Origin of the sequence: Zestomonas insulae (genome assembly GCF_016901015.1) — a bacterium.
Taxonomy (GTDB): domain Bacteria; phylum Pseudomonadota; class Gammaproteobacteria; order Pseudomonadales; family Pseudomonadaceae; genus Aquipseudomonas; species Aquipseudomonas insulae.
Genome location: NZ_JAFEUP010000001.1, coordinates 220,829 through 447,198, shown reverse-complemented (window position 1 = coordinate 447,198; position 226,370 = coordinate 220,829). Strand labels below are relative to the sequence as shown.

General features: G+C 63.0%; 200 protein-coding genes, 2 tRNA genes, 1 other RNA gene, 1 pseudogene and 2 riboswitches (2 of these 206 running past the window's edge). Of the genes and pseudogenes, 134 read left to right on the top strand and 70 right to left on the bottom strand.

The genetic code is table 11. The features are described 5' to 3' along the window. On the bottom strand, nt 1-1,667 hold the 5' portion of the coding sequence (locus tag JQX08_RS02135) for a S9 family peptidase (protein ID WP_204914374.1). The gene continues 373 nt to the left of window position 1, outside the view; the window shows 1,667 of its 2,040 coding nt (coding positions 1-1,667); the start codon lies at nt 1,665-1,667; the stop codon falls past the left edge of the window. A gap of 96 nt (nt 1,668-1,763) precedes the next feature. Here JQX08_RS02135 and JQX08_RS02130 point away from each other — a divergent pair, with 96 nt between their 5' ends. The 5 genes from JQX08_RS02130 (at nt 1,764) to JQX08_RS02110 (ending at nt 4,410) form a co-directional block, all read left to right on the top strand. Beyond that, entirely contained in the window at nt 1,764-2,246 is a 483-nt protein-coding gene (locus JQX08_RS02130) for an MFS transporter (RefSeq protein ID WP_204914373.1), read from the top strand. A gap of 85 nt (nt 2,247-2,331) precedes the next feature. After that, the gene (locus JQX08_RS02125; protein WP_204914372.1) at nt 2,332-2,778 is read left to right on the top strand and encodes an HIT family protein; all 447 of its coding nucleotides are present in this window, start codon (nt 2,332-2,334) and stop codon (nt 2,776-2,778) included. 3 nt (nt 2,779-2,781) lie between these two features. Next, complete coding sequence (locus tag JQX08_RS02120; RefSeq protein ID WP_204914370.1) at nt 2,782-3,570, top strand: class II glutamine amidotransferase; 789 nt, start codon at nt 2,782-2,784, stop codon at nt 3,568-3,570. A gap of 7 nt (nt 3,571-3,577) precedes the next feature. Then, the gene (locus tag JQX08_RS02115) at nt 3,578-4,111 is read left to right on the top strand and encodes a DUF2937 family protein (RefSeq protein ID WP_204914368.1); all 534 of its coding nucleotides are present in this window, start codon (nt 3,578-3,580) and stop codon (nt 4,109-4,111) included. Further along, nucleotides 4,102-4,410 carry a hypothetical protein gene (locus tag JQX08_RS02110; RefSeq protein ID WP_204914366.1) on the top strand — a complete coding sequence of 103 codons (309 nt, stop codon included), beginning with the start codon at nt 4,102-4,104 and terminating at the stop codon, nt 4,408-4,410. Before JQX08_RS02115 ends, JQX08_RS02110 begins: the two co-directional genes overlap by 10 nt. 50 nt (nt 4,411-4,460) lie before the next feature. On the opposite strand, the gene JQX08_RS02105 is transcribed toward JQX08_RS02110, so the two are convergent. After that, nucleotides 4,461-5,168 carry a CbtA family protein gene (locus tag JQX08_RS02105; protein WP_204914365.1) on the bottom strand — a complete coding sequence of 236 codons (708 nt, stop codon included), beginning with the start codon at nt 5,166-5,168 and terminating at the stop codon, nt 4,461-4,463. Between the two features lie 10 nt (nt 5,169-5,178). After that, a complete protein-coding gene (locus JQX08_RS02100; protein WP_204914364.1) occupies nt 5,179-5,364 on the bottom strand; it encodes a CbtB domain-containing protein in 186 nt (61 codons plus the stop codon). Nucleotides 5,365-5,463: 99 nt separating this feature from the next. Further along, nucleotides 5,464-5,686, bottom strand: a riboswitch (cobalamin riboswitch). A 72-nt stretch (nt 5,687-5,758) separates the two neighbouring features. After that, nucleotides 5,759-5,970: riboswitch (cobalamin riboswitch) on the top strand. 144 nt (nt 5,971-6,114) lie between these two features. On the opposite strand from JQX08_RS02100, the gene cobO reads away from it, so the two are divergent. The 9 genes from cobO to JQX08_RS02055 are packed head-to-tail and all read left to right on the top strand — an operon-like array spanning nt 6,115 to nt 16,346. Beyond that, nucleotides 6,115-6,723: a cob(I)yrinic acid a,c-diamide adenosyltransferase gene (gene cobO / locus JQX08_RS02095; protein WP_430472488.1), complete on the top strand. Its 609-nt coding sequence runs from the start codon at nt 6,115-6,117 to the stop codon at nt 6,721-6,723. Continuing rightward, nucleotides 6,723-7,568: an ABC transporter substrate-binding protein gene (locus tag JQX08_RS02090; protein WP_204914363.1), complete on the top strand. Its 846-nt coding sequence runs from the start codon at nt 6,723-6,725 to the stop codon at nt 7,566-7,568. Before cobO ends, JQX08_RS02090 begins: the two co-directional genes overlap by 1 nt. Then, nucleotides 7,565-8,590 carry a FecCD family ABC transporter permease gene (locus tag JQX08_RS02085; protein ID WP_204914362.1) on the top strand — a complete coding sequence of 342 codons (1,026 nt, stop codon included), beginning with the start codon at nt 7,565-7,567 and terminating at the stop codon, nt 8,588-8,590. The genes JQX08_RS02090 and JQX08_RS02085 overlap by 4 nt, the downstream gene beginning before the upstream one ends. After that, nucleotides 8,587-9,384 (top strand): ABC transporter ATP-binding protein, encoded by a 798-nt coding sequence (locus JQX08_RS02080; protein ID WP_204914361.1) that lies wholly within the window; start codon nt 8,587-8,589, stop codon nt 9,382-9,384. The genes JQX08_RS02085 and JQX08_RS02080 overlap by 4 nt, the downstream gene beginning before the upstream one ends. After that, nucleotides 9,381-9,755: a DUF1636 family protein gene (locus JQX08_RS02075; protein ID WP_204914360.1), complete on the top strand. Its 375-nt coding sequence runs from the start codon at nt 9,381-9,383 to the stop codon at nt 9,753-9,755. Before JQX08_RS02080 ends, JQX08_RS02075 begins: the two co-directional genes overlap by 4 nt. A 17-nt stretch (nt 9,756-9,772) precedes the next feature. Next, a complete protein-coding gene (cobW, locus tag JQX08_RS02070) occupies nt 9,773-10,828 on the top strand; it encodes a cobalamin biosynthesis protein CobW (RefSeq protein WP_204914358.1) in 1,056 nt (351 codons plus the stop codon). Between the two features lie 3 nt (nt 10,829-10,831). Further along, on the top strand, nt 10,832-14,680 hold the full coding sequence (cobN, locus tag JQX08_RS02065) for a cobaltochelatase subunit CobN (RefSeq protein ID WP_204914357.1): 3,849 nt from the start codon (nt 10,832-10,834) through the stop codon (nt 14,678-14,680). Nucleotides 14,681-14,682: 2 nt separating this feature from the next. Beyond that, nucleotides 14,683-15,687 (top strand): magnesium chelatase ATPase subunit I, encoded by a 1,005-nt coding sequence (locus tag JQX08_RS02060; protein ID WP_204914355.1) that lies wholly within the window; start codon nt 14,683-14,685, stop codon nt 15,685-15,687. After that, entirely contained in the window at nt 15,684-16,346 is a 663-nt protein-coding gene (locus JQX08_RS02055; RefSeq protein ID WP_204914353.1) for a vWA domain-containing protein, read from the top strand. The genes JQX08_RS02060 and JQX08_RS02055 overlap by 4 nt, the downstream gene beginning before the upstream one ends. A 38-nt stretch (nt 16,347-16,384) precedes the next feature. Here JQX08_RS02055 and JQX08_RS02050 read toward each other — a convergent pair whose 3' ends face one another. The 3 genes from JQX08_RS02050 to JQX08_RS02040 form a co-directional block, all read right to left on the bottom strand. Then, a complete protein-coding gene (locus JQX08_RS02050; RefSeq protein ID WP_204914351.1) occupies nt 16,385-17,563 on the bottom strand; it encodes a vWA domain-containing protein in 1,179 nt (392 codons plus the stop codon). Between the two features lie 135 nt (nt 17,564-17,698). Further along, complete coding sequence (locus JQX08_RS02045; RefSeq protein WP_204914349.1) at nt 17,699-18,544, bottom strand: AAA family ATPase; 846 nt, start codon at nt 18,542-18,544, stop codon at nt 17,699-17,701. A gap of 129 nt (nt 18,545-18,673) precedes the next feature. Next, complete coding sequence (locus JQX08_RS02040) at nt 18,674-19,750, bottom strand: DUF748 domain-containing protein (RefSeq protein ID WP_204914347.1); 1,077 nt, start codon at nt 19,748-19,750, stop codon at nt 18,674-18,676. Between the two features lie 127 nt (nt 19,751-19,877). On the opposite strand from JQX08_RS02040, the gene cysK reads away from it, so the two are divergent. Both cysK and JQX08_RS02030 read left to right on the top strand, forming a co-directional pair. Next, entirely contained in the window at nt 19,878-20,852 is a 975-nt protein-coding gene (gene cysK / locus JQX08_RS02035; RefSeq protein WP_204914346.1) for a cysteine synthase A, read from the top strand. Between the two features lie 150 nt (nt 20,853-21,002). Further along, on the top strand, nt 21,003-22,673 hold the full coding sequence (locus JQX08_RS02030; RefSeq protein ID WP_204914345.1) for an MFS transporter: 1,671 nt from the start codon (nt 21,003-21,005) through the stop codon (nt 22,671-22,673). A gap of 139 nt (nt 22,674-22,812) precedes the next feature. Here JQX08_RS02030 and JQX08_RS02025 read toward each other — a convergent pair whose 3' ends face one another. Continuing rightward, nucleotides 22,813-23,718 carry a DMT family transporter gene (locus tag JQX08_RS02025; protein ID WP_204914344.1) on the bottom strand — a complete coding sequence of 302 codons (906 nt, stop codon included), beginning with the start codon at nt 23,716-23,718 and terminating at the stop codon, nt 22,813-22,815. Between the two features lie 176 nt (nt 23,719-23,894). Here JQX08_RS02025 and aceK point away from each other — a divergent pair, with 176 nt between their 5' ends. Beyond that, nucleotides 23,895-25,631 (top strand): bifunctional isocitrate dehydrogenase kinase/phosphatase, encoded by a 1,737-nt coding sequence (aceK, locus tag JQX08_RS02020; RefSeq protein ID WP_204914343.1) that lies wholly within the window; start codon nt 23,895-23,897, stop codon nt 25,629-25,631. Between the two features lie 104 nt (nt 25,632-25,735). Here aceK and JQX08_RS02015 read toward each other — a convergent pair whose 3' ends face one another. Further along, on the bottom strand, nt 25,736-26,896 hold the full coding sequence (locus JQX08_RS02015; RefSeq protein WP_204914342.1) for a YbfB/YjiJ family MFS transporter: 1,161 nt from the start codon (nt 26,894-26,896) through the stop codon (nt 25,736-25,738). A gap of 104 nt (nt 26,897-27,000) precedes the next feature. Here JQX08_RS02015 and ptrR point away from each other — a divergent pair, with 104 nt between their 5' ends. The 4 genes from ptrR (at nt 27,001) to JQX08_RS02000 (ending at nt 30,018) form a co-directional block, all read left to right on the top strand. Next, on the top strand, nt 27,001-27,903 hold the full coding sequence (gene ptrR / locus JQX08_RS02010) for a putrescine utilization regulator PtrR (protein WP_204914341.1): 903 nt from the start codon (nt 27,001-27,003) through the stop codon (nt 27,901-27,903). Nucleotides 27,904-28,025: 122 nt separating this feature from the next. Beyond that, entirely contained in the window at nt 28,026-28,160 is a 135-nt protein-coding gene (locus JQX08_RS22325) for a PA1414 family protein (protein ID WP_283246495.1), read from the top strand. 476 nt (nt 28,161-28,636) lie between these two features. After that, nucleotides 28,637-29,704: a M4 family metallopeptidase gene (locus JQX08_RS02005; protein WP_204914340.1), complete on the top strand. Its 1,068-nt coding sequence runs from the start codon at nt 28,637-28,639 to the stop codon at nt 29,702-29,704. A 17-nt stretch (nt 29,705-29,721) separates the two neighbouring features. After that, the gene (locus JQX08_RS02000) at nt 29,722-30,018 is read left to right on the top strand and encodes a protealysin inhibitor emfourin (protein ID WP_204914338.1); all 297 of its coding nucleotides are present in this window, start codon (nt 29,722-29,724) and stop codon (nt 30,016-30,018) included. On the opposite strand, the gene JQX08_RS01995 is transcribed toward JQX08_RS02000, so the two are convergent. Both JQX08_RS01995 and JQX08_RS01990 read right to left on the bottom strand, forming a co-directional pair. Next, nucleotides 30,019-30,687, bottom strand: coding sequence for a glutathione S-transferase (locus JQX08_RS01995; protein WP_204914336.1), 669 nt, complete (start codon nt 30,685-30,687; stop codon nt 30,019-30,021). It lies immediately after the preceding gene. 30 nt (nt 30,688-30,717) lie between these two features. Further along, nucleotides 30,718-31,122 (bottom strand): SRPBCC family protein, encoded by a 405-nt coding sequence (locus tag JQX08_RS01990; RefSeq protein ID WP_204914334.1) that lies wholly within the window; start codon nt 31,120-31,122, stop codon nt 30,718-30,720. 60 nt (nt 31,123-31,182) lie between these two features. Between JQX08_RS01990 and JQX08_RS01985 the strand changes: the two genes are divergently transcribed. Next, nucleotides 31,183-31,776 carry a tRNA-uridine aminocarboxypropyltransferase gene (locus tag JQX08_RS01985; protein WP_204914333.1) on the top strand — a complete coding sequence of 198 codons (594 nt, stop codon included), beginning with the start codon at nt 31,183-31,185 and terminating at the stop codon, nt 31,774-31,776. 158 nt (nt 31,777-31,934) lie between these two features. Next, nucleotides 31,935-32,031, top strand: an RNA gene (gene ffs, locus JQX08_RS01980) — signal recognition particle sRNA small type. A gap of 120 nt (nt 32,032-32,151) precedes the next feature. On the opposite strand, the gene JQX08_RS01975 is transcribed toward ffs, so the two are convergent. Next, nucleotides 32,152-33,249: a 2OG-Fe(II) oxygenase gene (locus JQX08_RS01975; RefSeq protein WP_204914332.1), complete on the bottom strand. Its 1,098-nt coding sequence runs from the start codon at nt 33,247-33,249 to the stop codon at nt 32,152-32,154. Between the two features lie 152 nt (nt 33,250-33,401). Here JQX08_RS01975 and dnaX point away from each other — a divergent pair, with 152 nt between their 5' ends. The 8 genes from dnaX (at nt 33,402) to JQX08_RS01935 (ending at nt 43,422) form a co-directional block, all read left to right on the top strand. Continuing rightward, nucleotides 33,402-35,510 carry a DNA polymerase III subunit gamma/tau gene (gene dnaX / locus JQX08_RS01970; RefSeq protein ID WP_204914331.1) on the top strand — a complete coding sequence of 703 codons (2,109 nt, stop codon included), beginning with the start codon at nt 33,402-33,404 and terminating at the stop codon, nt 35,508-35,510. Nucleotides 35,511-35,525: 15 nt separating this feature from the next. Further along, nucleotides 35,526-35,852: a YbaB/EbfC family nucleoid-associated protein gene (locus JQX08_RS01965; protein ID WP_204914330.1), complete on the top strand. Its 327-nt coding sequence runs from the start codon at nt 35,526-35,528 to the stop codon at nt 35,850-35,852. Between the two features lie 234 nt (nt 35,853-36,086). Continuing rightward, on the top strand, nt 36,087-36,686 hold the full coding sequence (recR, locus tag JQX08_RS01960; protein ID WP_204914329.1) for a recombination mediator RecR: 600 nt from the start codon (nt 36,087-36,089) through the stop codon (nt 36,684-36,686). Nucleotides 36,687-36,760: 74 nt separating this feature from the next. After that, nucleotides 36,761-37,273, top strand: a complete 513-nt coding sequence (locus JQX08_RS01955) for a sigma-70 family RNA polymerase sigma factor (RefSeq protein ID WP_204914328.1) — start codon at nt 36,761-36,763, stop codon at nt 37,271-37,273. Beyond that, complete coding sequence (locus JQX08_RS01950) at nt 37,270-38,226, top strand: FecR domain-containing protein (protein WP_204914326.1); 957 nt, start codon at nt 37,270-37,272, stop codon at nt 38,224-38,226. Before JQX08_RS01955 ends, JQX08_RS01950 begins: the two co-directional genes overlap by 4 nt. A 141-nt stretch (nt 38,227-38,367) precedes the next feature. Then, on the top strand, nt 38,368-40,872 hold the full coding sequence (locus tag JQX08_RS01945) for a TonB-dependent siderophore receptor (RefSeq protein ID WP_204914325.1): 2,505 nt from the start codon (nt 38,368-38,370) through the stop codon (nt 40,870-40,872). 143 nt (nt 40,873-41,015) lie between these two features. Continuing rightward, on the top strand, nt 41,016-42,164 hold the full coding sequence (locus JQX08_RS01940; RefSeq protein WP_204914324.1) for an acyl-CoA dehydrogenase family protein: 1,149 nt from the start codon (nt 41,016-41,018) through the stop codon (nt 42,162-42,164). A 208-nt stretch (nt 42,165-42,372) separates the two neighbouring features. Then, a complete protein-coding gene (locus JQX08_RS01935; RefSeq protein WP_346727569.1) occupies nt 42,373-43,422 on the top strand; it encodes an MBL fold metallo-hydrolase in 1,050 nt (349 codons plus the stop codon). A 4-nt stretch (nt 43,423-43,426) separates the two neighbouring features. On the opposite strand, the gene JQX08_RS01930 is transcribed toward JQX08_RS01935, so the two are convergent. Next, the gene (locus JQX08_RS01930; RefSeq protein WP_204914322.1) at nt 43,427-44,353 is read right to left on the bottom strand and encodes an AraC family transcriptional regulator; all 927 of its coding nucleotides are present in this window, start codon (nt 44,351-44,353) and stop codon (nt 43,427-43,429) included. 303 nt (nt 44,354-44,656) lie between these two features. Here JQX08_RS01930 and JQX08_RS01925 point away from each other — a divergent pair, with 303 nt between their 5' ends. Both JQX08_RS01925 and JQX08_RS01920 read left to right on the top strand, forming a co-directional pair. Beyond that, entirely contained in the window at nt 44,657-45,394 is a 738-nt protein-coding gene (locus JQX08_RS01925; protein ID WP_204914321.1) for an SDR family oxidoreductase, read from the top strand. A 27-nt stretch (nt 45,395-45,421) separates the two neighbouring features. Further along, nucleotides 45,422-45,706 (top strand): putative quinol monooxygenase, encoded by a 285-nt coding sequence (locus tag JQX08_RS01920; protein WP_204914320.1) that lies wholly within the window; start codon nt 45,422-45,424, stop codon nt 45,704-45,706. A 71-nt stretch (nt 45,707-45,777) separates the two neighbouring features. On the opposite strand, the gene JQX08_RS01915 is transcribed toward JQX08_RS01920, so the two are convergent. After that, on the bottom strand, nt 45,778-46,662 hold the full coding sequence (locus tag JQX08_RS01915) for an SDR family NAD(P)-dependent oxidoreductase (protein WP_204914319.1): 885 nt from the start codon (nt 46,660-46,662) through the stop codon (nt 45,778-45,780). Then, entirely contained in the window at nt 46,659-48,206 is a 1,548-nt protein-coding gene (locus JQX08_RS01910) for a flavin-containing monooxygenase (protein WP_204914316.1), read from the bottom strand. Before JQX08_RS01910 ends, JQX08_RS01915 begins: the two co-directional genes overlap by 4 nt. Before the next feature lie 116 nt (nt 48,207-48,322). Between JQX08_RS01910 and JQX08_RS01905 the strand changes: the two genes are divergently transcribed. Beyond that, on the top strand, nt 48,323-49,039 hold the full coding sequence (locus JQX08_RS01905; RefSeq protein ID WP_204914315.1) for a TetR family transcriptional regulator: 717 nt from the start codon (nt 48,323-48,325) through the stop codon (nt 49,037-49,039). An 86-nt stretch (nt 49,040-49,125) separates the two neighbouring features. Here JQX08_RS01905 and JQX08_RS01900 read toward each other — a convergent pair whose 3' ends face one another. The 5 genes from JQX08_RS01900 to fnr form a co-directional block, all read right to left on the bottom strand. Then, nucleotides 49,126-49,965, bottom strand: a complete 840-nt coding sequence (locus tag JQX08_RS01900) for a metal-dependent hydrolase (RefSeq protein ID WP_204914314.1) — start codon at nt 49,963-49,965, stop codon at nt 49,126-49,128. Nucleotides 49,966-50,103: 138 nt separating this feature from the next. Then, the gene (locus JQX08_RS01895; RefSeq protein ID WP_204914313.1) at nt 50,104-51,078 is read right to left on the bottom strand and encodes a fatty acid desaturase family protein; all 975 of its coding nucleotides are present in this window, start codon (nt 51,076-51,078) and stop codon (nt 50,104-50,106) included. Further along, a complete protein-coding gene (locus JQX08_RS01890) occupies nt 51,075-51,914 on the bottom strand; it encodes a PaaX family transcriptional regulator C-terminal domain-containing protein (RefSeq protein WP_204914312.1) in 840 nt (279 codons plus the stop codon). The genes JQX08_RS01895 and JQX08_RS01890 overlap by 4 nt, the downstream gene beginning before the upstream one ends. 168 nt (nt 51,915-52,082) lie before the next feature. After that, nucleotides 52,083-52,631 carry an adenine phosphoribosyltransferase gene (locus JQX08_RS01885; RefSeq protein WP_204914311.1) on the bottom strand — a complete coding sequence of 183 codons (549 nt, stop codon included), beginning with the start codon at nt 52,629-52,631 and terminating at the stop codon, nt 52,083-52,085. Nucleotides 52,632-52,692: 61 nt separating this feature from the next. Beyond that, complete coding sequence (fnr, locus tag JQX08_RS01880; protein ID WP_204914310.1) at nt 52,693-53,427, bottom strand: fumarate/nitrate reduction transcriptional regulator Fnr; 735 nt, start codon at nt 53,425-53,427, stop codon at nt 52,693-52,695. Between the two features lie 151 nt (nt 53,428-53,578). Between fnr and JQX08_RS01875 the strand changes: the two genes are divergently transcribed. Continuing rightward, nucleotides 53,579-54,016, top strand: a complete 438-nt coding sequence (locus JQX08_RS01875; protein WP_239481948.1) for a hypothetical protein — start codon at nt 53,579-53,581, stop codon at nt 54,014-54,016. A gap of 17 nt (nt 54,017-54,033) precedes the next feature. Here JQX08_RS01875 and hemN read toward each other — a convergent pair whose 3' ends face one another. The 10 genes from hemN to ccoN form a co-directional block, all read right to left on the bottom strand. After that, nucleotides 54,034-55,416: an oxygen-independent coproporphyrinogen III oxidase gene (gene hemN, locus JQX08_RS01870; RefSeq protein ID WP_204914309.1), complete on the bottom strand. Its 1,383-nt coding sequence runs from the start codon at nt 55,414-55,416 to the stop codon at nt 54,034-54,036. A 69-nt stretch (nt 55,417-55,485) separates the two neighbouring features. Further along, entirely contained in the window at nt 55,486-56,214 is a 729-nt protein-coding gene (locus JQX08_RS01865; RefSeq protein ID WP_204914307.1) for an urease accessory protein UreH domain-containing protein, read from the bottom strand. Beyond that, entirely contained in the window at nt 56,207-56,419 is a 213-nt protein-coding gene (ccoS, locus tag JQX08_RS01860) for a cbb3-type cytochrome oxidase assembly protein CcoS (RefSeq protein WP_204914305.1), read from the bottom strand. Before ccoS ends, JQX08_RS01865 begins: the two co-directional genes overlap by 8 nt. A 6-nt stretch (nt 56,420-56,425) precedes the next feature. Further along, nucleotides 56,426-58,840 carry a heavy metal translocating P-type ATPase gene (locus tag JQX08_RS01855; RefSeq protein WP_204915309.1) on the bottom strand — a complete coding sequence of 805 codons (2,415 nt, stop codon included), beginning with the start codon at nt 58,838-58,840 and terminating at the stop codon, nt 56,426-56,428. Further along, nucleotides 58,840-59,382 (bottom strand): FixH family protein, encoded by a 543-nt coding sequence (locus tag JQX08_RS01850; protein ID WP_204914303.1) that lies wholly within the window; start codon nt 59,380-59,382, stop codon nt 58,840-58,842. The genes JQX08_RS01855 and JQX08_RS01850 overlap by 1 nt, the downstream gene beginning before the upstream one ends. Nucleotides 59,383-59,435: 53 nt before the next feature. Next, the gene (ccoG, locus tag JQX08_RS01845; protein WP_204914302.1) at nt 59,436-60,851 is read right to left on the bottom strand and encodes a cytochrome c oxidase accessory protein CcoG; all 1,416 of its coding nucleotides are present in this window, start codon (nt 60,849-60,851) and stop codon (nt 59,436-59,438) included. Between the two features lie 183 nt (nt 60,852-61,034). Further along, the gene (gene ccoP, locus JQX08_RS01840) at nt 61,035-62,006 is read right to left on the bottom strand and encodes a cytochrome-c oxidase, cbb3-type subunit III (protein WP_204914301.1); all 972 of its coding nucleotides are present in this window, start codon (nt 62,004-62,006) and stop codon (nt 61,035-61,037) included. Further along, nucleotides 62,003-62,194, bottom strand: a complete 192-nt coding sequence (locus JQX08_RS01835; protein WP_204914300.1) for a cbb3-type cytochrome oxidase subunit 3 — start codon at nt 62,192-62,194, stop codon at nt 62,003-62,005. Before JQX08_RS01835 ends, ccoP begins: the two co-directional genes overlap by 4 nt. A gap of 5 nt (nt 62,195-62,199) precedes the next feature. Next, nucleotides 62,200-62,808, bottom strand: a complete 609-nt coding sequence (gene ccoO, locus JQX08_RS01830) for a cytochrome-c oxidase, cbb3-type subunit II (protein ID WP_204914299.1) — start codon at nt 62,806-62,808, stop codon at nt 62,200-62,202. Beyond that, entirely contained in the window at nt 62,808-64,247 is a 1,440-nt protein-coding gene (ccoN, locus tag JQX08_RS01825) for a cytochrome-c oxidase, cbb3-type subunit I (protein WP_204914298.1), read from the bottom strand. The genes ccoO and ccoN overlap by 1 nt, the downstream gene beginning before the upstream one ends. Before the next feature lie 395 nt (nt 64,248-64,642). Here ccoN and JQX08_RS01820 point away from each other — a divergent pair, with 395 nt between their 5' ends. Then, the gene (locus tag JQX08_RS01820; protein WP_204914297.1) at nt 64,643-65,272 is read left to right on the top strand and encodes an alpha/beta family hydrolase; all 630 of its coding nucleotides are present in this window, start codon (nt 64,643-64,645) and stop codon (nt 65,270-65,272) included. A 78-nt stretch (nt 65,273-65,350) separates the two neighbouring features. Here the strand turns inward: JQX08_RS01820 and JQX08_RS01815 are convergent, their stop codons facing one another. Beyond that, entirely contained in the window at nt 65,351-66,916 is a 1,566-nt protein-coding gene (locus tag JQX08_RS01815) for a methyl-accepting chemotaxis protein (RefSeq protein WP_204914295.1), read from the bottom strand. 487 nt (nt 66,917-67,403) lie between these two features. Here JQX08_RS01815 and JQX08_RS01810 point away from each other — a divergent pair, with 487 nt between their 5' ends. The 9 genes from JQX08_RS01810 to JQX08_RS01770 all read left to right on the top strand — a co-directional run bounded on the left by JQX08_RS01810 (nt 67,404) and on the right by JQX08_RS01770 (nt 80,012). Then, nucleotides 67,404-68,714, top strand: a complete 1,311-nt coding sequence (locus JQX08_RS01810; RefSeq protein ID WP_204914293.1) for a nucleotide sugar dehydrogenase — start codon at nt 67,404-67,406, stop codon at nt 68,712-68,714. A 76-nt stretch (nt 68,715-68,790) separates the two neighbouring features. After that, complete coding sequence (locus tag JQX08_RS01805; RefSeq protein WP_204914292.1) at nt 68,791-70,272, top strand: glycosyltransferase family 2 protein; 1,482 nt, start codon at nt 68,791-68,793, stop codon at nt 70,270-70,272. An 80-nt stretch (nt 70,273-70,352) separates the two neighbouring features. Beyond that, nucleotides 70,353-71,519 carry an alginate biosynthesis protein Alg44 gene (locus JQX08_RS01800; protein ID WP_204914291.1) on the top strand — a complete coding sequence of 389 codons (1,167 nt, stop codon included), beginning with the start codon at nt 70,353-70,355 and terminating at the stop codon, nt 71,517-71,519. Further along, nucleotides 71,516-72,904 (top strand): SEL1-like repeat protein, encoded by a 1,389-nt coding sequence (locus tag JQX08_RS01795; protein ID WP_204914290.1) that lies wholly within the window; start codon nt 71,516-71,518, stop codon nt 72,902-72,904. Before JQX08_RS01800 ends, JQX08_RS01795 begins: the two co-directional genes overlap by 4 nt. Next, the gene (locus tag JQX08_RS01790; RefSeq protein ID WP_204914289.1) at nt 72,901-74,361 is read left to right on the top strand and encodes an alginate export family protein; all 1,461 of its coding nucleotides are present in this window, start codon (nt 72,901-72,903) and stop codon (nt 74,359-74,361) included. The genes JQX08_RS01795 and JQX08_RS01790 overlap by 4 nt, the downstream gene beginning before the upstream one ends. A gap of 12 nt (nt 74,362-74,373) precedes the next feature. Next, nucleotides 74,374-75,933: a mannuronan 5-epimerase AlgG gene (gene algG, locus JQX08_RS01785; protein WP_204914288.1), complete on the top strand. Its 1,560-nt coding sequence runs from the start codon at nt 74,374-74,376 to the stop codon at nt 75,931-75,933. 5 nt (nt 75,934-75,938) lie between these two features. Then, the gene (locus JQX08_RS01780; RefSeq protein WP_204914287.1) at nt 75,939-77,339 is read left to right on the top strand and encodes an alginate O-acetyltransferase AlgX-related protein; all 1,401 of its coding nucleotides are present in this window, start codon (nt 75,939-75,941) and stop codon (nt 77,337-77,339) included. Beyond that, nucleotides 77,336-78,430, top strand: a complete 1,095-nt coding sequence (locus JQX08_RS01775) for a mannuronate-specific alginate lyase (RefSeq protein WP_204914285.1) — start codon at nt 77,336-77,338, stop codon at nt 78,428-78,430. The genes JQX08_RS01780 and JQX08_RS01775 overlap by 4 nt, the downstream gene beginning before the upstream one ends. 130 nt (nt 78,431-78,560) lie before the next feature. Beyond that, nucleotides 78,561-80,012 (top strand): mannose-1-phosphate guanylyltransferase/mannose-6-phosphate isomerase, encoded by a 1,452-nt coding sequence (locus tag JQX08_RS01770; protein ID WP_204914284.1) that lies wholly within the window; start codon nt 78,561-78,563, stop codon nt 80,010-80,012. A 51-nt stretch (nt 80,013-80,063) separates the two neighbouring features. Here JQX08_RS01770 and acnA read toward each other — a convergent pair whose 3' ends face one another. After that, nucleotides 80,064-82,802 carry an aconitate hydratase AcnA gene (gene acnA, locus JQX08_RS01765; protein WP_204914282.1) on the bottom strand — a complete coding sequence of 913 codons (2,739 nt, stop codon included), beginning with the start codon at nt 82,800-82,802 and terminating at the stop codon, nt 80,064-80,066. A gap of 135 nt (nt 82,803-82,937) precedes the next feature. Between acnA and rlmM the strand changes: the two genes are divergently transcribed. After that, on the top strand, nt 82,938-83,987 hold the full coding sequence (gene rlmM, locus JQX08_RS01760) for a 23S rRNA (cytidine(2498)-2'-O)-methyltransferase RlmM (protein WP_204914280.1): 1,050 nt from the start codon (nt 82,938-82,940) through the stop codon (nt 83,985-83,987). A gap of 139 nt (nt 83,988-84,126) precedes the next feature. Continuing rightward, nucleotides 84,127-84,924 (top strand): acyl-CoA thioesterase, encoded by a 798-nt coding sequence (locus tag JQX08_RS01755; RefSeq protein WP_204914279.1) that lies wholly within the window; start codon nt 84,127-84,129, stop codon nt 84,922-84,924. Nucleotides 84,925-84,981: 57 nt separating this feature from the next. Here the strand turns inward: JQX08_RS01755 and JQX08_RS01750 are convergent, their stop codons facing one another. Beyond that, nucleotides 84,982-85,785 carry a TatD family hydrolase gene (locus tag JQX08_RS01750; protein WP_204914278.1) on the bottom strand — a complete coding sequence of 268 codons (804 nt, stop codon included), beginning with the start codon at nt 85,783-85,785 and terminating at the stop codon, nt 84,982-84,984. Between the two features lie 226 nt (nt 85,786-86,011). Here JQX08_RS01750 and JQX08_RS01745 point away from each other — a divergent pair, with 226 nt between their 5' ends. Both JQX08_RS01745 and JQX08_RS01740 read left to right on the top strand, forming a co-directional pair. Then, complete coding sequence (locus JQX08_RS01745; protein ID WP_204914277.1) at nt 86,012-87,433, top strand: MltF family protein; 1,422 nt, start codon at nt 86,012-86,014, stop codon at nt 87,431-87,433. Between the two features lie 105 nt (nt 87,434-87,538). Next, entirely contained in the window at nt 87,539-87,973 is a 435-nt protein-coding gene (locus tag JQX08_RS01740) for a DoxX family protein (protein WP_204914276.1), read from the top strand. A 57-nt stretch (nt 87,974-88,030) separates the two neighbouring features. Here the strand turns inward: JQX08_RS01740 and JQX08_RS01735 are convergent, their stop codons facing one another. The 4 genes from JQX08_RS01735 to thpR form a co-directional block, all read right to left on the bottom strand. Continuing rightward, on the bottom strand, nt 88,031-88,972 hold the full coding sequence (locus JQX08_RS01735) for a triacylglycerol lipase (RefSeq protein ID WP_204914275.1): 942 nt from the start codon (nt 88,970-88,972) through the stop codon (nt 88,031-88,033). A gap of 271 nt (nt 88,973-89,243) precedes the next feature. Beyond that, nucleotides 89,244-90,272, bottom strand: coding sequence for a lipase secretion chaperone (locus tag JQX08_RS01730; RefSeq protein ID WP_204914274.1), 1,029 nt, complete (start codon nt 90,270-90,272; stop codon nt 89,244-89,246). Between the two features lie 65 nt (nt 90,273-90,337). Further along, nucleotides 90,338-91,267, bottom strand: coding sequence for a lipase family alpha/beta hydrolase (locus tag JQX08_RS01725; RefSeq protein ID WP_204914273.1), 930 nt, complete (start codon nt 91,265-91,267; stop codon nt 90,338-90,340). A 681-nt stretch (nt 91,268-91,948) separates the two neighbouring features. Next, the gene (gene thpR / locus JQX08_RS01720; RefSeq protein ID WP_204914272.1) at nt 91,949-92,473 is read right to left on the bottom strand and encodes an RNA 2',3'-cyclic phosphodiesterase; all 525 of its coding nucleotides are present in this window, start codon (nt 92,471-92,473) and stop codon (nt 91,949-91,951) included. Between the two features lie 190 nt (nt 92,474-92,663). On the opposite strand from thpR, the gene JQX08_RS01715 reads away from it, so the two are divergent. Further along, nucleotides 92,664-92,996, top strand: coding sequence for a class I SAM-dependent methyltransferase (locus JQX08_RS01715; RefSeq protein WP_204914270.1), 333 nt, complete (start codon nt 92,664-92,666; stop codon nt 92,994-92,996). On the opposite strand, the gene greB is transcribed toward JQX08_RS01715, so the two are convergent. From greB to JQX08_RS01700, 3 genes are read right to left on the bottom strand one after another with little or no spacing between them, the layout of a single operon-like run. Further along, nucleotides 92,987-93,484, bottom strand: coding sequence for a transcription elongation factor GreB (gene greB, locus JQX08_RS01710; protein ID WP_204914269.1), 498 nt, complete (start codon nt 93,482-93,484; stop codon nt 92,987-92,989). The two genes, JQX08_RS01715 and greB, sit on opposite strands and share 10 nt — an antisense overlap. A 40-nt stretch (nt 93,485-93,524) precedes the next feature. Next, nucleotides 93,525-96,029 (bottom strand): ABC transporter permease, encoded by a 2,505-nt coding sequence (locus JQX08_RS01705; protein WP_204914267.1) that lies wholly within the window; start codon nt 96,027-96,029, stop codon nt 93,525-93,527. After that, entirely contained in the window at nt 96,029-96,712 is a 684-nt protein-coding gene (locus JQX08_RS01700) for an ABC transporter ATP-binding protein (protein WP_204914265.1), read from the bottom strand. Before JQX08_RS01700 ends, JQX08_RS01705 begins: the two co-directional genes overlap by 1 nt. A gap of 10 nt (nt 96,713-96,722) precedes the next feature. Between JQX08_RS01700 and JQX08_RS01695 the strand changes: the two genes are divergently transcribed. The 3 genes from JQX08_RS01695 to JQX08_RS01685 all read left to right on the top strand — a co-directional run bounded on the left by JQX08_RS01695 (nt 96,723) and on the right by JQX08_RS01685 (nt 98,692). Next, nucleotides 96,723-97,328, top strand: a complete 606-nt coding sequence (locus JQX08_RS01695) for an arylesterase (protein ID WP_204914263.1) — start codon at nt 96,723-96,725, stop codon at nt 97,326-97,328. Nucleotides 97,329-97,386: 58 nt separating this feature from the next. Continuing rightward, nucleotides 97,387-97,668, top strand: a complete 282-nt coding sequence (locus JQX08_RS01690; protein WP_204914261.1) for a hypothetical protein — start codon at nt 97,387-97,389, stop codon at nt 97,666-97,668. A gap of 61 nt (nt 97,669-97,729) precedes the next feature. Continuing rightward, entirely contained in the window at nt 97,730-98,692 is a 963-nt protein-coding gene (locus JQX08_RS01685) for a L,D-transpeptidase family protein (protein WP_204914259.1), read from the top strand. Between the two features lie 138 nt (nt 98,693-98,830). Here the strand turns inward: JQX08_RS01685 and oprI are convergent, their stop codons facing one another. Further along, the gene (gene oprI / locus JQX08_RS01680; protein ID WP_187672082.1) at nt 98,831-99,082 is read right to left on the bottom strand and encodes an outer membrane lipoprotei OprI; all 252 of its coding nucleotides are present in this window, start codon (nt 99,080-99,082) and stop codon (nt 98,831-98,833) included. A gap of 328 nt (nt 99,083-99,410) precedes the next feature. On the opposite strand from oprI, the gene JQX08_RS01675 reads away from it, so the two are divergent. Both JQX08_RS01675 and JQX08_RS01670 read left to right on the top strand, forming a co-directional pair. After that, entirely contained in the window at nt 99,411-100,676 is a 1,266-nt protein-coding gene (locus JQX08_RS01675; RefSeq protein ID WP_204914257.1) for a hypothetical protein, read from the top strand. Between the two features lie 19 nt (nt 100,677-100,695). Further along, on the top strand, nt 100,696-100,977 hold the full coding sequence (locus JQX08_RS01670) for a GNAT family N-acetyltransferase (protein ID WP_204914255.1): 282 nt from the start codon (nt 100,696-100,698) through the stop codon (nt 100,975-100,977). Between the two features lie 58 nt (nt 100,978-101,035). Here the strand turns inward: JQX08_RS01670 and JQX08_RS01665 are convergent, their stop codons facing one another. Continuing rightward, nucleotides 101,036-102,112: a 3-deoxy-7-phosphoheptulonate synthase gene (locus JQX08_RS01665; RefSeq protein WP_204914253.1), complete on the bottom strand. Its 1,077-nt coding sequence runs from the start codon at nt 102,110-102,112 to the stop codon at nt 101,036-101,038. Nucleotides 102,113-102,277: 165 nt separating this feature from the next. Then, nucleotides 102,278-102,688, bottom strand: coding sequence for a PilZ domain-containing protein (locus JQX08_RS01660; RefSeq protein WP_204914251.1), 411 nt, complete (start codon nt 102,686-102,688; stop codon nt 102,278-102,280). Between the two features lie 50 nt (nt 102,689-102,738). Between JQX08_RS01660 and JQX08_RS01655 the strand changes: the two genes are divergently transcribed. From JQX08_RS01655 to cysB, 5 genes are all read left to right on the top strand, one after another. After that, entirely contained in the window at nt 102,739-103,074 is a 336-nt protein-coding gene (locus JQX08_RS01655; protein ID WP_346727567.1) for a YbbN family protein, read from the top strand. Then, nucleotides 103,075-104,028, top strand: a complete 954-nt coding sequence (locus tag JQX08_RS01650) for a putative 2-dehydropantoate 2-reductase (protein WP_204914248.1) — start codon at nt 103,075-103,077, stop codon at nt 104,026-104,028. It begins immediately after the preceding gene. A 7-nt stretch (nt 104,029-104,035) separates the two neighbouring features. Continuing rightward, on the top strand, nt 104,036-104,941 hold the full coding sequence (locus tag JQX08_RS01645; RefSeq protein WP_204914246.1) for a 5'-nucleotidase: 906 nt from the start codon (nt 104,036-104,038) through the stop codon (nt 104,939-104,941). 97 nt (nt 104,942-105,038) lie between these two features. Next, entirely contained in the window at nt 105,039-105,545 is a 507-nt protein-coding gene (locus JQX08_RS01640; RefSeq protein ID WP_204914244.1) for a universal stress protein, read from the top strand. 113 nt (nt 105,546-105,658) lie between these two features. Then, nucleotides 105,659-106,633 carry an HTH-type transcriptional regulator CysB gene (gene cysB / locus JQX08_RS01635; RefSeq protein WP_204914242.1) on the top strand — a complete coding sequence of 325 codons (975 nt, stop codon included), beginning with the start codon at nt 105,659-105,661 and terminating at the stop codon, nt 106,631-106,633. Nucleotides 106,634-106,680: 47 nt separating this feature from the next. On the opposite strand, the gene JQX08_RS01630 is transcribed toward cysB, so the two are convergent. After that, a complete protein-coding gene (locus JQX08_RS01630; RefSeq protein ID WP_204914240.1) occupies nt 106,681-107,028 on the bottom strand; it encodes a hypothetical protein in 348 nt (115 codons plus the stop codon). Between the two features lie 4 nt (nt 107,029-107,032). Then, nucleotides 107,033-107,767, bottom strand: coding sequence for a phosphoadenylyl-sulfate reductase (locus JQX08_RS01625; protein WP_204914238.1), 735 nt, complete (start codon nt 107,765-107,767; stop codon nt 107,033-107,035). Nucleotides 107,768-107,953: 186 nt separating this feature from the next. Between JQX08_RS01625 and thrH the strand changes: the two genes are divergently transcribed. After that, nucleotides 107,954-108,571, top strand: coding sequence for a bifunctional phosphoserine phosphatase/homoserine phosphotransferase ThrH (gene thrH / locus JQX08_RS01620; protein WP_204914236.1), 618 nt, complete (start codon nt 107,954-107,956; stop codon nt 108,569-108,571). Between the two features lie 59 nt (nt 108,572-108,630). Here thrH and pabB read toward each other — a convergent pair whose 3' ends face one another. Continuing rightward, the gene (pabB, locus tag JQX08_RS01615; protein WP_204914234.1) at nt 108,631-109,974 is read right to left on the bottom strand and encodes an aminodeoxychorismate synthase component I; all 1,344 of its coding nucleotides are present in this window, start codon (nt 109,972-109,974) and stop codon (nt 108,631-108,633) included. A 160-nt stretch (nt 109,975-110,134) separates the two neighbouring features. On the opposite strand from pabB, the gene JQX08_RS01610 reads away from it, so the two are divergent. The 7 genes from JQX08_RS01610 (at nt 110,135) to JQX08_RS01580 (ending at nt 120,946) form a co-directional block, all read left to right on the top strand. After that, nucleotides 110,135-112,843 (top strand): winged helix-turn-helix domain-containing protein, encoded by a 2,709-nt coding sequence (locus tag JQX08_RS01610; RefSeq protein WP_204914232.1) that lies wholly within the window; start codon nt 110,135-110,137, stop codon nt 112,841-112,843. A 10-nt stretch (nt 112,844-112,853) separates the two neighbouring features. Next, a complete protein-coding gene (locus JQX08_RS01605; protein ID WP_430472487.1) occupies nt 112,854-115,559 on the top strand; it encodes a winged helix-turn-helix domain-containing protein in 2,706 nt (901 codons plus the stop codon). A 229-nt stretch (nt 115,560-115,788) separates the two neighbouring features. Continuing rightward, entirely contained in the window at nt 115,789-116,250 is a 462-nt protein-coding gene (locus JQX08_RS01600; protein WP_204914228.1) for a DUF6160 family protein, read from the top strand. Nucleotides 116,251-116,342: 92 nt separating this feature from the next. After that, entirely contained in the window at nt 116,343-117,104 is a 762-nt protein-coding gene (locus JQX08_RS01595; RefSeq protein WP_204914226.1) for a C39 family peptidase, read from the top strand. Nucleotides 117,105-117,152: 48 nt separating this feature from the next. Continuing rightward, entirely contained in the window at nt 117,153-118,157 is a 1,005-nt protein-coding gene (locus JQX08_RS01590; protein WP_204914224.1) for a transporter family protein, read from the top strand. Nucleotides 118,158-118,176: 19 nt separating this feature from the next. Next, nucleotides 118,177-119,769 (top strand): outer membrane protein transport protein, encoded by a 1,593-nt coding sequence (locus JQX08_RS01585; protein ID WP_204914222.1) that lies wholly within the window; start codon nt 118,177-118,179, stop codon nt 119,767-119,769. A gap of 10 nt (nt 119,770-119,779) precedes the next feature. Next, nucleotides 119,780-120,946, top strand: a complete 1,167-nt coding sequence (locus JQX08_RS01580; protein ID WP_204914221.1) for a MalM family protein — start codon at nt 119,780-119,782, stop codon at nt 120,944-120,946. Between the two features lie 69 nt (nt 120,947-121,015). Here the strand turns inward: JQX08_RS01580 and JQX08_RS01575 are convergent, their stop codons facing one another. Genes JQX08_RS01575 through rloA form a run of 3 tightly spaced genes read right to left on the bottom strand, consistent with a single transcriptional unit; the run spans nt 121,016 to nt 124,074 of the window. Next, nucleotides 121,016-122,002, bottom strand: a complete 987-nt coding sequence (locus JQX08_RS01575) for an alpha-L-glutamate ligase-like protein (protein ID WP_204914220.1) — start codon at nt 122,000-122,002, stop codon at nt 121,016-121,018. Between the two features lie 3 nt (nt 122,003-122,005). Continuing rightward, the gene (rloB, locus tag JQX08_RS01570; RefSeq protein ID WP_204914219.1) at nt 122,006-123,532 is read right to left on the bottom strand and encodes an osmotic stress tolerance membrane protein RloB; all 1,527 of its coding nucleotides are present in this window, start codon (nt 123,530-123,532) and stop codon (nt 122,006-122,008) included. Between the two features lie 5 nt (nt 123,533-123,537). Then, nucleotides 123,538-124,074, bottom strand: a complete 537-nt coding sequence (gene rloA / locus JQX08_RS01565; protein ID WP_204915308.1) for a retropepsin-like aspartic peptidase RloA — start codon at nt 124,072-124,074, stop codon at nt 123,538-123,540. A gap of 244 nt (nt 124,075-124,318) precedes the next feature. Here rloA and JQX08_RS01560 point away from each other — a divergent pair, with 244 nt between their 5' ends. The 5 genes from JQX08_RS01560 to prpF all read left to right on the top strand — a co-directional run bounded on the left by JQX08_RS01560 (nt 124,319) and on the right by prpF (nt 131,119). Then, nucleotides 124,319-125,038, top strand: a complete 720-nt coding sequence (locus JQX08_RS01560; RefSeq protein WP_204914218.1) for a GntR family transcriptional regulator — start codon at nt 124,319-124,321, stop codon at nt 125,036-125,038. Next, nucleotides 125,035-125,919 (top strand): methylisocitrate lyase, encoded by an 885-nt coding sequence (gene prpB, locus JQX08_RS01555; RefSeq protein ID WP_204914217.1) that lies wholly within the window; start codon nt 125,035-125,037, stop codon nt 125,917-125,919. Before JQX08_RS01560 ends, prpB begins: the two co-directional genes overlap by 4 nt. 88 nt (nt 125,920-126,007) lie before the next feature. Next, on the top strand, nt 126,008-127,168 hold the full coding sequence (prpC, locus tag JQX08_RS01550) for a bifunctional 2-methylcitrate synthase/citrate synthase (protein WP_204914216.1): 1,161 nt from the start codon (nt 126,008-126,010) through the stop codon (nt 127,166-127,168). Nucleotide 127,169: 1 nt separating this feature from the next. Continuing rightward, on the top strand, nt 127,170-129,791 hold the full coding sequence (gene acnD, locus JQX08_RS01545) for a Fe/S-dependent 2-methylisocitrate dehydratase AcnD (RefSeq protein WP_204914214.1): 2,622 nt from the start codon (nt 127,170-127,172) through the stop codon (nt 129,789-129,791). A 140-nt stretch (nt 129,792-129,931) separates the two neighbouring features. Then, the gene (prpF, locus tag JQX08_RS01540) at nt 129,932-131,119 is read left to right on the top strand and encodes a 2-methylaconitate cis-trans isomerase PrpF (RefSeq protein ID WP_204914213.1); all 1,188 of its coding nucleotides are present in this window, start codon (nt 129,932-129,934) and stop codon (nt 131,117-131,119) included. A gap of 138 nt (nt 131,120-131,257) precedes the next feature. On the opposite strand, the gene ppsR is transcribed toward prpF, so the two are convergent. Further along, a complete protein-coding gene (gene ppsR, locus JQX08_RS01535) occupies nt 131,258-132,076 on the bottom strand; it encodes a posphoenolpyruvate synthetase regulatory kinase/phosphorylase PpsR (RefSeq protein WP_204914212.1) in 819 nt (272 codons plus the stop codon). A 149-nt stretch (nt 132,077-132,225) separates the two neighbouring features. Here ppsR and ppsA point away from each other — a divergent pair, with 149 nt between their 5' ends. From ppsA to JQX08_RS01490, 9 genes are all read left to right on the top strand, one after another. Beyond that, nucleotides 132,226-134,598, top strand: a complete 2,373-nt coding sequence (gene ppsA, locus JQX08_RS01530; protein ID WP_204914211.1) for a phosphoenolpyruvate synthase — start codon at nt 132,226-132,228, stop codon at nt 134,596-134,598. Nucleotides 134,599-134,674: 76 nt separating this feature from the next. After that, nucleotides 134,675-135,655, top strand: a complete 981-nt coding sequence (locus tag JQX08_RS01525) for an alpha/beta fold hydrolase (protein WP_204915307.1) — start codon at nt 134,675-134,677, stop codon at nt 135,653-135,655. 141 nt (nt 135,656-135,796) lie between these two features. Continuing rightward, the gene (gene rraA, locus JQX08_RS01520) at nt 135,797-136,285 is read left to right on the top strand and encodes a ribonuclease E activity regulator RraA (protein WP_204914210.1); all 489 of its coding nucleotides are present in this window, start codon (nt 135,797-135,799) and stop codon (nt 136,283-136,285) included. Nucleotides 136,286-136,339: 54 nt separating this feature from the next. After that, a complete protein-coding gene (locus tag JQX08_RS01515; RefSeq protein WP_204914209.1) occupies nt 136,340-137,335 on the top strand; it encodes a zinc transporter ZntB in 996 nt (331 codons plus the stop codon). Nucleotides 137,336-137,388: 53 nt separating this feature from the next. After that, the gene (locus JQX08_RS01510) at nt 137,389-137,634 is read left to right on the top strand and encodes a CrfX protein (protein ID WP_204914208.1); all 246 of its coding nucleotides are present in this window, start codon (nt 137,389-137,391) and stop codon (nt 137,632-137,634) included. A 1-nt stretch (nt 137,635) separates the two neighbouring features. Next, complete coding sequence (locus JQX08_RS01505; RefSeq protein WP_204914206.1) at nt 137,636-138,460, top strand: mechanosensitive ion channel family protein; 825 nt, start codon at nt 137,636-137,638, stop codon at nt 138,458-138,460. 85 nt (nt 138,461-138,545) lie between these two features. Then, nucleotides 138,546-139,136 carry an RNA polymerase sigma factor SigX gene (gene sigX / locus JQX08_RS01500; protein WP_204914204.1) on the top strand — a complete coding sequence of 197 codons (591 nt, stop codon included), beginning with the start codon at nt 138,546-138,548 and terminating at the stop codon, nt 139,134-139,136. 109 nt (nt 139,137-139,245) lie between these two features. After that, complete coding sequence (locus tag JQX08_RS01495) at nt 139,246-140,280, top strand: OmpA family protein (RefSeq protein WP_204914202.1); 1,035 nt, start codon at nt 139,246-139,248, stop codon at nt 140,278-140,280. A gap of 129 nt (nt 140,281-140,409) precedes the next feature. Then, entirely contained in the window at nt 140,410-141,087 is a 678-nt protein-coding gene (locus JQX08_RS01490; protein ID WP_204914201.1) for a hypothetical protein, read from the top strand. A gap of 34 nt (nt 141,088-141,121) precedes the next feature. On the opposite strand, the gene JQX08_RS01485 is transcribed toward JQX08_RS01490, so the two are convergent. Next, on the bottom strand, nt 141,122-142,405 hold the full coding sequence (locus JQX08_RS01485; protein ID WP_204914200.1) for an NAD(P)/FAD-dependent oxidoreductase: 1,284 nt from the start codon (nt 142,403-142,405) through the stop codon (nt 141,122-141,124). A 182-nt stretch (nt 142,406-142,587) separates the two neighbouring features. Between JQX08_RS01485 and JQX08_RS01480 the strand changes: the two genes are divergently transcribed. From JQX08_RS01480 to JQX08_RS01435, 10 genes are all read left to right on the top strand, one after another. Next, a tRNA-Val gene (locus JQX08_RS01480) sits at nt 142,588-142,664 on the top strand. A gap of 223 nt (nt 142,665-142,887) precedes the next feature. Then, a complete protein-coding gene (gene thrS, locus JQX08_RS01475) occupies nt 142,888-144,810 on the top strand; it encodes a threonine--tRNA ligase (protein WP_204914199.1) in 1,923 nt (640 codons plus the stop codon). A gap of 17 nt (nt 144,811-144,827) precedes the next feature. After that, on the top strand, nt 144,828-145,361 hold the full coding sequence (gene infC / locus JQX08_RS01470; protein ID WP_204914198.1) for a translation initiation factor IF-3: 534 nt from the start codon (nt 144,828-144,830) through the stop codon (nt 145,359-145,361). 62 nt (nt 145,362-145,423) lie between these two features. Next, complete coding sequence (rpmI, locus tag JQX08_RS01465; RefSeq protein ID WP_187673184.1) at nt 145,424-145,618, top strand: 50S ribosomal protein L35; 195 nt, start codon at nt 145,424-145,426, stop codon at nt 145,616-145,618. A 23-nt stretch (nt 145,619-145,641) separates the two neighbouring features. Further along, nucleotides 145,642-145,998 carry a 50S ribosomal protein L20 gene (gene rplT / locus JQX08_RS01460; protein WP_204914197.1) on the top strand — a complete coding sequence of 119 codons (357 nt, stop codon included), beginning with the start codon at nt 145,642-145,644 and terminating at the stop codon, nt 145,996-145,998. Nucleotides 145,999-146,093: 95 nt separating this feature from the next. Further along, complete coding sequence (gene pheS / locus JQX08_RS01455; protein WP_204914196.1) at nt 146,094-147,110, top strand: phenylalanine--tRNA ligase subunit alpha; 1,017 nt, start codon at nt 146,094-146,096, stop codon at nt 147,108-147,110. A 43-nt stretch (nt 147,111-147,153) separates the two neighbouring features. Further along, complete coding sequence (gene pheT / locus JQX08_RS01450) at nt 147,154-149,532, top strand: phenylalanine--tRNA ligase subunit beta (RefSeq protein WP_204914195.1); 2,379 nt, start codon at nt 147,154-147,156, stop codon at nt 149,530-149,532. A 3-nt stretch (nt 149,533-149,535) separates the two neighbouring features. Continuing rightward, entirely contained in the window at nt 149,536-149,838 is a 303-nt protein-coding gene (gene ihfA / locus JQX08_RS01445; RefSeq protein WP_017940199.1) for an integration host factor subunit alpha, read from the top strand. Then, on the top strand, nt 149,819-150,175 hold the full coding sequence (locus JQX08_RS01440; RefSeq protein ID WP_204914193.1) for a MerR family transcriptional regulator: 357 nt from the start codon (nt 149,819-149,821) through the stop codon (nt 150,173-150,175). Before ihfA ends, JQX08_RS01440 begins: the two co-directional genes overlap by 20 nt. An 84-nt stretch (nt 150,176-150,259) precedes the next feature. Further along, nucleotides 150,260-150,336 (top strand) — tRNA-Pro (locus JQX08_RS01435). A gap of 105 nt (nt 150,337-150,441) precedes the next feature. Here the strand turns inward: JQX08_RS01435 and JQX08_RS01430 are convergent. Further along, entirely contained in the window at nt 150,442-150,621 is a 180-nt protein-coding gene (locus tag JQX08_RS01430) for a hypothetical protein (RefSeq protein ID WP_204914191.1), read from the bottom strand. Between the two features lie 318 nt (nt 150,622-150,939). Between JQX08_RS01430 and JQX08_RS01425 the strand changes: the two genes are divergently transcribed. The 3 genes from JQX08_RS01425 to JQX08_RS01415 all read left to right on the top strand — a co-directional run bounded on the left by JQX08_RS01425 (nt 150,940) and on the right by JQX08_RS01415 (nt 154,077). Then, entirely contained in the window at nt 150,940-151,371 is a 432-nt protein-coding gene (locus JQX08_RS01425) for a LexA family transcriptional regulator (protein WP_204914189.1), read from the top strand. A gap of 8 nt (nt 151,372-151,379) precedes the next feature. Continuing rightward, complete coding sequence (locus JQX08_RS01420; protein WP_346727566.1) at nt 151,380-152,639, top strand: Y-family DNA polymerase; 1,260 nt, start codon at nt 151,380-151,382, stop codon at nt 152,637-152,639. A 76-nt stretch (nt 152,640-152,715) separates the two neighbouring features. Further along, complete coding sequence (locus tag JQX08_RS01415; protein WP_204914185.1) at nt 152,716-154,077, top strand: site-specific DNA-methyltransferase; 1,362 nt, start codon at nt 152,716-152,718, stop codon at nt 154,075-154,077. Here the strand turns inward: JQX08_RS01415 and JQX08_RS01410 are convergent. The 5 genes from JQX08_RS01410 to JQX08_RS01390 form a co-directional block, all read right to left on the bottom strand. Next, nucleotides 154,049-154,936 carry a hypothetical protein gene (locus JQX08_RS01410; RefSeq protein ID WP_204914184.1) on the bottom strand — a complete coding sequence of 296 codons (888 nt, stop codon included), beginning with the start codon at nt 154,934-154,936 and terminating at the stop codon, nt 154,049-154,051. The two genes, JQX08_RS01415 and JQX08_RS01410, sit on opposite strands and share 29 nt — an antisense overlap. A 125-nt stretch (nt 154,937-155,061) precedes the next feature. Continuing rightward, nucleotides 155,062-156,408: a class II 3-deoxy-7-phosphoheptulonate synthase gene (locus tag JQX08_RS01405; RefSeq protein ID WP_204914183.1), complete on the bottom strand. Its 1,347-nt coding sequence runs from the start codon at nt 156,406-156,408 to the stop codon at nt 155,062-155,064. A gap of 69 nt (nt 156,409-156,477) precedes the next feature. Beyond that, nucleotides 156,478-156,834, bottom strand: coding sequence for a histone-like nucleoid-structuring protein, MvaT/MvaU family (locus JQX08_RS01400; RefSeq protein WP_204914182.1), 357 nt, complete (start codon nt 156,832-156,834; stop codon nt 156,478-156,480). 14 nt (nt 156,835-156,848) lie between these two features. Beyond that, a complete protein-coding gene (locus JQX08_RS01395; RefSeq protein WP_204914181.1) occupies nt 156,849-157,889 on the bottom strand; it encodes a hypothetical protein in 1,041 nt (346 codons plus the stop codon). A 61-nt stretch (nt 157,890-157,950) separates the two neighbouring features. Further along, on the bottom strand, nt 157,951-158,511 hold the full coding sequence (locus JQX08_RS01390; RefSeq protein ID WP_204914180.1) for a hypothetical protein: 561 nt from the start codon (nt 158,509-158,511) through the stop codon (nt 157,951-157,953). 448 nt (nt 158,512-158,959) lie between these two features. Between JQX08_RS01390 and JQX08_RS01385 the strand changes: the two genes are divergently transcribed. Next, nucleotides 158,960-161,452 carry a hypothetical protein gene (locus JQX08_RS01385; protein WP_204914179.1) on the top strand — a complete coding sequence of 831 codons (2,493 nt, stop codon included), beginning with the start codon at nt 158,960-158,962 and terminating at the stop codon, nt 161,450-161,452. 681 nt (nt 161,453-162,133) lie between these two features. Beyond that, nucleotides 162,134-162,541, top strand: a complete 408-nt coding sequence (locus tag JQX08_RS01380) for a hypothetical protein (RefSeq protein WP_204914178.1) — start codon at nt 162,134-162,136, stop codon at nt 162,539-162,541. A 10-nt stretch (nt 162,542-162,551) separates the two neighbouring features. On the opposite strand, the gene JQX08_RS01375 is transcribed toward JQX08_RS01380, so the two are convergent. From JQX08_RS01375 to JQX08_RS01365, 3 genes are all read right to left on the bottom strand, one after another. Further along, nucleotides 162,552-164,108: a DUF2357 domain-containing protein gene (locus JQX08_RS01375; protein ID WP_204914177.1), complete on the bottom strand. Its 1,557-nt coding sequence runs from the start codon at nt 164,106-164,108 to the stop codon at nt 162,552-162,554. A 3-nt stretch (nt 164,109-164,111) separates the two neighbouring features. After that, on the bottom strand, nt 164,112-166,301 hold the full coding sequence (locus JQX08_RS01370; protein ID WP_204914175.1) for an McrB family protein: 2,190 nt from the start codon (nt 166,299-166,301) through the stop codon (nt 164,112-164,114). 514 nt (nt 166,302-166,815) lie between these two features. Next, nucleotides 166,816-167,691: a helix-turn-helix transcriptional regulator gene (locus JQX08_RS01365; RefSeq protein ID WP_204914173.1), complete on the bottom strand. Its 876-nt coding sequence runs from the start codon at nt 167,689-167,691 to the stop codon at nt 166,816-166,818. Between the two features lie 266 nt (nt 167,692-167,957). Between JQX08_RS01365 and JQX08_RS01360 the strand changes: the two genes are divergently transcribed. The 4 genes from JQX08_RS01360 to JQX08_RS01345 are packed head-to-tail and all read left to right on the top strand — an operon-like array spanning nt 167,958 to nt 174,457. Next, a complete protein-coding gene (locus tag JQX08_RS01360) occupies nt 167,958-171,686 on the top strand; it encodes an ATP-binding protein (protein WP_204914171.1) in 3,729 nt (1,242 codons plus the stop codon). Then, nucleotides 171,683-172,345 carry a hypothetical protein gene (locus tag JQX08_RS01355; protein ID WP_204914169.1) on the top strand — a complete coding sequence of 221 codons (663 nt, stop codon included), beginning with the start codon at nt 171,683-171,685 and terminating at the stop codon, nt 172,343-172,345. Before JQX08_RS01360 ends, JQX08_RS01355 begins: the two co-directional genes overlap by 4 nt. Further along, nucleotides 172,342-173,589: a hypothetical protein gene (locus JQX08_RS01350; RefSeq protein WP_204914167.1), complete on the top strand. Its 1,248-nt coding sequence runs from the start codon at nt 172,342-172,344 to the stop codon at nt 173,587-173,589. The genes JQX08_RS01355 and JQX08_RS01350 overlap by 4 nt, the downstream gene beginning before the upstream one ends. Further along, a complete protein-coding gene (locus tag JQX08_RS01345) occupies nt 173,582-174,457 on the top strand; it encodes a DUF7281 domain-containing protein (RefSeq protein WP_204914165.1) in 876 nt (291 codons plus the stop codon). Before JQX08_RS01350 ends, JQX08_RS01345 begins: the two co-directional genes overlap by 8 nt. 49 nt (nt 174,458-174,506) lie before the next feature. Here JQX08_RS01345 and JQX08_RS01340 read toward each other — a convergent pair whose 3' ends face one another. Next, nucleotides 174,507-177,341 carry a TrlF family AAA-like ATPase gene (locus JQX08_RS01340; RefSeq protein WP_204914163.1) on the bottom strand — a complete coding sequence of 945 codons (2,835 nt, stop codon included), beginning with the start codon at nt 177,339-177,341 and terminating at the stop codon, nt 174,507-174,509. Nucleotides 177,342-177,408: 67 nt separating this feature from the next. Continuing rightward, nucleotides 177,409-177,831 (bottom strand): annotated as a pseudogene (locus JQX08_RS01335) (restriction endonuclease). 783 nt (nt 177,832-178,614) lie between these two features. Here JQX08_RS01335 and JQX08_RS01330 point away from each other — a divergent pair. Then, nucleotides 178,615-179,193, top strand: coding sequence for a hypothetical protein (locus JQX08_RS01330; RefSeq protein ID WP_204914161.1), 579 nt, complete (start codon nt 178,615-178,617; stop codon nt 179,191-179,193). Between the two features lie 371 nt (nt 179,194-179,564). Then, nucleotides 179,565-180,011: an antitoxin Xre/MbcA/ParS toxin-binding domain-containing protein gene (locus JQX08_RS01325; protein WP_204914160.1), complete on the top strand. Its 447-nt coding sequence runs from the start codon at nt 179,565-179,567 to the stop codon at nt 180,009-180,011. A 193-nt stretch (nt 180,012-180,204) separates the two neighbouring features. On the opposite strand, the gene JQX08_RS01320 is transcribed toward JQX08_RS01325, so the two are convergent. From JQX08_RS01320 to JQX08_RS01310, 3 genes are read right to left on the bottom strand one after another with little or no spacing between them, the layout of a single operon-like run. Continuing rightward, nucleotides 180,205-181,194, bottom strand: coding sequence for a hypothetical protein (locus JQX08_RS01320; protein WP_204914159.1), 990 nt, complete (start codon nt 181,192-181,194; stop codon nt 180,205-180,207). After that, nucleotides 181,187-181,633 carry a relaxase/mobilization nuclease domain-containing protein gene (locus JQX08_RS01315; RefSeq protein WP_204914158.1) on the bottom strand — a complete coding sequence of 149 codons (447 nt, stop codon included), beginning with the start codon at nt 181,631-181,633 and terminating at the stop codon, nt 181,187-181,189. The genes JQX08_RS01320 and JQX08_RS01315 overlap by 8 nt, the downstream gene beginning before the upstream one ends. A 13-nt stretch (nt 181,634-181,646) precedes the next feature. Further along, nucleotides 181,647-182,012, bottom strand: a complete 366-nt coding sequence (locus tag JQX08_RS01310) for a hypothetical protein (protein ID WP_204914157.1) — start codon at nt 182,010-182,012, stop codon at nt 181,647-181,649. 1,122 nt (nt 182,013-183,134) lie between these two features. Here JQX08_RS01310 and JQX08_RS01305 point away from each other — a divergent pair. The 3 genes from JQX08_RS01305 to JQX08_RS01295 are packed head-to-tail and all read left to right on the top strand — an operon-like array spanning nt 183,135 to nt 184,423. Further along, on the top strand, nt 183,135-183,623 hold the full coding sequence (locus tag JQX08_RS01305) for a hypothetical protein (protein ID WP_204914156.1): 489 nt from the start codon (nt 183,135-183,137) through the stop codon (nt 183,621-183,623). Further along, complete coding sequence (locus JQX08_RS01300) at nt 183,616-184,200, top strand: type II toxin-antitoxin system CcdA family antitoxin (RefSeq protein WP_204914155.1); 585 nt, start codon at nt 183,616-183,618, stop codon at nt 184,198-184,200. The genes JQX08_RS01305 and JQX08_RS01300 overlap by 8 nt, the downstream gene beginning before the upstream one ends. A gap of 1 nt (nt 184,201) precedes the next feature. Continuing rightward, nucleotides 184,202-184,423, top strand: coding sequence for an AlpA family phage regulatory protein (locus JQX08_RS01295; protein ID WP_346727565.1), 222 nt, complete (start codon nt 184,202-184,204; stop codon nt 184,421-184,423). Nucleotides 184,424-184,486: 63 nt separating this feature from the next. Here the strand turns inward: JQX08_RS01295 and JQX08_RS01290 are convergent, their stop codons facing one another. Then, nucleotides 184,487-184,672 (bottom strand): helix-turn-helix transcriptional regulator, encoded by a 186-nt coding sequence (locus JQX08_RS01290; RefSeq protein WP_204914151.1) that lies wholly within the window; start codon nt 184,670-184,672, stop codon nt 184,487-184,489. 146 nt (nt 184,673-184,818) lie between these two features. After that, entirely contained in the window at nt 184,819-186,252 is a 1,434-nt protein-coding gene (locus JQX08_RS01285) for a tyrosine-type recombinase/integrase (protein WP_204914149.1), read from the bottom strand. A 539-nt stretch (nt 186,253-186,791) separates the two neighbouring features. Between JQX08_RS01285 and JQX08_RS01280 the strand changes: the two genes are divergently transcribed. Genes JQX08_RS01280 through JQX08_RS01265 form a run of 4 tightly spaced genes read left to right on the top strand, consistent with a single transcriptional unit; the run spans nt 186,792 to nt 190,743 of the window. Then, nucleotides 186,792-187,616, top strand: coding sequence for an aspartate/glutamate racemase family protein (locus JQX08_RS01280; RefSeq protein WP_204914147.1), 825 nt, complete (start codon nt 186,792-186,794; stop codon nt 187,614-187,616). After that, nucleotides 187,613-188,983 (top strand): FAD-dependent oxidoreductase, encoded by a 1,371-nt coding sequence (locus JQX08_RS01275; protein WP_204914145.1) that lies wholly within the window; start codon nt 187,613-187,615, stop codon nt 188,981-188,983. Before JQX08_RS01280 ends, JQX08_RS01275 begins: the two co-directional genes overlap by 4 nt. Nucleotides 188,984-188,992: 9 nt before the next feature. Beyond that, nucleotides 188,993-189,778: an electron transfer flavoprotein subunit beta/FixA family protein gene (locus JQX08_RS01270; protein ID WP_204914143.1), complete on the top strand. Its 786-nt coding sequence runs from the start codon at nt 188,993-188,995 to the stop codon at nt 189,776-189,778. Beyond that, nucleotides 189,775-190,743 (top strand): electron transfer flavoprotein subunit alpha/FixB family protein, encoded by a 969-nt coding sequence (locus JQX08_RS01265; RefSeq protein WP_204914142.1) that lies wholly within the window; start codon nt 189,775-189,777, stop codon nt 190,741-190,743. Before JQX08_RS01270 ends, JQX08_RS01265 begins: the two co-directional genes overlap by 4 nt. A 119-nt stretch (nt 190,744-190,862) precedes the next feature. Here JQX08_RS01265 and JQX08_RS01260 read toward each other — a convergent pair whose 3' ends face one another. Beyond that, nucleotides 190,863-191,813, bottom strand: a complete 951-nt coding sequence (locus tag JQX08_RS01260) for a LysR family transcriptional regulator (RefSeq protein WP_204914141.1) — start codon at nt 191,811-191,813, stop codon at nt 190,863-190,865. A gap of 99 nt (nt 191,814-191,912) precedes the next feature. Here JQX08_RS01260 and JQX08_RS01255 point away from each other — a divergent pair, with 99 nt between their 5' ends. From JQX08_RS01255 to JQX08_RS01245, 3 genes are read left to right on the top strand one after another with little or no spacing between them, the layout of a single operon-like run. Next, the gene (locus JQX08_RS01255) at nt 191,913-193,364 is read left to right on the top strand and encodes an FAD-dependent oxidoreductase (RefSeq protein WP_204914140.1); all 1,452 of its coding nucleotides are present in this window, start codon (nt 191,913-191,915) and stop codon (nt 193,362-193,364) included. Between the two features lies 1 nt (nt 193,365). Further along, a complete protein-coding gene (locus JQX08_RS01250; protein WP_204914139.1) occupies nt 193,366-194,097 on the top strand; it encodes an SDR family NAD(P)-dependent oxidoreductase in 732 nt (243 codons plus the stop codon). A gap of 22 nt (nt 194,098-194,119) precedes the next feature. Next, the gene (locus tag JQX08_RS01245) at nt 194,120-194,695 is read left to right on the top strand and encodes a cysteine hydrolase family protein (protein ID WP_204914138.1); all 576 of its coding nucleotides are present in this window, start codon (nt 194,120-194,122) and stop codon (nt 194,693-194,695) included. A 119-nt stretch (nt 194,696-194,814) separates the two neighbouring features. On the opposite strand, the gene JQX08_RS01240 is transcribed toward JQX08_RS01245, so the two are convergent. Next, the gene (locus JQX08_RS01240; RefSeq protein ID WP_204914137.1) at nt 194,815-196,650 is read right to left on the bottom strand and encodes a sigma-54-dependent Fis family transcriptional regulator; all 1,836 of its coding nucleotides are present in this window, start codon (nt 196,648-196,650) and stop codon (nt 194,815-194,817) included. A 417-nt stretch (nt 196,651-197,067) separates the two neighbouring features. Here JQX08_RS01240 and JQX08_RS01235 point away from each other — a divergent pair, with 417 nt between their 5' ends. The 19 genes from JQX08_RS01235 (at nt 197,068) to JQX08_RS01145 (ending at nt 222,254) form a co-directional block, all read left to right on the top strand. Continuing rightward, nucleotides 197,068-197,958 (top strand): VOC family protein, encoded by an 891-nt coding sequence (locus JQX08_RS01235; protein ID WP_204914136.1) that lies wholly within the window; start codon nt 197,068-197,070, stop codon nt 197,956-197,958. A gap of 111 nt (nt 197,959-198,069) precedes the next feature. Continuing rightward, nucleotides 198,070-198,567: a flavin reductase family protein gene (locus tag JQX08_RS01230; protein ID WP_346727564.1), complete on the top strand. Its 498-nt coding sequence runs from the start codon at nt 198,070-198,072 to the stop codon at nt 198,565-198,567. A 38-nt stretch (nt 198,568-198,605) separates the two neighbouring features. Then, the gene (locus tag JQX08_RS01225) at nt 198,606-199,790 is read left to right on the top strand and encodes an acyl-CoA dehydrogenase family protein (RefSeq protein WP_204914133.1); all 1,185 of its coding nucleotides are present in this window, start codon (nt 198,606-198,608) and stop codon (nt 199,788-199,790) included. Between the two features lie 85 nt (nt 199,791-199,875). Next, a complete protein-coding gene (locus JQX08_RS01220) occupies nt 199,876-201,543 on the top strand; it encodes a DUF1302 domain-containing protein (RefSeq protein WP_239481946.1) in 1,668 nt (555 codons plus the stop codon). Nucleotides 201,544-201,554: 11 nt separating this feature from the next. After that, a complete protein-coding gene (locus JQX08_RS01215; protein ID WP_204914132.1) occupies nt 201,555-202,925 on the top strand; it encodes a DUF1329 domain-containing protein in 1,371 nt (456 codons plus the stop codon). A 58-nt stretch (nt 202,926-202,983) separates the two neighbouring features. After that, nucleotides 202,984-204,060, top strand: a complete 1,077-nt coding sequence (locus JQX08_RS01210; protein WP_204914131.1) for a YCF48-related protein — start codon at nt 202,984-202,986, stop codon at nt 204,058-204,060. 23 nt (nt 204,061-204,083) lie between these two features. Further along, a complete protein-coding gene (locus tag JQX08_RS01205) occupies nt 204,084-206,510 on the top strand; it encodes an efflux RND transporter permease subunit (protein ID WP_204914130.1) in 2,427 nt (808 codons plus the stop codon). Further along, nucleotides 206,507-206,944 (top strand): GlcG/HbpS family heme-binding protein, encoded by a 438-nt coding sequence (locus JQX08_RS01200; RefSeq protein WP_204914129.1) that lies wholly within the window; start codon nt 206,507-206,509, stop codon nt 206,942-206,944. Before JQX08_RS01205 ends, JQX08_RS01200 begins: the two co-directional genes overlap by 4 nt. A 48-nt stretch (nt 206,945-206,992) precedes the next feature. Continuing rightward, nucleotides 206,993-207,769, top strand: a complete 777-nt coding sequence (gene dmpE, locus JQX08_RS01195) for a 2-oxopent-4-enoate hydratase (protein ID WP_239481984.1) — start codon at nt 206,993-206,995, stop codon at nt 207,767-207,769. Between the two features lie 20 nt (nt 207,770-207,789). Further along, on the top strand, nt 207,790-208,734 hold the full coding sequence (locus JQX08_RS01190; RefSeq protein WP_204914126.1) for an acetaldehyde dehydrogenase (acetylating): 945 nt from the start codon (nt 207,790-207,792) through the stop codon (nt 208,732-208,734). 11 nt (nt 208,735-208,745) lie between these two features. Then, nucleotides 208,746-209,774, top strand: coding sequence for a 4-hydroxy-2-oxovalerate aldolase (dmpG, locus tag JQX08_RS01185; RefSeq protein ID WP_204914124.1), 1,029 nt, complete (start codon nt 208,746-208,748; stop codon nt 209,772-209,774). Nucleotides 209,775-209,838: 64 nt separating this feature from the next. Beyond that, the gene (locus tag JQX08_RS01180) at nt 209,839-211,479 is read left to right on the top strand and encodes an arylsulfatase (protein ID WP_204914123.1); all 1,641 of its coding nucleotides are present in this window, start codon (nt 209,839-209,841) and stop codon (nt 211,477-211,479) included. A 498-nt stretch (nt 211,480-211,977) separates the two neighbouring features. Beyond that, on the top strand, nt 211,978-212,823 hold the full coding sequence (locus JQX08_RS01175) for an alpha/beta fold hydrolase (protein ID WP_204914122.1): 846 nt from the start codon (nt 211,978-211,980) through the stop codon (nt 212,821-212,823). A gap of 176 nt (nt 212,824-212,999) precedes the next feature. Next, nucleotides 213,000-214,205, top strand: coding sequence for a multidrug effflux MFS transporter (locus JQX08_RS01170; RefSeq protein ID WP_204914121.1), 1,206 nt, complete (start codon nt 213,000-213,002; stop codon nt 214,203-214,205). Further along, nucleotides 214,202-215,575 (top strand): MmgE/PrpD family protein, encoded by a 1,374-nt coding sequence (locus JQX08_RS01165; RefSeq protein ID WP_204914120.1) that lies wholly within the window; start codon nt 214,202-214,204, stop codon nt 215,573-215,575. The genes JQX08_RS01170 and JQX08_RS01165 overlap by 4 nt, the downstream gene beginning before the upstream one ends. 18 nt (nt 215,576-215,593) lie before the next feature. Then, on the top strand, nt 215,594-216,664 hold the full coding sequence (locus tag JQX08_RS01160) for an SMP-30/gluconolactonase/LRE family protein (RefSeq protein WP_204914119.1): 1,071 nt from the start codon (nt 215,594-215,596) through the stop codon (nt 216,662-216,664). Between the two features lie 29 nt (nt 216,665-216,693). Then, nucleotides 216,694-218,160, top strand: coding sequence for an FAD-dependent tricarballylate dehydrogenase TcuA (gene tcuA, locus JQX08_RS01155; RefSeq protein WP_204914118.1), 1,467 nt, complete (start codon nt 216,694-216,696; stop codon nt 218,158-218,160). 22 nt (nt 218,161-218,182) lie between these two features. Further along, nucleotides 218,183-220,300, top strand: coding sequence for a PQQ-dependent dehydrogenase, methanol/ethanol family (locus tag JQX08_RS01150; RefSeq protein WP_239481945.1), 2,118 nt, complete (start codon nt 218,183-218,185; stop codon nt 220,298-220,300). Nucleotide 220,301: 1 nt separating this feature from the next. Further along, nucleotides 220,302-222,254 (top strand): methyl-accepting chemotaxis protein, encoded by a 1,953-nt coding sequence (locus JQX08_RS01145; RefSeq protein WP_204914117.1) that lies wholly within the window; start codon nt 220,302-220,304, stop codon nt 222,252-222,254. A 62-nt stretch (nt 222,255-222,316) separates the two neighbouring features. Here the strand turns inward: JQX08_RS01145 and JQX08_RS01140 are convergent, their stop codons facing one another. Then, nucleotides 222,317-223,321, bottom strand: coding sequence for an NADP-dependent oxidoreductase (locus JQX08_RS01140; RefSeq protein WP_204914116.1), 1,005 nt, complete (start codon nt 223,319-223,321; stop codon nt 222,317-222,319). A gap of 232 nt (nt 223,322-223,553) precedes the next feature. Here JQX08_RS01140 and JQX08_RS01135 point away from each other — a divergent pair, with 232 nt between their 5' ends. Continuing rightward, entirely contained in the window at nt 223,554-224,315 is a 762-nt protein-coding gene (locus tag JQX08_RS01135) for an SDR family oxidoreductase (RefSeq protein WP_204914115.1), read from the top strand. Between the two features lie 148 nt (nt 224,316-224,463). Continuing rightward, complete coding sequence (locus JQX08_RS01130) at nt 224,464-225,348, top strand: bile acid:sodium symporter family protein (protein ID WP_204914112.1); 885 nt, start codon at nt 224,464-224,466, stop codon at nt 225,346-225,348. A gap of 36 nt (nt 225,349-225,384) precedes the next feature. Here the strand turns inward: JQX08_RS01130 and JQX08_RS01125 are convergent, their stop codons facing one another. Beyond that, nucleotides 225,385-226,370, bottom strand: the 3' portion of a protein-coding gene (locus JQX08_RS01125; RefSeq protein ID WP_204914110.1) for a benzoate/H(+) symporter BenE family transporter. The gene runs 205 nt beyond the window's last position; only the last 986 of its 1,191 coding nucleotides appear in the window; its start codon lies off the right edge, out of view; its stop codon occupies nt 225,385-225,387.

The window sequence follows — 226,370 nt, the reverse complement described above, 5'->3', positions numbered from 1 at the left end:
GGCACGTCGGCGATCGCGGCGGCGAACAGCTCCGGGCGTTGGTTGAGCACCGCGCCGATCAGTAGGCCGCCGGCGCTGCCACCGCTGATCGACAGCTGCGCCGGGCTGCTCAGGCCTTCGGCGAGGAGGTGCTCGGCGCAGGCGATGAAGTCGTCGAAGGTGTTCTGCTTGTGCGCCAGCTTGCCGGCGCGGTACCAGGCTTCGCCGAGTTCGCCGCCGCCGCGTACGTGGGCAATGGCGAACACGAAGCCGCGGTCGAGCAGGCTCAGGCGGGCATGGGAGAACCACGGGTCGAGGCACTCGCCATAGGCGCCGTAGCCGTACAGGTGCGCCGGCGCGGGCTGTCCGGCGGCCAGCACCTCACGGCGCGCCACCAGGCTGATCGGCACCTGCGTGCCGTCCGGCGCGCGGGCCCACAGCCGGCGGCTCTCGTAGGCCTCGGCATCGAACGGGCCTTCCACCGGGGTTTCCTTGAGCACCCGCTGCGCGCCGCTGGCGAGGTCGAGCTGGCGAATCTGTGCCGGACGATTGAGCGCCTCGTAGCGCAGGCGGATCACCGGGCTGTGGAATTCCAGGCTGTCCTGCACGTGCAGGCTGTAGGCCGCATCCGGCAGTTGCAGGCGCGTCGGCGCCTGGCCTGCGGCACGCACCTCGAGCACCGGCAGGCCGCCTTCGCGCAGGCTGAGGATCAGCGCGTCGCGGTTGAGGGTGACGCTTTCCAGCATCACCTGCGGGTCGTGGGCGATCAGCTCGCGCCAGTGCGGGCGCTCGGGGGCGGCCTCGCTCGCGGCATACAGGGCGAAGTTGATGCCGCTCTGGTTGCTGCGGATCAGCCAGGTCCATTCGCCGTCCAGGCGGCCATGGTCGGCGTAGTACTCGTGGTCTTCCTCGCGCGGCGCCAGGCAGCGGAACGCGCCATCGGGCTGCTCGGCATCCAGCACCCAGGTTTCGCTGGTGGTCTTGCTGCCGAGCAGGATGACCAGCTGGCGCTCGGAACTGGCGCGGTAGCAGTGCAGGAAGAAGCGTCCGTCGCTTTCCTCGAACACCCGCTCGGCGCCGTCGCGGCCCAGGCGGTGGCGGTACAGCTGGTGCGGCCGGTGGGTGTCGTCGAGGGTGGCGAAGAACAGTGTCTGGCTGTCGTTGGCCCAGGTCAGGCTGCCGTCGCAGTCGTCGAAGGGCAGGGCGGTGATGGCGCCAGTGGCGAGGTCCTGCACATACAGCTGGTAGATTTCGTCGCCGCTGGTGTCGAGGCTGTAGGCCAGCTTGCTGTGATCGGGGCTGACGTTGAACGCGCCGAGCGCCAGGTAGCCGCCGCCCGCCAGGGCATTGGGGTCAAGCAGCAGTTGCTCGGCGCTTTCGTCGACCTGCAGCGAGTCGCCGGCTGGGCGCGGGCAGCGGTAGTGACGCGGGTACTCATCGCCGGCGGTGGTGCGCGTGTAGTACAGCCAGGGGCCCCACGGCGTTGGCAGCGACAGGTCAGTCTCGCGGATACGCGCCTTGATCTCCTGGAACAGCTGCTCGCGCAGCTCGGCCTGCCCGGCGAGCTCGGCCTCGAGGTAGGCGTTTTCCGCCTTCAGGTGCTCGAGCACCTCGGCGCTGTCGCGATTCTCCAGCCAGCGATAGGGGTCGTTGCCGGGTTCGAGACGCGCAACCGGGGCGTGGGACATGGAGTTCTCCTCAGGGGCGGTAGACGGCGAGTAAGCCGGTCCGGCGAAAAGTCGCTATCATAAGCCCCCCTTCTCCAGCCCCGCCAACGAACCGCAATGATCGAAAACGAGAACCTGCTTGTCTGGACCGCCTATGCCGTTGCGGCACTCGGTTGCCTGCTGGTCTGGTGCCGGCTGACCGGCTGGATGTGGCGCTATGTGCGCGAGCCGCTGCGGGTGATCGTCGCGGTGCTGCTGTTTTCGCCGACCATCGTCGACCCCGGCAAGGAGCTGTTCGCTCCGGCCATCGCGGTGATCGCCCTGGACATGCTGTTCAAGGTCGGCACCAACGCCTGGCATGCGGTGGCGGACCTGGCCATTTACGGCATCGTGGCGTTCTCCGCCTACCTGATCTTCTGCTTCCTGCGCTGGCCGGTGGAGCGCTGGTGGAAGGCCCGACGCGCCGCCAACAGCGCGCCGGCGGAAGTCGAAGACGAACGCACGCTGCGCGAGATCATGGCGCGCGAGCAGGCCCCGGCGGCCGACACCCGCGACGACCGCAACGGCGACCGCCGCCTGCGCATCGAGCCGCGTCTGTAACCTTCGCGGCGCGCTCCCGGCCGGATCGCTTGATTCTGCCGGGCTGCCCATTCAGCATGGGCCCATTGCCTTTCAGGAAGCCCACATGGACTGCGTGTTCTGCGCCATCGGCAGCGGTCGGCTGCCGGCTCATCGTCTGTACGAAGATGAGCATTTCCAGGTCATCCTCGACATCTACCCGCTGCGCCCCGCCCATGTGCTGGTGGTCAGTCGCGAGCACGCGCCGTACCTCAGCGACCTGTCCGCCGCCGCGCGCGAACGACTGCTGACCCTCACCGAGCGCCTGACCCAGGTGCTGCGCGCCAGCGGCTACGGCATCGAGGGCATCAACCTGCTGATCAACGACGGCCCGGTGGCCAACCAGCACGTGCCGCACCTGCATCTGCACCTGATTCCGCGCCGCCCGGGCGACCTGCCGGCGTTCCTCTGGCGCGCCGTGACGCGCTTTCTGCCCTTCGGGCGCAAGGCTCTGCAGGCGCGCCTCACGCGTGAAGCCGAGCAGTTGCGCCACACCTTGCAACGAGAGTCCTGAGCCATGTGCGAACTGCTGGGCATGAGCGCCAATGTGCCGACTGACATCGTCTTCAGCTTTACCGGCCTGATGCAGCGCGGTGGCGGCACCGGTCCGCACCGCGACGGCTGGGGTATCGCCTTCTACGAGGGCCGCGGCCTGCGGCTGTTCCAGGACCCGGCGGCCAGCGTGCAGTCGGAGGTGGCCAAGCTGGTGCAGCGTTACCCGATCAAGAGCGAAACGGTGATCGGCCACATCCGCCAGGCCAACGTCGGCCGGGTCTGCCTGGCCAACACCCACCCGTTCGTGCGCGAGCTGTGGGGGCGCAACTGGTGCTTCGCGCACAACGGCCAGTTGGCCGGTTTCCAGCCGTTGCCGACCTTCTACCGGCCGGTCGGCGATACCGACAGCGAGGCGGCGTTCTGCGACCTGCTCAACCAGGTGCGCGCGGCGTTTCCCGAGCCGGTGGCGGTGAACATCCTGCTGCCGACGCTGATCAATGCCTGCAACGGCTATCGCGCCAAGGGCGTGTTCAACTGCCTACTCAGCGATGGCGACTGGCTGTTCGCCTTCTGCTCGACCAAGCTGGCGCGCATCACCCGCCGCGCGCCGTTCGGCCCGGCGCAGCTGAAGGACGTTGACGTGACGGTCGACTTCCAGGCGGAAACCACGCCCAACGACGTGGTCACGGTGATCGCCACCGAGCCGCTGACCGCCAACGAGACCTGGACCATCTACCAGCCCGGCGACTGGAGCCTGTGGCGCCGCGGCGAGTGCCTTGCCCACGGGCAAGTCGGAGCAATCGGGGGATAAGCGCGACATGTTCAGAAGTTATCTGCGTCTGGTGGTGTTCGCCCTCGGCCTGCTGGTCGGCGTGCAGGTGCCGGGCTTCGTCGACGACTACGCCAAGCGCGTGGCCGCCCATCGTGCCGAGTCGGAGGAAAGCCTCAGTGGCTTCCGCGAGACCGCCGCGCGCTTCTTCAACGGCGACCTCAATGCGCTGGTTGCCCACTACCGCGCCAGTCCCGACGCAGTGGTGCGCAGCGACGCCGACAGCGTCGCCCATCTGGTCGGCCGCGCCGAGTTGCTGGAGGCTGAATGGCTGGCCATGCAGGGGCGCTGGTACGCGCAGCTCTGGCACCTGCTGAGCGGCGCCGACCGCACGCTGCTGCAGGAAACCTGGGACAACTACAGCTACCAGGTGCTGCTGGCACCCGAGGCGATCGCCTGGGGGCTCGGCGCGGGCCTGCTGCTCGCCTGGCTGGTGGAGTTGCTGGCGCTGGGCATCGGTTGGACCTTTGGCGTCGGCCGCACGCACAAGACCATCGCCTACGAGAAGCGCCATTGGCGCTGACGCCGCTGGCCGCTCTACAGGACTGCTGCGAGCAGGTGCTGCAGGGCGACGCGGCGACCCTGCAGGCCTTGCAGGCCGCAGGGTTCGACTGCCGGGTGGGGTACTGGGCGTTCGGCTTGCCTGAGCTGTATCGCCACTTGGGCGGCGGCGATGACGCCAGCTACCGGCGCTGGCTGCAGCAGCTGTACGCCGGTGATCTCAACACCCGGCTGCGCGAACTGGGCGCGGAAATCGCCATTCTCGACAATCGCGGCAAGGTCGCTCTGAACCGCTACTGCCTGCGTCGCCTGGCAGATTAGATCGGTTGCCGGCGTGGCGACCGCCGAGCGGCCACCACGCGCGACAGTCTTCAGGCGTGGCGCTGCAGGCGGCCGAACAGCCAGGCGCTGATCAGCCCAAGTGCCGCCCAGAACAGCGCATTGGTCAGCAGCGAGGCATAGATGAACTCCTGCCCCAGCGCGGCCGGCGCCAGGCTTTCATGCACCTCCGGATGCGGCGCGCCGATCAGGTGCGGCAGCGGCAGCAGTAGCACGCCGAGCACGCGCAGCGCCCAGTGCCGGCCGAACGCCAACAGGCCAAGGCCGACTGCGGTGGCGGCGGCGGTGCCGATCCACCAGTACTGACGCAGCAGCAGGTCGGCCGCCGCGGTGCCCGGCACTTCCGGAGGCAGGCCGAGCGACGGCGCGAGGCTGAAGGTGGCGAAGCCGGCCAGGCCCCAGAGCAGGCCCTGCCAGGTTTGTTGCGGGCTGCGCAGCGCATAGAGGCCGGCGAGCATCAGGGCAAAGCCGACGGCGACGACCAGATTGCCCAGGCCGGTGAACAGCGTGCGCTGCAGACCGTCCTCCGGCGCCCAGGCCTCGACGTCGTGCTCATGGCTGGCATGCTCGTGGGCAGCGGTCCCCGCAGCGTGCTCGTGCGGCTCGACCGCCGGCGCGGCGTTTTCGTAGGTTTCCGCCTGGAGGATCAGCGGGCTGACCCAGAAGCTTTGCAGCAGGGTCAGCAACAGGGCGGCGAGCAGGCCGGAGAAGCCCGCGGTCTGGGCAATTTGCTTGATCATCGGGCAGTCCTCAATGGCACGGAAACGCGGCGCTGTGGCGGGTGTCATGGGCGGCGTTGTGGACCACCTCCATGTGCGAGAAACCGGCGAAGTAGATCAGCGCGGCGCCGACCAGCAGGCTGCCGACGGCGAGCAGCAGGCGTTGCGAGACGGGCAGGGAGACGGCAGAGCTGGACGGCAGCGTGCGGGTAGTCATGGGAGATCCTTCCAGGGGTCGAGAAACGGCACGCGTGGAAGGACACAGCACAAAACGGGCAGGGCGGCCCGATTCCGGCGTGCACCCGCCCACCGCGGGTTGCCAAACAGGTTCCAGGCCGGTCTCCGGGCTTGCGACGGCTGTCGGCTGACAGCTGCGGATTCCGCCTTCCCATGCTGAGCACAGTGGCTGTGGAACCCTACGTACGCTTACCGTTGCGGGGGCAGCGCCGGACTCGTACGACCCTTGCGGATCGGACCCACCGGCTTCCCGTTTCACCTCGCGCACGTCGGCGCGAGACACCTGAAACAGGCGGCTAGCAGACCATGAAGGCTGCGCGAGGGTCAACTCGGACGATGGCCGGCCGATTGCGAGGACCGCCTCGAACCGCTACCCTGCGCGGCATCGAACAGGTGCCCCGAGCGCGATCGCGCAACGGGTGAAACGGGAAGTCCGGTGACCGCGTGGCAACCGCCACAGCGCATTCCGGCGCAGCCCCCGCTGCTGTAGAGCCTGACGCAATCGCGAGATGCCACTGGGAAACCGGGAAGGCGCGATTAGCGGACGAAGGCGAGCCAGAAGACCGGCCTGATCGAATGAACGCGTACCCCGGGGTGTGGGTGTGGCCGGTGCTGTTGCTTGCCCGTTGGGCAGTATTCCTTCAGTCGTCGTCATCAGGTCGAGGCGTGTACGCGTCTTGCCATTCCCCGTCGTTACGCATGAATTCCCTCGCCAGTCGCAGGAGTTGTCGTGATCGACGAAGACAAGAAACGCAGCCACAACGAGCGCATGCAGCGCAAAAAAGCCGTGGTGGATGCCGGCATCGAGCGGGCGCAGATCGAACGCGGCGTGGTGGTGCTGATCACCGGCAACGGCAAGGGCAAGAGCACCTCGGCGTTCGGCACCCTGTACCGCGCCCTCGGCCACGGCCAGCGCGCCGGCGCGGTGCAGTTCATCAAGGGCACCCAGGCGTCCGGCGAAGTGATCTACCTGCAGCAGCACGCGCCGCTGGTCGACTACCACGCCATGGCCACCGGCTTCACCTGGAACACCCAGGACTGGGACCAGGACAAGGCCGCCGCCGACGAGGCCTGGGCTGCCGCCGCGCGCATGCTGGCGGACGCGCGCCTGCACCTGGTGGTGCTCGACGAGCTGACCTACATGCTCAAGTACAACTACCTCGACGCCGCCAGCGTGGTCGCCGCGATCCGTGCGCGACCCAGCCATCAGCACGTGATCATCACCGGTCGCGCTGCCAAGCCCGAGCTGGTCGAACTGGCCGACACGGTCAGCGAGATCCGCGACGTCAAGCACGCCTTCAGCGCCGGGGTGAAAGGCCAGGCGGGCCTGGACTTCTGATGAGCCGCCTGCGTGCCTGGCTGGCGGCGCTGCTGCTCGCCGCCCCCGCAGTGTGCGGCGCCGCGCTGCCCAGCGTGGTGTCGACCAACCTCTGCGCCGACCAGTTGGCGCTGAGCCTGGCCGCGCCCGGGCAGCTGCGCTCGGTGTCGGCGCAGAGCCAGGACCCGCGTGTCTCGGCGATGCCCGAAGCGGCGCGGCGCTACCCGGCCAATCACGCCACGGCGGAAGAGATCATCGCCCTGCGACCGGGCCTGGTGCTCGCCTCGCGGCGCTGGCAGAGCCACAACCAGGCTGAATTGCTGCGCCGCCACGGCATCCGTGTGCTGGTGGTGCCGTACCCGACCACCTGGGCGGAAATCTTCGCCACCACCGAACTGGTGGCCAAGGCGCTCGGCCGCGAGCAGGCCGGTGCCGCGCTGGTCGCCGACGTGCAGGCACGCCTGGCCCGCCTGCAGCAGCGTCCGCGGCCGTTCAGCGCGGTCTACCTGCGCCCCAACGGTGGCAGCGCCGGCGCACATACCTACGTCGACACGGTGTTCCAGGCGGTCGGCGTTGAGAACCAGCTAGCCGCGCGCGGTCGCACGGGCTGGGGCCGCTACGCCCTGGAGGAGCTGGTCAGCGCGCCGCCGGATGTGTTCGTCACCTCCGCGATGCTGATCGACCAGGGCTACGCCAAGTCCGGTTACTCGCGGCATCCGCGCCTGCAACAGCTGCTCGCCAGCCGGCCGGTGATCGCCATACCCGGCAACCAGTGGGGCTGCAGCGACTGGCAACTGATCGTCACCGCCGAGCAACTGGCCGCGCGCCTCGATGCGCTGGCCGTCAACGGGCAGGGGCGACCATGACGCGCTGGCTGCCGAGTCCGCTCAACCTGCTGTTGCTGCTCGCCCTGGCGCTGCTGTTCGTCGCCTCGCTGGGCATCGGCGCAGTGCCGTTGTCGGCCGTCGAGGTCGGCCATGCGCTGCTGGCGCCGAGTCAGGCCGGCGGCGACCTGGCCGACCTGCTGGTGCAGCAGCAGATCATCGTCAATGAGATCCGCCTGCCGCGCGTGCTGCTGGCGATCCTCGTCGGCCTGTCGCTGGGCGCCGCCGGCGCCGCCTTGCAGGGCCTGCTGCGCAACCCGTTGGCCGAGCCGGGGTTGCTCGGCGTCAGTTCCAGCGCCAGCCTCGGCGCGGTGCTGTGCCTCTATTACGGTTACGCCGGGCTCAGCCATTGGCTGCTGCCGGCCTCGGCGATGGGCTGTGCGGCGGCCGCCACGCTGCTGCTGTACCTGATCGCGCGGCGCCGGGCGAGCAACCTGACCCTGCTGCTGGCCGGCATCGCGCTGTCCTCGCTGGCCGCCGCACTGACCTCGCTGGCGATCAACCTGGCCCCCAATCCCACCGACATGCAGGACATCGTGCTGTGGCTGATGGGCTCACTGAGCGACCGCAGCTTCGCCGACGTGCAGCTCTGCCTGCCGTTCATCCTCGCCGGCCTGGCGCTGCTGTTCGCCTGCGGGCCGCAGCTCGATGCGCTGACCCTCGGCGAGGACGAGGCCAGCAGTCTCGGCGTCAGCCTGCCGCGCCTGCGCCTGCAGATCATCCTCGGCACCGCGCTGTGCGTCGGCGCCAGCGTGGCGGTGACCGGCGCCATCGGCTTCGTCGGCCTGGTGGTGCCGCACCTGCTGCGCCGCTGGGTCGGCTATCACCCGGCGCGCCTGCTGCTCAGCAGTGCGCTCGGCGGCGCGGTGCTGCTGCTCGCCGCCGACATCCTGCTGCGCCTGGTCAGTGGCGAGCAGGAGCTGATGCTCGGCGTGGTCACCGCGCTGCTCGGCGCGCCGTTCTTCCTCGCCCTGGTGTTGCGCCAGCGCACGGTGAGCGCATGAGCCGCCTGCGCCTGGACGGTGTGGGCGTCGAGCTGCACGGCCAGCGCCTGCTCGACGGCGTGTCGTTGCAACTCGAGGCCGGCGAACTGCTCGGCCTGATCGGCCCCAACGGCGCCGGCAAGAGCAGCCTGCTCAAGGCCGTCGCCCACCTGCTGCCATACCGCGGCACGATCCACCTGGATGACCAGGACCTGGCGCACCTGTCGCCACGCCAGCGCGCTGTGCGCCTGGCCTACCTGGGGCAGGGCGACCAGAGTAGCTGGCCGCTGCGCCTGCGCGACTACGTTGCGCTCGGGCGCCTGCCACACCGCGGCGCCTGGAGCCACGGCGCACGCCTGAGCGGCGCCGACGCGGCGGCGGTGGAGCAGGCCATCGAACAGATGGCCCTCGGCGCGCTGGCCGCGCGGCGCTTCGATCAACTCTCTGGCGGCGAACGCGCCCGGGCCCGGCTGGCCCGCGCCCTGGCGGTCGGCAGCCCGCTGCTGCTCGCCGACGAGCCGGTCGCCGCGCTCGATCCGTTCCACCAACTGAACGTCATGGAACTGCTGCGCCGCCAGTGCGCGCAGGGCCGCAGCGCGCTGGTGGTGCTCCACGACCTGACCCTGGCCAGCCGCTTCTGCGACCGTGTACTGCTGCTCGACCAGGGGCGCATGGTCGACTGCGGCAGCCCGCGGCAGGTCCTCACGCCGCGCCACCTGCAGCAGGTCTACAAGGTCCAGGCGATGCTCGGCGAGCACCAGCAGCAACCCTTCATCCTGCCCTGGGCCTGCCGCCCGGACGAGGTCGCGCCATGAGCACCCACCTGACCCTCTGTGAAACCTGCGGCCACGACCCCGCGCAGCCCGACGCGGTGCGCAAGGGCGAGCAGTTCGCCCGCGAGGTCGAGCGCCTGCTGCAGGCACAGGCCGTCAGCGCCGCGCCGCTGACGATCAGCCGCACGCGCTGCCTGATGGCCTGCCAGCGCCACTGCACCGCGCTGCTGCGCGCGCCGGGCAAGATCGGCTATGTGCTCGGCGACTTCGCCCCGCACCGCGAGGCCGCCCAGGCGCTGCTCGACTACGCCCGCCACTACCAGCATTCCGCCACCGGCCAGGTGCCATTTCGCGACTGGCCGGCCGGCATCAAGGGCAAGTTCATCGCCCGCATCCCCGTTCTCGACGACTGAATACCCGGAGCACCTCCATGACCGCCAAGATCCCCGTCACCATCGTCACCGGCTTCCTCGGCGCCGGTAAGACCACCCTGCTGCGCCACATCCTCGAGAACGCCAACGGCCGGCGCATCGCGGTGATCGTCAACGAGTTCGGCGAGCTGGGCATCGACGGCGAAATCCTGCGTGGCTGCGGCATCGGCTGCGACGAGGACGGCGGCGAGCAGGCCGGCAGGCTCTACGAGCTGTCCAACGGCTGCCTGTGCTGCACCGTGCAGGAAGAGTTCTACCCGGTGATGCGCGAGCTGATCGAGCGCCGCGGCGAACTCGACCACATCCTCATCGAGACCAGCGGCCTGGCGCTGCCCAAGCCGCTGGTGCAGGCCTTCCACTGGCCGGAGATCAAGAACGCCTGCACCGTCGACGCGGTGGTGACCCTGGTCGACGTGCCGGCCACCGCTGCCGGCCAGTTCGCCGCCAACCCGCAGGCGGTCGACGAGCAGCGCCGCGCCGACCCCAACCTCGACCACGAATCGCCGCTGCACGAGCTGTTCGAGGACCAGTTGCTGGCCGCCGACCTGGTGGTGCTGAACAAGGCCGAACTGGTCGACGCCGCCGCCCTGGCCGCGGTCGAGGCGCTGGTGCGCGAGGAGCTGCCGGCCCAGGTCAAGGTGCTCGCCAGCGATCGCGGCCGTCTGCCGCTGGAGGTGCTGCTCGGCCGCGCCAGTGCCTCGGAGGAGAGCATCCACTTGCGCGAGAGCCACCACGACCACGGCGACGACGAGCACGAACATGACCACGACCAGTTCGATTCGGTGGTGGTCAAGCTGCCGGTGGTCGACCGCGAACGCCTGCTTGCCACGTTGCAGGCCCTGGTCGAGCGTCACGGGATTTTCCGCGTGAAGGGTTTCGTCGCCCTGGCGGACAAGCCGATGCGCCTGGTGGTGCAGGGCGTCGGCCAGCGTTTCGACGCCTACTTCGATCGCCGCTGGAGCGAGGGCGAAACGCCCGGCACCCACCTGGTGCTGATCGGCCAGGCGCTGGACGCCGAGGCGCTGCGCACGGCCCTCCACGACGCGGTGCTCTGAGCCATGCACATGCTCTCGGCGCTGCCCGGCGGTTACGTCGACGAGAGCGGCGCGACCATCACCCGGCTCGACCAGGACCCGGCGGACATCGTCATCCTCAGTGCCGCCGACACCACCCTGGCGCTGCTGGCGGCCTGTCACCCGCAGGTCCGCGAGCCGCACGCCTCGTTTCCCTCGGTGCGCCTGGCCAACCTGCTGCACCTGCGTCAGCCGGCGTCCATCGACCTGTACCTCGACGAGGTGCTGCAGCATGCACGGCTGATCGTCATCGACCACCTCGGCGGCGAGAGCTACTGGCCGTACGGCACCGAGCAGGTGGTCGCGCTGTGCCGGCGCAAGCACATCGGCCTGGCGATGTTCTCCGGCGACATGAGCGAGGACCCCAACCTCGCCGCGCAGAGTACCGTCGCCGCCGATGACTGCCACCAGCTGTGGCGCTACCTGCGCGAGGGCGGGGCGGGCAATGCGCGGCAGCTGTACCGCTTCCTCGGTGCGCGCTTCTTCGGCCTCGATCTGCCGGTGCAGCCGCCGCGTGCGTTGCCGCCGGTGGCGGTGTTCCACCCGCAGGTCGACAGCGCCTCGGTCGATAGTTGGCAGCCACGCTGGACGCCCGGCGCGCCGTGCGTGGCCGTGCTGTTCTACCGCGCGCACCTGCAGGCGGGGAACACCCGGGTGTTCGCCGAACTGTGCGACGGCTTGCTGGCGCGTGGCCTCAATCCGCTGCCAATCGCCCTGCTGTCGCTGAAGGACGCGCTGTGCGTGGCGACCCTGCGCAGTCTGTGCGCCGAACAGCAGGTCGCGCTGATCCTCAACACCACCGCGTTCGCCCATTCGGCGATGGACGACCCCGGCGATCACGCCCTGGTCGGCGACATCCCGGTGCTGCAGGTGATGCTTTCCGGCGGCAATGAGCCGAGTTGGCGCGTCGATCCGCACGGTCTGCAGCCACGTGACATGGCCATGCTGGTGGCGTTGCCGGAGGTCGACGGGCGCATCATCAGCCGGGCGATCAGCTTCAAGGGCCTCGGCCAGCGCAGCGCGCTGACCCAGAGCGACCTGGTCGAGTATCAGGGCCTGCCTGACCGCATCGCCTTCGTCAGCGAGCTGGCGCAGCGCTGGTGCCGGTTGCGCGGGCTGGCCAACGCCGACAAACGCGTGGCGCTGGTGCTCGCCAACTACCCGACCCGTGAGGGTCGCCTGGGCAACGGCGTCGGCCTGGACACGCCGGCTTCGGTGATCGGCATCCTGCAGCGCCTGGCGGACGAGGGCTACCGCGTCGACGGCATCCCCGCCGATGGCGATGCGCTAATGCAGGCGCTCAAGCAGGGCATCACCAACGACCCCGAGCAGTGGGAGCTGCGCCCGGCGCGGCAGAGCCTGGCGCTGGCCGATTACCTGGCGTTCTTCGCCGCGCTGCCAGAGGCCAACCGCACGGCCATCGTCGCGCGCTGGGGCGCGCCCGAGCAGGACCCGATGCTACGCCAGGGGCGCTTCATGATCGCCGGCCTGCGGCTGGGGCAAGTATTCGTCGGCATCCAGCCGGCGCGCGGCTACCAGCTCGACGCGCTGGCCAACTACCACGACCCTGACCTGGTGCCGCCGCATCATTACCTGGCCTTCTACCTGTGGCTGCGCACAGCCTGGGCCAGCGATGCGATCGTCCACGTCGGCAAGCACGGCAACCTCGAATGGCTGCCCGGCAAGAGCGTGGCGCTCAGCGAGGAATGCTGGCCGGAGCTGGTGTTCGGGCCGTTGCCGCATCTCTATCCATTTATCGTCAACGACCCCGGCGAGGGCAGCCAGGCCAAGCGCCGCGCCCAGGCGGTGATCATCGACCACCTGATGCCGCCGCTCACCCGCGCCGAGAGCTACGGGCCGACCCGTGATCTGGAGCGGCTGATCGACGAGTTCTACGAGGCGCTGACCCTCGACCCGCGCCGTGCCGGGCTGCTGCGCAAGCAGGTGCTGGCGCTGATTGTCAGCCACAACCTGCACGCCGACCTGGGCCTGGCCGCACCGCGCAGCGAGGAAGAAGAGCAACTGCTGCTCAATCGCACCGACAGCTACCTGTGCGAGCTGAAGGAAAGCCAGATTCGCGACGGCTTGCATGTCTTCGGCCAGTCGCCGCACGGCCGCCTGCTGCGCGATACGCTGCTGGCCCTGGCCCGCCACGGCGTGGCCGACGGCCAGGGGCGCAACGCCAGCCTGGTTCGTGCGCTGGCCCGCGACCTGCTGCCGGACGCCGGCTTCGACCCGCTCACCGGCGACTGGGCGCAACCCTGGCAGGGCCCACAGCCGGGGGCGCTGCTGGCGGTCAGCGACGAGCCCTGGCGCACCCACGGCGATACCCGCGAGCGCATCGAGTTGCTGGCTCTGCAGCTGCTGGAGTCCCCAGGTAGGAGCGAATTAATTCGCGATGGGGCCGACGCGGAGGCCACCGATGCGCTGATCGCGAATGAATTCGCTCCTACAGCAGCGGGATGGCCTCACTCCAGTGCCGTGCTGCAGCGCGTCGACGATGACCTGCGTCCGCGCCTGCTGGCCTGTGGCGAGCAGGAGCTGTATCAGCTGTGCCGCGGCCTGGCCGGGCGCTTCGTGCCGCCGGGGCCGAGCGGTGCGCCGTCGCGTGGGCGGCCGGATGTGCTGCCGACCGGGCGTAACTTCTTCTCGGTGGACACGCGGATGATCCCCACGCCGACTGCCTGGGCGCTCGGCGAAAAGTCCGCCGCGCTGCTCATCGAACGCTTCGTCCAGGACCACGGCGACTACCCGCGCAGCCTCGGCCTTTCGGTGTGGGGCACGGCGACCATGCGTACCGGCGGCGACGACATCGCCCAGGCCTTCGCCCTGATCGGCGTGCGCCCGCAGTGGGCCGAGGGCAGCTGGCGGGTCACCGATTTCGAGGTGCTGCCGGCGCGGCGCCTGGGCCGGCCACGGGTCGACGTGACCCTGCGGGTGTCTGGTTTCTTCCGCGACGCCTTCGCCAACGTCATGCAGATGTTCGACGCCGCGGTGCAGAAGGTCGCCGAGCTGGACGAACCGGCGGCGCTCAACCCGATCCGCGCGCGCATCCAGCGCGAGACCGCCGAGCTGCAGGCCCAGGGCGTCGATGCGCAGAGCGCGCGGCGGCGTGCCGGCTTCCGCATCTTCGGCGCCAAGCCGGGTGCCTACGGCGCCGGCCTGCAGGGCCTGATCGACTCGCGCGACTGGCAGGGTGACGCCGACCTGGCGCGTGCCTACCTGAACTGGGGCGGCTACGCCTACGGCCAGCAGGTGTACGGCGAGGCGCGCCGCGACAGCTTCGCGCAGCGCCTCGGCGAGTTGCAGGCGGTGGTGCAGAACCAGGACAACCGCGAGCACGACCTGCTCGACTCCGACGACTACTACCAGTTCCAGGGCGGCATGACCGCCGCGGTGCGCCACCTGAGCGGCCAGCAGCCGGCGATCCTGTTCGGTGACCACAGCGACCCGCAGGCGCCGCGCATCCGCAGCCTCGAAGAGGAGGTCAGCCGGGTGATGCGTGCGCGGGTGACCAACCCGAAATGGCTGGAGGGCGTGAAACGCCATGGCTACAAGGGCGCCTTCGAGATGGCCGCGACGGTCGACTACCTGTTCGCCTACGACGCCACCACCGGCGTGGTGCGCGACGACCAGTACGCCTGCCTGACCGACGCCTACCTGAACGACCCGGCGACCCGCGAATTCCTCCGTCAGCACAACCCGGATGCCCTGCTGGAGATCGGCGAGCGTTTGCTCGAAGCGATCCAGCGCGGTCTCTGGCAGGCGCCGGGCGACTACCGCGAGCAGATCGAAGAACATCTGCTGGCCGCCGAACACCAGCTGGAAGGATGACCATGACGCCACGTCCGCAATACCCGTTCAGTGCCCTGCACGGCCAGCCGCAACTGCAGCTGGCGCTGTTGCTCGCCGCCATCGACCCGCAGATCGGCGGGGTGCTGATCGAGGGGCCGCGCGGCACCGCCAAGTCGACCAGCGCCCGTGCGCTGGCCGAACTGCTGCCGGGCCACCGCTTCGTCAACCTGCCGCTGGGCGCCAGTGAGGAACAGCTGCTCGGTTCGCTGGATCTGCAGGCCGCGCTGCAGCACGCCGAAGTAGCCTTCAAGCCCGGTCTGCTGGCCCGTGCCGACGGCGGCGTGCTGTATGTCGATGAGGTCAACCTGCTCGCCGACGGGCTGGTCGACCTGCTGCTCGACGTCTGCGCCAGCGGGGTCAACTGCATCGAACGGGACGGCATCTCCCATCAGCACGAGGCGCGCATCGCCCTGGTCGGCACCATGAACCCAGAGGAGGGCGAGCTGCGCCCGCAGCTGCTCGACCGCTTCGGCCTGTTCGTGCGCCTCGGTGCGCAGCTCGACCCGGCCACCCGCGAGGCCATCGTGCGCAGTCGGCTGGCGTTCGACCGTGACCCGGCAGGTTTCGTCGCACGCCAGCGCGACGCCCAGCAGGCGCTGGTCGCGCGCCTGGAGCAGGCGCGCGCGCGAGTGGGCGAGCTGGCCTTCGGCGATGCGCTGCACCGCCAGGTCAGCAACCTGTGTCACGCCGCCGGGGTGGAGGGCGTGCGCGCCGACCTGGTCATGCTGCGCGCCGCCGCCGCGCATGCCGCCTGGCTGGGGCAGCAGGCGATCGGCGAGGCGGACGTCGAGGCGGTCGCCGAGCTGGTCCTCGCCCATCGGCGCAAGACGCCGCCGCCCGAGTCGCCGGGTGCAGCCGCCGGCAATCCGCCACCACCGGCCTCGGCCGCCCGGCAGTCTGGCCAGGACTGGGGCGCGCTGCCGCCGCAGGCGGTGCCGACCGCGGCGCTCAGCGGGGCGAGGCCGCTGCCGACAAAAAAGCCTTGAGCCCCGGTCTTGCTCCCGGCGTGCACGCCCAGACCGGCGGCCGCCAGGGGCGCAGCCGGGCCAGCGGCGCCACGCCGAGCCGCAGCATCCACTGGCCGCGCACCCTGCTGCGCAAGGCGAACGCGGCGCTGCGCCTCGAACACCTGTGCTTTCGCCCGCGAGCCGATCAGCACGGGGTGCTGCACTGCCTGCTGCTGGATTGCTCCGGCTCGATGCTCAAGCAGCGCAACCTGGCCTTGGCCAAGGGCCTGCTGCTGCACTGGACTGCGCAGCTGTACCGGCAGCGTGACGAGCTGGCGGTGATCGCCTTCGCCGGCGACCAGGCGCGCTTGCTGCAAGCGCCGCGCAAGGCGGTGGCATTCAACGAGGTGTGGATTAGCGCGATCGCCGGCGGTGGCGGCACGCCGCTGGACGCCGGTCTGCAACTGGCCGAACAGCTGCTCGGCAAGGTGCGGCGCCGCTCCCCGGGCAAGCGCATTGGCCTGTGGCTGCTCAGCGACGGACGCTTCAGCCAGCTACCGCCACGCCCGGCGCATGCCGACTTCTGCGTGGTGGTGGATTTCGAGCGCGCTGCGTTGCCGCTCGGCCGTGCTGCGCGCCTGGCGCGACTGTGGGACGCCGAGCATGTCGCCGCGGCGGAGCTGCTCGGCCGGAGCTGAATCTGGCTGACATGAAAACGGGCCTTGCGGCCCGTTAGTCACTTGGTCAGGAATTTCATCCCGTCTTCCAGCCCGCGCAGGGTCAGCGGGTACATCTGATCGTTGAGCAGGTCGCGGACGATGCCGGTGGAGGAGGTGTAGTTCCAGGTGTCCTTCGGATACGGGTTGATCCAGATGAGCTTCTTGTACTTGTCCATGAAGCGCTGCATCCACACGTAGCCGGCTTCCTCGTTCCAGTGCTCGACGCTGCCGCCGGCCTGGGTGATCTCGTAGGGCGCCATGGCCGCGTCGCCGACGAACACCACTTTGTAGTCCGGGCCGTACTTGTGCAGCAGGTCCTGGGTCGAGGTGCGTTCGCTGCTGCGGCGCAGGTTGTTCTTCCACACCGATTCGTAAATAAAGTTGTGGAAGTAGAAGTACTCAAGGTGCTTGAACTCGGTCTTGCACGCCGAGAACAGCTCTTCGCAGACCTTCACGTGGGCGTCCATCGAACCGCCGATGTCGAGCAGCAGGAGCAGCTTCACCGTGTTGCGCCGTTCCGGGCGCATCTGGATGTTGAGCAGGCCGCCGTCTTTCGCGGTGTGGTCGATGGTGCCGTCGAGGTCGAGTTCTTCCGCCGCGCCTTCACGGGCGAACTTGCGCAGGCGGCGCAGGGCGATCTTGATGTTGCGCGTGCCCAGTTCCACCTGGTCGTCGAGGTTCTTGTACTCGCGCTGGTCCCAGACCTTGACCGCCTTGCCCTGGCGCTGGCCGGCGTCGCCGACGCGGATGCCTTCCGGGTTGAAGCCGCCGGAGCCGAACGGACTGGTGCCGCCGGTACCGATCCACTTGTTGCCGCCGGCGTGCTTTTCCTTCTGCTCTTCGAGGCGCTTCTTGAACTCCTCGATCAGCTTGTCGAGACCGCCGAGGGTCTTGATCTGCGCCTTCTCTTCGTCGGTCAGGTGCTTCTCGAATTCCTTGCGCAGCCATTCCTCGGGAATCATCGCCTCGAGGAAGTCGTCGAGCTTGTCCAGGCCTTTGAAGTAGGCGGCGAACGCGCGGTCGAACTTGTCGAAATGCCGCTCGTCTTTGACCATCACGGTGCGCGCCAGGTAGTAGAACTCGTCCATGTCGGCGAACACGACGTTGTGCTTCAGCGCGTTGATCAGGTCGAGCAGCTCACGCACCGAGACCGGCACCTTGGCTGCGCGCATTTCGTTGAATAGGTTGAGCAGCATGGCTGCACCCTCAAAGTTGTTGCGGACGTCCCCTCTCCGATGGGGGAGAGGGCTAGGGTGAGGGGCGATGCGCCATGCGCAGGCCAGGTCCCTCACCCCCGGCCCCTCTCCCGCAGGGAGAGGGGAGATGAAGCATCAGCGGCTGGCGCGACGGCTCATGAACGCCAGGCGCTCGAGCAACTGCACGTCCTGCTCGTTCTTCACGAGGGCACCGGCCAGTGGCGGGATGGCCTTGGTCGGATCGCGCTCACGCAGCACGGCTTCGCCGATGTCGTCGGCCATCAGCAGCTTCAGCCAGTCGACCAGTTCGCTGGTGGACGGCTTCTTCTTCAGGCCTGGCACCTTGCGCACGTCGAAGAACACGTCGAGCGCCTCGGCGACCAGCGAACCGCTGATTTTCGGGTAGTGCACGTCGACGATCTTCTTCAGCGTCTCGCGATCCGGGAAGGCGATGTAGTGGAAGAAGCAGCGGCGCAGGAAGGCGTCCGGCAGTTCCTTCTCGTTGTTCGAGGTGATGATGATGATCGGGCGCTGCTTGGCCTTGATCGTCTCGTTGGTCTCGTAAACGTAGAACTCCATCTTGTCGAGTTCCTGCAACAGGTCGTTGGGGAACTCGATGTCGGCCTTGTCGATCTCGTCGATCAGCAGGATCACACGGTCTTCCGACTCGAACGCCTCCCACAGCTTGCCTTTCTTGATGTAGTTGCGAACGTCGTGGACCTTGTCGGAATCCAGCTGGGAATCGCGCAGACGGCTGACCGCGTCGTACTCGTACAGACCCTGGTGGGCCTTGGTGGTCGACTTGATGTGCCAGGTGATCAGGCGGGCGCCGAAGGCCTCGGCCAGCTGCTCGGCCAGCATGGTTTTGCCGGTGCCGGGTTCGCCCTTGACCAGCAGCGGACGCTGCAGGGTGATGGAGGCGTTGACGGCGAGCTTGAGATCGTCGGTGGCGACGTAAGATTGAGTGCCTTCGAACTTCATCGGGAGAATCCTCGGAACGGTAACGCGCGCTGGGGCAAACCGGGCGGTTCAGTAATTGGGTAGGGGCCGACTATACCGCGCCAGCTGGGCGACTGTGAACGCAGGGGCGGTATTCAGTCATTGAATGGCTTATTTACCCTGTTCCGGCGTTGCGCCCTCGAAGCGTGAGCTGAACGCCTGGATGAAGGCGTTGCGCAGGATCGACAGGAATGCCTGGAAGGCGCTGACGTCGCTGCGGTGCACGCTGCCGCTGAGCTCCACACGGCTGGCGAACTGGTTCTTCTGCTGGTTCTTCAGCGCGGTCTCGCCGCCGCCGACCAGCGCCTCCCAGATCGAACGGAAGAAGCCCTTGTGCTCCTGTTCGACGTCCTGACGCCAGTCGAACACGTCAACGTCGCGTAGCAGCGGCTTCACGTAGCCGCTCAGCTGCGCGTCCTTGGCGTTGGCTTCGATGACGATGTCGCCGTGGCCGGCGTTGAAGTCGAAGTTGCCGTAGGCGTTGGCGAAGTCGTTGACCTGGCGCAGTTCGATGCCGGTGGCCCGCAGGCGGAAGGTGAATTCTTCGAAGTTCTGGTAGGGATCGAAGCGCGCCGAGGTCTCCAGCGGCGCATGCCCGAGCAACTGGGCCTTGCCCTCGAAGCGGGCGACCCGCTCGCCTTTCTCGTCGGCGACGTTGGTCAGGTTGTACAGGCTGGCCTGCACCTGCGAGGCCTCGAGGTGCACCGGCGGCTTGGAAACGAAGTTGTGGAAGTCGATACGTCCGTCGTTGACCCGCACTTCGTCGAGGGTGAACGGCAGCAGCTTGTCGAGCTGCGCGCGCCAGTCGGTACCGGCACCGGTCTGCGAATTGGCTTTGTTGCCACCATCGACGAAATTCAGCTGCGGGCGGGTGAAGATCACCCGCGCCACCACGCCGTGGTCGTACCACAGCGAATGCCAGCTGACCGCCAGATCGATGGACGGCGCGTCGAGGAACGGTACCGGCACCTTGCCCTGCTGCTTGACGATCTTCAGGCCGTTGATGCGGTACGCGCCGCGCCACCAGTTGAGGTCGACGTCGACGATGTGGCCGCGGTAGTCGCCCATGTCGGCGAGTTTGTCGTTGAGGTAGTCGCGCACCACATAGGGCAGCACGAGCTGTGCGGCCACGAGCAACGCGACGAGGCCGATCACTGTCCAGAGCGGGATGCGCACGCGGCGTTTCATGGTCCGGTTCCAGGCGTCTACACAAGGATGGACGCGGTACTGGCCAAATGGTTCGCTCGACTAGACGACCACCGGCCCTAGGCATAGGCTGACTCTCTTAAATTCGAGCAAGGGAGGACGCCACGCCATGAGCCGCATCTACGCAGACAACGCCCAGTCCATTGGCAACACGCCGTTGATTGCCATCAACCGCCTGGGTCCGAAGGGCGTGACCATTCTGGCCAAGACCGAGGGGCGCAACCCCGGGTATTCGGTGAAGTGCCGAATCGGCGCCAGCATGATCTGGGATGCCGAGGAGCGCGGTGTGCTCAAGCCGGGCATGACCATCGTCGAACCGACCTCCGGCAACACCGGCATCGGCCTGGCCTTCGTCGCCGCGGCGCGCGGTTACAGGCTGGTGCTGACGATGCCGTCCTCGATGAGCCTGGAGCGGCGCAAGGTGCTCAAGGCGCTGGGCGCCGAGATCGTGCTAACCGAGCCGCCCAAGGGCATGAAGGGCGCGATCGCCAAGGCCGAGGAAATCATCGCCAGCGACCCGGCGCAGTACTACATGCCGCAGCAGTTCGATAACCCGGCCAACCCGGGCATCCACGAGAAGACCACCGGCCCGGAAATCTGGAACGACACCGAAGGCGCGGTCGACGTGCTGGTCGCCGGCGTCGGCACCGGCGGCACCATCACCGGGGTGTCGCGCTATATCAAACAGACCCAGGGCAAGCCGATTCTGTCGGTGGCGGTGGAGCCGGTGGCCTCGCCGGTGATCAGCCAGACCATGGCCGGCGAGGAACTCAAGCCGAGCCCGCACAAGATCCAGGGCATCGGCGCCGGCTTCGTGCCGAAGAACCTCGACCTGAGCCTGGTCGACCGTGTCGAACTGGTCACTGAAGACGACGCCAAGGCCATCGCCCTGCGCCTGATGCGCGAGGAAGGCATCCTCTGCGGCATCTCCGGTGGTGCGGCCATGGCGGTGGCGGTGCGTCTGGCCGAACGCCCGGAAATGCAGGGCAAGACCATCGTCGTGGTGCTGCCAGACTCGGGCGAACGCTACCTGTCGAGCATGCTGTTCACCGATCTGTTCAGCGAGCAGGAGCTGGTGCAGTAACTGCGCTCCAGCTGATCGGGACTGCCTGTCCCTCACCCTAGGCGCGCCGCCAGGGTAAGGGACGGCGCCGGCCCTGACGTCCGACCCCCGCCGACTACACTCAAGACCTGTCACAGGCCCGGATCGGCCTGGCTGTTCAAGGTTCTTGTCATGCTCCAGTCGGTGTCCCCCCGCAACGACCTGCCCCCCGAACCCAGCGCCAGCGAGGCGTCGGCGCCGCCGACGGCCAAGGGCGTGCTGGCGCCGTTCGCCATCGCCGCGTTCCGCATCATCTGGATCGCCAACCTGTTCGCCAACCTCGGCACCTGGGCGCAGTCGGTGGCGGCCGCCTGGGTGGTCACCGCGGCGCATGCCAGCCCACTGATGGTGGCGATGATTCAGGTCGCCTCGGCCTTGCCGCTGGTGTTGCTGTCGATCGTTTCCGGGGTGCTCGCCGACAACCATGACCGGCGCAAGATCATGCTGGTCGGTCTGGTGTTCGAGATGAGCGGGGCGATCTTCCTCACCGCCATCGCCTTCCTTGGCTACCTCGATCCCGTGCTGCTGATCATCTCGATCCTGTGGATCACCATCGGCAGCTCGATCACCATCCCCGCCTGGCAGGCGGCGGTGGGCGAGCAGGTGCCGGCGCCGCTGGTCGGCAACGCGGTGCTGCTCAACAGCGTCAACTACAACGTCGCCCGCGCGGTCGGCCCGGCGCTCGGCGGACTGCTGCTCAGCGCCATCGGCCCGGCCTGGGTGTTCCTGTTCAACACCCTCTGCTACCTGGGGTTGATCTGGGCGATCTGGCAGTGGCGACGGCCGGTGCCGGAGCATCAGCTGCCGCCGGAACACATTTTCGAAGGGGTGATCGCCGCGTTGCGCTTTACCCAGTACTCCAGCGTCACCCGCCTGGTGATGCTGCGGTCGGCGGCGTTCGGCCTCTCGGCCAGCGCAATCTGGGCGCTGCTGCCGCTGCTCGCGCACCGCAACCCGGACGGCAATGCCTCGGTGTACGGCTACATGCTCGGCGCGCTGGGCATCGGCGCGATCATCGGCAGCGCGCTGGTCAACAAGCTGCGCCAGCAGGTCGGCACCAGCCGGCTGATCAGCTTTTCCGGCGCCACGCTGGCGCTGATGATGATGGTCACCGGCACCGTCGACAGTCTGTGGGTGCTGTTCGCCGCGCTGCTGATATCCGGCAGCTGCTGGATCGCCGCGCTGGCGTCGTACAACTCGGCGGTGCAGATCCTCGTCCCGGACTGGGTCAAGGCGCGCGCCCTGGCGCTGTACCAGACCGCGCTGTACGGCGGCCTGGCGGTCGGCTCGTTCCTCTGGGGCCATCTGGCCGAGACCATGGGCGTGAAGGGCGCGCTGCTCGCCGCCGGTTGCCTGATGCTGGCCTCGGCGATTCTGCTCTACAACTCGCGGCTGCCGGAGCTCGACGCCAGCAACATCGCCCATGCGCCGGCGACGCGGCCGGGCGAGCCGACCTTCGTGTTCAACCCCGAGCGCGGGGCGGTGCTGGTGACCATCGAGTACCGCATTCCGGCCGAGCGCACCCGCGAGTTCGTCAAGGCGGTGAAGGCGTTGCGCCGTTTGCGCCTGCGCAACGGCGCCGAGCGCTGGGCGTTGTACCGCGACGTCGGCGATCAGGAGCTGTGGCAGGAGATTCTGGTGGTCGACAACTGGCTGCAGCATCTGCGCATGCTCGACCGGCTGACCATCGCCGACAAGACCATCCTCGACAACGTCATCTGCCTGCACCAGGGCGATGCGCCGCCGCGGGTGCGCCACGGCGTCAGTTACGAATCGGGAAATTACGAAGCGCCATCGGCCTGAACTACATGGCTGGCTCTGCCGCCACTTTGTAGGAGCGAATTCATTCTCGACCACAGGCCGCTCAGTGGCCGGCCCATCGCGAATGAATTCGCTCCTACAAGGGCCGTGGCAAATCACGACATGAGGCGGGTACCACTCGCTACGAGATTTCGGCCTGTGGTAGCGGGCGCGCCGGGCGAAGCACCAGCCACAGCGCCGCGGCGATCAGCAGACCGCCCTGCAGGTGCGCCCAGGACAGCGACTCGTCGAGCAGCAGTACGCCCCAGAACACCCCGAACGGCGGGATCAGGAAGGTCACCGCCAGGGTTTTCAACGGGCCGACGTCGGCGATCAGGCGGAAGTAGATGATGTAGGCGAACGCGGTGCAGAGGAATCCCAGCCCAGCCAGGGCCAGCCACACCTGCGGCTGCGCCAGCGGGGCGAGCGGCATCTCGGCGGCTCCGTAGGCGAACACCGGCAGCAGGCACAGCGTGGCGCCGAGCTGGCTACCGAGGGCCACCAGACGTGCGTCGAGGCCGCCGCGCTCGCTGATCCAGCGCTTGGTCATGAAGCTCGAAAAGCCGTAGCAGGTGGTCGCTGTCAGGCAGGCGGCGGCGCCCCACAGCAACTGCAAATCGAAGGCCACTGGCCCGGTGCGGGTCAGCAGCGCCACGCCGGCCAGGCCGAGCAGCACACCGGCGCTCTTCGCCGCACTCAGCGCCTCGCTGTAGAACAGCGCGCCGACCAGTACGCCCATCAGCGGCGTGGTGGCGTTGAAGATCGCCGAGTAGCCGGCCGGCAGGACCAGCGCGGCGAGGCTGTACATGGCGGTGGGGATGCCCGAACTGACCACGCCGATCAGCAGGGTGCGGCCGAACTTGCCGTGGAAGTCCCAGCTGCAGCGCAGCACGGCGAGCAGCGCGAGCAGGCCGACCACCGACAGCGCGACGCGCAGGAAGGCGGTCGGCATGGCGCCGAGCTGCGGCACCAGCAGGCGCATGAACAGGAAACTGGCGCCCCAGATGGCGGCAAGGCTGAGCAGGCGGATCAGGTCGGCGGGTTTCATGCGGCGGTCCTCGGCAGGCCCGTCAGCTTAACCGCTGGCCTGCGCTTCGCCACCCGTTTCTTGCGCTGTAATTGCCGGGATAGAGCGGCGGCGGGGCGGGCGCGCACGCGGCGCTTTTCCTCGGCGCGGCCACTGGCTAAGCTCGCAGTCCCGATGTGCCTCCTAGAGACCTTCCCATGCCTCAATCCTGGCCGGCCGCCGATATCGCCCGCTTGATCCTCGCCGGTTTCGACGACTACCGCGAACACTTCCGCCAGATCACCGACGGCGCCCGCGAGCGCTTCGAACAGGCGCAATGGGCCGAGACCCAGCTCGCCGCGGCGGCGCGGATCAACCTCTACGAGGAGAAGGTGTCCGAAGTCGGCGAGCGCCTGCGCCAGGCCATCGATGCCGAGGTGCTGCTGGATGTCCATCAGTGGCCGCTGGTCAAAAGCGCCTACATCAACCTGATCGACCTGCGTCTCGACGATGAACTGTCGGAGACTTGGTACAACTCGATCTTCTGCGGCCTGTTCAGCCATGACCTGATCAGCGACGGCTGCATGTTCATCCACACCACCCGCCCGTCGCTGCGCAGCCACGAGCGCGCCGCGCAGACCCGCAGCTACCTGCCGCGCGTCAACCTGGGCGGCATGCTCGAGCAGATCTTCGCCGACTACGGCTTCAACGTGGCGTACGAGGACCTGGCGCGCGACGTGCAGCGCCTCGAGTCGCAGCTGCGCAACAACCTGCCGGACTGGGTGTGCAAGGACCCGGAGCTGTGCATCGAGTTGTTTTCCTCGGTGCTCTACCGCAACAAGGGTGCCTACCTGGTCGGGCGCATCTACACCCGTGACGAGCAGTGGCCGCTGGTGATTCCGCTGCTGCACCGCGAGGGCCACGGCATCCAGGCCGACGCATTGATCACCGACGAGGCGGAGGTGTCGATCATCTTCTCCTTCACCCGTTCGTACTTCATGGTCGACGTGCCGGTGCCGGCCGAGTTCATCGGCTTCCTTAAGCGCATCCTGCCGGGCAAGCACATCGCCGAGCTGTACACCTCGATCGGCTTCTACAAGCACGGCAAGTCGGAGTTCTACCGCGCGCTGATCAACCACCTGGCCAACACCGACGACAAATTCATCATGGCCCCCGGGGTGCGCGGCATGGTCATGAGCGTGTTCACCCTGCCGGGCTTCAACACGGTGTTCAAGATCATCAAGGACCGCTTCTCGCCGTCGAAGAACGTCGACCGCGCCACGGTGATCGAGAAGTACCGCCTGGTGAAGAGCGTCGACCGGGTCGGGCGCATGGCCGATACCCAGGAGTTCGCCGACTTCCGCTTCCCCAAGGCCAAGTTCGACCCTGAATGCCTGGCCGAGCTGCTCGAAGTGGCGCCGTCCACGGTGGAAATCGAGAACGGCGATACCGTGCTGATCCGCCACTGCTGGACCGAGCGGCGCATGACCCCGCTGAACATCTACCTGGAACACGCCAACGAGGCGCAGGTGCGCGAGGCGCTGGAAGACTACGGCCTGGCGATCAAGCAGCTGGCCGCGGCGAACATCTTCCCCGGCGACATGCTGCTGAAGAACTTTGGCGTTACCCGCCACGGTCGCGTGGTGTTCTACGACTACGACGAGATCAGCTACCTCACCGAGGTGAACTTCCGGCGCATTCCGGCGCCGCGCTACCCGGAGGACGAGTTGGCCTCCGAGCCCTGGTACTCGATCGCGCCGAACGACGTGTTCCCCGAGGAATTCCCGCCGTTCCTGTTCGTCGACCTGGGGCAGCGCCGGCTGTTCAGCAAGCTGCACGGCGACCTCTACGAGGCCGATTACTGGAAGAGCCTGCAGGACGCGATCCGCGCCGGCAAGGTGATCGACGTGTTCCCCTATCGGCGCAAGACCGAACCCGAAGCTGCGCTGACCTGATGCACTTGTAGGAGCGAATTCATTCGCGATGGCCGGCAGCGGTCAAATCGCGAATGAATTCGCTCCTACAGACCTGGGGCAGCTTGGTGGTGCGGGGCAGTCCGTTAATTGCAGACCGCTGCCGGCAGCTGCGCCGGGGCCGGTTTGATCATCAGCAGGCCAGCCAGCAGCATCGCCAGCGCCGCTGCCCACAAGGCCGGTTGCAGGCTGGCGGCGAAGTGGCTGCTGAGCGCGGCGAGCAGCGGGCCGCTCAGCTGACCGAGGGCGAAGCCGGCGGTGAGCAGCCCGACATTGCGCGTATGGCCATGCGGGTCCAGCTCGCGGGCGCGCTGCATCACCAGCTGCATGCCGGCGAGGAACGGCCCACCGGTGAGCAACACGCCGAGCGCCAGCCCGGCCATCCCCGGCAGCAGGCAGGCGAGCATGCCGAGCGCCTGCAGCCACAGCACCACCACCAGCCAGCGCACCGTGCCGCCCGGCGTCTGCCGACGCAGGCAGGTCAGCACCACCCCCACTGTGGCCGCCAGGCCGAAGCACGGCCAGAACAGGTCGGCCTGCCATTGCCCGTGAAACCGCGCGGCGGCCATCTGCGAGAGGAAGGTCGCGGGAATGATGTAGCCGAGGCCGACCAGGGTGTAGGCGCCGAGTAGCGGGTAGAGCGCCGCCGGGCGCCGTGTCGGTGACTGCGCCGCGGCGCTGACGGCCTGCTGCGGCCGCGGCAGCAGCGGATGGGCGATCAGGGTCAGCAGCAGCGCGGCGCCACCGTAGAGCAGCCAGAGGTGCGCGGAGTCCTGCTGCAGACGATTCATGACCAGCGCCATCAGCCCGGTGATCAGCACGCCGAGACTCGGGCCGACGAAGATCATCCCGCCCCAGCGCGGCTTGCCGGCGGCCACCGCGGCCTGTTGCGCCAGGCCGGTGACCAGCACCAGCACCCAGGCGCTGGCTACGCCGCTGGCGAAGCGCAGCACGGCGTGCGGCCACAGGCCGTGGGCCCAGGTCGAGGCGAGGGTCAGCAGCACGCAGGTCCACAGCCCGCCGAGCAGACGCTGGCGAATCTGCGCCGGGGTCTTGGCATTCAGCGCGTCCAGCGCGCCGACCAGGTAGCCGAGGTAGTTGGCGGCAGCCAGCAGGCCGGCGCCGGTCAGGTCGACCTGGCCTTCGGCGATCAGGTGCGGCAGCTGCGGGGTGAGGGTGAAGCGGCCAATGCCCATCGCCACGAACAGGCTGAGGACACTGGCGAAGAGGGTGATGAACAGCGACATGGCGGCGCTCCGGGCATTCGTCGGAAGGCCAGGGTAGGGCTTTGCATTCATCTTAAAAAACGAATAATAAAGAAGAAGTTGTTCTTCATTGGAGAATGGTTGCCGTGGAACTCAGTCAGTTGCGCATCTTCCAGGCGGTCGCCGAAGAGGGCTCCATCGCCCGCGCGGCCACGCGCCTGAACCGCGTGCCGTCGAACCTGTCGACCCGTCTGCGCCAGCTTGAGGAGGCGCTCGGTGTCGATCTGTTCCTGCGCGAGCGCCAGCGCCTGCAACTGTCGGCGGCCGGCAAGACGCTGCTTGGCTACGCCGAGCGCATCTTCGCCCTGCAGGCCGAAGCCGAGGCGGCGGTGAAGGGCGATGAGCCGGTCGGCGACTTCGTGCTCGGCTCGATGTACAGCACCGCGGCGATCCACCTGCCGGCGATGCTGGTGCGTTATCACCAGACCTACCCGGCGGTGAACCTGCAGGTGCAGACGCAGATCAGCGGCGAGCTGATGGACGGCCTGCTCGCCGGGCGCTTGGACGCCGCGCTGGTCGACGGCCCGCTGCAGCACAGCGAATTGGATGGCCTGCCGTTGTTCGAGGAGGAACTGCAGCTGATTACCCCGATCGGCCACGCTCCGGTGCACTCGGCGCAGGACGTGGCCGGCGAGGCGGTCTTCACCTTCCGCCAGCGCTGCTCCTATCGGCGCCGGCTGGAGGCCTGGTTCGCCGCGTCGCGGGTGGCGACAGGGCCGGTGATGGAGATCGAGTCCTATCACAGCATGCTCGCCTGCGTGGTCGCCGGCGGCGGGGTGGCGCTGATGTCGCGCTCGATGCTGGACAGTCTGCCGGGCCGCGAGAGCGTCGCGGCGTACACCCTGGCGCCGCCGTTCAACAGCACCACCACCTGGCTGATGTGGCGCAAGGGCCGGTTCGGCGCCAACCTGCGCGCCTGGATCGATCTGCAGAGCGCTGCCGTTCAGCCGCGCAGCGAGGCGTCGGCCGGCGAACTGGCCGCGACTTGACTCAGGTCAAGTGCGACAGTCCGTCGCCAGCATAGTCTGAATCCATCGGGAGCGGCTAAGCTCCTGTCTAGGGTGGCCCGAGAAGCAAGGGCCACCCGACCACCTATTCAGGAGGGGGCAACATGAAACGTCGATTGAATGCATGGATGTTTCAACTGGCTGTGGCGTTGGGCCTTATCGAGGCACCGCAGTTGCAACCGGTGCGGGTGCACAGCGACGAACAGCGTCGCCTGGCTGAACAACGCCGCCGGCGCTGATCGCCCCACCCACTAGGCGCTCTTCGGGCGCCGCGCTGAACCTTACCCCACGCCGATGCGAACCGCCGGTTCGCGTCGGCGTTGTCGTGCCTGCCTTTCCCCCCCTGTCACCGTCGGTCGGTTTGCGGGCCGCGCCGCTCAAGTTTGCCGGCGCGCGGCGGACAACCCGTGCACGCCATGACAGTGTTTGCTCATTTGCAATGGCAATGTGATATTGCTTTGGGGAAGGCGCGCCGCGTGCCGCGATGCGCCACACAGGACACGTCAAGATCGTTAGCGAGTTGCAGTAAGGGCGGGACCGGGCCGGGCTCATTCAACCTGGGGAGGGGGGATGATGCACCGGCCCATTTTATTGCGGGCGCCGGTCGGCGGCTCGCCGGCCCCGTGCTTGGGCTTTTGCGCCGCAGTGGCATATACCTTCAAGGACATTGAGCAGGTCGCTCGCCGACCGCTCAGCCGCTGCCAGGAGCCTGCCCATGTGCACCCGCGATCCGCTGCAGTGCTTCATCCCGCCGTACATCATCGAACACCTGGCGCAATCCGCCGACCCCGCGGTGCGCTGTCGGGCGATTGCCAATCTGGCGGCCAGTCGCGCCTTTCTCACCGTCCGCACCACCGCGCAGGCCATGCCCCGCCTGCTGGTCAACCGCTCGCCGACCCGCACACGCCACCGCCTGATCTACGACGCGCAGGGCGGCGACCGCCTGCCGGGCAGCCTGGTGCGCAGCGAAGGGCAGGCGGCGGGCGCGGATGCGGCGGTCAACGAGGCCTACGACGGCAGCGGCATCACCTATGACTTCTTCCAGCAGCTGTTCCAGCGCAACTCGCTGGACGACAACGGCATGAGCCTGGTGTCCACCGTGCATGTCGCCGAGGTGGATTACTGCGGCGAGTTCACGCCGATGAACAACGCCTACTGGAACGGCGAGCAGATGGCCTATGGCGACGGCGACCGCAGCGTGTTCCGGCGCTTCACCGGCGCTCTCGACGTGATCGCTCACGAGCTCAGCCACGGCATCCAGTCGTTCACCAGCAACCTGGTCTATTCCGGGCAGTCCGGCGCGCTGAACGAGCATTTCGCCGATGTCTTCGGCATTCTGGTACGGCAGTGGAGCGCCGGTGAAAGCGTCGAGCACAGCGATTGGCTGATCGGCAAGGAGGTGCTGGTGCCGGCCCCCACGCGGCGGGCGATCCGCAGTATGGCCGCGCCAGGCACGGCCTATCGCGACGACCCGGAGCTCGGCAGCGATCCGCAGCCGGCGCACATGGAGCAGTTCTACAGCGGGCCGCGCGACAACGGCGGGGTGCACCTCAACTCGGGCATCCCCAATCGCGCCTTCGTGCTCGCTGCCCAGGCCATTGGCGGCAACGCCTGGGAGGTGACGGGGCGCATCTGGTACGAGACGCTGTTGCAGCTGACCTCGACCAGTCGCTTCGAGGATTGTGCGCGGGTCAGCCTGCAGGTGGCCGCGCAGCGTCACTACAAGGCAGACGTGCGCAAGGCGGTGAAGGCGGCCTGGCAGCAGGTCGGCGTGGCGGTCTAACCCGACGAGGACAGACGATGAAGGTGCGTTTCGTGCAATCCGGTGGCTTCGTGGGGGCGGTGAAGGGCTGCGTGCTGGACACCGCCGACCTCGGCCAGGACGACGCCCAGGAACTCGAGCGCCTGGTGCGCGAGAGCGGGCTGGTCGCCGGGCAGAGCTTTTCCGCCGCCGCCCGCGATCTCAACCAGTACGAAATCACCATCGAGGGCGAGCGCCAGCTGTCGGTGTCTTTCGATGAGCGCAGCGTGCCGTCCTCGGCGCGCCTGCTGGTTGGCTACCTCAAGCAGCGCGCGCGACCGCAGGGCCTCGACTGATCAGTGCAGCAGGTCGAACGGCCCGCCCTGGGCCAGGGCGCGCTGGTAGGCCGGGCGCGCATGGATGCGTTCTAGGAACTCGCAGAGGCGCGGGTAGCGGCTGTCCAGCCCGCCACGCGCCTGCGCGGCCTCCAGCGGAAAACTCATCTGGATATCGGCGGCGCTGAACGCGGCGCCGGCAAACCAGCCGGTGCTGGCCAGCGCGCCTTCCAGGTAGGCGAGGTGCTGATTGATCTGCGGCTGGATGAAGCTGCTCTTCGCCTTGCCGGCGATGGCCTTGGCGATCGGCCGGATGAAGAACGGTAGCGGGCCCTGCTCAATGCGGTCGAACACCAGCTTGAGCAGCAGCGGCGGCATCGCCGAACCCTCGGCATAGTGCAGCCAGTAGCGATACAGCAGACGCTCGCCGGCGTCGGCCGGCTGCAGGCGGCCGTTGCCGTAGCGTTCGATCAGGTACTCGATGATCGCCCCCGACTCGGCCAGCACCAGTTCCCCGTCGCTGATCACCGGTGACTTGCCCAGCGGATGCACGGCGCGCAACTCCGGCGGCGCCAGCATGGTCTTCGGGTCGCGCTGGTAAAACTGGATCTGGTAGGGCAGCTCGAGTTCTTCCAGCAGCCAGAGCACGCGCTGCGAGCGGGAGTTGTTGAGGTGGTGGACAGTGATCATCGCGACTCCTGGGCGGTGGTCTTGGGGCGGTCAGCGGCTTTCCAGTAGCTGTTTCAGCGCTTCCAGATCGCGCCGCACCCAGTCGGCATCGGCGGCGAAGCTGGCGTCGTCCATGTCCGGCTGGCGGAACAAAGTAAAGACCACGTCGCAGCCGTCGCCATTGGCGATCACCCGCAGCGGCACGTAGATCTCGATGCCGGGCGCCGGGTAGACGTAGTGATCGAGCACCCCGAACGCATTGGCAGGGCTGAAGCGCAGGCGCACGCGGCCCTGCGCGGTGTCGGCGAACCATTCGCCGTCGACCTGTTCCAGGCCCTTGCCGAGCCCGGTGGCCCACCGCGGGAAATTCTCCGGCTGGGCGGTGAAGGCATACACGCTGTGCGGGTCGCGGCGGATGTGCACGCTGAGCGTCTGGGAGTCGAGTGGCGGCTGCATGGCGTTCTCACCGGGGTCGAGGGGGAGGGCTTGTGGCACACTGCTGCGCAGGAGATTGCCATGTCACGCCCGTCTTGTCCCCGTTGTACCCGTCCGCTCGAGCATTGCCTGTGCGCGCTGATCCCCAGCCTGGACAGCCGCACTCGCCTGCTGATCCTCCAGCACCCCAGCGAAACCCGCCACGCGCTGAACACCGCACGTCTGGCCGCGCTGGGCCTGCGCAACGCTGAACTGGTGGTCGGCGAGCGCTTCGACGACCTGGCCACGCGCCTCGCACAACCGGGCTACCGGGCCTGCCTGCTGTTTCCCGGTGAGCAGGCGCAGCCGCTCGCCGCGCACGCGGCGCAGGTGGACGAGCCGTTGCTGCTGGTGGTACCGGACGGCACCTGGCGCAAGGCGCGCAAGCTGCTGCACTGCAATCCGCTGCTCGACGCGCTGCCGCGGGTCAGCCTGCCGGACGGCCTGAGTTCGCGCTATCGGCTGCGCAAGGCGCCGGCCGAGGGCGCGCTGTCGACGCTGGAGGCGATCGTCGTGGCGCTGGAGATCGTCGAGGCGCCGCGCGATTTCGCGCCGCTGCTGGCGCCGTTCGAGGCGCTGATCGAGGGGCAGATCGCGGCGATGGGCGAGGACACCTTTCGGCGCAATCATTTGTAGGCGATCATCGGTCGCGAGACTTGGGCAAAGCGGGCGTCGGCTGTGCGCCTGCGTCCGCTGCAAGTGCTTGTTTTTAATCGGCCGGTGCGGTTGTAAGTTGTCGATAAGCCGGTACAATGGCGCGGCTCGCCGCCAGGCGGGCAGCGTTATGGTGGCTCCATCGGTCCCCCCGCAACGATCAGCCGTGAACCCGGTCAGGCCCGGAAGGGAGCAGCCGCAGCGGTGACATTGTGTGCCGGGGTGTGGCTGATGGGGCCACCTCCATTTCTGCCCTAGCAATTTCTTCTGATGCACTCTGCCCGCGTCCAGCGGTGCACCGAGTGATCTGCGCGTCTACCGCCCTTTACTGTTGTTGCCCAACGCGCGCTGCGCGGCTTATGGGAGCGCCTTCCCGTTGTCTTCCAGATACTGCTGGTTTGCGTCGCGCACGCGCTTGGCGTCGTCGTCGTAGAGAAACGGCAGGAACATGTAGCGTTTGCCCTGGGTCACCGGTGTTGCTTCATGCAGCAGCGAGCAGGAAAACACCACGGCGCCACCGGTTGGTGCGCTGTACAGGCTGTTGCCGAACTCTGGGAAACGCAGCAGGCCGCCTTCATAGCCGCCCGTATTGAGGAACAGCGAGACGGCGAAGCGTCGGTGTGCCGTGCCTTTGGTGGTGTTGTCGCGGTGCGCGCGGAAATGGCCGCCTTCGGCGCTGTCGTAGCAGGCCACCAGCATGCGCTCGATGTAGGTCGCGGAGAACTGGAAGGCTTTCAGCACCTCCGGCACCAGCCGGCGGCGCAAGCGCACCAGCACCGCGTCGCGTAGTGCGAGGTCTTGCAGGTGGTGGTCGCGGCGACGCTTGTGGCGGTGGCCGTGCACCGTGACGGTCAGGCCGTTGCGCTCCTGCATGAAGCCGGACTCCTCGCCGCCGTGCTGTTCATAGACCTCGATCAATTGCTGGCACAGCTCGGCCTCAAGGATGCGCGGTACCACCAGCACCGGCGCCTGGGCGAGCGCCGGGGCGGGTGGGGCGCTACGCGGCAGGCGGCGCAGGATGTCGCGGACCATGTCGACATGCCCCGCAACCGTATTGATCGGCAGGATGGCGAGAATGCGCAGGCGCGGGTCGAGGATGTAGGTCAGCGGCTGGTAGGCGTGGTCCTCTGCCAGCGCGCCATACAGGCGGCTGACCACACCGTCGAAGTCCCAGAAGTAGCGGATGCCCGGCACGGCGTCGTTGACGCGCTGCAACTGTTCGTCCGCCGGGTCCATCGAGACGCCGAAGAAGCTGGCGTGTTGGTCATCGAACAGCGGGCGAATGCGCTGGAAGTCGTGGAGCAACTCGGCCGCCTGCGGTCGCGCCGCCGTGCCGAAAAAGTGCAGCACGATGTAACGGCCGGCGGCCGTATCGAAGGTGTAGCGCGGATTGACTCGACTGCGGCAGTGGAACCAGGGAGCGGCGTCGCCAGCGGCGAGGGCTTTGGCAGTCATCAGTCGATCCATCCGCGGTGCCATGGGGGTACTGGCAAACCTAGTCGATGCGGCGACCGCGTGCCGCCTGCGGTTGCGCACGGCGGGTGCATTTTGCCCCTTGCTCCGCTAGGATGAGCCGACTTCCGCATCCTACCCGCGATGGTTTTTCCATGAGTTATCAGGTCCTTGCACGTAAATGGCGCCCGCGCACCTTCCGCGAGATGGTCGGCCAGGCGCATGTGCTCAAGGCCCTGATCAACGCCCTGGATAGCCAGCGCCTGCACCACGCCTATCTGTTTACCGGCACCCGCGGGGTGGGCAAGACCACCATCGCGCGGATCATTGCCAAGTGCCTGAACTGCGAAACGGGCATCAGCTCGACGCCGTGCGGCCAGTGTTCGGTGTGCCGGGAGATCGACGAGGGGCGCTTCGTCGACCTGATCGAGGTCGACGCCGCCAGCCGCACCAAGGTCGAGGACACCCGCGAACTGCTCGACAACGTGCAGTACGCACCGACCCGCGGGCGCTACAAGGTCTACCTGATCGACGAAGTGCACATGCTTTCCACGCACTCGTTCAACGCGCTGCTGAAGACCCTCGAAGAGCCGCCACCGCACGTCAAGTTCCTGCTGGCGACCACCGATCCGCAGAAGCTGCCGGTCACCATCCTGTCGCGCTGCCTGCAGTTCTCGCTGAAGAACATGCCGCCGGAGCGCGTCGTCGAGCACCTGACCCACGTGCTCAACGCCGAAAGCGTGCCGTTCGAGGAAGATGCCCTGTGGCTGCTCGGGCGTGCCGCCGATGGCTCGATGCGCGACGCCATGAGCCTGACCGACCAGGCGATTGCCTTCGGTGAAGGCCGCGTGCTGGCCGCCGACGTGCGCGCCATGCTCGGTACGCTGGATCACGGCCAGGTGTATGGCGCGCTGCATGCGCTGATTGAAGGCGACGCGCGGGCCATGCTCGAGGCGATCCGCCAGCTGGCCGAACAGGGGCCGGACTGGAATGGCCTGCTGGCCGAGATGCTCAATGTGCTGCACCGCGTGGCGGTGGCCCAGGCGCTGCCGGAAGCGGTGGACAACGGCCAGGGTGACCGCGACAAGGTGCTGGCGCTGGCCCAGGCGCTGCCGGCCGAGGATGTGCAGTTCTATTACCAGATGGGCCTGATCGGCCGGCGCGACCTGCCGCTGGCACCGGACCCACGTAGCGGCTTCGAGATGGTGCTGCTGCGCATGCTGGCGTTCCGCCCCGGTGACGCCGAGAGCGCACCGAGATCACCTTTAAAGGATCTGGGAATCAGCAAGGCCACGGCTGATTCCTCAAATAACCCAGTGGCTGGCGCTGCCGTGGCAGCGCCGGCTAGCGTTGCTGCTGTTCCCGTTGCTGCTCCTGCTCCTGCACCGGTTGCTGCTGCGCCGGTGGCGCCGGCTGTGGTGGCCGCGCCAGTCGTTGCCGCACCCGTTGCGCCGGTGCCGCCGCCAGCGAGCATCAACGCCGTCAGCGCTGCGCCGGTCGCCGCCGAGCCGCCGATCGATCTGCCCTGGGAAGCGCCGAAAGCGGTGGTCGACACCGCTCCTCAGCCAGCAGTAGTGCCCGAGCTGAGCGTGGTTGCTGAGCCGGCCGCCGTCGCCGAATCCGTAGCGCCGGTGGCAGCGCCTGAGCCCGCGCCGCAGGCCGAGGTCGCCAGTGCAGAGCCGGCAGTTGTGCCTGCTGCGGTGCCAGCTGCAGCGGTCGCCGCGACTGAAGAGAGCGACGATGACGAGCCGCCAGCGGGCGAGTACGACTACTACGAAGCCGACGCCGAATCCTACGACTACGATTTCTCCAGCGCCGACACGCCGGTCGCCGCCGAGCCGGAAGTACTGCCGGCCGTGCAACCGGCCACCGGTCTCGCCGCGGAATGGCTCGACCTGTTCCCGCGACTGGGCATCAGCGGCCTGACCGGCAGCATCGGCGCCAACTGCACGCTGGTCGCGGTGGACGGCGATACCTGGTTCCTGCACCTCGATCCGGCTCAGGGGGCGCTGTTCAACGCCACCCAGCAGCGGCGTTTGAACGACGCGCTGAGCCAGTACCATGGTCGTTCGCTCAAGCTCGAGATCGAGCTGCGCAAGCCCGAGCAGGAAACCCCGGCGCAGGCCGCCGCACGCAAGCGTGCCGACCGCCAGCGCAGTGCCGAGGCGTCGATCCACAACGATCCGCTGGTGCAACAGATGATTCAGCAGTTCGCCGCGGTGATCCGCGACGACAGCATTGAACCCGTCGATATTCCTAGTTAACCGAGGAACGCAATCATGATGAAAGGTGGCATGGCCGGCCTGATGAAGCAGGCGCAGCAGATGCAGGAAAAGATGCAGAAGATGCAGGAAGAGCTGGCGAACGCCGAAGTCACCGGCCAGTCCGGCGCCGGCCTGGTCAGCGTGGTGATGAACGGTCGTCACGACGTCAAGCGCATCAGCCTCGACGACAGCCTGATGCAGGAAGACAAGGAAATCCTCGAAGACCTGATTGCCGCTGCGGTGAACGACGCGGTGCGCAAGATCGAGGCGAATAGCCAGGACAAGATGTCCGGCATGACTGCAGGCATGCAACTGCCCCCGGGCTTCAAACTGCCGTTCTGAGTTGGTGCTGTCCATCCGCTGCACATAGCAGCGTTGCGAGGCGGCCCGGGCATCCTCATTTACACCAGTAAACTCCGGTGCCCGTGCCGCCTTGCGCCTTGCTCTGCACAGCGGTTGAACAGCCCTAACGCGCTGCAGTGGCTTGGATGGGTCGAGCAAAGCGATACCCATCGTTCACCTACGCCGCCCTCGATATGAGCGGTTCCCCGTCCCCAGCCTGCTTGAGTGCCACCCATGAGCTTCAGCCCCCTGATCCGCCAACTGATCGACTCGCTGCGTGTACTGCCTGGCGTCGGGCAGAAGACTGCCCAGCGCATGGCGCTGCAGCTGCTCGAGCGCGATCGCAGTGGCGGCATGCGTCTGTCGCAGGCGCTGGCGCTGGCGATGGAGGGGGTGGGTCATTGCCAGCGTTGCCGCACGCTGAGCGAAGAGGATGTCTGCGGCCTGTGCCTCGACCCGCGTCGCGACGACAGCCTGCTGTGTGTCGTCGAAGGGCCGATGGATGTGCATGCTGTGGAGCAGACCGGCTATCGCGGCCGCTACTTCGTGCTCAAGGGGCATCTGTCGCCGCTGGATGGCCTGGGGCCGGAGGCGATCGGCATTCCCGAGCTGCTCAAGCGCATCGACGAGTCGGCCTTCACCGAAGTGATCCTAGCCACCAACCCGACGGTCGAGGGTGAGGCCACCGCCCACTACATTGCCCAGATGCTCGCCAGCAAGGGCGTGATCGCTTCGCGCATCGCCCACGGCATGCCGCTAGGCGGCGAGCTGGAGCTGGTGGATGGCGGCACGCTGGCCCATGCCCTGAACGGCCGGCGACCGATCAATCTCTGACGTTTCGCTGGCAATCCATATTTGAGAAGCATTACTATTTGCGACTTATTGTCGCCAGATAGCGGATGTTTCCCATGGCAGTCACTGCCGCTCCTCAGCAGCACGCGCTTCAGCAGCTCTACCTCGATCACCACGGCTGGCTGCATGGCTGGTTGTGGCGGCGCATGGGCTGCACGCAGAGCGCTGCCGACCTGGCGCAGGACACCTTCCTCCGCGTACTGAGCAAGGAGCGCGACCTCTCGCCGGTCCGCGATCCGCGCGCCTACCTCTCCACCATCGCCCACTCGTTGCTGGTCAATCACTGGCGGCGCCTGGCGATCGAACGCGCCTACCTGGAATCGCTGGCCCAGCAGGCCACCCACTACGCGCCGTCACCGGAAGAGCGCGAGCTGATCATGGCCACGCTGCTGGAGATCGACGCCATGTTGCGGCGCCTGCCGAGCAAGGTGCGCGACGCGTTCCTCATGGCTCAGCTCGACGGCCTGACCTACGCGGTGATCGCCGACAAGCTCGGCGTTTCCGAACGCATGGTCAAGAAGTACATGGCGCAAGCCATGCTGCACTGCCTGACACTGGTGGCGGAATGAACGTCGCCGGCGCCGGCTCGATCGATTTCGCAGTGCTGCAGCAGGCCGCCGAATGGTTCGCCGTGCTGCGCGCCGAAACGGTGGCGGAGCATGATCGGCTGGCCTGGCAGCGCTGGCTGGAGGCGCAGCCGCAACATCGCCTGGCGTGGCAGCGGGTCGAGCACATCAGTGGCCAGTTCGAACGGCTGCCGCAGCGCCAGGCCGCGCGTTCGGCGCTGCAGGCGCGCGGAGTGAACCGTCGCCAGGCGGTGAAGATGCTCTCGCTGCTGTGCGGCGGCGGGGCGTTGCTCCACGCCGCCCGCGCGCGGCCGTGGCAGGCCTGGCAGGCGGATCAGCGCACCGCGGTAGGCGAAGTGCGTGAAGGGCTGCTCAGCGACGGCAGTCGCCTGTGGCTGAACACCGACAGCGCCGTGGATGTCGCCTTCAGTTCGGCGGAACGGCGCTTGGCTCTGTACCGCGGCGAGCTGCTGGTTGAGACGGCGGGTGAAGCGCGGCCGTTCAGTGTCGAGACCGCCAGCGGTCGCGTGCAGGTCGCAGGCGCACGCTTCGGCGTCCGCGAACGTGACGGCGCCACCCTGGTGCTGGCCTACGAGGGTGCCCTGGAGGTGTTCGCCACCCGTCTGGGCTGGCGTCAACGCGTCGAAGCCGGTGAGCAGCTGTCGTTCAGCGCCGATCATCTTGATCGGCCGACGCCACTGCGCCTCGGCGCGCAGGCCTGGACCCATGGCGTGCTGCAGGCCGACGACATGCGCCTGACCGATTTCATCGACGAGCTGGCGCGCTATCAGCACGGCCACCTGGGCTGCGACCCGCGGGTGGCGGAGCTGCGTCTGGTCGGCGCCTTCCCGCTGGCCGACCGGGCGCGCATCTTCACCGCGCTCGAGGCCAGTCTGCCGGTCAGGGTGGTGCAGCGTCTGCCCTGGTGGATCACCGTCGAACCCCGCCAGGCCTAGCGGCCGCCACAGCTCAACAGCCGCTCATTAGTCACGCCGAAAAATACTTCACTGCAGCGGTTCCCTTTTTCCCTTCTCGATTGGCTCAAGGCACAGATGACTTTGCCTTTCGCCCCTTCCATCGAGATCGAGGACGCTTCAATGCCCACCCGTCACCCGCACCCGACCTTGCGCCAGGCAATTCGCGCCGCGCTGTTTGTCCTGCCGCTGGCTGCCTTGCAACCGGCGCTGCTGAGTGCTGCCGAGGCTCCGGACAGCCAGCAGAGTCTGCGCAGCTACGCGATCCCGGCCGGGCCGCTGTCCAGCGTGCTCAGCCGCTTCGCCAGCGAGGCGCAGATTCTCCTGGCAGTCGACGGGCAACTCACCGCCGGCAAGCACAGCCCCGGCCTGCAGGGCCAGTACTCAGCCGAGGCAGGCCTGGCCCGGCTGCTCCAGGGCAGCGGCCTGCAGGTGGTGCGCGACAGCGCTGGCGGCTACTCGCTGATCGCCCAGGCGGACGGCGACGCCCTGGCGCTCCCGGCCACCGCGGTGAAGGGCTTCGCCCTGGGCAACGCGTTGGGCAGCATGCAGGGCTACAACGCCACCCACAGCAGCGTGGCGACCAAGACCAGCATGCCGCTGCTGCAGACCTCGCAAGCGGTGTCGGTGGTGACCCGCCAGCAGATGGACGACCAGGGTTCGCGCACCGTGTCCGAAGCGATGCGCTACGCCCCTGGTGTGCTGACCAACCCGTACGGCGCCACCCATCGCTACGACTACGTGGCGATGCGCGGCTTCAATGACGGCTCGGTCGACAACATCATCGTCGACGGCCTGAAGTCGATGGGCGACGCCGGCACCTACAGCAGCCTGCAGGTCGATCCCTACTTCATCGAGCGCATCGACATCCTCAAGGGCCCCTCGTCGGTGCTCTACGGGCGCAGCAACCCCGGTGGTCTCGCCGCCATCACCACCAAGCGCCCGGAGTTCCAGGAGCACCGCGAAGTGCAGCTGGGCGTTGGCAGCCATGACTACAAGAGCGTCGGTTTCGACCTGACCGGTCCGCTCAGCGAGCAGATCGCCTACCGCGTGGTCGGCCTGGCCAAGGACACCGATACCCAGTTCGATTACACCGAGGAAACCCGCTACACGCTGATGCCCAGCGTGGCGCTCAACTTCAGCGAAGACACCTCGCTGAACCTCTACGCCTACCTGCAGAGCGATCCGCAGGGCGGCTACCACGGCGGCCTGCCGGCCTCCGGCACGCTCTATCCGCACACCAACGGCCAGCGTATCTCCGAGCACTTCTTCGAGGGCGAACCGGGCCTGGACACCGCCTCGCGCGACCAGCAGATGTTCGGCTACGAGCTGGAACATCGCTTCAACGAGGTGTGGAGCGCGCGACAGAACTTCCGCTACCTGGACTCCACGATGACCGTGGACCAGATCTACGCCTACGGCTACGACATCTACACGCCGAGTCCCAACGAGCTATATCGCCAGTACACCGGCGCCGAGGAAGCGCTGCACTCGTGGATCGTCGACAACATGCTGCAGGCGGAATTCTTCACCGGCGCGGCGGCGCACACCCTGGTCATGGGCCTCGACTACCAGCGCATGAAGACCGTGGTGGACTGGACCAACGGTTCGGCCAGCAACCTCGATCCGTTCAACCCGGTGTACGGCAATGACCAGGTGAGCTTCTTCGCTCCGTTCGACCTGTACAGCTACCTGCGCCGCAAGGAGCAGACCGGCCTGTACGTGCAGGACCTGATCGAGTCGGGCAATTGGAACATCTCGCTGGGCCTGCGCAACGACTGGTTCGATGTCTCCGAAGAGAACCGTGTCGACGAGTACAGCTTCACCACCGGCGACGTGGTACGCCCGGCGGGCACCGAGAACTCGCTGACCGACAACAAGGTGACCGGCCGCGCGGGCGTGCTGTACCGCTTCGACAACGGCATCGCGCCGTACATCAGCTACTCCGAGTCGTTCAACCCGTCGACCTACAGCGACGCCGCCGGCAGCCTGATCGAGCCGTCCGAGGGCAAGCAGTGGGAGCTTGGCGTGAAGTACCAGCCGGAGGGCACCGACGACCTGTACACCGTGTCGCTGTTCGACATCCGCCAGCAGAACGTCGCCACCAAACTGGCCAACGAAGACTTCTACCGCAATGCTGGCGAGGTGGAATCCAAGGGCCTCGAGCTGGAAGGGCGCATGCAGCTCACCGACAGCCTCAGCCTGCTGGGCAGCTACACCTACACCGACGTCGAGTACAGCAAGAGCTACTTCAGCACCGACCTGGGCGGCGTGCAGAGCGACGTGAAGGGCAACACCCCGTCGCAGACCCCGGAACACATGGCCAGCCTGTGGGCCGACTACCGCTTCCACGACGGCGTACTGGCCGGCCTGGGCGCGGGTGCCGGCGTGCGCTACGTCGGCAAGAGCTGGGCGGACGCCGAGAACACCGTGCACGTGCCGTCCTACACCCTGTACGACGCCTCGCTCAGCTATGACCTCGCCTACGTGGGGCTGAAGGGCACTTCGTTGCGCCTCAACGCCAACAACCTGCTCAACGAGAAGTACGTCGCCTCGTGCGGCAACCTCAACTACTGCTATTACGGCGAGGAGCGCAGCGTCGTCGCCACTGTCACCCAGCAGTTCTAAGTCACTCGCCAAGCCGTCGGTCCGTCAGGGCGGCGGCTTTGTGCTGTCTGCGGGCCGCGCTTTGCCGGATATGACCGCAGCCTTGTCTTGAAAACCAAGCAAGCGCTCGGTTAGGGTGATGGAAACCCAACCGGAGCAGCCCGATGTCCGCCTTCCAGGAATACTTCGACGAGTCCCATCAACTGGTACGCGATTCCGTGCGACGTTTCGTCGAGCGGGAAATCCTGCCGCACGTCGCCGACTGGGAGGAGGCCGAAGAGTTTCCCCGCGAGCTGTACCTCAAGGCCGGCGCCGCTGGCATCCTCGGTATCGGCTATCCGGAGCAGTACGGCGGCAGCCACGAAGGCGATCTGTTCGCCAAGGTGGCGGCCAGCGAGGAGCTGATGCGCAGCGGCTCCGGCGGTCTGGTGGCCGGTCTCGGTTCGCTGGATATCGGCCTGCCGCCGGTGGTCAAGTGGGCCAAGCCGGCGCTGCGTGAGCGCATCGTTCCCGAGGTGCTGAGCGGCGAGAAGATCATGGCCCTGGCCGTCACCGAGCCCTCCGGCGGCTCCGACGTGGCCAACCTGAAGACCCGCGCGGTGCGCGACGGCGATTTTTACCGGGTCACCGGCAGCAAGACCTTCATCACCAGCGGCGTGCGCGCCGACTACTACAGCGTGGCGGTGCGCACCGGCGGCGAGGGCTTTGGCGGGGTCAGTCTGCTCCTGATCGAGAAGGGCACGCCGGGTTTCACCGTCGGCCGCAGGCTGAAGAAGATGGGCTGGTGGGCGTCGGACACCGCCGAGCTGTTCTTCGACGACTGCAAGGTGCCGGTGGACAACCTGATCGGCGTGGAGAACGCCGGCTTCGCCTGCATCATGGCCAACTTCCAGAGCGAGCGGCTGGCCCTGGCGATCATGGCCAACATGACCGCCCAGCTGGCGCTTGAGGAGAGCCTCAAGTGGGCGCGTGAGCGCGAGGCGTTCGGCAAGCCGATCGGCAAGTTCCAGGTGCTCAAGCACCGCCTCGCCGAAATGGCCACTCAGCTTGAGGTGTCGCGCGAGTTCACCTACCGCCAGGCGGCGAAGATGGCCGCCGGCAAGAGCGTGATCAAGGAAATCTCCATGGCCAAGAACTTCGCCACCGATATCGCCGACCGCGTCGTCTACGACGCCGTGCAACTGCTCGGCGGCATGGGCTACATGCGCGAAAGCCTGGTCGAACGGCTGTACCGCGACAACCGCATCCTCTCGATCGGCGGCGGTACGCGCGAGGTGATGAACGAGATCATCGCCAAGCAGATGGGCCTGTAGCGGCTGCGCCTTGTCGTCGCCTCAATCGGGAAATTGGCCAAAGGCTCCGCGTGAACGGCAGTTATGGCGCTGACTTGGCGCCGGCCAATCGCCTCTAATCGATAGGAAAGGGCCTGGGTAGACACGCCGCGACCATAGAGTCGCGCGCAGGCCGGTGATTCCTGTCGCGTCGCTGTCGATGCGGCACCCTGATCGAGAAGGCATCCGCGTGAGCAAACCTGAACGCATACCGCTTGTTTATCCCTGTGGCGACGCGCCCGATGCCGGCCAGGTGCGCGAAGTCGCGCCTGGCGTGTTGTGGCTGCGCATGCCGCTGCCGCTGTCGCTGGATCACATCAACCTGTGGGCGGTGGAGGACGGCGACGGCTGGGCGATCTTCGATACCGGCATGTGCACCGCGGACACGCGCGACACCTGGCGCGCCCTGGTCGCCGCCGACGGACCGCTCGGCGGGCGCCGGCTGACGCGCATCTTCGCCACCCACATGCACCCCGATCACATCGGCATGGCCGGCTGGCTGACCCGCAAGTTCAGCTGCGAGCTGTGGATGACCCGCGGCGAGTACATGACCTGCCGCGTGCTGGTCGCCGACACCGGGCGCGAGGCGCCGGCCGAGGGCATCCGCTTCTACCGCCGCGCCGGCTGGGACAACGAGGCGATGGAAACCTACTGCGCGCGCTTCGGCGGCTATGGCAAGCACATCTCGCCGCTGCCGCAGAGCTATCGGCGCCTGCAGGGCGGCCAGGTGCTGCGCATCGGCGCGCACGACTGGCAGGTGGTGATCGGTTCCGGGCACTCGCCGGAGCATGCCTGTTTCTACTGCGCCGAGCTGAACCTGCTGATCTCCGGCGACCAGGTGCTGCCGCGCATCTCGCCGAACGTCTCGGTGTTCCCCACCGAGCCGCATGCCGATCCGATGGGCGAATGGCTGGAGTCGCTGGCTAAGCTCAAGCGCGAGCTGCCTGACGATGTGCTGGTGCTGCCGGCGCACAATGATCCGTTCGAGGGCCTGCACGCGCGCCTGGACCGCCTGGACTCGGGGCATCGCCGCTCGTTCGAGCGCCTGCTCCAGTCGCTGAGCGAGGCACCGAAGCGGGTGGTCGACGTGTTCGGCGCGCTGTTTGCCCGGCCGATCGATGCCGAACTGCTGCCACTGGCCACCGGCGAAGCACTCGCCAACCTCAACTACCTGGTGCAGCGTGGCGCGGTCAGTGTCAGCGAGGATGCGGAGGGCGTGGCCTGGTACCGGGCGACCTGACGGCTCAGGCGAGGTTGCGCAGGCGGGCCAGATCGCGCAGCGGCGGGGCGCCGAACAGCCGGCTGTACTCGCGACTGAACTGCGAGGGGCTTTCGTAACCGACCCGGTAGCTGGCCGCCGATGCCTCCAGGCCTTCGGTGACCATCAGCCGCCGCGCTTCCTGCAGGCGCAGCTGTTTCTGGTACTGCAGCGGGCTGAGCGCGGTGACCGCCTTGAAGCGGTGGTGCAGGGTCGAGGTGCTCAGGTTGACCGTGCGCGCCAGGTCTTCGATGCGCAGTTGCTGGTCATAGTTCTGGTTCAGCCAGTCGATGGCGCGGGCGATGCGGTGGCCCTGGCTGTCGGCCAGGGCGATCTCGTGGAGGATCTGCCCCTGCGGGCTGTGCAGCAGGCGGTAGAAGATCTCGCGCTGGATCAGCGGGGCGAGCATGGCGATGTCGCGCGGCGTCTCCAGCAGGCGCACCAGGCGGATCACCGCGTCGAGCAGCGCGACGTCGAGGCGGTCGACGTACAGCGCGCGCGACGGTCCGCCATTCGGCACGCCGATCGGCCCAGCGTCGGCGATCAGACGAGCGACCTGCGCTGGCTCGAAATCCAGGCGCAGGCTCAGGTACGGCTGCTCCGGGGTGGCCTGGGTGACCTGCCCGGACACCGGCAGGGCGACCGAGGCGACCAGGTAGGTAAGCGGGTCGTAGACGAACCATTCGCTGCCCAGGCGCACGTCCTTCCGCCCTTGGGCAATGATGCACAGGCTCGGTTTGCACAGGCCCTGCACCGGCAGGGTCGGCTCATCGCAGCGCACCAGAAACAGCCCCGGCACCGCCGACTCGTGGACGCCTTCGCTGGGCGTCAGACGGCGCAATAGCACGGCCAGTTCGGCCTGGCGCTGGTCGAGGGCAGGATCGGCGGCGGGTGGGGCAGTGAGGACGGACATGGCGGAACTCCCGGAAGCTGGCTGCAGCTTAGTCCGGGTTTTCAGGCAAGTCTTGGCCGCCCCGGCAAGTGCGCAGGATCAGGCAAGAATCTCCCGGTAATGGGCAATAGCTCAGGTTTCATCGATGTTTCGCTGCGGAGCAGCGTTACGCCTGGCTGCTCGTGGCGTGTTCGACCCGAATTGCACAAAAGCAGGATCAGGCAAGAATGCCGCAGTAACCGCATAACGCGTTCGCCCTCGGCCGCGTAGCCTCTGGACCTGTAGCGACACCCGCCGTCGCCCATCTGAGCCGAGGACACCGACATGTCGAACATCCACAACAAAGTCATCCTGATCACTGGCGCCAGCAGCGGCATCGGCGAAGCCAGTGCCCGCCTGCTGGCCGAGAAGGGCGCCCGCCTGGTCCTCGGTGCGCGGCGTACCGAGCGCCTCGAAGCGCTGGTCGCGGAAATCCGCAACGCCGGCGGCACCGCCGAATACCGCCGCCTCGATGTGACCAGTCGCGAAGACACCCAGGCCTTTATCGATTTCGCCATCGAGTGCTACGGGCGCGTCGACGTGCTGCTCAACAACGCCGGGGTCATGCCGCTCTCCAAGCTCGAGGCGCTGAAGGTCGAGGAGTGGGACAGCATGATCGACGTCAACATCCGCGGCGTGCTGCACGGCATCGCCGCCGCCTTGCCGGTCATGCAGCGCCAGCACGGCGGGCAGTTCATCAACATTGCCTCGATCGGCGCCTACAGCGTGGTGCAGACCGGTGCGGTGTACTGCGCGACCAAGTATGCGGTACGGGCGATCACCGAAGGCCTGCGCCAGGAAGTCGGTGGCGACATCCGAGTGACCCTGGTCTCGCCGGGGGTGGTCGAGTCGGAGCTGGCCGACAGCATTTCCGACCCGCTGGCCCGCGGCGCGATGCAGGAGTTCCGCAAGATTGCCCTGACCCCGGATGCGATTGCCCGCGCCATCGCCTACGCCGTCGAGCAGCCGGCGGATGTCGACGTCAGCGAACTGATCGTGCGTCCCACCGCCAGCCCGTACTAAGCCGCCGCACCTCGGCAGGAGACCGCCATGACCGCCCACCACCTGGCTTACCTGCGTGCCTGCCACGGTCGTTCGGCGCAGCTCGGCGCCGGTCTGCGCGACCTGCAGGAGCCCATCGCGCGGCTGCCCGGCTGCCTGGCGTTCAGCATCGAGCAGCAGGCGGATACGCGCTGGCAGCTGCGCGGTAGCTGGGTGTCGGCCGAGGCGCGGCAGGCGTTCTTCGCCACGCCGCTGCTGCAGGAGCGGCTCAGTGCTCTGCTGCGCGACGGTGTGTTGGCCAGTCTGGAGTGTCAGGAGTTACGCGACGGCTGAGCGCCTGCCGCGCAAAAAAAGCAGAAAGCCCCGGTGCTCAGGCAACCGGGGCTTTTTGCTGGGTGGGCGTGTTACTGCTCGGCAGGGGCGCTGGCCTTGCTCGGCTTCTTCGGCGCGAAGCGTGCGGCCAGGCGCATCGAGCCGACCACCAGGCGCTGGTAGAAGGTCGGCATCAGGCGCTGCATGCCGTCCAGCGCCCAGGCGTCGGCGCCGATCAGGATGCGCCGCTTGTTGCGCAGCACGCCGTTGATGATCACTTCGGCGGCGCGGTCCGGGGTGGTGCGCAGCAGCTGGTCGTTGAACTGCTGGCGCTGCTCCTCGGCATCCTGACCGGTCAGCTTGGTCATGCTTTCGTTCATCCGCGCGGTCTTGGCGATGTTGGTCTTGATCCCGCCGGGGTGCACGCAGCTTGCCGACACGCCGCCGCCGGCCATGTCCAGCTCCTGGCGCAGCGATTCGGTGAAGCCGCGCACGGCGAACTTGGTGGCGTTGTAGGCGCTCATGCCCGGCTGGGCGAACAGCCCGAACACGCTGGAAACGTTGACGATGTGTCCTTCGCCGGCGGCTTTCAGGTAGGGCAGGAACGCCTTGGTGCCATACACCACGCCCCAGAAGTTGATGCCCATGATCCATTCGTAGTCGGCATAGTCGTTGCCCTCGATGGTCCCGCCCTGGGCGACCCCGGCGTTGTTGAAGATCGCGTTGACCCGGCCGTGGTCCTTGACCACCTGCTCGGCCCAGGCGTGCACGGCGTCGCGGTCGGACACGTCGACCCGCGCCTCGGTGACGGTGACGCCCAGTTTGCGTGCCTGTTCGGCGGTCTCGGCCAGGCCGACGGCATTCACGTCGGCCAGCGCCAGGTGGCAGCCCTGGCGGGCGAGGCGGTAGGCGAGCGCGCGACCGATGCCAGAACCTGCGCCGGTGACGGCGGCGACTTTGTTCTCGAAGGATTTCATGCGGTGGCCTCCTCGGCGGCGATGGCGTAGCTCTGGGCAGGGTGGGCGGCGGACTGGCGACTGAAATGATAGGCCGCCGGGTCGAAGTTGCGCGTCAGCATGCGGAAGCGCCAGGTGAAGCCCGGCCAGACCGTGCAGTTGCGGCCGCTGACCGGGTGCAGGTACCAGCTCATGCAGCCGCCGGCGTTCCACACGGTGCTGCCGAGCGAGCCCTGCAGCTTGCCGTTGAACTTGTCCTGCGCCTCGCGCTTGACCTCCAGGCTACGCAGGCGGCGCTGCTTGAGCAGGTCGAGGGCGCCGAGCACGTAGTGGATCTGCGATTCGATCATGTAGACCATCGAGTTGTGGCCGAGGCCGGTATTCGGGCCCATCAGGAAGAACATGCTGGGGAAGCCGGCGGTCAGCGTGCCCTTGTAGGCTTCCGGACCCTGCGGCCAGGTGTCGAGCAGGTCGACGCCGTCGCGGCCGAACACCACGCCGCGCGGCAGCGGGTCGCTGGGGGTGAAGCCGGTGCCGAAGATGATCGCGTCGATCGGGCGTTCCTGGCCGTCGGCGGTGACGATGCTGTTGGCGCGGATTTCCCGGATGCCGTCGGTGACCACGTCGACGTTCGGCTGGGTCAGCGCCGGGTAGTAGTCGTTGGAGATCAGCACGCGCTTGCAGCCCATGGTGTAGTCCGGGGTGACCTTGGCGCGCAGCACCGGGTCCTTGATGTGCTTGTTGATGTACATCTTGCCGACGGTCTGCGCGACCTTGAGCAGCCGCGGGGCAAAGGCGAAGGCGATCACCCGGCTTTCCAGCAGGCCGTAGATCAGCCCGCGCCAGAGTTTCTGCGCCAGCGGGAAGTTGCGGAAGCGGGCGCGCTCGCTGTCGCTGATCGCACGGTCCGGCTTGGGCATGATCCACGGCGCGGTGCGCTGGTAGAGGTCGAGCTGCGCGACCTGCTTCTGGATCTGCGGGACGAACTGGATCGACGAGGCGCCGGTGCCGACCACCGCGACGCGCTTGCCGCTCAGGTCGTAGTCGTGGTTCCACTGCTGGGAGTGGAACACCGTGCCCTTGAACTTCTCCAGGCCCTTGAGCTTGGGGGTCGACGGGGTGGACAGCGCGCCCATGCCGGACACCACGAACTGCGCGGTGTAGCGGTTGCCGGCGGCATCGCTCAGGTGCCACAGCTCGTGCTGCTCATCCCAGCGCAGCTCGCCGATCTCGGTGCCCAGCAGGGTCTTGTCCTGCAGACGGTACTTCTCCCAGCAGCCTTCCAGGTAGCTTTGGATTTCCGGCTGCTTGGCGAACATGCGTGTCCACTTCGGGTTCGGCTCGAAGGAGAAGGAGTACAGGTGCGATTGCACGTCGCAGCCGCAGCCCGGGTAGTTGTTGACCCGCCAGGTGCCGCCGACGCCGGCCTCCTTTTCGAACAGCAGGAAATCGTTCTCGCCTTGCTGCTTCAGGCGGATGGCCATGCCGAGGCCGGAGAAGCCGCTGCCGATGATGGCGATCTTGCAGTGCCGGGCAGTTGTGGGAGGGGTGACGGGTGCATTCATGTGGCCAAGCTCCTGTTATCTTTATTGCTGGCGTATACAGCTGTATACCAATGTAGACATCTGTATACTTGCCGGCAAGAGACACCTCCACAAGCCAACCAAAGGTAGGGGCAGCCATGGATATCGAGGCCAGCGACAGCACGCTCGCGCGGGAACGTAGCGGCGACGCGCCGGGCAAGCGCCTGTTGATGGAGGCAGCGTTACGATTGACCTCGACCAGCCGCAGCCTGAGCAGCCTCGGCCTGCGCGAACTGGCGCGTGAGGCGGGGCTCAACCCGAACACCTTCTACCGGCACTTCAAGGACGTCGACGATCTCGGCATGGCGGTGATCCGCGACATCTCCGTGCAGCTGCGCCAGCCGCTGCGCGACCTGCGCCGCGAGGCGGCCCTGCGCGCGGTGAGCGAGGCCAAAGACAGTGCGCCGCAGCTGTTCGGCATTGACCTCAATCGCGGCCGGCGGGTCTGCCACGAGACCGTGCAGCTGTTCTTCGCCTTCGTCGAGGCGCATCCGGAAGCCTTCATCATCGGTGTGCGCGAACTGCACGGCGCCTCGCCGGTGTTGCGCGCGGCGTTGCAGGAGGTGATGGACGAGTTCGCCGTCGACATGGCCGAGGACACCATTGCCTACAAGCTGTTGCCGGAGCTGGTCAGCCCCAGCGTGGTGCTGCAGATTTCCAGCCTGGTCAGCCGCAACCTGTTCCAGGTGTCGCTCGACTACATCGGTCAGCCGGAGCGCCGCGCGGCGATCTGCGCGTTGGCCGAGGAGGAGATCGTCATGCTGTTCACCGGCGCCAGCGTGCTGCAGGGCATCGGTCAGCTGCGCCTGACCTAGTGTCAGTCTCCTGGCAATAAAAAAGACGGCGTCGCCTTGGGGAAAGCGACGCCGCCAACGTGGGTCGATGAGCTAGCGTGGGTCGATCAGTTGCTGAAGCCGAGGCGCTGCCGCCAGTTCTTCTCGAGCGCCTTGGTCTCGTGGTCGAACGGGTGGAAGCCGGGGCGGTAGTAGTCCAGATAGGGCTTGATCAGCTTGGTGAAGAAGCCATTGCGCGGGCTGAACAGGGTGGTCAGGCCGCGCTTCCAGGCGCTCCAGTTGAACAGCTGGCCGTCCTTGCGCAGCAGGTGAATCTGGAACCAGCCGATCACGCCGAGGAAGATCACCGTGGTCAGCAGCATGGTGATGGTGCGAATGAAGTAGCCGCCGCCGATCGCCTGGTAGGCGTCGTAGCAGACCGCCTTGTGCTCGTTCTCCTCGATCGCGTGCCACATCCACAGCTGGTACATCTTCGGATCGTCGATCTGGGTGGTCAGGTCTTCGCGCTTCAGCAGCTGCTCGGCCATGGTCGCGGTGAAGTGCTCCAGGGCGCAGGTGGCGGCCAGGCGCTGCTTCTTGGTGGTCACCTTGGTGATCCATTCCAGCAGCACCTTGATGCGCAGTTCGAGCTTCTCGAGGTCGATGCCGTGCGCGTTGGCGTATTCGTTGTAGGTCGCGTGTTCCTTGGAGTGCATGGCCTCCTGGCCGATGAAGGCGCTGATGTCCTTCTTCAGCTGCGGATCGGTGATGCGATCACGCACGGCGCGCACGCTGTTGACGAAGAACATCTCGCCATAGGGGAACAGCGACGACAGGTTGTTCATGAACTGGGTCATGAAGGGATCGTCGCTCCACCAGTACTTCTTCGTTTCGGCGAAGCTGAAATCCATGCGCCGCACCGGAAAACTGGCGCTTGGCAGGGAATTGGCAGTAGCTGTGGTCGACATTGCAGGAGTCCTCGCTCTGGGGCGGCGTGTGGGCGCCGCCATTCTTGTTATGAGCATGACCGTGTCGGTTACGACCGTGTCATTGCTTGATGTAACTATTGAGCAAGGCGAGTTTTTGCGCGGCCAACTTTCGGCGGGTTATGGCATGGCGGGGCGTGGCGCCTGGGTAACGATTCGCAGCACATCGAGGTAACCGGGCGGGTTGTCGATCAGGCCGCGCTCGCGCAGCAGGCGATGGGCGCGGGGCAGGCGGAAGTAGGGGACGGCCGCCATCAGGTGATGCTCGATGTGGAAGTTGACGCGGATCGGCGCCACCGTGGCGCGCGCCAGCCAGCCGGCGCGGGTGGTGCGGGTGTTGAGCAGCATGTCGCGGGTGCGCTCGGTGCAGGCGTGTTCGGCCAGCGAGCGGATGCGCATGAACAGACTGTAGGTGGTCAGGTAGGCGAGCAGCCAGACGCCGTACAGCCACAGCTGTCCGCATGCGGCGAGGATGCCGGCCAGCGCGGCGTTGCTCAGCAGCATGCCGCGCATGTTGCGCAGCCCGGCGCGGGCGTAGTCGCTCCAGCGGCGGCCATTGCGCGGCAGGACTTCGACATCTGAGGCGACGGTGTACTTGAGCACGCCGATGTCCATCAGCAGCTGCCCGTACAGGCGCTTGAGGCCGGAGAAGCCGAGCAGGTCACGGGCGAACTTGCGCGCCAGCGAGACCCGGCTGGCCGGGAAGGGTCGCGCCAGGCTCCAGTCCGGATCGAGGTCGGTGCCGGTGTGGCCGTGATGGCGCAGGTGGTGTTCGCGGTAACGCGCCACGTCGACCCAGACGATCCGCGCGCACAGCCAGTCGGTGAGCTTGTCGTTGAGCGCCTTGGTCTTGAACAGCGTGCCATGCGCCGCCTCGTGCATGAGGATCGCCAGGCACAGCTGGCGCCCGCCGAGGACGATCAGTGCGAGGACGAAGGTCAGCGGGTTCGGCCAGATCGCCAACACGGCGAAGGTGGCGGCGATCACCGCCCAGGTGGACAGCACCGCCCACCAGCCGGCCGCGTCGGAGCGGCGGGTGAGTTGCTGGATCTCTTCACGGCTGAAGAAGTCGGTGACTTTCTGGCGGCTGGTCATTGCAGGCTCCTGGTTGTTGTTTTAGTCGGTTCACGGCTGCCGCTGCGCAGGGGCGGGGTGCTGCGATAAAAGCGTTGCCAGAGCTGGTGGCCGATGCGATCGAACTCGCGGACGTCGGCGAAGAATGCGGCGCGCGCCGCTTCGTCGATCATCGGCGCGGGCAGCAGTGGGTCAAACACCACCTGGCGGATCGCCCGGCTGCCAAGCAGGAACGCCTCGCGGGCGGCGACGTCGGTTTCCAGGTCATCGACGCGGGCGAGCCACTCGCGCATCTGTCGGCTCAGCTGGCGGTACTGCTCGAGCAGCGCGGCGGTGTTCCACAGGCGGTCGATCCGCGCCTGGCAGTCGGCGTCGAAATCGTCGGCCCTGAACAGGTAGGCGGCTGGTTCCAGGCCGAGGCCGTGAATGCGCTGGCGCAGGGCGGCGAGGTCGGGCTCCAGGTTGTTCGGGCGCAGGTACAGGCCGCGTTCCAGTTCGCGGAAGCCGAGCAGTTCCAGGGCCCGTTCGCGACGGCGCAGCGCGCCCCGGTCGGTGCGCCCCAGCGCGCCGCACTGGGCCAGCACGTAGCTGCCATCCCAGGTGCGCAGGCGTTGTTCGATGTCGCGCCATGTGGCGATATCGCCGCCCAGTTCGCGGGCCTGCTCGCTGAGCTGATAGCTGCCGCGCCCGGCCGCCTCGATCAGCCCGGCGGCGGACAGGCGCACCAGGGCCACGCGGGCGTTGCTGGCATTGATCTCGAACAACCCGCAGGCGACCACCGCATCGCGCGCGGTCAGCGGCACGCCCTGAGCGGCGAGCAGCAGTTCGAGAATGAGGCTCTTGGCGGTCGGCTGCATTTGTTACTCAAATAATCACTAAATGTTTGTATGAGTAACATTGCCGATTTGCGTGGGTTTGGCAAGCGCGCGTGAACGGCGCACAGCCGCGCGCCGCGCCAGAGCAGGTCTGGCGCGGCGGACGGTGGAAGGCAGGGATGAGGCGGAGCGGCTAGACGCCGCGGCGGATCAACGTTCGTCGAGGGCGAAGGCGGTGAGGCTGAAAGTCGGGATGCCGACGTCCTGCAGGCGCTGCGAGCCGCCGAGTTCGGGCAGGTCGATGATCGCCGCCGCTTCGAACAGGCTGGCGCCCATGCGCCGGACCAGCTTGGCGGCGGCCAGCAGGGTGCCGCCGGTGGCGATCAGGTCATCGAACATCAGCACCGAGTCGCCTTCGCAGAGGCTGTCGGCGTGCACTTCGAGGAAGGCTTCGCCGTACTCGGTCTGGTAGCCCTCGCTGAGCACCTCGGCCGGCAGCTTGCCCTGCTTGCGGAACAACACCAGCGGCTTGTTCAGTTCATAGGCGACGATCGAGCCAATCAGGAAACCGCGCGCATCCATGGCGCCGATGTGGCTGAAATCGGCCTCCACGTAGCGCTGGATGAAGCTGTCGATGACCAGGCGCAGGGCGCGCGGCGACTGGAACAGCGGAGTGATGTCGCGGAACACCACGCCGGGCTTGGGGAAATCCGGCACGGGGCGGATCAGGGTCTTGATGCTGAAGTCGTCGAAAATCATCGTCGGAATTCCGGGCGGGGGAAGGAAACAGTCGGGCCGTTGAAGGCCCGCGATAACGGGGTCAGAGGTCGAGATTGCCGCCGGCCGAGGCGCACAGTTCGATGGCGTCGAGGATGTGCACTTCCTTGCCTTCGGCGCTGATCAGTCCGTTCTGCTGGAAGCGGGTGAACACCCGGGACACCGTTTCCACCGCGAGGCCCAGGTAGTTGCCGATCTCGTTGCGCGACATGGCCAGGCGGAACTGGTTGGCCGAATAGCCGCGGGCACGGAAGCGCGCCGACAGGTTGACCAGGAAGGTGGCGATGCGCTCGTCGGCGGTCTTCTTCGACAGCAGCAGCATCATCTGCTGGTCGTCGCGGATCTCGCGGCTCATCACGCGCATCAACTGGCGACGCAGTTGCGGCAGCTCGGCGGACAGTTCGTCGAGGCGCTCGAAGGGGATCTCGCACACCGAGGTGGTTTCCAGCGCCTGGGCGCTGACCGGGTAGTGTTCGCTGTCCATGCCGGACAGGCCGACCAGTTCGCTAGGCAGGTGGAAGCCGGTCAGTTGCTCGACGCCGTCGTCGCTCAGGCTGAAGGTCTTGAGGCTGCCAGAACGCACGGCGAACACCGAGCCGAACGGTTCGCCCTGACGGAACAGGAATTCGCCTTTCTTCAGCGGCCGCCCGCGTTTGACGATTTCGTCGAGGGCGTCCATGTCTGCGAGGTCGAGGGACAAGGGCAGGCACAGGCTGGCCAGACTGCAATCCTTGCAATTCACCTGGGGCAAGGTGCGAACCTTGATGATCTCTGACATGCGGGCATTCCTGGAGGTACACGGACAGAGTGCAAGGGTACTCCAGGGGGGAGGGTCCTGCCAGTTTGGGAGGCGCCAATCTGACCCGCGATTCAAGTCCTCCAAGCCGTGGCCGACACAGTGCGCGTAGCCTTGCACGGAGTGTTGCCTGATGTTGCGCGTCCAATCCGTGGGCCTGGTCCAGTCGCTGGCCAGCGCCCAGCAACGCCGTTCGACCCCGGCCACCACGCTCAGCGAGGCGATGGCCGGGGTGCGCGTGACCCTGTCGGAACTGGGGCGCAGCAAGGCCGCCAGCAAGGACTCGGACATCGACGACAGCAGCCTGCCGGATGCAATCAAGGCCAGCCTCAAGCTGATCCGCGCCCTGAAGCAGCAGATCGCCGACAAGCTGCTGGAGCTGCAGGCGGTGATGCGTGAGCAGGCGCTCGACAAGGAAGCGCGGCTGCAGCGCACCTCGGCGCTGCAAGGCGAGCTGGCGGTGCTGAATGGCGCGCTGGTCGGCGCCATGGCCGACCTCGCCAAGGCGGTCAAGGACGCCGGCCTGGATGCCGGGCAGATGGCCGAGCTGAGCCAGTTGTCGCTGCGCTGAGCGGCGCCGGCGGGGATTCAGATCACTCGCGAGTAACGCGGGCGTTCCTGCTGGATCAGGTAACCGTCGAACAGCATCGCCACGGCGCGGACCAGCAGGCGGCCAGCCGGCAGCACGCGGATGCTGCGCTCGCCGAGCGCGATCAGGCCGTCGCTGGCCATGCTCTGCAGTTGCGGCCAGAGGTCGGCGAAGTAGCTGGGGAAGTACAGCTCGAAGCGCGCTTCGATGGCAGAGAAATCCACGCGGTAGTCGCACATCAAACCGTGGATCACCGCGGCACGCACTTCGTCGTCGACGCTGCTGTGTAGGCCGCGGCAGACCGCCAGCTGGCCGGTGTCGAGGTGGTTCTGGTACTGCACCAGGTTGCTGTCGTTCTGGCAGTACAGCGAACCGACATGGCTGATCGCGGAGACGCCCAGGCCGATCAGGTCGCAATGGCCGTGCGTGGTGTAGCCCTGGAAGTTGCGTTGCAGGCGGCCGTCTTCCTGGGCCATCGCCAGGTCGTCGTCGGGCAGGGCGAAATGGTCCATGCCGATGTGCCGGTAGCCGGCGGCCTGCAGTTGCTGGATGGTGGTCTCCAGCATGCTCAGCTTGTCCGCCGGCGACGGCAGCTCGGCGGGGTTGATGCGCCGCTGCGGCATGAAGCGCTCCGGCAGGTGCGCGTAGTTAAACACCGAGAGTCGGTCGGGCTGCAGGGCGATCACTTCGTCGACGGTACGCGCGAAGCTGGCCGGCGTCTGCTTGGGCAGGCCGTAGATCAGGTCGATGTTCAGCGAGCGGAATTGCAGGGTGCGCGCGGCATCGACGATGGCGCGGGTTTCCTCGAGGGTCTGCAGGCGGTTCACTGCACGCTGCACTTCCGGGTCGAGGTCCTGCACGCCGAGGCTGACGCGGTTGAAGCCGAGCTCGCGGAGCAGGCCCATGGTCGCCCAGTCGGCCTCGCGCGGATCGATCTCGATGCTGTAGTCGGCGCGGTCGTCGTCCAGCAGGTTGAAGTTGCGGCGCAGCTCGGCCATCAACTGGCGCAGTTGCGCGTGGTCGAGGAAGGTCGGTGTGCCGCCGCCGAAATGCAGCTGCTCGACCACCTGATCGTGGTCGAGGTGGCGGCCGATGATGCTCATCTCGTGGATCAGCCGCTGCAGGTACGGCGCGCTGCGGCTGCGGTCCTTGGTCACCACCTTGTTGCAGGCGCAGTAGTAGCAGACGTGCGCGCAGAACGGGATGTGCAGGTACAGCGACAGTGCGCGGCGCGCCTTGCGGCTGTCGCGCAGGGCGTGGAACAGCTCGAACGGGCCGACGCCGGGGTGGAACTGCATGGCGGTCGGGTACGAGGTGTAGCGCGGGCCGGCTTGATCGTAGCGGCGGATCAGGTCAGCGTCCCAATGAATTGATTCGAGCATGTCGCGGCACCGCGGGTCAGGGTATGCGACGAGTCTAGGGAGCGGCGGCGGCGGGGGTTTTGATCTGAATCAGTGGTTGTGCTGCATGCTGTGGCCGCTCTCGGCGTGTCCGCCGCCGTGGCCCATAAGCCAGGCCTGGTGCGGGCCGGGCAGGGTCCACAGGCCGAAGAGGATCACCAGCAGGCCGCCGGCCATGCGCACGCCGCGTTTGCGCAGCAGTGCGGTGATGCGTTCGGCGGCCAGCCCGGTGGCGATCAGCACCGGCCAGGTGCCGACGCCGAACGCCAGCATCAGCAGCGCGCTGTCCAGCGCGTTACCCTGGCTGGCGGCCCAGAGCAGGGTGCTGTAGACCAGCCCGCAGGGCAGCCAGCCCCACAGCGCGCCGAGCAGCAGCGCGCGCGGCAGGGTGGCGACCGGCATCAGTCGGCTGGCGAACGGCTGGATGTGCCGCCACAGACCACGACCGAGTGCCTCGATGCGAGTCAGACCGCTCCACCAGCCCGCCAGGTACAAGCCCATGGCGATCAGCAGCAGCGCGGCGACCACGCGCAGGGCCATCGCCGCCGGGCTGCTGGCCACGGCCCAGCCGGCCACGCCGATGAGCAGGCCGGCCGTGGCATAGCTGAGGATGCGTCCGAGGTTGTAGGCGAGCAGCAGGCGCAGGCGGCGGTTGCGCTGCTCGACGGGGATCGCCAGGGTCAGTGCGCCCATCAGGCCGCCGCACATGCCCAGGCAATGGCCGCCGCCGAGCAGGCCGAGGATCAGCGCGGAGACCAGCAGGGGGGCGAGTTCAAGCACGCGGCGGCTCCGGCTTGTCGTCCTTGTCGGGATTCGCCTGGTCGACCGCGGCCTGGTGCTGCGGGTCTTCGTCGTCGAACAGGATGCTGTGCGCCGGGCCGTCGAGGTCGTCGTACTGGCCGCTGTCGACCGCCCAGAAGAACACGTAGATGGCCACGGCGACGATCAGCAGGGCGACCGGAATCAGAACGTAGAGAGCGGGCATGGCGGCTTACCTAGTCAGGCGCAGGGCGTTGAGCACCACGGTCAGCGAGCTGACCGACATGCCGATCGCCGCCCACGCCGGGGTGATCCAGCCAAGCGCGGCGAACGGCAGCATCAGGCCATTGTACAGCCCTGCCCAAAGCAGGTTCTCGATGATCACCCGGCGGGTGCGGCGGGCCAGATCGAAGGCGGCGCTCAGCGCCTCCAGACGGTTGGACAGCAGCACCGCGTCGGCGCTGGTCTTCGCCAGGTCGGTGGCCGAACCCATCGCCACGCTGATGTCGGCGGCGGCGAGCACCGGCACGTCGTTGACGCCGTCGCCGAGCATCAGCACCTTGCGCCCGGCCTGGCGCAGCTGCTGGAGGATCGCCAGCTTTTCGTCCGGACGCAGGCCACCGCGCGCGTCGTCGATGCCCAGCTCGGCAGCGACGCTGGCGACCATCGGCGAACTGTCGCCAGACAGCAGCAGGGTCTGCCAGCCACGCGCGCGGCAGGCGTCGAGCAGCGCTGGCGCCTCGCTGCGCAGACGGTCGTCGAGCACCAGCCAGGCGAGCGGGCCCTGGCTGTCGCCGAGCAGCAGCCACTGCCCGGGCTCGTCGGGCATGCTCGGCGTCGGCGCCTGACTCAGCGCCGCGACGAACGCCGGCTGGCCGATGCGCAGGCGCTGGCCGTCGACCACGCCTTCCAGGCCGAGACCCGGTTCGTTGCGCACCTCGTCGGCAGCTTGCGGCGCCTGGCCGAAGGCGCGGGCGATCGGGTGCTCGGAGCGGTTTTCCAATGCGGCGGCGAGGGCCAGGCAGTCGTCGGCGGTCGTGCTGGCGAGCGGACGGATGTCGCGCAGGGTCAGCTTGCCCTCGGTGAGGGTGCCGGTCTTGTCGAAGATCACCGTGTCGATCTGGTTCAAGCCTTCCAGCACATGCCCGCGGGTCAGCAGCAGGCCGCGGCGGTGCAGGGTGCCGGTGGCGGCAGTCAGCGCGGTCGGGGTGGCCAGCGACAGCGCGCAGGGGCAGGTGGCGACCAGCATGGCGAGGACGATCCAGAACGCCCGGTCAGCATCCAGGTACAGCCACAGCAGGCCGATGCCCAGCGCCGCCAGCAGCGACAGCAGCAGGAACCATTGCGCGGCGCGGTCGGCGAGGATCGCCAGGCGCGGCTTTTCTGCCTGGGCGCGTTCCAGCAGGCGGACGATCGCCGATAGGCGCGTGCCCTGGCCGAGCGCTTGGATTTCCACCACCAGCGGGCCTTCGACATTGAGCGTGCCGGCGGTCACCGCATCGCCGACGCCGCGCGCCTGCGGCAGGTATTCGCCGGTGAGCAGCGACTCGTCGACGCTCGACTGGCCGTCGAGGATGCGCCCATCGCCGGGCAGCACGGCGCCGGGCTGCACCTGCACGCGGTCGCCGACGTGCAGCTCGCTGAGCAGGATGCGCTCGCTGTTGCCGGCCTGATCCAGACGCAGGCAGGAGGCCGGCAGCAGGTTGACCAGTTGCGCGGTGGCGGCCGCCGTGCGTTCGCGGGCGCGGCGCTCGAGGTAGCGACCGGTGAGGAGGAACAGGGCGAACATGCCGACTGCGTCGAAATACAGTTCGCCCTGGCCGCTGATCGCGGTCCAGATGCCGGCCAGGTAGGCGCCGCCGATGGCCAGCGAGACCGACACGTCCATGGTCAGGTGACGGGTGCGCAGGTCGCGTAGCGCACCGCGGAAGAACGGCGCGCAGCTGTAGAAGACGATCGGCGTGGTGAGGAACATCGCCACCCAGCGCATGATCTGGTGCAGCTCGGGGCTGAGGTCGATATTGAATTCCGGCCAGGTGGCCATGGTCGCCATCATCGCCTGGAACCACAGCAGGCCGGCGACCCCGAGCTGGCGCAGCGAGCGGCGGTTCTCCGCGGCGAGTTGTTCGGCGGCGCGGTCGGGCTGGTAGGGGTGCGCGGCGTAACCGATATCGCGCAGCGCGGCGAGGAGCTGGCTGAGCGGCAACTGGCTGTCGGCCCAGCGTACTTGCAGGCGATGGTTGGACAGGTTGAGGCGCGCTTCGCGGACCCCCGGCAGGTGCTTGAGGTGATGCTCGATCAGCCAGCCGCAGGCGGCGCAGCTGACCCCTTCGACCAGCAGGGTGGTTTCCGCCAGTTCATCCTGGTGGTGTACGAACGGCTGCTGCACGTCGGCGCGGTCGTACAGCGCCAGCTCATCGCTCAGCTGTTGCGGCAGAGTTTGCGGATTGGCGGAGGGTTCGCTGCGGTGCTTGTAGTAGCTGTCCAGACCGCCGGCGACGATGGCTTCGGCTACTGCCTGGCAGCCCGGGCAACAGAACTCGCGGGACTCGCCGAGCACCGGCGCGACGAAGCGGCTGCCGGCGGGAACCGGCAGCCCGCAGTGGTAGCAGGCGAGAAGCGAGGCGCTGCGCGCGGCGGCCGTCATCATCTGGCCTGTTCTTCGGCTCCCGGAATCGCCTCGTCGCCCAGTTCCAGGCGGCTGCCGGGGCTGACGTTCTCTTCTTCGAACAGGCGCCAGGTCTGGCCGTCCTGTTCGCCGAGCAGTTCGACGAAGCGGCGGCCGTCGAGGGCTTGCGGCAGCTGACCGACGTAGCGGCCGGCTTCGCCGGTGCTGCGGGTCATCTGGATGTGCAGGTCCTTGTCCGGCTGGGTGGGCGAGATCAGGCTCAGCTGCACGGTGGCCGGCTGGCTGTCGCCGGCCAGCAGCAGGCTCAGCTCGCCGGTCAGTTCGTCGACGTGGATCTTGGCGTGGATCTTCAGGTCGCGCGCCAGGCGCTCACGGTCCAGCGAGCGGGCGATGCCCTTGCCGGCTTCGTAATAGTTGTCGGTGACCAGGCTGTCCTGGTTCTGCACGGCAACGCGGATCAGGTTGATGCTGAGGATCACCGAGGTGGCGAGCATGCCGATGATGATCCAGGGCCAGACATTCTTGTACCAACGGGTGGTGTGTTGCGGTTGGGCAGGCATGCAGCTGTTCTCGTGAGGAGGGGGCGCCGGGCACGTGGGCGTGCCCGGGTATTCTACCGGACGCGTGGCCCGATGAAGCGCGTCTTCGCCTCGATCTGGGTGTCCGGGTCGTCGGCGCTTTGCAGGGTGAAGATCACCTCGTTGGCGGTCGACGGCAGGTCTTCTGGCGCGACCGACAGCTCGGCGGGCAGGGTGACGATCTCGCCGGCGGCGACCTTCAGTTCCTGCTTGCCACCCATCTGGATGCCCGGCAGGCCTTTGGCACCGAGGATGTAGGTGTGGTCGCGCTGATCCTTGTTCATCACCTTCAGGCTGTAGACGTTCTCGATCCGCCCGGCGGCGTTCTCGCGGAACAGCACGCGGTCCTTGCTGACATCGAAGCCCACAAGCGGACGCAGCACGATGGCGCTGATCAGTGCACCGATGATGATGCACAGCGCCACGGCATAGCCGATCAGGCGCGGCCGCAGCAGGTGGGTCTTCTGCCCGGACAGGTTGTGCTCGGTGGTGTAGCTGATCAGGCCGCGCGGGTAGTCCATCTTGTCCATGATCGCGTCGCAGGCGTCGATGCAGGCGGCGCAACCGATGCACTCGATCTGCAGGCCGTCGCGGATGTCGATGCCGGTCGGGCAGACCTGGACGCACATGGTGCAGTCGATGCAGTCGCCGAGGCCTTCGGCCTTGTAGTCGGCGGTCTTCTTGCGCGGTCCGCGCGCTTCGCCGCGGCGCGGATCGTAGGAGACGATCAGGGTGTCCTTGTCGAACATCACGCTCTGGAAGCGCGCGTACGGGCACATATAGATGCACACCTGCTCGCGCAGCCAGCCGGCGTTGCCGTAGGTGGCGAGGGTGAAGAAACCGACCCAGAAGTAGGCCCAGCCGTCGGCGTTGCCAGTGAACAGGTCGAGGATCAGTTCGCGGATCGGCGAGAAGTAGCCGACGAAGGTCAGTCCGGTGGCGAAGCCGATCAGGATCCACAGGCTGTGCTTGGCCAACTTGCGCAGGAACTTGTTGGCGGTCATCGGCGCCTTGTCGAGCTTCATGCGCTGGTTGCGGTCACCCTCGGTGACTTTCTCGCACCACATGAAGATCCACGTCCACACGCTTTGCGGGCAGGTGTAGCCGCACCACACGCGGCCGGCAAACACGGTGATGAAGAACAGGCCGAAGGCGCTGGTGATGAGGATGCCGGAGAGCAGGATGAAATCCTGCGGCCAGAAGGTGGCGCCGAAAATGAAGAACTTGCGTTCGGGCAGGTTCCACCAGACGGCCTGGTGACCTTCCCAGCTGAGCCAGACGGTGCCGAAGTAGATCAGGAACAGCAGCGCTCCGCCCATCAGGCGCAGGTTGCGAAAGAAGCCGGTGAAGGAACGGGTGTAGATCTTTTCCCGCGAGGCGTACAGGTCGACATTGCTGGTCGCGGGTTTCGCCGGCGGGGTGACGTCCTGAACCGGTATTTGATTACTCATCAGTGCATACCACGGCAGTGGAAAGTGCCTCGGTCAGTGCGTGCCGACAGAGGTCAAGGCGACTTGCGTCGTCTCAATTATACGCTGGGAGTGCAATCTAGACGCTGCGACCGGAAGTCGCGCGAGGTTTCCGCACCGAATCCGGCCAGCTCGCTGGCGCGGATTCGGGGGAAGAGGGGAGGCTTACTCGGCGGCCTTGTCGCCGTGCGACAGGCTGTAGACGTAAGCGGCCAGCAGGTGAACCTTGTCGTTACCTTGCAGCTCGGCCTGGGCCGGCATGGCGTTGGTACGACCATAACGGATGGTCTGCTGCATCTGGGCGAAGCTGGAGCCGTAGATGAAGGCATCCGGACGGGTCAGGTTCGGCGCGCCCATGGCCGGGGTGCCGTGACCTTCTGCGCCGTGGCAGGCGAAGCAGGTGGTGGAGAACACCTTGCGACCGGCCTCGATGTCGACCTTGGTGCCTTCCGGCAGCTTGCGGCCTTGCAGCTCGGTGATCACATAGGCTGCAACGTTCGGCACGTTGGCCTCGCCGATGGTCGGCGCTTGCGCCGGCATCATGCCGTGACGACCGGCCATGATGGTGGTCTTGATGGTTTCCGGCTCACCGCCCCAACGCCACTGGTCGTCGGTCAGGTTGGGGAAACCGTAGGCACCCTTGGCGTCAGAGCCGTGGCAGACCGAGCAGTTGGAGGCGAACAGACGGCCACCCATCTTCAGGGCTTGCGGGTCCTTGGCGACTTCCTCGATCGGCATGGCGGCGAATTTGGCGAAGATCGGCCCGAACTTGGCGTCGGCCTTGGCCATTTCCTTTTCCCACTCGTGCACGCCGGTCCAGCCCGGCTGACCGTTGGAGAATTCCTGCTTGGTCTCGTTGTTCACGTAGCTGTAGCCCGGCAGCAGGCCTTTCCAGTTGCCCAGGCCCGGGTAGAGCACCAGGTAACCGAGCGCGCAGACGATGGTTGCGCAGAACAGCAGGAACCACCATTTCGGCAGCGGGTTGTCGTATTCCTCGATGCCATCGAAGGAATGGCCGACGGTCTCGTCGGTAGTCTCGGAACGCTGACCGCGACGGGTGGTGAACAGCAGCCACGTCAGGGTGAAGATGGTGCCCAGACTAAGTACGGTGACGTACAGACTCCAGAAGAGGGTCATTCTTTGTTGCTCCTAGAAGCTTGTTCTTGCTCGACGTGCTTGATGGCCTCGGGATCATCCGCGAACGGCAGCAGGGTCGCTTCGTCGAAATCCTTCTTGCGCCGTGAGCTGAACGCCCACAGCGCCAGGCCGATGAAGGCGATGAAGACGACGATGGTGCCAATGCCGCGAATAGTCCCGATATCCATCACAGTCACCGTTTGCTTTTGATGATGGTGCCAAGGCCTTGCAGGTAAGCGACGAGGGCGTCCATTTCGGTCTTGCCCTTGACGGCTTCGCGCGCGCCGGCGATGTCTTCATCGGTGTACGGAACACCCATGGAGCGCATCACTTCCATCTTCTTGGCAGTGTCTTTGCCATCGAGCTTGTTCTCGACCAGCCACGGGTAGGCCGGCATCACCGACTCCGGTACCACGTTGCGCGGGTTGTACAGGTGCGCACGGTGCCATTCATCAGAGTAGCGACCGCCAACGCGGGCCAGGTCCGGACCGGTACGCTTGGAGCCCCACAGGAACGGGTGGTCCCAGACGCTCTCGCCGGCGACCGAGTAGTGGCCGTAGCGCTCGGTTTCCGCACGGAACGGACGGATCATCTGCGAGTGGCAGCCGACGCAGCCGTTCTTGATGTAGACGTCGCGGCCTTCCAGCTCCAGCGCGGTGCGCGGCTTCATGCCTTCGACCGGCTTGTTGGTCACGTCCTGGAAGAACAGCGGGACGATCTGGGTCAGGCCGCCGATGCTGACGGCAATGACCATGAAGAAGGCCAGCAGGCCGATATTCTTCTCGACTACTTCGTGGTTCATCAATGGGCTCCTACGGCGATCGCAGCGGCGGCTTCAGCTTCGGCCGGCTTGGATGCACGCACGGTGCGGAAGGTGTTGTAAGCCATCAGCAGCATGCCGGCAGCGAAGAAGCCGCCACCGATGGCGCGAATGACGAAACCTGGGTGGCTGGCTACCAGCGCTTCGACGAACGAGTAGGTCAGGGTGCCGTCCTCGTTGATCGCGCGCCACATCAGGCCCTGGGTGATGCCGTTGACCCACATGGAGGCGATGTACAGCACGGTGCCGATGGTTGCCAGCCAGAAGTGGGCGTTGATCAGGCCCACGCTGTGCATCTGGGCACGGCCGTAGAGCTTCGGAATCATGTGGTACAGCGCGCCGATGGAGATCATCGCTACCCAGCCGAGGGCGCCAGCGTGCACGTGGCCGATGGTCCAGTCGGTGTAGTGGGACAGCGAGTTGACGGTCTTGATGGCCATCATCGGGCCTTCGAAGGTCGACATGCCGTAGAACGCCAGGGAGACGACCAGGAAGCGCAGGATCGGGTCGGTGCGCAGCTTATGCCAGGCGCCAGACAGGGTCATCATGCCGTTGATCATGCCGCCCCAGCTCGGAGCCAGCAGAATGATCGACATCACCATGCCGAGGGACTGGGCCCAGTCCGGCAGTGCGGTGTAGTGCAGGTGGTGCGGACCGGCCCAGATGTACAGGGTGATCAGCGCCCAGAAGTGCACGATGGACAGGCGATAGGAGTAGATCGGGCGCTCGGCCTGCTTCGGTACGAAGTAGTACATCATCCCGAGGAAGCCGGTGGTGAGGAAGAAGCCCACCGCGTTGTGGCCGTACCACCACTGGATCATTGCGTCAGTCGCGCCGGAGTAAAGCGAGTACGACTTCCAGAAGCTGACCGGGATCTCCAGGTTGTTGACGATGTGCAGCATCGCGGTCACAACGATGAAGGCGCCGTAGAACCAGTTACCCACATAGATGTGCTTGGTCTTGCGCTTGAGGATGGTGCCGAAGAAGACCACCAGGTAGGTGACCCAGACCACGGCGATCAGCAGGTCGATCGGCCACTCCAGCTCGGCGTACTCCTTGGTGGAGGTGTAGCCCAGCGGCAGGGTGATGATCGCGGCAACGATCACCGCTTGCCAGCCCCAGAAGGTGAAGGCAGCCAGTTGATCGGAGATCAGGCGGGTCTGACAGGTGCGTTGCACCACGTAGTAGGAGGTCGCATACAGAGCACAGCCACCGAAGGCGAAAATCACCAGGTTGGTATGCAGGGGGCGAAGGCGTCCAAAGCTCGTCCAGTCGAGCCCGAGGTTCAGCTCGGGAAAGACCAGTTGCGAGGCAATGAAGACGCCCATGCCCATGCCAAGGATCCCCCAGACCACCGTCATGATGGCGAACTGGCGGACCACCTTATAGTTATAAGCAGTCGGACTGATTGCTGTGCTCATTCTAAGGTTCCACGGTTTAGGGTGTTTTTTTCAGGGTAAAAAATCGGCGGCAAGTATGTAGAAAGCAGGGGGGTATTGCAACGCCAAAAGCCGGAGCTACAAGGCTTCCAGGCACCTGCTACAAGATATTTCCAGGTTCCGCCAGGGTGCGGTCGCGAGTCTCGAAAGGGGCTACATGGCGCGCGATGATTGAAGCCGCCTCGGGCGACGCTCCGCCAAGATTAGTCCATACGGTTTGTCGGGGCATGTTATTGGTCGGTGTGGGTGCGACACTCAGTCGCAGAGTTCGGCGAGAACCTTGCGCGCCGAAGTCCCGGCGGCCGATTACAGTGCGCGGCTCGTTCGTCGTGGGCCTCGTATGCGCCCCGGCACTGATCGATTTGTAAGGAGCGCCAATGAGTGTGTCTGAACTGCTGTGGGATCGGCCGTCTGCCGCGGTGCTCGGCACCCTGATTCTGGCCCATGGCGCCGGCGCGCCGATGGACAGCGCGTTCATGCAGGGCATTGCTGCGCGTTTGGCCGCGCGGGGCATTGCCGTGGTGCGCTTCGAGTTCGATTACATGGCCGCACGCCGCGTGGATGGCCGCAAGCGGCCGCCCAACCCGCAGGCGCAACTGCTGGCGCGCTGGAGCCAGGTGTATGCGGCGGTGCGCGCCGAAGTCGCGAGGCCTTTGGCGATCGGGGGCAAATCGATGGGCGGGCGCATGGCTAGCTTGCTCGCTGACGAGCTGGGTGCAGATGCTTTGGTGTGCCTGGGCTATCCGTTCCACGCCGCGGGCAAGGCCGACAAGCCGCGTGTTGCGCATCTTGCCGACCTGCGCACGCCAACGCTGATCGTGCAGGGAGAGCGCGACGCCCTGGGCAATCGCACAACGGTCGAGGGATATCGTCTGTCGCTGGCGATCGACTTGCACTGGCTGGCAACCGCTGACCATGACCTCAAACCGCTGAAGTCATCGGGGCTGACTCACGAACAGCATCTCGACAGCGCGGCGGACGCCGTGGCGGCCTTTCTTACCCGATGAGCCAGCGCGGCTATCGATGCTGCAATGAAAAAAGCCACCGCCCGGGCGGGGCGATGGCTTTTCCTGCTGCGCCGCTGCTTAGCGGTTAAAGCGCTCCACCAGTGCCGACTGGGTCTGCGCAGTCATCGTTAGCTCTTTGCTGAGTTGCGCGGTGTTCTGCGCTTCATCGGCGGTCTGGTCCGCCAGCTGGGCGATGGTGGTGATGTTGCGATTGATCTCGTCGGCGACCGCGCTCTGCTCCTCGGCGGCTGCGGCGATCTGGTTGGCCATATCGGTGATATTGGCCACCGCGTCGCTGATCCCGGACAGCGCCTGGTCGGCCTGCTGCACGCGCTCGACACCTTCGTCAGCCTGACGGCGACCGATGTCCATGGTCATCACGGCCTCTTCGGCGGTGCGCTGCAGTTTGGCGATCAGCTGGTGGATCTGTTCGGTCGATTCGGCGGTACGTTGCGCCAGTGAGCGCACCTCATCGGCGACTACCGCAAAGCCGCGGCCCATTTCACCGGCGCGGGCAGCTTCGATGGCGGCGTTCAATGCGAGCAGGTTGGTCTGGTCGGCGATGCCTTTGATCACGTCGACCACGCCGCCAATCTCGTTGCTGTCCTGGGCCAGGCGGGTCACGGTTTCGCCGGTTTCACCCACCGATTGCGACAGGCGCTGAATGGCCTCGCGGGTCTCGGCGGCGATGGTGCGACCCTCGCCGGTCAAGCGGTTGGCTTCCTGGGTGGCAATCGCCGTGCGGGCGACGTTGCTGGCGACTTCCAGGGTGGTGGCGGCCATTTCGTTGATCGCAGTGGCGACCAGTTCGGTTTCCGCACGCTGGCGATCCAGGCCGTTGGAGCTGTTCTGTGCCAGCGAGTCGGCTTGGCGAGCCTGCTGGGTGAGGTGCTCGGCGGTGTCCTGCAGACGGGTCAGGCAGGTTTTCAGGTGCGCTTCTTGGCTGAGGATCGACATCTCCAGGCGCGCTTGCGGGCCGCGGCTGTCGGTGTACATCTGGGCGATCAGTGGGTCGGAAGTGCTTTGCTCGGTCAGGCGCAGCAGTCGGCGCAGGCCACCTTGTTGCCAGCTCAGGCCTATCAGCCCCAGCGGAATCGCCAATGCGGCGGCCAGCGGCAGGCCCCAGGTGGCGCCCAGCCAGCTGCCCAGCAGGCTACCCAAAGTTGCCATGGCAATGAACGGCAGCCAGTACTGCAGCAGCGGCAGCAGGCGGTCGCTGCTTGGGATGGCGGCTTTGCCGCTGTTGATCCGTCGATACAGTGCTTCCGCGCGGCGGACCTGCTCGGCGCTGGGTTTGATCCGTACCGACTCGAAACCGACCACCTGGCCGTTTTCCATAATCGGCGTGACATAGGCGTTGACCCAGTAGTGGTCGCCGCTTTTGCAGCGGTTCTTGACGATACCCATCCACGGCCGACCCTTCTTCAGCGTGACCCACATGTGCTCGAACACCGCTGGCGGCACGTCGGGATGGCGCACGATGTTGTGCGGGGCCCGCAACAGTTCTTCGCGACTGAAGCCGCTGATCTCGACGAACGCATCGTTGCAGTAGGTGATCTGCCCTTTGAGATCGGTCGTGGAGATCAAGCGTTGCTGGGCTGGAAACGTGCGTTCGCGTTGGCTGACGGGCTGGTTGTTGCGCATGACAGAAGGCATCCATGGAGAACTGTTAAGGCTGTCGGCCGGCGTCGAGAAAAATTGAGCCGCTCCAGGCAGATGCGCAGTTTAACCGTATTTGTCGCGCGGTTATTGGCGAATGGTGGCATGTTGCCTTGTGCCGGGTTGTGGTAAGCGGTTCTGCGCCATTTCGTATCAATGGAGGGGTGGTGCGCGTCGTTATGGTGCTCTTTAAGTGGCGCTATCTGGTGTCTGTCAAATTGACGTCAAAAAATAAGTTAAACAAATTCATGTAGTTATATCGTTCATGTAGATATGTGAATGAATTCGTTGTTTTATTGGCATTTCCGTTGCTACAGTCCCTCCGTCACGAAAGCGTCGTGACCTTCGCTGCACATTGGCAGCCTGCCTATTGAATTGAGACTACGGATTTAGTCGTTCCAACCAGTCTCGAAAGGAGCGATATGGCGTTCGCGCCATATCTGGGGTTTTGGACAATTCAGGGGTTTAGGTCATGCGCATCAGCATATTTGGGCTGGGCTATGTGGGGGCCGTGTGTGCCGGATGTTTGTCGGTACGCGGTCATCAAGTGATCGGGGTAGACATCTCCCAGGTCAAGATCGATCTGATCAACAGTGGCCGCTCACCCATCGTCGAGCCGGGCCTCGAGCCCTTGCTTCAGCAGGGCATCCGTTCCGGCAACTTGAGTGGCACGACGGACGTGAAAGCAGCGGTGCGGGATACCGACCTTTCGCTGATGTGCGTCGGGACGCCGAGCAAGCGCAACGGCGATCTGGCCCTGCATTTCATCGAATCGGTCTGCGCCGAAATCGGTGAGGCACTGCGCGACAAGGCCGAATGGCACACCGTCGTGGTGCGCAGCACGGTGCTGCCAGGCACGGTGAAGAAGTTCGTGATCCCGATTCTCGAGGAGTGTTCCGGCAAGCGTGCCGGCGTTGACTTCGGGGTTGCCGTCAATCCCGAGTTCCTCCGCGAAAGCACCGCCATCAGCGACTACGACCATCCGCCGATGACCGTGATTGGCGAGTTGGATAGCCGTTCCGGTGATCTGCTGCAGTCCCTCTACGAAGAGCTCGACGCACCCATCGTGCGCAAGAGCATCGAAGTTGCGGAGATGATCAAGTACACCTGCAACGTGTGGCACGCTACCAAGGTTACCTTCGCCAACGAGATCGGCAACATCGCCAAGGCGGTGGGGGTGGACGGCCGCGAAGTGATGGACGTGGTCTGCCAGGACCACAAGCTCAACCTCTCCAAGTACTACATGCGCCCCGGCTTCGCCTTCGGCGGCTCGTGCCTGCCCAAGGACGTGCGTGCGCTGAACTACCGCGCGACCAGCCTCGATGTCGACACCCCACTGATCGGCTCGCTGATGCGCAGCAACGAAGCCCAGGTGCACAAGGCCTTCGAGCTGATCAGCAGCTACGACAAGCGCAAGATCGGCCTGCTCGGTCTGAGCTTCAAGGCCGGTACCGACGACCTGCGCGAGAGTCCACTGGTCGAGCTGGCCGAGATGCTGATCGGCAAGGGCTACGACCTCAGCATCTATGACCGCAACGTCGAGTACGCCCGCGTACACGGCGCCAACAAGGAATACATCGAGTCGAAGATCCCGCACGTTTCTTCGCTGCTGTGCGCTGACCTCGACGAGGTGGTCAGTGCGGCCGATGTCATCGTGCTGGGGAATGGCGATGAACAGTTCCGACCACTCTTGCAGCAGGCGCTACCCGGCAAGCGAGTCCTCGATCTGGTGGGCTTCATGAGTGGCGGCAGCACCGGTCATTTCGAAGGTATCTGCTGGTAGTCCGACGACGCACGGGGCGGTGGCGCAACAAGCTGGATGCCGCCCCTGCGCTCGCCAATGCGGATGGAGCGTGTACATGGAACTGCTCGGACGTGGTTTGCGCGAAGGCGCAGGATGGTTGTTCTTCATTACGGCGTTGCTGCTGCTGGCCTGGGCTCTACCCGAGCAGGTTTTCGACCCGCAGTCGAAGGACTTTCTCCTGCTGCTCGGTGCGGTAGGCATCTGGCGCTATTCGATGGGCGCCATTCACTATCTGCGAGGCTTGCTGTTTCTCTATCTCGTGTATCCCTGGCAGCGTCGCCAGGCACGCCAGTTAGGAGAAGCTGCTGCGCCGTCGCATGTGTTCCTCCTGGTGACCAGCTTTCGCATCGATGCGCAGACCACCGCGATGGTCTATCGCTCGGTGATCGAAGAAGCGATCGCCTGTGGTTATCCGGCCACCCTGGTGTGCTCGCTGGTCGAATTGGGTGATGAGTTGCTGATCAAGTCGCTGTGGCAACGCTTGCAGCCACCGGCACGGGTCAAGCTGGACTTTGTGCGCATCGCCGGCACCGGCAAGCGCGACGGTCTGTCTTACGGCTTCCGTGCCATCTCGCGGCACCTGCCGGATGACGACGCAGTGGTCGCGGTGGTCGATGGCGACACCGTGTTGGAGCCGGGCGTGATCCGCAAGACGGTGCCGTACTTCAAGCTGTTTCCCAAGGTCGGTGGCCTCACCACCAACGAGTTCTGCGAGGTGCGCGGCAGCTACCTGATGAGTGAGTGGCACAAGCTGCGCTTCGCCCAGCGCCACCTCAATATGTGCTCGATGGCACTGTCCAAGCGCGTGCTGACCATGACCGGGCGCATGTCGGTGTTCCGCGCGCGGGTGGTGACCGATCCAGGCTTCATTGCCGACGTCGAGAGCGACCACCTCGAACACTGGCGCCTCGGTCGTTTCCGCTTCCTGACCGGCGACGACAAGTCGAGCTGGTACAGCCTGATGCGTCTCGGCTACGACACCTTTTATGTGCCGGATGCGGCGATCAACACGGTCGAGCACCCGCCGGAGAAGAGTTTCATCAAGGCCAGCCGTAAGCTGATGTTCCGCTGGTATGGCAACAACCTGCGGCAGAACTCGCGCGCATTGCGTCTCGGGCCTGGCCGCCTCGGTTGGTTCACCAGCGTGGTGCTGTTCGATCAGCGCGTGTCGATGTGGACCAGCCTGTTCGGTCCGGCGGTGGCAATCATCGCCAGCCTCAAATACAGCATCGCCATTCTGATTGCCTACCTGCTGTGGATCGGTCTCACCCGCCTGTTGCTGACCATGCTGCTGATGGCCTCCGGTCACCGGGTCGGGCCGATGTATCCGCTGATTCTCTATTACAACCAGATCGTCGGTGCGCTGGTGAAGGTGTACGTGTTCTTCCGCCTCGACCAGCAATCCTGGACGCGGCAAAAGACCAAGCTCGATCGCGGTCTGGCCAGCTACCAGTTGTGGTTCAACAGTTGGTCTTCGCGAGCGATGACGTTCTCCGCCAGCGCGGTGTTCGTGGCGGTGCTGATGAAAATGGTGTGAAGGCGGGTGTGAAGGAGGCGGCTGCGGGCATGTCGCCAAGGCATTGAATTACCGAAAGGGACATTGTTATGAGCGTAGTAATGGCTGCAGAGGGGACCCTCAATACCAACGTCGTGCATGAGTCCGAGGCGCAGCGGCAACATGCCCGCCTGAAAGTGCCGGCGAAGATCCGCTTTCAGGACAGTCGCGGACTGAGCACCGAATGCGACCTGCTCGACTTGAGCGCCGGTGGTTTCAGCTTCACCCAGGAGCAGCTGAGCACCCTGGTTGGACGCAATCACAAAGGCCAGCTGGTGTTCCAGATCGACGGCCTGACCATGGCCATCGATGTCGCGTTTCAAGTGCGCTCGGTCTATGCCGAAGGCCATCGTATCGGCTGCGAGTTCCACAATCTTCGCCCACGCGAAGTGGCGGCGCTGCGCTACTTGATCACCGCCTACCTCAGTGGCGAGATGGTCACGGTCGGCGACATGCTGAATACCTTGCAGCGCGACAATTTCACCAAGGCGCGCAAGAAGGACAGCGGCACCGGGATGGGCTTGTTCAGTCGCATGCGCGCCACGCTGGTTAGCCTGCTGATCTTTCTCATCGGCCTCGGCGCGGCAACTTACGTCGTGCACCAGCTCTACGAACTGTACTTCGTGACCCATGCGGATTCGGCAATGGTTAGCGTGCCCGTCGAACGGGTCGGCATGCCGCGTGAAGGTAAGGTGCAGGCGCTGGTGGCGGTCGGTAGCGAGGTGGCGAAAGGTGCGCCGCTAGCGACTTTCTCCACCTCCATGCTCGACGTGCTGAAGGGCAGCCTACCGGAAAGCGAGATGAACCCGGACAACCTGCAGCGTCTGTTCAGCAACTCCTTCCAGGGCACGCTGACCAGTCCCTGTGATTGCACGGTGTCGGCGCAATTGGTGGGTGACGGGCAGACCGCCAGCAAAGGCGCGCCGGTGTTCGAGCTGATTCCGCGCGACAGCCAGCCACAAGTGGAAGCACGCTTCCCTTACAAGAGCTTCGCCAAAGTCCAACCCGGCACGCTGGTGAACTTCCACGTTGCCGGCGAGAGCGAGCCGCGGGTGGGCAAGATCGCCAGTGTGTCGCTGCGCGAAGGCGGTCTGGCCTCCGACATCCGCGTGATGATCGCTTCGGATGCGCCGCTGACCACTGATCTTGCCGGTCGACCGACGGAAGTCAGCATCGAAGGCCTGGATGGTGGTGCCCTGCTTGGCAAAGTCATGGCGGCTGGAAAATGAACGGTGCTGCGATCGCTGCACTGACGTTCGTCGGCTTCGCGCTGGCGGGCTGCAGTGGCCTGCCGGATCAACGGCTGGCCAATGAAGCGTTGCTGCGCGGGGACCTGGCGACCGCGCAGCAACATTACGAGCAACTGTCGCAGCTGGGGTACGCCGAAGCACAGACCGCTCGCGGTGACATGCAGGTCAAGAGTCGCGATCCGCAGCAGCTGCAAGAAGCCGAGGCCTTGTACCGTGAGGCGGCGCTCAGCTCGGTGCGTGCCCAGTCGCGCCTGGGCCGCCTGCTGGCCCGACAAGGCAATGTCAGCGACGAGCGCCTGAAAGAAGCGGAAGGGCTGCTTCAGCACGCCGTCAGCAAGGGCGAGTACAGCGCGGTCGTGCCGCTGACCATGTTGTATGTGACTTATCCGCAGCTGTCCCCGACCGTGGATCCGCAGCAGTTGGTCAACGGCTGGCGCGAGCAGGCCATTCCCGAGGCCGAGTTGGCGCAGATCGTCATCTACCGCAGCAACGGCACTTACGCCGCGCACGCGCAAGAGATTGAACTCAGCTGCCGCGCGCTGCTGGCGGTGCAGGATGTCTGTTATGTCGAACTGGCCAGCGTCTATCGCCTGCGCCAGCAGCATGACGAGCAGGAGGCCTTGCTGGCTGAGCTGCATGTCGCCTACCGCGTGCATCGTGTGTCGCCGCAGCGGGTGGAGTCGGTGGCCCAGGCGCTGACGTCGCCGCTGCTGGCAGCACCGGTCGAGCTGAGCAGTGCTCATCAATTGCTCACTGAAGTTGCGCCAATTTACCCACCGGCTGCCACCAGTCTGGCTAAGCTGCTCATCGACTACCCGCAATTGGGATCGCAAGAGCAGGTTCTTGAGTACTTGGCGGAAGGTCGAAGGGTGGGCGACAGTCGGGCCGAGTTGTTGACCGGGCGCCTGTATTTTCAGGGGCAGGGGGTGCCACAGGATCCACGTCAGGCAGAGGAGCATCTGCTCAAAGCAGCGGCAGAACAGCCTGGCGCGGACTACTACCTGGGGCAGCTCTATCGTCGCGGTTATCTCGGCAAGGTCGAGCCCCAACGGGCGGTTGACCACCTGCTGCGCGCTGCGCGCAGTGGCCAAGCGGGCGCCGATTTTGCGTTGGCGCAGATGTTTTCCGAAGCACGAGGAGTCAAGGTCAATCGGGTCAACGCCTACGTCTTTGCCGAAGTTGCGCGTCAGCAGGGGGTTCCCGAAGCTGGTGCACTACAGCAAAGCCTGCAGGCGGCACTCAGCGACAGTGAGCGGCTGCAGGCGCAAGCGCTGTTGCGTGAAGAGTTGCAGGCTCGGCAATTCGATCCAGAACGGGTAGCACGGTTGCAAATCCCCGAAACGACACAGGACGACATTCTATGAAGCACACCGGAAGTATGCGTTTGGCAGTCGGCGTTGCAGTGGCGTTGAGCAGCATGCCCCTTTGGGCGGCGCTCAGTGCTGACAAGAATTTCGGTTTGGATGTGAAGATTACCGCGCAGAGCGAGGATGACCGGGATCTCGGTACGCGTGATGGCGGCGACGTGAATGGTTTGGGTCTCGATCTGCGACCCTGGGTGTACGGTCAGCGCGGCGCCTGGAGCGGCTATGTGATGGCGCAAGCGGTGGCCGCTACCGACATCATCGAAACGGACACACTGCAGTCCGACAGCATCGTTGCCGAGGGCGAGGAGGGTATCGACGACTCGCGTGAACCGGAGAAAAACTATCTGGCCTTGCGCGAGTTCTGGGTCGACTACAGCGGTCTCACCGCCTATCCCGGTGAGCACCTGCGCCTGGGCCGGCAACGCGTACGCAGCGACGACAGCACCTGGTGGGACACCAACATCGAAGCCGTTCACTGGGTGTTCGACACCACCTTGTTGCGCGCTCAGCTCGGCGCGGCAGAACGTTTCAGTGACTATCGTACCGACATCGATGACCTCGACCCCAAGGACGAGGATCGCCTGCATCTGTTTGGCGCGCTGTCCGGGCAATGGACACCAGGGCACTGGGTTGGCGTGAAGGTCGAACATGCTCAGGACGACGGTGACCTGGCGGACGTCGGCGAAACGGTCGACGACCTGAGCAAGACCACCCGCGGCGACCTGACCTGGCTGGGGATCAACGCCGACAGCGACTATTTCAATCCACGCAATACGCGGCCGCTCAGCTATTGGGCGCAGGCGATCTGGATGAGTGGTGACGTTGATACCGCCACCCAGGCCAATTTGGGCGGGCAGCGGGTGGTGACCGGCAAGACCAGTGGTCATGCCGACGCTTGGGCGACCGATCTCGGCCTACGCTGGAATGTCGACGATTGGCGCTTCGGCGGCGGCTATGCGCGGGCCAGTGGCGGCACCGATGACGATGGTGATTCGGACCAGTTCGTCCAGACCGGCTTGCAGAGCAATCGCTCCAACTTCACCGGTACCCGTTCGCGGGTGCATCGCTTCGGTGAGGCGTTCCGCGGCGAGCTGTCCAACCTGCAGGTTGCGACGCTGTTCGGTGCCTGGCAGTTGCGCGACGAGTACGACGCCAGCTTGGTCTATCACCGCTTCTGGCGGGTCGACGACGAGGCGCCTACCGGCGATGCCGGCCTCAGTGCGGCACTCGAAGACGGTGAAAAGGATCTGGGCCAAGAGGTGGACGTGGTGCTGACCCGCTACTTCAAGCAGGGCCTGCTACCGGCCGGTCTCGCCTCGACCTTGAGCCTCGAGGATGAACCCTCGGCATTAGTGCGTTTGCGCGGCGGTCTGTTCTTCGCCGGCGATGCCTATGGCGATGATGCGGATTCGACGATGCATCGCGTGTTCGTCGACGTCGTCTGGCGTTTCTAAGCAGGAGGCAGCATGGCAACCCGTATCGCGTTGTTTGTTGTGTTGGCAATCGCCAGCGGCACGGGTTATGCCCAGCCGGCCGCGAAAGCGGCCTCGGTGGGCCCGGCAGTGTCGCCACCGGTGCTGGCGCAGACCTACCGGATCAGCGCCGTACCGGCGGCCGATCTCAAGTTGGAAGAGCCGCAACTGCCCGATCTCAGCGGTTTCACTGCAGAGGCGGTCCAGGCCAAAGTGGTGACCAAGCCACAAGGTCGGGCGGTGCTCAAGCAGATGCTCGGCGAGCCGATGCTCGACGAGTTCATCGGTGGCAACGAGCGCCTGCGCGAGTGGGTCGAGCGGCAGCGGCGGATGCCGCAGGCGATCTTTATCGAGCAGGGCTATGTCAACAGCGCCGATCTCGGCCGCTGGCTACCCAAGGAAGCGTTCAGCGAAACGGAGCCCGGGGTATTCCTGTTGCGCCTGCCGCTCGTCGTGCGCCAGGGCGCAACGCTGCATATCGACCAACGCACCAAGGAACTGCGCTTTTCCCAGGAGCGCGGAGCCTTTCTGGTCAACGACGGCCAGCTGTTCGTCACCGATACCAAGCTCACCGCCTGGCGCGAGAAAGAGCGCACTCCCGCCGCCTGGCGCAAGGCGGAAGAGTTTCGTCCGTACCTGATCTCCTGGGGCGGTACGCGCACTTACATCGTCAACAGCATCATCACCAGTTTTGGCTACGCCGCGAGTAAGGCCTACGGCGTCAGTATTTCCCAGTACAGCCCGAGCATGGCGCCGAAGATGAAACGGCCGCGGCCAAGCGGCTGGCTGATCGGCTCGCGGTTCATCGACATGTGGTACGGCTTCTACTGCTACGAGGCGGACGATGTGGTGCTGCGTGGCAACGTCTACGAAGACAACATCGTCTACGGCATTGACCCGCACGACCGCTCGCGGCGGCTGATCATCGCCGAGAACGAGGCATTCGGAACCAAGAAGAAGCACGGCATCATCGTTTCCCGCGAGGTCAACGACAGCTGGATTTTCCGGAATCGTTCCCACGGCAACAAGCTGTCGGGCATCGTGCTGGACCGTAGCAGTGTCAACAACGTCGTGGCCTACAACGAGGCCTACAAGAACGAGGCCGATGGCATCACCCTCTACGAGAGCGGCAACAACCTGTTGTGGCGTAATCGCAGCATCAACAACGAGCGGCATGGCATACGCGTGCGCAACAGCATGAATGTGCGCCTGCAGGAAAACTCCCTGATCGCTAATCGCCTTACCGGGGTGTACGGGCACATCAAGGACTTGAACGGCACCCATCGCGACCTGCACGAAGACCCCTTCGAGATGCACTTGTCGTTGCGTCTCAGCGGCGAGCAACTGATCGGCAATGGTTCTAGCCCGCTGGCCGTGCAGTCGCCGGACAAGCTCGAGCTATACAAGCTGACCATGCTGGCGCCACCGAAAAGCGGCGGCATCAGCCTGGCCGGCATGCTGCGCGACCTGCAAAGCGAAATCATGGACATCCTCCTGCGCCAAGGCCAGGTGGTACTGATCGAACCCACTGGTGATCTGGCCAGCAAGGAGTGAGGGTGATGAAAACCGTTCATTGCGCATCGGCGTGGGGGCTGGCTCTTGGGCTTGGCCTGAGCCTGACCACCGCGGCACAGGCAGCGCCGGAGTACCGTGCCGAGGCGTGCTGCCAGTTGTGTCCCGCGGCGGCCGATGCCAATCAGTACCTTGCTCCAGGATTGGCGACATACCGACGCCTGATCACGGCGCAGGACGATTGGCTGTTTCGCAGTGAGAGTGACCTGCGCACCCGCTTCGGCCTCGATGAGCAGGGCTATAAGCAGCTCAAGCGCCTGCGCAATGCGTTGAAGCATGCCGGCGTGGAGTTGATGGTGATCTACCCGCCCAGTCGCGGCTTGCTGCATGCTGACAAGCTCAATCCGGCCGAACGCAATGTTTACGATCAGGCTGCCGCACGGCGGGACTATCTGGCCACCCTCGATCACCTCCGCAACCTCGATATCTGGGTACCCAACATGACCAGCCTGCTCGACGCGCCGGCTGGCGGTTCGCCGTACTACTTCAAGGGCGATGTGTACTGGACGCCGCGTGGCGCGGAACGCACCGCGCAATTGGCGGCGGACACCGCGCGCGGTATCCCAGCGCTCAAATCGCTACCGGCGCAGACCTTCGTTAGTCGGCCGATGGGCATGGTCGGACGCAACGGCGGGTTGTACCGCGCGGCTGCGCAGATTTGCGGGGCCGGGTATCCGAGCCAGTTCGTCGAGCGCTACAGCACCACGCTGGTTTCCGGGGAGACGCCGCAGCCATCGCGCGTCGTCCTGGTGGGGAGTGGTAACAGCGGTGTGGCCTTCAATTTTTCCGGCTTTCTCGAGCAGTACCTGGGAACGCCGGTGAGCAATGCGACCCTCGATGGCGGCGGCTACGAATACTCGTTGCTGCATTACTTGGCCAGCGACAGCTTCCGCAAGGCGCCGCCGGCGTTGTTGATCTGGGAGCTGGACGACACCGACGCCTTGCTGCAGCGCAACTTCTATCGTCAGGCAATTCCGGCGGTGGCCGATGGCTGCAATGGTCGGCCGGCCCTGCTGCAGAACCATGCCCAGCTCAAGGCCGGGGCCAATCAGGTGCTGTTCAACGGCGCCGACGGTGTACATCCGATTCGTGGCAGCGACTACCGCCTCGATTTGCAGTTCGACGACCCATCCGTGCAGCAGCTGACCGCTGTGCTGACCTTCATGAATGGCCGCCAGGAGAATTTGAACCTTACCCAGCCCGCCAACTATCGCGGCACCGGCCGCTTCCAGTTGGAGTTGCGCGAGGATGCGGATTGGGACGAGCTGACCTTCCTCTCCCTGGAAGTGCAGCAACCTGCGGGCACTGCGAGTGGCCTCAGCGCGCGACTGTGTAATGCGCAGAGCGACGCCGCGCCGGTTCGGGTTGCCCACGCGGAGGCACCGTGAAACGCACCGGCCTGCTATTGGCCGGAGCCCTGCTGGCGCCCTGGTGCTGGGCCGCGCCGCTGGTACCGCCGCCGGGCTATTACCTGGAGGCCACGGTCAAGGAGGGCGAGGCTGATAAGTGCCCGACGGCGCCCATCCCGCATACCGGCGATCTGATGATCCCGAGCAAGTACGAAGGCTCCGGCGAGGCGCGCGACCAGCTCAATAAGGAGTCCTTTGCCCGCTACAAGGAAAAGTCCAAAGCCATCAACGACCTCGAGAAGGGGGTCAACAAGCAGGTTGCCGCTTATCTGCGTCTGGGCCGCGACGGCTACGTCAGTTGTACTCTTGACTGGCTGGAAAGCTGGGCGCGGGCCAACGCGCTGCTTAGCACGCAGTACACCCATACCGGCAAGTCGATGCGCAAATGGGCGCTGGGCAGCATCTCCTCGGCTTACCTGCGGTTGAAGTTCTCGCGCTCGCAGCCGCTGCGCGGACATGAGCAGCAGACCCAGCTGGTCGAGAGCTGGATTGGCCAGCTTGGCCAACAGGTGGTACGCGACTGGAAGGACCAGCCGCTCGATCGGCTGAACAACCACCAGTACTGGGCGGCCTGGGCGGTGATGGCGGCAGCGGTGGTGGTCGACCAGCACGAGCTGTTCGATTGGGCGGTCAGCCAGTACCGCATTGCGGCTTCGCAGGTCGACGCCGATGGCTACTTGCCGCGTGAGCTCAGTCGTGAAACGCGCGCCCTGGCTTACCACAACTACAGCATGGGGCCGTTGATGATGCTGGTGGCCTTCGCCCAGGCCAATGGACTGGATGTGCGCGAGGCCAACAACGGCGCCATGCGGCGCTTGGCGAACCGTGTCGAAGCGGGCATCGAAGATCCGGAGGTCTTCGAGCGTAAAACCGGCTTCGAACAGGAGCTGGAGGATCTTCAGGAGGACGGCAAGTTTGCTTGGCTGGAGCCGTACTGCGCTCTGTACACCTGTTCGGCCCAGACCAATGCCTGGCGGTTGTCGATCGAACCGCTGAAAACCTACCGCTTGGGCGGCGACGTCACCCAACTGTTCGCCGGTGCGAACGCCCAGCACGCTGCGGCGCGCTGAAAAAATCCAAAGCTGGACGTCGTGTCGCTCCAGCTAGGGCAACACCTACGGGAAGGGTTGTCTCCGGTAGTCACAGGCTCAGGCCTGCGCGGATGCCTTCGTTACTTTGAAGGGTTCAAGGAGAGAAATCATGATTCCGGTCATCCTGTCGGGTGGCAGTGGCTCACGCCTCTGGCCATTGTCGCGCAAGCTCTATCCCAAGCAGTTTCTCGCTCTGGTCGGTGAGCAAACGCTGTTTCAGCAAACCCTGCAGCGCCTGACGTTCGACGGCATGCAGGCGCCGATGGTGGTGTGCAACCGGGAGCACCGTTTCATCGTCAACGAGCAGTTGGCGGCGATCAATGTGGCGCCGCAGGCCATTCTGCTCGAGCCGTTCGGACGCAACACTGCCCCCGCGGTGGCACTGGCCGCGCTGCAAGTGCTGGCCGAGGGGCGTGACGATCTGCTGTTGGTCCTGCCGGCTGATCACGTGATCGGCGACCGCGACGCCTTGCGCCAGACCCTCGAGATTGCCCGTGCCGCTGCGGAGGAGGGCGAGATGGTGCTGTTCGGCATCCCCGCGGCGCGTCCGGAAACCGGCTTCGGATACATCCGCAGCGCGGAAGCGGGCGAAGGCGATCTGCTAATCCCGGGTGCGCTGCGCGTCATGCAGTTCGTCGAGAAACCTGATTTGGCGACCGCCGAGGCGTTCGTCAAGGACGGTGGTTACTTCTGGAACAGCGGCATGTTCCTGTTCCGCGCCAGCCGCTATCTGGAAGAGCTGCGTGCCTACGAGCCGGACATCTACGACACTTGCGTGCTGACCCTGGAGCGCAGCAAGGCCAATGGCGGGGCGTTGACCATCGACGACAGCACTTTCGCCTGCTGCCCGGACAACTCCATCGACTACGCGGTGATGGAGAAAACCTCGCGGGCCTGCATGGTGCCGCTGGATGCCGGCTGGAGCGACGTCGGCTGCTGGTCGTCGCTGTGGGACGTGCATGATAAGGACTGCGACGGCAACGTGTTCAAGGGTGATGTGCTGAGCGAGGGCAGCTTCAACTGCTACGTGCACGGCAGCTCCAAGCTGGTCACCCTGCTCGGCGTCGACGACCTGGTGGTGGTCGATACCAAGGATGCGGTGATGATCGCCCACAAGGATCGCGTGCAGGAGGTCAAGAAGATGGTCGGAACCCTGGATGCCCAGGGCCGCTCGGAAACCCAGAGTCATTGCGCGGTGTACCGTCCGTGGGGCGCGTATGACTCGATCGACAACGGCACGCGCCACCAGGTCAAGCACATCACCGTAAAGCCGGGCGCGCAGCTCTCGTTGCAGATGCACCACCACCGCGCCGAGCATTGGATCGTGGTGTCAGGCACCGCCCAGGTGACCTGCGACGACAAGGTGTTCCTGCTCACCGAGAACCAGTCGACCTACATCCCGATAGCCTCGGTGCACCGCCTGGCCAACCCCGGCAAGATCCCCCTGGAGATCATCGAGGTGCAGTCCGGCAGCTACCTCGGCGAAGACGACATCGAGCGTCTGGAAGACGTCTACGGCCGCACTGAGCCGCTGGTCACCGCCAAGCTGCAGCCGCGTTGAGCCTCGGCACAGCAGTCATAGCCCGCAGCGCCGGGCTATGACTGCTGTGGCTCAGCCGGCAATCAGCTGGCGCAGCACGTAGTGCAGAATGCCGCCAGCCTTGAAGTACTCCACCTCGTTGAAGGTATCGATGCGGCAGAGCACTTCGAAACTGCTGCGGCTGCCGTCTTCTCGGTGAACTTCCACCGTGAGCGGCATCTTCGGGTGCAGCTCGACGCCATCCAGGCCGCAGATATCCAGGGTTTCCCTGCCAGTTAGGCCGAGCGTCTTGCGGTCCTGGCCGTCCCTGAACTGCAGCGGCAGCACGCCCATGCCCACCAGATTGGAGCGGTGGATGCGCTCGAAGCTCTCCGCGATCACCGCCTTGATGCCCAGCAGGTTGGTGCCCTTGGCCGCCCAGTCGCGGCTGGAGCCGGTGCCGTACTCCTTGCCGGCGACGATCACCAGTGGCGTCCCCGCGTCCTGGTAGCGCATCGCCGCGTCATAGATCGCCAGCTTGTCACCGCTCGGGATGTGCAAGGTGTTGCCGCCTTCTTCGCCGCCGAGCATCTCGTTGCGGATGCGGATATTGGCGAAGGTGCCGCGCATCATCACCTCGTGGTTGCCGCGCCGCGAACCGTAGGAGTTGAAGTCCACCGGCTCCACCCCGTGTTCGCGCAGATAGCGCCCGGCCGGGCTGTCGGCCTTGATGTTGCCCGCCGGCGAGATGTGGTCGGTGGTCACCGAGTCGCCGAGCAGGGCGAGGATGTGGGCGTGGTGGATGTCGCCGATGTGCGGGGGCGCGTCGGCGATATCCTCGAAGAACGGTGGGTGCTGGATATAGGTCGAATGCGCCTGCCAGACATAGGTGTCGGTCTGCGGCACCTGGATCGCCTGCCACTTCGCATCGCCGGCGAAAACTTCGGCGTATTCCTTGCGGAACATCGCGGTATCGACCTTGGCGATGGCCTCGGCGATCTCGTGCTGGCTCGGCCAAATATCCCGTAGGTAGACCGGCTGGCCATCGCTACCGGTGCCCAGCGACTGGGTGCTGATGTCGATGCGCACGTTGCCGGCCAGCGCGTAAGCGACCACCAGCGGCGGCGAAGCCAGCCAGTTGGCCTTCACCAGCGGGTGCACACGGCCTTCGAAGTTGCGGTTGCCGGACAGCACCGAGGCCACGGTCAGGTCATTCTGCTGGATGGCTTTCTCGATTGGCTCGAGCAGCGGGCCGGAGTTGCCGATGCAGGTAGTGCAGCCGTAGCCGACCAGGTCGAAACCCAGCTTGTCGAGGTATTCGGTCAGCCCGGCCGCGTTGAAGTACTCGGTCACCACCTTGGAGCCGGGTGCCAGCGAGCTCTTCACCCAGGGCTTGCGCGTCAGGCCCTTCTCGACGGCCTTCTTGGCCAGCAGGCCGGCGGCCATCATCACGCTGGGGTTGGAAGTGTTGGTGCACGAGGTGATGGCAGCGATCACCACTGCGCCGGTTTGCAAGCGATGGGTGACCCCTTCGTACTGGTACTCGGCGCTGATCTGATCCGCCGAGCCCACCGCAGTGCCACCGCCGCCCTCGTTGAGTAGTCGCGCGTCTTCCTTGGGCGTGGGCTTCACGGCGAGGTCGACCAATTCGTCGAAGGCCTTGCCCACCAACGGCAGGACGACGCGGTCCTGCGGCCGCTTGGGACCGGCCAGGCTGGCCTCGACGCTGTCCAGGTCCAGCTCCAGCGAGTCGGTGAACAGCGGCTCGTGCCCGGGCTCGCGCCACAGGCCCTGGGCCTTGCTGTAGGCTTCGACCAGCTGCACGCTGTTTTCCGGACGCCCGGTCAGGCGCAGGTAGCCGAGAGTGATGTCGTCGACCGGGAAGAAACCGCAGGTGGCACCGTACTCCGGCGCCATGTTGGCGATGGTGGCGCGGTCGGCCAGCGGCAGATCGGCCAGGCCGTCGCCGTAGAACTCGACGAATTTGCCGACCACACCTTTCTTGCGCAGCATCTGCGTGACGGTCAGCACCAGGTCGGTGGCGGTGATGCCCTCGCGCAGTTTGCCGTTGAGCTTGAAGCCGATCACCTCGGGAATCAGCATCGACACCGGTTGGCCAAGCATCGCCGCTTCCGCTTCGATGCCGCCGACGCCCCAGCCGAGTACGCCGAGGCCGTTGATCATGGTGGTGTGCGAGTCGGTGCCGACCAGCGTGTCGGGGAAGGCGAACGTTTCACCATCCTCTTCCTTGGTCCACACGGTGCGCCCGAGGTATTCCAGATTGACCTGGTGGCAGATACCGGTGCCCGGCGGCACCACGCTGAAGTTGGCGAAGGCGTGCTGGCCCCAGCGCAGGAAGCTGTAGCGCTCGCCGTTACGTTCCATTTCGATTTCGACGTTCTGTGCGAAAGCCTGCTGTGAAGCGAACTTATCGACCATCACCGAGTGGTCGATGACCAGGTCGACTGGCGACAGCGGATTGATCCGCTGCGGATCACCGCCGGCCTTGGCCATCGCCGCGCGCATGGCCGCCAGGTCGACCACCGCCGGCACCCCGGTGAAATCCTGCATCAGCACGCGGGCCGGGCGGTACTGGATCTCGTGATCGGAACTGCGGGTCTTCTGCCAGTCGACCAGGGCCTTGATGTCGTAGGCGCTGACAGTGGCGTTGTCTTCCCAGCGCAGCAGGTTTTCCAGCAGCACCTTCAGCGACATCGGCAGACGGCTGATGTCGCCCAGGCTCTTGGCCGCCTCCGGTAGATTGAAGTAGTGGTAGGTCTTACCTCCGACCTCGAGGGTCCGGCGGCTATTCAGGCTGTCCAGAGAGGGCATGCTTATCTCCTTGCTGGCCCGCACGGCACGGGCATGGCTTTCGGCTCGCAACTCTTCAAACTAGTTCCAAACTGGTGGTCCTGCCTGTTTGGCGGTACCAACTCGGCTATCATGCGCGACCTCAGGAGACGCTTGATGAACGCTTTGTTACTGCATTGCCGCCCCGGTTTCGAGGGCGAGGTCTGTTCGGAAATCAGCGAGCATGCCGCTCGCCTGGACGTTGCCGGCTACGCCAAGGCCAAGCCGAACAGCGCCTATGCCGAATTCATCTGCAGCGAAGCGGGAGGCGCCGAGCGCCTGATGCGCGGGCAGCGCTTCAATCGGCTGATCTTTCCACGCCAGTGGGCCCGTGGGCGCTTTATCGAGCTGCCGGAAACGGACCGCATCAGCGTACTGCTCGAGGCGCTGGCCGAGTTTCCGCTGTGCGGCAGTTTGTGGCTGGAGGTGTTCGATACCAACGATGGCAAGGAGCTCTCCAACTTCTGCAAGAAGTTCGAAGCCCCCCTGCGCAAGGCGCTGAGCAAGGCCGGAAAGCTGGTCGAGGACGCGCACAAGCCGCGCCTGTTGCTGACCTTCAAAAGCGGTCGCGAGGTGTTCCTCGGTCTGGCCGAAGCGAACAACTCGGCGCTCTGGCCGATGGGCATCCCGCGCTTGAAGTTCCCGCGCGAGGCGCCCAGCCGCTCGACCCTCAAACTGGAGGAGGCCTGGCACTTCTTCATTCCCCGTGAGCAGTGGGACGAGCGCCTGTCGGACGAGATGACCGGGGTCGACCTCGGCGCCGCGCCCGGCGGCTGGACCTACCAACTGGTGCGTCGCGGCATGCTGGTCACAGCGATCGACAACGGGCCGATGGCAGAGAGCCTGATGGACACTGGCCTGGTGCAGCACCTGATGGTCGACGGCTTCACCTGGAAGCCGAAGCAGATGGTCGACTGGATGGTCTGCGACATCGTCGAGAAGCCGGCGCGCAATGCCGCTCTGCTGGAAACCTGGATCGGCGAGGGTCTGTGTCGCGAGGCGGTGGTCAACCTCAAGCTGCCGATGAAGCAGCGCTACGCCGAGGTACGGCGTCTGCTCGAGCGCATCGAGGACGGCCTCAAGGCGCGTGGCGTCAAAGCCTCGATCGGCTGCAAGCAGCTGTACCATGACCGCGAAGAAGTGACCTGCCACCTGCGCCGTCTGTGAGGGGCTGCCGCTCTAGCTAGAGAGTTGCGCTATATCGCCCCATTTCCCTTCCTGATTGGCGTGAATAGCCTTTAGATCGGGTTTCTTTGACCGCCCGCGATCCCCTACCATCGCAGCCATATCCTGTGTCGAGGTTGTGATGAAATTTTCCGAAATGATGCAAGCGGTGCGCAGCAATCCGCAGAGCGTGGTGGTGCCGGGCTCCTGGGGTCAGGGCCGGGCCGGCTTCGGCGGGTTGGCGGCCGCGCTGGTCTACGAAGCGATGCGCGCCAAGGTGCCGGCTGGTCGGCCGGTGCGCTCGCTGGCCATCACCTTCGTTGGGCCGCTCGCCGTGGATGTGCCGGTCACCCTGGAAGCCGAGGTGCTGCGCGAGGGCAAGGCGGTCAGCCAGGTGCTCGGTCGTGCGGTGCAAAACGGCCAGGTGGTGACTCTGGTGCAGGGCAGTTTCGGCGGTTCGCGTGAGTCGGCGATCGATGTGCCGAGCGAGCCGGCCCCGCTGATGAAGTCGGTGGCCGAGTCGCAGGAGCAGCCGTTCATCAAAGGCGTGATGCCGGAGTTCCTGCAGCACCTCGGGATGCGCTGGGCCGTAGGCGGCATGCCGTTCAGCAACACGCCGAGCCGGGAAATGGGTGGCTGGGTGGCGTTTCGCACCGAGACCGAAGAGCGTCAGGTGGATGAGTCCGACCTGCTGGCGCTGGTCGATACGTGGCCGCCGACCACCTTGCCGTACCTGCGTGCGCCGGTGCCGGGCAGCTCGCTGACCTGGACCATCGAGTTCGTCCAGCCGGTGGCGCGGGCCACCACCAAGGATTGGTTCCAGTACTTGGCGGTCATCGATCACGCGCGAGACGGCTACGGGCATGCCGCGGCCAAACTGTGGAGCCCCAGCGGCGAGCTGATGGCGATCAGCCGGCAGACCACCACGGTATTCGGTTAAACCGCACCGACTGGAGGAGGGCGCCGCCAGAGCCGGTGGGACGTCTGACTGTTCGCGTTACAGCACCGGCAGGTCGAAGAATCGTCGTGCACAGGCCGTGGTATGCGCGGCCAGTTGCTCCGGGCTTTCGCCGCGATGGCGCGCCACTTCGTGCAGCACCTCGATAAGGAACGCCGGCTCGTTGTGGCCATGCCTGGGCTTCGGCCGCAGGCTGCGCGGCAGCAGATAGGGCGCGTCGCTCTCCAGCATCAGGCGGCCTTCGGGAATTTCGCGCATCAGCGGATGCAGGTGCGTGCCGCGGCGCTCGTCGCAGATCCAGCCGGTGATGCCGATATGCAGGTCCAGGTCCAGATAGCCGAACAGCGCGCGCTGATCGGCGGTGAAGCAGTGCACCACCGCTGCCGGCAGGCGGTCGCGGAAGTCGCGGAGGATCTCGCGCAGGCGCTGGTCGGCTTCGCGTTCGTGGAGAAACACCGGTAGCTGCAATTCGACGGCGAGGGCGAGTTGCTCCTCCAGGGCCTTTTCCTGCGCGGGGCGCGGCGAGAAGTCGCGATTGAAGTCGAGGCCGCATTCGCCCACCGCGCGCACGCGCTCTGCCCGCAGCAGGGCGCGCAGGCTGTTGCCGGTAGCGGCGGTCCACTCGCTGGCATCGTGCGGGTGCACGCCTGCGGTGCAGAACAGGCGTTGACCACTTTCGTCCAGGCGATGCGCCAGCTCTAGGCTGGCCTCGCTGCCGGCCAGGCTGGTGCCGGTCAGTACCAACTGGCTGACACCGGCGTCATAGGCGCGCTGCAGCGTATTTTCGAGCTGCTTGGCAAAGCTGGCATGGGTCAGGTTGACGCCGATATCGATGAGCTGCATGGTGATGCCTCAAGACGGGCGGGCAGCATAGCAGAGCGTATCTGCATCGTAAAAATACGTTAAATAACAATAGTTTATTTGTATCTCTTAAAGTCGAATGGGCGCAAAGGCTGGCATCTGGCGGTCGGCTATGCGAACCTCCGCGCCCCGCGCTCGGGAACCGAACCGCTGCGCAACGCTCTCAGTCGATCGGTCACCTTGCGACCGATCCGCCCCTGGAGACTCGATGACGCGACTGCTGTTGATTCTGCTCTGCCTGCTGACGTGGCTGCCGATGCCGGCCAACGCCAGCCTGATCGGGCCGCCGGAAACCTGGCAGCGAGCAGGCAGTGCACGTGATCTCGCGCAGATTCGACGCAGCGGCGAGCTGCGGATACTGGTCAATCAGAGCCGGCACAGCTCTGGCGAAGTAAAGGGCCAGAGCATCGGTGTCGAACACCACCGCCTGCAGGCGTTCGCCCAGTACCTGAATCGCAACTCGCGCGACGGCAGCACCGTCGATCTGAAGATCATCCCCAAGGCCAAAGACCAGCTGCTCGCCGCCTTGCAGCGCGGCGAGGGCGACCTGGTGGCGCCAGGCGAGCTGCTCACCGCCCGCAATGGCCAGGACGTGGTCGCCGCCGAGCCGTTTCGCAGCAACGTGCCGCTGGTCATCGTCAGTCGCCAGGGCGATCGGCGTTATCAGCGTCTCGAACAACTGGCCGGGCGTAGCCTGTTGCTACCCGCCGGCAGTGCCGCGGCCGAAGCGCTGCGCAGCGTCAATCAGCGTCTCGCCCAACGCAAACTCGCGCCCATGGCGGTGGAGTGGACCGATCCCAGCTTGGCGGTAGAGGACGTGCTGGAGATGGTTCAGGCCGGCATCTTTCCGCGCACCGCGGTGGAGCTGCCGATTGCCGAGCGCTGGGCCAAGGTCATGCCCAAGCTGCGCATCGATCGCCAACTGGTGTTGACCGACGACGGCGACATGACTTGGTTCGTTCGTCGCGACGCGCCGATGCTGCGCGCCAGTATCGGTCGCTTCCTCAAGACCTATCGCGCGCCCAACGATCAGGACGCCGATTTCCAGCGGGTCTACCGGCGCCTGTACCGCGTGCACAATCCGCTCGGCCAGGCCGACCGCAAGCGTCTGGAGAAGCTGCGCCCGACCCTGCAGCGCTACGCCGATCAGGTGAAGTTCGACTGGCTGACGCTCGCCGCACTGGCCTTCAAGGAGTCGACCCTCAATCCTGCGGCGCGCGGCGCTTCGGGCGCCACCGGGCTGATGCAGATCACCCCGGCGGCGGCCCGCAGCGTCGGCGTCGGCAATGTCCAGGCCCTGGATGGCAACGTGCAGGCCGGCGCCAAGTACCTCGCCATGCTGCGCCGCAACTACTTCAGCAGTGCGCGGATCAATGAGCGCGAACGCATGGCGTTCGTCCTGGCTGCCTACAACCTCGGCCCGGAACGCGTGCAGGGGCTGCGCGCCGAAGCGCGTCGCCGTGGCCTGGACAGCAATCAGTGGTTCTTCCAGGTGGAGCGAATCGCCATGGAGCAACTGGGCATGGGCGTGGTCAGCTACGTCAGCGCGGTGAACAAGTACTACCTCGCCTACGATCGTGAGCGGTACTGGTTGGAGCCGCAGAAGAAGGCCGTCAGCTCGCGCAATTAATCGAAGTATCCGATTCGTATGTCGGGATTTTTGCGCTTTTATGATCGAAAACTACCGATAAACTAGCCTCCATTCCAACTCATCACCCAAAAGGAACCTGGCCTCATGAACAACTCGCTCAAAGCAATCTTCGCCACCCACGCCGGCCTCGGCATCACCCTGCTGCGCGTGGTCACCGGTCTGACCTTCGCCGCGCACGGCTCGCAGAAGCTGTTCGCCTGGTTTGGCGGCTACGGCCTGGCCGGTACCGGCCAGTGGATGGAAAGCATCGGCATCACCCCGGGCTACCTGATGGCCCTGCTGGCCGGTAGTGCCGAATTCTTCGGCGGCCTGGCGCTGGTGGTTGGCCTGCTGGTGCGCCCGGCGGCCGCTGCGCTGATCGTGGCGATGCTGGTGGCGATTGCCAGCGTGCACTGGGCCAACGGTTTCTTCATCACCGCCAACGGCTTCGAGTACGCCATGATCCTCGGCCTGATCAGCGCGGTGCTGCTGATCGAAGGCGCCGGCAAGCTGTCGCTGGATCGCCGCATCGCCAGCTGAGTCTGACGCCGCAAAACAAAAGCCCGCATCGTGCGGGCTTTTGTTGTTCGGGGCGGCTTACAGGCCGGCGGTCTTCAGCCGGTTGGCCTGCTGACGGAACACCGTGACCGGATCGGTCTCGAACAGGCTGGTCAGGCCGAACGTCTGGTTGACCTCATCGAGGTGGTTCATCCGGTAGTTGTCACGAATCACTTGGCCGAGGTGCGAGCTGCAGCGACCGACCAGGCCGTCGTTGGCTTCGCTGAAGGTCAGCGAACTGGCGCCAAGCAACGTATCGCTGACGTCCAGGGCATTGGTCAACGGACTGGTGCCGCCCCAGGAGTAGTAGCGCACGCCGCTGACCGTGTAAGCACCTTCGCCGCAGGCGCTGGTCGGGACGCCTTGCGGGAATTTGGCGTTGAAGCGCGCGGCGCCGGCGCTGTTCAGCGATTCCAGCGAGCCCAGGGCGTTCTGTGGCGTGGTGCTGGGGCTGGTGGAGAGGAAGTTGATCAGCGCGCCGAGGCCGTTGACGATGCCGGCGACAATGGCCTCGCCGCCCGAGCCCGGCGGGATCTGGCGCAGGAAGTCGGCAGTGGCCGAGCCTTTGTGCGGGCTGCCGACACTGGTCACCGAGGCGATCAGGTCCGGGCGTACGCCTGCCACATAGCGGGCGGTGGGGCCGCCATGGCTGTGGCCGACCAGGTTGACCTTGGGTTTTCCGCTGATCGCGACGATTTCCTCGACCTGCGCCAGCAACTGCTCGCCGCGCGCCTCCGAGGTGTCCAGCTGGCTGACTTCGGTGATGTACACCTTGGCGCCGTCGGTGCGCAGCGCGCTAGGGATGCCGTACCAGTAATTGATGCCGAGAATGCTGTCGAAGCCCAGCATGCCGTGGGCGAGGACGATCGGATACTTGGTTTGCGTATAGCCAGTGGAGCCGAACAGACCCGCTTCGGCCTGGCTGCTGAATGCGAAGGCAGTGCCAAGGCACAGGGCGAGCAGAGTGTTGTTCTTGTTCATGTGTGCTCTCGTGGGTGGATGAGGTCCCGGGTGCGCTTCCATGCCCCGTCGATCCAGGCGTGTCCTTCAACCTGGCGGAAGAGAGGGCAGGAAGCATGCCAGCTGCCAATGGCATGGAGAGCGAGGGCTCTGGAGCGAGCCCTGTAGGGAAGTTCGGACGAACGTGCTGGGATCGTCGGCTGTTACGGGGTGAAACCGCAGGTATCGCCGCAGTGTGGAGGGTTACTGGTTGGCTGGCGTGGCAGTTCGCCAGCCCAGCCGAAAGTAAGGGTCAGCTCTGCGGCTTGTTCAATTGCTCGGCGGCCTCCAGACGCAGGCGTTCCTGCGCATTGAAGCCTTCCTCGGCGAGACGCTTGATTGCGGTCTGCTTGTCGACATCGCTCAGACCCTGCTGCGCTTCGATCCGCGCCTTCTCGGCGCTGTAGGTGCTGAGGCGCTGTTTCCACGCGGCACGCTCCTGATCCAGGGCTTCCAGGCGGGTGGTGGCGTCGTTGCCGACCAGCTGCTGGCGCAGCGCACGGATCTGCTCCGGGCTGGCGCCTTGCGCTTCGAGTTCCTGCGTGCGGCTGTGCAGCTCGCTTTGCAGCGACGGCAGCACGCTGTCCTGCAGCGCCTCGGGCAGGCTCTCGCGCAGGCGATCGATCGCCTCGCCCTTGGCGCTGTCGTCCAGCTTGTCATCGCGACTGATGGCCAGGCGTTCGAGGTTGAAGCGGTTGTAGGCCTCTTCCAGGGCGAAGAATGCTTCATGCGCCTCCGGGCTGAAGATTCGCGCACGCAGCTCGTGGACGGCGGCCTCGCGGCGGCGGATGGCGTCGAGATCGGCGAGCACCGGCAGGTCGCGCTCCAGCAGCACCAGCTCGCGCTTGTAGGCGAGGTATTGCTCGAGCAGCGCCTGCGCCTGGCTTTGCGCGGGCTCGTCGAGCACCGCGGCGATGTAATCCTGCAGGCGGCGAATGCTGACTTTCAGTGGTTCTTCACCGATGGCGCTGAGGAAGTAATCGAACAGGTTGCGGATTTCCTGGCTGATGATCAGGTTGCCGGCAGCGTCGACGCGCAGCTGACCATCGATCTCGGTGCCACGGAACGACGGCGGCAGCGCGGCGACGCCGGTCGGCAACGTGGCGGCTGGCGCCCGGTCGACGGCGGCGGCGGGCGCGGGCTCCGGCGCGGTGCTCACGGTATCGGCGACTGGCGCTGCCGCTGGGATTGCCGGTGTGGGCGCGGGGTCCGCTTGCCAGTACAGCAGCAGTGCAACGCAAGCGAGGAAGGTCACAGGGAGCAACAGCAGCAGTTTTTTCACGGAGAGGTCTCATTCAGCTCTGCGACGAAGGAGTGGAGGCCCGAAGGCCTCCACCGGATAGCGCGTTACAGCCCGGCGTTCTTCAGCCGGTTGGCGTGCTGACGATACACGGTGAGCGGGTTGGTTTCGAACAGGCTGACCAGGCCGAAGTTATGGTTGATTTCGTCCAGGTGGTTCATGCGGTAGTCGTCGCGGATCACCTGGCCCAGGTGCGAGGAGCATTTGCCAATGGCACCGTCGCTGGGCGCGCCGTTGAAGGTCAGCGCGGTGGTGCCCATCACCGGGTCGCTGACATCTGCGACATTGGTCAGCGGGCTGGTGCCACTCCAGGAGTAGTAGCGCACGCCGTTGACCGTGTAGGCGCCTTCGCCGCAGGCGCTGGTCGGTACGCCTTGCGGGTACTTGCCGTTGAACACCGCCATGTTTGCCGGGGTGATGTCCGCGCCAGCGGCAGCGGCATCCTGCGGTGTCATGCTGCCGGAGAAGAAGCCGATCAGCGTGCCGAGTGCGGTGAGCAGGGAGTCACGCAGCGGCGCTGCGCCTGGCGCTAGATCGTTGAGCACCGCCGCGGCCTCGGAGCCCTTGTTGGCCCCGCCGACGGTGGAAACCGAGGCGACCAGGTCCGGACGGATTGCCGCAACGTAACGGGCGGTCGGCGCGCCCTGGCTGTGGCCGATCAGGTTGACCTTGGCTTTGCCGGTAATGGCGACGATTTCCTGCACTTGGGCGAGCAGCTGTTCACCGCGGACTTCGTTGCCGTTCTGTGCGCTGACCGACGACAGGTAGACGGTGGCGCCGTCGCTTTGCAAGGCGGCAGGCACGCCGTACCAGTAGCTGACCCCGAGAATGCGGTCGAAGCCCATCCAGCCGTGGCCGAGCACGATCGGATACTGGGTCTTGGTGTAGTTGGTGTCGAAAAGGCCCGCCTGGGCCGTGCCCGCGGCGGTCATGCCCAGCGCCACGCAAAGCGCTACCAAACTTTTGTTCTTATTCATATGCACTCTCGCTAGCTATTTTTTTATTGTGTCGAGCCTGCAGTGCGTCCCTTCTGGCTTCCCATGGTCAGTCGTTGACCCGGGGGCGTGCCAGCACGAGGTGTGCCACGTTTTCTGAGGGACAAGCGCGAAGCGCTCTGGCCTGCGGCTACGCGGGCGGAGGGCGGGGTGGCCTGGAAAGAGGGTGTCGATGCCACCGGTTACAGGCCGTAACGAGAGGATGGGGTAGATGGTCACACTAAGTAGTTAGGTGGACTTACCCTAAAGGGTCGCGAGCGCTCTAGCTCGGGCTTTTCAACTACACGTATGGGTCTCCTGGCGGAAGGGGATTCAAACGGGAAAAGGCCGCGGATCGACCGGAGAAAGCGATTGCAGGTCGCAAGCATTTGGGAGCGTGCGTCCCGATGCTTTCTGTGTGTCCTGGGCAGCGGGGCTTTCGCAGAATCCGTGCCAGTCTCGTGCAATGGCGATGGCGGCGCTCTAGACCGCGGGCCGGGCGTCTTCGGCAGGTTTTCGTATGGAACTCGATCTGTTACGAGGCTACGCAAAAGAGCGCTTGTCGAGTGGCAAAAAGTAGCAGTGTCTTGAATAAATTATCTTTATATTCAATCAGTTACTACCTGAACGGGTAGTGCGCTAGCCCGTTAGGGTCGGTCGATTGGCGAAGGTGGCCGGCGGCGACTACCCCCTGAGGTGATGACGACTCAGGGCCTTGTAACGCGTCCCACCCTGATGGTTTTCAGAAACATAGAGCGCGAAGCTCTCAACCTGCCAGCTGAAGCTCGGTGCCACCGCCAAGCCGCCAGGCAACGCTCGGCAATGTCGGGCGAGCGTCAGATGCGGATGGAAACGCCGGTCCTCGACATCGAAGCCCTGGCTCAGCAAGCGCTCACGCAGGCTGTGCTCCAGAGCAATCAGGGCGTCGGGTGGCCGGCTGGACGCCAAGTGAAGCAAGCCGCCATGCCATCGCTCCAGACGATCGAAGGTGAGCGCGAAGGCCGGGGCGACAATCTCCTCGGCGAGCGCCTTCAGTTCGGCCAGCCTGCCGCGCGGCTGACTGCCGAGGAAGACGAGGGTGATGTGCAGGTTTTCCGCCGCCACTGGCCGGCCGAACGTACCGAGCGCATCTCGCCAGCTGGCCACGCGCGAGGCTAAGTCAGGTGGACAGGGTAGGGCGAAGAACAAACGCAAGGGTGGCGTGGTCATGGCGCTCTCCGGTTCGCGGCCTTGACAGTATTGCGTGGCTCTTCATAGGATTCCGGTCATTGCGCCGATTTAGTCAGCTACTTGCGGGGCGCAGAGGTCGAAGTCGAGGCCTCGAAATACCGCTAAAGCGCTGGTTCGGTGTCGCCTCTCACCGCTGCCCAGCGGGATTCTCGAGGCGGAGACCTACACCATGAGCTGCCCCCAACCGCAGATTCGTCTGACACCGCTGACCAGCGGGCCCCTGCTGCGCAACCCGAAAGTGCTGCTCGGCGGCGAACATCAGCCCACCTTGTTGCGTTATCTCGATGGCTGGCCGAAGCGCTGGCGTCGCCCCTACACCCTGTTGATCCAGTTTGCCCGCGAGGGTGAATCGCTGGCGCGCTTCGCCGACGACAGTTTCGACCTGGCGGTGGTGCAGACGCCGGCGGTCGGGCAGTTACCCGAGCTGGTTAGCCAGCTGACCCGCGTCGCACGCCAGGGCTTGATCACGCGGCGTCCGCCACGCTTGAGCCTTCAGGGGTAATCGATCGCCACGATGTAGCAGAGCTGCTCGCCGGTTGGCGTGTGCACCCGCACCTCGGCGTCCAGCGCCTTGCCGACCAGGGCGCGGGCCAGCGGCGAGTCGATGCTGATGAGGTTCTGTTTCAGGTCGAGCTCGTCGGGGCCGACGATCCGGTAGCGCGACTGGTCGCCGTCTTCGTCCTCGATGGTCACCCAGGCACCGAAGTACACCTTGCCCGGGTCGGAGGGCCGCTGGCTGACCACCTTGAGGTTTTCCAGGCGCTTGGTGAGGAAGCGCACGCGGCTGTCGATCTCGCGCAGCATCTTCTTGCCGTAGGTGTACTCGGCGTTCTCCGAGCGATCGCCCTGGGCCGCTGCCTCGCTCACCGCCTGGGTCACCTGCGGGCGCCGCACATGCCACAGCTCGTGCAGCTCGGCACGCATGCGGGCCTCGCCTTCGGGGGTGATCAGGGGGGTTCCCGCGCTGCGGGGTGGACGGTAGCGGCTCATGGGGACTCTTGATCCGGAAAGGGGCGCCAGTTTACCAAGCTCACCCTTCGCGCAGCACGCTCAGCGGACTGCTCTGCAGCGCGCGACGCGTTCCCAGCAAGCCTGCAGTGGCGATCAGCAGCGCACCGATCAGCGGCAATGTCAGCAGCCAGGGGTGTGGTTGCCACGGCAGGTCGAAGACGTAGCGATAGAGTAGGAAGCTCACCAACTCGCAGCCGGTGGCGGCGAGCAGACCGCTGCTGGCGCCGAGCAGGGCGAACTCGGCCCGTCGCGCTTGCACCAGCAGCTCGCGGCGGGCGCCCAGCGCGCGCAGCAGGGCACCCTGGCGGATGCGTTCGTCGAGGGTGGCCTGCAGGCCGGCGAACAGCACGGCGATGCCGGCGGCGAGGACGAACAGCAGCACGTACTCCACGGCCAGGGTCACCTGATCGAGGATGCTGCGCAGTTGCGCGAGCAGTGCGTCGACCTGCAGCAAGGTGACGGCCGGGAAGGCGCGGGACAGCGCTACCAGTTGCCGATCCTGCTGCGGCGGCAAATAGAAACTGGCCAGGTAGGTCACTGGCAGGTCCCGCAGGGTGCCGGGCTCGAAGATCATGTAGAAGTTGGGTTGGAAGCTATCCCACTCGACCTCGCGCAGGCTGGTGACGCGTGCCTCGCGCTCGATGCCGCCGATGTTGAAGCGCAGGCGGTCGCCGAGTTGTACGTGCAGGCTGGTGGCGAGCTTGGACTCCACCGACACGCCCGGCAGGTCGCTGGCATGTGCCGTACTCCACCAGCTGCCGGCCGCTACATGGTTGCTCACCGGCAGCTCGCTCGCCCAGGTCAGGCTGAGGTCGCGGCGCGACGCGCGCTCGCCTTCGCTGTCCTTGCTGACCAGCTGGCGCACCGGTTCGTCGTTGATTGCCATCAAGCGCCCCGGCACCACCGGGTACAGCGGCGAGGCGTTGGGCGACAGGCGCGCCAGTTCGGCGGCGAAGGCATCACGCTGATCCGGCAGCACGTTGAGGGCGAAATGATTGGGCGCATCGGCCGGCAGTTGCGCCTGCCAGGTATCCAGCAGTTCGCCGCGCAGCAGGGTGATCAGTGCCATCGCCAGCAGAATCAGGCCGAACGCCAAGGCCTGGCCAGCTGCGGCCAGTGGGTGGCGCAGCAACTGCCCCAGGCCGAGGCGCCAGGGTAGCGCGGCACCGGCGAGCAGGCGGCGCAGGCCGCGTAGGCTGAACAGCAACGCACCGCCGAGCAGCAGGGTGACGATCAGGCCGCCGCCGAGCAGGGCCAGGGTCAGCTTCAGGTCGAGGCTGAGGCGCCACATGATCAGGCCGAGCGCCAACACCGCGCCGCCGTAGACCAGCCAGGCGCTGGGTGGCGTGGGCAGCAAGTCGCGGCGAAGCACGCGCAGCGGTGGCACGCGACCGAGTGCGGCGAGCGGCGGCAGCGCGAAGCCGGCCAGGGCCACCAGGCCGATGGCGATGCCGGCCAGCGCCGGGAGCAGGCCGCCGGATGGCACGCGGGTCGGCAGCAGCCCCTGCAATAGATAGAACAAGCCTTGCTGGCCGATCCAGCCGAGCAGGGCGCCGGCCAGGCAGGCGGCACCGCCGAGCAGGGCGAGCTGCAGGGTGAACAGGCCGAGCGCTTCGCGCCTTGACAGACCGAGGCAGCGCAGCAAGGCGCTGGCGTCGAAGCGTCGACTGGCAAAGCGCACGGCGGACAGTGCCACTGCGACCCCGGCCAAGAGCACGGCGGCCAGGCTCGCCAGGTTCAAGTAGCGCTCGGCTCGGCCGAGCGCGCCGCCAATTTGCCGATTGCCGTGGCGGGCATCTTCGATGCGTTGGCTGGGCGCCAGGTCGACGCTAATCGCCTGGCGATAGGCTTCCAGTGTTGCGGACTCGCCGCGCCACAGCTCGCGGTAGCGGACCCGGCTGCCCGGCTGGACGATGCCGGTGGCGGCCAGATCGTCGTAATGCATCAGCACATGCGGGTTGAGGCTGTAGAAGTCGCCGCCGCGGTCTGGTTCGTAGGTCAGCACACGAGTGAGGCGCAGGGTCTTGTTGCCGACGTCGATCCGGTCGCCCGGCTTGAGGTTCAGCGCAGCGAACAGGCGGGCCTCGGCCCAGGCTTCGCCCGGTTGCGGCCCGGCGCTGCTGCTTTCTGGCGCATAGGGCGCCGCGGCACTCTTCAGCTGACCGCGCAGGGGGTAGTGGCTGTCGGCGGCTTTGACGCTGGCCAGCTGGATGCCGTTGTCAGTGGCGATCACGCTGGAGAACTCCACCACCCGCGCCTGCTCCAGGCCCAGGCGTGTGCCGGCGTCGAGTTGTGCAGCGCTCGCCGGTGCGCTGCCCGTCAGTACCAGGTCGGCACCGAGGAACTCGGTGGCGCGCAGCAGCATCGCCGCATTCAGGCGGGCGCCGAAGTAGCCGATGGCGGTGCTGGCGGCGACCGCCACCAGCAGCGCGAAGAACAGCACGCGCATCTCGCCGGCGCGGGTGTCGCGCAGCAGCTGGCGGCACGCCAGGGCAATCAGGCGGGACAGCGGCAGGCCGCGCATCAGGGCGCCACCTGATCGACCAGGCGGCCGCCCTCGAGCCGGATCAACCGGCGGCAGCGGTGCGCCAGGCGTTCATCGTGGGTGACCAGCACCAGGGTGGCGCCGCGTTCCTGGTTCAGCTCGAACAGCAGGTCGCTGATGCGCTCGCCGGTCTGGGTGTCGAGGTTGCCGGTCGGCTCGTCGGCGAACAGTACGTCCGGTTCGGCGACGAAGGCCCGCGCAATCGCTACGCGCTGCTGTTCGCCGCCTGACAGTTGGCGCGGCGCATGGGTAAGGCGTGCGCCCAGGCCGACTCGTTGCAGGAGGGCTGTGGCGCGCTCACGCGCATCGCGGTGGCCTTCCAGTTCGAGTGGCAACATGACGTTTTCCAGCGCGTTGAGGTTGTCCAGCAGCTGGAATGACTGGAAGACAAAGCCGATGTGTTCGGCGCGCACCCGGGCGCGTTGGTCCTCATTCAGCGCCAGCAGGTCATGCCCGGCCAGGGAAATGGCGCCGGCGCTCGGCAGGTCGAGGCCGGCGAGCAGGCCGAGGAGGGTGGATTTGCCGGAGCCAGAGGTGCCGACGATGGCCAGGCTGTCGCCGCGCTGCAGGTTGAGCGAGAGGTCGTGCAGGATGGTCAGGTCGCCTTCCGTGCCGGGGACCACTTTGCTAAGGTTCCGCGCAGTCAGAATGCTCTCGGTCATGGAGAATCCAATGCGTAGCAGGTGGTTGGGCGGTGCCTTGGTGTTGCTGCTATGGACGCAGAGCGCGTTGGCCGGCACCGTGCTGGTCGTCGGGGATAGTATCAGCGCCGCTTTGGGCCTGGATACGGCGCAAGGTTGGGTCGCGCTGCTGCAGCAACGGCTCAAAAATGAGGGCTTCGACTATCAGGTGGTGAACGCGTCGATCAGTGGCGACACCACGGCAGGCGGGCTTTCCCGTCTGCCGGCGTTGCTCGACGCGCACCGTCCTGACCTGGTCATTCTTGAGCTCGGTGGCAACGATGGGCTGCGCGGACAGGCACCCGCACAATTGCAACAGAATCTTGCGGCAATGATCGATCGTGCCGAGGGTGCAGGGGCCAAGGTGCTGCTGCTGGGTATGCGTTTGCCACCCAACTATGGCGAGCGCTACACCAACGCCTTTGCCGGGGTGTTCACCGAACTGGCTCAGGAGAAAGAGGTGCCGTTGGTGCCATTTTTCCTCGAGGGCGTGGGCGGTGTGCCGACGTTGATGCAGGCGGACGGCATTCACCCCAACGCCGGCGCCCAGCCGCGCTTGTTGGACAACCTCTGGCCGAGTCTGAAGCCATTGCTCTGAGGCTTTTCCGCCTAGGGGCTTTCAGCTAATGTTGCGCACCTTGCCCAGGAACCCACCAATGTCGCGCGCTGTCTGGTCGTTGCACGCTTACCAAATGATCGAGCCAGACGAGCAACTGGACCTGTTCGCTTGCCGCGAAATTCGCCTGCATCTGGTGGCGCGGCAACTGGAATTGGGTGGTTTCGCGGACCGTACGCTGTGCGGCGGTCTGTTGCCGGCGCAGCCGCGCTGGTCGGGCGTGAGTCGTGCTTCGCTCCGCGACAAGCGACTGTGTCCTTCCTGCCATGCCGCGTTCCATGCGCGGAAAGCCGGCGAACGGCCCGACTGGCTGGGTTTCTGAGCCCAGCGGCGGCGGTGTACAATCGCCGTTTACCCGTCGTTTTCACGTCAAGGATTTTCGGATGCTGTCGCGCGTTCCCGTGGTCGCTCGTTCTTTATCCCTCGCCACGCTCTTTCTGGCCGGTTCTGCAGGTGCGCTCGAGTTGCCGCTGCCGCCGCCGGGAGAGGATGTCGTCGGCCAGGTGCAAGTGATCAAAGCCAAGTATGAAGACACTTTCGCCGACATCGGCGTGGCCAACGATCTCGGCTATCTGGAAATGGTCGCCGCCAACCCGGGCGTTGACCCTTGGTTGCCGGGCGCGGGCACCGACATCGTGCTGCCGACGCGCTTCATTCTGCCGCCTGGTCCGCGCGAAGGGATCGTGATCAACTTGGCTGAGTACCGCATGTACTACTTCCCGAAAGGCCGGGACGTGGTTTACACCTATCCGCTGGGTATCGGGCGGGAAGGTTGGGGCTCGCCGATCGCCATGACCACTATTACCGGCAAGACGCCTAATCCGGCCTGGTATCCACCCAAGTCCATTCGAGAGGAGCATGCCGCGGATGGCGATCCGTTGCCGGCTATCGTGCCAGCAGGTCCGGATAACCCGTTGGGACCATTCAAGTTCAACCTGGGCACTCCGGGTTACTTGATTCATGGCTCGAACAAGAAGTTCGGTATTGGTATGCGCGTCAGCCACGGCTGTTTCCGTATGCTCAATCCCAACGTGCTGGAATTGGCGAAACTCGTGCCCGTCGGCACCAAGGTGCGCATTCTCAACGAGCCCTATAAGTTCGGCATCAGCGGCGGGAAGATCTATCTCGAAGCCCATACTCCGCTGGATGATCATGGTGACCCCTCAGTAGTCGACAAGCACACGGCAGTGATCAATGCGATGCTCAAGCGCGACGATATGGCGGGCAGCCTGCGTTTGAACTGGGAGGTGGTGCGTGATGTGGTGGCGGCGGAAGATGGTCTTCCGGTCGAAATTGCCGAGCCGGATGCGGCAGTGGCAAGCACTACACCGCCTGCTGCGTTCTGATCACAGTCGCTGTACGGAACCCGTCGAGTGCGATGCGCCGGCGGGTTTTTTATTGCCCGTTATTAGTGCATCAATTATCCGAGGCAATAAAAAAGCCGACTCAGAAGACTGAGTCGGCTTATATAGCCGCGAGGGCTATTACTTGCGGCTGGCTTTTTCCAGCATACGCAGGGCGCGCTCGTTGGCTTCGTCAGCGGTCTGCTGAGCCTTCTGAGCGGCGGCCAGAGCTTCGTCAGCCTTGCGGTAGGCTTCGTCGGCACGGGCTTGAGCGCGAGCAGCTGCGTCTTCAGTCGCAGTCAGACGAGCTTCAGTTTCTTTGGAAGTGCTGCTGCAACCGGTAGCCAGAACTGCGGCCAATGCCAGAGCAGAGAATTTCAGAACGTTGTTCATCGTGTTCCCCTTAAGGTGGATATTCCATAAAGCAACTCCCCGAGCTCGAGGAATTAGCCGGCCTACATACTACCCATTACTTTTAGTAAGTAAACTGACAGAACGCTAGCACGGCTGTTTTTTTCCGGTGGTTGGATGTTTCTTAAGCAAGTGGGAGTGTGGTTGTCTAAAAAACACACAGATTGCTTGGGAAACACACAAACATCCTTTTCTTTGTAGCAGAGATTTGCGCTGCTGCAGCACGCGGGCATGACCGTCTCGCGATCAGGCTGATAAAGTCCCGCAGGTTGGGCTCAAGAATAACAAGCGCTCGAACAAGGACGTCCGCATGTCGAAGATTCTCAAGTGGGGCCTGCTGTCCGTGCTGGCTATCGGATTGCTGATCAAGCTGTCGCTCTGGTGGTCGGTACGTTCGATCATGAACGATGCGATCACTCAGCTTTCACCATTCATGGACATCAGTTATGGCGGGATTACTTCGTCCTTTGATGGGCGGGTGGGTTTGCAAAGTCTGAGCGTTCGCGTACCGGCGGTGAATGACAGTGTGCGAATTGCCCATGCCGAGCTGAAGTTCAATGGTTTGGGGGAGCTGCTGCGTTTCAAGGAGCGCTTGGCCGAGGGCAAGTTTCCCGAGCAGATGGCGCTCAGCCTGAAGGGCGTGGCGCTCGATGTGCATGGTCCGCTCATGCAACAGCTATACGAGACGCCGGCTGAACGTAGCCTGTGGACCGCAATGAGCGAGGTTGCCTGCGGCACTGTGCGTAGTATCGGCACCGATGAGCTGCTGCTGATGGGCTATCGGACCTTCGACACCGATGCCGAGCTTTCTTATCAGTTCAAGCCAGGTGCGCAGTCGCTGGCGCTCAATCTGACCGCCGATAGCCGTGATGTGCTGGATATGCGGTTGGGCCTGTTGCTGTCGAACATGTCGGACAGCCCTGGCGATTTGCGGGTCAATCCGCCTCGTCTCAAGTTGTGGACGATCGAGCTCAATGACAACCAGTATCAGCGCAAGGTGCAGGCGTTTTGTGCTGCTAAGCTTGGTCAGTCCGAAGCCGCCTATGTGCAAACGGCGCTGGACCAGTTCGACAATGCACTACGAGCGCAGCGAATTGCCTTGGATAAACCGGTGTTGGATGGCTATCGACGCTATCTGCAGGATCCGCAAGCGCTGCGCTTGGAGATGAGTCCCACCGAGGGTATGGCCTGGGACGGTCTGCAGTTCTTCGAGCCGAAGGATGTGCTCGCCATGCTGCGCCCGGCGGTATTGGTCAATCAGCAAGTTGTCGAGCCGCTTGGCTTTACCTGGTTCGACCCGACTGCACGGGCTGAACCGAAGGTCGTCGACGTCGTGGCGGTCGAGAAAAGCGAAACGGCGCGCGCCACGCCCCAGTATGAGTTTGTCAGTGTGTCCAGCCTGCCGGAATATGCTGGAAAACGTTTGCAATTCATCACCTATGATGGCGCCTACTATCAGGGTATTTTGCGTAAAGTGGAGAACGGCAAAGCCTTCCTCAGTGTCCAATTTGGGACGGGCGGGGCGGAGATGTTTCTCCGGTTAGATAAGATCGATAAGGTAAGGGTCATGTTTTGAGACCCGGCGAGGAGCGGCGATGAGCGAGGTGTTGTCTATTAGCCATGACCAGGCAGGTCACCGGTTCGAGGCCATTGTGGATGGCGATCGTGCCTACCTGGCGTACATGGATCTGGGGCAACAGACCTTGGATATTTATCGGACGTTTGTGCCGAATTCGTTGCGTGGCCGCGGCATCGCCGCGGCGCTGACCGAGCACGCATTGGCGTATGCCGATCGCTTGGGCTACACGGTGATTCCGTCGTGCTCCTATGTGGAGCGCTACATCGAGCGACGCCAGCGGCAGGCCGCCAAAGGCTGATCGAGGGCGCGTAAACAAAAACGCCGGGCAATGCCCGGCGTTTTTTATGGGTGTCCGCTTAGTCGCGTTTGCGCGCGGGCAGGACGTCCTTGAGCTTGGCGTGCATGCTGCGCACGCTCTTCTCGGTGGCTTCCCAGTCGATGCACGCGTCGGTGATCGATACCCCGTACTTGAGCTGGCACAGGTCCTTCGGAATCGGTTGGCTGCCCCAGCCCAGGTGGCTTTCGACCATCAGGCCGACGATCGAGTTGTTACCCTCGAGGATCTGGTTGGCGACGTTGTCCATGACCAGCGGTTGCAGAGCCGGATCCTTGTTGGAGTTGGCATGGCTGCAGTCGATCATGACGTTCGGGCGGATACCGGCCTTGTTCAGGTCCTGCTCGCAGATCGCCACGCTGACCGAGTCGTAGTTCGGCTTGCCGTTGCCGCCGCGCAGTACCACGTGACCGTAGGCATTGCCTTTGGTGGTGACGATCGACACGCCGCCTTCCTGGTTGATTCCGAGGAAGCGGTGCGGACTGGAAACCGACTGCAAGGCGTTGATGGCCACGGTCAGGCTGCCATCGGTGCCATTCTTGAAGCCGACAGCGGAGGAAAGGCCGGAGGCCATTTCGCGGTGAGTCTGTGATTCAGTGGTGCGCGCGCCGATGGCGGACCAACTGATCAGGTCTTGCAGGTACTGCGGGGAAATCGGGTCGAGCGCTTCGGTCGCGGTCGGCAGGCCCATTTCGGCCAGGTCGCGGAGCAGCTGGCGGCCGATGCGCAGGCCGTCTTCGATCTTGAACGAGTCGTCGAGGTACGGGTCGTTGATCAATCCCTTCCAGCCGACAGTGGTGCGTGGCTTCTCGAAATACACACGCATGACCAGGTACAGGCTGTCCGACACTTCGGCGGCCAGGACTTTCAGGCGCTCGGCATACTCGTGGGCCGCCTTGACGTCGTGGATCGAGCAGGGGCCGATCACGATGAACAGGCGATGGTCCTTGCCATCGAGGATGTTGCGGATCACCTCGCGGCCATTGGCAACGGTGTGCAGGGCGGCGTCGGTCAGGGGGATTTCGTGCTTCAGCTGATCGGGGGTGATCAGAGTCTCGTTGGAAGCGACGTTGAGATCGTCGATCGGTAAATCAGCCATCGTGCTATTCATCAGCTCAGAGTTCACGGGTGCCGGCCGCCAGCCAAGTCCCGTGCGGCGGAGCACAGCATTAAAGACGCAACGGGGGAACGAACCTTAGCGCGTTAAGCGCTGGCTCGACAATGGGGCGGCGGCGGAATGGGCGACCGGAGGTGGCCGAATGCCTCAATCGCGGGGGAAATCTGCCGCATTCTGGTCGATCCATTCGCGCGCCAGCGATTCCACCGGCAGCGCATGGCCGGCCTGTTCCTCGCATTGCTGGCGATAGCGTTCGATCTGGCAGACCTGCTCGACCATGCGCGCACGAAACAGCGTGTCCTCGTCGAGAAAGGTGATGCCAATCAGGTAATCGTCGGCTTGCTTGCGACACCAAGCCACCACGCCGGCGCAGCGGGCCTGCTCGCCGAGCAGCGGAATGCACAGTTCGACCGCCGTGCCCCGGCGAATTGCTTTGGCTGAATTGCAGGCCACGCCGCCGAGGCTGATATTGTGCAACCGCTGCTTGGGCAGAAAGGCATGCTTGCGTTGGACCAGTTCCACGGGTAGTTCCGCCGGATGGCGCAGGTATTGCCGCATGTAACGCAGGCTCCGGTGTTCACCATTTGAATAGTGCTGTCGACAGTATAGTGATCGAGATAGAACTGACTGACCTTGATGCCGACCGCAGCTTGCTCGATTGGCCCGGCACCTCCCTGGTGATCTTTACCGGCGAGGGCTGTGCCAGTTGTCGCTGGGCGCGGCGTGAGCTGCCCAAGCTGAAGCTGCCGCTCGACCGTCTGTGCTGGATCGATGCCGGGCGCAACGGCGGCCTGGTCGAGCGATACGAGGTCTTTCATCTACCCGCCCTATTTGCCGTGCGCGACGGGCGCTTCTTCGGCACCGTGCAGGCTCGACTGAGCCTCTCGGAGCTGACGACTGCGCTGGAGCGGGCATGGCTGCGATTTGAAGAGGAGCTTCCCTGAATGACTGAAACACAGCGTCCGCGCATCGGCATTATCGGCACCGGGGCAATTGGCGGTTTCTATGGGCTGTTGCTGGCGCGTGCCGGCTTTGATGTGCACTTTCTGTTGCGCAGCGAGTACGACGCCGTCGCCGAGCGCGGTTTGTTGCTCAATAGCGCGGTGCACGGCGCGCTGACTCTGCATCCGGTGCAGGCTTACCGCAGCGCGGCGGACCTGCCGCCCTGCGATTGGCTGCTGGTCGGCACCAAGACCACCAGCAACCCGGAATTGGCTCCGGTGATCGCGGCAGCTGCCGCTGAGGGCGCCAAGGTGGTGCTGCTGCAGAACGGTCTGGGCGTCGAAGAGGAACTGCGTCCGCTGCTGCCGGAGGGCCTGCATTTGCTGGGCGGCCTCTGCTACATCTGCGTGCACCGTGACGGTCCGGGGGTGATCGAGCACCAGGCTCTGGGCGCGGTTACCTTCGGCTACCACTCGGGGCCGGCGTCCACCAGCGAGCAGCAGGCGATCGTCGAAGCCGCGGTGGCACTGTTCTCCGCTGCCGGGATCGATGCCAAGGGCATGGCTAATCTGGGCCAGGCGCGCTGGCTGAAGCTGGTGTGGAACGTACCGTACAACGGTCTGGCGGTGCTGCTCGATGGCGGTACCACCAAGCTGATGAAGCAGGCCGACAGCCGCGTGCTGATCGGCGCCATCATGGACGAGGTGGTGCAAGGTGCGCAGGCCTGCGGGCATGCCGTGCCGGAGAACTACGCCGCGCAACTGTTGGCCGCCACCGACCGCATGGCCGACTACCTGCCGAGCATGTACCACGACTACACCCAGCGCCGACCGCTGGAGCTGCACGCCATCTACGCGGCACCCCTGGCTGCGGCTGCCGCCGCCGGTTGCGCGATGCCGCGCGTGGAAATGTTGTATCAGGCGCTACGCTTCCTGGATGAGGGCAACCTGGATTGAGGTCGATATGAGCAAGGGATTGGGCGACAAGCTGGTACTGGCGATTTCCTCGCGGGCGTTGTTCGACTTGAGCGAAAGCCACCGGATCTACGAAAGCGAGGGAGTCGAAGCCTATCGGCAATACCAGATCGACCACGAGGAGGAGACTCTCGCGCCAGGCGACGCCTTTCCCCTGGTGGAGAAGCTGCTGGCCCTCAACGACCGCCTGCAGCAGGCCCGCGTCGAGGTGATCCTGGTGTCGCGCAACAGCGCCGACACCGGCTTGCGCGCCTTCAATTCAATCCAGCACTACAAGCTCGGCATCTCGCGGGCCGCCTTCGTCGGTGGGCGCAGCCCCGATCCCTATCTGGCCGCCTTCGGCTGTCACCTGTTCCTTTCGACCCATGCCGAGGATGTGCGCAACGCCTTGGGCTCTGGATTTGGCGCGGCGACCATCCTCTCGGGTGGCCCACGGCGGGCGGCGAGCACCGAGCTGCGCATCGCCTTCGACGGCGATGCGGTGCTCTTCTCCGACGAATCCGAGCGGATCTACCAGAAGGGCGGATTGGATGCGTTCCAGAGTCACGAGCGGGATTCGGCGCGGGAGCTGCTGGGTGGCGGCCCGTTCAAACCGTTCCTCGCCGCCTTGCACAGCCTGCAGCAGGAGTTTCCCAGCGAGGCATGCCCGATCCGCACGGCGCTGGTGACGGCGCGTTCGGCACCGGCGCACGAGCGGGTGATCCGCACGCTGCGCGAGTGGAACATCCGTCTGGATGAGTCGTTCTTTCTTGGTGGGCTGGAAAAGTCGGCGGTGCTCGAAGCCTTCGGCGCCGACGTGTTCTTCGACGACCAGCTCGGTCACTGCGAGAAGGCGCGCGAGCGGGTCGCCACCGGCCATGTGCCGCACGGCATCAGCAACGAAACGCTGCTCTAGGCACCGCTCATCTTCCCGGCCCGCGGCGGCCGTGCTTTATGGCGCGCGCTGCTAAGCTCAAACCAAGGCGCGCCGGCCGGCGGAGCGGGGAGAGCGCATGATTCGTTCGATTCTCTATGCGACAGATCTCGGGCTGTACGCCACCTATGTGCTGCAGCATGCATTGTTTTTGGCCCGCGCTTTTCGCGCCGAGCTGCATGTCATTCACGCCGTCGAGCCGATGAGCCTATTTGCCGAGTCGGTGCTGAAGAGTTATGTCGATCAGGACACCCTCGAAGAGATCCGCAACAAAGGCCTGAGCACGGTGATGACCAGCATCGAGCGGCGGGTGCTGGATGCCTTCCGTGACGAGCTGGATGGTGCCGACGACCTGGCGCTGGTCCGCGCCGTACGGGTGGTTCAGGGCGATCCACCGCAAGTCATTCTCGAAGAAACCAAGCGTTTGGCGGTCGATCTGCTGGTGGTCGGCAGTCACAGTCATGGCGTGGAACTGGAAGTGCCGATGGGGCGGACGGCCTTGCGCCTGCTGCAGTTGGCCGAAGTTCCGGTGTATCTGGTGCCGATGCTGCAGCACCGTGGGCGTAGCGAGGAGGCGGGCCGTTAGACGAACGGCATGCAGGTCTGAAAAAAACGTCTAGTTTTATTCTTCTAACCATTAATATGGTTATATGACGCCGCTTGCCACCGCAGCGCCGTACTTCGCTTTGAGGGATATCTATGAAGCTTCAGCAATTGCGTTACATCTGGGAAGTAGCGCACCACGACCTCAACGTCTCCGCGACGGCGCAGAGCCTGTATACCTCGCAGCCGGGGATCAGCAAGCAGATCCGCTTGCTGGAAGACGAACTGGGGGTCGAGGTCTTCGCCCGTAGCGGTAAGCACTTGACCCGGGTGACACCCGCTGGCGAACGCATCATCACCACCGCCGGGGAGATTCTGCGCAAGGTCGAGAGCATCAAGCAGATCGCCCAGGAGTTCTCCAACGAGAAGAAAGGCACGCTGTCCATCGCCACCACGCACACCCAGGCGCGCTACGCGCTGCCGGCGGTGATCAGTGCCTTCATCAAGCAGTACCCGGAAGTTTCCCTGCACATGCACCAGGGCACGCCGATGCAGATCGCCGAAATGGCGGCTGACGGCACCGTCGATTTCGCCATCGCCACCGAAGCCCTCGAGCTGTTCGGCGACCTGGTGATGATGCCGTGCTATCGCTGGAACCGTTGCGTGGTGGTGCCCCAAGGCCATCCGCTGACCAAGCTGCCGAAGCTGACCCTCGAGGCGCTGGCCGAATACCCGATCGTCACCTACGTGTTCGGCTTTACCGGCCGCTCCAAGCTCGACGAGGCGTTCAGCCGCCGCGGCCTGTCGCCGAAAGTGGTGTTCACCGCCGCCGACGCCGACGTGATCAAGACCTACGTGCGCCTCGGCCTGGGCGTCGGCATCGTCGCCAAGATGGCCGTCGACACCAAGCTCGACTCCGACCTGGTGGTGCTCGATGCCAGCGAGCTGTTCGAGTCCAGCGTCACCAAGATCGGCTTCCGCCGTGGCACTTTCCTGCGCGGCTTCATGTGCGACTTCATCGAGAAGTTCGCCCCGCACCTCAATCGGGATGTGCTGACCAAGGCCGTGCAGTGCCACAACAAGAGCGAACTGGATGAGCTGTTCCAGGACGTGAAGCTGCCCACCTACTGATCGGGTACGCAGCAAAGAAAAGCCCGGCTTGTGCCGGGCTTTTTCGTTCAGAGACGGTCGAGGCCGTCGCGCTTGGCCAGTTCGGCCAACGCGGCCACATCATCGCTCGGTGCGCTGGCTGTTTTCGGCTCGAGCACGGCATGCAGAAAGGCGAGGAACACCGTGTAGACCTGCTCGCTGCCGTCGTCCTGGCGGACGATGAAGAACGGCGCGCTGTCCACGCCATAGTGCTGGGCAATCATCCAGCCGACCCCGCCGGGGTCGCGCTCGTCGGCGATGACGATGCGATCGATGCGCCCCAGGTAGCCGCGCCGCTCGAGCTGCTCGAGCACGTCGCGGCATTTGCGGCAGTCCTGACCATCGGCCAGGACTTTCTTCACCAGGGTTATGCGCATCGGCTCAGTGCTTCGCGATCAGATTGCCGGCATGCAGCCCGCATTCTTTCTGGGTGGCTTCCTCCCACCACCAGCGACCTTCGCGCTCGTGCTGGTTCGGCAGTACCGGGCGGGTGCAGGGCTCGCAGCCGATGCTGATGAAGCCGCGTTCGTGCAGGGCGTTGTACGGCAACTCGAGCATGCGGATGTAGCCCCAGACCTCCTCGCTGCTCATCTGTGCCAGCGGGTTGAACTTGTACAGGGAGCGCTCCGGCGTGGAGAACGCGCTGTCCACTTCCAGCGCGGCGACCGCGCTACGGGTGCCAGGGCTCTGGTCGCGGCGCTGGCCGGTGGCCCAGGCGCGTACGGTGGAGAGCTTGCGGCGCAGCGGCTCGATCTTGCGGATGCCGCAGCACTCGCCGTGACCATCCTCATAGAAGCTGAACAGGCCCTTTTCCTTGACGAAGGGCTCAAGCAGGCGCGCGTCGGGGGAGAGCACCTCGATGGCGATGCCGTAGTGTTTGCGCACCTGGTCGATGAAGCGATAGGTCTCCGGGTGCAGGCGGCCGGTATCGAGGCTGAACACCTTGACGTTCTTGTTGAGTTTCCAGGCCATGTCGACCAGGACCACGTCCTCGGCGCCACTGAAGGAAATCCACAGGTCGTCGCCGAAATGTTCGAAGGCGAGTTTGAGGATGTCCTGTGGGGACTTGTTGGCGTACGTCGCGGCCAGTTCGGCGACATCGAAGGGGTGGCTCATCAGGCGGGCTTCCTAGTTATGGTGGCGCTGAGCGCTCTGTGCCTGCGATGGTAACAAATCGGCCGCGGCCGCCTAAATAACCATCGAAGCGCGGGACTGTGCTATTTGGCTGCAAGCCACGCGTTGCGCCGCCCAAGGCGAGCGGATAGAGTGCCGCCTTCGTCCAAAACTCGCTGGGAGTGTGCTGTGGAAATCGCCTGTCTCGACCTGGAAGGTGTGCTGGTTCCGGAAATCTGGATCGCCTTCGCTGAAAAAACCGGAATCGACGCGCTCAAGGCGACCACCCGGGACATCCCTGACTACGACGTGCTGATGAAGCAGCGCCTGCGCATCCTCGACGAGCACGGCCTGAAGCTGAAGGACATCCAGGACGTGATCGCCACCCTCAAGCCGCTGGACGGCGCCGTCGAGTTCGTCGACTGGCTGCGTGAGCGTTTCCAGGTGGTGATCCTCTCCGACACCTTCTACGAGTTCTCCCAGCCGCTGATGCGCCAGCTCGGTTTCCCGACCCTGCTGTGCCACAAGCTGATCACCGACGACACCGATCGCGTGGTGGACTACCAACTGCGCCAGAAGGACCCCAAGCGTCAGTCGGTCATCGCCTTCAAGAGCCTGTACTACCGCGTGATCGCCGCCGGCGACTCGTACAACGACACCACCATGCTCTCCGAAGCGCACGCCGGCATTCTGTTCCACGCGCCGGACAACGTGATCCGCGAGTTCCCGCAGTTCCCGGCGGTGCACACCTATGAAGACCTCAAGCGCGAGTTCCTCAAGGCGTCCAACCGCCCGCTGAGCCTGTAAGGTCCGCGCTGACGAAAAAGCCCGCTTCGGCGGGCTTTTTCATGGGGCCAAGAAAGCGCTCAGAGGCGTTCCAGGGTATCGAGCAGCACTTTTACTTTGGTGATCGACTCGCTGTACTCGGCCTGCCAGTCGGAGTCGGCGACAATGCCGCCGCCGCCCCAGCAACTGACCTGGCCGTCCTTGATCAGCAGGCTGCGAATCGCGATCGAACTGTCCATTTCGCCGCGCACGTCGAGGTACAGCAGCGAGCCGCAGTAGATGCTGCGGCGGGTCGGCTCCAGCTCGTCGATGATCTGCATCGCGCGAATCTTCGGCGCGCCGGTGATCGAGCCGCCCGGGAAGCTGCCGGCGATCAGGTCCAGCGCATCCTTGCCGGCCGCCAGCTCGCCGACCACGCTGCTGACCAGGTGGTGGACGTTGGGGTAGCTCTCCAGGGCGAACAGTTCCGGCACCCGCACCGAGCCGGTGCGGCAGCTGCGCCCCAGGTCATTGCGCAGCAGGTCGACGATCATCAGGTTTTCCGCGCGGTCCTTGCGGCTGTCGAGCAGCTCGGCGGCCAGCGCCTGGTCTTCCTCGGGTGTCACGCCGCGCGGCCGGGTGCCCTTGATCGGCCGGGTTTCCACCTGGCCGTCGCTGATGTGCACGAAGCGCTCAGGCGACAGGCTGAGAATCGCGTTGCCGTCCGCCAAGGCGATGAAGCCGGAGAACGGTGTCGGGCAGTTCGCCCGCAGCGCGCGATAGGCAGCCCAGGCGTCGCCCACGCAGGGCGCGCGAAAGCGCTGTGCGAAGTTCACCTGGTAGCAATCGCCGGCCTGGATGTAGGCCTGGATACGCTCGATCGCCTGGCGATAGGTGCTGGCACTGAGATCGGCGCGAAACGGCGCCTGCAGGCGGAAGGACGCGACGGGCGGCGTCGCCGACGCGCTGAACAGCGCGACCAGGCGTTCGCGCTCGGCAGCGGCGAGCTGCGGATGGAACACCAGATAGCTTTCCCGGCGGTGGTGATCGCTGACCAGCGCCCAGGCGTACAGGCCGAAGCGCGCGTCGCCGAGGTCCAGGTCGTCTGCGGCCGCGGCCGGCAGCGATTCCAGGCGACGGCCGAAGTCATAGGACAGATAGCCGACTATTCCGCCGACGAATGGTACGTCGTGATTCTCCGGCGCCACGGTCGGCCCCAGGCGTGCTAGAGCGGTGCGCAAACGCTGCAGGAAATCGTTGGCCGATTCGTCGGCAGCCGGCGCCAATTCTGCCAATGGCCAGGCGCTGAGAAGGTCATAGCGTCCACGTTCGGCGGACGGCCGCCCGGCATCGAGCAGCACCGCGCCCGGGGCATGGCGGATCACGGCGAAGTAGTCGGCAGGGTCGGCCCGGTAGGTTAGGGCGTGCAGCGTGCAGGTAGGCATGCGAGGCTCGGCAAGGCGCGTGCGGCGATTGTAGTCCGCCGCCAGTGATCGTCCTAGAGCCTCTGCATCGGTTTGCTCAAGGCCCCGAACGCTGATTAGTATGCGAACAAGAATTCTAAGATCTGACGTATCACAACAATAACGATCAAGGATCAGAAGCATGGAAGTTGTGCTGGATCCAACCGCCGGCAGCCTGTTGCGTTCCAAGCTGACGGCGCCGCAACTGCCGGTTGATTACCTGCCCAGGCCCTTGGTGCAGGCTGCGATGCAAAGTCATTCCCACGCCCGCTTGTTGTTGTTCTGCGCGCCCGCCGGTTTCGGCAAGACCAGTGCGCTGGCGGCCGTCGCCGAACAGCGCCGTCAGGTCGGCAACGCGGTGGCCTGGGTGTCCCTCGGCGCCGAGGACGACGACCCGTCGCGTTTCTTCCAGAAACTGATCAACGCCCTGGACGCCGCGCTGCCCGGCGTCGGCACTGCCGCGGCAGACATACTCGGCACCGCAATGCAGGTGCCGGTGGCCGCGGTAATGGAAAGCCTGCTGGCTGACCTCAGCCGTCGCGCCGAGCCGCTGCTGCTGGTGCTCGACGATCTGCACCTGGTGCAGGACGCCGAACTGCTCGGCATGCTCGACCGGCTGATCAAGCTCGCCCCGGAGGGCTTCGCCCTGGCGGTCGGCAGTCGCGCCCAGCCGGAGCTGCGTCTGGCCACCTGGCGGGCCCAGGGCCTGCTGCTGGAGATCGGCTCCGACGAGCTGCGCCTGAACAAGGACGAAACCCGCGACTACCTGCGTCAGGGTGGTCTGGCGCTGGACGAGCCGACGCTCAATGCCCTGTACGCGCAGACCGAGGGCTGGATGGTCGGCGTGCACCTGGCCAGCCTGTTGCTGCGCCATCAGCCGCAGGCCTCGGTGCAGATGGCCTCGGTGGCCGGCGACCAGGCCGCGGTAGGTGCCTACCTGCTGTGCACGGTGTTCGAGCAGCTGCCCGCCGAGATGCAGGAGGTGCTGCTGGCGTTGGGCGTTGCCACGCAGGTCAGCGGCGATCTGGCCAATGCCCTGACCGGGCGCCAGGACGGCCAGGCGCTGCTCGAACGGCTCGAGGCGATGCAGCTGTTCCTGCTGCCGCTCGACCGCGAGCGGCAGTGGTACCGCTTCCACAACCTGTTCGCCGAATTCCTCCGCGCGCGGCTCAAGGAGCGCGACCCGGAGCGCCTCAAGCAACTGCACTTCAACGCCAGCCTGTGGTTCACCAACCACCACATGCAGAACCTCGCCATCGAGCACGCCTGCCTGGCGGAAGACCCGGAAATGCTCGCCGCGCTGATCGACGGTTGCGGCCTGGAGCTGATCAACCGCGGTCAGCTCAACCTCATCTACCGCTGGCGCAAGCAGGTGCCGGACGAGATCGCCCAGCGCTTCCCGGTGCTGGTGCTGGCCGATGTCTGGACCCGCGCCGCCGAGCTGTCGCTTCCCGACGCCAATCGCATGCTCGACGAGCAGCTGTCGCGCTGGAGCCAGGCCAAGCAGGGCCCGCTGAATGCCGAAGCCTTGGCGGCGCTGACCATCAAGGCCGTGCTGGCGATGCAGAAGGACGATCTCGACACCTGCCTGGCGCTGGTGCGCAAGGTCGAAGCGCAGCTCGGCCAGCACACCGCGTTCCTCGAGGTGGCGATGCTGATCCTCGGCGCGTTGGCCTACGTGATGCTCGCCCAGCCTGACCAGGCGCGCCGTCTGCTGGCGCTGGCGCAGCAGCGCAAGCACTTCCTCGAAGGCCGCTATCTGGACATGCAGCTGGCCAACGTGGAGATCCTGCTGTACCTGGAGCAGGGCATGGTCCGCCAGGCTCAGCTGCTGTTCGGCCAGTTGCGGCTGCGCGTGCTGCCATGGTTCGGCGAGCGCTCGCGCGCCTGTGCGCTGACCACCATCATCGATTCGCTGATCGCCTACCAGGAGGCCAACCTCGAGCATATCGAGGAGCGCCTGCGCTGGGCGCTGGCCACCGTCGACGTGATCAATCCGATCGACATCTACGCCCAGGGCATGCTCAGCCTGGCGCGCACCCATCGCCTGCAGGAGCGGCCGAAGGAGGCGCAGGCCTGCCTGACCCTGATGCAGAACCTGGCGGCGCGCAACCAGACCTGGCGCTTCTACGCCCAGGCGGTCGGCGAGGATATCGCAATGATCCTCCAGGAACCGGCTGCCGACCGGGTCAAGCGCGCCGAGCAGCGTTTTGCCGCGGTGGAGTGGGCCAAGCTGGCCGGACACTACCAGCGCATGCCGCTCAATCCGGTGCTGTGGGTGCAGGGCCTGACGCGCATTCGCCTACAACAGGCGCGCGGCCACTACAGCGAGGCGCTGCACGAGATCACCCAGCTGCGCAGCCAATTGCAGAACAACTGGCACGGCCTGCAGCGCTTGCGTCTCGACCTGCTCGCCGCGCTCAGCTACCAGCGCCTCGGCTATCAGGAGCGCGCCCGCTCGCTGCTCGTGCAGTGCCTGATCACCGCCGAGCGCGAAGGCATTCGCAGCCTGTTCATCGAGGAGGGCGACGCCATCCAGCAGATGCTCCAGCAGCTCGAATCCGCCGAGCGGCAGCCGACGGTGCAGAGCTTCATCCGTGGCCTGTTGGCGATCTGGCCCGGCCAGGCGGCGCGCAAGTCGCTGGAAGCGTTGGACGAGGGCCTGACCGAGCGCGAGCGCGAGGTGGTCTGCCTGGCGGCCAAGGGCATGTCGAACGAAGAGATCGGTCAACAGCTGGCGCTGGCGCTGGGTACCGTCAAATGGCACCTGCACAACATCTACGAAAAGCTCAAGGTGCGGAACCGGACGCAAGCCATCCGCCGTGCGCGTGAGTTGAGCCTGCTCGATTAAGGGGATGTCCGTGAGCAATCCGAATGCCTTGCCGCTGCTGCGCACCAAGCTGTTTCCGGCGCCGTTCGGCAGCCGCCCGCAGCTGCTGCGTAGCGCGCTGATCGAGCGCCTGTATGCCGGCCGCGAACAGCGCCTGGTGATCCTCAGCGCGCCGGCCGGCTGCGGCAAGAGCACCTTGCTCAGCCAGTACCGTCAGCGCCTGCTCGAGGGCGGCGCGCGCGTGGCCTGGCTGTCCTGCGACGAGTCGGACAGCGAGCCGTCGCGGCTGATGCGCTACCTGGTGGCAGCCATGGAGGTGATCGCTTCTGGCTTCGGCCAGCATGTGCTGGCGGCGCTGCGCGAGTCCGCCAGCGCCTCGCACGAGGTGCTGATCGACGCCTTCGTCGCCGACCTGAAAGGGCTGGAGGGCGAGGTGTACCTGATCCTCGACGACTTCCACCGCATTCGCCATCCGGCGATGCGCGAGGCTTCGCGCTACCTGACCGAGCGCCTGCCCGGCAACTTCCACCTGATCACCAGCATGCGCTACCAGCCGCACCTGCTTGAGCTGCGGCCGACGCCAACCTGGATCATGTCGCTGAAGGGCATTGACCTGCGCATGACCCGCGAGGAGACCGCGACGTATTTCCGCGAGGTCAAACACCTGCCGCTGAGCGCCGAGCAACTGCGCCAGCTGCAGTCGCGCACCGAGGGCTGGATCACCGGTCTGCACCTGGCGGGGCTCTCGCTGCAGCGCCACGCCGACCGCGATGCGTATATCGCCAGCCTGTCCGGCAGCGAGCGCAACATCGCCGACTACCTGGCCGAGGACGTGATGGCCGGGCTGTCCGAGGGCATGTGCCAGTTCCTCGAGCAGACCTCGGTGCTCGACGAGCTGAATGCTGAGCTGTGCAACGCTGTCACCGGCCGTCGCGACGGCCAGGAGATGCTCCAGCGCCTGCAGACCGAGCAGCTGTTCGTGATCCCGCTGGACGACAAGGGCGAGTGGTTCCGCTACCACCACCTGTTCGCCGAATTCCTCCAGGCGCGCCTGGCCAAGCGCGGCGACCCGACCCTGCTGCTGCACACCGCGGCGCGCTGGTGCGACAACCATGACCAGGCCGACCGGGCGATCCGCTACGCGCTGCGTGCGCGCGACTTCCCGTTCGCCGCCGACCTGCTTGAGCGCCAGGGCGCGCGGCTGGTGGCCGGCAACGAGGTGTACGGCATCCTCGGCATGTTCAAGAACCTGCCGGCGGAAGTCATCCACGAGCATCCGGTGTTCCAGATCTTCTATGCCTGGCAGCTGGCCTTCGACCAGAGCTTCGCCGAGGCGGAGGCGCTCATCGAAGACGTCAGCAGCCGCCTGCTGCAGGGCCGTGGCAAGGTCGTGCACTTCGGCATGCTCGAATTGCTCGGCGTCACCCAGGTGCTCAAGGCCCTGGTGCTGCTTTATCAGGACAAGCTCGAGGCCTGCCTGAAGATTTCCCGCCACTGGCTGGGTATGGTGCCGGACAACCAGCCGGTGTTCCGCGCTGCGCTGTCCTGTGTGCAGGCGGCGGCCTATGCGCTGCTCGGCGAGTATGGCGAGGCCGGCAAGTCGATCGCCGTGGCGCGCGACTGCCTGCGCAGCGCCGACAGCGAATACCTGCAGATGATGGCCAGCATGATCGAGTCGCTGATCTGCAAGGAAAACGGCGAGCCGGCGCGCGGCCGCGGACTGGCCGAGGCCGCGCGCGAGCGCGCCGCGCGCCTGTTCGGTCGTCACAACCGGATCGGCGGACCGCTGGTGCTGGCGTATGCCGACCTGCTGTACGAGGAGGACCGCCACGCGCTGGTGCTCGCCGAACTGCCTCGCGCCACCACCTGGCGCGACGTGGCGACCCCGGTCGAGCTGATCAGTCGCGGTGAATTGGTAATGGCGCGCGCACGCTTCTTCGCCGGCGAGGCGGAGGAGGGGCTGGCGCGCCTGGATAGCTGGCTGGCCGAACTGCAAGGTGCGCGTTTCGAGCGGGTGTTCGCCCTGGCGATGGCCTGCAAGGTGCAGTTCCTGTTGTGGTTGGGGCGGCCCAACGAAGCGGGGCGTGCCTGTCTGCAGCTGCAGCAGCACCTCGGCGCACTGCCCGAGGGCCGCTATGCCGACGCCGACGCGGCGCTGGCGATGGCCGAGGCGCGCGTGGCGCTGAGCGAGCGCCGCGCCGACCGCGCACAAGCCTGCCTGGAAGCCTGCCTGGCCAAACAGACGGCGGCGCACCATCGCGACCGGCGTTTGCGTCTGGCCCTGTTACTTTCTGTGGCGTACTGGCGCAAGGGTAACAGCGAGAAGGCCTTCGCCCTGTTCCAGCCGACCCTCGAAGAAGCCTGGCAGAACGGCTATCGCCGGCTGTTCCTCGACGACGCGCTGTGGCTGCTGCCGTTCTGGGAAGCCTGGCAGGCCGCCGAGCCGAAACGCGCGGCGCACTGGGCGGGGATGGCTGCGCAACTGCGCGAGCAGTGCCAGCGGCTCGCCGTCGACCATCAGAATCTTGAAGAAAACCAGGACATTAGCCATCGCGAGCGGGAAATCCTGCGCTTCGTGGCGGCCGGCCTGTCGAATCGCGACATCGCCCAGACGGTGCATCTGTCGGAGGCGACCATCAAGTGGCACCTGCACAACCTGTTCGCCAAGCTCGGCGTGCGCAGTCGCACCCAGGCGGTGCTCAAGGGCAAGAGCATGGGCTTGCTCGGCGAGCTCTAGACCGGGGCTGGAGGAGGGGACGGCCATCGGCCATCCGTTGGATAGGCTGCCAGGCGCACAGCGCGCCAGTAATTTGAGGTTCAGGGCGGGAAGCACGGTGCTTCACGAATCCAGGCTGGCGATACCTAGGGAAGCCATTGCGAGTCTGGAGATCGGCGTGAGCCGGTCCAGTTGTCAGGACAGGACGTCCGCGACAGCAACCTCATCTGAGAACTTGGAGACAACAACAATGAAAAGCTTCAAACAACTGGCTCTTGCTGCAGCTGTCCTGGCCGCTCCGTTCATGGCGCAAGCCGACCTCAAGGCCATGGACGACAGCAGCCTGTCCGCCGTAACCGGTCAGGACGGCATCAGCATCTCCGGTAACTTCAGCGGCTCGATCGGCAACGTCGCCTACATCGACGATGGCAACGCGCTGAACCTCAGCGGTATCTCCTTCAACGGCTTCTCGATCACCGACTCGGCTCCGCTGACCATCGACGTGGTGGAGAGCGGTGGCATCAAGCAACTGGCGATCGGCCTGCCGAGCATGACCGGTACCCTGACCGTCGCGAAGATCAACGTCGGTGGTACTTACACCGCCGCCGCCGGCAGCACCCCGGGCGCTCTGGCAGGCGGCAGCAGCATCGGCGGCCTGGCGGTCTCCGACATCAACATGGGCGGCACCACCGTCAAGATCTGGGGCCACTGAGTTCTGCCCTGCGTCTGACCTGGAAAGCCCTGCCGACGGATGTCGGCGGGGCTTTCTCCTAAATAAAAAAAGTCGCTTCATCAGGACTGCAGATGATCGAAATTCTCTTGGGTAGCCTGATCGGCCTGTTCGGTTTTACCGAGGCGGTGGACACCAAACCGCCGGCGCAAGGCACGGTCAACCTCACCCAGTCGCTGGTGCCGAATGGCCCGCTGCGCGAGACGGTGACCCTCGAGCCGATGAGCCAGCTGCAGTTTCGCAATGTGATTCGCCAGGCCTACGACTACAGCTGCGGTTCCGCGGCGCTGACCGGCCTGCTCGACTACTACCTCGGTCGCAACCTCGAAGAGCGCCAGGTCATGGAAGGTCTGCTGCGCTACGGCGAGGCGGACAAGATCGTCGAACGGCGCGGCTTCTCGTTGCTCGACATGAAGCGCTTCGTCGCTGCGCTGGGCTACAACAGCGGCGGTTTCCGCGCCGAGTTCGCCGACCTGGACGCGCTGGAACACCCGGCCCTGGTGCCGATTCACTACGCCGGCTTCAAGCATTTCGTGGTGGTCCGCGACGTCTACAACGATCACGTGTTCGTCGCCGATCCGGCGCTCGGCAACATCAGTTTCACCCGCACCCGCTTCGAGGAAATCTGGGACCAGAACGTCCTGTTCGTGATCTTCCCGACCGGCCAGGAACCGCAGAACGCCATGGCGCTCACCGAACGCGACCTGCGCATCATCGACGATCGCACGGTCAGCCTGCTGGCGTTCCGCGACTTCCCGCAGATGAGCAAATTCATGGAAAACCAGGCCGACGAGTTGGGCTCTGGGGGCGACATTCAATACATCCGCCGCAAATAGTGGTACGGCAACCAACCCATATAACAAGAAGCCAATGGGGATAGCGTCATGGGTGTTAAGGGGTATGCGTGGCTTGCCATGCTGGCGCTGACGGTTATCGAACCGGTGTGGGCCGACGAGCCATCGGTGGACGATGCGCGCGAGGCGTTGAGCAAGAAGGACGATGACGCCGACAGCGCCAAGGCGCTGGAGCAGGTGTTCCAGGCCTCGGAGAAGAGCTACACCCTGCTGAAGAAGGGCGAGCGCACGCTCACCTACGGCTTCGACTATTCGCTGCTGCGCGACACGCAGATCCAGACCGTGCGCACCGGCAACAACGTGTTCAGCGTGGTGGCGCAGTCCGAGGCGCAGCACACCTTCACCAACTCGTTCACCTTCGACTACGGCGTGTGGGACAACCTGACCTTCAGCATGCGCCTGCCGCTGGTGGCCAAGTACGACACCGAGCGCGAGATCGACGTCTACAGCCTCGGTGACATCTCCGCGAGCCTGCGCTGGCAGCCCTGGTCGTCGCTGCGCGGCAAGCCGGTCTACACCCTGTACGCCACGCTCGGCCTGCCGACCGGCACCAGCCCCTACGACATCAACAACGACAAGGACCTGGCGACCGGCAGCGGTTTCTACAGCGTCGGCGGCGGGCTCAATGTGTCCTACGTGGTCGACCCGGTGGTGCTGTTCGGCTCGCTCGGATACACCTACAACGTGCCGGTTTCCGGCATCCACCAGGTGCGCGGCGGGCGTGAGCTGAACAAGGTCGACCCGGGCTCGGCGTACAACTTCAGTATGGGCTTCGCCTATGCGCTGTCGTACGACGTGTCGCTGTCGACGTCCTACCAGATGTCCTACAACGACAAGCCGGACTACACCTTCGCCGACGCCAGTTTCGAGGGCACCGAGCAGACCAGCGCGATCATGAACTTCTCGCTGGGGCTGCGGACTTCGCCCGACTACATCGTCAACGTCAACGCGGGCTTCGGCATGACCGAGGATTCGCCGGACGTCCTCCTGGGGCTGTCGATGCCCCTCGATATCAAAGGCCTGAAAGCCCAGTAAGCCACCAGCGGACGACCTCATGACGATGCGAATTTCGCCGCTCGCACGGGCGGTTGCCGGGGCGGCTGTGCTCTGGAGCGGCTTCAGCCAGGCGCAGATGGCGCAGAACCTGACCATCGGCAACCCCAAGGCGATGGCCATGGGCAATGCCATCACCGCCGATTACAGCGGTATCGATGCGGTGCACTACAACCCGGCGGCGCTGACCAAGCTCAAGGGTCGGCAGACCATGGTCAAGTTTCTCACCGGGGTGATGGACATCCGCGCCGACTTCGACGCGCCACCCGACTACGGCAGCAACTTCCTCGGTCTCGACGACGACCCGATCGCCAACCGCTCCAGCCGCACCACCGCCGCGGCCATGTACCTGCCGGGCCTCGGTGGCGCCACCGAGGTGCCGCTGCTGTTCGCCCCGCTGGCCGGGTTGTCGATCAACCCGCCGGGCTCCAAGTTCACCTTCGCCACCGACGTCTACGCGCCGCAGGCGCTCGGCTACTCGCGCGGTGACAACGATCCGGCGCGCTACCAGGGCAAGGAAGTGGTGCTGCAGCGCATCACCTACTTCTCGCCGTCGCTCGGCTATCAGGTCAACGACGAACTGTCGGTCGGCCTGTCGATCGGTTTCTCGCACCAGGCCGTGGCGCTCAATCAGGACTTCCGCGCGCCCGGCGTGCTCACCGGCTTCACCGGCATGGCGCAGGACGCGCTGTGCACCATTGACGGCAACCCGTTCGAGATTCTGCTGAACATCTGCGGCGGTGACCTCGGCCCGTTCACCGACATCGCCAACCTCGACATCGACATGCAGCAGTCGCTGTCGCCGACCTGGAACGTCGGCTTCCTCTGGGAGCCGGTGGACTGGTTCGCCTGGGGCGCGGTGTACCAGAGCGAGGCGAAGATGCACCTGCAGGGCAAGTACCGTATCGACTACTCGAGCGACTGGCAGGGCTTCTGGCAGGGCCTGGACAGCTCGCTGATCGGCGCGATCTTCAGCAGCATCACCCCGGACGGGGTGTTCGACGAGGAGGCCGGCAACGTCTCCATGGACCTGACCTATCCGGCGCATTTCTCCACCGGCATCAAGCTGCGTCCGGCGTCGCGCTGGCAGGTCAACTTCGACGTCAAGTGGACCGACTACGCGGCCTGGAAGGAATTCAAGCTGGAGTTCGACCGGCCGCTCGACGTGCTGAAGATCGCCAGCCTGTTCTCCCCGGACAACGCCACGGCGACCACCATCACCCTCGACCGCGACTACGAGTCGGTGTGGAGCTGGGCGGTCGGCGTGCAGTACGACGTCAACGACCGCCTGAGCCTGCGCGCCGGTTTCGAGCCGCGGCCCTCGGCGATTCCCGGCAACAAGGCCGACGTGCTGGCGCCGCTCGGCGACGCCAAGCTGTATGGGCTGGGCATCGGCTATCGATGGGACAAGGACACGCTGATCGACCTTGGCTTCAACTACCTGACCAGCAAGCAGAGCATCCCGGCGCGCTCGAGCTGTAACCTCAACTGTTCGGACATCGACAGCATGGTGTACAACCCCTATGCCGACCTGGACGTGGAAACCAGCGTCAAGGCGTACATCCTCGCGCTGACCTACCAGACGACTTTCTGAGCCCGCCGCCATGCCGATCATCGCGTCTGCCCGTCACCTCCTGCTACCGCTGCTGTGCGGCGTGCTGCCGCTGTCCGCGCCAGCCACCCAGGGGCGTTACTTGACCTGGGTCGACGACCAGGGCGCGGTGCACAACACCTTCATCGACAGTCACTACAGCGAGCAGCAGCGCCAGGCCGCGCGGCGCATCAGCCTCGGCGACCAGGCCCGGCAGCAGGACGCCAAAGCGGCGCAGTGGCCGGGCGAGAAGACCAGCGGCGAGAGCAAGCGGCGCTACTTCACCTGGGTGGATGCCAGCGGCAATCTGCAGAACAGCTTCTACGCCGGCGACCAGCAGTTGGCTGGGCAGCGCGACCAACTGCTGCCAAATGGCGAGCGTTCCGGCGAGTACATCGATGCCGATGTGCTGGAAGGCCGCGGCTACGTGCGCCCTGGTCAGGACAACCCGTACTACACCTGGGTCGACGAGCAAGGCCGGATGCGCAACTCCAGCGTCGTTCCGCAGGCGCGCCGCGAGTCGGGCAGCCAGCCGGTCAAGTACACCGAGGGTCGCCAGGTCCAATTCGCCAACGACAAGCCGCGTCTGCCCTCGCTGGACGGCCAGCCGACTGCGGCCATGCAGGCGCTGCTGGCCGGCAGCAAGGCGGCGGGCGAGGGCCTCTATCAGGACCTGATCAATCACTGCTGCGTGCAACTGGCCGACGATGCCTTCACCGAGTTGTCGGCCGCCGAGCCGCGCTACGAGGAGCTCAATCGCTTCTCGCCGAGCCTGGATTTCCCCATGGGTCGCAGCTACTACGCCGCGCTGAAGCTGCCGCGTTCGCACAGCACCTACGGCCTGCGAGTGCGCAGCTTCGCCAACAAGGGCCTGGTCTATCCGTCGCTGCTGTTCCTCGACGAGGCCAAGCGGCCGACCCGGCTGGTCAGCGACGCGGTCTATCAGCTGCACGGCGAGACCTGGTACCGCTACGCCTTCATCGAGGGCACGGTGCCGGTCAAGGCCGAGGTCGGCGAGCGCTACGTGCTGCTGCTGACCACCGACGAGGACCGCAACCTGCGCACGCTGGACAATAAGCCTTACAAACGCCCGCTGCAGAAGCTGGCGGTGGACGAGGCGGGCATGCAGCAGCATGCGCATGCCGACGAGGGCGGTTTCGAGCTGGCGGTGGTGCGCTAGCGCCCGAGATCGCACAGGCGCAACAAAAAGCCCGGCATCGAGCCGGGCTTTTGCATTACGCGTTGGAACTCAGACTTGCGCCTGCAGCACGTGGCCGAACAGGCCCTGGGAGAAGCGCACGCGCTCTTCCGGGGGTTCCACCACGCCCTTGGCTTCCATCTCGGCGAGCCGCGCCTCGATGGCGTGCGCACGCTTGGTCAGGCCGCAGTCGTTGGCGATCTGGATGTTCAGGCCGGGACGAGCGTTGAGTTCGAGGATCAGGGGGCCCTTGTCCTGGTCGAGGACCATGTCGACACCGATGTAGCCGAGGCCGCACAGCTCGTAGCAGCCGGCTGCGAGCTTCATGAAGCCGTCCCAGTTCGGCAACTGCACGCCATCCACCGCGTTGGCGGTGTCCGGGTGCTTGCTGATCTTGTTGTTCAGCCAGGTACCTTTCAGGGTCACGCCGGTGGCCAGGTCGACCCCGACACCGATGGCGCCCTGGTGCAGGTTGGCCTTGCCGTTCGACTGGCGGGTCGGCAGGCGCAGCATGGCCATCACCGGGTAGCCCTTGAGCACGATGATGCGAATGTCCGGCACACCTTCGTAGCTGATGCTCTTGAAGATCTGGTCCGGGGTCACGCGGTACTCGATCAGCGCGCGGTCGCGGTGGCCGCCGAGCGAGTAGAGACCGGTGAGGATGCTGGAAATCTGGTGCTCGATTTCCTCGTGGCTAACGATCTTGCCGGACACCGTCTTGTAGCGGTCCTCGAAGCGGTCGGCGATCACCAGGATGCCGTCGCCGCCGGCGCCCTGCGCCGGCTTGATCACGAAGTCGTTACGCTCGCCGATGATCTCGCCGAGCTTGTCGATTTCCTTCTCGGTCTCGATGATCCCGTACAGCTCCGGCACATGGATGCCGGCCTCGATGGCCTTGTGCTTGGTGATGATCTTGTCGTCGACGATCGGGTACAGATGCCGTTCGTTGTACTTCAGCACGTAGTCCGCGTTACGCCGGTTGATGCCCATGATGCCTTTGGCTTCGAGGGCTTTCCATCGCTTGATCAGGCCGAACATGGCTCAGTCCTTCAGGAAGGCTTTGAAGCGGAACAGCTCGGTCAGGCGGTAGCCGCGGTAGCGACCCATCGCCAGCATGAAGCCCACCAGAATCAGCAGCACGGCGGGGAAGGTGAACACGAAGTACACCAGTTCCGGCACTTTCATCAGCAGGTGCGCCAGCGAGGCGGCGAACAGCGTGCCGATCGCCGCTTTCATTGCATGGGCGGCACCGCGCTCTTCCCAGGTGATCGACAGACGCTCGATGCTCATGGTCAGGATCACCATCGGGAACAGGGCGACCGACAGGCCACTCTCGAAGCCGAGCTTGTGGCTGAGCAGGCTGATCGCGGCGATGGTCACCACCACGAAGGTCAGCACCACCGACAGGCGCGGCAGCATCTGCAGCTTCAGGTGTTCGAGGTAGGAGCGTAGCGACAGGCCCAGCGTGGTGATCACGGTGAACAGGCCGATACCCCATTCCAGTCCGGTTTCCCGGAAGGCGAGGGCGATCAGCACCGGGGTGAAGGTGCCGAGGGTCTGCAGGCCAATCAGGTTGCGCAGGACCAGGATCACCAGCACGCCGAACGGGATCATGATCATGATCTGGAAGGTCTGCTGGGTGGACAGCGGCAGGCCGTACAGCGAGTACTCGAGGAAGTCGGCGTCGGTGTTCTCGTCGGTCAGCTTGGCCAGGCGGATCGCGTTGATCTCGCTGTTGTTCAGGTTGAAGCTGACCTGGGCCTTCTTGCCACCCTCGATGTTGACCAGCGGCTGGTCGCCGATCCACCAGATCAGGCGGTCGACCGGCATGCCTTGCTCACCGGTTTCCGGGTTGAAGTACAGCCAGTTCTCGCCGTTGAAGCTGCGCATCCACAGCTCCGGGCTCTGCGCCTGGTCGGCGACCAGGCGGATGGTGTGTACGCGTTCCATCGGCACGTGGGCGATGGACAGCAGCAGCTCGATGGTCTTGGCCTTGTTGGGTGTCGACACATCGCCAGCCAGCAGCAGCTTGACGTTGTCGTCGTTGAGGTTGTTGACCCGCTTGATGGTCTCGCTGATGAACGTCTCGACGTCCGCCGAGTGTTGGCGGATCGGCGCAAGCAATGCTTCTGCGGCGATCTTCTCCGGGCCTTCCACGGCGATGCTGTCGCGGAAGATCGGGCCGCTGACCTTGGGCTTCTCACCGCTGTAACGCTTGGTCATCACCAGGCGGTAGTAGAGGGTCTGGTTGCCACTGGCGCGGCGTGCCGACCAGGTGACTTTGCGGTTGCCGTCGGCGCGGTTGATGCTCACGCCGTAGTTATTGGAGACGAAGCTCTCGTTCAGGCTCACGTAGTCCTGGCTGAGCGGCGGCACGAACATCTGCACCTTCACCGGGGTCTTCGGGCTGGCCTGGAATTCGATCTTGGCGTCGATGTTCCACAGGTCGTCGGTTTCATCCTCGGTAACCGGGATGCCGACAATGAAGATCTGATACGCCGTGATCAGCACGCCCAGCGTTACCAGCACGCCGATCAGGACTTTCAGATGGAGGGTGAGAGAGCGCATGTAAATTACTCTGCAGAGTTTGCGTCGGAAGTGCAGTCCGGTTTGCCGGCTGCGTATTTAAGGCTCGGATCGACCAGTGCACCGAAGCGCTTGAGCGCTTCCGAGCCGATCAGAAGTGGGTATTGGAAGGCACTGCGGTCGGTCAAGTTCACTTCGATGCTGCGCAAGGCCGAACCCATGCACACCTCCAGCTCGATCACCGGACGTGCCGTGTAGGTCTTTTCCTCTTCGGCGTTGTAGTCGCCGGAGCGCCGCTTGATCTTGCTGATACGCGCCAGCGGCCGTTCGATCGGGTGCACATGGGCGTCGTCGATGGCGAGGAAGAAGCGCACCCAGGTTTCGCCGTCGCGCTTGAAGCGCTTGATGTCGCGGGCACTCAGCGACGCGGTTTTCGCACCGGTGTCGAGTTTGGCGGCCACTTGCAAGTCGAGCTCGGCCAGCGTCGCGTATTCATTGAGTCCATAGACCGTCTTGTCGGCGGCGAGACTCAGGCCGGGCAATAAGAGCAGGCAAAACAGCAGGGCTAGGGGCTCGAGTCTCATAAATCCCGTGAGGTACAGAACAAACGCGTGAAGTCTAGCAGGCGCGGCCTGGCCGCCCTGCCGATGCAGGCGGCGGCATTCTAGCATGCGGGTTTTCTGCGGCGACAGGTCGCATATGGTCCTTTGTGGCAGTCAGTCAAGGCGGTGAAAATTTTTTAGCATTAGCAGATTGTCGACAATCAATTGACATGGATGGGTGGCGTCGCTAGATTTCCGCCCATAAGTTCAATGGTGTGTCGACAATATGTTGGATGCAACTGAAGTGGCCGTCACGGCCCCCGACGATGGCGAGACGCTCTCGGAACATGTGTTCCGGCGCATCCAGGCGGCCATCGTGCGCGGCGAAATCGCCCCGGGCAGCAAGATTTCCGAGCCGGAGCTGGCGCGCACCTACGGCATCAGCCGCGGCCCGCTGCGCGAGGCGATCCACCGTCTGGAAGGCCAGCGCCTGCTGGTCCGCGTGCCGCACGTTGGCGCGCGGGTGGTGTCGCTGAGCCAGGCCGAGCTGGTCGAACTGTACGAAATCCGCGAATCGCTGGAAGGCATGGCCTGTCGCCTGGCCGCCGAGCGCATGAGCGCGGAAGAGATCGACGAACTGCGCCGCCTGCTCGACCTGCACGAGCAGGACGAGGCCTTCAAGGCTGGCGTCGGCTACTACCAGCAGGAAGGCGACTTCGACTTCCACTACCGAATCATCCAGGGCAGTGGCAACCGCACGCTGACCCAGATGCTCTGCGGCGAGATGTACCAGTTGGTGCGCATGTATCGCCTGCAGTTCTCCGCCACGCCGAACCGCCCACGTCAGGCGTTCGCCGAGCACCACCGAATTCTCGATGCCATCGCCGACCGAGACGGCGAACTGGCCGAGTTGCTGATGCGCCGTCACATCGGGGCATCGAAGCGCAATGTCGAGCGCCACTACCTTGGTGCTCCCACCCAGACAATTCCACGAGGTGAGTCATGAGTTTGAAAACCCCAGGTCAGCGTTTCCGCGATGCTCTCGCCGAAGAGAGCCCGCTGCAGGTGATTGGCGCGATCAATGCCAACCACGCGCTGCTGGCCAAGCGTGCCGGCTTCCGGGCCATCTACCTGTCCGGTGGCGGTGTTGCCGCCGGCTCGCTGGGCCTGCCGGACCTGGGTATCAATACCCTGGATGACGTACTCACCGATGTGCGCCGCATCACCGACGTCTGCGACCTGCCGCTGCTGGTGGACATCGATACCGGCTTCGGCCCGAGTGCGTTCAACATCGAGCGTACCGTCAAGAACCTGATCAAGGCCGGCGCCGCCGCTGCGCACATCGAGGACCAGGTCGGCGCCAAGCGCTGCGGTCACCGTCCGGGCAAGGAAATCGTCTCCACCGAGGAGATGGCCGACCGCGTCAAGGCGGCCGCCGATGCCAAGACCGACCCGAATTTCTTCCTGATCGCCCGTACCGACGCCATCCAGGCCGAAGGCGTGGACGCCGCCATCGAGCGCTGCCAGCGCTACGTCGAGGCTGGTGCCGATGCGATCTTCGCCGAAGCCGCCTACGACCTGCCGACCTACGCGCGCTTCGTCAAGGAGCTGAACGTCCCGATCCTGGCCAACATCACCGAGTTCGGCGCCACCCCGCTGTTCTCCCGTGACGAACTGGCCTCGGTCGGTGTGGCGATCCAGCTCTACCCGCTGTCCGCCTTCCGTGCCGCCAACAAGGCTGCCGAGGCCGTGTACACCGCGGTGCGCCGCGATGGCCACCAGAAGGAAGTCATCGACCTGATGCAGACCCGTGCCGAGCTGTACGACCGCATCGGCTACCACGCTTTCGAGCAGAAGCTGGACGCGCTGTTCGCAGCCAAGAAATAACCGGCACGCAGGCCCCGTGCCCCGCGCACGGTGGCCTGCGGAGAACAACAAGCAGTACCCAACCGGATTACCTGAGGAGATACGAGCGATGAGCGCGACTGAAACGACCGCCCCTACCTTCAAGCCGAAGAAGTCGGTGGCCCTGAGTGGCACCGCCGCCGGCAACACCGCCCTGTGCACCGTTGGCCGCACCGGTAACGACCTGCACTACCGTGGCTACGACGTGCTCGACTTCGCCAACCGTTGCGAATTCGAAGAAATCGCCCACCTGCTGGTGCACGGCAAGCTGCCGAACGTCGCCGAACTGGCTGGTTACAAGGCCAAGCTCAAGGCCCTGCGCGGCATCCCGGCCGCCCTCAAAGCCTCCCTCGAGCAACTGCCGCCGTCCGCCCACCCGATGGACGTGATGCGTACCGCCGTGTCCGTGCTGGGCTGCGTGTCGCCGGAGAAGGAAGACCACAACCACCCGGGCGCCCGGGACATCGCCGACAAGCTGATGGCTTCGCTGGGTTCCGCGCTGCTGTACTGGTACCACTTCAGCCACAACGGCAAGCGCATCGACGTGGAAACCGACGATGACTCCATCGGCGGTCACTTCCTGCACCTGCTGCACGGCGAGAAGCCGCGTGCGTCCTGGGTGCGCGCCATGCACACCTCGCTGAACCTGTACGCCGAGCATGAGTTCAACGCGTCGACCTTCACCTCGCGGGTGATCGCCGGCACCGGTTCCGACATGTACTCCTGCATCGCCGGCGCCATCGGCGCGCTGCGCGGTCCGAAGCACGGCGGCGCCAACGAAGTGGCCTTCGAGATCCAGAAGCGCTACGACAACCCGGACGAGGCCGAGGCCGACATTCGTGCTCGCGTCGAGAAGAAGGAAGTCGTGATCGGCTTCGGTCACCCGGTCTACACCGTGGCCGATCCGCGCAACAAGGTGATCAAGGAAGTCGCTCACGAGCTGTCCGCCGAGCAGAGCAACACCAAGATGTATGACATCGCCGAGCGCCTGGAAACCATCATGTGGGACATCAAGAAGATGTTCCCCAACCTCGATTGGTTCAGCGCCGTCAGCTACCACATGATGGGCGTGCCCACCGCGATGTTCACCCCGCTGTTCGTGATCGCCCGCACCTCCGGCTGGTCGTCCCACGTCATCGAACAACGCATCGACGGCAAGATCATCCGCCCGAGCGCCAACTACACAGGTCCTGAAGACCTGAAGTTCGTGCCGCTCAAGGATCGTAAATAAGATGAACACCCAATACCGTAAAAGCCTGCCGGGCACACAACTGGACTACTTTGACGCCCGCGCGGCTGTCGAAGAGATCCAGGCTGGTGCCTGGGCAAAACTGCCGTACACCTCCCGTGTGCTTGCCGAGCAGCTGGTACGCCGCTGCGAGCCGGCGGACCTGACCGCTTCGCTGGAGCAGCTGGTCTACCGCAAGCGCGATCTGGACTTCCCTTGGTACCCGGCCCGCGTGGTCTGCCACGACATCCTTGGCCAGACCGCTCTGGTCGACCTGGCCGGCCTGCGTGATGCCATCGCCGACCAGGGCGGTGACCCGTCCAAGGTCAACCCGGTGGTGCCGACCCAGCTGATCGTCGACCACTCGCTGGCCGTGGAAGCGCCGGGCTTCGACCCGGATGCTTTCGAGAAGAACCGCGCCATCGAAGACCGTCGCAACGAGGACCGCTTCCACTTCATCGAGTGGACCAAGACCGCGTTCAAGAACGTCGACGTGATCCCGGCCGGCAACGGCATCATGCACCAGATCAACCTGGAGAAAATGAGCCCGGTGATCCAGGCGCGTGGCGGCGTGGCGTTCCCCGATACCTGCGTCGGCACTGATTCGCACACCCCGCACGTGGATGCCCTGGGCGTGATCGCCATCGGCGTCGGCGGCCTGGAAGCGGAAACCGTGATGCTCGGCCATCCGTCGATGATGCGCCTGCCCGACATCGTCGGCGTCGAGCTGACCGGTAAGCGCAAGCCGGGCATCACTGCCACCGACATCGTGTTGGCCATCACCGAGTTCCTGCGCAAGGAACGTGTGGTCGGCGCTTATGTCGAGTTCTTCGGCGAAGGCGCTGACAGCCTGTCGATCGGCGACCGCGCGACCATCTCCAACATGTGCCCGGAATACGGCGCCACTGCCTCGATGTTCTACATCGACGGTCAGACCATCGACTACCTCAAGCTGACTGGCCGCGAGCCGGAGCAGGTCGCGCTGGTGGAGAACTACGCCAAGACCCTGGGTCTGTGGAGCGACGCGCTGAAGACCGCCGAGTACGAGCGTGTGCTGAGCTTCGACCTGGCTAGCGTAGTGCGCAACATGGCCGGCCCGTCCAACCCGCACCGCCGTCTGCCGACCTCGGCGCTGGCCGAGCGCGGTATCGCCGACGAGGCCAAGCTGCAGTCCGGCAAGGTCGAGGAAGCCGAAGGCCTGATGCCGGACGGCGCGGTGATCATCGCCGCCATCACCAGCTGCACCAACACTTCCAACCCGCGCAACGTGGTGGCCGCCGGTCTGGTGGCGAAGAAGGCCAACGCGCTGGGCATGGTACGCAAGCCGTGGGTGAAGACTTCCTTCGCTCCGGGCTCCAAGGTCGCCAAGCTGTACCTGGAAGAAGCCGGCCTGCTGCCGGAACTGGAGAAGCTGGGCTTCGGCATCGTCGGCTACGCCTGCACCACCTGCAACGGCATGTCCGGCGCGCTGGACCCGGTGATCCAGCAGGAAATCATCGACCGTGACCTGTACGCCACCGCCGTGCTGTCGGGCAACCGCAACTTCGACGGTCGTATCCACCCCTACGCCAAGCAGGCCTTCCTGGCCTCGCCGCCGCTGGTAGTGGCCTACGCCCTCGCCGGTACCGTGCGCTTCGACATCGAGCAGGACGTGCTGGGCACCGATCAGAACGGCAATCCGGTCACCCTGAAGGACCTGTGGCCATCCGACGAAGAGATCGACGCCATCGTCGCTTCCAGCGTCAAGCCGGAGCAGTTCCGCCAGATCTACATCCCGATGTTCGATCTGGGCAGCGTTCAGGAAGCGGAAAGTCCGCTGTACGACTGGCGCCCGATGTCCACCTACATCCGCCGTCCGCCGTACTGGGAAGGCGCGCTGGCGGGTGAGCGCACCCTGAAGGGCATGCGTCCGCTGGCGGTGCTGCCGGACAACATCACCACCGACCACCTGTCGCCGTCCAACGCGATCCAGATGAGCTCGGCCGCCGGTGAATACCTGCACAAGATGGGCGTGCCGGAGGAGGACTTCAACTCCTACGCCACCCACCGCGGCGACCACCTGACGGCACAGCGCGCTACGTTCGCCAACAAGGAACTGGTCAATGAAATGGCCATTGTTGACGGTGCTGTGAAGAAGGGTTCGCTGGCCCGTGTCGAGCCGGAGGGCCAGGTCATGCGCATGTGGGAAGCCATCGAAACCTACATGAACCGCAAGCAGCCGCTGATCATCGTCGCCGGCGCCGACTACGGTCAGGGCTCGTCCCGCGACTGGGCGGCCAAGGGCGTGCGTCTGGCTGGCGTGGAAGTGATCGTCGCCGAAGGCTTCGAGCGCATCCACCGCACCAACCTGGTCGGTATGGGCGTGCTGCCGGTGGAGTTCAAGCCGGGCACCACCCGCCTGACCCTCGGCATCGACGGCACCGAAACCTACGACATCAAGGGCGACCTGTCGCCGCGCTGCGACCTGACCCTGGTGGTCAATCGCCGCAACGGTGAAGTGGTCGAAGTGCCGGTGACCTGCCGCCTGGACACCGCTGCCGATGTCAGTGTGTACAACGCCGGTGGCGTGCTGCAACGCTTCGCCAAGGACTTCCTGAAGTCCTCCGCCGAGGCCGCGACTGCCTAAGTGAGACTCCGCCGCGGGGTGGCGACACCCCGCGGCGGGCTATCCGGCATCCTGTAGGAGCCAGCTTGCTGGCGATCGACGCCGTATCAGGCTGGCTCCTACAGGCTACCGAACCCCAGTTTTGCCGCGAAGGAAAAGACATGAGCCACGTACCCCAGATCAAAGTTCCTGCCACCTACATCCGCGGCGGCACCAGCAAGGGCGTGTTCTTCCGCCTGCAGGACCTGCCCGAACGCTGCCAGGTGCCAGGCAAGGCACGTGACCAGTTGTTCATGCGTGTGATCGGCAGCCCCGATCCCTATTCGGCGCATATCGACGGCATGGGCGGCGCGACTTCCAGCACCAGCAAGTGCGTGATCCTGTCGAAGAGCAGCCAGCCCGGCCATGACGTGGATTACCTCTACGGCCAGATATCCATCGACAAGGCCTTCGTCGACTGGAGCGGTAACTGCGGCAACCTGTCGACCGCGGCCGGCGCGTTCGCCCTGCATGCGGGCCTGGTCGATCCGGAGCGCATCCCGGACAACGGCACCTGCGTGGTGCGCATCTGGCAGGCCAACATCCAGAAAACCATCATCGCCCATGTGCCGGTCAGCAATGGCCAGGTGCAGGAAACCGGTGACTTTGACCTCGACGGCGTGACCTTTCCGGCCGCGGAAATCGTGCTGGAGTTCCTCGATCCGTCCGACGACGGCGAGGAGGGCGGTTCGATGTTCCCCACCGGCAACCTGATCGACGACCTGGAAGTGCCGGGTGTTGGCACCTTCAAGGCGACCATGATCACTGCCGGCATTCCCACCGTGTTCGTCAATGCCGAAGACATCGGCTATCAGGGCACCGAGCTGCGTGAGGCCATCAACGGCGATCCGGAGCAATTGGCGCGTTTCGAGAAGATTCGCATCGCCGGCGCCCTGCGCATGGGCCTGATCAAAACCCCGGAAGAGGCGGCGACCCGCCAGCACACGCCGAAGATCGCCTTCGTCTCGAAACCCAAGACCTATCAGGCGTCCAGCGGCAAGGAAGTCAGCGCTGGCGACGTCGATTTGCTGGTGCGTGCACTGTCGATGGGCAAGCTGCACCACGCCATGATGGGTACTTGTGCGGTGGCTATCGGTACTGCGGCAGCCGTGCCCGGCACGTTGGTCAACCTCGCAGCCGGTGGTGGCGAGCGCACCGCGGTGCGTTTCGGTCATCCGTCCGGCACCTTGCGTGTCGGCGCCGAGGCCAAACAGGTCGACGGCGAGTGGACGGTGACCAAGGCCATCATGAGCCGCAGCGCGCGGGTGCTGATGGAAGGTTGGGTACGGGTCCCTGGCGACGCGTTCTGAGTGCGATCTACCGGGCCCGCATAGGCGGACCTGGTAGCTTCTGGGGCGCGAAGGCGAGGGCGGAACGTCCGAGCTAGACGTGTCGCCAGGCAAACAAAAGCCCGCAGGCGCGGGCTTGGCGAGGGCGCGGCGGGTCGCTTACTTCAGGCGCCGTTCCACGCCTTTCTCCACCAGGATCTTGGCGGAAATCTCTTCCACCGAGAAATGCGTGGAGTTGATGAAGTTGATGTTCTCGCGGCGCAGCAGGGCTTCCACTTCGCGGACTTCGAACTCGCACTGGGCGTAGCTGGCGTAGCGGCTGTTGGGCTTGCGCTCGTTGCGAATCGCCGCCAGGCGGTCCGGGTCGATGGTCAGGCCGAACAGCTTGTGCTTGTAGGGCTTGAGCGCGGCCGGAAGCTGCAGGCGCTCCATGTCGTCTTCGGTGAGTGGGTAGTTGGCGGCTCGGATGCCGTACTGCATGGCCATGTACAGGCAGGTCGGTGTCTTGCCGCAGCGCGACACGCCGATCAGGATCAGGTCGGCCTTGTCGTAGTAGTGGGTGCGCGCGCCGTCGTCGTTGTCGAGGGCGAAGTTGACCGCCTCGATACGCTCCATGTAGTTGCTGCTGTGGGCGATCGAATGCGACTTGCCGACGCTATACGACGAGTGGGAAGTCAGTTCCTGTTCGAGGGGGGACAAAAACGTCGAAAAGATGTCAATCATGAAGCCATCGGATTTCGCCAGAACGTCGCGAATATCCTGGTTTACCACGGTGTCGAAGATGATCGGCCGGGCGCCGTCTTTCTCGGCAGCTGCGTTGATTTGTTGTACCATGGCGCGCGCTTTTTCAACGCTGTCGATGTACGGTCGGGTCAGCTTCGTGAACGTGATGTTCTCGAATTGCGCCAGCAGGCTCTGGCCCAAGGTTTCGGCGGTGATGCCGGTGCCGTCCGAGATGAAGAAAGCGGTTCGTTTCATTTGCGCCTTGGGCCTTAAGCTGGGAACGATTCTTAGCTATCATAGGCCCCCTTTCGCCGGGCCCGCATTGGTCGGCATTTTGACTTATTTGTCAGGGCCAAAGCCATCGCGCGCGGCGGCTTTCCCGAATATCAAGTGGAGAGATCACCTTGGTTGAGTACGTAGTTTCCCTCGATAAGCTCGGCGTCCACGATGTTGAGCACGTAGGGGGCAAGAACGCCTCCCTGGGCGAGATGATCAGCAACCTGGCTGGTGCCGGTGTATCGGTTCCCGGCGGTTTCGCCACTACGGCCCAGGCCTATCGTGACTTCCTCGAGCAAAGCGGCCTGAACGAGCGCATCCACGCGGCGCTCGACGCGCTGGACGTGGACGACGTCAGCGCCCTGGTCAAGACCGGCGCACAGATTCGCCAGTGGGTGATGGAAGCCGAGTTTCCCGAGCGTCTCAACGCCGAAATTCGCAGCGCCTTCGCCGCCATGGCTGACGGCAATGACAACATGGCCGTCGCCGTGCGCTCTTCGGCGACTGCCGAAGACCTGCCGGACGCGTCCTTCGCCGGCCAGCAAGAGACCTTCCTGAACATCCGTGGCGTGGACAACGTGATCCGCGCCGCCAAGGAAGTCTTCGCCTCCCTGTTCAACGATCGCGCCATCGCCTACCGCGTGCACCAGGGCTTCGACCACAAGCTGGTCGCCCTGTCCGCCGGCGTGCAGCGCATGGTCCGTTCGGAAACCGGCACCGCCGGCGTGATGTTCACCCTGGACACCGAATCCGGTTTCCGTGACGTGGTGTTCATCACCGGTGCCTACGGCCTCGGCGAGACCGTGGTGCAGGGTGCCGTCAACCCGGACGAGTTCTACGTTCACAAGCAGACCCTGGAAGCTGGCCGCCCGGCCATCCTGCGCCGCAACCTCGGCAGCAAGGCAATCAAGATGGTCTATGGCGATGAAGCCAAGGCCGGTAAGTCGGTCAAGGTGGTCGACGTCGACCACGCCGACCGCGCGCGCTTCTGCCTGAGCGATGCCGAAGTGGCCGAGCTGGCCAAGCAGGCGATGATCATCGAGAAGCACTACCAGCGCCCGATGGACATCGAGTGGGCCAAAGACGGCGACGACGGCAAGCTGTACATCGTCCAGGCCCGTCCGGAAACCGTGAAGAGCCGCAGCAGCGCCAACGTCATGGAGCGCTACCTGCTCAAGGAAACCGGCAAGGTGCTGGTCGAAGGTCGCGCGATCGGTCAGAAGATCGGCGCCGGCAAGGTGCGGGTGATCAACGATATCGCCGAGATGGACAAGGTCCAGCCGGGCGACGTGCTGGTCTCCGACATGACCGACCCGGACTGGGAGCCGGTGATGAAGCGCGCCAGCGCCATCGTCACCAACCGCGGCGGGCGCACCTGCCACGCGGCGATCATCGCCCGTGAGCTGGGCATCCCGGCAGTGGTTGGTTGCGGCAACGCCACCCAGGTGCTGAAAGACGGCCAGGGCGTTACCGTGTCCTGCGCCGAAGGCGATACCGGCTTCATCTTCGAAGGTGAGCTGGGCTTCGATATCCGTCAGAACTCGGTCGATGCCATGCCCGAGCTGCCATTCAAGATCATGATGAACGTCGGCAACCCGGATCGCGCATTCGACTTCGCCCAACTGCCGAACGAAGGTGTGGGCCTCGCCCGCCTGGAATTCATCATCAACCGCATGATCGGCGTGCACCCGAAGGCGCTGCTGAACTTCGCCAGCCTGCCGGCCGACATCAAGGACAGCGTCGAGAAGCGCATCGCCGGTTACGACGATCCGGTCGGCTTCTACGTCGAGAAGCTGGTCGAGGGCATTAGCACCCTGGCCGCAGCGTTCTGGCCGAAGAAGGTCATCGTGCGTCTGTCGGACTTCAAGTCCAACGAATATGCCAACCTGATCGGCGGCAAGCTGTACGAGCCGGAAGAAGAGAACCCGATGCTCGGCTTCCGTGGCGCTTCGCGTTACATCAGCGAGTCGTTCCGTGACTGCTTCGAGCTCGAGTGCCGTGCACTGAAGAAAGTCCGCAACGAAATGGGCCTGACTAACGTCGAGATCATGGTGCCGTTCGTGCGCACTCTGGGCGAAGGCAGCCAGGTGGTCGAGTTGCTCGCCAACAACGGTCTCAAGCGCGGCGAAAATGGCCTGCGCGTGATCATGATGTGTGAGCTGCCGTCCAACGCCCTGCTGGCCGAGGAATTCCTCGAGTTCTTCGACGGCTTCTCGATCGGCTCCAACGACCTGACGCAGCTGACCTTGGGTCTGGATCGCGACTCCGGGATCATTGCCCACCTGTTCGATGAGCGGAATCCGGCGGTCAAGAAGCTGTTGGCCAACGCCATTCAGGCCTGCCGCAAGGCCGGCAAGTACATCGGCATCTGCGGTCAGGGCCCATCGGACCACCCGGATCTGGCCAAATGGCTGATGGAGCAGGGCATCGAAAGCGTGTCGCTGAACCCGGACTCGGTGCTGGAGACCTGGTTCTTCCTGGCCGAAGGTCAGCAGGCCTGAGTCGCTAGCTCACAGTGGAAAAGGGCGGGATTGATCCCGCCCTTTTTTGTGCCAGTCATTTTTCGTTCGTAGTGCTATGCAAAGCAGTAGTGAATTATTTCCTGTCGCGCTGATGAGTGCCGAATTGCGCGGCGACCTGAGTGAGGATGTCTACCGTCTGAAGCCCGGCAACAGCCCGGACGGGACGGTAGAGCTGGCGCTGACTCGGCTTGGCCTGCATCAGCAGGAGAGCCGCCGCGGCGTGCCGGTCATCCTGTTGCACGGCAGTTTCTCCAATCGACGCTTCTGGTACTCGCCCAAGGGGCTCGGTCTGGGCCCTTACTTGGCGCGTGCCGGCTTCGACGTGTGGATCGCGGAGATGCGCGGCCACGGCCTGTCGCCGCGCAATCGCGACTATCGACACAACCGCGTCGCCGACTACGCCCGCTACGACCTGCCGGCCATCGCCGAGTTCGTGCACGAGCAGGCGGGGCAGGCTGCGCATTGGATTGGCCACTCGTTGGGCGGCATCATCCTGGCCGCAGCGCTCGGTGGGCATTACCTGGGCGAAGAGCGGGTGGCCTCGGCGGCATTGTTCGGCAGTCAGATCAGTCGCACCTATTGGCCGCTGAAAGTGCCGCCGGTGGAGTGGGGCGGGCGTTTCCTGCTCAAGCGTTTTCCCGCGCTGTCCGGGCCCGGCCTCAAGCGCGGTCCCGAGGATGAACCGATCGGTTTGGCCCTGGAAACCTTGCGCTGGCACGGCCTCTTTGGTCGCTTCGGTGAGCCGGGGCGCGATTGGTGGGCGGGGCTGGCCAGCGTCACCGTGCCGGTGCTGGCGGTCGCGGCCAGGGCCGATCATCAGGATCCGGCGTGGGCGTGCCGCAAGCTGCTGGAGCAGTTTGGTTCGGCGTGTCGCGAGTTCGTCTGCCTGGGCAAGAAGTACGGCTTCAGCGATGACTTTGGGCACATCGAAATGCTCGTCAGCCGGCCTGCACAGACAGATGTGTGGCCGCTTGCGGAGCATTGGTTGCGCCATCAGGAGCTGCCGGAGTCGCGTCAGGTCGCCCAGCCGGCGTAGGTCATTTGCCGGCATGCCGCCGGTGCAAGCATTTCGCTGCCGGCATCGCGCGGCTAATATGCGGCGAATGCCTGGCTTTATCGTCTTGAGGCGCGAACGGGCCTCACCTCTGATTCGTCTTTCCCTTACAGGAGTTCTCCCATGCAATACGTCACTCCCGATCTGTGCGACGCCTATCCGGAACTGGTTCAGGTGGTCGAACCGATGTTCAGCAACTTCGGCGGGCGCGATTCGTTTGGCGGCGCAATCGTCACCATCAAGTGCTTCGAGGACAACTCCCTGGTCAAGGATCAGGTTGACGTGAACGGTCAGGGCAAAGTGCTGGTCGTGGACGGTGGTGGTTCGCTGCGTCGCGCCCTGCTCGGCGATATGCTGGCAGAAAAAGCGGCGAAGAACGGTTGGGAAGGCCTGGTGATCTACGGTTGCATCCGCGACGTGGATGTCATCGCACAGACCGATCTCGGCGTTCAGGCGCTGGCCAGCCACCCGATGAAGACCGACAAGCGCGGCATCGGCGACCTCAACGTGCCGGTGACCTTTGGCGGTGTCACTTTCCGCCCAGGCGAGTACATCTACGCCGACAACAACGGTGTAATCGTCTCGCCCAAGCCGCTGGCGATGCCGGAATAAGTGCGAGAGGCCCGGCACCCGTCGGGCTTGGCTTCGAGGGAGTAGGGGCTGCGGATGTACGAAGAGCAGAACGCGCAGTGGGGCTTGGTGCACGCCTTTGTGCTGGATGGCCAGGGTGGCGCTCGCAGCATCGCGCGACAGGAGCTCGACGGGCTACAGCTCGCCGATGGCGAGGATCTCTGGCTGCATTGGGATCGTGGTCATCCGCAGACCCACGACTGGCTGCGTAACTCCAGCGGGCTCAGCGAGTTCAGTTGTGACCTGTTGCTCGAAGAGAACACCCGGCCGCGCTTGCTGGCATTGCCAGGTGACGAGCTGCTGCTGTTCTTGCGCGGGGTCAATCTCAATCCGGGCGCTGAGCCTGAAGACATGGTCTCGGCGCGCATCTTTGCCTCGGCACGCCGGGTCATTTCCCTGCGCTTGCGGCCGTTGCGGGCCACTGACGAGCTGATCGAGGCCTTCGAGCATGGCAATGGCCCGAGGAATGCGTCAGAGCTGTTGTTCGAGCTGGCTGATCGTATGAGCGGCAAGATCGATGCATTGGTGGTCGAGTTGTCCGAGCAGGTCGACGGCGAGGAAGAGGCGCTCGATGCCGACGAACGCTACACCCCAAATCATGGCCTGATGCTGCACGTGCGCAGGCGTGCTGCGGCGCTACGGCGCTTCCTGGCGCCGCAGCGCGACATCTATACCCAGCTGTCGCGCAATCTGGTCCCATGGTTCTCCATGGATGCCGGCGACTACTGGAACGAGCTGAACAACCGGCTGATCCGCTATCTGGAAGAGCTCGAGCTGATTCGCGAGCGCGTCGGTCTGGTGCTGGAGTCGGAAAACCGGCGGATGACCGAGCGGATGAATCGCACCATGTATCGCTTCGGCGCCATCACCGCGATCTTTCTGCCGATGAGCTTTTTGACGGGGCTGCTCGGCATCAACGTCGGTGGTATTCCTGGTGCGCAAAGCCCCTATGGGTTCCTGATCGCCTGCCTGATGGTGCTCGGTATTGCCGGTGGCCAGTGGTGGTTGTTCCGCCGCTTGCGTTGGCTCTGATGTGACTTGCTGGTTATTCGTCGCGTCTAGCCGACACACCCCGGGAGGTATGCATGCGCGATCCATTTGAAGAATCTCTCCGCGACTTGCTGAAAGTATCGTCCTCGGCACATGACGACGACGCCACGCTCGGGCGCGTCCTGAAAGCCGCGAACCGGCAGGTGGGTGCCGGCGACCTGTTCGGTCTCATGGGGCATTGGTTCGAGGCGCTGATGATGGCCTTGAACAGTGGCTCCGCGCACGTCGCCCCGGTTTCTCGCCGCACCTCCTCTGACCGTACTGTTGATAAGGCTGAGTAAGATGGAATTTGATCCTTGGACTCAAGGTCTGGTTAACGCCATGACCAACGTTTGGACTCCGGTTGCCGGCTTTATCCCGCGCTTCTTTGGCGCGCTGGTCGTCGTCCTGTTGGGCTTCGTGGTGGCCAAGCTGCTGGACACTCTGCTGTCCAAGCTGCTCGCCAAGCTGGGGCTGGATCGCTTGATGGCGGGCACTGGCCTGACCAAGATGCTGGCGCGCGTGGGCATCCAGGTGCCGGTGTCGACCTTGATCGGCAAGATCGTCTACTGGTTTGTCCTACTGATCTTCCTGGTCTCCGCCGCCGAATCGCTGGGCCTGGATCGGGTCTCCGCGACCCTCGATGTGTTGGCGCTGTACCTGCCGAAGGTGCTCGGCGCGGCCGTGGTCCTAGTGGTCGGCGTGCTGCTGGCGCAATTGCTAAGTGGCATCGTGCGCGGCGCGGCGGAGGGTGTGGGCCTCGACTACGCCGCGAGTCTCGGGCGGATTGCTCAGGGCCTGGTGATCATCATCAGCATCTCCGTGGCGATCGGTCAGCTCGAGGTGAAGACCGAGCTGCTCAACAACGTCATCGCGATCGTGCTGATCACTGTTGGCCTGGCCGTCGCGCTGGCCTTGGGGTTGGGCAGTCGCGACCTGGCGGGGCAGATTCTCGCCGGCATCTATGTGCGCGAACTCTACGAAGTTGGGCAACAAGTGAAGATCGGTGAGGTCGAAGGCCAGATCGAAGAAATTGGTACGGTCAAGACGACCTTGCTGACCGAGGAGGGTGTGCTGGTGTCACTGGCCAACCGTGCCCTGCTCGAGCAACAGGTAAGCAGTCGCTGAGCGTCAATCCCTGCTAATGTATGCCGCCGAGCAGCCCGCGTGCCGGGCTGTGGCGGCTATCACCTGACTGTCGGCCTGACTCGTTTTGAACAAAGCTCAATCGCTTCCTTCTCGCTACGATCCTCGTGAACTCTCGGACGAAGAGTTGGTTGCGCGTGCGCATACCGAACTGTTCCACGTGACCCGTGCGTACGAGGAGTTGATGCGTCGCTATCAGCGCACGCTGTTCAACGTCTGTGCGCGTTATTTGGGTAACGACCGCGACGCCGATGATGTGTGTCAAGAAGTAATGCTGAAAGTCTTGTATGGTCTGAAGAACTTTGAGGGTAAGTCGAAGTTCAAAACGTGGCTATATAGCATCACCTACAACGAATGTATTACCCAATACCGCAAAGAGCGCAGAAAGCGGCGGTTGTTGGATGCGTTGAGTTTGGATCCGCAAGAGGAGGCTTCGGAAGAGAAGGCCCCCGTGGTTCCCGAACAAGGTGGTCTCGATCGTTGGTTGGTGCATGTCAACCCTATTGATCGGGAAATTCTGGTATTGCGTTTCGTTGCGGAACTGGAGTTCCAGGAAATCGCCGACATCATGCATATGGGGCTAAGTGCCACCAAGATGCGCTACAAGCGTGCCCTGGATCGCATGCGGGAAAAATTCGCCGGTACCGCCGAAACTTAGTTGGGGGAAATACTTCTAACCCAACAATCCGATTCTGTTAGAATCGGCTCTCGAGTTGTCTTGCGTTTTTGTCTGACAATTCACTGACCATTATGATGGGGATTTACGGATGAAATTGAAAAACACCTTGGGCGTTGTCATGGGCTCGTTGCTGGCTACTTCTTCGCTGGCAGTACTGGCGCAAGGCCAAGGCGCTGTTGAAGTTGAAGGCTTCGCCAAGAAAGAGCAGTTTGATAGCGCTCGTGACTTCAAGAACAACGGCAACCTTTTCGGTGGTTCGGTTGGTTACTTCCTGACCGACGACGTTGAGCTGCGTCTGGGCTATGACGAAGTGCATAACGTTCGCAGCAATGACGGCCGCGACATCAAGGGCGCCAACACCGCTCTGGACGCGCTGTACCACTTCAACGCTCCGGGCGACACACTGCGTCCGTACGTTTCTGCCGGCTTCTCCGATCAGAGCATCGGTCAGAACGGCACCGGCGGCCGTAACCGCTCCACCTTCGCCAACGTTGGCGGCGGTGCCAAGCTGTACTTCACCGAAAACTTCTACGCCCGTGCTGGCGTTGAAGCTCAGTACAACATCGACCAGGGCGACACCGAGTGGGCGCCGAGCGTTGGTATCGGCCTGAACTTCGGTGGCGGCTCCAAGCCGGTTGCTGTTGCTCCGGCACCGGCTCCGGAAGTGTGCTCTGACAGCGACAACGACGGCGTGTGCGATAACGTCGACAAATGCCCGGACACCCCGGCCAACGTTACCGTTGACGCCGATGGCTGCCCGGCTGCCGCCGAAAACGTGCGTGTCGAGCTGGACGTGAAGTTCGACTTCGACAAGTCCAAGGTGAAAGAAGAAAGCTACGGTGACATCAAGAACCTGGCTGACTTCATGAACCAGTACCCGGCTACCACTACCACCGTTGAAGGCCACACCGACTCCGTCGGTACTGACGCCTACAACCAGAAGCTGTCCGAGCGTCGCGCTAACGCGGTCAAGGACGTGCTGGTCAATCAGTACGGCGTGGGTGGCGAGCGCATCCAGTCCGTCGGTTACGGTGAGTCCCGTCCGGTGGCTGACAACGCTACTGACGCTGGTCGCGCGGTGAACCGTCGCGTAGAAGCTGAGGTTGAAGCTCAGGCCAAGTAATTCGGCTGAGCTTCGCGCCTTAGGAAAAACCCGGCTTCGGCCGGGTTTTTCTTTGTCTGGGATTTGCTGGGGCGGTCTGGCGCACCATCTGGGCTATGATCGGCGCTTTCTTGCGTGAAGGAGTTTGCTTTGTCGCGTCTTAGCCTGCTGGTTGTGTTTGCTTGGGCGGTTACGCTGCTGTCTGGCTGTCAGAGTCAATTGGATTTGCCGTCCGAGGTGCGTCGATTGCCGGAGCGCGTCGAACTCAATGGCGTGCCGTTCTTTGCGGAGCCTGCGTATATGGGCGTGCCTGGTGGGCTCGCCGTCATGCTCTCCCAGCAGGGTGTGGTCACCACGCCGGGCCTGGTTGCCAAGCAGCTTCGCTTGCCAAGCGAAGAGTCGCGCTTGGAGCAGGGCATCGTCCGTGTCGCGAATGACAACGGGTTTTTGGTTTATCCGCTGCGGCATGATCTAGGCGAATTGCTCGTCCAGGTCGCCGCCGGCTATCCCGCGTTGGTCCGCTTCAATGCCGGCTTGGGCTGGGTCTCCTCGCCGCGCTACGGAGTGCTGGTTGGCTACGACCGGGCGCAGCAGCAGCTGCTCTTCCGTGCGGGTGCAAGCAAGCGCTGGGTGGTGGGCTTTGATGCCTTCGAGTCGGGTTGGCAAGAGGCGGGCGGCTGGGCGGTGCTGATCCAGGCGCCGCGGCAGCTGCCGGCGGAGGTCGATCTGCTCCGTTGGCAGGCAGCTGCAGACCAGTTGGATCGCGCCGGGCAGGCTCAGTTGGCCAAGGAGGCGCGCGAAACCGGGGCGCGCGTGCAGGGGCGCTAAAGAAAACGGCGCCTCGCGGCACCGTTTGATGGGATCAGACCCCGAGCTTGTCGCGCAGACTGTAGTACCACGCGCCTATCGCGGTAAACGGTACGCGGAACGCACGTCCGCCGGGGAAGGGGTAGTGCGGCAGTTCTGCGAAGGCATCGAAGCGCTCGGCTTGGCCGCGCAGGGCTTCTGCCAGCGCTTTGCCGGCGACATGCGTGAAGGTCACGCCATGGCCGCTGCAGCCTTGCGAGTAGTAGATGTTGTCGCCGATCCGGCCGATCTGCGGCAGTCGCGACAGGGTCAGTAGGAAGTTGCCGGTCCAGGCAAAGTCGATCTTCACGTTCTTCAGTTGCGGGAAGGTCTTCAGTAGTTTCGGGCGAATAATCGCCTCGATGTTGGCTGGGTCGCGTGCGCCGTAGACCACGCCACCGCCATAGATCAGACGTTTGTCGCCTGAGAGGCGGTAGTAGTCGAGCAAGTAGTTGCAGTCCTCGACGCAATAGTCTTGCGGCAGCAGGCTGCGCGCCAGGTCGTCGTCGAGCGGTTCGGTGGTGATCACCTGGGTACCGCACGGCATCGACTTCGCCGCCAGCTCAGGTAGCAGATTGCCGAGGTAGGCGTTGCCCGCAACTACTACGAATTTGGCTTTCACCCGTCCCTGCGCGGTGTGCACGGTTGGTGTGGCGCCGCGATCAATGCGGATTACCGGTGATTGCTCATGAATGATGCCGCCAAGTGATTCCACCGCAGCGGCTTCGCCGAGGGCCAGGTTAAGCGGATGGATGTGGCCGCCGCTCATGTCGAGCATGCCGCCAACATAGTTGTCAGTGGCGACCACTTCGCGAATGCGCTTGGCGTCCATCAGCTCCAGTTCGCTGTGGCCGTAGCGTTCCCAGAGCTTCTTCTGCGACTCCAGGTGGCTCATCTGCTTCTTGGTGATGGCTGCGAAAACGCCGCCATCTTTCAGGTCGCACTGGATGTTATAGGTGCGGATGCGCTCGCGAATGATGCGACCGCCTTCAAACGCCATTTCACCCAGCAGTTGTGCATTCTTGGGGCTGGCGCTGCGCTCAATGGTGTCGATGTCACGGCTGTAGCTGTTGACGATCTGCCCGCCGTTGCGCCCGGAGGCGCCAAAGCCGACCTTCGCCGCTTCCAGGATGGTGACTTTGAAGCCGCTTTCGAGGAGAAAGAGCGCCGTAGAGAGTCCGGTGTAGCCGGCGCCTACGATGCAGACATCGGTTTCGCTTTCACCTGCCAGTGCTGGGCGAGCCGGCGCGGTGTTGGCGGAGGCGGCGTAATAGGAGAGGGGGTATTGGGTGTGCGCCATTTTGGAACCTTTGTTCTTTATTTTTTACGATTGGCCAATCCTACCCGAGATGAAATGACGGAGCCAGCATGCGTGCAAAATATTTAACGCGCTGTCGAACAGCAAAAAATCCATTTTTTCAGTTAGTTAGCAGAAAAGTTGTTGACAGTGATCGGTAAACCCGTAGAATGCGCGGCCAATGCAGGCACATAGCTCAGTTGGTTAGAGCACCACCTTGACATGGTGGGGGTCGTTGGTTCGAGTCCAATTGTGCCTACCAAATTAAAAAGGGTCGCGAATGCGGCCCTTTTTTATTGGTGCTTGTCAGGGCTTCGGCTTTCTGAAAGCATCTTCGCTCCTTTATTCCCAGTGACTCTGGTCCGCTTCCGGTCAGTCCTTAGGGGCCCCTGCCATTGTCAGGCAGATATGCCGACGGATCGCTTCCTGGCTCATCCCAACCCACGTGACCTTTCGTAGGGGTCACCACTAGGAGAGGAGGCGCCATGCCCATCATTACTCTTCCCGACGGCAGTCAGCGTTCGTTCGATCACCCGGTGTCCGTGCTGGAGGTTGCGCAATCCATTGGCGCTGGCCTTGCCAAGGCGACGCTCGCCGGCAGGGTCAACGGCAAGCAGGTTGATGCCAGTGATCTGATCGAGGCAGATGCAACCCTGCAGATCATTACGCCGAAGGATCCAGAGGGGCTGGAAATCATTCGCCACTCCTGCGCGCACCTGGTGGGGCATGCGGTCAAGCAGCTCTATCCAAATGCCAAGATGGTGATCGGTCCGGTCATCGATGAAGGCTTCTACTACGACATCGCCATCGATCGGCCTTTCACTCCGGATGATATGGCGGCGATCGAGAAGCGCATGGCTGAGCTGATCGATAAGGATTACGACGTCATCAAGAAGATGACGCCGCGTGCTGATGTCATCGGCGTGTTCAAGGCTCGCGGTGAAGAGTACAAGCTGCGCCTGATCGAGGATATGCCGGACGAGCAGGCTATGGGGTTGTACTACCACGAAGAGTACGTCGACATGTGCCGCGGCCCGCATGTGCCGAATACTCGCTTCCTCAAAGCCTTCAAGCTGACCCGAATCTCCGGTGCGTACTGGCGCGGTGACTCGAAAAACGAGCAGCTGCAGCGTGTCTACGGCACGGCCTGGGCAGATAAGAAGCAGCTGGCTGCGTACATCCAGCGCATCGAAGAGGCCGAGAAGCGTGATCACCGTAAGATCGGTAAACGCCTCGATCTGTTCCACACCCAGGAAGAAGCGCCGGGTATGGTGTTCTGGCATCCGAATGGCTGGACGCTCTATCAGGTGCTTGAGCAGTACATGCGTCAGGTGCAGCGCGATAACGGCTACCTGGAGGTGAAGACGCCGCAGGTCGTCGATCGCAGTCTGTGGGAGCGCTCCGGGCACTGGGCCAACTACGCCGAGAACATGTTCACCACTGAGTCGGAAAGCCGCGACTACGCGATCAAGCCGATGAACTGCCCGTGCCATGTGCAGATTTTCAATCAGGGCCTGAAGAGCTACCGCGAGCTGCCAATGCGCCTCGCCGAGTTCGGTGCCTGTCACCGCAATGAGCCGTCCGGTGCGTTGCACGGCATCATGCGCGTGCGCGGTTTCACTCAGGACGATGCGCATATCTTCTGCACCGAAGATCAGATGCAGGCTGAGTCCGCGGCGTTCATCAAGCTGACCTTGGATGTCTATAGCGATTTCGGTTTCAAGGATATTCAGCTCAAGCTGTCGACCCGTCCGGAAAAGCGTGTGGGTTCCGACGAGCTGTGGGATCGTGCCGAGGCGGCCTTGGCGGCTGCGCTTGATAGCGCTGGTCTGCCGTATGATCTTCAGCCGGGTGAGGGGGCCTTCTACGGGCCAAAAATCGAATTCTCGTTGAAGGATTGCCTGGGGCGTGTCTGGCAGTGTGGTACCTTGCAGCTCGATTTCAATTTGCCAGTGCGTCTCGGTGCCGAGTTCGTCGGTGAAGACAACAGTCGCAAGCATCCGGTCATGCTGCATCGTGCCATTCTGGGTTCGTTCGAGCGCTTCATCGGCATGCTGATCGAACACTACGAAGGGGCTTTCCCTGCGTGGCTGGCGCCGACTCAGGCGGTGGTGATGAATATCACTGATAAACAGGCCGATTTTTCCCTCGAGGTTGAGAAAACCCTTAATCAGAGCGGGTTTCGTGCCAAGTCTGACTTGAGAAACGAAAAGATCGGCTTTAAAATCCGCGAGCATACTTTGCTCAAGGTTCCCTACCTGCTGGTGATTGGCGATAGGGAAGTTGAGACACGATCCGTTGCTGTGCGCACCCGCGAAGGTGTCGACTTGGGTTCACTGCCCTTGGAACAATTCGCCGAACAGCTCAAGCAAGCGGTTTCCCGGCGTGGTCGCCAAGATTCGGAGTAAACATTATTAAGCGTGAAATGAGGCAGGATAAGCGGGCCGCACCTAAAGCGCCGATCAACGAGAACATCACGGCGCGTGAGGTTCGTCTGATTGGGGCTGATGGCCAACAGATTGGTGTCGTATCGATCGATGAAGCGCTCCGCGCTGCCGACGAGTCGAAGTTGGATCTGGTGGAAATTTCTGCCGACGCGGTTCCGCCGGTTTGTCGGATCATGGATTACGGCAAGCACCTGTTCGAGAAGAAGAAGCAGGCTGCTGCGGCGAAGAAGAACCAGCACCAGCAACAGATTAAAGAAATCAAGTTTCGTCCAGGGACGGAAGAAGGGGATTACCAGGTAAAACTACGCAACCTGGTACGTTTCCTTGAAGATGGGGACAAGGCCAAGGTATCTCTGCGATTCCGCGGCCGTGAGATGGCTCACCAGGAGCTGGGTATGGAGCTGTTGAAGCGGGTCGAAGCCGACCTCGCCGAACTCGGCACCGTTGAACAGCATCCGAAGCTGGAAGGACGCCAGCTGATGATGGTCATCGCTCCCAAAAAGCGAAAATAACCTCTAGGGCACTGGCAGGCCTTATGGTTATGTGTAATTGACTGAATGCGGAGTATCCGAACATGCCAAAGATGAAAACCAAAAGTGGCGCTGCGAAGCGCTTCAAGAAGACTGCTGGTGGCCTCAAGCACAAGCACGCCTTCAAGAGCCACATCCTCACCAAAATGACTACTAAGCGTAAGCGTCAGCTGCGCGGCACTTCGTTGCTGAGCCCGTCTGATGTCCGTCGTGTAGAACGCTCCCTGCGTCTGCGTTGATTTCTGGTTAAGAGGATTAAGTCATGGCTCGTGTAAAACGCGGCGTTATTGCCCGTGCTCGTCACAAAAAAATTCTGAAGCTCGCTAAGGGCTACTACGGCGCGCGTTCGCGCGTGTTCCGTGTTGCTAAGCAAGCGGTGATCAAGGCTGGCCAATACGCCTACCGTGACCGTCGTCAGCGCAAGCGTCAGTTCCGCGCTCTGTGGATCGCTCGTATCAACGCTGGTGCTCGTCTGAATGGTCTGTCTTACAGCCGTCTGATCGCTGGCCTGAAAAAAGCTGCCATCGAGATCGATCGCAAGGTTCTGGCCGATCTGGCTGTGAACGAAAAAGCGGCGTTTGCTGCGATTGTCGAGAAAGCGAAGGCCGTTCTGGCTTAAGTCCCCGACAATCACCGGGCATGCCCGGTGCTGAACGTCACCAATAGGGGAAGAGCCTTCGTGCTCTTCCCCTATTTCGTATCTGGAGTCCGTAGATGGAAAACCTGGATGCGCTGGTCTCGCAAGCGCTTGAGGCCGTGCAACATACCGAAGACGTCAATGCCCTGGAGCAGATCCGGGTTCACTATCTTGGCAAGAAAGGCGAGCTGACCCAGGTCATGAAAACCTTGGGTGACCTGCCGGCCGAAGAGCGGCCAAAGGTGGGGGCGCTGATTAACGTCGCCAAGGAGCGCGTTCAGGAAGCACTGAATACCCGCAAGGCTGCTCTCGAGGAGGCTGCGCTGAGTGCCAAGCTGGCCGCAGAGCGCATCGATGTAACCTTGCCTGGCCGTGGTCAGATCTCTGGCGGCCTGCATCCGGTGACCCGCACGCTGGAGCGCGTCGAGCAGTTTTTCACCCATATCGGCTACAGCGTCGCCGAGGGGCCGGAAGTCGAAGACGACTACCACAATTTCGAGGCCCTCAATATTCCTGGTCATCACCCTGCGCGGGCGATGCACGATACCTTCTATTTCAATGCGAACATGCTGCTGCGTACCCATACCTCTCCGGTACAGGTGCGCACCATGGAATCGCAGCAACCGCCGATCCGCATCGTGTGTCCGGGCCGCGTTTATCGCTGCGACTCGGATATCACCCACTCGCCGATGTTCCATCAGGTCGAAGGGTTGCTGATCGACGAGGGCATCAGCTTTGCCGACCTAAAAGGCACCATTGAAGAGTTCCTCCGGGTGTTCTTCGAGAAGCCCTTGGGCGTGCGCTTTCGCCCATCGTTCTTCCCCTTCACTGAGCCTTCCGCTGAAGTCGACATGCAGTGCGTGATGTGCAGCGGCAAAGGTTGCCGTGTGTGCAAGCAAACCGGCTGGCTGGAAGTGATGGGCTGCGGCATGGTTCACCCGAATGTGTTGCGGATGTCTGGGATCGATCCGGAGAAGTACTCCGGCTTCGCTTTCGGTATGGGCGTCGAGCGGCTGGCGATGCTGCGTTATGGCGTCAACGATTTGCGCCTGTTCTTCGATAACGACCTGCGCTTCCTGGCGCAATTTCGCTAGGACCGCACGACCTTAATCGAATTCGTTCAGGAGAACAGACAGTATGAAATTCAGTGAACAGTGGCTGCGCAGCTGGGTCAATCCCTCGGTTTCGCGCGACGAGTTGGTGGCCCGCCTTTCCATGGTCGGCCTTGAGGTCGATGCCGTTATTCCGGCCGCCGGTGAGTTCAGCGGAATCGTGGTCGGCGAGATTCTTGCGACCGAGCAGCACCCCGATGCTGACAAGCTGCGGGTGTGCCAGGTCAGCAACGGCGTCGACACCTTCCAGATCGTCTGCGGTGCCCCGAATGCGCGTCCGGGCATCAAGATTCCATTCGCGATGATCGGCGCCGAACTGCCGGGCGACTTCAAGATCAAGAAGGCCAAACTACGGGGTGTGGAGTCCAGCGGCATGCTGTGCTCGGCTTCCGAGCTGCAGATCAGCGAAGACAACAGCGGCTTGATGGAGTTGGCCGGCGATGCGCCGCTCGGTGCCAATATTCGTGACTACTTGGCGCTGGACGATGCCAGCATTGAGCTGGGTCTGACCCCGAACCGTGGCGATTGCTTGTCGCTGGCTGGTTTGGCCCGCGAAGTCGGTGCGATCTACGCGGCTCCGGTAACGCCGCTGGTGATTTCTCCCGTGCCGGCGAGCCACGGTGAGGTGCGCCCGGTGGAGGTGTCGGCGTCTGCAGCCTGCCCGCGCTACCTTGGTCGAGTCGTTCGTGGCGTCGACCTGTCAAAGCCAACTCCATTGTGGATGGTTGAGCGCCTGCGCCGCTCTGGCATCCGCAGCATCGACGCCGCGGTGGACATCACCAACTATGTGATGCTCGAGCTTGGGCAGCCGATGCACGCCTTCGATCTTGCCGAAATTAACGGTGGCATCCGAGTGCGGATGGCGGAGGCGGGCGAGAAGCTGGTGCTTCTGGATGGCCAAGAGGCCAGCTTACGCGCGGATACGCTGGTTATTGCCGACCACCAGCGCGCCTTGGCAATCGCCGGGGTTATGGGTGGCGAGCACAGTGGGGTCAGCGAGAAGACCTGCGACCTGTTCCTGGAGAGTGCCTTCTTCGACGCCGTCGCCATTGCCGGGAAGGCGCGCTCGTATGGCTTGCACACCGACTCCTCCCATCGCTTCGAGCGAGGCGTGGACTCGCAGTTGGCGCGCGAGGCCATGGAGCGTGCCACGGCACTGCTGCTGGAGGTAGTCGGAGGTCAGCCTGGGCCGATCATTGAAGTGGTCAGCGACTCCGATCTGCCGAAGGTCGAGCCGATTGTCCTGCGCGCCGAGCGCATCAGTCAGATGCTTGGCATGGATATGGCGAGCGACGAGATTGAACGTCTGCTTTCTGCCTTGGGGTTTGGCGTGATTGCCCAGGCCGCCGGCCAGTGGCAAGTGAAGGTGCCGAGTCATCGTTTTGATATCAGCTTGGAAGTTGATCTGATTGAAGAGTTGGGCCGCCTCTATGGTTACAACCGGCTACCGGTTCGCTATCCGCAAGCGCGGTTGGCGCCGCAGGCCAAGCCCGAGGCTCGCGCCGAGCTGCCAAAGCTGCGCCGCTTGTTGGTCGCGCGTGACTATCAAGAAGCCATTACCTATAGCTTCATCGATCCAAAACTGTTCGCGCTGTTCAGTCCGAGTGTCGAGCCGTTGCAGTTGGCCAACCCGATCTCGGCCGACATGGCAGCCATGCGCAGCTCGCTTTGGCCGGGGCTGATCAAGGCCCTTCAGCACAATCTCAACCGGCAGCAAACGCGCGTCCGCCTTTTTGAAAGCGGGCTACGTTTTGTCGGTCAGCTGCCGGGCTTGAAGCAGGAGGCGATGCTCGCCGGTGTTGTGACTGGGTCTCGCTTGCCGGAAGGCTGGGCAAATGGTCGCGATTCCATAGACTTCTATGACCTCAAGGCGGACGTCGAGGCGCTGTTTGGGCAGGCAGGTGCTCCGGAGGCCTTCCGCTTCGTGGCGGGCGAACACCCGGCACTGCACCCAGGGCAGGCCGCGCGGATCGAGCGGGACGGGCGCTTGGTTGGCTTCCTGGGTGCGTTGCATCCGGAGCTGGCGAAGTCACTGGATATCGAGCAGCCGGTTTTCCTTTTTGAGCTCGTGTTGGCCGAAATCTTCGAAGGTACTATGCCGAAGTACAGTGAGCTGTCGCGCTTTCCAGAGGTGCGCCGTGACTTGGCACTACTGGTCGATCGCGAAGTGGCTGCTGAAACCGTGCTCGAAGCGATCAGGGACGCTGCGGGAGAATGGCTGACGGACCTCAGACTGTTTGACGTCTATCACGGTAAAGGTATTGATCCGCATAGAAAAAGCCTGGCTGTCGGCTTGACCTGGCAACATCCATCGCGCACTCTTAATGACGATGAGGTGAGTAGTACAACGCAGAATATCCTCGCCTTGCTGGAACAAAGGTTCAATGCCACGTTAAGGAAGTAACGTATGGGGGCTCTGACGAAAGCTGAATTGGCGGAACGTCTGTATGAAGAGCTAGGCTTGAATAAGCGAGAGGCCAAGGAATTGGTGGAGCTCTTCTTCGAGGAGATTCGCCAAGCCTTAGAGCTTAACGAGCAGGTCAAATTGTCGGGATTCGGCAATTTCGACCTCAGGGACAAGCGTCAGCGCCCCGGACGTAACCCGAAGACGGGGGAGGAAATTCCGATTACGGCTCGCCGTGTCGTGACTTTCCGCCCAGGCCAGAAACTGAAAGCCAGAGTCGAAGCCTATGCTGGAACCAAGTCATAACGACGAGCTTCCGCCGATCCCGGGCAAGCGCTATTTCACCATCGGTGAAGTCAGTGATCTATGCGCGGTGAAGCCCCATGTTCTGCGGTACTGGGAGCAAGAATTCGATCAGCTGAATCCCGTCAAGCGGCGTGGAAATCGACGGTATTATCAGCGTCAGGATGTGCTGATGATCCGTCAGATTCGCGCGCTGCTTTACGATCAGGGTTTCACCATTGGTGGTGCTCGTCAGCGACTTTCCAGCGATGATGCGAAGGACGACACTACTCAGTACAAGCAACTCATTCGGCAAACGATTACTGAGCTGGAAGACGTTTTGTCAGTTCTGCGCAAGTAGTGCTATCCAGAAAACTTCCAAATATCAGACGCTTAGTATATAGTTCGATCCGCTTTCGAGCTGCTCGAAGGCCGTTTTACCTGTCGGGGCGTAGCGCAGCCTGGTAGCGCACTTGCATGGGGTGCAAGGGGTCGAGTGTTCGAATCACTCCGTCCCGACCAAAATAACCCTAGAAAATCCAATCACTTACGGGTGCTTGGATTTTTTTATGGGCGGCGTTTTTAGGGATTCGAATTTTTTAGGGTCCACATAGGGTCCAGCGCTGTTTAGGGTTCAATTCGAAATATGAGCGGCCACCGCTCATGCACCCATGCCTGCTCCGCAGGTGCTTCTGTAGTTATCACGTAGACCTTCCGCTCTTCACCCTCGCCAATCGCAAGCCCCTCAATTATCTGCCCGGCCTCCAGGTCGAACCAGTGGCTCACCTTCTCTTCGTCTTTTTCCATAAATCTCGCCGCTGGGATGCGAACCCGAGTCGGCCCGTACTTCTCCCATTTCCCCTCATCGACTGAGCTGAGTCTCGCCCAGCCGCCCGCAGGCCCCTTGCCGGCTTGTTCACGTCTTCTGCCCCATGGCACCCATACCACTTCATTTGAGGCACCTATAACGGGCAGAGCAGCTCGCGGATTCGGGAAGTAGATCTTCAGTTGCTCGCCAGTCCTTGTGTACCTGCCTGAGATTTCTACGCCGCCGCACATCGCTGCCCCCTTGGCCGTGAGAAAAATCCCACTATACTGGACGCATATACAGTATTTGAGAAGCCCATGAACTCAGCATTTTTGACCCCAGGCCGCCGAATCGAGCGCCTATGCCTTTCACCAGAAAAGCTGAAGATCACGGGCTTTCAGTCTCCAGCAGGCGATCACGAACAAGGCCCTCTCAGCATCGACGAATTCGTCGGCCTCGGAGCGCCACACATTTGGCTCTGGATCGCTGACAGCGACGCGCTGGCTGGCCTCGGCATCTACCAGCATGATGTCCTGGTCGTGAACCGGGTGGGCCAAGCAGACCCTGGCCGCGCTGCAATCGTCGTCATCGACCATGAATTCAAACTCTGCTCGATACTCACAGACGCAGAAAAGAAACGCTCACTGGTTACGATAGGCCGGGCAGGGGAGTGCCAGCGCCTAGCCGACCAGGGAGAGGTTGTGCTCTGGGGTATCGTCGATTTCCTGTTCAGAGATCTGCGCCCATGACTCGACGTGTGTACGCGCTGATCGACTGCAACAGCTTCTACTGCTCGTGCGAGCGCATTTTCCGGCCCGAGCTAGCGACAACACCGATAGTGGTACTCAGCAACAACGACGGCTGCGTCATTGCTCGTACACATGAAGCAAAAGCTCTCGGCATCGAGATGGGAGCTGCTTACTTCAAGATACGTGACCAACTTCGCCAGCTTGGTGTAGAGGCCTTCTCAAGCAATTACGCTCTCTATGCCGATGTATCGGCCAAAGTCATGCGCTGCATTCATAGCTGTGTGCCAGACATTGAGCAGTACAGCATTGATGAATCTTGGGCCGACCTGACGGGCCTGCAAGGTGATCTGACAGACATCGGGAAGGCCATCAAACAGCGCGTCTGGAGTGAATGCGCAATGCCTGTGGGTGTCGGCATAGCGAACACCAAAACACTCGCAAAGCTCGCTAATTTCGCCGCCAAAAAATGGCAGAAGACTGGTGGCGTAGTAGATCTGACTGACCCTGTACGGCGTGACAAGCTGCTCCAGGTGGCACCCGTAGATGAAGTCTGGGGCGTCGGTCGCCGACTCTCAAAAACGCTACAGGCGATGAACATAAACACGGCCTGGCATCTCGCTCACGCAGATCTCACTCTGATCAGAAAAGTATTTGGCCGCGTCCTGGAGCGCACGGCTCGTGAGCTGCGAGGCGAAGAGTGGCTGCGTATGCACCAAGCTCCCGACCTCAAGAATGAGATCTGTAGCAGCAAGATGTTCGGCACGAAGCTGAAGAGCATCGAGCCCATTCGCGAGGCTCTGGCGAGTTACGTAGCGCGTGCAGCAGAGAAGCTCCGCGAGCAGGGTTCATTGGCTGACGAAATGGTTCTCAGCCTCCAGACTTCAGGTTTCGTCGAAGAGCGCGAGCGCTACTTCACCAGTGCGCGCTGCATCCTTCCGCATCCAACGAACGACACGATGCTGATGACTCAAGCTGCAAACCAAGCGCTGTCACGCATCTTTCGGAACGGTTATGCGTACTCGAAAGTTGGCGTTTTGCTGACAAATCTGGTGCGAGCTGATGAGTACACGCCTGATCTGTTTGCGGAGCCGCCGCGAAAGAATGTCGGGAAGCTGATGGAGACCATTGATCTGCTGAACGCCAGGTACGGGAGGGGAGCTGTTCGGGTGGGGACGGTGTGGCCGGAAGGTCGGGCTTGGGAGATGAAAAGGGAGATGCTGTCTCCGAGCTACACGACGAGTTGGCGGGGGCTGCCGAGGGTGGGGTAAGGGATCATAAATTTGATCCCGCGCCCATGCGCAGCTAGAATCAATTTTTAGGTTTCCTGGTTACCGGAATTTAAACATGGCCGTCGGACTGAACAAAAAAGAAATCGGGGGGCCTGACGCTCGTAGAGCGGAGGCGTGCGAGCTTACACCAGCACTCCCGCCCACAGGGGCTCGGGTAACTATTAGTTACCCTGGAAAAATGGACGAAGAAGATATTCTTCAGCCTCGTGATGTTCAGTTTGTGAAGATGACTGATGGCGGAGAATTAGAGAACACCGCAATTCAGGAAGATAGCTTCATTTGGTCAGACAATTGGCTCGCGCTGAATCGTCTTGTTCAGGATGGCGTCAAAGCAAAGCTGATCTACCTTGATCCCCCGTACGCGACAGGGCTCGGTTTCTCATCAAGAAATAGTGAGCATGCTTATAGCGACACATTGACCGAAGCCGCATACCTTGAATTCATGCGTCGAAGGTTCGTTCTGTTACGTGAGCTGCTTGATGAAGATGGAAGCATCTATGTCCATATTGGGCATCAGATGGTTGGTGAGCTGAAATTTATACTTGATGAAGTGTTTGGTCGAGATAACTTCCTGAGCCTGATTAGTCGCAGGAAGTGTAGTAGTAAGAATTTTACGAAGAATCAATACGCTAATATCAATGATTATATTCTTTTCTATAGTAAAGGAAAGAACTATATCTGGAATAAACCAGCCAAAAAGCCAGATCCGGAGTGGATAGCAAAAGAGTATTCAAAGGTTGATTCAAAAGGGCAGTACAAACTGGTCCCAGTCCATGCGCCAGGTGTTAGGCACGGTGCAACAGGCGGCGAATGGCGCGGTATGATGCCGCCCACTGGAAAGCATTGGCAGTACGTCCCTGAAAAGCTTGATGCACTAGATGCAAACGGTGAAATCCACTGGTCAAAAAATGGAAACCCGAGAAGAAAGGTTTATCTAACAGAAACCAAATCTATTGGGTATACAGACTATTGGGAGGAGTTCAGGGATGCGCATCACCAAGCCATTCTTGTGACTGGCTATCCAACTGAGAAGAACTTCGACATGATGAAAATGATTGTCGAGGCGAGCAGCAACCCTGGAGATCTGGTGATTGACCCGTTCTGCGGGTCGGGAAGCACAGTCCATGCAGCCAGCTCTTTAGGCCGGAAATGGATTGGAATAGACGAGTCCTTCGCGTCAGCAAAAACCGTGATCGAACGCCTGAAGAGAGGGCGAGCCCCCATGGGAGATTTCGTCAAAAAAGAGCCAAGTGCGCAAGATGAGCTGCCGCTGTTTGGTGAAACAACGGCAGTGAGGCACGAAGAGACTTCAGGTGAATTTAATATCTATATCGACGCCATGACAGCAGCGAGCGCTAAAGTAGAGGTGCTAGAGCTTTACAACGCAATCAGCGCCCCAGAAGCCAATCCGCAGTAACACGTTCAGGCGCGGTTTTCAGGGTTGTCACTCTGACCGCGCCATCCCACATTCCATCGAGCTTACACGACTCGTACCATGTGTCTTTATGCGCTAGGCCTGGGCCGTCAGCCAGGAAAATGATGCGGAATTGATGGCCAAATTCTTGGCAGAAAGCCATGGCTTTTGCCACTTTGTCCGAGTTACCACCGGTACGATCATCAGACTGAGCCCCGCCACGAGTTGAGTCGTATCGAGCGAATCCAACCGCGCAGACTTGTTTGCTAGTGTCCTTGATTACGAAATCGCATGGATAGTCGCCATTGAAGTTCTCAAAAACAGAACTGAGTTCGATGTCGCGGCCTGCTCCACGGGGACCGTCGATGGTGAAGCCGCCGTGGAATGTGTTCTCAAACCACGAGAAGAATCGATCTGTCAGCTTGTAGCCCAACTGACCGCGAGTGTCGTACTCACCAACCAACGCAGCGAGAGCCGCCTCTTCTAGTGGTGTAAAGGAATTGAACTGCTCGCGAATGATGTCGATTGGCTTGAATGTGTCCCCATAGTTATCAACGAGTGTCGAGGTGGGGACTCGGATTTTCTTTGCCATTTCCGTGTCAATGATGGGGGAGACGCAGCGGCGGAAAATTTTGAGCAGCGTCATCCGCTGAGTGCCATTGAATTCGGTGGTTCGAATCCGGCTAAGTAGGTCGGAGGTTGTGCGAGATTCGTTAGCAAGCTGCTTGAACAGAGATATATCGCCCTGATAACGCGCTTGGCTGTTGGCTAAAACCTCAGGGAAGCGAGCAGCTAGGTCAATGGCCGTGATGATGCTGTGAGGAGACTCGACGTGAGCCAGGAATTTGTGATCGCCAGACATGCTGTCCTCCGTTTACAGATGTCTGGGGAGGATAACAATAATATCTGGCAAATGGCCATTCGGCGTTTATGGCAATGACACTGAAGGGGTTAATGACTGGGCCAACAACCGCCACTCAGGATTGTTTAGCGCCGAATCTGCTTCAAGGTTTCGGCAATCAGAAAGGCCAATTCCAGTGACTGGTCTGCATTCATCCTTGGATCGCAGTGGGTGTGATAACGATCCGACAGGCCAGCTTCTGTGATTGGCCTGGAGCCTCCAATGCACTCGGTGACGTTCTGACCAGTCATTTCGATGTGAATGCCACCGGCATAGGTGCCCTCGGCCTGATGTACGGCAAAGAATTGCTTAACCTCGGCCAGAATCTGTGCGAAGTCACGGGTCTTGTAGCCACTGGACGCCTTGATGGTGTTGCCATGCATTGGGTCGGAACTCCAAAGCACTTGGCGTCCTTCACGTTGAACAGTCTGGATCAGGCGTGGCAGTCCAGCTTCGACCTTATCAGCCCCCATGCGCACGATCAGATTGAGGCGTCCGGGATCGTTCTGCGGGTTGAGGATGTCGATCAGGCGAATTAGGTCTTCGCTACCCATGCTCGGGCCGACTTTTACACCAATCGGGTTGCCAACACCTCGCAGGAACTCGACATGAGCGCCGTCCAGCTGTCGGGTACGGTCGCCAATCCACAGCATATGGGCTGAGCAGTCGTACCAGTCGCCGGTGAGGCTGTCTTTACGGACAAACGCCTGCTCGTAATTAAGCAGCAAGGCCTCGTGGGCAGTAAAGAAGCTGGTCTCGCGCACTTGTGCAGCGCTATCCATGCCGCATGCGCGCATGAAGGCCAGCGTTTCATCGATGCGGTCGGCTAGCTGACTGTATTTCTCTCCCAGCGCCGAGTTGGAAATGAAGTCGAGATTCCATTGATGCACCTGGTGCAGGTCGGCGAAGCCGCCCTGGGCGAAGGCTCGCAGCAGGTTCAACGTAGCGGTGGCCTGATGATAGGCCTGCAAAAGACGATCTGGGTCTGGCACGCGGCTGGAAGAGTCGAAGCCAATGCCGTTGACGATATCTCCCCGATAAGCCGGCAGCGTTAAGCCATCGATGGTCTCATCGTTGGCCGAGCGGGGCTTAGCAAACTGGCCAGCCATTCGCCCTACTTTGACCACCGGGCACCCAGCCGCAAAGGTCATGACGATGGCCATCTGCAATAGCACTTTGAATGTGTCGCGAATCTTGCCTGAACTAAACTCGGCAAAACTCTCAGCACAATCCCCGCCTTGCAGTAAGAACGCACGCCCCTGAGTAACCTCAGCAAATTGCCGTCGCAATTCACGGGCTTCACCTGCAAACACCAGCGGCGGGTAGCTGGCCAAGGCTTGCTCAACTGTGGCCAGTTTAGCAGCGTCGGGGTATTGAGGTTGCTGCTGGATTGGCTTGCCTCTCCAGCTTTCAGGACTCCAGGGGTGCGGCATGGTGGCTCTCGTTTTGAATCAGTTTGATCCGCTCAGCAAATCTAAATCGGCCAGAGTCGATGGAAATATCTACTGAAGCCAAGACTCAACAGTTTCAGCGCCGAACTCTTCCTTCCAAGCTTTCAGCACTTTGTGGTTCCCACCCTTGGTCTCAACACGCTCTTGATTGTGAGGGTTGATGTAGACCTTCAACTGACGCTCTTTGCGTTGACCAGCAGCGGCTGGGGCTCGCGCAGCACGAGCTTGTGGGTCCAGGATCAGCTTCACTTCACGCAGCGAGAAGCCGTACTCAGCTAGCAAAGCACGAATCTTTTTCTCGAACTCAATTTCTTTCTTGAGGCCATCGTCATTTTTCATAGCGTCGAGTTGAGCGAGTTGCTCAGCCAGCTGTGCTTCAAGCGCTTTGAATTCCGCGAGTTTGCTCATGATTTCCCCTAATTTTAGATCTTAGTTTCGTTGTATTCGCCGTGCAGCCGGTGGCGGTCTTTGTAATCTTCGAAATTCTCAAGACTATCTAGCTTGCGAATTTTTTCGGCAGCGGATTCTCGCAATGATTTCAGCTGCATGTCAGCCAGATTGTCGAAATTGGCTTCAAATGATTTGAGTCGATCTGTTTCTTCAGCGATCTGCTTTTCGATAATCGGCAAGTCGAGCTTTAGGTGAACGAGATCAGTGCCGAGGGTCGTTTTGAGCTGTAACCGGGTTCGAGTTGCTTTGTCGCGCAGGCGTTTCACCAGCCGGCGTTGCAGATCGAGCAGTGGTAGCTGGGCTTCACCGTCAACGATTTGCTTCTGGCAGTGCTCGATGATGCTAGTGAAATACTCGTATCGCTCTTCGAAAGCCTTCCTGGGGCGTCCCTCTGTCTGCTCTGGCTGTGGCTCTGCAAGCTCCTGTGTGCGGCGCAGGATAAGGTCGCGGCGCTTGTAGATCGCAGTATGCATTTGGCGATCTAGGGCGCCCAGGATGTCCTTTCCGGGTCGGCCTGCTGCTGTCGTTCCGTGCTGTTGTTGCAGCTGTTCAAGGTCTGCCGGGGCTTCGTTTGCTTCTTCTTCCATCGCTCGCAGCTTGCGAATTTCGTCTTCACATTCGATTTCGATGCGAGCTAGCTCCAGTTCCATGGGCATCTTCGGTTTGCCTGGCGCTAGACGAGTTTCGCTCGTCGGGAGTGCGTTCCACGCTTCTTCTGTGAAGCCCACTGGACGAAACAGATTCAACCTCTGCCGGACTGCCTTGGCCTCTGCTGATCGACCGGCATGCTCGTGGTGGGCAACTTCTCTTGCATACGTTAGGCGCTGGTTGAGCGTACTGAGGAGCAGAGGCGCTTCAGCTTCGTCAGCGTCGTCATGACCAGAGTTTTCGTTGAGCTGTCGCTCTAGATCGGCGCAGTTCTCATGCAGCCTGGCGACCAGCCGGCGCTGCTTCTCAAGAGGATCGAGAGGAGGGCGACCAGATGATTTTTTTCTTGACGACTTTACTTCCATGTGAAACACCTTGACAATTCAAATATTTAATGGTATAAGTATGATTATAAGGGGTTTAATGTCAAGGATGAGAGGGCTGCAAGACAGCCTTCGGGCGCCTCAGGGATCGTGGGTGCGGGCGGAACTGGTAATCAAGCTCGACGGAACGGGCTTTCCAGTACGCTCTGCCTTTCAGGATGAAGGCAGTGAGGTCACTTGCTAGGTAGTGGATTGCCATTCCTTTGCCATGGCTGGGTAGAACATCAAGGAATTGGTGTTTCGAGCGCCAGATCTGGAGAGATGCCTTGGAAATGCCAAAGGCTGCTACTTCAGCAGTGTTGAGCTTTGTTGTTGGGTCGATAGCAGGAAGAGGGTCTTCATTAAAAAGAACTGGAATGCGCGGATAAGAATGGTCAAAGCGAACTTTCTTCGCCTTGTCGCGGTACGCCATTACATCTGATCTCTTATAAAATACCTTCCTTCGCTCGCTGCGGAAAAAGGGGATGAACTCTTTCCCCCGCACGTCTGTACGTAGATTTCTTAGCGTTCCTACAGCTCTCTGAAGTATAGCCGCTGCTTGTGCTTCGCTAACGTACTCTGCGGTGTGAGTGTTTATCTTTATTTGCTCTTTAACAATTCGCATTTTTTATTATTCCCTTTGTGTGCGTCCATAACATCATTATAACATAAATAGTGCTAATAATTGATGTGTCAGGTTATGTTCATAATTTATACCGGCTTTGCCGAAAGTGGCCAGCGGAATTTGCTTAGGTCAGGGATTGTTATTTGTGCTTCTTTGTATATAGAACTTAGGGGCTGAGATAGAGCAGGCAGGCTTAAGACACATGCCCGCTGGTCAAATTAGCCAAAGGCTGTTTTGATAAATGTGATTGTCAGTCGGAACAGAAGTCATATTTTATATATAAATAATTCGACATCTGTTCTGGTGGTAAATGTGGTTGACGCTATTCAATATAAATTATTCAATTGCCTTTGTGTCTGTTGTTTAAAGGTTGATAAATAGTGGTAATATAGGAGTGTGCAAATAAGCATCGTCTTGCAGAGGCGTAACAATTAAGAAGGGTTATAAAATGAATATTCTTTACAAAAATACAAAGTTGGAGCATCGGGCTAATGAAATAAATACAAAATACGTTTTTATCTCTACTGCAAAAGCTGAAGCAATTGCTAACGACTATTCAGTTGTCGTAGCAAAGGCAGAAAATTTCGAAAACGTGGTCAAGCTTCAGGTAGAGTCAGGCAGGATTGCAATAGTTTGCATCACTGCTGAGACATATGCTGAGCTAATCGAACTCGCTAGGGCTTGCAAAGCTGGTGTTCTCTTCGTAAGTGAGTCAGCACCAAGTGAAAGTGTTTGTCTCGCCAGTCTGGCAGGCTATTCAAATTACGAACTAGACAAATTCGCCGCTGAAATCGGCGCTCAAATCGAAATTAAGCGCTTCGTAATGAGTGTTGCTCGTGAAGTGCCGTTCTCATTGTCCAGAGCTGACGCACAAAAAATTATTGGTGAAGCTGCTGGTCACGAGTCCGAATCGGCACTAGAGCTTCTCGATAAAGTTTTGGATAACGCCATTATTGGCTTTCAGCGCTTGAAGAAAGTTGCGATGAGCGACCAGATCGTCACTAGCAAACTGAGCGCGACCCGCCCTGGCTCTGAAGCTACAGCTGAACTGCTGGCATGCGCCAACAGAATTTATGACGAAGGCGGTGTCCACGTTCTCGAAGCTGGCCTCGGGTTCGGCAAAACTCAGCACGCTATCCGTCCGATCCTTCTCAAAGCAAAAGCTGATGGAAAAAAGACGACGCTGCTGACTCACAGAGTTTCTATTTCTGGCTCCTTCGATGACATTTGCGCTCAGTACAGCGATACGAAAATTATCGGCAATGAAGACAAGCTCGAAAGCCTGGCTCTTGTAGTGAACTCAGCGAACCAGCAACGCTTTCAGGTTCACACAGAGCAGAGCGACGTACTGATCATCGACGAGGGTTCACAAGTCATAGCTCACATCTTGCAGAAGGGCTTCAAAGGCAACCGTCGTGGTGTATTTCACGAGCTGGTGAAATTGATCAAAAGCGCTCGTTTGGTGCTCATTGCCGATGCCTTTATAAGTGATATATTAGTTAAATTTTTGGCTTTGGCAGGTAGGGAAATCAATTTCATGAGGGGGCGGGTAGATAATTCGCAGAATGAGATTGCGCTCTCTGAGATAGCTACTGCTCAGCGCATGATTATTGAAAATATCGCTACTAGCCTGAAGCCAATGATTGGCTTAGACAGCAAAAAGGAAGCTGAAGCGATGGCTAGCTACATTGAAAAGAGGGGTAAAAGAGTCCTGCTTGTGACGCAGACGACTCGCAGATACCCAGCCGTTGTTGCTTTCTTTAAAAATCCTAATACAGAGATGAAAAAATACGATGCTTTGGTCTATAGCCCGTCGATGCAATCCTCCATCAGCATCGTAGAAAAGCATTTCGACACTCACTACTGCTTGTTTTTTGGCGTTATTGGCGTAGACGACGCTAAACAATTCACTCGTCGTGATCGCACAAATAGGAAAGTAGTCGTTGGTGTGTCACGTCAAGTGCGTCAACAGCTTGATAAGGCTGATCTCATTGACGAGTTTTTTGCTAGTGATGACTATGTTTTCGACTCCATTGCTTTGTCATTTTATAAAGTTGATGCGAGAGAAAAGAATAATTTCCGCACCAATTTGGCAATTTCTTTCGAATCCGATGGTTACAAAGTAACGAGAGTCAAACCAATAGCTGCTGACGAGATTGCAGCGATGACATTTAATGGAGAAAAGCGTGCTGTAAAAGAATATGTAGTTAAGGAAACAATGAAAGCTGCTCAGGTAATCGTTAGAGCTGCCGATTTTGACGAATTTATTGAGCCGGAAAGTGAGGTTCAACGTTTTCATAATGACGCTCTGAAAGCCTCAAGAGCGCTCAACAAACAGGTATCCCAGCTGGACGATGATGATATTACTTTGTATAAAGAGGGCGTTGGCGTAGTGACTCTCATGAATGCAAGATGCTGCTTGCTTAATGATGCTAATTTTCATTCATTTGCTGAGCAAACTGAAAGCGAAAGGGGTCGGGATTACAAGGATTTAGCTGGTCGTAGAGTCTTTTTCTTAAAATTCATGAGCGTGATTGGTGTAGTAAATGGTGATGAAATACTGACTGATTCAGCGATGAAAAAAGCTGCTGAATTCGCTGTAAAATCAAAAGATTCGTTGATCGGCTATGGCATTCTGACAAAAAATGCTAAATGCAAAACTACGAATGAGATCAGTGCCACGGTCAATGCTGTCTTGAAATCGATTGGATTTTCAAAATCCAGGGTGAAAAGTGATGGTGAGTGGGTCTATCGCCTTTCTAAACCAGCTTTCTTGCGAGTAATCTCGTACATCGACAAGGGTCGTTATGATGAATTGACGAGGACCAATAGAAAGCAAGCATCAGTACAGCAAAAATTTGACTATCTCGTCAGTGCAAATTCTCTTACCGCATACAGAGAAATTCACAGGGAGAGAGCGATTTCAATTAATATAACTTAACTTGTGCTATAATAACTGCGTGAGGATGATAAATAGTCCTCACACTCTGCAAGCGACACCCTTGCCCGCCTGGTTACTACCTTTCCAGGTGGGCGTTTTTTGCCAAAGATGAACTTACCGATCTCGGATATCCAGGTTGATGTGTCAGTCTGCGCAGGCTATGGGGTGTCTATCTCTGTGGAAGAACTGAGTGCGTTGAGTTTGGCCTGGCAGATGGGCGAGACACGATGATTATCTGAAGTAGCTTATGAGAGGCGGCATTCTGAGCGCTGACTTTGGTACTGCTGGGACCAGTGACAGATAGCTGTAAGAAGTACCGCTAGCCAGCTAATGAGGTGACCATGGTCACCTCAATAACTGCCAGTAGACATGAAAATCCAGAATCGAAATTTCTGTAACAGAGGTGACCATGGTCACCTTTTGGCTGCGACGTGCTGAATTTAGTATCAGCTGGTCACTTAAGATCGGGCGGACGGGTGATTAAAATTAGCGTTTTAGATTTTAAGTGGTAGGTCTTTATTGTTTATTGTGGTTGTTTGTCGAGTCTATTAATTAAGCAGGATATTTGGTCATTTTAGAGGGAAAGTTGGTTGGTTTTAGTTTGCATTATGTGAGAGTTATTATTATAATATAAACATGGGCGAAGAAATTAGTCGGATGCTCTGTTGGATGTTGGCGTATATGGCTGATTTTTATTTTTGTGGTTACAGTATTTATGTGAGAAGAGAATGTGAGAGTGTTGATATAGTAGCTTTTGCAAATATTGACGAAAGCGCTGGTGGCCTCTGTAGGGAGCACTCCGTGGAAGTTGCAAGGAGGTTGTTTTATATTGACAATGATGGTTGTTTGGTGTCGACTGTTGATAGTGGGTTTGACTACTGTTCCTCATTGCTGGAGAAGTGTTCTTCGAGAATTTACAGGGAGATGTATGAGGCATGGGAAGCCGCAGAGGAGAACTATGTGCCTGAAATTCAAGAATTCGATGACGACGATAAACCAATATATTTTGACAAAAGCTATGTTCAGAGTTTCGGATCTTCTACTCCGAGAATCCCGAAAAAGCTTCTCAAGAAGCTGGTACGGCCATAATTGTTCGGGATTAGGAGTGAAGGGGCGAGAGCCATTTCTTGAACAGGTCCGACAGAAATGCGACTCCCGCCCCGTGAGGTAAAAACTCCGCGATAGCGCCAACACCATGTGTGTGGATGAAGTCAAGTTCACCAAGGCTTTCCACGTCGCTCGCTCCAGGCAGAAGCAAAATGCAGTGGCTGGGTCGCTCGGTCGCCGAACCACGACGAAGACGCAGACTGTCATGGTAAATGTGGGCCGACTCCATTGCTTCGAGGACATTTGCCCTGCCGCTACGCCATTTGGCGTCAAGGATGAGGGAGCGACAGGTGGTGTCGTTGTACACCACGATGAGAATGTCGGGCACACGTTCGCGAGAGATACTCCAGCCAAGTCTGTCAGTGTGTGGATCGGCCGCCGGAAACTTGGCTTGAAACAGCACTTCCATTAGGTGACCGCTGCTCAGTGGCACGTGAAACGCCAGCTGTGCATTCACCACCTTCGACCTAGACGGCGTCAACTTGATTCCCAGCAGTTGTTCAAAGCAGGCCACGACCTGAAGGAAACACCAGGTTTCGTAGATGCCCCAAGAAGGACTTACGTGAAGCTGATCGAGTGATTGATCACCCTCGACCCGGGAGGCCATCGCTGCACAGCCGAGGCGATAGGCCCGGTTGTAGGCTGGTTGTGCGGCTATCTGGGTGAGGCCTGAAGAGCCTGCGGCGCCAGCTTTCACGGCGTTGAAGGGGTGGTGCTGGATCAGCTGAGTGACCCTGCTCTCCAGGTGGTCCAGCAATGCAATGCGTCGGTGCAGGCGAGTGCCTTGCTCATCCTGACTATCCCCGAGCCGAAGGGCAGCGACGCGCTCCCGAAGCGCTGTCAAAGTCGCGCGAAAGCGTTTCAGCAAGCCGAGCAGGACGCGGTTAGCCGGTGTATCCACGGTTGGGGTCGAAGTCCACGCGTGGACCTGAATCGTGTCGAGTTGATCGACCGCTAATGACGTCCCGCTGAGCAGGGTCGACAGCTTGTGTTCGCGCAGCGCGGTGGGGTGCAGGCGCCGGGCGCGTGCGAGTGGCAGCATTTGCCTGTCGGCCGAGAGTTTCTGATGTGGTGAGCGGGCGAGGGCGGCCACGGCGCCCAGGAACTCATGGCCATATAGCCGAAGGCGCGCAAGCAGCACATGATCAGCATGGATGCCGGCGCGGCCTGTGTTGCCAAAGGCCAAGGTCGCGGCAGAAACACCGCCCAGCAGCGTCTGATCGAAGGTGCGGATCGCCTCAATGATTTCGGCGAATTTGTCGTCATCGGCCTTTTTTGCCGTTGGGCTGATTGTCAGGCAGTAAGTGGATTGCGCGCCTGAGGCATCAAGCACGTCGACACGCACCTGGCCGGCATAGAAACGTGGGCACCACTGGAACCAGCCTGATGCTGCTAGAAGTTCGACATCATCGACGAACACTCGCAGCGTGGTTGGCTCTGGGCGGATTTCATAATGGGTGTCTTCATGGAAGCCGGTCACCACCTCGCCAGCGGCGACCGCGATCCATTCCTCGTGGGCCTCTGAGCCCCGGCGGCGAACGGTGATCATTGCTTACCGCCAGAAACGCGCGGAGCCGGTTGCCACCAAGTCCTCTTGCAGACTCTTGACCTTCTGCTGGCAGCGCTCCAGGCCGTGCTTGACCAGCGTGGCGTGCACAGCGTCGAGTGCTTGCTGAAAGCGCTGTGAGGTTTCACCGCGTAGCTTGGGGAGGACCTTGGCATACACGACCTGATCGAGCGTGTGCAGATCGACCTGGGCGCTGGCGCTCTGGAAGGCGAGGTAGCTGAGCACGTCATCAATAGTCCGCCAGCCGAAATGCAAGCGGACGGGCTCCAGTGCCTTGACCAACTGCGACAGCAGGTCTTTCGCTGTTTGCTTCAGTCCCTCTGGGAGCGTGGTGGTCGCCCAGCCAGGGAAGGCCTCCACATTGATGTCCCAGAACTCCAAGGTGTAGGCGCGATCCAGGACTTTGTCGGAGAGGCCGTGGGTGGTCTCGTCCATGTTGAGGGTGCCGATGATCGCCAGGTTGGCGGGGTAGCGTACCCGCATGGGGACCGGGGTAATGTCCTCGCCCAGCTGGTGCAGGTCGATCCAACCACGGGTTTCCATGGCTGATAACACGGGCGCCAAGTACTGTTCGGGGTGGGACAGATTCATTTCGTCCAGGATGGCCACATAGGGGGTTTCTGGATCGTCTGCCGCCAGGAGTAGTAATTCCAGGAAAGGTGCGCTGCGGTAACTGGCCTCCTGAAGCGGATTGACATAGCCCAGCAATGGGCTGGGGTCGTACCACCCGGGTTGGACGGGAATGATGCGCACGTTCGGCGATTCGTCGTGAGACGTGCCGCGCAGTGCGTGGGCATAGTTCAGTGCCAGTTGAGTTTTGCCGGAGCCGGATATGCCAGTGAGCACCGCAAAGTGCCGTACAGGATGAAACCACAGTCCGGCATGGAGCTGGCTGATCAGCGCGGGCTCAAGTGTCAGGCGATTGCCTGCCAGCGCCTGAAGCCGAGTGTTAAGTTCCGTGGGGGTAGGTAGTTGAATCGCGCCCCCTGTGTCGACCTGAAGCTCGGCCACGGTCTGCGGTGGTTGGGGGAGAGACTCCGGCTTCCAGGTGACCAATTCCGCCCAGCGCTGACCCCGTTTCGCGAGGTAAATGCGCTTGTGAGGACCCGACTCGATGACGCCCAGGTGGTTGAGCCAACCTAACAACGAAGAGGGGGCGAACGCCGTCGTCCAGCCAGGGTTGACAGCTTGCAGGAGCGCGATCAGCTCGGCCTTGGTGAGCGGGGCCGTTTCCAAGGCTTTCACGATGTGGTCGGTGCCCAGGATGCGAGTCAGTAGCTGATCAGCCAGCTCATCAGGATCCTGGGTTTCCAACAGATTGGTGCCGCGTGCAGACAGCCGATAGGTGTCGCCCTCGCGCTTGCACAGATCGAAGTCTCGGGCGACCACGTTGATCATGGTGCCCACGCTGTTGGTGGCCAGGTTCGGGTTGTTTTGCTTCAACAGATCCGTGAACTCATCGCGGCTCACACCCTCGTTCAGCTCGGGGAGCAAACTGAGCAGGGTCTGAAAGCCGCCGCCCAAGGAGGTCAAGCCTTTGCGCCGTAGGCTGGCCGGGAAGGGCTTTAGGCCCAGCTCGGTTTCGTGCAGCGTCTCGGGCGTCTCGGGAGTGCTGTCGCTGTTCAGGCGCTCATACAGCAACCAGGACAAACAGACGCGTCGGGCTTGTGCTGCACTGTCTTCCTGTGGGATCGGGTCCAGCACTGCGTCAATACGGTCGCGGATCGTACGGTGCATGTGCACCGGGTGGTCGTGCCGGTTGCCGCCCAATTCCACATGCAATTCCTTGAGCATGCCGACGTTGGCGATGGTGGTGAAGTGCGCCGGGTAGAGGGCGCAGAAGACACGGTTGAGCTTGAGTCGGGGAATTCGGTCGCACAGTTTGCTCAGGCGGCGTTGCAGCTCGTTATACAGCTCGATCAGATGAATCTCGGCCTCGGCGGGATCTGTCGGCAGTGTGGCCGTAACAGCGGTGGCAAACCAGTCGATGAAGGCAGTATCAGCCAGTGCCGGTTCTATCCTCACATGGCCGCTGCCAGCAGAGGCCACCGGGTTCTGGTTCCACAACTGAAGGAGAAATGCTTGTTCATGCAGGCGGGTGGGAATCGCCTGTTGCACCTCACCGAGAAATTTTTCCAGCCGGAGCGCCCAAGCCTGGACGCTCTTCGATTGCATTGGGCCCGCCACTACTGCATCCAGGTGCGCCTTCAGGGCGGCATCGCTTCCAATTATTGCGCTCACGGTTTCCCAGTCTCCGACTGCAATGATCTCTGGGCTGCATCCTAGGCTGCGTCAAGGAACACGACTAGTTGTTTGTGTGGTGGTGTTTTAGCTGCGAGGTATTAGGTCAATCGACCCCCTCATTTCACCCGTGTCTGGCGAGGATCCCAACTGGGCTTGGTGATAAGGCACCCGGGCGCTGAGTGAGGAGCTTTAGTCCTGAAGTCGGGCGAATCTGCGCGAAAAGCTTACGTGCGAAAAGGCGACAGATCGACGGGCGCTGCGTCCACGAATAGGGTGTTTGGTACTCCCTGTTCGGTATCGGAGATACACAGTATGTGGTTCATCGGCACCTTGTTCGACCATGCGCTGGTTGTGCTGGCCATGGGTATGGTTTTCCTGTTACTCGCCCGTTTGGCCTACGGCTCCGCCGAGTAAGGTCGCGGGATTACTTCTTCTATTAAACAGGCTAGCTATACAGCCAGGGACGCAGTTCCTCCAGGTTGACCACGACAATCTGTTGAGCGCTGGCCTTGGACTGGATCTTGTGCGGGTCGATCTGGTAGCGCTGCAACACGTATTGCACCAGTGCCCCTCGACTGGGCACCCGCAATTGCCCATCTTGCATACCGTACTCGTACTCAAGGAATGCTTTCTGTTCGGGTGAGAGTCGCGAGTCGGGCTCAATAATGACGTCTACAGCGGTGTTCCAGCCTTCGTCCTGATCGCGCCCAAACTCCGATTTTCCCTCCAGTACATCTGGAATACCCCGAAAGCGACTGAGTACGAAGTCACGGTGTTCGCGGTTTTTTTCGCAGTAGGCGCGAGCATGCCACCGCATGCCTGTGTACACGAGGGCGTGCGGTGCGATCAGGCGCGTTTCCGCCTCCGGTGTTTTGAACGACACATACTCACACTCCAAGCGTAATCCTTCGCGGCAGGCGCGCAGCAGGGGCCGCAATACTTCTGGGCGTACAGAGCGATCTGGGACGTTCAACACTTCGGTATGCGCGTAGGCCAATGCTAGGCCCGCGATATGTGGTGCACGTTCATGGTTCTGGTTGAGTAGGTGTAGGTACGCGCTCGCGCTGTCATCAATGAACAGGGGCTGAAAGCCCTTGCTCGGTACGTAGCCCTTCAGGCGCTTGTCATAGTCGAGGTTTTTCGGGGCGTAGTCGTTCAGGTAACTGTTGATGTCTTTCGACGCCTGCTGGCGGCTGATGCCGAAGCTCTGCATCAGGTGGCCCGTGGTCAGGCGTCCCTCCCACCAGGCCACGGTTTCGATCAGGCGATAGCGCTGAGCCAGATCCCAGCGAACACTTTCCACCGACTGCTTACGTTTCATGTCATCCCTTCTGTGCGAAAACTTTACGTGTACATGTAAACAGCATGGATGTGTAGTGTAAAGCTACATATCATCGATTTCATGGTAAGGGTAACAGCTTGAGCAATCGGACTGGTTCCCGCTTTAGGTCGAGGCGCCCGTCGAATTTCGTCTTGGGGCGAGATCACGGTCCGTTTGGTTCTCGACGCTATGATCAATTGAGACCTCGTTATGCCCATCGGTAGTTTGCCCGGGGGATCGAGCGAGTCGAAATACAAGGATCGGATATGCGCCAGCTGACAAAAATTGTGCTTGTTGACTCGCTCTGCGATGGACTCATCGCGGAGTTGCGGATGGATGGCAATACAAGCCTCAACGGCACCAACGCCATTGGCAAGACTTCATTCCTCAAGCTGATCCCCATCTTTTTCGGGGCATCGCCAGGTTCGGTGGTGAGGGCCGGTGGCAACCGGGTGTCATTTGCCGATTGGTACCTTCCCAGGCGCTCAAGCTATGTCATTTTCGAGTATCAGGTTGGGGCCAGCGACTTTCGCTGCGCCATCCTTCACCGCAGCTCCAGCGGCTACGCCTATCGTTTTGTGCGTGCAGCCTGGAATCAGGAGCTGATCCTCCGAAACGTTGAATCAGGGGATGTGGTGCCAGGGGCTGAGATCCAGGACCATCTGCGCCGCTGCTCGATTGAGTGCACGCCTGAGCTTTCGAGCCTGCACTACAAGAAAATTATTCAGAACAACACTAACGCGGGACTTGAGGATGTTCACGACAGCATGGTCGTGAAGCTGATTCGTAGCCTGCGACCAACGTTCTCACTTGCCCAGCCGCACACCAGCCTCCATGCAATCGACCACGTCATCTTTGCCATGTTGGAAAGTAAGGGTGACTTCAACTCCATGCGCGGAACCATGGCAGGCATCTTGTCCCAGGAAAACGAGCTGCGCAGCGAGGGGCTCACCGCGCTGACCAAACGGACCCTGGATGACCTGATTGAGGGCTATAAGAGCTATCTCAAAGTCGAAGAGTTGCGCCCAAAATTTGAGCTATTGGCAGAGCAGGGATATCGATACGCGGCCGCCACTCGCCAGCTGGGTATTCAGAAGCATCGGGCGAGCAGCCTGATTCACGAACTCAATGGGCAATACAAACTGCTAGATGACCAATTAGTTCAGGTCAACGATGCTTTGAGTGCTCATGAGCAAGCCTACAGTGCAGCACGTCAGAAACACTCCAAGGTGTCTTCGGAAGTAGAAGGGAAGCTGCTCCAGGCAAATGAGGACGTCGAGCGTCTTGAACGTCAGCAGGCCGAGCACTCTAGGCGTGGGGCGAGCGAACTCTGCGACCTGGTAAACAAGGTTCCAATGCTGAAAGCCCAGGTGAGCGAGCGAGCGCAGCACCTCGAAAATCTCACTAGCAAAGTGAAAAGCATCGACGGGATTTATTCGGATCGCATTGCTCAGCTTGAGCGAGATGCCACCCAAGCTACCACTCAGCAGAACAAGCGCAAGGATGCCGCTAACGAGCTGTATCACCAGCGAGCCGCCGAGCTTCTGCATCGACAAAACAATGACAAGCACAACCTGACCAAGACACAAGAGTTGGAGCGAGAGGCTCTTGCCCTGCGCATAAATGATGCGAAGGAGAGTGCGGGTAAGCAGCAGGGGATCTATGCGTCGCTGAGAAGCTTAAGCGTTCTCCCTGCGGCACAGGCTGATCTGAACCTGGCACAGGCTCGTGTTGATGAGCAGCGTGAAGCGTGTGCTGCGGCCAGTGAAGTAATGGAGAAGGCCCGCATATCTCTTGAGGCAAGATCACATGATCGCGAGGTGGCTGCCAAGCGCTACCAGGCACTACAAGATCACAAAATTCAGACGGAGACTCGTAAGCGTGAGCTGGTTTCCCTCAGCAAGGCGCACCCTGACAGCCTACTTACATTTCTAAGAACGCATCATCCGGAATGGACTACCCATATCGCCAAGTTGGTTCCAGCCGATATTTTGATGCGTACCGATCTCGCTCCAGTGATGGTGCAGGCCGCCGCTGACTTGTATGGGGTAGGGCTAGAGCTGGGTGGTATCGACTCCCCAATGGTTGCCGATGAAGAGCGGATTCTCGCCGCGATCATGGAGGCAGAGAAAGCCATTCAAGATATTGCTTTGGAGATGGAGACTCTGTCAGCGGAGGCGCGGGAGTTAGAAAGCACGCACCGGTCTGCTGTGTTCTTGCATGGTGAAGCTGCAAAAAAATCCACAGAAGCAATATCAGAGCTTGAGGCGAGGGTTGCGGCGTTTGACGGGCTTTTTGAGCGTGCTGTCGCGGATTGCACGGCGCATTTGGCGACCCTGAAAGCCGCAGAAAATGAAGCGTTGGAGGCCGTCCGTAGGCTTGGCCGAAGTGAAGCCGAGCTAAAGGCAGCGCATGGTCGAGATTTGTTTGCACTGAACACCTCTGCCGAAATTGAGCTGGCTGATTTGAAGGTTTCACTCCAGCAGGAAATCGCTCAAGTCGAGGCGATCATTGAAGAGGTAGTGAGTGCCTTGCAGATAAACCGTGAGGTGGTTGAGCGGGATCGTCTCCGGGCTTATGAAAAAGAGGGACTGAATACCGCTGAAATTGAGCGTCTTAAGCGTGAGATCGGAGAGTTGAGCAGCCAGCTCGGAAAAGCCAACGATGTGGAGGGCTACGTTCGCGAGTACCAGGCTTGGCTGAGCTATGAGTGGCCGAAGCTCGGTGAATGGCAAGCGCGATTGCAACGTCTTGAAATTGAGCGCGAGAGTTTAGTGCGCGAATGGTCAGTGTCCGATGCACAGTTAAAAGCTAGGCAGGGCGACATCAACAAGATGCGGTCGAGGCTCATCGGGGAAATGAGCGAGAACTCCGATGCCAAGCAGTCCATGGCGAGCGCTATCAAGTTGCTTGCCCGGCTCTCGGCCATTGATGATGGACAATCTATACCAGGCCTCAAAGTGAGTGATGTCCAAGACGAGATCCATAAGCAAATCCGCCGTCGTACGGATCTTCAACGAGTTGGATCTGATACGTGTCGTGAGATTCGCCGCATTTTCGCGGGCGAGGGAGCACGGCAAGGTACCCACAGTGTGTTCATCGATGAGATCTGGCGGGAAGCTACGTCCCAGGCCGGAGACGACATCGACGAAGCTTGGCTGTTCGCCGCAGATCTGTTCATGGACTACCTGGGCAGGGGGCATAGTGCGAGCAAGGGACGTCTCATTATGGAGGCTCAAGGCATTGCCAGTGAGTTAGCAGATGGCAGGGCCAGGTTGAGCACTCTCGATGCCGCAATCAAAAAATTAGGTACCAACGCCACACAGAAAGCCAAGCAGGTGCTGAGTGGGTTTCCACAGATTCAGAATTTTGAGTTTCTGGTCACTTCACGGGTTCAAAAGCTGGGCTTCTGGCACGACCTGACCGACTTCGATAAGCAGGCGAAAGTTTGGAGCATGATGGAGTCCGGCACGCTACCAACCGAGGACCTCATCAATGCCATAGCGCGAATCGCCAAGCACATTTCTGAGGGGGTGTTTGCGGCCAATCTTGAGGAGTGTTTTGACGTAGCGGTTTCGGTGAACGACCAGGGGCATCAAAAGGTGGCACGGACCGACAAGGAGTTGGCCGACATCAGCAGCAACGGTCTCACAACCGTCATTGTCACGATGATTTATATCTCACTGTTTGAGCTGCTTCGTGGGGACGCGGATGTGCAGATCATTGCGCCAATGGACGAGGCTCTGAAGTTCGATGCTCCGGTCTATATCGCCATTGTCAAATATCTGAATAGTCGCAAGGTTCATATGATGGCTGCTTTCCCAGGCGGCGCTCCTGAGCTGCTCCGGCAATTTCCGAATCGCTACATGTTCCAGAAAGCTAAAGGCTATGGAAGCAAGGGCGAGACTATTTTGGTCAAGTCATTCAGTGCTTCCGTAGACAAAGAGTTGGCGGCACTTGAAGCTGCGCTGGAAGCGGACATGGAGGTTGTATGAATCAGCTCAGAACCTGCCTTGAGGCTTTACTAAATGGTGAGTTCATCTGCGTTCATCGCTCGCGGGAGTTGTTTCGCTGTCTTGGGGAGCCGGTATTTAGGGCGGAAGTTGAAGCCGCCCTTCAGCCTTTGGGCAGGACCTTAGGTGCCTTAGGCGATGTAAGCTCCCCGGACGTCTTCTTTGCTCGCTATACCAAACTGGATAGCAGTGCGGATGTGGAGTCGGCTAGAGCAATGCTGGTGGGCATCCGGGACCAGGTTAGGCCGTGTGTCGAATTCATCCAGCTCAGCATTCATGCGGGGCGCTCGGACTCGCACTTGGAACCGGGTGATGAAATCTCCTTTTCAGCTTTGCTTGAGGCTATTGAAGAACAGTCGGTCTACAAAGATCGATTGCGGGATTTGGCCAGTTTTGACATGTTCAACCGCGCCAAAAGTGCCAAGGACAATAAAGATAGATTGTCGATCATTCTCAAGGCTATGGCTGACGCGGGATATGTAATTAAGCGCGATGGAGAGTCGGCTAATTATATTGCAACTGGAAAGATGGCTTACCTACATCAGGTTATAGGCTGGATTGCTGACTACTACATCGAGGGTAGCCAAGATGAGCAAGAAAGCCTGGTTGATGGGCAAACGCAGCAAGGAATGGTGCTGTGAAAGCAGAGCTATGGGAGTGCCTGGGGAAGGCTCTGATAGATAACGCGGAGTTGCTTGAGCATCTGATGCTCGCCGACTCCGGTGTTCCGGTCGCAGGAAAACCTAAAAAATGGCTTACCTGGCTTCTGGGGCAGCAACTCATCACCGAGGAGGATGGCGTTCTCCACCTGTCCGGCGAACTCCTCAATCTGGGTATACAGCTCACCAAACCTGGTGCTGAGCGCTTTGCACCGGATATGGAGGAGAACTACATCCAGATCAGGGAGGGCTGTGAGGGATACCTTGACGCCAAAAGGGACGGGCGAATGGATGCTGCCGCTGAGCAGCATATTCGGGTCAGGCATTCAGCTCGACAGATTGTCGTCCATCTTCGCCGAGAGAGCCTTGGGCTGCGAAGCTTTATTGAATCAGGGTATGGGTACTCAATCCGTATCGCGGACAGAATTCGGGATGTCGAATCGGTTATTGGTCGTGTTCAGCGGCTTCACGAAAAACTTGGCCTCTTTAGTTACGACTCTTTGTACACGCTGACGCAGGGGGATCGTGCGCTTAATCGTGTCCTCATCAATGACTTACTGGGCGCAGTCAGCAATAACCGTGCAGAGCTTCTCGCACTGCTCGCGCGCTTGGACACTCTGACCATTCAGATTCGTAAGCAAGATACAAGGCTCAAGAAAATTCATAAGGTTGCCCTTTACCTACAGAGTGGGGGCTCCTTTGATCTAGAACCGCTCATCGATCAGCCCAATGCTGCGGCTTGGGTTGCAGCCAGTAAGCAAGCGATTGGGGGATACCTTTTCACCGGTAACTCACCTTCAGAGGGGTTGGACGCAATTGAACAACTCGTTTCCAACCTGCCTAAAGCCAAAACTAAGGTTGCCGCCCCTGCGGAAGCAGAGTCTCGTGCCGCTCAGCCTGTAACCAGAGCCGAGGGAACGTCCGAGGAGGCCGTGGAGCCGTTCGCTGCTCACCACTTTAAAGCAATGCTCAGGGACTTGGTTGCCACGAACCAGCCACAGTCTGCAAAAGCCTATTGGCTGGAACAAGGGCAATCGGGTGTCGAAACGGGCATATGGCTCTATGCACTCGACGGTTTTTTTGTAGCGCTGCAAGCATATGCTCAGAACGAAGAGGGCCGTTCACTGAGCTATATGTTGGTACCCGAGGAGGCTCCTTATGATCGGATAAGCGCCAACCGACAGGTGACGGATCTGTGGCTTAAAAGGAGCAAAGCGCATGCTTGAGTTCACAACCCAAATGATTGAAATGGCCGCCAAGGTGATCCGAGAAGGGAAGGACAGTATTCACCTCAACAAAACTTGGTTGCGAATTCATGAGTTTGGACGAGTCGGAACTCGTAGCGGTACTCGACTGACGTTCAGTCAGCCAGACAGGCGTAATCTGCACCAGTTGCTGCTCGATCAGACAGGGTTCGATGCTTGGAAGGACGACTTGGCGTTATTGAATCAAGGGCGAGCAAACGTTGCACTGACCTTTCGGAATGAGAAATTAGCGAAGAAAAAGGTTCGTGAAGACCTGGTCACCGTCTCGTCCCGATCCGGAACTGTGCGGCTTGCTAGTGGCGACTATAGGCATCCAAGAGGTGGATGCATCCAGGTGCCTTTCAGTGAAATTCATCAGGCCGCAAGTGTCGTTCTGGTCGAGAATCTCTCCGTAATGCTGATCCCAGAGGAGTATCTATGGCCAGATATCATTTCGGAGGAGGCGGTGCTGCTCTTTCGTGGGGGGCCGCAGGACAACCCGGCCGCAGTTACGCAGGCGCTTTCAGGTGTTGCAGAGATCGTAGCGTTTCCTGATTTTGATCCCCAGGGCCTGCTCAATTCGCTGACACTCAAGCGATGTGTCGGGATCATTCATCCAAGTGCTATTGCTGCTCAAGCTGCAAAGGCTTGCCAGCGCGATAAACCATCCAGCTTTGCCCAGCAGCATGACGCGAGGCGCTGGCTTGAGGCAAAACGGTCAATTCAGTTCGTTGATTACATGCTTCGGGATGGGGTGGCGATTACACAGGAGTCGATGCAAGGTGTTGAGCTTGTGCATTCAAGATTGTTCGCAGCGGAAGGCCTTGAACCGCGGAAGTACGAGTTGTAAAACCGCGGTTCCCTTGCCATGAAAGTCGTTATGTCAGAACCCTCATGATTCACACTTCCTTGCCAAGCCGCTGATAGCGTCGCTCGAATGCTTCTCGCCCGCCCTCCATGATGCGGCAAACCTCCTCACGCATCTCTTTTTCTTGAAGAGAACCACGATGCTTTACAAAACATTGATGATTGAAGTCTAAGGCGTACAGCATTTCAGCGTCGCCGTTGACCACAATATTCGGGTTGTGGGTCACGATGAGGAGTTGGCGACGAAGTTTGTTGGCTCGAATTTGTTTGACCACTAGGTCGTAGATAAGATGGTTGTCCAAGTCATCTTCTGGTTGGTCAAGAACCAGAGGCTCATCACCATGAGCCAGCAAAAACGCTAGCATGGCTGCGGCCCTTTGGCCTGCGGAGGCCTGACCAATAGGTTGAAAATCTCGTCCATCACCTTTGCGGCTGTATTCGATCCGCAAACCATCCTCCGGGAACCAACAGAGAATATGATCCATAAACTCTGGCCGCCTCTCAGATGCGCTCACGAGAAACTTGTTAAACCAAGTGCTGAATTCTGGTTTTCCTCGGCAGGCATTAACAAGTCGCCGTTGAAGCTGCTGAAGCCCCTCTTCAAAACTAGCGGTAGTTTCTTCCTCATCCGTAGCAAGCGTAGGGCCTATCAGTAGGTTTGCGATAGCGCCTTTGGCCAGGGCGTCGCCTTGAGCTGCCACGTAAATGTCATCTGTGTACTTGTCCGCAATTCCCAGCATCTCTCTCAGAGAGCGCTCCAGCACTTCGACTTCCTGTCCGTACGGTACCAGTTCAATTCGTACGAATAGATTTTCGGAAAGAGTCAGACGTAAAAACTGTCGTCGAGTTTCACTGATCGCACGGCGAGCGTCTAATACCTCATGCCACTGTACTTTTATCTGCTCCATCAGTTCATCACGCTGCTTTTGCAGACCGTCGAAACGTTTGACCTCAGTGTCTAACCGCTGGCGCTCTAGCGCTAAACGTCCATATTCACTTGGATCGTTTACCCCTTGCTCCTGCAACTCTATTTTCAATTTTTCATAGGCAGATGTCGTCAGATCAAGCTGAGTTTTCCACTGAGATTGTGCGAGGCCATGCCTCAAGCCTGCACCAACGCTTTTCAACTGCTCGGCGACCCCCAATAACTTCGCTTTAGCCTGGTGTATAGCGTTAGACAGGGCCTGTACTGCTGACAAAACATCAGCGTCGTTCGTCGTATCGAAAAGTTCTCCAGGTAGCTCTTCGACTACCAAATCTTCGGCCAAGGAATTGATTTGGCCAGCCAGAGCTATTTGATGCTCAAACTGTCGCTCTACTTCTCGCGACTGTCGAGTTACGTGCTGGTAGGCCTTCAGAACCCCTGCATGCTGTACATCTTCAAAACGCTGAAGCTTACGTTGTACATCTTGCAAGCTGATGCTGAGAGCGTCGCGTCCTTTCAATCTGCCATCGAGTTCACGTAACCGCCCACGAGATGCAAAGAAAACACGTTTTGCCTCCTCCAGCGCCTCTTGGCTACCTGAGGTTCCTGCTGCGTCATCAATTACATCCAGCATTGCCTGCTGACCATGGCCAGCTAATGCAGCAATCTGTCCTTGGCTAAACAGCCGTACCGGAAACCGATTGTTTGAAATTGTTTGGCTAGCTGATGGCTGCCAGCTATTAGCTTGCCATTCTTCGACTAGTACAACTGCCTGATCGCCATGCTGCCAGTGCAGACGGTGTCGGACTCCGTCTCGATTAAGAATTAAAACCAAAGCCGTATCAGCTTTTAATCCCCCCTCATCACTTCGACTCTTGGGAATTCGATTAAAACGCTCAAAGGTCTCGTATGGTTCACTTTTCGGATCTAATCGGGATAAATCCCCCTCCCTGCGGTAAGCCAAGCGTAATGCATGTACCACAGTTGACTTACCTGTACCTCGCCCACCAACTATGGCATTGAAGTATGGGTTGAAGGCCAACACAGCAGGTCTGCCATTTCCCATCGCACGGGTGCTGGCTATCTCGATAGATTCAATAAAGTGCTCAGGTTTTCTGAATGGGTCAAAGGCTCCCTCATCGCAATGACGAACCGACACCCCTTCACCATCCAGCAACCCCAACCTAAGTCCTTCCAAAGACGGTTTGGCCATTTTCACCCAAGTGAATCGTGAACCGGGTAGGTTGCGACAGGTATCTTTAAAGTTATGACAATCAGAACCCACTACCTCAGCCCAGCTCACACCGCTCTGGTTGTACACCACCGGCTTCGGAGTAGCCCTATCTACTACTTCCATGGCGAGGATGCCAGGATTAGCCAGAACCTGTCGTAACGTATTGGCGTCCAGTGCCGCCTTGGTCGTACTACCTGTTTCTAGCCGGAGCAGCCCCTTCATATGATCAGCATGGGCCGGTATTGGTAATGCCCCTGCATCAAGCACTGCTTGCACAACCTCAGTAGCACTTTTCCTGCTCACTCCATCGCTGTCGCCCTTCGTACCGTCGTATCCGACTGTGCCAAGGAGTGAGTCAATATCGCTTGTATTCGCCTCAGGATCAAAAATTGCCAGTAAGTGAATTCCTCCGCTGACAGAAATTTCTACGCCAGGAAATAACTGAAGCTCTCGAAAACCATCTGGTGGACTTTTTTGCATTCCCGCATAAGCAGACTTGAGCGTATCAATCCATGCGCCGCTGTTATGGTCCGTGACAGCCACACAGTCGATTCCGGCCTGCATATATTTTATGAGCCACTGCTGAGGTGTCAGCTCTCCAGAAGTTCCAATGAGTTTATGCCAAGGGGTATCAGTCGAGGCTGGAGTATGCGTGTGGAAATCGAATTTCCACCATCGAGCACCTGGGAATTGCCAAGCTTCGTTCACCAATCCACCCTCCCTATTAAGCTGTAATTATTCCATTTTATGAGCAGATTGCCCGCTTTGCGTAATATCAAGCAGCGGCAAAGATCTCACAATTTTCACGGTTTCGAGGCTCACTGTGACTATATTCCCAAGTCGCTTCGGGGATGCCCTTGAGCGTGTTGCGGTGGTTGTTGATGCCCGAGGCGGTGAAGAAGCTGTCGATGTCCTTCTTCTGAACCCTGTAGTCCTCGGCGTACAGCTTGCACTGGATGGCGGCGTGGTACTAGCCGGTGCCTTGAGTGCGAGCCACTAGGTCGATGCCCGCGTCCCTACCGCTGAGGCCCAGCTCCTTGGCCCAGTCGGCGTATCCCCACACCTTGTCGTACAAATCACGGTAGGTGGCTTCGTTGCGCAGGTAGGCGCAAATCAGCTCTTCGAAGTAGGTGCCTTTTTCGCGTTCGGTGACGGAGGCGGAGCGGTAGGTGTCGAGCAGCGCGGATAGGGCGGACATCGGAGAGGAGTTCCTTTCAGATAACTGTTGATGCTTCGCGGGCACCAAATCTCGGCAGTCTACCAATTGAAAGGGGCTGCTACAGCTAGTGATTGCGCTGCTACGGCTGCGTTGCTTGTATTCCTTTTAGGCGCCCATCGATCGGAGAGTTGGTAATAGCGCTTCGACAGGGGCTGACCTCACTGTTTTCCATTTGAAAAGGCTGGTTCAACTATTTCCGGTAATAGGAATTACCGGAAATAACGTGGCCAGGGCTCAGAAAGTTCCAGTGTGACCATTTACCATGCAAGATAGGGCTTGTCCAAAAAATATTAATAATCGCTTGATTTGGTGATGCGGAGCATTAATGTGTCCTCGTGGGCGCAACTTTCTACGTATTGTTTTTGGGATATTATATGTTCATGACGCATGACTTTGGTCTCATCGGGCGAGACGATAATGCAGGGCAAATGTTCTGGAGGGACATTTCAGTCTTGTCAGATCAGGAATATTTTATTGTGACGATAAGGTGGGAGGATGACGGCGAGGAAGAGCAGTTCTTGCTTCCAGGGATATTCGAGTTAATTAATTGTAGGCATCAGTTATCACCAGAAGCACACATATCAGGAGTTTTCTTGATTTCACCTCCAGCTCTGAATGGTGGTAATGAGTGGGAGGTGCATAAGCTAAGGAAGATAATGCGATATGCCTATTGTCGATTCGATTATGAGTTGAATGACGGGGGGAGGGTGTTTATGTCTGGAAGCTCTGAAATTTGTAATACTGTTGTTTGGGAGAGACATAATGCATAAGGAGTACGAGGCTGCACTATCGAGAAAATTTTCAAAAATTCTATTCGATGGGACGGAGAGGGCGGGATTAAATTTCGGATTTGAATGTGGTAATGGCTGGTATGGGTTAATTGGAGGAACTCTCTTGTTTATTGATCGGCATGCCGAGGAGCATGAGCTGAATGTTAGAATCCGGCAGGTGAAAGAGAAATTTGGTGAGCTTCGGATTTATTGCAGGGGCGGTGATTTAGAGGTTGAGATTGCTATTGCCATATCGGGGCTGGTTTCAAGTATAGCCTGTGAAAGGTGTGGTTGCCGAGGAGTGCTAAAGGAGCTGATTGGTTGGCTTAAAGTGAGTTGTGATAATAATTGCGATGCGATATTTTTGGATATTGCTGAGGTTGAAAGCTACCAACTAAGTTATTCAGTCGCGCTAATGGCTGTGATTTCGTATTTTGGTTCGGGGGCTATTGATTGGTTGCAAAAGGAAAATCCAGCGCTTAACAATCGACCTGCTTATGAGTTGCTAGTAGACAGACGGGGTTGTGACGAAATAGTTGTCTATATTGGGAATTCAAATTATGGAGTCTAGCTCTGAGTTTTTGTTTATTGCTATAACATGCGACAGCTAGCCTCGCACGATTTAAATCGATACTCATCCGTGTGCCATTCGATGGCCGAACGCAGCAAAAATCAGCAGAGACAAGACATATTCGTACTGATCAGATGAGACCTTCATCTCTCGGACAAGGGTGTCTACTACTGCGTGAGGAAAACAGATCTTCGCTGCCAATTCGATTCCCCTACGCTCTTGCTTGAGAGCTTGAACAGCAGCGAGTGAGTCAGATGGTATCTCGACTGTATGCTTGCGTACGGAAGAAAACGGGTTCTACCTCCGATGAGCGCGGTACCGATCCCGTTCTGGACCAGGTGATTCATTTGCCCCACTGAAGGAACCGTGGCGTGGTTGAGCTGAAGCCCTACCGACCGGTTGTGCCGGAAGCCCCTAGCTATTGGAGGCACATTGGGATACCCCCGCAAGGAGCGGAACTGATCCAGCAGGTGCGGCGAGGCTTCGACTACGCCGTGCTCGTGCGCCTGGCAGAATCGTCCGGATTTACCACTCAGAGGCTGGCGACCATGGCGGGGCTTTCTGGCTATGCCGTCCGCCAGGCGCGGCGACGCGGGAAGTGGTCGTTGCTAAATAGCGACCGGCTGTTCCGCGTCGCGTGCGTGCTCCATGCCGCACAGGACCTGTTCGGCGGCGACTGGGGACCAGCTCGTCATTGGCTGGGCGCTCCACAGCTGGGGCTGGGTGGTGGGCGCCCAGTCGACTGGTTGCTGACCGAGGTGGAATCGCGAATGGTGCTGGATCTAATTGAACGGATAAACCATGGTGTGGCTACCTAAACCCTTACATAGCGGCACTACTTAAACGCTTAGCTCGGCAGTACGGAGGCCACTGTGTGGCCAAATACTGAAACGGGCTGTCCTGCCTGAGCGCAGACCTTTTTGGTGGAGGAGCTGGGTCTCTCTCGAATCACTCGCTACTGAGCCTTGCGGGCACTGCCGAAGCACTACGCTCGAGAAGTCGCGGATGGGACTATTTTGTCCACAATTCAATAGCGGGAGCATTGCTGCGTTCGTTACGCAAGCAGGTTGAGACGAGGTTTCCGATCTGCTTTTTTATTTGCGCTTGTATCTGCGACTCGCAATCCTTCTCTAGGACGTACTCACCAGCAGCATCGGCCCCCACTGGAATATTTAACCGTAAGGCTGTCTTCATATACTCGCTAGTGTCGGCTTGTAAGTCGATGTGGAAGAAACACTTGCCGAAGAAGGTTTGGTTGATGTCTTTAACCATCTTAAGTATGAGTTTCAAGAGTGCTTCAAATCTGCGCTTCTCTTGCTCGACTTCAACTTCATGCCGCTTAAGCTTGATGCTAGAGAATGAAAGATTTGTACCAAAGTTAAATCCTAGATAAATGCTTTTGTCTTCTCTGTGAAAACCCACGCTCTGCTTGCGTTTACGCACATACGTGTACAGCTCTTCACTCGGTGCCTTAATCTTTACGTAAGCCCGGAATAACGCACCATCATTTTTCACAGATGTTGCGTCGGGGTTTGACATACCCATGCCGCGACCTAGAGTGTGGTCGTCACGGGATGGGACGTAGCTGATACCTAGTTCTCTTTGTAGTCTTGGCCATGTCAATTTATTAAAAACACTAGCGCCTGAAACCCAAATCCCTTCGGGACGATCAAGCCGGTATGTGATTCCTGAGATTTCACCTTCTTTATTTTCAACAACGCCAATCTGGATACCCCGGCTTGCGAATAAATTAACCAGATTACTCATCGTTCTAATATTGTTGTTCTTTATAATATCGTTCGCTATACCTCGTATCATGCGACGCTGATCTTTGGCAGGATCGAATCCTGGCTTTGTTTCTTTCGAGAAGTCTTTTGATACTGGTGTAGAGAGGCCGTATTCAGCTTCTATAACACGCGCCACATTCATTCCTTTTCGATAATCATTGCTTGTTGGGACAAGCTGAAAATTCGCTCCCAGCTCTGGCCTGTTCTCAGACATGCTCTGCTCGACCAAAGCGCACCCTGGAAGTAACGATGTGTACGTGTTCCTTACCTGTATCCCTGTGAATCACAGCTACGTATTTTGTTGTTTCGTCGTAACCCAGATCACGCATATACGCATGAACCGCAGCAAGCCATTCATTTCTATTCAGAGATTCTCCTTTCTTGAGGTTTAAAACGTAGTGGCCACATATTTTCTCGCCACTTCCTTTATATAATGATACAGATGATTCAAATTCCTGAATGATGGGCTCAACGTCAACGAAAACCTTTCTCTTGCCGTCCACCATGGCCTCAAAGTATGGGTTTTCAGAGACAACGTTTCCGCCCACGTACTCAACGTAGTTAATTTTTTCCTTGTCCTTTTTTCTTGCAGCAAATTCATATTCAATACGATTTCTGAAGCTTGTTGAGAATGGCATAATCTTACTAATCATTTTGCTTATCCTTTTATTGTTGTTGTTTTTGGATTGTTTCGCTGAGTTCTCTAATTCTTCTTTTAACCGAATCAGAAATGACGAATGCCGCATCTGGCATCCCAGGCCGAGAGCAAAGCTCGTTGAGAACGTCGATATCGCTTGCTAGAGAACCCAAGTACGTCAAGACGATTGCTGATGCTGCATCTGCACCAACGCTTCTTTGATGTATGTGAGCGAACGCTACATTGCGGAGGAACTGAGATAGGTATGGGTAGCCGAATTGCTTTCCAGCAGCTTTCAGCTCGTCCGCCTCTTCCGGCGTTAGATACACTTCAGAAACGATTGTTCTTGGATTCGGAGACCTGGGTCTTCCATTTTTGTTAACTAACTTTTCCATCATTCACCTTTCTTATTATTTTTATTGGTGTTGTTTTGACTGCTCGCGCAGAACCTGGAGGGTTTGAGCACAAGCCGTTTGATCTCCTCACTAGACCGAGGAACGAGGTTTGGTGAGGGGGTCGAACATAGCTTGCTGAGATCTTATCTCTTAAATTAATTATATCATTAAATATTAATTAATTTTAATGAGAGCGAGTAATTGCGTGTGTCTATAAAAATTTTATCAAATAGAACGTGCTGGTTTTTGTTTTGTGCTCTCTAGAACAAAAGTTTTCGCATGTGGTGTTCTAGAGAACAAGTGCTTATGTGTTGGTAGTGCTAGAGAACGATTCTACTGCGGTAAATTGTTCTAGAGAACATATGTGGGCGTGTAGGCACGTGCTCTAGAACAATTAGCGGCGTGGTTTTCTGTGCTAGAGAACATTTCTGATCTAGGCTTCTTGTTCTCTAGAATATGTAGTCTATGTTCTATAGTAGTACCAGCTCCGCTGAATCTAGCCAGCGGGAGGCTTGATTAGAGGAGGCGTTAGAAATGGATGTTCGAGAGCCTGGCAGTTTAGGTGAGTTTTATGAAGGTTGGCAGCCATACGCTGACGCCTTTCTTGTCGCATGCAAAGAGTCCAAAACTCATCCCAGGGGAGTCAAGTCATCCCACGGCTACCTCAAGATAGATGTGAGTGGGCTTCCTGATCACTTAGTTGTGCTCGCTGATGCAGTTGAGGAGCAACAGATACGATTTGCCAGTTTTGCGGAGCCACCAACACCCTGGAGCACGAGGAAAGGGGGTGGGTATGGAAAATGTGCCAGCCATGCATCGACGCCAGAGGCCGGTAAAACACGCCCTGAGGGCGTGCTCGCATCTCTCATAAATGAAGCTGCTGAACCTAATTTAATCCAGTAACCATCCGCTTTTAAGGAACAAACTCATTACACATATTTGCGTGTGTAAGGAAATTGTTCCTATAGCCAACAACCAGATACCGCTGGTCAAATCAGCCGAAGGCTGTTAAAAATATTTGCCAAGACTCTTGGTTTTGCAATAATTGCATTTATTTAATGTTATAATGAAGGTATGCAATAAATAGTTATTGCCCATTAATGATAATAATAAGAGGCGAAAATGGATAATGCAGATAAAGGCTGGGTTTGGATAAGAGAGCAAGCAAGGGTGGTGTGCTTTTATCGCGTGATATATGGAGAAAAAAGAGAGCGCGTTCTTTCTGTCCCATACAGCGAGGTGATGAGCCGGAGGCAGGAAATACGTGAGTGCTTTACTAACGATAGCAATTTTAAGAAGCTAAACAGGTACTTTCTGAGTTTTGAATCTCGCAATAAAGAAAAACTAGTTGAAAAAAAGACTTTCTTAAGCGCATCGCAAATTTCAGCTGCGATGTCGCAAATCGAGGAGTCTATTGCGGAGCTGGTCAAGGCAGATCAGAAATGCGAAAAGCCAGAAAACACCCACTTAGCACACGAAATCTGGAAGGCATGGACACCGATTCGTCAGCTAATCAGCAACGCCAGCGGCTGGAACATCAAAGAAGCTGATTCGAAAAAAGCGTTGAGCTGGGGGTCGGTCGGAAAAAAAGAGGAGGGCACGAATGCCTAACCATCTCCCGCCAGGCGTGCTGCCTGGCCAGCTTTCACTAGGCGAAGACTTCGGCGGCACCGAAGTCCCTGCCTCACCCGACTCTCCTAGCTCCTCCGATTTGGCAACAAAAGAGGAGGGCGGCCATCGGTGCCAGGTCTGCGACTTTCCGATTGTCTCCGGCCTTGTCCAGGGCGAAGTGGAAGGGGAACGGTATAAGCTGCTGATCTGCCAGAGCTGTCTTGAGTATGCCGTGCTGTGCTTGCGGGACAGCTACAGGCAGTGTCGTCTATTCGACGATGATTTTGAAATTGCAGAGCTGTGCGATTTTGGAAAAGTGAATAAACAAGAAAGTTGGCAGGAAGAGAACCGCAAAGCTATTGATGCTTACAACAAGCATGTTGAAGCTCACGGGGTTTTCGCTACGGATGAAGAAAAGGCGTGGGAGCAGATGAGGCCGGTGGGCAAAGAATTCGGTTCTGATGAGGACGAGGCACAGCAAGCGCGGGAAATTCTTGAGCGCGTGACAAAAGGTGAAGAGCAGACGTTTTCTTCGGAAGAGTTGCGGAAAGACCTGGGGCTGAAAAACGATGACTGATGTGTCTCGTCGCATCATGAGACTCAAAGAGGTCATGCACGTGTGCGGCCTCGGGCGAAGCTCAATTTATAATTACATTGCAGCAGGTAAATTCCCGAAATCGCGCCCATTAGGTGGCGGCATTGTCGGATGGGACAGCATTGAGGTAGGGCGGTGGGTTGATGCGATTCTCGATGGTCGAGACTGGAAGCCGCTGGAGCCGAAGTCGGACCAGCAGAAATGAAAAAAAGGCACCGGGTAGGGTGCCTTTTTTATAAGTCGGTGGTCATGAGACCTCCTTCGCTTTCTATCGAGCTGACATCCAAGCGTTCAGATCGCTCTGACGCCACGCAACGCTTTTGCTGCCAAGCTGCACGCGTTTCGGAAATTTCCCCTCCTGCTCCATGCGCCAGACCGTACTCCGGCTGAGTCCGATCATCTCTGCTACTGCGCCGAATCTCAAAAATCGATCCTGCTGTACTGCTGCTACCATATGAGCCTCCATGATTAATATAACGCTAATTATATTGATCTGGTTGTTGCGGGTCAATAGGGTTATTGTTTGTCAACCCCTGTTTTTTGCGTTTCACCGTGCTCAGACAGGGGTGACAATGCCATTGTCGGTCTGGAGGTCAGGAGTTAAGCGGGATAAGACCGTTCGTCTGGTTTTTTGTAGAATTTCTTTACCAGGCCAAGCATGCCGATTTCTTCGTCGGGCTCACGCCATCTATCTTTCTCAATTTCTTTAAGAAAGGCCTCGCCGTCAGGGCCGGTGATGACTGAGAGGGTTTCACTGAGCAGATACCATGCACGTTTCATTTCTTTTTCATAGTTGTAATGGTGATAAGTTATCTTTGTCTTCTTGCCCTCGGCGTGATTCAGGCAGCGTTCAGAGACTTCTGTTGGGATGCCAAGCTGCTGCATGAGCGTTGAGCCGGAGCGACGAAGGTCATGTGTCTTCCATCGCTCGCCGCCTACCGCAAGGGATTGTGTTTGGATAGTTCGTCCAGATGCTCGCTCTTTACTGGCTGGTAGCTGACGGTCACGAGCGTGGTTCGTCGCAGCTTTGCGATTAATCGGCTTTGTCTCGTCCTGGCCTGGATAGCAAAATGCTGTGTGGCCAGTCAGTGCTCTCAATTCCTCAAAAAGGCCGATGGAGTAGGCAGACAAGTTGACCGTGATTGAGCGTCCTGACTTCGTACGCTTGCCCGGAATAGTCCAAGCCCGCTTGCTCCAGTCGAATTCAGACCACTCGGCCTGACATAGCTCATTGATGCGGCATGTCATCGAAATCTGAAGCATATAGATGAGGTGAGTGACCCGGTTTAGGCTAGATGCGTGCAGCGCTTGATCAAGCTGCCTGATCTCCCTGGGGCTTAACACACGGTCACGCGGTTTTGCAGTTTTTCCGATGTTCTCTTTAGTGAGATTTGCAGCTGGGTTCTCTTTGATTAAGAGTCGGACAACAGCAAAGGTGAACATTTGTTTCATGTCGCTGAAAATCGCTTGCGCCATGCGATTTACACCGCGACTGAGAATGTTGTCAGTCACGCAAAGAATGTCAGCTTGAGTAATACTATTTATTTCTTTATTCCCGATGAGGGGAAGAACATCTTTATTGAAGCGGCGAAGCAACTCCTTGCCCTGGTCTTTATGTCCCATTGGCTCGTCAGACCTCATCCAGCGCTCAAACAAGTCGTTGACAGTAACGCGAGAGGCCTCTTCTAGGGCCTTGGCTTTAGCCTCCTCAACTTTTTGCTCAGCTTCAGCTTTGCGTTCGCCAACCGGATCAGCTCCGCGAGCAACGTCAGATTTCACCTGCTGCGCAGCCTTGCGGGCCTCAGTGACTGAGACCTCTGGGAACAGGCCGAGTGGCATGCGGTTTTTGACGAGGTTTTCTCCGGAGCCGACGCTGTATCGCAGCGCCCACGCTTTCTTGCCGCTGGGATTGACTCGCAGCTGCAAACCAGGGATCTTCGAGTCAATCAGCTCATACTGTTTTTCCTCCGGTTTTGCGCTTCTACAGAACGTCGCTGCACGTTCGGTGTGCTCCGGAATCTTTTCTCTAGCCATCCCCACCCCCCCAGACAGTCGAATGATAATTCTAGGTTGTCGGATGCCATTCTCCAAATATAGGGTCCAAATAGGGTCCAGTAGATGTCATGAAACTGGGTGGTTTGAGATGAAACAACAGTTTCTTAGAGGGTGCGCAGCTCCTGGCTGTAGGCCCCGTGTGGCCTGGTCTGTATGACCTTTTTTGAGCCATCTCGAACAGATAGAGGACGTGCATGGGGTACAAGGGGTAGAGTGTTCGAATCACTCCGTCCCGACCATATACCTCAATGACTTAGGCCAGTCGGAAAGGACTGGCCTTTTTCATTTCTGGCAATTACATCCTTCTGCTCCGGCTATAGAGCTCCGTGCCGGAGTTGAGGTCATTGCGCGTCGATAACTCCACCCCATCTTGCAGCTTTGCTGAAAAGCCCCTTTAGCCCTTCTGCCTCCTCAGTGTTGCGCTGCTCTACCGATAATCCTCGCCATCGGGGCTGACCGAGTTCGGTCGGGCCTGTCCGTTCACCGGTGATCAGCTTCACCGCGATCAGAGGACCGACATGAGCATTCGCATCTGGCACCAGAGCTTCACCGTATTGAGCGACCTCGGCGTGTATGACGAGGCGTTGCGCGCGCACTTTCGCAAGGTCGCGCGCCCCGATACGGAAATTCATATGCACGGCATGCAGCCGGGCACTTATCGCAGCAACTATCCGGGTGACGACATCAAGCACTCCGCGTTGCAGTACTTGCATGGCCTGCAGTTCATGGCCGCGGGGCTGAATGCCGAGGCGCAGGGCTTCGATGCCTACGCGATCAGCACGCTGCCGGAGCCGGGGCTGCGCGATATCCGCAGCCTGCTGGACATCCCGGTGGTCGGTTACGGCGAGTCGGCGATGCTTACCGCGTGCATGCTCGGACGGCGTTTCGGCGTGCTGGTATTCATCGACGAATTGGCCGAACTGGTCCACGACAACGCCGCGCGTCATGGCCTGGCCGAGCGTCTGGCCGGGGTGCGGCATGTCGGTTTCCGCTTTGCCGATGTGCTCGCCGCCTTCGCCGACCCCGCCGCGCTGATCGAGCGTTTCCGTACAGCCGCCCGGGCGCTGATCGCGGACGGCGCGGAAGTGATCATCCCCGGCGAGGCGCCGCTCAACGTGTTGCTTGCCACGCATGGCATCAGCGAGGTGGACGGCGTGCCGGTTCTCGATTCGTTGGGCGCCTGGATTAAACAGGCCGAGGCGCTGGTCGATTTGCGCCGCGCCAACGGCACCCGTAGCTGCGATCGCGGCTATTTCTCCGCGCGGCCGGATGGCGCGCGCGTACGGGAAATCTTCGCCTTCTATGGCCTGGATCGTTTTCTGCAGCAAGGGGAAGCCGCATGAGTGCCGTCGGCTGTGATTTGCTGGTGATCGGTGGTGGGCTAGCCGGCTTCGCTGCCGCGTTGAGTGCCGCCGAGGCCGGTCTGCAGGTGGTAGTGCTGGAGAAAACCGCGCAGACCGGCGGCTCCTCGGCGATGAGCGGCGGGTGCCTGGCGTTCGCCGGCACCGACCTGCAGCGCGCCCATGGCATCGAGGACTCCGCGCAACTACTGTTCGACGACCTGGTCCAGGTCGGCAAGGGCGAGTGCGACGAGGCGCTGGTGCGTCTTTACACCGATCATCAATTGGCCACTTACGAATGGCTGCGCGGCCTCGGCGTGCAGTTCTCCACCGTGATCGAGGCTGCGTCCGGGCAATCGCTACCGCGGGTCCACAATGTTGATCCGGCGGACATGGTGCGCCAGTTGGAGCAGGCGGCACGGGCCACCGGCAAGGTCACAGTGCACCTCGCCACCCGGGCGCGCCGCCTGTTGCGCGATGTGCAGGGCCGAGTGCACGGCGTAAGTGCCGAGCAGGCAGGTCATCTGGTCGAGTTCCATGCGCACCGTGCGGTGCTGCTGGCGAGTGGCGGTTTCGTGCAGGATCGCGCGCTGATCCACCGCTTTGTGCCGCAGTACGACAACGCGGTATTCATCGGCGGTGAAGGCAACGAGGGCGATGGCCTGCGTATGGCCTGGGCGCTGGGTGCCGACGTGCGCGACTTGCCCTACATCAAGGGCACCTTCGGCAAGCACCCGATGGACGAACACAACCATCATGCCTGCCTCGCGGTGTACAAGGGCGCCATCGCGGTTAATCAGGCCGGCCGGCGTTTCGTCGATGAGTCGCTGTCCTACAAGCTACTCGGCGATGCAGTGATGGCCCAGGAGTACGGGGTCGCCTACCAGATCCTCGACCAGGACATCATGGACAGCGGCGACAACCAGGTGCGCATCCTCGACTTCAGCCGGCGCCTGGAGGAGGGCCTGTTCGTCGAGGCCGACAGCCTGGAGCAGCTGGCGCGGCTTATCGAGGTGCCGGAGAACGTGTTGCGCGCCGAAGTGCAGGCTTACAACGCTGCAGTGTGCGCCGGAACGGAGCCGGAGTTCGGGCGCCGCCATCTGGTTCACCAGCACGGTGCGTTGCGGCCCATCGAACGCGGCCCGTTCTACGCCTATCCCTCTACTGCGGCGGTGTTCGGTACCTATTGCGGGTTGGTGGTCGACACCGAGTTGCGCGTGCACGACGTGTTCGGCGTGCCAATCGAAGGCCTGCTGGCGGCGGGCGAGATGCTCGGTGGCTTCCATGGCGCGGCTTACATGACCGGTTCGGCGCTGGGTAAGGCTGCGGTGTTCGGCCGTCTCGCGGCGGCCACCGCCGCCAGTCGCTGAGGAGGTGCGATGAACATTCTGGTTCTGCTCGCCGGGGTCGCGGATATTCGCTTCCCCTTGCATCCCCTGAGCCTGGCGGATGGTCGGATTGAGGAGGGCGGCAACGCCCGCCGGCTGCTCAGTCCGTTCGACGAGGCGGCGCTGGAGCTGGCCCTCAAGCTGCGTGATGCGCGGCCCGATACGCGCATCGAGGTGCTGGTGCTCGGCGGCGCCAACGCGGAGAACCTGCTGCGCGCAGTGGCGGCGTTTCGTCCCGATGCGCTGCGGCGTCTCGACCTGTTCCCGGCCTGCCCGTGGGACGCGTCGATGACCGCCCAACAGATCGCCACACTGCTCGCCACCCAGGGTACGGCGCCTGATCTGCTGCTCATCGGCCGCGAGTTCGGTGACCTCGACGAAGGCAGCCTGCCTGTCCGCTTGGCCAGTCAGCTCGGCCATCCGCTGTTTGCCCTGGCGCAGCACGCCGAATGGGCGGGCGAGCAAGTGCGGCTGTTGCGCGAGCGGGGCGCGCGCGAGGAGTGGCTGGTTCTCGAGGCTCCGCTGCTGGCCAGCGTGACCAACGACAAGCGCAACAAGCTGCGCCACCCGTTGATGAAGAACGTCATGGAGGCCAAGCGCATGAGTTTCGACGCCGTCGGTGCGCCGGCGCCGGCATCGACCACGCTGGCCCTGAGCGAGCTGATGCCAGCGCGGGCCAGTGAGCGTGGCGGCGACTGCCGGTTGCTGGCTGGTACGCCGGCGCAACAGGCCAAGGAGCTGCTCGTCTGGCTGACTGAACAAGGAGTGGTCGCATGAGCGCACTGTTGGCGGTGATACCGCAGGCCTGGGGCGATGAGGCGTTGGACGCGACGTTGGCCGCGGCGCAGGGGCTGGCCGATGAACACGGCGGCTTCAGCGTGCTGCTGCTCGGCGCCGAGGTGCCGGTGGAGGCGCGCCAGCGCGCCGCGCAAGCCGGCGCACGGCAGGTGTGGAAGGTTACCCACGCGGGGCTGGCCGGCAGCGACGATCCGCTCCTGATGGCCGCCGCCGCCGCTGAGGCGTTGCCGGCGCTGCCAGCCTTCGCCGCCGGGGTGCCGCTGGTGCTGCTGCCGCCGGGGCCGTTGGGCGAGGAGCTGGCGGCACGACTGGCGGCGAGCCTACGCGGCCGCGCGCTCGGTCGTTGTCTGGCGCTGCGTCGTGACGGCACCGCACTGGTCGCCGAGCGTGCTGCCTGGGGCGGGCGCATGCGTGTCAGTCTGCGGGTGACCACCGGCCCGGCATTCGCCTGTCTGCGTGCTGGTCGGCCCAGTCTGACCGCGCAGGGCGAGCCGGCGTTGCACAGTCTCGAGCTGCGCGGCACGTTGCCGACCGCGCTGCATCTGGACATCCGCGACAGCGCGCAACGCCTGCCGCCACTGGATGGCGCGCGCTTGGTGGTTTCCGGTGGGCGCGGCGTCAACGAACACGGCTTCGCTTTGCTCGAGGAACTGGCTGTGGCGCTTGGTGGCACCCTCGGCGGGAGCCTGCCAGCGGTGGACGCCGGCATGGTTCCGGTGATGCGCCAGGTTGGCGTGTCCGGCAAGTTCGTCAGCCCGCAGGTGTACCTGGCGGTGGGCATTTCCGGCACGCCGCAGCATCTCGCCGGGATCAGCACCGACAGTCAGATCCTGGCGATCAACAAGGATGCTAGCGCCGATATCTTCAAAGTCGCCAGTCTGGGCGTGGTAGCCGCCTGGGAAGAGGTGTTGCCGGCGTTGCTCGCCGAGCTGCAGCAGGCTTAATTGCGATTAGTGCAGGCGGGGCGTCCGCGTCCCCGTTCTCGCAAAGCCGGTCGGCAATCCCGACCGGCTTTTTTTTCGCCTGGGCGCCGAGCACGAGCGGCGCTCCGCAACGTCCCCGTTTACGCCTTGCTGCGTCGGCCTTGGCGCAGCGCCACGCTGGCCTCGGCCGGCGGGCGGCGCTGGGCGTCGAGGGTGGCCAGCATGAAGTCGATGAAGGCGCGGGTGCGCGGGGCGACGAAGCGGGCCTTCGGCGTCACCGTGTAGAAGCTACGCCCGCCGGTGCGCCAGTCGGGAAACAGCTCGACCAACTGGCCGCTGGAGAGCAGGGCGTTGACGAACACGTCGAGCACGTAGATGAAGCCCTGGTCGGCCAGTGCGGCCTGGATCAGCGCATCGGTGCCGTTGAAGTGCAGGCTGCCGCGCGGACTCAGCATGTGCTCCTGCTCGCCGCGCTGGAACGACCAGTCCGCCGGGGTGTAGCGGCCCGGGCCGAACAGGCCGAGACACTGCGCCGGGTCGAGCTGCGCGGGTTCGGTCGGCGTGCCCAGGCGGGCGAGCAGGGCGGGGGTGGCGCAGGCGACGTAGTGCGCCTGGTACAGCGGGCGGGCGACCAGATCGGCGTCGTTCACCGAGTCGATGCGAATCGCCACATCGGTGCCGCTGGCGATCAGGTCGCTGGCCTGGTCGGTGAGGCGCAGGGCCACCGACAGGCCGGGGTGCTGCGCGGTGAAGGCGGGCAGCGCCGGGCTTATCAGCGCACGCGCGAACGCCGCTGGCGACTCGATGCACAGCTGTCCGGCGATCTCGCCCTTCTTCTCGCGCACCGCGCCTTCCGCTTCCTCGATCTGCCGCAGCAGCAGCACGCACTGCTCGAAGTAGCCCTCGCCCTCGTCGGTCAGACGTAGCGAGCGGGTGTTGCGCGACAGCAGGGTGACGCCCAGGTAGTTCTCCAGGTTGCGCACGCTGGAGGTGACCGTGGCGTTGGCGATGTCCAACGACTCGGCGGCGCGGCTAAAGCTGCCGCATTCGACTACCCGCACGAACACCTGCATGGCCCAGAGTCTGTCCATCCGGTTCTTCACCTTTTCCTAAAAGCCCATTAGCCGTGCCTCGCTCGAACCCGCCGGGAGGCGCGCCCATAGTACCAGTCACCAAGGGAGGCACTGACAATGGCTGAATTGAACTTCGATCTGGTGGTAGTGGGTTGTGGCGTCGCTGGCATGTCCGCGGCGGTGGCAGGTGCCGAACGCGGCTTGCGCGTGGCGGTGCTGGAACGTGCGACGCGCGAGGAACGCGGCGGGCAGAGTCGCTTCACCGAGGCGTACCTGCGCATGAAAAGCCACGAGGAGGTGACCGACGATTTCGACACCTTCCTCGCCGAGCACTCCGGTTACTACCAGGACCCCGATTTCGTCGCTGAGAGCCTGCGCGAGCGTAGTGCCTGGTCGGCACAGGCGCGGGCCGCGGCGGCGATCGACAGCAGCGTGATCGGCACCTTTGCCGCCTGCGTGCCGGAGACCATCGACTGGCTGAAAGGCAATGGCGTGAAGTTCGACTTCCTGCCTACTCAGTTCCTCACCAGCACCCAGCCGCGCCTGCTGCCGGTCGGTGGTGGCGAGGCGATCGTCGAGACGCTGGCGGCGCGCGCCGAGGCGCTCGGTGCGCAGTTCTTCTACGAGACCACCGCGCGCACGCTGATCACCGATGGCCTCGACACGGTGACAGGGTTGCGCGCGCTGTCCCGCGAGAGCGGCGAGCTGCAATTCCACGGCGCGGTGGTACTGGCCTCGGGCGGATTCGAGGGCAACGCGGAGATGCTCAGTCGCTACCTAGGCCCGCGCTCGGTGTTCCTCCGTCCGGTGTGCAAGGGCGCCTATTACAACCGGGGCGAGGGCATCCAGATGGCCCTCGACATCGGTGCTGCGGCGGCTGGTGAGTACGGCAGCTATCACGCCGAGCCGGTCGATCCGCGCTCGGGGATTTCCGAGCCGTCGATCTTCATTTTTCCCTATGGTGTGCTGGTCAACCAGCAGGGCCTGCGCTTCACCGACGAGGCGCCCGGCACCGTGGATGCCTGGTATGAGCGGGTTACCCGGCAGATCTACCTGCAGAGCGAGGGTATCGCCTGGGTAGTTCTCGACCAGAGGGTCAAGGACATCCCCAACTACCGTTTGGGCATTCGCACCGATCAGCCGGCTGTCGAGGCGGCGAGTCTCGCCGAGCTGGCCGGCAAAATCGGCGTACCGGAGACCGCCCTGGAAGATAGCGTGGCGCGCTACAACGCCGCCTGCCGGCCAGGCGAGTACCGCCCGCTGCAACTTGACGGGCTGGCCACCGAAGGCCTGCAGCCGCCGAAGAGCAACTGGGCGCTGCCGCTTGAGCGCGGTCCGTTCATGGCCTACCCGATCATCTCCGCCAACGTATTCACCTTCGGTGGACTCAAGGTCGACGAGCAGGCGCAAGTGGTCAACAGCGACGGCCAGCCGATCGCCAACCTGTACGCCGCTGGCGAGACCGTCGGGCTGTACTTTGGCAACTACGCCGGTGGCACCTCGGTGCTCAAGGGCCTGGTGTTCGGACGTCTGGCCGGGCACGCCGTTGCCGCCGGACGGGGCCGCTGAGATGGGCGTTGCAGTGGTGACCGGTGCTGGTGGGGCGATCGGCCGCGCGGTCTGCCGGCAGCTCGCTGGTGAGGGCTACGAAGTCGCCGCGCTGGACCTCACCGAGCCACCCAAGCTGGGCAAGCGCATGCATTTTTACGCCTGCGACGTGGCCTCGCGCACTGCGGTGCGCGGCGTGGTCGAGGACATCGAGGAGCGCCTCGGCGAGATCAGCGCGCTGGTCAACGTCGCCGGCATCGTCTCCAGGGGCAGCGCGCTGGCGCTGACCGGTGCGGAGCTCGAGCGGGTCATGCGAGTCAATGTGCAGGGCACTCTAGTGCCCTGCCAGGTGGTGGGCCAACTGCTTGCCGAGCGCCAGCAGGGCGCCATCGTCAACATCGGTTCGGTGGTCGGCAAAAACGGCGGCAACGCGCGCCCCTGGCTGGACGCCAGCGAGCAGGCCAATGCCGGCAACGTCGCCTACGGCATGTCCAAGGCGGCGGTGCATACCCTGACGCTGTTCCTCGCCAAGGAGCTGGCGGCGCGCAACGTACGGGTCAACTGCGTGGCGCCCGGGCCGATCGCCACCGACATGACCACGAGCTTTCCCGACAACCTGCGCACGCTGATTCCGCTTGGCCGCATGGGTCGCGCCGAGGACGTCGCGGCGGCGGTGAGCTTCCTGCTTTCGGACAAGGCCGGGTTCATCTCCGGCGAAATTCTCGACATCAACGGCGCACTCTGGTGCGACTGATCTACCTCAAGGAAACCCAACGATGAAAAGCATCTATCTGGTTCTCGACATGCAGAACGACTTGGTCCACGCGGACGGCGCTAGCGGCAAGGGCCCGCTCGGCGAGCAGGTGCGCGCGCGCAACGTGATCGAGCGCACTGCCGCGGCGATCGCCAAGGCTCGCGCCCAGGGCATCCCGGTCGCCTATGTGCGGGTGGCGTTCTCCGACGATCACCGTGAGGCCAACCCTAACTCCCAGGTGTTCGGCCCGATCGCCAAAAACGGCATCCTCAAGGCCGACGCTTGGGGTGGCCAGGTGCACGAGGCGTTGGCGCCACAGGCTGGCGAGTGGGACATCGTCAAGCACCGCGTCTCGCCGTTCTACGCCACCCGCCTGGAAGTCCTGTTGCGCCGTGAAGGTATCGAGCGCATCTACTGCAGTGGTGTGAGCACCCAGGCGGTGGTCCAAGCCACCGTGCGCGACGCCCATGACCGCGACTTCGACGTGGTGGTCCTCGAGGATTGCTGCGCCTCGCCATCCGAGCAGGAGCATCTGAACTCGATGGGCAGCATCGCGCGATTCTGCAGCAGCGTGAATTCGGAAGCGGCGTTCGCCTGATTTCCCGCCGGGCGTCCCCAGACGCCCGCTCCGCGCTTTCTCAGCGCCGGCACCGCCCCGTGGTGTCGGCGTTTTTTTGTCCGGTCGCTCGTCCCCGCGTCCCGGTCAGGCACCCTTGGTCAGGCACCCTCGTTCTGCATCTTCTTCAAGCGGTAGTCGAGCTGCGCGCGGCTCAGGCCGAGTAGGGTCGCCGCTTTGGAGATGTTGCCCTCGCTGAGCTGCATGGCCACCTCGATATACACCTCTTCGATCTCGCTGAGGCGGACCGGCCCACGCTGCAGCGCGCGCTGCGCCACGTTGAGCAACTGGTCGCGGCTGGCGTGCTCCTGCTGCGCCAGGCCGACACCGGGGGTGGCGTCCGGCAGGCGGATTCCGATGCTCGGGCTGGCGTCCCAGCCCATGGTGCCGATGCGCTCGAGCTGGCCACTCAGCGCGTCGAGGCCGGACAGGTGGCGGATGTCCAGGGCATCGCCGTCATCGGCGAGGATTACTGCGCGCTCGATGACGTTCTCGAATTCGCGGATGTTACCGGGCCAGTGGTAGTCGAGGATCACCTGCAGAGCGCGTGGGGTGATGCCCTTGAGCTGGCGGCCATGCAGGGCGCTGAGCTTGCGCAGGAAGGTGTCCAGCAGCAGCGGCAGGTCGTCCTTGCGCTCGCGCAGCGGGGCGATGGTCACCGGGAACACGTTTAGCCGGTAGAACAGGTCGCTGCGGAAATTGCCGGCCTTCACCGCCTTGGCCAGGTCTTCGTTGGTCGCGGCGATCACCCGTACATCGACCTTGATGGTCTTGTTGCTGCCCAGGCGTTCCAGGTCGCCGCTCTGCAGGACGCGCAGCAGCTTGCCCTGGGCGGTCATGCTGAGGGTCGCCACTTCATCGAGGAAGATGGTGCCGCCATGGGCGATCTCGAAGCGGCCCGGGCGTGCCTCGGTGGCGCCGGAATAGGCGCCGCGCTGCACGCCGAACAGTTCCGACTCGATCAGCTGCTCGGGAATCGCCGCGCAGTTGATCTCGATGAACGGCGCGTCGGCGCGGTGGCTGTTGGCGTGCACCTCGTGGGCGAACATGGTCTTGCCGACACCGCTCTCGCCGAGCAGCAGCACGGTGGCGTTGGTACCGGCGACGCGGAGAATCTTGTGCAGCGCGGTGTGATAGGCCGCGGAGCCACCTACTGGCCGGTCGAGGTCGGCCGGCAGCGGCGGTTGGCCGCCGAGGCCGAAGGGCGCCGGCTGCACCTTGGCGACGCGGCGCAACGGTGGCTGCGGTGGGGTGCGGCGATGGTCGGCGGCGCGTGGTTGGAAGTACTTGAGGTCTTCCTCGGCGTCCTCCCAATCCTCCAGCGGACGCGCGATCACCCGGCAGTGCTCATGGCCGCAGGCCTGGCACTCGACTTCGCGAACCAGGAAGCGGCGGCCCATCAGGCGGGTCAGGAAGCCCGAGCTGTAGCCGACTTCCATCCAGCAGATCGGATCGGTGCTGGTGCCGTTGGTGGTGATATGCGCCTCGCTCTCCACCGAGTGCTTCCAGGTGAATTCGCCGTGCAGGTAGCCCTTGGACGGGTCGACCTCGATGAACACCGGGGCTACCTCGACAATGCCGGAGAGGGCATGCAGCTGGCCGCCGGCGGCGAGAATCTCCAGCTCGTTGCCGGTGCCGCGTGCCTGGATCGCCAGGTCGGCGTCGCGCTGGCCGGTCAGGTAGCCGATGCGGGTGAGTAGGCCGCGGGTGAACTCCACGCCGTTGCTTTCCAGCAGCTCCTGGCGAAGGCTGGTGAAGGCCTCGACATGCAGCAACATCATGCGCTTGTCGCCCAGCCAGATCAGGCCTTCCTTCGGGTTGAAGTACAGGCGGTCGGTGAGGTCCTGCATATCGGGGAAACGCAGGTCGGTAATGATGTTGATGCCGTGCCCGGGGCGCGGCGCGCCCTGGGGCGCATCGCCGTGTGGAAGCGTCATGTGTTGGGCCTTGTCGATCTTGTTGTAATTGTGAGATCGGAAACCGATGCCAACTATGTGCCAGAAACCCCGCAGCAGAGCTAGTGCGAGGACGCAGACCGCCGTAGCGGGGCTATCCGTCGAGTGGGTGGTGCGCAGGGGCCGGGCAGATGGAGATCGACGAGCGGTGAGTTGCGAGCCGCTTCACGAAAATCCATTCATGAATTTCACCATGTTTTGAAAATTCTGAAATTCCTACTTTCGACGAATGGTTGGTAGTGGTACGGGTTTTGTGGCTGTTTTGTGCTCTAACTAATTGTTTCTAAAGGATTAATTATTTATTGCTGGCGCGAGTGAGAAGCTGGCACAGCGCTTGCCATTGTCACCTCAAGGTCGCCGTTCACCTGGCGACAGAACAACAACAAGAGGTACGCACAAGTGGCTGAGATTCACTCCCTGGCTTACGTCGGACTCGGTGTAAGCGATCTCGAGCGGTGGCACTGGTTCGCCACCCACATCCTCGGCATGCAGGTCAGCAAACGCGATGAGCACGGTATCAGCCTGCGCATGGACGAGTACTGCCAGCGCTTCTTCCTCGAGCAGAATCCGATCGACGACCTGCTGGTGGCCGGCTGGCAACTGCGCACCGCCGCCGAGCTGGAAAGCTACGTTGCCGAGCTGCGCGACAAGGGCGTCCCGGTCGAGGCGCTGAGCGACGATCTGTTGCGTCGGCGCATGGTCGAGAAAGCCTACAGCTGCCAGGACCCCAACGGCTTTACCCACGAATTCTTCTTCGGTCATACGGTGGCCGAGCTGGCCGACAGCTTCCGCTCGCCGGTGCTGCGCGGTGGCTTCGTCACCGGCGACCTCGGCATCGGCCACATCCTGCCGTTCGCCAAGAACGGCCCGCAGACCGTGGCCTTCTACCGCGACGTGCTCAAGCTGCGCGTCAGCGACTACATCCGCGAGGAAATTCACCCCGGCGTGCTGGTCGATGCGACCTTCTTCCACACCGCCACCGGCCGTCACCACTCGATCGCCACCGCTCAGGCGCCGACGCCGAAAGTGCTCAACCATTTCATGGTCCAGGTCGAGCAGATGGACGACGTCGGCCTGGCCTACGACCGCGCAGTCAAGGCCGGAATTCCGATCGTCCTCGAGCTGGGCCACCACCCGAACGACAAGACCTTCTCCTTCTACGCGCAGACCCCCTCGGGCTTCAACTTCGAGATGGGCTGGGGCGGCATCGTCATCGACGACGCCAACTGGGAAGTGCGCGCCTACAGCGAGATGAGCGACTGGGGCCACAAGCGCAACGTCGTCCTCTGAGGCGTCGTCGCGCGGCCTTGCCGCCAGCCTGAATCGGGCCGCCGCGCCCACCACATCGTGAGGGTTCCAACGATGCTCAATGCCGTTCAAAGCAACGGCACGGCTACGGTCGTGCCTGAAATTGTTGCCACCGCCGACTTCTGCAAGGCGATGCGCCAGCTCGCCGGGGCCTGCGTGGTGATCGCCAGTGCCGATGAGCGCGAGCGCGCCGGGCTGACCGCCACCGCGGTCTGCTCGATCACCGCCGATCCGCCACGCCTGCTGATCTGCGTGAACCGCAACGTGCGCGCCAACGAAGTCATCAAGCGCGCCGGTGCCTTCAGCATCAACGTCCTCGCCGCCGACCAGGAGGCGGTCGCCAAACGCTTCGCCGGGATGCTCGAGGGCGTGTTTGGCGAGGCGCGTTTCGCCGACGGCGCGTGGCAGACCGGTGCTACCGGCGTGCCGCTGCTCGGCGATGCGCTGGTCGGCTTCGAGTGCCGCCTGGTCGAGCTGATTCCCGCCAGCACCCACGACATGTTCATCGGCGAAGTGGTCGGCCTCGCCGGCCAGCAGGGCGCCTCCGGCCCGCTGGTGTACTTCAACAGCCAGTTCGCCGCACTCAAGTGATCCGCCGCAGACAACAAGAAACCCCAGAGAGAATCGAGATGAACGATATCGCCAAGACCCCGTCCACCGTGCCCAGCGAAGCCGAGCTGATTCGCCGCGCCCGCGAACTGATTCCGATGCTGCGCGACAAGGCCGCGTCGGTGGAACAGAACCGCATGGTGTCCGCCGAGACCATCGCCACCTTCGTCCAGGCCGGCTTCTTCAAGATCCTCCAGCCCAAGCGTTTCGGCGGCTGGGAGATGAACCCGGCAGTGTTCTACAAGGTGCTGATGGAGTTGGGGCGCGGCTGCTGCAGCAGCGCCTGGAACATGATGATCCTCGGCATCCACAACTGGGAATTCGGCTCGATGCCGGAGCAGGCCGGCCTGGATGTGTGGGGCGACAACGACGCGACCATCATCGCTTCGTCCTACCCTCCGTTCGGCAAGGTCGAGGAGGTCGAGGGCGGCTACCAGATCAGTGGCACCTGGAAGACCTCCAGTGGCTGCAACCACGGCCAGTGGGCGTTCCTTGGCGGCCTGCGCCGCGATGCCAAGGGGCAGGTCATCGATCGCCTGTCGATGCTGGTGCCGAGTTCGGCGTGGGTCATCGAGGACGACTGGCACGTGTTCGGCCTGGCCGGCACTGGCAGCAAGAGCCTGGTGATCAAGGAAGCATTCGTGCCGTACCACCGCGCGCACAGCCTGATCGACTACAAACAGTCCGAACGCGGCGACATGTACCTGTACCCGTTCAACCAGGTGTTCTTCGGTTCAGTCTCGGCGGTGATCGTCGGCATGGCCCAGGGCGGGGTGGACGAGTACATCGCGCAGATGTCGGTGCGCACCGATACCACCGGCGGCAATCCGGCCGCGCTCAGCCCTTACGTCAAGGATCGCCTGGGCAACGCGGTCAACCGCGTGCGCACCGCGCGTGCCCGTCTGCTGCAGATGATGGCGGAGACCACCGAGTACGTGGAGCGCCGCGAGTTGGTGCCGACCCACGATCGCGTGCACCACATGCTCGATATCGCCCGTGTCGGCCGCGAGTGCGAGGAGGCGGTGATGCTGCTGTTCAAGGCCACCTCGGCGCGCGGCATCTACCTCAGCAACCCGCTGCAGCGAATCCTCCGCGACGTGATCGCCGCGGCCAACCACATCACCCAGAACGCCGACGACACCGCCGGCATGCTTGGCGGCTACCTGCTTGGTCAGCCGCTGCCACCGATGGTCTTCGAACTCTGAGGTGTCGCTGTGCCGCGCCCGGCAACGGGTGCGGATCCTGTCACAACAACAAAAAAGACGGCTACGACCGTCACGAGGTTTCCACATGCACAACTCCTCCCTACATCGCGACGGGGCGCCGCTGCGCGCACTGTTCCAGCTCTCTGCCCTGGTCGCCGCGATGGCGGCCGGCTCCGCCCAGGCCTTCCAGTTCGAGACCGGCGACCAGGACCTGTCGGTGCGCTGGGACAACACCGTCAAGTACAGCAACGCGATCCGCATGAAAGACCGCCACGACAAGCTGGTGGCCGACCCGACCCTGGATGACGGCGACCGCAACTTCGATCGCGGCAGCCTGGTGTCCAACCGCCTCGACCTGTTCTCCGAATTCGACGTGTCCTACAAGGGCACCGGTGCGCGGGTCAGCGGCGCGGCCTGGTACGACGACGTGTACAACCGCAAGAACGACAACGACTCGCCGGACACCGCCAACTCGGTGAGCGTTGACCACGACCACTTCACCGACGACACCCGCGAGCTGCACGGTCGCGACGCCGAGTTCCGCGATGCCTTCGTCTACACCAACTTCGACCTCGGCGAGAGCATGTGGGGCGTGGCGCGGCTCGGCCAGCACTCGCTGGTTTACGGCGAAAGCCTGTTCTTCGGCGGCAACGCCATCGCCGCCGGCCAGCAGCCGATCGACGCAGTGCGCGCGTTGCAGGTGCCAAACTCGCAATTCAAGGAGCTCGGCCTGCCGGTCAAGCAGTTCTCCACCCAGCTGCAGCTGACTCCGACCGTGTCGGTCGGCGGCTATTACCAGTTCGAGTGGCAGCGCACGCGTATCCCGGCGGCGGGCAGCTACTTCAGCCCGGCCGACCTGCTCGACGAAGGCGGCGAGCGCATCGTGGTCGCCACTGCACCCGGCCTCGGCCCGGTCGCCTCGTTCTACCGCGCTGGCGACATCGAGGCACGCGACTCCGGGCAGTGGGGCGTGCAGCTGCGCTACCGCTCCGAAGCGCTGGACACCGACTTCGGTCTGTACGCGATCAACTACCACGACAAGAACTTCCAGGTGCAGGTGCGCCCGGGCTTCGGCATCGGCGCCGATTCGGCGGCGGACAAGATCGGTGAATACAGCCTGGTGTTCCCCGAGGACATCCGCGCCTACGGCTTCAGCGCCACCCGCGGCATCGGTGACGCCAACGTCGCGTTCGAGACGTCGATTCGCGACAACGCGCCGCTGGTCAGCCTGACCATGGTCGACCTCACCGGCACCGGCGACAACGATCACAACCCGCTGTACGCGGTGGGCAAGACCGCCCACGCGCAGATCAACACCATCTACGTGATGCCGACCTCGAGCCTCTGGGACGGCGCCAGCCTGCTCGCCGAACTGGCCTGGAACCGCACCCTCAGCGTCGACAAGAACGCCAACAACCTCGACCCCAATAACACCCGCGACGCCACCGCGATGCGTGTGGCCTTCATTCCGCAGTACTTCCAGGTGTTCGACGGCATCGACCTGTCGGTGCCGATGGGCTTCAGCTACGGCATCGACGGTCGCTCCTCGGCGGTGGGCGGTTTCAGCCAGGCGAAAGGCGGTGACTACAACATCGGCCTCTCCGCGGACTACCTCAAGGAGGTCACGTTCACCCTGGCTTACAACGGTTTCTACGGGCCTTCGGCGCCGATCAACATCGGCGGCATCAAGACCTACAAGCAGACCAACGCCGACCGCGACTTCATCTCCTTCAGCGTCTCCCACACCTTCTAAGAGTGTTCGCCATGCACAACAACAAGATCGCTCAATTGCTGGCCTGCGTGTCCCTCTCCATGGCCGTGTCGACCGCCCACGCGGCAGTCAGCGCGGCTGAGGCCGAGGCGCTGAAAAGCAGCCTGACCCCCCTCGGCGCCGAGCGCGCCGGCAACGCAGACGGCAGCATCCCAGCCTGGACCGGCGGCTACACCGAGGTGCCGGCCGGCTTCCAGCAGGGCCACCGCAACGTCGACCCGTTCCAGGCCGACAAGCCGCTGTACAGCGTGACCGCCGCCAACATGGCGCAGTACGCCGACAAGCTCACCGACGGCGTCAAGCAGCTGCTCAAGGACAACCCGCAGACCTTCAAACTCGACGTTTATCCGACCCGGCGCACCGCGGCGGCGCCGCAGTGGATCTACGACAACACCTTCAAGAACGCCACCCAGGCCAGCCTCGAAGGTGACGGTCTGGTGGTCAAGGGCGCCTACGGCGGCGCGCCATTCCCGATTCCGAAGAGCGGCATCGAGGTGGTGTGGAACCACCAGACCCTGTGGCGCGGCGAGGCGACCCACACCAAGTACAAGGTGTGGACCACCACCGCCGACGGCCAGCGCGTGCTCGCCACCGCGGCCATCGACGAAGGCCAATACCCCTACTACTACAAGGAGCTGAGCGCCGAGACGGCGAGCAGCCCGAACTACATGCTGGCCATCCAGCTCACCTACGCGCCGGCCTTCCGCGCCGGCGAGGCGCTGATGGTGCACAACGTCACTGACTACGTGAAAGGCCGCACACTCTGGCAGTACCTGGCCGGCCAGCGCCGCGTGCGCCGCGCGCCGAGCATCAACTTCGATACACCGAACACCGTCGCCTCGGGGGTCAACTTCGTCGACGAGACCTTCGGTGGCGCGGGCTCGCCGGAACGCTACGACTGGAAGCTGCTCGGCAAGAAGGAAATGCTGATTCCCTACAACAACAACGCGCTTCTCGCCCACGGCGACGAGGACGTCATGGCCCAGCGTCACGTCAAACCCGAGTTCATGCGCTGGGAGCTGCACCGCGTCTGGGTGGTCGAAGCGACCCTCAAGGCCGGCAAGCGACATGCGGTGCCCAAGCGCATGTTCTATTACGACGAGGACAACTGGGGTAACGCCAGCATCGACGGCTGGGACGCCGAGGGCACCCTGTGGCGCACCGCGCTGACCACTCCGTTCGCCGCGCCGGACATCCCGGCCACCGTGAACTACTGCACCGGCTTCTTCCACGACCACCGCACCAAGGCGTGGATCTACAACTGCGCCCTGGGCGATGCCGGCAACGAGCAGTACCAGATCGTCGAGCGGCGTCGCGAGAGCTTCTTCTCGCCGGAGTCGCTGACCAAGATGAGCGCACGTTGATGGTCCCGGTGGCCCGCTCCCGCTGGGGGCGGGCCGCCCGTCTTACCGGAGGTTTACGGTGAATAACAAGAATCATGGCCTGGCCTGCGTGTTGGCCCTCGGCCTGTTCGGCTGGGTGGCGCAAGCCAGTTTTGCGACAGGCGGCCCGAGCGGCCGCGAAGTCGCCGATACCTTGCAGCAGAAGGCCGCGCTCAGCGCGCTGGCGCCACGCTCGGCGCTCAACGCCATCGCCCAGGCGGGCGAGCGCCTGGTGGTCGCCGGCGTGCGCGGCCACATCCTTTATTCCGACGACCAGGGTGGGCACTGGAGGCAGGCCAACGTGCCGGTTTCGGTGAGCCTCACCGGGTTGTGCTTTGCCGACGCCAGCCACGGCTGGGCGGTCGGCCATCGCGGCGTGATCCTCAAGACCGCCGATGGCGGGCAGAGCTGGAGCCGCCAGCTGGATGGCTTCCGTGCCGCCCAGGCGATCCTCGACGCGCATCGCGACGATCCTGAACGTGCCGACGAGGCGCGTCGGCTGGTCGACGAGGGCGCCGACAAACCGTTCCTTGCCGTGCAGTGCCTCGGTGGCGAGCGCGTGCTGGCGGTCGGCGCCTACGGCCTGGCGTTCAGCAGCGAGGACGGCGGCGCGCACTGGCAGCCGGCGCGCGAACTGCAGGACGGCAGCGACTCGCGCCATCTCAATGCAGTGGAGCGCCTCGACGGGCAACTGTTCCTCGCCGGCGAACTCGGCGGGCTGATGCGCATCGGCAGCGACCTGCACGATTTCGTGCGCCTCGACGAGCCCTACGACGGCAGCTTCTTCGGCCTGATCGCCAGCCTGCGCGGCTCGCTGTTCGCCTTCGGCCTGCGCGGCCACCTGTTCCGCTCCGCCGACCAGGGCGCCAGCTGGCAGCCGATTGAGTTGGCCACCAGCAAGAGCCTCACCGCCGGCACCCGCCTGAGCGATGGCGGCCTGCTGCTCGCCGACGAGTCCGGGCGCGGCTGGCTCAGTCGCGACGACGGTCAGACGTTCAGTGCGGTCAGCCCCGAACAACGCTTCCCGTTGGTTGCCCTGCTGGCCACCGCCGACGGCGGCAGCCTGGCGGTCGGCAGCAACGGCATCACCCGCTTCCCGCCGAGCGCGCTGCGCTGAGCATGTAGAGAAGGTTACTGACTATGGCTATCAGCTCATCCGACGGCTTCGCCGCCATCGCGTCCCTGGCGGACTTCGACAAGTACTCCGGCAACCGCCTCGAGCGGCTGCTGTTCAACCACCGCGCGCTGGTGATCGGCCTGTGCCTGCTGCTGACCCTGCTGCTCGGCGTCGCTGCCAGCGGCGTGCGGCTAAACGCCAGCTTCCTGAAGACGATTCCGGCGCACCATCCGTTCACCCTCAAGTACCTGGAGCATGCCAAGGACCTCAAGGGCGCCGGCAATGCGCTGCGCATCGCCGTGGCGCTGCCCGAGGGCGCTGAGGGTGACATCTTCGCCGCCGAGTACATGGAAACGCTGCGGCAGATCAACGACGACCTGTACCTGGTGCCGGGCGTCGACCGCGCCTTCATGCGTTCGCTGTGGACCCCGGCGACCCGCTGGCAGGGCGTGACCGAGGACGGCTTCGACGGCGGCCCGGTGGTCCCCGACGGTTTCGACGGCAGCGCCGAGAGCCTCGACAGCCTACGTGCCAACGTCGAGCGCTCAGGGGAGATCGGCCAACTGGTGGCCCGCGACCTGCGCTCGACCATCATCTACCTGCCGCTGCTCGACCTCGATCCGAAGACCGGTCAGCCACTCGACTACAAGACGCTCTCCGATGCGCTGGAGCGCCTGCGTGACAAGTACCAGGCGCAACAGGTCGAGATCCACATCATCGGCTTCGCCAAGGTCATGGGTGATCTGATCGAAGGGCTGTACGCGGTGCTGGCGTTCTTCGCCGCCGCGGTGCTGATCACCTCGGCGGTGCTCTACCAGTTCACCCGCTGCTGGCGCAGCACCCTGGTCGTGCAGGGTTGCACCCTGGTCGGCGTGACCTGGCTGCTCGGCCTGCTGCCGCTGCTCGGTTATGAGCTCAATCCCTACTCGATCCTGGTGCCGTTCCTGGTCTACGCCATCGGCGTCAGCCATGGCGCGCAGAAGATGAACGGCATCATGCAGGACGTCGGGCGCGGCACCCACAAGCTGATCGCCGCGCGCTACACCTTCCGCCGCCTGTTCGCTGCCGGCATGACCGCGCTGCTTGCCGACGTGGTCGGCTTCGCCGTGCTGACCATCGTCGATGTGCCGGTGATCCAGGAGTTGGCGATCATCGCCAGCCTGGGCGTGGCAATCCTGGTGTTCACCAACCTGGCGCTGCTGCCGATCATGCTGTCGTTCACCGGCGTGTCGCACGGCGCCGCGGCGCGCAGCCTGCGCCAGGATGTGGTCGAGGAGGGCGCCCGGCCGCCGTTGCTGGTCGGTCTGCTGGCGCGCTTCACTCAGCCGAAGGCGGCCGCGCTGGCCATCGTCGTGGCGCTGGGCATCGCCGCCGGCGCGTTGCTGGTGAGCAAGCAACTGAAGGTCGGCGACCTCGACCCGGGCGCACCGGAGCTGCGTGCCGACTCGCGCTACAACCGCGACAACCAGTTCATCATCGAGCACTACCAGGCGAGCAGCGACGTATTCGTGATCATGGTCGAGACGCCACCCGGGCAGTGCGTCGACTACGGCACGCTGCGCAAGGTCGAAGAACTCGAATGGCGCTTGCGCCAGTTGCCGGGGGTGGAAACCACCAGTTCGATCGCCGGGCTGGCGCGCAAGATCAACGTCGGCATGAACGAAGGCAACTTCAAGTGGGACGAGTTGCTGCCCAACCAGGCGATGATCAACGCCGCGGCCATGCGCTCGCCGCGTGAGCTGTTCAACGGCACCTGCGACCTGCTGTCGATCTACGCCTTCCTCAAGGATCACAAGGCCGACACCCTGGATGCGGTGGTGCACACCACCGAGCACTTCGCCCACGCCTACAACGACGAGCGGGCCACCTTCGTCATGGCCGCCGGCAATGCCGGCATCGAGAGCGCCACCAACATCGTGGTGAAGACCGCCAACGGCCACATGCTGCTGGGCGTCTACCTGGCGGTGACGCTGCTCTGCTTCATTGCCTTCCGCTCGTGGCGTGCAGTGCTCTGCGCGGTGCTGCCGCTGATCCTCACCTCGCTGCTCGCCGAGGCGCTGATGGTCCAGCTGGACATGGGCCTCAAGGTCGCGACCTTGCCGGTGGTGGCGCTCGGGGTCGGCATCGGCGTCGACTACGCGCTGTACATCCTAAGCGTCACGCTGTTCTGGCTACGCCGCGGTGCCAGCTTGGCCGACGCCTACCGGCAGGCGCTGCAGTTCACCGGACGGGTGGTGGTGTTCACCGGCCTGACCCTGTCACTTGGTGTGGTCACCTGGGTGTTCTCGCCGATCAAGTTCCAGGCCGACATGGGCGTGCTGCTGACCTTCATGTTCCTCTGCAACATGCTGGTCGCGCTGGTCCTGGTGCCGGCCCTGGCCTGCTACCTGTTGTCCCCCTCGAAATCCGCCGCCGAGCCGGCTACCTGTGCCCGGGAGGCCTCGGCATGAGCGAACAACCCCTCGAAACCCTGAGCGAGCCGCTCACCCAGGCGCTCGCCCAACGCGCGGTGGAAGCCGCGCTGCGCCAGGCCGACAGCCACGGCTGGCGGGTCAGCGTCGCAGTGCTCGACGGTGGCGGCCACCTGCTGGCGTTCGGCCGGGCGGTCGGCGCTGCGCTGCACACCATCGAGATCGCCCAGGACAAGGCGATGACGGCAGTGTCATTCGGCATGCCCACCGATGAGGTCGGCGAGCGCCTGCGCGATGCCCCGGAGCACGTGCGCCTGTGCCTGATGTTGCGGCCGCGCCTGGTGCCGATGGGCGGTGCCTTGCCGCTGCGCATCGGCGAACGGCTGGTCGGCGCCATCGGCGTGTCCGGCGCCAGCGAGGAGCAGGACTGCGAGTGCGCAACCGCCGGCTACCGCGCGATCGTCCCCGCCTGAATCGAATTTTTCGCCATGCATTGGCAGGAGTACTGAAACGTGAATGACCTGAACCTAATCGAGCGGCTCGGTGACGAACTGTTCGTCGCCCTCGACACCGCAACACCACTCGACCCGCTGACCAGCCGCCACCCGGAGCTGACCCTCGAAGAGGCCTACGCCATCCAGCAGCACCTGATTGCCCGCCGCCTGGCGCGCGGCGAGCGGATCATCGGCAAGAAGATCGGCGTCACCAGCCAGGCGGTGATGGACATGCTTGGCGTCGGCCAGCCGGACTTCGGCCAACTCACCGACGCCATGGTGGTCGAGCAGGGCGCCGCGGTGCCGATCGGCACGCTGATCCAGCCCAAGGCCGAGGGTGAGATTGCCTTCGTGCTCAAGCATGACCTGGCCGGCCCCGGCATCACGGTTGCCGATGTGCTGCGCGCCACCGAAGGGGTGATGGCCTGCTTCGAGATCGTCGACTCACGCATCCGCAACTGGAAGATCCAGATCCAGGACACCGTGGCGGACAACGCCTCATGCGGCGTGTTCGTGCTCGGCGATCGGCTGGTCGACCCGCGCCAGCTCGACCTCACCACCACCGGCATGGTGCTGGAGAAGAACGGCAAGGTGGTTGGCACCGGTGCGGGCGCAGCGAGCATGGGCTCGCCGGCGATTGCCGTGGCCTGGCTGGCCAATACCCTCGGCCGCCTGGGCATGCGCCTCAAGGCGGGCGAAGTGATCCTCTCCGGCGCGCTGTCGGCCATGGTGCCGGTGGTGGCCGGTGACAACCTGCGGGTGAGCATCGCCGGGATCGGCGGCTGCTCGGTGCGCTTCGTCTGAACTCGCGGAGAACCTATCCCATGAGCAAGAAACTCAAAGTCGCCATCATCGGCTCCGGCAACATCGGCACCGACCTGATGATCAAGATTCTCCGCAATGCCAAGCACCTGGAAATGGCTGCGATGGTTGGCATCGATCCGGAGTCCGACGGTCTGGCGCGCGCAGCACGACTGGGTGTGGCCACCACCCATGAAGGCGCCGAGGGCCTGACCCGCCTGCCGATCTTCTCCGAGATCGACTTCGTCTTCGATGCTACCTCCGCCGCCGCTCACGTGAAGAACGACGCCTTGTTGCGGGGCCACAAGCCCAGTCTTCGTCTGATCGACCTGACCCCGGCCGCCATCGGTCCGTATTGCGTGCCGGTGGTCAACCTCGAGCAGCACCTGCAGGCACCGAACGTCAACATGGTCACCTGCGGTGGCCAGGCGACCATTCCCATGGTCGCGGCGGTATCGCGGGTGGCGAAAGTCCATTACGCCGAGATCATCGCGTCCATTGCCTCGAAATCCGCCGGTCCCGGCACCCGCGCCAACATCGACGAGTTCACCGAGACCACCTCGAAGGCCATCGAAGTGATTGGCGGCGCAGCCAAGGGCAAGGCGATCATCATCATGAACCCGGCCGAGCCGCCGCTGATGATGCGCGACACGGTGTTCGTGCTCAGCGAAGCCGCCGACCAAGCCAAGGTCGAAGCCTCGATCGTGGAGATGGCCGCCGCGGTGCAGGCCTATGTGCCCGGCTACCGGCTCAAGCAGAAAGTGCAGTTCGACGAGGTGCATGACTTGCACATTCCCGGCCACGGCCAGTTCTCCGGGCTGAAGACCTCGGTGTTCCTCGAAGTCGAAGGCGCCGCCCACTACCTGCCGGCCTACGCCGGCAACCTCGACATCATGACCTCCGCCGCGCTGGCCACCGCCGAGCGCATGGCTCAGTCGATCCTGAACAACGCGATGAGCAACGGCTGAGGAGCGCGAGCATGAACGGCAAGAAAATCTACATCTCCGACGTCACCCTGCGCGACGGCAGCCACGCGATCCGCCACCAGTACGGTCTCGACGACGTGCGCGCCATCGCACGCGCCTTAGACCAGGCCAAGGTCGACTCCATCGAGGTCGCCCACGGCGACGGCCTGCAAGGCTCCTCGTTCAACTACGGCTTCGGCCGCCACACCGACCTCGAATACATCGAGGCGGTGGCCGGCGAGCTCCAGCACGCCAAGATCGCCACGCTGCTGTTGCCCGGCATCGGTAGCGTGCATGACCTGAAGAATGCCTATGAAGCTGGCGCGCGCATCGTGCGCATCGCCACCCACTGCACCGAGGCGGATGTCTCCAAGCAGCACATCGAATACGCCCGCCACCTGGGCATGGACACCGTCGGTTTCCTGATGATGAGCCACATGATTCCGGCCGAAGAGCTGGCCCGCCAAGGCCAGCTGATGGAGAGCTACGGCGCGACCTGCATCTACATGGCCGACTCCGGTGGGGCGATGAACATGCAGGACATCCGCGACCGCATGCGCGCCTTCAAGGCAGTGCTCAAGCCGGAGACGCAGACCGGCATGCACGCCCACCACAACCTGTCGCTCGGGGTGGCCAACTCGATCACCGCGGTGGAGGAAGGCTGCGACCGCATCGACGCCAGCCTCGCCGGCATGGGCGCGGGCGCCGGCAACGCACCGCTGGAGGTGTTCATCGCCGCCGCCGAGCGCCTCGGCTGGAACCACGGCACCGACCTCTACACCCTGATGGATGCCGCCGACGACATCGTGCGCCCGCTGCAGGACCGCCCGGTGCGGGTCGATCGCGAGACCCTCGGCCTCGGCTACGCCGGGGTCTACTCGAGCTTCCTGCGCCACGCCGAAATCGCCGCCGCCAAGTACGGCTTGAAGACCCTCGATATCCTCGTCGAGCTGGGCAAGCGGCGCATGGTCGGCGGCCAGGAAGACATGATCGTCGACGTCGCGTTGGACCTGCTCAAAGGCCGCGAGGTGCTGCCGACCTGAGTCCTAATGTCCCGGCAACGCCTTGCGCGCTTGCCGGGTTCGTCCCTCCTACAGAGAGCCCGCCATGACGCGACTCAAACGCCTGGCCGTGCTGGCCTGCCTGCTGTCGACGAATGCATTCGCCGCCAGCCCACCGAACATTCTGTTGATCCTCGCCGATGATCTCGGCTTCTCCGATATCGCCAGTTTCGGCGGCGAAATCGCCACGCCCAATCTCGACCAACTCGCCCGCGAGGGTGTGCGACTGAGCAACTTCTACGCGGCGGCGGCCTGTTCGCCGACCCGCTCGATGCTGCTGTCCGGCACCGACAGCCACCTGGTCGGCCTCGGCACCATGGCCGAAGTGTTGCCGTTCGCGCCGGCGCTGCAGGGTCGACCGGGATACGAGGGCTACTTGAACGGGCGTGCGCAGTCCTTTGCGCAACGCCTCAAGGACGCCGGCTATGCGACCTACATGGCCGGCAAATGGCACCTCGGCAAAGCCGCCGGGCAAGGGCCCGATGCCTGGGGCTTCGAGCGTTCGTTCAGCCTGCTCGACGGCGGCGCCAGCCACTTCCAACCGCTTGCGGGCTCGCAGGTGCGCATCGAAAACGTCAGTTACCGGGAGGACGGCAGGCCGGTCGAGGTGCCTGCGGATTTCTTCTCCAGCACCTTCTACACCGACAAGCTGATCGGCTACCTCGACGCCGGACGTACCGAGGGCAAGCCGTTCTTCGCCTATGCCGCCTACACCGCTCCGCACTGGCCGCTGCAGGTGCCACAGGCCTACCTCGACAAGTACCGCGGTCGTTACGATGCCGGCTACCAGGCGATCCGCACTGAACGTCTGGCGCGGCTCAAGCAGCTCGGCCTGTTCGCTGGGGAGTTCCCGCCAGCGCCGCCAGCGCAGGTGCCGGCCAAATCCTGGGAGCAGCTGAGTGACGCAGAGCGCGCTGTGGAAGCGCGCAAGATGGAAATCTACGCGGCGATGGTCGAGCACCTCGACATGAACATCGGTCGGCTGATCGATCACCTCAAGCGCACCGGCCAGTACGACAACACCCTGATCGTTTTTCTCTCGGACAACGGCGCGGCGGGCGAGGATCACGCCAAGGGTTATTCGCCGGATGACGCCCACACCGACAATTCGCTGGCCAATCTCGGTCGCAAGGGGTCCAACGTCAGCTATGGCTATCGCTGGGCAGAGGTCAGCTCGACGCCATTCAGCCTGGTCAAGGGTACCAGCGCCGAGGGCGGCATCGCGGTGCCGGCCATCATGCATCTGCCGCGCGCATTGCCGGTGGCGGCAGGGCGGGTGCTGCACGGCGTGGCGCGGGTCGACGACTTGGCCCCCACTTTCCTCGCGCTGGCGGGTGTGCCGGCCAGCGAGACGCCCGCGGGCAAGCTGCCGATCACCGGCCGCTCGCTGCTGCCGTTGCTGACCGGCGCTGTCGCAGCGTTACCACCCCAACCGCTAGCCGGCGAGCTGTTCGGCCAGCCCTATGTCCGCGATGGCGACTGGAAGCTGGTATCCGCATATGCACCGGACGGCTCCCCGCCCAAACCGGGGCAGCCGTATCACTGGCGGCTGTACAACCTTGCCGAGGATCGCGGCGAAACCCGTGACCTGGCAGCCACCCAGCCGCAGCGCCTGGCGGTGTTGCACGCGGCGTGGCGACGCTACGCCGACTGGGCCGGGGTGGCCGAGCCACCCAACTCACCCTGAATGCTCCCTTTGACGCCGGCCCCGCCGGCGTTTTTTTGCGCGTCGTTCCGGCAGTTGCGATTTTTCATGCGGAATTTTCGGAGCCCTTCGCAAAGTTCTGAACCCGATGCCTGGCGACGGCCTGCCAGTAGCGCGCTTTCAGGCTTTAGTGAGTTGCGTAACACATTGAAGTTAAAGCTATTTATCTTGATTTTCGCTGACCGATACCGGGCTGGCACAGGGGTTGCTCTAGCAGGAGTAACGGGCGCCACCGCTTTCCTCGGGGCGCCAGCGGAGCACGGCGTGTCGTCTCCGTCTGCCAATAACAAGATCCAGGAATAACCTCGTGATGCCGACCCTCGCGCCGCTCGCCTGCCGCTTCCGCCGCCACTTGCTGGCCCGAACTTCTGCACTCCATCGCCGCGCCCCGATGTCCGACGGCGCGACGTACCCGCTTCCCTGACCGTCGTGCTCCGCGCGATGCCATCTCCCACCTGAAATCCAAGCAGGACTATCCCCATGAGCAGATTCACCGAAGCCTCCACCAGCCAGTTCGTGCAGACCCCGGAATGGCGCCTGCACTACAACGACGCCGGCGAAGGCGAGGCCGTGATCATGATCCACGGCTCCGGCGCTGGCGCCACCGGCTGGGCCAACTTCCACCGCAACGTCGATGCCTTCGTCGATGCCGGCTACCGCGTGCTGCTGATCGATTGCCCGGGCTTCGGCAAGTCCGATCCGCTGGTCACCGCCGAGCCGCGTTTCGTGATCAACGCCCGCGCCGTCAAGGCGCTGATGGACGCATTGGACATCGACAAGGCGCACCTGGTCGGCAACTCCATGGGTGGCGGCAGCGCGTTGGGCTTCGCCGTGGCCAGCCCCGAGCGGCTGGGCAAGATGATCCTGATGGGCTCCGGCGGCGTCGGCCGTACCAGCCTGTTCACTCCGTTGCCGATGGAAGGCATCAAGTTGCTGTTCGGTGTCTACCGCGAGCCCAGCATGGACAACCTGAAGAAGATGCTCGACGTCTTCGTCTATGACTCCAGCGCGCTCACCGAAGAGCTGATCGGCCTGCGCCACAAGAGCATCCTGGCCAACCCGCAGCACCTGGAAAACTTCCTCAAGAGCGTCGATCTGAGCAAGTTCCAGATGGGCGACTTCTCCGCCGACCTGCCCAACATCCAGACACCGACCCTGATCACCTGGGGGCGCGACGATCGCTTCGTGCCGATCGATTGGAGCCTGAAGCTGCTCAACGGCATTCCGGATTCGCGCCTGCACGTGTTCAGCAAGTGCGGTCACTGGGCGCAGTGGGAACACGCCGAGGCGTTCAACCGCCTGGTGATCGACTTCCTCCAGCACTGAGTGGAGCGGGGCGGCCTGACCGTCCCTGCGCTCCGCCATCCACCCGTCGCCCGACCTGGGTGACGGGTACGCCGGCGCCTCGCGCCGGTGGGGACGCGCGGCCCCACGAGGGCCGTGGCGTCCTGCTCCCTATTCGTTTGTGCGCGGATGCGAGTCGTCCGCGCCGAGGTATGCCTATGCGTTTGTCCCTGCGCGCCAGTTGGTTGGTGTTGCTTGGCGCTCTGACCGCCATTGCGCCGATGTCCACCGACATGTACCTGCCGGCGTTTCCGGCCATCACCCGCGCCCTGCAGTTGGCGCCGGGCGGTGTCGAGCTGAGTTTCTCCAGCTACTTCGTCGGGGTGCTGCTCGGCATGCTCTGCTACGGGCCGCTCAGTGACCGCTACGGGCGCAAACCGCCGCTGTACTTCGGCCTGGCGCTCTACAGCCTGGCCTCGCTGGCCATCGTCCAGGCGGCTAGCCTCGAGTCGCTGGTTGGCTGGCGTTTCCTGCAGGGCATCGGTGGCTGTACCGGCACCGTGCTGACCACGGCCATCGTCCGCGACCGCTGCACTCCGCAGGACACCGCACGGGTGCTGTCGCGGATCATGCTGGTGATGGGCCTGGCGCCGATCCTCGCGCCACTCGGCGGCGGCCTGCTGCTGGCGGTGTGGGGTTGGCAGGCGATCTTCCTGGTGCTCGCCGCGTTCGGCCTGAGCTGCCTGCTCGCCGTGCATCTGCTGCTCGACGAGACTCTGACGGCGGAGCGCGTCCAGCCGCTGCATCTTGGGCTGGTGCTGCGCCGCTATGCGCGGCTGTGCGGCGACCGGCAGTTCCTCGGCTATCTGCTTAGCCAGGCATTCGCCGCCGGGGCGATGTTTGCCTACATCGCCGGTTCGCCGTTCGTGCTGCTTGAGTTGCAGGGCATCGAGCCGTCCCACTACGGGCTGTTCTTCGGTCTCAACGGCATCGGGCTGCTGCTCGCCAGCCAGTTCAACCGCCGCCTGTTGCGCCGCTACAGCGCCAGCCTGCTGCTGGCCCGCGCGCTGTGGTTGCCGCTGGGCGCCGGCGCGCTGCTGCTGAGTGCCGAACTGGCTGGCCTGCGCTCGCTACCGCTGCTGATGCTGGGCTTCTTCGTGCTGGTCGCCAGCATTGGGGTGATCAACCCCAACGCCAGCGCAATGGCCATGGTCAGCCAGGGCGATAATGCCGGCGTGGCTGCGGCAATGCTCGGTGCCACGACCTTCGGCATGGGCATGCTTGGCGGTGTGTTCATCGGCCTGGCGCACGATGGCAGTGGCTTGCCGCTGGCGTTGGCGATCAGCGCGCTGGGCACTGCCGCCTGGCTGGCCAACCGGTTGTTGCTCGGCACCTGGCGGGTCGCCGACGGGGCACCGGCATGAGCGGGGAGACGCTCAGCCAGGCGCTGGCCGCTTTCGTCCATGAGCTGCGTTTCGCCGACCTGCCGGCGGCGGTGCGCGACAAGGCGCGGCTGTGTGTGCTGCACCAGCTGGGCATGGCCCTGGCCGGTCACGAGCTGCCTGGCGCGAGTATCGCCGCCGAGTTGATCCTCGCCGATGGCGGCGCCGCGCAGGCCACCGTGCTGCACGGCGGCTGGCGTAGTTCGGCAATGAACGCCGCGTTCGCCAACGCCGTGCTGTTCCATGGCCGTGTGCAGGACGATACCCATCACACCGCGCACCTCGGCACCGTGCTAATCGCCGCCGGACTGGCACTCGCCGAAGCGCGGCGCAGCAGCGGCGAGGCGTTCATGACCGCGCTGGTTGCTGGTTACGAAGTGGCCGGCGCGCTGAGTCGCGAGTTCACCGCGCTGACCACTCCGCGCGGGTTCCGCGCCACCGCGCTGTACGGTGTGCTCGGTGCCGCCGCGGTGAGCGCGCGGCTACTCGGCCTGGACCGCGAGCGCACCGCGCATGCCCTGGGAATCGCCGCGACCCTGGCCGGCGGGACCATCGAACCCTTCGCCGCCGGTAGCGAGGAGTTCGTCCTGCACAACGGCCAGGCCGCACGCAACGGCATCCTCGCCGCCAGCCTCGCTGCCCGCGGCCTGGGCGCGGCGGTCAGTGCGTTGGACGGCCAGGCCGGCTTCCTGCGCGCCTTCGCCGGCAGTACCGAGGGCGGCGAGCGGATGCTGGCCGGGCTCGGCACGTGCTTCGAAATTCTCAACGTCAACTTCAAGGCCCTGCCGGTGTGCGCGGGCAACCAGACACCGCTGCTGAACGCCCGCCAGCTCGCCGCGCAGCTCGGCGCGACGGCGGACATCGTCGCCATCGACATCGACATGCATCCGTTTGAGGCGCGCCACCCTGGCATCGCTTACTGCGGGCCGTTTCGCAACCGCGTGCAGACGCTGATGAGCACGCCGTTCAGCGTCGCCCTCGGCTTGCTCGGTCGGGCGGTGGACATGCCTGCGCTGCACGCCTTCGACGATCCCGCGGTGCTGCGCTTGGTGGCTTGTGCGCGGGTCCATGAGGCGCCCGACCTGGCGATGCTGCAGTCGCGTATCCGCGTGCGCCTCGCCGACGGCCGTGAACTGGCCGCCAGCTTCTACCCGCAGGCCGACCAGCTGCGTTTTTCCTGGGCGAAGGAGGTGACGCTGCTGCACGGCATGCGCGCCGAGATGCCGCTCGATGCCGCCGCGTTGGATGAATTGATCGCCGAGGTCGGGCAGCTCGAGCAGCTCACCGACCTCAGCAGCCTGGTGCGCCGCACCAGCATCTGCCGCTTGCGCCAGTGCTGCCACGAACAATAACCAGACGAGGAACTCGCCATGCTCCGACTTCAACTGCCGCTGCTCGCCGGCCTGCTGTGTGCCGCCAGCGCTGCGCTGGCCGAGATTGTGCCGCCCTGCGTGGCGCCGCCCGGCACCACGCCGCTGTGCGGCATCGCCCCGGCCGAGGACATCGAGGCGGCCAGTGATGGCCGGTTCCTCTTTCTCAGCACCACGCCGGGCTTGTCTGACGCCCACCACAGCCGCCTGCGCCAGCTAGAGCTGGCCAGTGGTGCGGTGCGCGACCTGCCGGTGGAAATCGACGCCGAGCCGGGCTGGGGCGATCGCTACTGTGCCGCCCCGCCGCAGGCGATCGGCGCCCACGGCCTGCACCTGTCGCGCCGCGCCGATGGCCGCGAGCAGCTGCTGGTGGTCAACCACCAAGGCCGCGAGGCCATCGAGTTTCTCGAGCCGGTCGCCGTATCCGGCGGCTGGAAGGCGGTGTGGCGCGGCTGTGTGGCGAACAGCCAGGGCAGCCTGTTCAACGACGTGGTTGGCAGCGTGGATGGCGGCTTCGTCGCCACCGCGATGTTCGAGTTGCGCGACATGCAGGCCGATCCGCACCTCGAGCACATGCTCGATGGCCGCGATACCGGTTACCTGATGGCCTGGTGGCCGGGCGCCACGTTGGTTCGCCTGGCGCACAGCAAGGCGCCGTTCCCCAACGGCATCCAGCGCAGCGCCGACGGCCGCTCGGTGTGGTTCGCCGCCTGGACCGGCAAGGCGCTGTGGCAATACGACCTCGCCAGCCACCAGGTGACGCGCAAGGTGGCGCTGGACTTCATGCCCGACAACCTCAGCTGGAGCGCCGATGGCCGCCTGCTGGCCGCCGGCCTGCCCGACGCGGCGACCTTTCGCGACTGTTTCGTCGGCAAGCGCGAGTTCTGCCCAAGCGCGGTGCGCGTGGTCGCCCTCGATCCGCAGGACGGCACGCTGGCACCGCTCTACACCGCCGCGCCGGGCGTGTTGTTCGGTGCCTCGGTGGCGCTGCAGGTCGGCCCTGACCTGTACGTCGGCGCGTTCACCGGCGACCGCCTGCTGCGGGTCCCCGACGCCTTCGCCGAGCGCTGAGCCGGCTCTTTGAACATCAGGAGAAGCACATGCAAGACTACGACGTGATCGTGCTGGGCAGCGGCAATGCCGGACTCTGCGCGGCGCTATCGGCGCGTGAGCAGGGCGCCCGCGTGGCGCTGCTCGAACGCGCCCCGCAACGCTTTCGCGGAGGCAACTCGGCACACACCGGCGGCGCCTTCCGCGTCGCCTACGACGGCGTGGACGACTTGCGCCAGCTGATGCCCGACCTGCTCGACAGCGAGGTGGAGAACAGCGATTTCGGCCGTTACAGCTCGGACGACTTCTACGGCGAACTGGCCGCGTTGAGCCAGTACCGTGCCGATCCCGAGGTGCTCGACACCGTGGTTGGCGAAAGCTTGCCGACCCTGCGCTGGATGACCGGCAAGGGTGTGCGCTTCATGCCGATCTACGGCCGGCAGGCATTCAAGGTCGAGGGCAAGTACCGCTTCTGGGGCGGGCTGACCATCGAGGTGTCCGGTGGCGGCCTGGGTCTGGTCGAAGCGCTGCTCGGTCGCGCCGAGCGCGACGGTGTCGAGTTGCACTACGACTGCCGCGCCCAGGCGCTGACCCGCGATGGCGATGGCTGGCGCATCCGCTGCGCCGATGGCCGCGAGTTTCGTGCCGCTGGCGTGGTGCTCGCCACCGGCGGCTTCCACGCCAACCTCGCCTGGCGCGCCCAGTACCTTGGCCCCGGCTGGGATCTCGCCAAGGTGCGTGGCACCCGCTACAACACCGGCGACGGCATCCAGATGGCCCTCGACGTCGGCGCGGTGCCCTACGGCAACTGGTCCGGCTGTCACGCGGTGTTCTACGACGTCAACGCGCCGGAACTCGGCGACCTCGACCGCCTCAACCAGCAGAAGAACTATTTCCACCTCGGCCTGGTGGTCAACGCCGACGGCAAGCGTTTCGTCGACGAGGGCCTGGATTTTCGCAATTACACCTACTCGGGGATGGGCGCCAAGGTGCTGCAGCAGCCAAGCGGGGTGGCCTGGCAACTGTTCGACCAGCACAGCCATGACCTGCTGCCGGACGAGTACCGCGTACGCCAGGCCACTCGCATCCAAGCCGACAGCTTGGAGGAGCTGGCCGGCAAGCTGGAAGGCATCAACGCCAACGCGCTGCTCGAAACCTTGCGCGAGTACAACGCCGCGGTGCGTCGCGAGGTGCCGTTCAACCCGGCGGTGCGCGACGGCCGTTCGACCACCGGCCTGGCGATTCCCAAGTCGAACTGGGCCAACCCGTTGGAGCAGCCGCCCTTCGTCGCCTACGCGGTGACCTGCGGAATCACCTTCACCTTTGGCGGCCTGAAGGTGAACAGCGGCGCCGAGGTGCTCGACGAAGCCGACCAGCCGCTACCCGGGCTGTACGCCGCCGGTGAGCTGGTTGGCAACCTCTACTACGTGAAATACGCCGGAGGCGCCGGGCTGACCTCTGGTTCGGTGCTTGGCCGTATCGCCGGTGCTGCCGCTGCTGCGCGGCGCTCCGCCTGATCTCCCCATGATGAGAACAACAATGCCAATCTCCATGCTTTCGCGTCTGGCCGGGCTGTGCGCCGGCCTCGCGCTATGCCTTGCACCGTCGGTCCAGGCCGCGATCGACGGTGCGCAGATTGCCGCCGGCCAACCCGGCGTCAACTGGCTGTCCTACGGCCGTACCTATTCCGAACAGCGTTTCAGCCCGTTGGAGCAGATCGATCGTGAGTCAGTGGGACGCCTCGGTTTGGCCTGGGCGATGGACGTTCCCGAGGCCACCTCTCTGGTCTCCACGCCGCTGGTCAAAGACGGAGTGATCTACTTCAGTGCCAGCTTCAGCGTGGTTTACGCCGTCGACGCGCGCAGCGGCAAGACCCTGTGGCGCTTCGATCCGCAGGTCACCGCGGCATTCCGCGCGCACAACCCGGCGCGTCAGCGCATGTACTGGGGCATGAACCGTGGTTTGGCGATGTGGGGCGACAAGGTCTTCGTCGGCACCGGCGACGGCCGGTTGATCGGCATCGACATGGCCAGCGGCAAGCAGGTGTGGTCGACCCAGACCACCGACCCGGAGACCCATGCGCAGATCACCGGCGCACCACTGGCCTTCAACGGCAAGGTGCTGATCGGTTTCGGCGGCGCCGACAACGGCCCGCTGCGCGGCTATGTCACCGCCTACGATGCCGAGACCGGCAAACAGGCCTGGCGCTTCCACACGGTGCCCGGAAATCCGGCTGACGGCTTCGAGAACCAGGCCATGGCGATGGCCGCCAAGACCTGGACCGGCGAGTGGTGGAAGCACGGCGGTGGTGGCACGGCGTGGAACTCGCTGACCTACGACCCACAGTTCAATCGGGTGTACATCGGCACCGGCAACGGCGCGCCGTGGAACCGCAAGATCCGCAGCCCGGGCGGCGGTGACAACCTGTTCCTGTCGTCGATCGTCGCGTTGGATGCCGATACCGGCGCCTACGCCTGGCACTACCAGACCACGCCGGGTGAGCAGTGGGACTACAACTCGGCGATGGACATGGTGCTCGCCGAGCTGACCATCGACGGCCAGCCGCGTCAGGTGCTGATGCACGCGCCGAAGAACGGCTTCTTCTATGTACTCGACCGCGCCACCGGCAAGCTGATCTCCGCCGAAAAGCTCGGCAAGGTCACCTGGGCCGAGCGCATCGACCTCGCCACTGGCCGTCCGGTAGAAGTGCCGGGGGCGCGCTACGAGAGTGGTGAGGCGCTGATCTGGCCTGGTCCGCCGGGCCGCCACAGCTGGCACCCGATGTCGTTCAATCCGGACACCGGGCTGGTCTACATCCCGACTCTGGACATCCCCGGTTACTACAACGACAAGGGCATCGACCCGCTGACCTGGCAGCACAAGCGCAACACCTACGCCTTCGGCGTCAACGTCGATGCTGGCGACATTCCCAAGGACGCCGGCAGCTCGGCACTGGTCGCCTGGGATCCGCTGGCGCAGCGCGAGCGCTGGCGGCGACCGACCGCCGGCGCCTGGCCGGGCGGTACGCTGAGCACCGCCGGCGGGCTGGTGTTCCAGGGCCAGGCCGACGGTCACCTGGTTGCCTTCGACGCAGCCACCGGCGAAACGCGCTGGCAGTTCCAGGCGCAGCGCGGGATTTCCGCGCCGCCGATCAGCTATAGCGTCGACGGTCGTCAGTACGTGGCGGTGCTGGTCGGCTGGGGCGGCGGCGGCCCGCTGGTCGGCGGTTCACTGTTCGCCCAGCACGGCTGGAGTTTCCGCGACGGTGGCCGGCGTCTACTGACCTTCGCCCTCGACGCCAAGGGCGAGCTGCCGGATACCCCGCATACCCCGGTGGTGCCGCTCGACCGTGCCGACCTGCAACTCGACGCCGCCAGCGTGGCGCGCGGCGAGGCCTTGTACGCGACGACCTGCCAGACCTGCCACGGACATGACGCGATCAGCGGTGGCGGCGCGCCGGATCTGCGCGCCTCGGCGATGGCGCTGTACCCGCAGTCGCTGAGCGCGGTGGTGCGCGACGGTGCGCTGCAGGCCAAGGGCATGCCGCAGTTCGACGAGCTCGGCGACGCTGAGCTGGAGGCCATTTACCAGTATCTGCGTGATCGCGCCCGGGCCAAGCAGCCGTCGCCGCCCAAACTCATTGCGCCGGAGCACTGAGATGCGGGCCCTGCAGGATTGGCTGGCCGACCTCGCGGTCGGTCGCAAGCTAATGCTCGCCTTCGGTCTGGTCTCGGCGCTGTCGCTGCTGGCGATTGTTATCGCCCTCCAGGCCGCCGATCGGTTGGTCGAGGGCAACCGGCAAAGCCAGTTGCTCGCCGACATCAATCTGCTGCTCGGCGAGGCGCGTCAGGCCGAGAAGGACTTCGCCCTGGCGCCGGACCAGGCTTCGGCCGAGCGCGTGCGCACGGCGATGGCCGCGCTGGCGGGCAAGGCGGCGACACTGCAGCGCCACGCCGATGCGGCGACTGGTGTGGCGTTGCAGGACATCGAGCACGGCGGCGCGGATTATCTGGCGCGCTTCGCTCAGTTTGTCAGCCAGCGCGAACTGGCCGAGCGAGCGCGCCAGGACATGCAGGCGCAGGCCGAGGAGGCGCGTCTGCAGGTCGAGTTCGTCGAGCGCGACATGTTCGATGCGCTGCGCGTCGCCCTGGGCGATCAGGCCGCGATGAGCGGCGATACCCTGACCTTCGCCGAGAACGCCGCGTCACTACTGCGCGTGCTCCTCGCCGTACGCAACCGCGAGTACACCTTTGTGCAGGGCGGTGGCGAGCAGCCACTGCGCGAGTGGGGCGAGTTCATGCAGACCGCTGATGGTGCAGTGGCGGCGCTGCTGGCCGGCCTCGGCGCGGAGCACGAAGACGTATTGCAGGCCGCCCGCCAGGCGCTGGTCGCTTACCGGCAGGCGTTCGAGCACTACCGCACGAGTCGCGCCGCCAGCCAGCAGAGTGCCACCGACATGCAAGGCTTCGCCGCAGCGGTGCTGGCCCAGGCCGACCGGGCGCGCGACGAGCACCTGCAGCGTCTGGAGATGCAGCGTGTGGCGATCATGCGCCTGCTCGCTGTCAGCGGCGGGGTGATCCTGCTACTCGCCGGCGCAGCCAGTCTGGTGATTCGCCAGTTGCTGCTGCCGCCGCTGCAACGCACCCTGGCGCTGGCCCAGCGCATCGCCGCCGGCGACCTGAGCCACCGTGAGGCCGACGACGGCCGGCGCGACGAACTGGGTCAGCTCGGTCAGGCCATGGGGCTGATGACTGAGAACCTGCGCGGCATGGTGGCGCGCCTGGGGCAGGGCATCGACCAGTTGCACGGCGCGGCCGAACAGCTCAGCCAGAGCAGCCGGCTCAGCGATGCGGGTGCGCGGGCGCAGCAGCGCGAGACCGAGCAGGCGGCGGCCGCCACCCAGCAGCTGGCTAGCTCCGCCGAAGAGGTGTCGCGCAACGCTGGCCAGGCCGCCGAGGCAGCGTTGCAGGCCAACCGCAATGCCCACGACGGCGATCGAGTGGTCGGCCAGAGCGCGGCGCAGATCGTGCGCCTGGCGGCCGACGTCGAGCAGTCGATGAGCACCATCCGCCGCCTGCATCAGGGCAGCGAGCGGATCGGTGGGGTGCTCGACGTGATCAAGGCGGTCGCCGAGCAGACCAACCTGCTGGCGCTGAATGCCGCCATCGAGGCCGCTCGCGCTGGCGAGCAGGGCCGCGGCTTCGCGGTGGTCGCCGACGAGGTGCGGGCGCTGGCACAGCGCACCCAACAATCGACTGCCGAGATCGAAGGACTGATCGCCGAACTGCAGCAGCTGTCCGAACGGGCCGTGCAGCAGATGGCGGGCAGCGCTCAGCTCAGTCAGGAAGCGGTCGGTTACGGTGAGCAGGCGCGTCAGGCGCTGATCCTGATCACCGGCGCGGTGGGCAGTATCGAGGCGTTCAATCAGCAAATCGCCAGCTCAGCAGTCGAGCAGAGCGCGGTAGCCGAGGAGATCAGTCGCAACGTTGTGCAGGTGCGCAGGGTGGCCGAGCAGGGTGTGGTCAGCAACGCGCAGATGGCGGCGGCGAGCGGCGAGCTGGCGCGTTTGGGTGGCGAGTTGCAGGCGCTGGTGCAGCAGTTTCGCCTGTAGCCGGCGGAGTAAACGAACAGCCCAGGCAATGCCTGGGCTGTTCTTGTAGCGGTGTGGAGCGATCAGACCTTGAGCACCAGCTTGCCGAAGTTCTCGCCGCTGAACAGCTTGAGCAGGGTTTCCGGGAAGGTTTGCAGGCCTTCGACGATGTCCTCCTTGCTCTTCAGCTTGCCTTCCGCCATCCAGCCACCCATCTCCTGGGCGGCAGCGGCGAACTGGCTGGCGTAGTCCATTACCACGAAGCCTTCCATGCGCGCGCGGTTGACCAGCAGCGAGAGGTAGTTGGCCGGGCCTTTCACGGCTTCCTTGTTGTTGTACTGGCTGATCGCGCCGCAGATCACCACGCGGGCCTTGGGTGCCAGGCGGCTGAGCACGGCATCGAGGATGTCGCCGCCGACGTTGTCGAAGTACACGTCGACGCCTTTCGGGCATTCGCGCTTGAGGCCGGCGACCACGTCTTCATTCTTGTAGTCGATGGCGCCGTCGAAGCCGAGTTCGTCGATCAGGTACTGGCACTTCTCCTTGCCGCCGGCGATGCCGATGACACGGCAGCCTTTGATCTTGGCGATCTGCCCGGCGATGGTGCCGACCGCGCCGGCGGCGCCGGACAGCACCACGGTGTCACCGGCTTTCGGCGCGCCGACGTCGAGCAGGGCGAAGTAGGCGGTCATGCCGGTCATGCCCAGGGCGGACAGGTACAGCGGCAGCGGCGCGCGCTTCGGATCGACCTTGTAGAAGCCCTTGGGCTCGCCGAGGAAGTAGTCCTGCACGCCGAGCGCGCCGTTCACGTAGTCGCCGACGGCGAAGCCCGGGTGCTGCGAGGCGACGACCTGGCCGACGCCCAGCGCGCGCATCACTTCACCGATGCCGACCGGGGGGATGTACGACTTGGCGTCATTCATCCAGCCGCGCATGGCCGGGTCGATGGACAGGTACTCGTTCTTCACCAGAATCTGGCCGGCGGCCGGCTCGCCCAGCGGCTTTTCCACGTAGTCGAAAGTGGCGCGGCTGACGGCGCCGACCGGGCGTTGAGCGAGCAGGAACTGGCGGTTGAGTTGGGCAGACATGGCAAGGCACTCATCGGGTATTAAAGAGTGTTGGTGATAGCCGCCGCGCGCTGATCCGGCAAGTTTTGTCTGGGCGCAGAATGGCCGATCATCCACGCCGTTGATCGGCAGTGGCGGGTATTAATCAATCTGCTGGATGGAGCCACCTTGTAGACTCTGATAGTGCTGCCCCTGGCCGCCGCCGGCTGAATAGACTGACCGAAGCTTTGCGAGTGCTATCGAGGATAAATACATGAGCATGAAATTCTCCGGCCAGGTTGCCCTGGTCACCGGCGCAGCTGCCGGCATTGGTCGTGCCACTGCCCAGGCGTTCGCCGCCGAAGGGCTGAAAGTGGTGGTTGCCGACTACGACGCGCAGGGCGGCGAGGCCACGGTGCAGCTGATCCGCTCCGCTGGCGGTGAGGCGACCTTCATCCGCTGCGACGTGACCAAGGACGTCGAGGTCAAGGCGCTGATGGATGGAGTGCTGGCCGCTTACGGCCGCCTCGACTACGCCTTCAACAACGCCGGCATCGAGATCGAGAAGGGCAAGCTGGCCGACGGTAATGAGGACGAGTTCGACGCGATCATGGGCGTCAACGTCAAGGGCGTATGGCTGTGCATGAAGCACCAGATCCCGCTGTTGCTGGCCCAGGGCGGCGGGGCGATCGTCAACACCGCGTCGGTGGCTGGCCTCGGCGCGGCGCCGAAGATGAGCATCTACGCGGCGTCCAAGCACGCGGTGATCGGCCTGACCAAGTCGGCGGCGATCGAGTACGCGAAGAAGCAGATCCGCGTGAACGCCGTGTGCCCGGCGGTGATCGACACCGACATGTTCCGTCGCGCCTACGAGTCGGACCCGAAGAAGGCCGAGTTCGCCGCCGCCATGCACCCGGTGGGTCGGGTCGGCAAGGTCGAGGAAATCGCCGCGGCGGTCCTCTATCTGTGCAGCGATGGCGCCAGCTTCACCACCGGCCATGCCCTGGCGGTGGACGGCGGCTCGACGGCGATCTGAGTCGCGCGAGCTTCGGCAAGAAAGGCGCCTGTTCGGCGCCTTTTTGCATTCTGTTACACCTCGCCAGTCGCCTGGCGCGTTCGGCCACTACCGCCGCCGGTAGGCCTTGCGCAGAATCCCATGCAGGTCCCACGAGAGCACAACAATAATGACTTCCAGCATTCTCAGTACCCTGTTCCTTCCCCTGGCCCTGGGCATCATCATGCTTGGCCTGGGGCTGTCGCTGACCCTGGCGGACTTCGCCCGCGTCGCCAAATTTCCCAAGCCTGTGCTGATCGGCCTGGCGTGCCAGCTGTTGCTGCTGCCGCTGGCCTGCTTCTTTATTGCCAAGGGCTTCCAGCTCGAGGCGGCCCTGGCGGTCGGCCTGATGCTGCTCGCGGCCTCGCCGGGCGGCACCACGGCCAACCTCTACAGCCACCTGGCACACGGGGACGTGGCTCTGAACATCACCCTGACCGCGGTGAACTCGGTAATCGCCGTGCTGACCATGCCGCTGATCGTCAACCTGTCGCTGATGCACTTCATGTCGGCGGATCAGGCGATTCCGCTGCAGTTCGCCAAGGTCGTCCAGGTGTTCGCCATCGTGCTCGGCCCGGTGGCGATCGGCATGTGGGTGCGCAGCCGCTTCCCGGCTTTCGCCGAGCGCATGCAGAAGCCGGTGAAGATCGTCTCGGCGCTGTTCCTCGCGCTGATCATCCTGCTCGCCGTGGCCAAGGACTGGCAGACCTTCCTCGAATACGCCCCGGTAGTCGGCATGGCCGCGCTGTGCTTCAACCTGTTGAGCCTGGCGGTCGGCTACTGCGTGCCGCGCCTGTTCAACCTGTCGCAGCGCCAGGCGGTGGCGATCGGCATGGAGATCGGCATTCACAACGGCACCCTGGCGATTGCCCTGGCACTGAGCCCGATGCTGCTCAACAACCCGACCATGGCGATCCCGGCGGCGATCTACAGCCTGATCATGTTCTTCACCGCGGCTGGGTTCGGCTGGTGGGTCAATCGCGCGCACGGTCGCGAGCTGGCCGCCGAGGCCTGAATACAAAAAAGGCGCCGCAAGGCGCTTTTTTTCGTCTCAGGCTTTGCGCCAGTTGAGGATCGCCAGCGTCAACATGCCGGCGACGATGCCCCAGAACGCCGAGCCGACCGAGAACAGGCTCATGCCCGAGGCGGTGACCAAGAAGGTGATCAGCGCCGCCTCGCGCTCCTTGGGCTCGTTCATCGCCTGGGTCAGGCCGCCGATGATTGAGGCGAACAGCGCCAGTGCGGCAATCGACAGGATTAGCGCCTTGGGCAGCGCGGCGAACAGCGCGGCGAGGGTGGCGCCGAAAATCCCGGCGATGCCGTAGAACACCCCGCACCACACCGCTGCGGTGTAGCGCTTGGCCGGATCTTCGTGGGCTTCCGGGCTGGCGCAAATCGCCGCGCTGATCGCCGCCATGTGAATGCCGTGGGAGCCAAACGGCGCGAGCAGGATCGACGCCAGGCCGGTGGTGCTGAGCAGCGGCGAGGCCGGCACGTCATAGCCGTTGGCGCGCAGCACTGCCATGCCCGGCAGGTTCTGCGAGGCCATGGCGACAATGAACAGCGGGATGCCGATGCTGATCGCCGCGCTCAGGGAAAAGCTCGGCGTGGTCCATTCCGGGGTGGCCAGCTTCAGCTCGAAGGCGTGGAAATCCAGGAGTCCCGAGGCACCTGCCAGCACGCAGCCGACGATCAGCGCGGCGAGCACCGCATAGCGCGGCAGCAGGCGCTTGCCGAGCAGGTAGGCGAGCAGCATGGCGACCACCAGCACGGTCTGCTGCTGGGCGGCGTTGCAGATTTCCAGGGCGATCTTGAACAGCACCCCGGCCAGCAGCGCCGCGGCCAGCGAGGCGGGGACGCGGCGCATGATGCGGTCGAAGGTGCCGGTCAGGCCGATCAGCAGGATCAGCCCGGAGGCCAGGATGTAGGCGCCGATCGCCTCACCGTAGGGCACGCCCGGCAGGCTGCTGATCAGCAGCGCGGCGCCGGGTGTCGACCAGGCGATCATCACTGGCGCGCGGTAGCGCAGCGACAGGC

What these genes read in the sequence shown, in the direction of transcription:
- JQX08_RS02130 (WP_204914373.1), top strand. Translation starts at nt 1,764, where the DNA reads ATGATCGAAAACGAGAACCTGCTTGTCTGGACCGCCTATGCCGTTGCG.
- JQX08_RS02125 (WP_204914372.1), top strand. Translation starts at nt 2,332, where the DNA reads ATGGACTGCGTGTTCTGCGCCATCGGCAGCGGTCGGCTGCCGGCTCAT.
- JQX08_RS02120 (WP_204914370.1), top strand. Translation starts at nt 2,782, where the DNA reads ATGTGCGAACTGCTGGGCATGAGCGCCAATGTGCCGACTGACATCGTC.
- JQX08_RS02115 (WP_204914368.1), top strand. Translation starts at nt 3,578, where the DNA reads ATGTTCAGAAGTTATCTGCGTCTGGTGGTGTTCGCCCTCGGCCTGCTG.
- JQX08_RS02105 (WP_204914365.1), bottom strand. Translation starts at nt 5,168, where the DNA reads ATGATCAAGCAAATTGCCCAGACCGCGGGCTTCTCCGGCCTGCTCGCC.
- JQX08_RS02100 (WP_204914364.1), bottom strand. Translation starts at nt 5,364, where the DNA reads ATGACTACCCGCACGCTGCCGTCCAGCTCTGCCGTCTCCCTGCCCGTC.
- JQX08_RS02090 (WP_204914363.1), top strand. Translation starts at nt 6,723, where the DNA reads ATGAGCCGCCTGCGTGCCTGGCTGGCGGCGCTGCTGCTCGCCGCCCCC.
- JQX08_RS02085 (WP_204914362.1), top strand. Translation starts at nt 7,565, where the DNA reads ATGACGCGCTGGCTGCCGAGTCCGCTCAACCTGCTGTTGCTGCTCGCC.
- JQX08_RS02080 (WP_204914361.1), top strand. Translation starts at nt 8,587, where the DNA reads ATGAGCCGCCTGCGCCTGGACGGTGTGGGCGTCGAGCTGCACGGCCAG.
- JQX08_RS02075 (WP_204914360.1), top strand. Translation starts at nt 9,381, where the DNA reads ATGAGCACCCACCTGACCCTCTGTGAAACCTGCGGCCACGACCCCGCG.
- cobW (WP_204914358.1), top strand. Translation starts at nt 9,773, where the DNA reads ATGACCGCCAAGATCCCCGTCACCATCGTCACCGGCTTCCTCGGCGCC.
- cobN (WP_204914357.1), top strand. Translation starts at nt 10,832, where the DNA reads ATGCACATGCTCTCGGCGCTGCCCGGCGGTTACGTCGACGAGAGCGGC.
- JQX08_RS02060 (WP_204914355.1), top strand. Translation starts at nt 14,683, where the DNA reads ATGACGCCACGTCCGCAATACCCGTTCAGTGCCCTGCACGGCCAGCCG.
- JQX08_RS02050 (WP_204914351.1), bottom strand. Translation starts at nt 17,563, where the DNA reads ATGCTGCTCAACCTATTCAACGAAATGCGCGCAGCCAAGGTGCCGGTC.
- JQX08_RS02045 (WP_204914349.1), bottom strand. Translation starts at nt 18,544, where the DNA reads ATGAAGTTCGAAGGCACTCAATCTTACGTCGCCACCGACGATCTCAAG.
- JQX08_RS02040 (WP_204914347.1), bottom strand. Translation starts at nt 19,750, where the DNA reads ATGAAACGCCGCGTGCGCATCCCGCTCTGGACAGTGATCGGCCTCGTC.
- cysK (WP_204914346.1), top strand. Translation starts at nt 19,878, where the DNA reads ATGAGCCGCATCTACGCAGACAACGCCCAGTCCATTGGCAACACGCCG.
- JQX08_RS02030 (WP_204914345.1), top strand. Translation starts at nt 21,003, where the DNA reads ATGCTCCAGTCGGTGTCCCCCCGCAACGACCTGCCCCCCGAACCCAGC.
- JQX08_RS02025 (WP_204914344.1), bottom strand. Translation starts at nt 23,718, where the DNA reads ATGAAACCCGCCGACCTGATCCGCCTGCTCAGCCTTGCCGCCATCTGG.
- aceK (WP_204914343.1), top strand. Translation starts at nt 23,895, where the DNA reads ATGCCTCAATCCTGGCCGGCCGCCGATATCGCCCGCTTGATCCTCGCC.
- JQX08_RS02015 (WP_204914342.1), bottom strand. Translation starts at nt 26,896, where the DNA reads ATGTCGCTGTTCATCACCCTCTTCGCCAGTGTCCTCAGCCTGTTCGTG.
- JQX08_RS22325 (WP_283246495.1), top strand. Translation starts at nt 28,026, where the DNA reads ATGAAACGTCGATTGAATGCATGGATGTTTCAACTGGCTGTGGCGTTG.
- JQX08_RS02005 (WP_204914340.1), top strand. Translation starts at nt 28,637, where the DNA reads ATGTGCACCCGCGATCCGCTGCAGTGCTTCATCCCGCCGTACATCATC.
- JQX08_RS02000 (WP_204914338.1), top strand. Translation starts at nt 29,722, where the DNA reads ATGAAGGTGCGTTTCGTGCAATCCGGTGGCTTCGTGGGGGCGGTGAAG.
- JQX08_RS01995 (WP_204914336.1), bottom strand. Translation starts at nt 30,687, where the DNA reads ATGATCACTGTCCACCACCTCAACAACTCCCGCTCGCAGCGCGTGCTC.
- JQX08_RS01990 (WP_204914334.1), bottom strand. Translation starts at nt 31,122, where the DNA reads ATGCAGCCGCCACTCGACTCCCAGACGCTCAGCGTGCACATCCGCCGC.
- JQX08_RS01985 (WP_204914333.1), top strand. Translation starts at nt 31,183, where the DNA reads ATGTCACGCCCGTCTTGTCCCCGTTGTACCCGTCCGCTCGAGCATTGC.
- JQX08_RS01975 (WP_204914332.1), bottom strand. Translation starts at nt 33,249, where the DNA reads ATGACTGCCAAAGCCCTCGCCGCTGGCGACGCCGCTCCCTGGTTCCAC.
- dnaX (WP_204914331.1), top strand. Translation starts at nt 33,402, where the DNA reads ATGAGTTATCAGGTCCTTGCACGTAAATGGCGCCCGCGCACCTTCCGC.
- JQX08_RS01965 (WP_204914330.1), top strand. Translation starts at nt 35,526, where the DNA reads ATGATGAAAGGTGGCATGGCCGGCCTGATGAAGCAGGCGCAGCAGATG.
- recR (WP_204914329.1), top strand. Translation starts at nt 36,087, where the DNA reads ATGAGCTTCAGCCCCCTGATCCGCCAACTGATCGACTCGCTGCGTGTA.
- JQX08_RS01955 (WP_204914328.1), top strand. Translation starts at nt 36,761, where the DNA reads ATGGCAGTCACTGCCGCTCCTCAGCAGCACGCGCTTCAGCAGCTCTAC.
- JQX08_RS01950 (WP_204914326.1), top strand. Translation starts at nt 37,270, where the DNA reads ATGAACGTCGCCGGCGCCGGCTCGATCGATTTCGCAGTGCTGCAGCAG.
- JQX08_RS01945 (WP_204914325.1), top strand. Translation starts at nt 38,368, where the DNA reads ATGCCCACCCGTCACCCGCACCCGACCTTGCGCCAGGCAATTCGCGCC.
- JQX08_RS01940 (WP_204914324.1), top strand. Translation starts at nt 41,016, where the DNA reads ATGTCCGCCTTCCAGGAATACTTCGACGAGTCCCATCAACTGGTACGC.
- JQX08_RS01930 (WP_204914322.1), bottom strand. Translation starts at nt 44,353, where the DNA reads ATGTCCGTCCTCACTGCCCCACCCGCCGCCGATCCTGCCCTCGACCAG.
- JQX08_RS01925 (WP_204914321.1), top strand. Translation starts at nt 44,657, where the DNA reads ATGTCGAACATCCACAACAAAGTCATCCTGATCACTGGCGCCAGCAGC.
- JQX08_RS01920 (WP_204914320.1), top strand. Translation starts at nt 45,422, where the DNA reads ATGACCGCCCACCACCTGGCTTACCTGCGTGCCTGCCACGGTCGTTCG.
- JQX08_RS01915 (WP_204914319.1), bottom strand. Translation starts at nt 46,662, where the DNA reads ATGAAATCCTTCGAGAACAAAGTCGCCGCCGTCACCGGCGCAGGTTCT.
- JQX08_RS01910 (WP_204914316.1), bottom strand. Translation starts at nt 48,206, where the DNA reads ATGAATGCACCCGTCACCCCTCCCACAACTGCCCGGCACTGCAAGATC.
- JQX08_RS01905 (WP_204914315.1), top strand. Translation starts at nt 48,323, where the DNA reads ATGGATATCGAGGCCAGCGACAGCACGCTCGCGCGGGAACGTAGCGGC.
- JQX08_RS01900 (WP_204914314.1), bottom strand. Translation starts at nt 49,965, where the DNA reads ATGTCGACCACAGCTACTGCCAATTCCCTGCCAAGCGCCAGTTTTCCG.
- JQX08_RS01895 (WP_204914313.1), bottom strand. Translation starts at nt 51,078, where the DNA reads ATGACCAGCCGCCAGAAAGTCACCGACTTCTTCAGCCGTGAAGAGATC.
- JQX08_RS01890 (WP_204914312.1), bottom strand. Translation starts at nt 51,914, where the DNA reads ATGCAGCCGACCGCCAAGAGCCTCATTCTCGAACTGCTGCTCGCCGCT.
- JQX08_RS01885 (WP_204914311.1), bottom strand. Translation starts at nt 52,631, where the DNA reads ATGATTTTCGACGACTTCAGCATCAAGACCCTGATCCGCCCCGTGCCG.
- fnr (WP_204914310.1), bottom strand. Translation starts at nt 53,427, where the DNA reads ATGTCAGAGATCATCAAGGTTCGCACCTTGCCCCAGGTGAATTGCAAG.
- JQX08_RS01875 (WP_239481948.1), top strand. Translation starts at nt 53,579, where the DNA reads ATGTTGCGCGTCCAATCCGTGGGCCTGGTCCAGTCGCTGGCCAGCGCC.
- hemN (WP_204914309.1), bottom strand. Translation starts at nt 55,416, where the DNA reads ATGCTCGAATCAATTCATTGGGACGCTGACCTGATCCGCCGCTACGAT.
- ccoS (WP_204914305.1), bottom strand. Translation starts at nt 56,419, where the DNA reads ATGCCCGCTCTCTACGTTCTGATTCCGGTCGCCCTGCTGATCGTCGCC.
- JQX08_RS01855 (WP_204915309.1), bottom strand. Translation starts at nt 58,840, where the DNA reads ATGACGGCCGCCGCGCGCAGCGCCTCGCTTCTCGCCTGCTACCACTGC.
- JQX08_RS01850 (WP_204914303.1), bottom strand. Translation starts at nt 59,382, where the DNA reads ATGCCTGCCCAACCGCAACACACCACCCGTTGGTACAAGAATGTCTGG.
- ccoG (WP_204914302.1), bottom strand. Translation starts at nt 60,851, where the DNA reads ATGAGTAATCAAATACCGGTTCAGGACGTCACCCCGCCGGCGAAACCC.
- ccoP (WP_204914301.1), bottom strand. Translation starts at nt 62,006, where the DNA reads ATGACCCTCTTCTGGAGTCTGTACGTCACCGTACTTAGTCTGGGCACC.
- JQX08_RS01835 (WP_204914300.1), bottom strand. Translation starts at nt 62,194, where the DNA reads ATGGATATCGGGACTATTCGCGGCATTGGCACCATCGTCGTCTTCATC.
- ccoO (WP_204914299.1), bottom strand. Translation starts at nt 62,808, where the DNA reads ATGAACCACGAAGTAGTCGAGAAGAATATCGGCCTGCTGGCCTTCTTC.
- ccoN (WP_204914298.1), bottom strand. Translation starts at nt 64,247, where the DNA reads ATGAGCACAGCAATCAGTCCGACTGCTTATAACTATAAGGTGGTCCGC.
- JQX08_RS01820 (WP_204914297.1), top strand. Translation starts at nt 64,643, where the DNA reads ATGAGTGTGTCTGAACTGCTGTGGGATCGGCCGTCTGCCGCGGTGCTC.
- JQX08_RS01815 (WP_204914295.1), bottom strand. Translation starts at nt 66,916, where the DNA reads ATGCGCAACAACCAGCCCGTCAGCCAACGCGAACGCACGTTTCCAGCC.
- JQX08_RS01810 (WP_204914293.1), top strand. Translation starts at nt 67,404, where the DNA reads ATGCGCATCAGCATATTTGGGCTGGGCTATGTGGGGGCCGTGTGTGCC.
- JQX08_RS01805 (WP_204914292.1), top strand. Translation starts at nt 68,791, where the DNA reads ATGGAACTGCTCGGACGTGGTTTGCGCGAAGGCGCAGGATGGTTGTTC.
- JQX08_RS01800 (WP_204914291.1), top strand. Translation starts at nt 70,353, where the DNA reads ATGGCTGCAGAGGGGACCCTCAATACCAACGTCGTGCATGAGTCCGAG.
- JQX08_RS01795 (WP_204914290.1), top strand. Translation starts at nt 71,516, where the DNA reads ATGAACGGTGCTGCGATCGCTGCACTGACGTTCGTCGGCTTCGCGCTG.
- JQX08_RS01790 (WP_204914289.1), top strand. Translation starts at nt 72,901, where the DNA reads ATGAAGCACACCGGAAGTATGCGTTTGGCAGTCGGCGTTGCAGTGGCG.
- algG (WP_204914288.1), top strand. Translation starts at nt 74,374, where the DNA reads ATGGCAACCCGTATCGCGTTGTTTGTTGTGTTGGCAATCGCCAGCGGC.
- JQX08_RS01780 (WP_204914287.1), top strand. Translation starts at nt 75,939, where the DNA reads ATGAAAACCGTTCATTGCGCATCGGCGTGGGGGCTGGCTCTTGGGCTT.
- JQX08_RS01770 (WP_204914284.1), top strand. Translation starts at nt 78,561, where the DNA reads ATGATTCCGGTCATCCTGTCGGGTGGCAGTGGCTCACGCCTCTGGCCA.
- acnA (WP_204914282.1), bottom strand. Translation starts at nt 82,802, where the DNA reads ATGCCCTCTCTGGACAGCCTGAATAGCCGCCGGACCCTCGAGGTCGGA.
- rlmM (WP_204914280.1), top strand. Translation starts at nt 82,938, where the DNA reads ATGAACGCTTTGTTACTGCATTGCCGCCCCGGTTTCGAGGGCGAGGTC.
- JQX08_RS01755 (WP_204914279.1), top strand. Translation starts at nt 84,127, where the DNA reads ATGAAATTTTCCGAAATGATGCAAGCGGTGCGCAGCAATCCGCAGAGC.
- JQX08_RS01750 (WP_204914278.1), bottom strand. Translation starts at nt 85,785, where the DNA reads ATGCAGCTCATCGATATCGGCGTCAACCTGACCCATGCCAGCTTTGCC.
- JQX08_RS01745 (WP_204914277.1), top strand. Translation starts at nt 86,012, where the DNA reads ATGACGCGACTGCTGTTGATTCTGCTCTGCCTGCTGACGTGGCTGCCG.
- JQX08_RS01740 (WP_204914276.1), top strand. Translation starts at nt 87,539, where the DNA reads ATGAACAACTCGCTCAAAGCAATCTTCGCCACCCACGCCGGCCTCGGC.
- JQX08_RS01735 (WP_204914275.1), bottom strand. Translation starts at nt 88,972, where the DNA reads ATGAACAAGAACAACACTCTGCTCGCCCTGTGCCTTGGCACTGCCTTC.
- JQX08_RS01725 (WP_204914273.1), bottom strand. Translation starts at nt 91,267, where the DNA reads ATGAATAAGAACAAAAGTTTGGTAGCGCTTTGCGTGGCGCTGGGCATG.
- thpR (WP_204914272.1), bottom strand. Translation starts at nt 92,473, where the DNA reads ATGACCACGCCACCCTTGCGTTTGTTCTTCGCCCTACCCTGTCCACCT.
- JQX08_RS01715 (WP_204914270.1), top strand. Translation starts at nt 92,664, where the DNA reads ATGAGCTGCCCCCAACCGCAGATTCGTCTGACACCGCTGACCAGCGGG.
- greB (WP_204914269.1), bottom strand. Translation starts at nt 93,484, where the DNA reads ATGAGCCGCTACCGTCCACCCCGCAGCGCGGGAACCCCCCTGATCACC.
- JQX08_RS01705 (WP_204914267.1), bottom strand. Translation starts at nt 96,029, where the DNA reads ATGCGCGGCCTGCCGCTGTCCCGCCTGATTGCCCTGGCGTGCCGCCAG.
- JQX08_RS01700 (WP_204914265.1), bottom strand. Translation starts at nt 96,712, where the DNA reads ATGACCGAGAGCATTCTGACTGCGCGGAACCTTAGCAAAGTGGTCCCC.
- JQX08_RS01695 (WP_204914263.1), top strand. Translation starts at nt 96,723, where the DNA reads ATGCGTAGCAGGTGGTTGGGCGGTGCCTTGGTGTTGCTGCTATGGACG.
- JQX08_RS01690 (WP_204914261.1), top strand. Translation starts at nt 97,387, where the DNA reads ATGTCGCGCGCTGTCTGGTCGTTGCACGCTTACCAAATGATCGAGCCA.
- JQX08_RS01685 (WP_204914259.1), top strand. Translation starts at nt 97,730, where the DNA reads ATGCTGTCGCGCGTTCCCGTGGTCGCTCGTTCTTTATCCCTCGCCACG.
- oprI (WP_187672082.1), bottom strand. Translation starts at nt 99,082, where the DNA reads ATGAACAACGTTCTGAAATTCTCTGCTCTGGCATTGGCCGCAGTTCTG.
- JQX08_RS01675 (WP_204914257.1), top strand. Translation starts at nt 99,411, where the DNA reads ATGTCGAAGATTCTCAAGTGGGGCCTGCTGTCCGTGCTGGCTATCGGA.
- JQX08_RS01670 (WP_204914255.1), top strand. Translation starts at nt 100,696, where the DNA reads ATGAGCGAGGTGTTGTCTATTAGCCATGACCAGGCAGGTCACCGGTTC.
- JQX08_RS01665 (WP_204914253.1), bottom strand. Translation starts at nt 102,112, where the DNA reads ATGGCTGATTTACCGATCGACGATCTCAACGTCGCTTCCAACGAGACT.
- JQX08_RS01660 (WP_204914251.1), bottom strand. Translation starts at nt 102,688, where the DNA reads ATGCGGCAATACCTGCGCCATCCGGCGGAACTACCCGTGGAACTGGTC.
- JQX08_RS01650 (WP_204914248.1), top strand. Translation starts at nt 103,075, where the DNA reads ATGACTGAAACACAGCGTCCGCGCATCGGCATTATCGGCACCGGGGCA.
- JQX08_RS01645 (WP_204914246.1), top strand. Translation starts at nt 104,036, where the DNA reads ATGAGCAAGGGATTGGGCGACAAGCTGGTACTGGCGATTTCCTCGCGG.
- JQX08_RS01640 (WP_204914244.1), top strand. Translation starts at nt 105,039, where the DNA reads ATGATTCGTTCGATTCTCTATGCGACAGATCTCGGGCTGTACGCCACC.
- cysB (WP_204914242.1), top strand. Translation starts at nt 105,659, where the DNA reads ATGAAGCTTCAGCAATTGCGTTACATCTGGGAAGTAGCGCACCACGAC.
- JQX08_RS01630 (WP_204914240.1), bottom strand. Translation starts at nt 107,028, where the DNA reads ATGCGCATAACCCTGGTGAAGAAAGTCCTGGCCGATGGTCAGGACTGC.
- JQX08_RS01625 (WP_204914238.1), bottom strand. Translation starts at nt 107,767, where the DNA reads ATGAGCCACCCCTTCGATGTCGCCGAACTGGCCGCGACGTACGCCAAC.
- pabB (WP_204914234.1), bottom strand. Translation starts at nt 109,974, where the DNA reads ATGCCTACCTGCACGCTGCACGCCCTAACCTACCGGGCCGACCCTGCC.
- JQX08_RS01610 (WP_204914232.1), top strand. Translation starts at nt 110,135, where the DNA reads ATGGAAGTTGTGCTGGATCCAACCGCCGGCAGCCTGTTGCGTTCCAAG.
- JQX08_RS01600 (WP_204914228.1), top strand. Translation starts at nt 115,789, where the DNA reads ATGAAAAGCTTCAAACAACTGGCTCTTGCTGCAGCTGTCCTGGCCGCT.
- JQX08_RS01595 (WP_204914226.1), top strand. Translation starts at nt 116,343, where the DNA reads ATGATCGAAATTCTCTTGGGTAGCCTGATCGGCCTGTTCGGTTTTACC.
- JQX08_RS01590 (WP_204914224.1), top strand. Translation starts at nt 117,153, where the DNA reads ATGGGTGTTAAGGGGTATGCGTGGCTTGCCATGCTGGCGCTGACGGTT.
- JQX08_RS01585 (WP_204914222.1), top strand. Translation starts at nt 118,177, where the DNA reads ATGACGATGCGAATTTCGCCGCTCGCACGGGCGGTTGCCGGGGCGGCT.
- JQX08_RS01580 (WP_204914221.1), top strand. Translation starts at nt 119,780, where the DNA reads ATGCCGATCATCGCGTCTGCCCGTCACCTCCTGCTACCGCTGCTGTGC.
- JQX08_RS01575 (WP_204914220.1), bottom strand. Translation starts at nt 122,002, where the DNA reads ATGTTCGGCCTGATCAAGCGATGGAAAGCCCTCGAAGCCAAAGGCATC.
- rloB (WP_204914219.1), bottom strand. Translation starts at nt 123,532, where the DNA reads ATGCGCTCTCTCACCCTCCATCTGAAAGTCCTGATCGGCGTGCTGGTA.
- rloA (WP_204915308.1), bottom strand. Translation starts at nt 124,074, where the DNA reads ATGAGACTCGAGCCCCTAGCCCTGCTGTTTTGCCTGCTCTTATTGCCC.
- JQX08_RS01560 (WP_204914218.1), top strand. Translation starts at nt 124,319, where the DNA reads ATGTTGGATGCAACTGAAGTGGCCGTCACGGCCCCCGACGATGGCGAG.
- prpB (WP_204914217.1), top strand. Translation starts at nt 125,035, where the DNA reads ATGAGTTTGAAAACCCCAGGTCAGCGTTTCCGCGATGCTCTCGCCGAA.
- prpC (WP_204914216.1), top strand. Translation starts at nt 126,008, where the DNA reads ATGAGCGCGACTGAAACGACCGCCCCTACCTTCAAGCCGAAGAAGTCG.
- acnD (WP_204914214.1), top strand. Translation starts at nt 127,170, where the DNA reads ATGAACACCCAATACCGTAAAAGCCTGCCGGGCACACAACTGGACTAC.
- prpF (WP_204914213.1), top strand. Translation starts at nt 129,932, where the DNA reads ATGAGCCACGTACCCCAGATCAAAGTTCCTGCCACCTACATCCGCGGC.
- ppsR (WP_204914212.1), bottom strand. Translation starts at nt 132,076, where the DNA reads ATGAAACGAACCGCTTTCTTCATCTCGGACGGCACCGGCATCACCGCC.
- JQX08_RS01525 (WP_204915307.1), top strand. Translation starts at nt 134,675, where the DNA reads ATGCAAAGCAGTAGTGAATTATTTCCTGTCGCGCTGATGAGTGCCGAA.
- rraA (WP_204914210.1), top strand. Translation starts at nt 135,797, where the DNA reads ATGCAATACGTCACTCCCGATCTGTGCGACGCCTATCCGGAACTGGTT.
- JQX08_RS01515 (WP_204914209.1), top strand. Translation starts at nt 136,340, where the DNA reads ATGTACGAAGAGCAGAACGCGCAGTGGGGCTTGGTGCACGCCTTTGTG.
- JQX08_RS01510 (WP_204914208.1), top strand. Translation starts at nt 137,389, where the DNA reads ATGCGCGATCCATTTGAAGAATCTCTCCGCGACTTGCTGAAAGTATCG.
- JQX08_RS01505 (WP_204914206.1), top strand. Translation starts at nt 137,636, where the DNA reads ATGGAATTTGATCCTTGGACTCAAGGTCTGGTTAACGCCATGACCAAC.
- JQX08_RS01495 (WP_204914202.1), top strand. Translation starts at nt 139,246, where the DNA reads ATGAAATTGAAAAACACCTTGGGCGTTGTCATGGGCTCGTTGCTGGCT.
- JQX08_RS01485 (WP_204914200.1), bottom strand. Translation starts at nt 142,405, where the DNA reads ATGGCGCACACCCAATACCCCCTCTCCTATTACGCCGCCTCCGCCAAC.
- thrS (WP_204914199.1), top strand. Translation starts at nt 142,888, where the DNA reads ATGCCCATCATTACTCTTCCCGACGGCAGTCAGCGTTCGTTCGATCAC.
- infC (WP_204914198.1), top strand. Translation starts at nt 144,828, where the DNA reads ATGAGGCAGGATAAGCGGGCCGCACCTAAAGCGCCGATCAACGAGAAC.
- rpmI (WP_187673184.1), top strand. Translation starts at nt 145,424, where the DNA reads ATGCCAAAGATGAAAACCAAAAGTGGCGCTGCGAAGCGCTTCAAGAAG.
- rplT (WP_204914197.1), top strand. Translation starts at nt 145,642, where the DNA reads ATGGCTCGTGTAAAACGCGGCGTTATTGCCCGTGCTCGTCACAAAAAA.
- pheS (WP_204914196.1), top strand. Translation starts at nt 146,094, where the DNA reads ATGGAAAACCTGGATGCGCTGGTCTCGCAAGCGCTTGAGGCCGTGCAA.
- pheT (WP_204914195.1), top strand. Translation starts at nt 147,154, where the DNA reads ATGAAATTCAGTGAACAGTGGCTGCGCAGCTGGGTCAATCCCTCGGTT.
- ihfA (WP_017940199.1), top strand. Translation starts at nt 149,536, where the DNA reads ATGGGGGCTCTGACGAAAGCTGAATTGGCGGAACGTCTGTATGAAGAG.
- JQX08_RS01440 (WP_204914193.1), top strand. Translation starts at nt 149,819, where the DNA reads ATGCTGGAACCAAGTCATAACGACGAGCTTCCGCCGATCCCGGGCAAG.
- JQX08_RS01430 (WP_204914191.1), bottom strand. Translation starts at nt 150,621, where the DNA reads ATGGAAAAAGACGAAGAGAAGGTGAGCCACTGGTTCGACCTGGAGGCC.
- JQX08_RS01425 (WP_204914189.1), top strand. Translation starts at nt 150,940, where the DNA reads ATGAACTCAGCATTTTTGACCCCAGGCCGCCGAATCGAGCGCCTATGC.
- JQX08_RS01415 (WP_204914185.1), top strand. Translation starts at nt 152,716, where the DNA reads ATGGCCGTCGGACTGAACAAAAAAGAAATCGGGGGGCCTGACGCTCGT.
- JQX08_RS01410 (WP_204914184.1), bottom strand. Translation starts at nt 154,936, where the DNA reads ATGTCTGGCGATCACAAATTCCTGGCTCACGTCGAGTCTCCTCACAGC.
- JQX08_RS01405 (WP_204914183.1), bottom strand. Translation starts at nt 156,408, where the DNA reads ATGCCGCACCCCTGGAGTCCTGAAAGCTGGAGAGGCAAGCCAATCCAG.
- JQX08_RS01400 (WP_204914182.1), bottom strand. Translation starts at nt 156,834, where the DNA reads ATGAGCAAACTCGCGGAATTCAAAGCGCTTGAAGCACAGCTGGCTGAG.
- JQX08_RS01395 (WP_204914181.1), bottom strand. Translation starts at nt 157,889, where the DNA reads ATGGAAGTAAAGTCGTCAAGAAAAAAATCATCTGGTCGCCCTCCTCTC.
- JQX08_RS01390 (WP_204914180.1), bottom strand. Translation starts at nt 158,511, where the DNA reads ATGCGAATTGTTAAAGAGCAAATAAAGATAAACACTCACACCGCAGAG.
- JQX08_RS01385 (WP_204914179.1), top strand. Translation starts at nt 158,960, where the DNA reads ATGAATATTCTTTACAAAAATACAAAGTTGGAGCATCGGGCTAATGAA.
- JQX08_RS01380 (WP_204914178.1), top strand. Translation starts at nt 162,134, where the DNA reads ATGGCTGATTTTTATTTTTGTGGTTACAGTATTTATGTGAGAAGAGAA.
- JQX08_RS01375 (WP_204914177.1), bottom strand. Translation starts at nt 164,108, where the DNA reads ATGATCACCGTTCGCCGCCGGGGCTCAGAGGCCCACGAGGAATGGATC.
- JQX08_RS01370 (WP_204914175.1), bottom strand. Translation starts at nt 166,301, where the DNA reads ATGCAATCGAAGAGCGTCCAGGCTTGGGCGCTCCGGCTGGAAAAATTT.
- JQX08_RS01365 (WP_204914173.1), bottom strand. Translation starts at nt 167,691, where the DNA reads ATGAAACGTAAGCAGTCGGTGGAAAGTGTTCGCTGGGATCTGGCTCAG.
- JQX08_RS01360 (WP_204914171.1), top strand. Translation starts at nt 167,958, where the DNA reads ATGCGCCAGCTGACAAAAATTGTGCTTGTTGACTCGCTCTGCGATGGA.
- JQX08_RS01355 (WP_204914169.1), top strand. Translation starts at nt 171,683, where the DNA reads ATGAATCAGCTCAGAACCTGCCTTGAGGCTTTACTAAATGGTGAGTTC.
- JQX08_RS01345 (WP_204914165.1), top strand. Translation starts at nt 173,582, where the DNA reads ATGCTTGAGTTCACAACCCAAATGATTGAAATGGCCGCCAAGGTGATC.
- JQX08_RS01330 (WP_204914161.1), top strand. Translation starts at nt 178,615, where the DNA reads ATGCATAAGGAGTACGAGGCTGCACTATCGAGAAAATTTTCAAAAATT.
- JQX08_RS01320 (WP_204914159.1), bottom strand. Translation starts at nt 181,194, where the DNA reads ATGTCTGAGAACAGGCCAGAGCTGGGAGCGAATTTTCAGCTTGTCCCA.
- JQX08_RS01315 (WP_204914158.1), bottom strand. Translation starts at nt 181,633, where the DNA reads ATGATTAGTAAGATTATGCCATTCTCAACAAGCTTCAGAAATCGTATT.
- JQX08_RS01310 (WP_204914157.1), bottom strand. Translation starts at nt 182,012, where the DNA reads ATGGAAAAGTTAGTTAACAAAAATGGAAGACCCAGGTCTCCGAATCCA.
- JQX08_RS01305 (WP_204914156.1), top strand. Translation starts at nt 183,135, where the DNA reads ATGGATAATGCAGATAAAGGCTGGGTTTGGATAAGAGAGCAAGCAAGG.
- JQX08_RS01300 (WP_204914155.1), top strand. Translation starts at nt 183,616, where the DNA reads ATGCCTAACCATCTCCCGCCAGGCGTGCTGCCTGGCCAGCTTTCACTA.
- JQX08_RS01290 (WP_204914151.1), bottom strand. Translation starts at nt 184,672, where the DNA reads ATGGTAGCAGCAGTACAGCAGGATCGATTTTTGAGATTCGGCGCAGTA.
- JQX08_RS01285 (WP_204914149.1), bottom strand. Translation starts at nt 186,252, where the DNA reads ATGGCTAGAGAAAAGATTCCGGAGCACACCGAACGTGCAGCGACGTTC.
- JQX08_RS01280 (WP_204914147.1), top strand. Translation starts at nt 186,792, where the DNA reads ATGAGCATTCGCATCTGGCACCAGAGCTTCACCGTATTGAGCGACCTC.
- JQX08_RS01275 (WP_204914145.1), top strand. Translation starts at nt 187,613, where the DNA reads ATGAGTGCCGTCGGCTGTGATTTGCTGGTGATCGGTGGTGGGCTAGCC.
- JQX08_RS01270 (WP_204914143.1), top strand. Translation starts at nt 188,993, where the DNA reads ATGAACATTCTGGTTCTGCTCGCCGGGGTCGCGGATATTCGCTTCCCC.
- JQX08_RS01265 (WP_204914142.1), top strand. Translation starts at nt 189,775, where the DNA reads ATGAGCGCACTGTTGGCGGTGATACCGCAGGCCTGGGGCGATGAGGCG.
- JQX08_RS01260 (WP_204914141.1), bottom strand. Translation starts at nt 191,813, where the DNA reads ATGGACAGACTCTGGGCCATGCAGGTGTTCGTGCGGGTAGTCGAATGC.
- JQX08_RS01255 (WP_204914140.1), top strand. Translation starts at nt 191,913, where the DNA reads ATGGCTGAATTGAACTTCGATCTGGTGGTAGTGGGTTGTGGCGTCGCT.
- JQX08_RS01250 (WP_204914139.1), top strand. Translation starts at nt 193,366, where the DNA reads ATGGGCGTTGCAGTGGTGACCGGTGCTGGTGGGGCGATCGGCCGCGCG.
- JQX08_RS01245 (WP_204914138.1), top strand. Translation starts at nt 194,120, where the DNA reads ATGAAAAGCATCTATCTGGTTCTCGACATGCAGAACGACTTGGTCCAC.
- JQX08_RS01240 (WP_204914137.1), bottom strand. Translation starts at nt 196,650, where the DNA reads ATGACGCTTCCACACGGCGATGCGCCCCAGGGCGCGCCGCGCCCCGGG.
- JQX08_RS01225 (WP_204914133.1), top strand. Translation starts at nt 198,606, where the DNA reads ATGAACGATATCGCCAAGACCCCGTCCACCGTGCCCAGCGAAGCCGAG.
- JQX08_RS01220 (WP_239481946.1), top strand. Translation starts at nt 199,876, where the DNA reads ATGCACAACTCCTCCCTACATCGCGACGGGGCGCCGCTGCGCGCACTG.
- JQX08_RS01215 (WP_204914132.1), top strand. Translation starts at nt 201,555, where the DNA reads ATGCACAACAACAAGATCGCTCAATTGCTGGCCTGCGTGTCCCTCTCC.
- JQX08_RS01205 (WP_204914130.1), top strand. Translation starts at nt 204,084, where the DNA reads ATGGCTATCAGCTCATCCGACGGCTTCGCCGCCATCGCGTCCCTGGCG.
- JQX08_RS01200 (WP_204914129.1), top strand. Translation starts at nt 206,507, where the DNA reads ATGAGCGAACAACCCCTCGAAACCCTGAGCGAGCCGCTCACCCAGGCG.
- JQX08_RS01190 (WP_204914126.1), top strand. Translation starts at nt 207,790, where the DNA reads ATGAGCAAGAAACTCAAAGTCGCCATCATCGGCTCCGGCAACATCGGC.
- dmpG (WP_204914124.1), top strand. Translation starts at nt 208,746, where the DNA reads ATGAACGGCAAGAAAATCTACATCTCCGACGTCACCCTGCGCGACGGC.
- JQX08_RS01180 (WP_204914123.1), top strand. Translation starts at nt 209,839, where the DNA reads ATGACGCGACTCAAACGCCTGGCCGTGCTGGCCTGCCTGCTGTCGACG.
- JQX08_RS01175 (WP_204914122.1), top strand. Translation starts at nt 211,978, where the DNA reads ATGAGCAGATTCACCGAAGCCTCCACCAGCCAGTTCGTGCAGACCCCG.
- JQX08_RS01170 (WP_204914121.1), top strand. Translation starts at nt 213,000, where the DNA reads ATGCGTTTGTCCCTGCGCGCCAGTTGGTTGGTGTTGCTTGGCGCTCTG.
- JQX08_RS01165 (WP_204914120.1), top strand. Translation starts at nt 214,202, where the DNA reads ATGAGCGGGGAGACGCTCAGCCAGGCGCTGGCCGCTTTCGTCCATGAG.
- JQX08_RS01160 (WP_204914119.1), top strand. Translation starts at nt 215,594, where the DNA reads ATGCTCCGACTTCAACTGCCGCTGCTCGCCGGCCTGCTGTGTGCCGCC.
- tcuA (WP_204914118.1), top strand. Translation starts at nt 216,694, where the DNA reads ATGCAAGACTACGACGTGATCGTGCTGGGCAGCGGCAATGCCGGACTC.
- JQX08_RS01150 (WP_239481945.1), top strand. Translation starts at nt 218,183, where the DNA reads ATGCCAATCTCCATGCTTTCGCGTCTGGCCGGGCTGTGCGCCGGCCTC.
- JQX08_RS01145 (WP_204914117.1), top strand. Translation starts at nt 220,302, where the DNA reads ATGCGGGCCCTGCAGGATTGGCTGGCCGACCTCGCGGTCGGTCGCAAG.
- JQX08_RS01140 (WP_204914116.1), bottom strand. Translation starts at nt 223,321, where the DNA reads ATGTCTGCCCAACTCAACCGCCAGTTCCTGCTCGCTCAACGCCCGGTC.
- JQX08_RS01135 (WP_204914115.1), top strand. Translation starts at nt 223,554, where the DNA reads ATGAGCATGAAATTCTCCGGCCAGGTTGCCCTGGTCACCGGCGCAGCT.
- JQX08_RS01130 (WP_204914112.1), top strand. Translation starts at nt 224,464, where the DNA reads ATGACTTCCAGCATTCTCAGTACCCTGTTCCTTCCCCTGGCCCTGGGC.